Origin of the sequence: Pseudomonas sp. W5-01, assembly GCF_046540435.1 — a bacterium.
Classification (GTDB): domain Bacteria; phylum Pseudomonadota; class Gammaproteobacteria; order Pseudomonadales; family Pseudomonadaceae; genus Aquipseudomonas; species Aquipseudomonas graminis_B.
This window is the reverse complement of sequence record NZ_JAXCIP010000005.1, coordinates 336966-537688: the sequence shown is the minus strand read 5'-3', so window position 1 is coordinate 537688 and position 200723 is coordinate 336966. Positions and strand designations below refer to the sequence as shown.

The following is a 200723-nucleotide window of genomic DNA, read 5'->3' as shown; positions in this document are numbered from 1 at the left end:
TCAGCGGGAGGCGAATTCTACAGCGTTACAACCTGCTGTCAACTGCCTTTTTCACCGCTGTCGATTCAAGCATCTGAACCGAAGCATTCCTCGCTGCTTACTTCGTCCAACTCTTTGATTATCAAGGAGTTTTCCGTTTCGTCTGCGCCGGAAGTGGGGCGAATTATAGACAGATCCAGAGGGGCGTCAACACCTAATTTGAACTTTTACTGAAAAAGCTAAAACTCCAATGAAATCCTGTACTTCCTTCTGTTTATATAGAGACCAGCCAATCAGACCCGCCAGAGCATTAGCTCTTAAACAACACCCGCTTCGCGCAGCTTCATCACATCAGCGCCTAATAAGCCCAGTACGCCGGTGAGAACCTCCCACGTATGCTCTCCCAACAACGGCGGCGCACGCCGATATTCAACAGGCGTCGCTGATAAACGGATAGGGCTGGCGACTTGAGGAACCGTCCCGCCCAACGCATGCGGCAAGTGCACCTGCAAACCGCGGAACTGCACCTGCGGATCTGCGAATACCTGGGCGACATCATTAATAGGCCCACACGGTACGCCAGCCCCCTCCAACGCCATGACCCATTCGGCCGTGGTCTTGAAGACGGTGGCCTGCCGAATCAGCGGGATCAGTTCGGCACGATGCGCCACGCGCTGCTTATTAGTCGCAAATCGCGGATCGACGGCCCACTGCGGTTGCCCGGCCACTTCTGCGAATTTGCGGAACTGGCTGTCGTTCCCAACCGTGAGAATGAAATCGCCGTCGGCAGTGGGAAAATCCTGGTAGGGCACGATGTTCGGATGAGCATTACCCAGTCGCCTTGGGGAGACGCCTGTCGTCAGGTAATTCATCGCCTGATTCGCGAGGCAGGCGACCTGCACATCCAGCAATGCCATATCGATGTGCTGACCAACCCCTCCCTGATCCCGATGCGCCAGAGCAGCAAGAATCGCGGAGGTCGAATACAGCCCTGTCAGAATATCCGTCAGCGCCACGCCGACCTTGACCGGCCCCCCGCCATCTTCACCCTCGGCCCGGCCGGTAAGGCTCATTAGCCCACCGAGCCCTTGGATCATGAAGTCGTAACCTGCCCGCTTGGCGTAGGGCCCCGTCTGACCGAACCCGGTAATCGAGCAATAGATAAGCCTGGGATTTTCCAACTGCAGCGAATCGTAGTCCAGACCGTAAGCCTTCAATCCGCCAACCTTGAAGTTCTCGATGACGATATCGGACTTCGCCGCCAGCTCCCGAACCAGCCTCTGCCCTTCAGGCTGAGTGAAGTCTATGGTGACGGACTGTTTGTTACGGTTGGCAGACAGGTAGTAGGCAGCTTCGGACGTGTTTTCTCCGCGCGGATCCTTCAGAAAGGGCGGTCCCCAGGCGCGCGTGTCGTCGCCATTGCCCGGGCGCTCGACCTTGATCACCTCCGCACCCAGGTCAGCCAGAATCTGTCCTGCCCACGGGCCGGCGAGCACCCTAGACAAGTCCAGCACACGCAAATGCGATAACGCGCCCATTGCAGGCTCCTTAATAGAAGGCCTGGATGCCGGTCTGCGCGCGCCCCAGGATGAGCGCATGGACATCATGAGTACCTTCGTAGGTATTGACCACTTCCAGGTTGACCAGATGCCTGGCGATACCGAACTCATCAGAAATGCCGTTGCCGCCCAGCATGTCACGGGCCATACGCGCGATGTCCAGCGACTTGCCGCAGGAGTTGCGTTTCATGATGGAGGTGATTTCCACGGCTGCGGTGCCCTCGTCCTTCATCCGGCCAAGACGCAGGCAGCCTTGAAGCGCCAACGTGATCTCGGTCTGCATGTCTGCGAGCTTTTTCTGAATCAGCTGATTAGCTGCGAGCGGACGGCCGAACTGTTGGCGGTCCAGCGTGTATTGACGCGCGGTGTGCCAGCAAAACTCGGCAGCCCCCAAGGCGCCCCAAGAGATGCCGTAGCGGGCGGAGTTCAGGCACGTGAAGGGCCCTTTTAGACCACGGACGTCCGGGAAGATGTTCTCTTCCGGCACGAACACGTTGTCCATCACGATCTCGCCGGTGATCGAAGCGCGAAGGCCGACTTTGCCGTGAATCGCTGGAGCAGTCAGGCCTTGCCAGCCTTTTTCCAATACGAAGCCGCGGATGTCGCCAGCGTCATCTTTGCCCCAGACAACGAACACGTCGGCGATCGGGCTATTGGTGATCCACATTTTGCTACCGGTCAGTCGATAGCCGCCTTCAACGGTCCTCGCGCGGGTGATCATCGCGCCCGGATCCGAACCATGATTGGGTTCGGTGAGGCCGAAGCAACCGATCCATTCACCGGAGGCGAGTTTTGGCAGGTACTTCTGTTTTTGCGCTTCAGTGCCGAATTCGTTGATAGGCACCATGACCAGGGAGGACTGCACGCTCATCATCGAGCGGTAGCCGGAATCAACGCGCTCGACCTCGCGAGCGATCAAGCCGTAACACACGTAGTTCAGACCGCTACCGCCGTACTGCTCCGGGATCATGGCTCCGAGAAGACCTATCTCACCCATCTCGCGGAAGATCGCTGGATCTGTCTTTTCATGCCGGAAGGCCTCAAGCACACGCGGCGCCAGTTTGTCGCTGGCGAACTGCTCGGCGCTGTCGCGGACCATGCGCTCTTCTTCGGTGAGTTGCTGGTCCAGCAACAGGGGATCGATCCAACTGAAACTTGCCTTGCCGCTCATGATTCTCTCCTCACCCAATGCGCTTCCGGACCTGCCGGAAAAGTAATGGAGCGAGCCTAGGCCTGAACCCTTCAAAGGAGCAAACGACGATTTCGCATCATCTTGTGCTAATTTCTCACTCCGAAGCACACCAATTAGCAGTCTGTCCGCCCTTCCGTGTGAGGCAAAGGTACATGCGCCGTAAAATCCCTAGCACCGCTGCGTTGGTAAGCTTCGAGGCAGCGGCGCGGCACGAAAGCTTCACCAAGGCGGCCGAAGAGCTTTCGCTGACCCAGAGCGCGATCTGCCGACAGATCGCCAGCCTGGAAGAGTTCTTGAATGTCGGCCTGTTCCGACGCTCGCGACGGGGCGTAAAGCTCACAGAGGCGGGCCTTTCCTACAGCCGACGCATTGCGACGCAACTCGATGCCGTTGAACGCGACACCCTGTCAGTGATGGGTCATCAGGGCGTCAATGTGATCGAACTCGCGGTGGTACCCACATTCGGCACGCAGTGGCTGCTGCCGCGCCTGAAGGATTTTCAGAAGAAACACCCTGACGTCACTATTAACCTGACCAACCGCACGCGCCCCTTTTTGTTCGCGGACACCGAATTCGACGCGGCGATCTATTTTGGGGATGCTGACTGGTCCGGTACCGAATCCCACAGACTGATGGGCGAAAACCCGATGCCAGTCTGCAGCCCCGTGCTGCTTGGGGGACGCCACAGCATCAGCGCTCAAGAACTGGCTGAGATGCCGCTGCTGCAACAGACCACTCGGCCGTACGCCTGGAGGCAATGGTTCAACTCGCTGGACATGGGCGTGGCCCGCGACATGACAGGCCCCCGTTACGAGCTATTCTCAATGCTCGCGCAGGCCGCCATGCACGACATGGGTGTGGCGCTCATCCCGCCGTTTCTTATTCAGCATGAACTGGCCGAGAAGCGCCTGGTGATTGCCAACCCGCACCATCTCTCGAGCACCAAGGCGTACTACTTGATGATTCCGGAGCGCAAAACGGAATCGGCGTCCCTGAAAGCGTTTCGCGACTGGCTGATTCAACAGGCCGACACTTACTCGCTGCCTTAAACGCTCATCTGCGTCTTGAAGATTTCATGTAGTGCTCACACCTCAAAACCTACAGATATCCTGATTTGTCGCATTTACGACACACTTCTCAGCTCAGACCCTAACGCCCCAATAGTCATACGAATAGAGCCCTCCAGCCTGTTTTTAGGTCATTTGATAACCTCGTCGTCGGAAGCTATCTGCAGACTCAAAATTCATAAAAGATCATTAGCATCAGGCACTTGTGCGATTTAGTGCGTCAATCGGTCACAGGGTGACTTGTAGTACATTTTTCGTTCAGTTACAGAAACCCTTGAAGGCCTCTGACATCCCCTGCAAAATGCCGCGCCCGGCTGCTTTAACGGGCATAGTGATCGCAATTCCAGCCCCCGGGCCGTAGCGCGCTGGCCTCATTAAAGACAATAAGATCACGCAGGAGATTTGACGTGCACATTGGAGTCCCCCTCGAAACCCAGCTTGGTGAAACCCGGGTCGCCGCCACTCCCGAGACCATCAAAAAGCTCATCGCCCAAGGCCACACAGTAACTGTTCAGAACGGCGCGGGCATTGCGGCGAGCGTGACCGACAGTGCCTATGAGGCAGCAGGCGCCTTGGTGGGCAGCGCCGCCGATGCATTCGGTGCCGAACTCATTCTCAAGGTCTGCGCTCCCAGCGACGCTGAACTCCCGCTGATCAAAAGCGGCGCAGTAGTTGTCGGGATGCTCAATCCTTTCAATAACGACATGATCACCAGGCTGGTCGAGCGCGGGATCACCGCCTTTGCCCTCGAAGCGGCGCCACGCACCTCGCGCGCGCAAAGCCTCGACGTGCTGTCTTCCCAAGCCAACATTGCCGGCTATAAGGCTGTCCTGTTGGCAGCGCATCACTACCCACGCTTCATGCCCATGCTGATGACAGCGGCCGGTACGGTGAAAGCAGCGCGCGTGCTGATTCTCGGCGCGGGCGTTGCGGGGCTCCAGGCCATCGCCACTGCCAAACGTCTGGGTGCGGTCATTGAGGCTTCCGACGTACGTCCGGCCGTCAAGGAGCAGATCGAGTCGCTAGGGGCCAAGTTCGTCGACGTGCCGTACGAGACAGACGAAGAGCGCGAGGCTGCCGTGGGCGTCGGCGGTTACGCCCGCCCGATGCCGGCCAGTTGGATGCAGCGTCAGGCAGTGGCCGTGCATGAGCGCGCCAGGCAGGCGGACATCGTGATCACCACGGCGCTGATTCCCGGTCGCAAAGCGCCGGTGCTGTTGAGCGCTGAAACGGTCGCGCAGATGAAACCCGGCTCGGTGGTGATTGATCTGGCTGCAGCGCAGGGCGGCAACTGCCCGCTGACAGTAGCAGACCAAGTGGTAGTCGAGCACGGCGTAACCATCGTCGGCCACACGAATCTGCCTGCCATGGTCGCGGCGGATGCGTCTGCTCTTTATGCACGCAACCTGCTGGACTTCATGAAGCTGCTCTTCAACCAGGAAGGACAGTTCCAGATCAACCTCGAAGACGACATCGTTGCCGCGTGCCTTATGTGCCGCGATGGCCAAGTCATCCGCAAGAACGGCTGAGGATAAAAATAATGGAAGAGTTCATCTCACCCGGGATCTACAACCTGATCATTTTCGTGCTGGCCATTTATGTCGGCTACCACGTGGTCTGGAACGTGACGCCTGCGCTGCATACCCCGTTGATGGCGGTTACTAACGCTATCTCGGCCATCGTCATCGTCGGCGCCATGCTGGCCGCAGCGCTGACAGTAACGCCACTGGGCAAAACCATGGGCACACTGGCCGTCGCGCTGGCCGCCGTTAACGTCTTCGGCGGTTTTCTGGTCACCCGGCGGATGCTGGAGATGTTCAAAAAGAAAGCGCCCAAGGCAAAAGACGAGGTAGCCAAGTAATGAGCATGAACCTCGTCACATTGCTGTACCTGGTCTCGGCCATTTGCTTCATCCAGGCGCTGAAGGGCTTGTCTCACCCGACCACATCGCGTCGAGGCAACCTGTTCGGCATGCTCGGTATGGGGCTGGCTGTTCTCACCACGATCGGACTCGTGTTCAAACTGGCCGCGTTGTCCACCGACGGTGCCAGCGCAGGCATCGGCTACATCCTTATCGGTCTGCTGGTCGGTGGCACTGCCGGTTCGATCATGGCCAAGCGCGTCGAGATGACCAAGATGCCGGAGCTGGTCGCCTTCATGCACAGCATGATTGGTCTGGCAGCCGTGTTTATCGCCATCGCTGCCGTGGTCGAGCCACAGTCGCTGGGCATCGTTCACCACCTGGGCGATCCGATTCCTGCGGGCAACCGCCTGGAGCTGTTCCTTGGCGCGGCGATCGGGGCGATCACGTTTTCCGGTTCGGTCATCGCCTTTGGCAAGTTGTCGGGCAAGTACAAGTTCCGCTTGTTTCAGGGCGCGCCGGTGCAGTTTGCCGGTCAGCACAAACTCAATCTGATTCTGGGCTTGGCAACACTGCTGTTCGGCATCACGTTCATGCTGACGGGCAGCCTGTTCGCGTTCAGCATCATGCTGATCCTCGCGTTCGTGATCGGCGTGCTGCTGATCATTCCGATTGGTGGCGCAGACATGCCCGTCGTGGTGTCGATGCTCAACAGTTACTCAGGCTGGGCAGCAGCGGGTATTGGCTTCTCGCTGAACAACTCGATGCTGATCATCGCCGGCTCGCTGGTTGGCTCCTCCGGCGCGATTCTGTCGTACATCATGTGCAAGGCGATGAACCGCTCGTTCTTCAACGTGATCGGTGGCGGCTTTGGTGGCGCAGCAGATGCCGGTGCCGCGAGCGGCACCAAGGAAGCCCGCCCGGTCAAATCGGGATCGGCTGACGACGCGACCTTCCTGCTGACCAACGCTGATACCGTGATCATCGTGCCGGGCTACGGGCTGGCAGTCGCTCGAGCCCAACACGCGCTTAAAGAGCTGACCGAAAAGCTGACCCACGCGGGCGTCACGGTGAAGTACGCGATCCATCCGGTGGCCGGTCGGATGCCGGGGCACATGAACGTACTGCTGGCGGAGGCCGAGGTGCCTTACGATCAGGTGTTCGAGATGGAGGACATCAACTCCGAATTCGGTCAGGCGGATGTCGTCCTGGTGCTTGGCGCCAACGATGTGGTCAATCCGGCGGCCAAGAACGATCCAAAGTCGCCGATTGCCGGCATGCCGATCCTTGAGGCGTACAAGGCCAAGACCATCATCGTCAACAAGCGCTCCATGGCCAGCGGCTATGCAGGCCTGGATAACGAACTGTTCTATCTGGACAAAACCATGATGGTTTTTGGTGACGCCAAAAAGGTTATTGAGGACATGGTCAAAGCGATCGAATAACCGCTGCAAACCGCAATAAAACAACCCTCGGCGCAGGCAGTGGTCGAGGGTTTTTTACAGCCTGGGTAAAAGTGTTTCTCGCGCAGAGGTGCCAATTAGAGCCTTTATTGCGACCTTGGTAGCGGGACGAACAAGCTTCAACTCTCTAGACTTCGCTCACGCATCTTTGTCATGAGATCAAACAACATGCACCGTGAACGAATCCGTCTGCCCTCGCTGATGAGCAAGATAATGAGCGCAGCCGACGCCGCTTCCTTGATCAAGGACGGCATGACCGTCGGCATGAGCGGCTTCACCCGCGCCGGCGAAGCCAAGGCCGTACCCCAGGCGCTGGCTGAACGCGCCAAGACAGTTCCGCTGAAGATCAGCCTGATGACGGGCGCCAGCCTGGGCAACGATTTGGACAAGCAACTCACCGAAGCCGGCGTGCTCTCCCGGCGCATGCCGTTTCAGGTCGACAGCACCCTGCGCAAGGCCATCAACGACGGCACCGTGATGTTCATCGACCAGCATCTGTCGGACACCGTCGAGCAGTTGCGCAATCGCCAGATCAAGGCCGTGGATATCGCCGTGATTGAATGTGTGGCGATCACCGAGGAAGGGCACCTGGTGCTCAGCACGTCCGTTGGCAACTCGGCGAGTTTCGCCATCCTTGCTGAACACGTGATCATCGAGATCAACCTCGCCCAGCCTCTGGAGCTCGAGGGACTGCATGACATCTATATACCCACTTACCGACCAACACGCCTGCCGATCCCGGTGCTGAAGACGGACACCCGAATCGGCAGCCAGGCCGTGAAGATCGATCCGGCCAAGATCGTGGGGATCGTGATCAGCAATCAACCGGACTCGCCGTCGACGGTATTGCCGGCAGACACCGACACTCAGGCTATCGCGGGCCACTTGGTCGAGTTTTTCAAGAACGAAGTGCGGCTGAACCGCCTGACCAATCAGCTGATGCCGCTGCAGGCCGGGGTAGGCACGATCGCCAATGCCGTCATGACAGGGCTGATCGATTCGCCCTTTCATGGCATGACCATGTATTCGGAAGTGCTGCAGGACTCAACGTTCGACCTGTTCGAGGCGGGCAAGCTGGATTTTGCTTCGGGCTGCTCCATGACGCTGTCGGAACGTAAGCATGCTGCGGTCTATGAAAACCTCGAGCAGTACAGATCCAGACTGTTATTGCGGCCTCAGGAAATCTCGAACCATCCAGAGGTTGTCCGCCGCTTGGGCATCATTGGTATCAACACCGCCCTGGAGTTCGACCTGTACGGCAACGTCAACTCCACACACGTGGGTGGCACGCGGATGATGAACGGGATCGGGGGTTCGGGGGATTTCGCGCGTAACGCCCATCTCGCCATTTTCGTGACCAAGTCCATCGCCAAAGCCGGGGCGATCTCAAGTGTGGTGCCTATGGTCAGCCATGTAGACCACACCGAGCACGACGTGGACATTCTGGTGACTGAGATCGGACTGGCAGACCTGCGCGGCCTGGCGCCCCGCGAACGCGCCCGGGTCATCATCGACAACTGTGTGCACCCGGCCTATCGCGAGGCGCTGAATGACTACTTCCGCCGCGCCTGCGCAATTGGCGGTCACACTCCGCACGTTCTGCGCGACGCACTCAGTTGGCACCTGAACCTGGAAGAAACCGGCCGCATGTTGGCGATCTGAACACACAGTTTCAACGTGGCGGCGACCTTTCGTCGTCACAGTTCGCGAACTGAACGCAAATCCGGCAAAAACTGTACTGCTGTACGGGTGATTTGGCTGATGTAAAACCGCAAATCATCCGTGCGAGTATCCAAAAAGCACACTTCTGGTGCAGACCCGTACAGTTGCCCCACTTCCGAACAAAACAGTGGTCTTTAACAGTTAACTGGAGCAGCACAATACAAATGAACTGTGTCTAGAGAGAGAAGGGCAATGAGAGGAATATTGTCACCAATCAAGTCACTCTCTAATCCCGCCACAAGCGGAAGGAAGAAGCATCATGGAACGCACCGTCAGTTCCGAACTGTTCTACGAAGACACCGCAAAAACCGCACAAGCCTCGTTGCCGCTGCGCATGTTCGCCAACCTGATGCTTTGGCAGCGTCGCCTGTCCAGCCGTCATCAGCTGGCTCGTCTGGATGCACGCTTGCTGGCTGACGCCGGTATCAGCGAATCCCAGCGTTACGAAGAGCTGAGCAAGCCGTTCTGGCGCTAATCTAGCGTCTGCTGGTCGCAGGCTACGTGCCTCTCACCAGCATCCTGAATTGTTCAAACAAAACCCGTCAGCAGGTTACTGCTGACGGGTTTTGTCGCTTCAGGCCGGGAGAAATAGCCAAGCAACCCCAACCCGTACAGTTTCCATAACCTTTTCAACACACCCATACAGCCTAATAGTTACGTGGGATTTTAGCGGGTATGGGCCGTATCGCGGCGACTGGCATAAGGCCGGGATGGTTCGCGCGCCCGCTTATAAGCTAATCTTGCGCCACCTTGAGCACGCACTCGCGAGACAGCTATCGCTGAGCTTCCGATTTAAGCGTCAGTGGTTTTCGAATCCCGTTATTTTGGAGTGCCTACATGATGTCCCGCGTTCGTCTGTTAAGTGCCGCTTTCCTGATCGTTGCCTCCACTGGAGCCCAGGCTTCCAGTTTCGTGGTCACCACCGACACCATTGTCCGTGCACTCGATGCTTCGTCCAATGCCACGTCAAAAATTTCCTCCTCCTTTCATGACGACAAGATCGTCCTGGCCGCCCGCGACGACGCTGCAAGCTTCGTTGCCAGCGAAGGCGAGATCCGTGGCGTGAAGCTTCAGGGCGCCTTGCAACACATCCGCGAGGTTGCACCGGGCCTGCAAGCGTCGGATGCGCAACTGGCGCAGGCGATTCTTGCCATCTGATTCAGTACCGCGACAGATTTATCCAGCCCACGCCCGGGCCTTTGCACTAGCTCTGGCCCGGGTGTTGCGCTAGCCTTGCAACCCATACCGCAGACCCCGAACAGCCCTGAATAGCCATGCATCCGTTGTCTCGCCCAGTGCTTGCTGTCATCGCCACCTTGAGTATTTCCACTCAGGTTCTGGCGTTTGACGTGACCACACAGAGCCTGGTCAAAACCGGATACGCCACCAGCCAGGTGACGACAGGGCCGTTCGATGGCAAGTTGATAATTGCCGCCCAGGATGATGCTGCAGTGTTTGTCGCCAGTGACGGCCAACTGCGAGGAGCACGACTGGAATCGGCGCTGGCGTACCTGCGTCAATCCCATCCAAAACTTCATGCAAGCGACCTTGAACTGGCGCAGGCAATCCTCGTCCAATAGTCACTTTTTTGTAACTTCCGTATTTTGGAGACGTTCCATGCGTACCCCGTTGATCGCTGCCGCCCTCGGCCTGCTCTTGCTGACTGACATGGCACAGGCGCAAACCCTGAAGGCCACCAGTAACATCGTCGTTCGCGCCCTCGGCCGCAGCATCGATTTCACCTCCGACACCACCTCATCCGTGCGCAACTGGAAACTCGTGCTTGAAGCCCGTGACGACGCCGCCAGCTACGTCGCCAGCAACGGTGATATCCATGGCGCACTGCTCGACGCAGCCTTCATGACATTGCGCGATCGTTTGCCTGAAGCGCGCAACGCCAGCGATCAGGACCTCGCCGAGGCCATCCTCGCACTGTGAAACACCTCGCTGTCTGGCTGCTGACGTCGGCGCTCTCGCTGATCTGCACGAGCGCCTTCGCCGACCTCAGCCTGTCGCTGCATACCGACGGGCTCAGTCCTGCTCAACAAAAGGCCAGCCAGACATTGCTCGACGAAGCCATGGCGCACCTGCCGCCACTGTTTGTCAGCAAGCTTGATAGAAAGGTCGAAGTGCATTGGACCGACGACATGCCGTCCAATGCCTACGGTCGTGCAGACGGCCCTTACCGTCTGGACCTGAATCAGCACCTGCTCGCAGGCCTGACCGACGGCAGCGCTGCAACGACCCGAACCAACCGTCCTCATGGCACCGTGCGCGAAGAAATGCTCGCCACGGTGCTGCATGAGCTGACCCACATTTATGATCACGCGCAGCTCTGGTCCGCTGAAGACCGCAAGCTGATTGTCGCGTGTACCCGGCAGGGCAAGAGCGTGGGCAAAGTCGGCCTGCGTGACAGTTGCCGGGGACAGACCGACCGACGCTTCACGTTGAGTGATGATCCGCGCCTTCTGGACCTGGCGGGATGGCCGCAGTACGTCGGCCGCCGCGGTGACAGAGAAGAGCGCAATGGCCAGGTCGCGCGCAGCCCGGACATCTACGAAATCAGCAGCCCTCTGGAATTCGTTGCGGTGAACATGGAGTATTTCCTCCTCGATCCCGCCTACGCCTGTCGCCGTCCGGCGCTGTACGACTATTACAAGGCTCGTTTCGACTGGGCGCCCGCGACGAAGGATCAATGTCCGACGTCCTATCCTTACCTCAACGCCGGAAACGACTTCGCCCGACAGCCGTTGGGCAAGCTCGACCCCGAGCGGGTGTACGAAGTCGATTACCTGCTGGCCGAGGCCAACCAGAATCTGGCGAGCCGTTGGGGCCATAGCATGTTGCGGCTGGTGATCTGCAAGCCCGGTCGCCCGCGTGGCCCCGACTGCCGACTCGACCTTGATCAGCATTTGGTGCTGTCGTATCGCGCTTTTGTCAACGACCTGCAACTGTCCAGCTGGAGCGGCCTGACCGGCAAGTATCCGTCGCGCCTGTTTGTCCTGCCGCTGGGTCAGGTGATCGATGAGTACACCAAGACCGAACTGCGCGGCCTGGCCTCGGTCCCGCTGAAACTGTCCCGTGAAGAGATCAACGGTCTGGTTCAGCACGCTGCGGAGATGCACTGGGCCTATGACGGGGATTACTGGTTCCTGTCCAATAACTGCGCGGTGGAAAACCTGAAGTTGCTGCGCAGTGGCACTAACGATCCGCGGCTTGTCGGGCTGGACAGCATCATGCCCAACGGACTTCTGGAAGTGCTGAAGGGCAGGGGGCTGGCGGACACCAGCGTGCTGGACGATCCCAAGAAAGCGCTGCGCATGGGCTACCGCTTCGACTCGTACCGCGACCGTTATCAGGCGATGTTCGATGTGCTGCGCAAGACCACCAGCGTCAAGCAAACCACAGTGGAAGACTGGCTGGCTCTGACACCGCAAGAGCGACGCCCTTACTTTGCCCAGGCCGATTTGCGCACCAGCGCTGCAATGTTGCTGTTGGAGCAGGCCGGGCTGCGTCGTCAATTATTGCTGGCGCAGGATGAGGTCAAGCAGCGATACCTCAGTGCCGTGGAGCAGAAGGACAACGGCGTGTCCAAAGCGACCGGCACGCTGCAGGACATTCTGGCCAACAGCGGATTTTTGAGTCGCCCCGCAGAATTGCTCGGCAGCGGCGGCTACGGTCTGCCGCAGGAAGGCGAGTGGGAGCGTCTGGAAAACGAGAGCAGCCAGCGGCAGAAACAGCTGCAACGGCTCAGCGGCGATCTGGACACAGAGGTGAGGGCGCTGCTTGATCCCGACCGCGCCGCCGAGATTGCCGCGACCGAAGACAACCTCAAGCAGGTCGGCGAGCACCTGCGGGCTTTGCACAAGGCAGCGGGCGGGCTGGAGCTGCCTTGATCGTTGCGCAGCTGCACGGCCCGCAATGATTCAGGGAGTTTCCCCGGGCTCACCCGGCAGATGCTCGTCCAGGTGCAGCCAGGGCAGGCGGCTGTCGGTCCATATGTGTCGATCGGCAGGCGTCAGCTCCGGATGATCAAGAGTCGCGATGGTCACGTCCATGGTCTCCGGACTGTTGCGGCTGAACAGTGCGACCTGCGCCCCACAGTTATTGCAGAAATACCTCACACACGTCGCACCTGAATAATAAGTAGTGGGACTGCCCGCCAGCCATTTGAAGGCTTCGACCGGCACGCTGGTCCACGTCATCACGATGCCGCCTGACGTGCGCCGACAAATCGAACAGTGGCAGTGGGCAACGTCATCCACGGGGCCATCGAGCTGGTAACGCAGATTGCCGCAATGGCATCCACCGGTATGCAATTCACTCATGAGCATTCTCCAGGTTATGTAGGGGTCTGACCGCATCCGAGGTCGATAACTCAAATTCCCGATCGTCAACTCGCGGAGTGCAGCGAAAGCTGGCTGAAAGCTTCCCCGTTTAGCATCACCTCACCGCCGGCGACAGACCGGTCGGCCAGGACGAACGCGCTTGACGTTCTCCGGCCCATCTACAACAACAATTAGGTGATTCCCGATGCTTGCATGTGCCCTGCAGTACCCCCTCCGTAACCCCCGACTCCACGCGCCGCTCGTTTTGAGCTGATCGATTCGTCTCGTCTGTTCCCCGCCGCGTAACGCTGGAGTATTGCTATGTTGACCTTCCTCGGCTTCGCCATGGTCGTCGCCTTCATGTACCTGATCATGAGCAAGCGCCTGTCAGCGCTGATTGCCTTGATCATCGTTCCTATCGTATTTGCCCTGTTCGGAGGCTTCGCCTCGGAAATCGGCCCAATGATGCTTGCGGGCATCACCAAGCTTGCGCCAACGGGCGTGATGCTGATGTTCGCCATCCTTTATTTCGCACTGATGATCGACTCCGGGCTGTTCGACCCGGCCGTGCGCAAGATCCTCAAGCTGGTGAAGGGCGACCCGGTAAAAGTGTCGGTCGGTACGGCGGTGCTGGCGCTGGTTGTCTCGCTGGACGGTGACGGCGCCACGACGTACATGATCTGCGTGGCCGCCATGTTGCCGCTGTACAGCCGTCTGGGCATGAGCCCGCGCATCATGGCCGGCTTGATCATTCTGGCCGGCGGCGTGATGAACATGACGCCATGGGGCGGCCCGACCGCGCGTGCGGCGAGCGCCCTGCATGTCGATCCATCCGACATCTTCGTGCCAATGATTCCGGCAATGCTGGCGGGCGTCGTGGCAATCCTGGTGATCGCCTACTTCTACGGCAAACGCGAGCGTGCGCGCCTGGGTGAACTGCACCTGCCCGGTGACGAAGTCGACCACAGCGACATCAGCGTTTCGCAGTTTCCCGAAGCCCGTCGTCCCAAGCTGATCTGGTTCAACGCTGCTCTGACGCTGGTATTGATGGTCGCGCTGATCATGGGCTTGCTGCCACTGCCGGTGCTGTTCATGATCGCATTCAGTATCGCCATGATCGTCAACTACCCGTGCCTGCAAGCGCAGAAAGACCGCGTAGCGGCCCACGCCGGCAGCGTGCTGGCGGTGGTCGGACTGATTTTTGCTGCGGGGATCTTTACCGGTATCCTGTCCGGCACCGGAATGGTCGACGCGATGTCGAAGAGCCTGCTGGCAGTGATCCCGGACGCGATGGGCCCTTACCTGGCCGTGATCACTGCCGTTGTCAGCATGCCGTTCACCTTCTTCATGTCCAATGATGCGTTCTACTACGGCGTGCTGCCGGTCCTCGCCGAAGCTGCTTCGCATTACGGCATCAGCCCGGTGGAAATGGCACGTGCCTCGATCGTCGGCCAGCCCGTCCACCTGTTGAGTCCGCTGGTGCCGTCGACGTATCTGCTGGTGGCGCTGGCGGGCATCGAGTTCGGTGATCACCAGCGCTTTACCCTCAAATGGGCCGTGCTGGTGTGCGTGTGCATTCTGATCGCTGCGCTGCTGATGGGGATTTTCCCGTTCTTCAGCAGTCTATAACGCAACTCAACGCTCCCTCTGGCGCCGCCGCGCCAGCGGGAATACGAACGCTTAAAGGAATACGTAATGGAATGGCTGACCAACCCTGAGATCTGGGTTGCTTTCTTCACGCTGACTGCCCTGGAAATCGTGCTGGGCATCGACAACATCATCATGATCTCGATCCTGGTCAGCCGCATGCCCAAGGCGATGCAGCCGCGCACCCGTATCTTCGGTCTGGCGCTGGCGATGGTGACGCGGATTCTGCTGCTGCTGTCGATCACCTGGGTCATGCGCCTCACCGACGACCTGTTCGTGGTATGGGGGCAGGGCATTTCCGGACGCGACCTGATCCTGTTCTTCGGTGGTCTGTTTCTGTTGTGGAAGAGCTCGCAGGAGATCTATCACGGCATGGAAGGCGAGGAAGAGTCGCTGGACGAGCCGAAAGGCAAGGGCGGCATGTTCCTGTACACCATCCTTCAGATTGCAATCATCGACATCGTATTCTCGCTGGATTCGGTCATCACCGCTGTCGGCATGGTTTCCCATGTACCGGTGATGGTCGCGGCGATCATCGTGGCGGTATTGATCATGATGCTGTGCGCGGGCGTCATCAGCGACTTCATCGAGAAGCACCCATCGCTGAAGATGCTGGCACTGTCGTTCCTGATCGTCGTGGGTACCGTGCTGATTGCCGAGTCGTTCGATGTGCATGTGCCGAAGGGCTACGTCTACTTCGCCATGGCGTTCTCGCTGGCGGTCGAAGCGATCAACATCAAGATGCGCACGTCGATGGCGAAGAAGCGCAAGATGCAGGACCCGGTGAAACTTCACAAAGACGTGCCGGGTCAATAACGTCCGCCGCACAGACGTCAAAGCAACGGGGCTGTGAATGCCCCGTTTTTTATTGGCAAGGCGTGAAGGTGCTGCGTCCAAACACCTGATTTATTACAGATTTGTTTCAAGAAATAATCCGCTGTGCCATGCTGGCATTAAGGCCACAGGCCGACTAAAGCTTAGTTGAGCGCGCTGTTGATGCACCTCAAGCGCTTACGCTCGCTACACGCTGGACCTTTTAACTTTGCCCGATGGGCAACCTACAGGGGGCTCTCCATATGCTGACCCTGCTCGATTTGCTTTCCGCCGTCGCGCTATTGATCTGGGGCACACACATCGTTCGGACCGGCATTCTGCGCGTCTATGGCTCGCAGCTGCGCCGGGTCATTGGCCAGAACATGTCCAAACGCCCGCTGGCCTTTGTCGCGGGGATTTTGGTCACCGCCGTGGTGCAAAGCAGTAACGCCACTGCGATGCTGGTGACGTCCTTTGTCGGCCAGGGCTTGATGGGCCTGACGCCAGCGCTGGCCATTATGCTCGGTGCCGACGTCGGTACTGCGGTGATGTCGCGAATCCTGACATTCGACCTGTCGTGGCTGTCGCCACTGCTCATTTTTCTGGGCGTGGTCTTCTTTCTGTCGCGCAAACAAACCCGTGTGGGCCAACTGGGCCGTGTCGGCATCGGGCTGGGCCTGATCATTCTCGCCTTGCAGTTGATCGTCACTGCCGCCGCGCCGATTACCCAGGCCGCCGGGGTGAAAGTGCTTTTCGCGTCACTGACGGGCGACCTTCTGCTGGACGCACTGGTCGGGGCCATGTTCGCGCTGATCTCGTATTCAAGCCTTGCGGCGGTGCTGCTGACCGCGACGCTTGCAGGCGCGGAGATCATCAGCCTGCCGGTGGCAATCGGCCTGGTGATCGGCGCCAACATCGGCAGCGGCCTGTTGGCATTTCTCAGCACCAGCATGCAAAACGTGGCCGGCCGGCAAGTGGCGCTGGGCAGCCTGTTGTACAAGCTGATCGGCCTGTTGCTGATCACTCCGGTGTTGACCCCGCTGGTGGCCTGGATGGACACGCTGAACGTCAGCCCGTCGAGCCTGGTCATCAGCTTCCACGTGATTTACAACTCGCTGCGTTGCCTGATCATGCTGCCGACGGTGGGACCGATGGGGCGCCTGTGCGCGTCGATTCTGCCGCAGCAGACCGAGATCAACGGTCAGACCAAGCCTCGCCATCTGGACCTGACCGCACTCGCCACGCCGAGCCTGGCGCTGGCCAATGCCGTGCGCGAAACCCTGCGCATGGGCGATCTGATCGACAGCATGCTCAATGCCATGCAAGAGGTGCTGCGTGGCAACCAGACGGCGGTCACTCAGGAAGTGCGTCGGCTCAACGATGATGTCGAGGTGCTCTACAACGCCATCAAGTTGTACCTGGCGCAGATGCCACGCGATGACCTCAGCGATCAGGACAATCGCCGCTGGGCCGAGATTATCGAGTTGGCGATCAACCTGGAGCTGGCCAGCGGGCTGATCGAGCGCATGCTGCGCAAGGTCCAGCAGCAGAAGACGTCGCAGCGCCGGTCGTTTTCCGATGTCGGCCTGGAAGAACTGTCCGGGCTGCACGAGCAACTGATGGCAAATCTGCGTCTTGGCCTGTCGGTCTTCCTCAGCGGCGACCCGGAAAGCGCGCGCCAGTTGTTGCGCGAGAAACGTCGTTTCAGGGCACAGGAGCGGCGCCTGGCCCACGCCCATGTCAGCAGGCTGCAACGCAAGATCGTGCAGAGCATCGAGACCAGTTCCCTGCACCTGGAGCTGATTTCCGACATGAAACGCTTGAATTCACTGTTCTGCAGCAGCGCCTACGCGGTCCTTGAAACCACTGACACAGGCGCCTTGTCCAGCGAGGGCAACGCGGATTAATCGTGGTGAACGCAGGGGCCGCTGCGAAGTCTGTTACACATACCGGCCCGCAAGGAAGCCCGTTTTTATGCGTTGCCTGCTGTTCGTTTGTCTGGTTCTGACATCCCTTTCTTCCATGGCCCTTGACCGGTTTCAGGTCGAGGGCTACGTGCTGCCCAACGGTTTGCAGTTGCTGCTAAAGCCTGCGGACAAAGGTCACGTCTCTATTCGTCTCGTTGTGGGTATTGGCTTCGATGACTTCAAATGCGAAGACAAAGAGTTGCCGCACTTGCTTGAGCATCTGCTTTTCAGCGGGATCGACAACAGCGGTGAGGGCGGCCTTGAGCAGCAGATGCAGGCACTGGGCGGCGAGTGGAACGCGTTCACCAGCAACACCGACACCACGTTTGTCATCGAGGCGCCGGCGCAAAACCAGCGCAAGGTGCTCGATCTTCTGCTCAATCTGCTGACCCACACGCAAATCAATCAGGCCAATCTGGACACTGCCAAGCGCATCGTCGCCCGTGAAGACGGTGGCCATTATTCGCATTTGCAACGCTGGCTGGACAAACGCGATCTGGGCCACGGTGCCAGCAGCCAGCTTGCCGTGGAGCTTGGCCTCAAATGCCCGGAGCGGGCCGAGGTTGATCACCTCACGCTGGAGCAAGTCGAGCATATCCACGACAACTGGTACGCCTCCAACAACATGACGCTGATCATCGTGGGCGAACTCGACAAGTTGCTGCCGGCGTATTTGGAGCGCACCTTCGGCCAGCTTAATGCGGTCGATCCGACCGAACATCCGCCGCTCCGCTCGATGACCGAAAAGGCCGATCCTGAGCGCACACTGATCCGCGGCGCGTTGGGCGATGGCGCGAAGCTGCATCTGCTGTTCCCCGAGCCGGACATGGGCGAGCAGCACGATGAAACCTGGGATCTGGTGAAGGCTTATCTGGACTGGGCGCTGTACAGCGAACTGCGTCTGGACAAGGGTTATTCCTACGGTCCATGGGCTGATCGCGAAGCGTTCGGGGACACCGGTTTTCTCAGCCTCAACGCCGACCTGAACCGCGAAGACGTCGATTCGGCCACCGCCGCCGTGCGTTCGATGCTCCAGCGGCTGCGCAAGGAAGGCATGGACCCGGCGACCTTTGCGCGGCTGCAGCAGGCATCCATTGCCAGGCAGGCCTGGGCGGTTCAGGGCAATAGCGCGCTGGCCGACTACTACTGGGGTGCGTTGAATGATTACGACGATGGTCGATTCCAGGACCCGGCCAGGCGGACCCGTGGTGTAAGCCTGGATCTGGCCAATCAGGCGATGCGTCAACTGCTGGCGCAACCCGGGTATCTTCGCGTTGAGGAGCCACTGCTCAGCTACGATGAGCTGTACGCTGTCGGATGCCTGCTGACGGCGCTGGTGGCGCTGCTGATTCTCTGGCGGTGGCGGGTTTACAAGAAGCGGCCACTATAAGCGAGGCGCGTGGCGTTCAAAGATTTCGTCGCGGTGGGCGCCGTCCAATTTTGGTTATTTTTATTCACCCAGATCCAGACCCATACCTAAGAGCGACGCGCCACGATGCCGGACATTAACGCAATCATTCACCACTCGCTGGTCCAGCGCGTGCTGGAATTCATCAAGCGCTACCCCGGGCTGATTGCGTTCTTCGGGTTCTGTTCAGGCATTGGCAGCTTCATTCTGGTGGATCGACAGGCGAAGCTGGCCACATGGATTGCGGTCATTCTGCTGGTGAGCTGGATCTGGCTGATGGTGGAAAACAGCGCCGTCGCCCTGTTCGCGAAGATGTTCAAGCGAGAGATACCGCAGCCGCTGTTGCGCTACGCCACCCAGATGATCCACCAGGAAAGCCTGTTTTTCGTGCTGCCGTTCTTTTTCGTGACGACCACGTGGTACAGCGGACAGCTGGCGTTCACGGGGCTGCTCGGGGCTGCAGGACTGATTTCGATCATCGACCCGCTGTACTACAAGTGGCTGGCCCCGCGCCGCTGGCTGTTCATGGCCCTGCACACCCTGACGCTGTTCGCCGCACTGCTCACGGCGCTGCCAATCATCGTTCACCTGACCACGGCCCAGAGCTACAAGCTGGCGCTGGGCATTGCGATGCTGCTGTCGTTCCCGAGCCTGGCATCGGGCTATCCGATCAACAGCTGGAAGCGCGGCCTCGGCGTGGTGGCCATGACGCTGGCAATTGGCGGCGCGGGCTGGATGGCGCGATTCTGGGTGCCGCCGGCGACCCTCTGGCTGACCGAGGCGGCGATCAGCACGCGCTTCGATAACCAGAATCGAACCCCTGGCGAGAGCATTCAGGAGATCGGCGTCAACCAGCTGCGCAGCGCCGGGCTCTACGCCTACACATCGATCAACGCCCCGCGCGGCCTGAACGAGCGGATCTATCACGTGTGGCGCCACAACGGCGAGGAAGTGGAGCGTATTGCTCTAGACATCAAGGGCGGCCGTGAGGAAGGCTATCGGGCCTGGACGCATAAGCAGAATTTCCCGCCAGACGTGCTCGGCAAATGGCAGGTGAGGGTGCTCATTGAGGACGGGCAGATGATCGGTGTGCTGCGCTTTGACGTCACTGAGCGCGACCAGCCGGCCGTCACTCGAAACAAGATTAAGCCGGCAGGCCTGAAGCCAGGCACCGACGCTGCAGCTCCGGATGACTCGGACGCGAAAAAACCCGCGGACAGCGCGCCAGCCGAGAGCACGTCTGCCCCGGCCAAAACCCACTAAGCTCGTCGCTATGACCCCACTGACCACGCAGGCTTCCTCTGCGCCCAAGGATCCAGGGCGCGTGTTGATGGACACTTCGAGCAATCCGGCTCAGCTGCGGATCGCCGGAGACTGGACGCTCGCGCATTACCGCGAACTCAAGCGCCAGACCGACGCATTAAGCGCCGGATTCGGCCCAACCACCCTCGTGGACATGGACGAGCTCGGCGCGCTAGACACCGCTGGCGCGTCGTTGCTGGTAGAGCTGCTCGGCGTGCAGCGCCTGCGTTTGCTGGCCGTGCAAGCGCCCAATCTGCCAGAGTCCAGCCGCGCGCTGATGCAGACTATCCAGAGCGCACTGGCTGACTACTGCCAGCCCGTCCGAGAGCCAGAAGCGGCCGTGGGCATGCAACTGCTGGCGCGAATTGGCGCGGCGGTGGAGGTGATCTGGAAGGATACGCTGCAACTGCTCGGCTTCATCGGGCTCATCCTGCAGACCTTCGCTTCCACGCTGTTTCGCCCTCGGCGCTGGCGCACCACATCCGTTATCGCCCAAATCGAGCAAATCGGTCTGGACGCAGCGCCCATTGTGGCGCTGCTGACGTTCATGGTTGGCGCCGTGGTGGCCTTTCTCGGCGCCACGGTGCTAAAGGCTTTTGGCGCGACGATTTTCACCGTTGACCTGATCGGCTTCTCATTCCTGCGGGAATTCGCCGTGTTGCTGACCGCCATCCTGCTCGCCGGTCGTACGGCCAGCGCATTCACCGCGCAGATCGGCTCGATGAAAGCCAACGAAGAGCTGGATGCGCTGCAAACCCTGGGGCTGAGTCCTACAGAGCTGCTGGTGCTGCCCCGCGTGCTCGCGCTGCTGATCTCACTGCCCATGCTGACCTTCCTCGCGATGATCTGCGGCATTGTCGGTGGCGGCGTGGTCTGCGCGTTGTCGCTGGGCATCTCGCCGGCGATGTTTCTGTCGTTGATGCAGGCCGACATCGGCGTGCAGCACTTCCTCGTGGGTATCGCCAAAGCGCCGATATTTGCGTTCTTCATCGCCGCCATTGGCTGCCTGGAAGGCTTCAAGGTCGAGGGCAGCGCCGAATCGGTCGGGGCTCACACGACATCGAGCGTGGTCCAGTCCATTTTCGTGGTCATCATGCTGGACGCCTTGGTCGCGATGTTCTGCATGGAGATTGGCTGGTGACCCGCCGCTGCGTACAACCCGTCGAGACGGTGATTGAGGTTCGCGGCCTGAGCAATCGCTTCGGCCCGCAAGTGGTGCACGAGAACCTCGATCTGGATCTGTATCGCGGAGAGATCCTTGGCGTGGTGGGCGGCTCCGGCGCCGGCAAGTCGGTGTTACTGCGCAGCATTGTCGGGCTGCAAAGGCCTGCCGCAGGAAGCGTCCGTGTGCTGGGTCAGGATTTGCTGAATCTGTCCGACAAGGCGCGCTCTCAGGTTGAAAGAAGTTTCGGTGTCCTGTTCCAGAAAGGCGCGCTGTTCTCGTCGCTGACCATCACCGAGAACGTCGCGCTGCCCCTGATTGAACACGCCGGGCTGAGCCGCGAGGAAGCCGAGCATCTGGCCGGGATCAAAATGGCGCTGGCCGGACTGCCGCTGTCAGCGGCTCATAAATACCCCGCGTCGCTCTCCGGTGGCATGATCAAGCGCGCGGCGCTGGCGCGAGCACTGGCACTGGATCCGGACATTCTGTTTCTGGACGAACCCACTGCCGGGCTCGATCCGATCGGCGCCGGCGCGTTTGACCAGTTGATCCTGACGCTGCGCGACGCCTTGGGACTGAGCGTGTTCATGGTCACCCACGACCTCGACACGCTTTATACAATCACCGACCGCGTCGCCGTGCTGGCGCAGAAGCGTGTACTGGTCGCGGACAGCATCGACAGGGTGTCTGCGACCAAAGACCCGTGGATTCACGAATACTTCCATGGCCCGCGCGGCCGCTCGGCCTATTCAGCGGCCACTTACCCACACGAGGTCTCATGATGGAAACCCGCGCCCATCACGTTCTGATCGGTCTGTTCACGGTCATCGTGGTCGCCGCCGCACTGCTGTTCGGTCTGTGGCTGGCGAAATCCAGCGTCGACTCGGCCTTCAAGGACTATCAGGTTGTCTTCAACGAGGCGGTGACCGGTTTGTCTCGCGGCAGTCCGGTGCAGTACAGCGGTATCAAGGTCGGTGACGTTGTGCAGTTGCGCCTCGATCCCCAGGACCCGCGCCGGGTGCTGGCGCAGATCCGTGTTGCCGGGGAAACCCCGATCAAGCGTGACACCTACGCAAAACTGGCACTGGCCGGCATCACCGGTACATCGCTTATCCAGCTCAGCGGCGGCACACCGCAAAGCGAGGCGCTGAAAGGCGAGGGCGGCAACCTGCCAGTGATCATCGCCTCGCCGTCGCCCATCTCCCGCCTGTTGAACGACAGCGACGACTTGCTCAGCGGCACCAACACATTGCTGCATAACGCCAACGCGATGTTTTCTTCGAATAACGTGGAGACGCTGTCGCGCACGTTGCAGCATCTGGAGCAAACCACTGGAGCGATCTCCGATCAGCGCGACGACATTCGTCAGGCCTTGAAGCAGATGACGCTGCTGAGCAAGCAGGCCGGCGAGACCCTGGAGCAAACCTCTACGCTGATGCGCAACGCCAACCAGCTGCTGACCAGCGATGGCAGGCAAACCATCGCCAGCGCACAAGAGGCGATGAAGTCCCTCGAACAGAGCAGCAAAGCCATCAATGTGTTGCTCAAGAACAACCAGAATTCGGTGAACGAGGGGCTGCAAGGGCTGGGCGAACTGGGCCCGGCAATCCGCGAGCTGCGTGAGACCCTCAGCTCATTGAAAACCATCTCGCGCAGCCTGAATGCCAACCCGAGCGGCTACTTGCTGGGCAACGAGAAGAATAAGGAGTTCGAGCCATGAGGCGTGTCGGTCAATCCATTACTCGGCTGTGGTTGGTGGCAATGCTGCTGTCGCTCGGCGCTTGCTCGATCCTCCCCGAGCAAGCGCCTTCAGACGTCTACCGGTTGCCAACGGCATTGCCTGCCAGCAAAGGGACCTCCCCCGTGGCGTGGTCCTTGCGGGTGGTACGGCCCAAGTCCAGCGAGACACTGGACAGCCCGAGCATCGCCGTCATCCCCCAGGGCAATGTGATCAGCAACTACAAGGGCGCGCGCTGGAGTGATCCGGCGCCGGTCCTGTTGCGCAACCGACTGACCGATGCTTTCTATCGCGATGGGCGAGTGCAGTCGATCAGCACTGACGACAGCAATCTGCAGGCTGATTATGAATTGGGCGGGGAGTTGCAGGCGTTCCAGAGCGAGTATCGGGGAACCGCCATTGAAGTGGTGATCCGCCTTGATGCGCGACTGGTCGACGATCGCCAGCGGATTGTGGCGAGTCGGCGCTTTGAAGTGCATCAGCCGGTGGCTGACAAGCAGGTGTCGGCGGTGGTCTCGGCGTTCGGCCAGGCCAGCGATACCCTGGCCGCCCAAGTGTTGCAGTGGACCGTCGAGCAGGGCGAGAGGCGTTACACCGCCGAGCCGAAGAACCAATAGCAGACGGCAATCGCAGCGACCACACCGGCGAATTCCGCCAGCAGCGCGCAGCCCACTGCGTGTCGCGCGCGCTGGATGCCCACGGCGCCGAAATACACCGCCAGCACATAGAACGTGGTTTCCGTGCTGCCTTGAATGGTCGCCGCGACGAGGGCCGGGAAGCTATCGACACCTTGGGTTTTCATGGTCTCGATCAGCATCGCCCGTGCCGCACTGCCGGAGAACGGCTTGACCAGAGCAGTTGGCAGCGCATCGACGAATCGGGTGTCCATGCCCATCCATTGAATCCCGTGACGAATCCCCTCAAGAATCAAATCCAGCGCGCCCGATGCGCGCAGCACGCCGACGGCGCAGAGCATCGCGACCAAATAAGGCAGCAGGTTCTTGGCGACGTCGAAGCCCTCTTTCGCGCCCTCCACGAAAGTCTCGTACACCTTGACCTTGCGAAACGCGCCAATCACCAGGAACAGCATGATGATGCCGAACAGCGTCACATTGCCCAGTACCGATGACAGGCTCGACAGCGCAGCAGCGGACAACCCGGCCAGTACTGCCATGAAGCCGCCCAGCAGCAAGGCGCCGGGAATCAGGTAAGCGAGCACCACCGGGTCCCACAACTTGAGGCGCTGCATGAACGCCACTGACAGCAGGCCGACCAGCGTCGAGGCGCTGGTGGCGAGCAGGATGGGCAAGAACACCATGGTGGGGTCAGCAGCGCCTTGCTGAGCGCGGTACATGAAGATGGTCACGGGCAGCAGCGTCAGCGAAGAGGCGTTGAGCACCAGAAAGAGGATCTGCGCATTGCTGGCGATGGTCTTGCTGGGATTGAGCTCTTGCAGCGAGCGCATGGCCTTGAGGCCGATGGGCGTGGCGGCGTTGTCCAGACCCAGCGCGTTGGCGGCGAAGTTGAGGGTGATCAGGCCCAGCGCCGGGTGGCCGCGCGGCACTTCGGGCATCAGGCGATGAAACAGCGGCGCCAGGACCTTGCCCAGCCAGTCGACGATCCCGGCCTTTTCGGCGATGTTGAGAAAGCCCAGCCACAGGGTCAGGGTGCCGAACAACAGCACCATGACTTCCACCGACAACTTGGCCATGGCGAAGATGCTCTCGACCATGGCGGCAAAAACGCCGGCATTGCCCCCTACCAGCCATTGCGCCAGCGCAGATATCGCTGCGACCACGAAAAACCCAAGCCATAGGCCGTTCAGCATACAAATCCCCTCGCAAGATGCGGCGATGATAACGGCGGGGGCAGAAACAACAAACCCCGGCCGGGGCCAGGGTTTGATGATTCACGCCAGACAGTGATTACTCGACCGTCGATTGACCCGCCGGCAGAGGGTCCTTGCCACGCCAGTGCGGCAGGGAGTTCCAGTAGCGCTCGCCTTTGGCGTCGTCGTACATGCCTTCCCATCGCGAGATCACCAACACAGCCAGTGCGTTGCCGATCACGTTCAGCGCTGTGCGCGCCATGTCCATGATGCGGTCGACGCCGGCAATGAACGCCAGGCCTTCCAGCGGAATGCCCACGCTACCCAAGGTTGCCAGGAGCACGACAAACGATACGCCCGGCACACCGGCGATGCCTTTGGAGGTCACCATCAGGGTCAGGACGAGCATCAACTGCTGGCCGATCGACAGATCAATGCCGTACAGCTGCGCGATGAACAGCGCTGCGATGCTTTGATACAGCGTCGAACCGTCGAGGTTGAACGAGTAGCCGGTGGGCACCACGAAGCTGCTGATGGCTTTGGGCGCGCCGTACGCCTCCATCTTCTCGATCACGCGCGGCAGCACGGTTTCGGAGCTGGCGGTGGAGTAGGCCAGCACCAGTTCGTCTTTGAAGATGCGCATCAGCTTGAGCACCGAGAAGCCGAACAGGCGCGCAATCAGGCCCAGCACCACGAAGGCAAAGAAGGCGATGGCGACGTACACCAGAATCACCAGCTTGGCCAACGGCAGCAGCGAGGCGAAGCCAAAGTTGGCGACGGTCACGGCGATCAGTGCGAATACGCCGATTGGCGCGTAGTTCATGATCATGTGGGTGACCTTGAACATGGTCTCCGAAACGCCCTGGAAGACCTTCACCAGCGGATCACGCACTTCGGCATTCAGGCTCGACAGACCCAGCCCGAAGAACACCGAGAAGAAGATGATCGGCAGCATGTCGCCACGGGCAACCGCCGCGAAAATGTTCGACGGAATGAGGTTGAGGATCGTCGCAACGAAGGCATGGTCATGCTGCACTTCAGCGGTGGTCTTCTGGTACTGCGAGATGTCCACCGTGCCCAGAGTGCTCATGTCGATGCCAGTGCCGGGATGGAAGACGTTGGCCAGCAGCAGACCGACGACAATGGCAATCGTGGTGACGATTTCAAAATAGAGAATGGTCTTCAGACCGATACGGCCGAGCTTCTTGGCGTCGCCAACGCCTGCGATACCGACGACCAGGGATGAGATCACAATCGGGATAACGATCATCTTGATCAGGCGGATAAAGATGTCGCCCGCTGGCTGCAGCACATTGCTGATCCACCAGGCTTTCTCGGTGCTGAAATGGTTCAGAACGGCGCCAATGGCGATGCCGAGTACCAAGCCGATGAGGATCTGCCAGGCGAGGCTCAGTTTTGCCTTCTTCATGTCATTACCTTGTTGTCGATGCCGGGACATCCCCCAACCACACGTTCATCATTGCGCTTGCCAGCAAGCGCGACGCCGCGGTCGCCGTCAGGACTGTCTCGTGAGTGGCCGCAGGCGAGCATCCGAGCTCTGAGCAGGCGAAAAAGGCGCAACTATTCCCACGGTGACCGCCATCGTCTAATGCCGTAAACGACTACCCCATGCCGAATCGGCATGATGAAAATCAATCACTTACGCTGCATTGCGCCAAAAGAGGGCGGATTTGCCTGACACAGGAATGCTGAGAAGTGGCTAATACGTCGCCTGCAGCGGATTCGCTTACGGTTTTGTGGCGAGGGTAGGGATTGCGCACGGACGGCAGACAGCCGTTCAAAAGAGGGATTTCCGGGCGATATACGGTCGTAGGAAACGTGGAAGAGGCTATGTAGGACGCTTGAGGGCGGGCGACTTTGGAGGGAATAGCGATCGTTTGCGCCTCACAAGTCCACGGTCGATAGAGGCTAAGACCGTATCGGACGATGGACCTGTGTTGCGGCTTGCCTGACCCGGCCCACGCGTGGGAGTACTCCTTGTACACCTAGGACGCTTCAATCACTCCGTTGATCGTAACGCCCCGGCCCCTTGGTCATACGCGCACCGTCTTCGGGCTGCGCGTCTATCAGGAAGGTCTGTCAGGGACAGGTCTCCCGTCATTCGAATCAATACCAGTTCGGATCTTTCTTGAGCTGTTCTTTCAGAAGGCCTTGCATGCCTTCATCCGGCTTGCCCAAAAACCGGTAGTCCGCATGGCGCGTGGGTGATTTGTCTGCGGGAAGTCCCGCAGGCACTTCGACCAACATCGCGTACGCATGGGACTTGTTCAGGCTGAACGCCACAATGAGTCGCTTGGTGCGGCAAGTGTCCTGGGTTTCGCAGAGCGGCCCTACCAAGTACTTGTCGCCGTCTTCGGTCACGGCATTCATCTGCTCAGCGGCGCCGGAGAGATTGATCACCCAATCGGGCAGTCGCTCTTCCTTCTTCACTACGCTCGACCACGTTTCGCGGTACTCGGAATCCGAGCTCAAAAGCTCGCTCACCCGAGATTGACCGTCGTTGGCCGCCATAGCTGTAATACTGGCGCTCCCAAGGAGCGCCAGTATTAGTGCATGGAAATGCTTGAAGCCCATATTCAGCCTCGGCCGCGACGGCCAAAGAAGAACGACACCACGAACATAACCAGGAAGACCACGAACAGGATCTTGGCAATACCGGTAGCAGTACCTGCAATACCACCAAAACCAAGGACGGCTGCAACGATAGCGATGATCAGAAATGTGATTGCCCAACTCAACATGGTGAATCTCCTTACTGTTTATTGATTTTTTGCTACGTCGAGGCGTCGGGATGACCCTCGGGGTAGATCGCGTCTTCGACCCGGAGGATCAGAAAACCCAGCTTTGCTGACGTGGCGCTTCATCAGTAGTAGCGGCCGCGTCATCAACTTGCATGCTCAGGGCCACATCCGAGGCCTTCAACGCACTTGCCTTGGCAAAGGGTACGGTGTAGGCGTGAGGATAGTGCGCCTGAGTCACTTCATGATTCTGACTCCAGTGATTGAACTGCTGCACAACAATGAGCGTAATCATCAACGCCAGACTGGCAAACAGACCTTGCTGCAAATGCAGAGGGGAGATACGCAGTTTGTTGGCGAGATGTTGAGCGTTCATTCAGCTGACTCCTGGCAATCTTGTCGGCCGTCTGTCCGGGCCGTTGTTATCAGGGATATTGCACGCTGTGTGCCAGCTTTCAGATAACCAATTAATCCTTATAAATCAATGAGTTAAATTGCCTACTCAGAAGTGTCGTACACGCAAGCTGCACGATTGAACATTTGCCATCGTGCGGAATGCACGAATGTCCCGACACCACGTGTGCGACCGAATTCATTCCGGATGCGAATTATGTTCTGACATCCGTCGTTCGGCCGCCGTGCAACGCTCTAACCCGCACTGCGCGTTGTCACGCGCAGAGTGTCGGCGTCTACGCCTTTGACCCCGCGGATGTTGCGCGCGATCTCGACCGCCAATTCCTTCTCGGCGTAGTTAGCCACCACACCGTCCAGCGTCACTACACCGTTTTTGGTCTCAACCTTGATGTTCAAACCGTCGAGGGTGCGGCTATATATAAGACTGGATTTCACCTTGCTGGTGATCCATGCGTCGCTGAACTCTTCGCGAACACTGTTGGCCTGCTGCTCGCTTTGCTCCTTGATCGCCTGAGTATCCCGCGCGCTGACGCTGATAAGGTTGTTCACCTCCGTCACGCCGTCCGTGTTGGTGGCCAGGCTTCCGGCCAACAGCTTGGCCTCCGCGTCTTTCGCCTGGCCCTTGAGGGTGACGACCCCCTGGGCGGCGCTGACGTCGATATTCAACGCCTCTGTCACGCTGTTCCATAGCAGCTTGGATTTGATGGTTGCAGTCAGCGTCGCGTCATCGAAGCGCTGAGCCATGGTGGCTTTGGTGCCCGGATCGGCAGCGACCTGCGGGTCGATCTCAAGCTGGTTATCAACCTTGTTGATTCCCTGAATGTCGCCCGCTATCTGCGCCGCCAGATCCTTATCGACTTGGTTCTCGACCTTTCCCTTGAGGGTCGCAGTGCCTTGTTCCACGTCCACGCTGATCTTGAACGGGCTCAAATGCCGGTTAAGGGCAAAGGCGGTCCAGATCGAACCCTCCTGGCGCGCCTCGGCCAGCTGGGTCTGCAGATCGGCGGCTGCCGCGTGGGCGATGACGGGCGTCAGTCCGAGCAGGCTGGCAGTGGTAATGGCCAGGGCGATCTTCTTCAACGTGGGCATGGGAATCTCCAGACAATTGCAAAAAGGTACCCCTGGACAGACTGGTCTTTCGCCCAGATGTTCGGCGCGGCCTGATTTTGCCTGGACAAGGATCCGTGCCGACCACTGGGGACATGAGCTGTCATGGATCAGCGCATGACGGCTTTTTCAGAAGATCGCTACCATGCAGCGCAAAGAATCAATCAGAATGAACCATGCAACTTGCCCGATGTTTCCGGGACTAACACAGACTATTCATTGAGGAGCGTAGGAAACATGGAAGCAGCCGCTGAGAATCAGGGCCGTATTCTGCTCGTGGATGATGAGTCCGCCATCCTTCGCACCTTCCGTTATTGCCTGGAAGATGAAGGCTACAGCGTAGCCACCGCCAACAGCGCGGCGCAGGCAGAATCGCTGTTGCAGCGTCAGGTATTCGACGTATGTTTCCTCGACCTGCGTCTGGGTGAGGACAACGGGCTGGATGTTCTGGCGCAAATGCGCGTGCAGGCGCCCTGGATGCGCGTGGTGATTGTCACCGCGCACTCGGCCGTCGACACCGCCGTGGATGCGATCCAGGCCGGCGCTGCCGATTATCTGGTCAAGCCCTGCAGTCCGGATCAACTGCGCCTCGCCACCGCCAAGCAGCTCGAAGTCCGCCAGTTGTCCGCGCGACTTGAAGCCCTTGAAGGCGAAGTTCGCAAACCAAAAGACGGCCTGGATTCCCACAGCCCGTCGATGATGGCGATCCTCGAAACCGCCCGCCAGGTCGCCAACACCGACGCCAACATCCTTATCCTCGGTGAATCCGGTACGGGTAAGGGCGAATTGGCCCGGGCGATTCACGGCTGGAGCAAACGCGCCAAAAAGGCCTGCGTGACCATCAACTGCCCATCCCTCACTGCCGAGCTGATGGAAAGCGAGCTGTTCGGCCATAGCCGCGGCGCCTTCACCGGTGCCAGCGAGAGCACACTCGGCCGGGTGAATCAGGCAGACGGCGGCACATTGTTCCTTGATGAAATCGGCGACTTCCCGCTCACGCTGCAGCCAAAACTGCTCCGCTTCATTCAAGACAAAGAATATGAACGCGTCGGTGACCCGGTCACCCGTCGCGCTGACGTGCGCATTTTGGCGGCGACTAACCTGAACCTCGAAGACATGGTCCGCGAAGGGCGCTTCCGCGAGGATCTGTTGTATCGCCTGAACGTGATTACCCTGAATCTGCCCCCTTTGCGCGAGCGAAGCGAAGACATCCTGACGCTGGCAGACCGCTTCCTGGCGCGCTTCGTCAAGGAATACAGCCGCCCGGCGCGCGGCTTCAGCGAGCAGGCTCGCAGCGCGCTGCTCAACTACCGCTGGCCCGGCAACATCCGCGAGCTGCGCAACGTGATCGAGCGGGCGAGCATTATCTGCCCGCAGGAAAAAGTCGAAATCACCCACCTCGGCATGGCCGAACAGCCAGCCAACAATGCCCCGCGCGTCGGCGCAGCGTTGAGCCTTGATGAGCTGGAGAAAGCCCACATCGGCGCGGTACTGGCCACCAGCGATACGTTGGATCAAGCCGCACGCACACTGGGCATCGACGCATCGACGCTGTACCGAAAACGTAAGCAGTACAACCTGTGACAGGGCGCCGATGATGTTTGCGATGAAGTTGCGCACCCGACTCTTTCTGAGTATTTCGGCCCTCATCACCGTCGCCCTCTTAGGGTTGGTGCTGGGGCTCGTCAGCGTTATGCAGATGGCCAAATCTCAGGAATCGTCGATTCGGCACAACTTCACCACACTCGATATCGGCCTGAAGCTGCGACAGAACCTGGGCGATCAGTTGGTCCTGCTGCTTCAGGAAAGCCCTGATCAGGCGGATATCAAGCGCAATCAGGAACAGTTCCAGAACCTGCTTGATCAGGGCATCGAACATGATCAGCAAACCGGCGTTCCCAGCGGGTTCGAAACGGCCCGGGTGAACTATGCCCGCTTCGTCAAAACCATCGAGCAGTCCAGCGCACATGGTGACGCGATCCGCGACGATGAGGCCGTGACCGAGGCGTTCAACACGTTGCGCAATGGTCTGCTCGACGCCCACCGCCAGGCGCTTGAGAACATCAGCCAGGCAGAAAGCGCCTCAAGATCGCGAGCGCTCTGGGTCTCGGCGTTGCTGGGATTGGTGGGGCTGGCGGTGCTGGTTATCGGCTTCGTCACCGCCCACGGCATCGCCCGGCGTTTCGGCGGCCCCATCGAGCAGTTGGCCAAGGCGGCGGACCGGATTGCCCAGGGTGATTTCGACGTCACGCTGCCCACGTCCTCATCTGACGAAATGAACCTGCTGACCCACCGTTTCGGCATGATGGCCGACGCCCTGCGCCAACATCAGAAAACCAACGTCGATGAGTTGCTCGCCGGTCAGCAGCGTCTGCAGGCGGTGCTGGACAGCATCGACGACGGTTTGCTGATGATCGACCGCCAGGGGCGGCTTGAACACCTGAACCCCGTCGCGCAACGGCAGCTGGGCTGGGAAGAAAGTCGTCTGGGCCAGGGTCTTGGCGAAGCGCTGCAACGTCCCGAACTGGACGAACAGCTATACCTGGTATTGCGCGGTGGCACGCTGGAACGGGCGCCCGATGACCTATCCATCGAGATCGACGGCGAAGTTCGTCTGCTCACCTATAGCCTCACGCCGGTCAGCCACACCAAAGGGCACATCGTCGGCGCCGTGATGGTGCTGCACGACGTCACCGAACAGCGGGCGTTCGAGCGCGTGCGCAGTGAGTTCGTGCTACGGGCCTCCCATGAGTTGCGCACGCCCGTCACCGGCATGCACATGGCCTTCGGCCTGCTTCAGGAACGCGTGCATTTCCCGCCGGACTCGCGCGAGAAGGACCTGCTCGACACCGTTAACGAAGAAATGCAGCGGCTGATGCAGCTGATCAACGACCTGCTCAACTTCTCGCGCTATCAGAACGGCCTGCAAAAGCTGGCACTCGAGCCCTGTGATATCAGTGAATTGCTCGAATCGGCGCGTCAGCGCTTTGCCGACACCGCCCACGACCAGGACGTCATGGTGCTATTGGAAACCCAAGAGCCGCTGCCACGGGTACAGGCGGACAAAGCGCAGCTCGACCGAGTGCTCGACAATCTGCTTGATAACGCCCTGCGCCATACCCCGAAATCCGGCCTGATCCGCCTGCAGGCAAGGCGTCATGGCGAGCGCTTGATCATCAGCGTGGAAGACAACGGCGAGGGCATTGCCTACGGCCAGCAGGCCCGGATCTTCGAGCCGTTCGTTCAGGTTGGACGCAAGAAAGGCGGCGCAGGCCTGGGGCTGGCGTTGTGCAAGGAAATCGTTCAGTTGCACGGCGGACGCATGGGCGTCTACTCCCGACCGGGGCAGGGCACGCAGTTCTACATGGCGCTGCCGCTGTAATACGGTCTCGCTGGACTACGCCACATCATCCGCACGACGCCCGGCGCTGCGCCTGCCCCCGGTGACCAGTTCGGTGAACTTGGTCGCGCTCAGCGGCCGTGCGAACAGCCAGCCCTGGCCGTAAATCACCCCTTCGCTTTTCAGCAGCATCGCCTGGGACTCAAACTCGATGCCTTCGGCGATCACCCGCAGTTGCAGCGCATGGGCCATGCGAATGATGTGCGGCGCCACGCCACTGCTGGCGGCATCGTGACCGAGGGCGTCAATGAACGCTTTGTCGATTTTCAGGCAATCCACCGGCAACGTCTGCAGATAGGCCAGGCTGCAATAGCCGGTGCCGAAATCATCGATCAGCACCTGATGGCCCCGATCGCGCAGCGCCTGAAGATGGTTGCGGGCGACCACCACGTCCACCAAACCGCGCTCGGTGACTTCAAACGCGATCTGCCGAGGCGCTACCCGGTGCAACGCCAGAAGCTTCGCCGTCACCCGACCGATGCGTGGGGCCATGACGTCGCACGCCGCCAGATTGACCGATACGTACAGGTGCGGATTGGCGCGTAACAGATGGCCCAGCTGTTCAAGCAACTGCTGAAGCACGAAGTCGGTGATCTGGCGGATCTGCCCGGTGTTTTCCGCCAGCGGGATAAAGAGGTCAGGGCTGGTCAGCGTGCCGTCCGGTCGACGCCAGCGCACCAGGGCCTCAGCGCCCACGCACAGCCGGGTATTAAGGTCGAAAATGGGCTGATACAAAACCTTCAGCTCGCCGCGGCGCAGTGCTCCATGCAGCTCACCGCCCAGCGACTGACGCTGACGCACCAGTTGCAGAACGAGAATGCCGATGAACAACGAAATCAACAGACTGGCCGGGACCAGCAGCCACCACGCACCGGTGATCTTCTGTTGCAAGGCACTGCGCGGCGTTATCAAGACCAGTTGATACTCCGGGCTCTGGGTCGGCATCCGGTAGACGAGTTTGTCCTGAGTGGTCATCAGCGTTTCGGTGGAGGTCGGCGACCATTCCGGTGTGGGCGGCCATGCCTGAGCGGGGCCCAGGACCGGGACTGCTTTGGACCCGCGATCGAGCACCACCACCAGACTGCCGCCCGCCGGCAGGTCGACGACGTCAGTCAAATGGCCGCGGGAGGTGGACACACGAAACTCCCCGCGCCCAAGCATCAATGAAGCCAGGTTGTCGTCAGGCTGGGTGGAGGTGTTGAGCCAGTAGTCGTAGGTAGGGCCGCGAATGTCCGGTGGCCTGGGCTTGCCAATCAGGCTCTGCCGCGTCCAGCTGGAGCAGAACTGGCTTTCGCTGACGTACGCCGCTTCGTAGATAAAACGGTAGCGCGAGTTCACCTGACGCAACTGCCCGATCATCTCAGGGCTGCATCCGCGCAACGATTGCGCTTCAAGCTGATCGAGCCCGGCCCTCAACTGGCCAAACAACTGCTCCAGCCGCACCAGAAAGCGCTCGCCCTGAGCATTCATCTGCGCACGTTCGTCCTGCCGGGCCTGATGCATCGCCAGCCCGAAGCTGCCCGCCAGCAGGATGGCCGCGCTTAACAGCGCGGCCATTAATGCCAGAAGCCAGGGACGATAAAGGAAAGAGCGCAGTCGCGGCGTCGCCGTGAGCATCGACAGTCATCCAGAGGGTGGGATTTCCATAACCACTGAGGTATAGCAACAAGCGCAGCAATAGCCCGGAAAAAAGCGACATTAGCGGAATTTAGTGCTTGAAGTTAAGTACTTGCAGAATAGCCGCACTTTGCAGATCCGGCTCACCGTCAAATTTCTGTGGTCGGTAGTGCATCTGGAACGCAGCCAGCGTGTGACGTGTCGCAATGTCCAGCTCTCCGGTCTGCGGCGTCGGGTAACCCAGCAGCGCCAATTGCTGCTGAAACCACACGATATTTGGCACGACGCCCATCAGTTGCGTCTGACGCTGTGCGACTTGCTGTTCATCCGGCCAGATTCCTAGACCTTCCTGGGCCAGCCGCTTCCAAGGGAACAACGGGCCCGGATCGAGCTTGCGCAGGGGCGCGATGTCACTGTGGCCAATGACGTGGCGCGGTTCGATGTGATTGCGTTTGACGATGTCTTTGAGCAGCACGATCAGCGCTTGAATCTGCGCCTCGCTGTAGGGATACCAAAGCCGGCCGGTGGGCGTGTCGCGGTAGCCCGGGTTGACGATCTCGATGCCTATGCTGCTTGAGTTGAGCCAGGTGCGCCCGTCCCATTCGCTTTCGCCGGCATGCCACGCGCGCTGGGATTCGTCGACCAGCTTGTAGGTGGTGGCTGGACCGTCGCCGATCAGGTAATGCGCGCTGACCTCACCGTGGGTCAGCAATGCCAACGACCGATCAAGGGAGGCAGAGGTGTAATGGACCACCACAAACTGCACGCGACTGTCGAAATTGACGGAAGGATGGCTGGTATCGATCTTCGGACCGCTGCTGCAAGCGCTCAGCAGCAACAACAGAAACAGGGCAGAAATAGACTTCATGGGGGCACGACGTGTAGGCAAATAATGCAACAGTGTAACGTAACGTCGGTGACGCATTCAAAAATGCATCATCCCCACGCAGCCAACCAGACGAACCGTCTCAGCCCTGCTCGATGCGGTTTCGCCCCTCGTCCTTGGCGCGGTACAGCGCCTGGTCAGCACGCTTGAGCACAACATCACTGCGCTCACCCTGGGAGAACGCCGTGATGCCCATGGACACCGTGACCGTCACCCGCTCGCCCTTGAAGTGAAACGGGCACTGTTCGATGCCTTCGCGCAGACGCTCCAGCAGCGCCAACCCCTCATCCATCGGCGTGGTCGGCAGCAGGAGCACGAACTCTTCCCCGCCAAATCGCGCAATGAAGTCCGAAGCCCGCAATCGCTTTCGCAGCTGACCGGCGATGATCTTCAGCACCTTGTCACCCGCCAGATGCCCGTAGCCGTCGTTGATACGCTTGAAGTGATCCAGGTCGAGGATGCCGAGCAGCAGGCTTGATTGCTTACGCTGCAGCTGGTCGATCTCTTGCTCCAGCCGCTCGTTCCATGCCGCGCGGTTTGGCAGGCCTGTCAACGTATCGATCAGGGCCTTTTGCCGTTGCTCTTCCAGATGAACCCGGAAGCCCAGCGCCTCCTGCTCCATGGTGGCCACGCGACTGGAGAGGGCTTGCAGGCGGGTAGCGACTTCCTGCTCGCGTTGATCGCGTTGCTGCTGATGATGATCCATGGTGCCAATCAGCCCTTCGAGGCGCCTCTCCAGCACCTGCTTCAAGCTGTCGAGATCGGCCGCCTGCTGCACGCTGATTTGCAGGTCATCGACGTGCTCGCGCAGTTGATGGTCCAGTTGCCGTGACGCCGATTGCTGATCGGCATGGTTTTCGCTGGCTGCGAGCAGGCCACTCTGGAACGACTCCAGCCGCTCATTGAGCTGTTTGAGATAGGCCCCGAATTCATGCTGGCCGCTGTCAGTGACGGCGAGCATCAGCACAGCAAGGTCGTCGAGGATCGGCAGCAGTTCGTACCAGTTCAGCCCATGCTCCAGCCGGACGCGCATGGCATCGGCTTGCGCACGATGGTGTTCGGGCAGCGTCAGTTCATCGAGCAGACCCAGCAGCGTTTCTTCGATGTGGGCGGCGACCGAGCTGTAACTTGGTTCGGGCGAGGAGGGCAGCGCGTAGGGGCTGTCTTCTTCGGCGGCGGTCTCATCAGGCTCGTCGTCTTCAGCGAGGATATCGATGTCGTCGGTAATAGCGACGGTTTCGTCGGTCTCTTCAGGGTCGGGAGAGGGCGCTTCAGCCGCAGGCTCGGAAGCTTCGGCGTGTGAAGACTCGGCGGCGGAGGGCTGCGGGACGTCAGCGGTGTGGAGCGGCGCCTCGGGCTCTTCGTCTGACTGGGCCGGCTCGGACTCGGACATTACCCGCTCGACTGCAACTTCCGGGTGGGACTCCGGGATGGCGCGCTCAGGCTCTTGGGCGACAGGCTGGGGAACCGGCGGGACGGTGCTGCGAAGTTCCGCCTCCAGTTCGGTGTTCTCTGGGGCAGCCTCCGGCATGGCGGATGAATGCTGCAGCGCATCATCAGAAACCTGCACCCCGGCCGGTTCGTTAACTGGATGGGCCAACGGGGCTGAATCATCACCTTCGCTGCCAGCCTCACGGTGACTGCCGAACAATCGCTGCAGAAAACCCGGACGGGACGCTTCATCCGGGTGTTCGATCTGCGACAGCGCCTGCCCTTGAAGTCCGCTCAACTCGCTTAACAGCAGCGGCAGCTCACGGGCCTGATTGATGCGATCTTCCAGGCCCTTGGCGAATCGCTTGAGCGGCTTGCTGACGTCCTTCGGCAACGGCAATGCCTGCAGTTGCGCGACCAACGACGTCAACGCCGTGCCCATTTGCTCGACGCGCTGCTCGCGACGCTGCTCGGATTCCAGCACCGCTTTTTCCAGGCGCGGAATCAAGGCGGCCAGGCCTGCGTCCATGTCGTCCTTGCGAACAATCTCACGCATTTCCTTCATGCATGCATCAACGGCCTTGTCGGCACCTTCGGCCGCCAGGCTGCTGCGCACGAGGCCTCGACGCAGCAAGTCGAGCCGCGCATTCCAGCGCCGCTCCAGTTTGTCTTGCTGCTCGATGCTCTTGAGGTACTTTTCTTTCCAGCGCTGCGCTTCGTCGGTCATTCCACAGGTCCGCGAGGAGATGTGCTTGTTATCGGCAGCGAGTCACCGATTAATGAGGCCGGCAAGCGAATCTCCACCGCGACGGGCAGATGATCGGAAATGGGCTGGGCCAGCACCTGCACTTTTTCAAGGGTCAGGGTCGGGCTCAGGAGGATGTGGTCCAGGCATCGTTGGGGACGCCAGCTGGGGAAAGTCGCCTCAACCTGGGGTGCAAGCAAGCCGAGATCGCGCAGTGGCGAGGTTTGCAGCAGGTCATTGGCGTGGGTGTTCATGTCGCCCATCAGCACCTGATGCCGATAGCCGCCAATCAGCTCGCGAATGTACGCCAGCTGCCGTGTGCGGGTCCGTGCGCCCAGTGCCAGATGCATCACCACCACGACCAGTGCATCCGGGCCTTCGCCGAAACGAACGAGAATGGCGCCACGCCCGGCCGGGCCCGGTAGCGGATGGTCTTCGATGTCCCATGGACGCAAACGGCTGAGCACGCCATTGCTGTGCTGGGCGAGGCGCCCGAGGTTTCGATTGAGTTGCTGATGCCAGTACGGAAACGAACCGAGCTGGGCGAGGTGTTCGACCTGATTGATGTAGCCAGAGCGCAGGCTGCCACCGTCGGCTTCCTGCAACGCGACCAGATCATAGTCACGCAGCAGATCGCCGATTTTCTGCAGGTTCCCGGCTCGACCGTTGTGGGGCAGCAGATGCTGCCAGCCCCGGGTCAGGTAGTGCCGGTAGCGTTCGGTGCTGTTGCCCACCTGGATGTTGAAGCTGAGCAGGCGAAGCCGACCGTCGGCCGGCAGGCCCGTCTCGTGAAGATGATGCTCGTTGACCTTCGGCGTGTGCCGGGCAACGACCCGTTCAGTAGTTCCCCAGCGCGCCATGGTCAGCCCTTACTTGGCGGTCAGCGTCGCGCGTTCTTTGGCGATCAGCTGATCGGCCACTTGCAGCGCCTGCTCCGGACCACCGGCAGTGCCGAGGTCAAAGCGGTACTTGCCGTTGACGATCATGGTCGGGACGCCCGTGATTTCGTACTTCTTGGCCAGTTCCTTGTATTGGGCGATCTTGCCCTTCACAGCGAACGAGTTGAAGGTTTCGAGGAACTTGGTCTTGTCGACGCCCTGGGTGGCGACGAACTCGGCCATGTCATTCGGGTCTGTCAGACGCTTGCCGCCTTTCTGAATGGCGTCGAACACGGCGGTATGGACTTTCTTTTCCACGCCCATGGTGTCGAGGGTAATGAATAGCTGGCCATGAGCGTCCCAAGGGCCGCCGAACATGGCGGGGACGCGGATGAAGTGCACGTCAGCGGGAAGTTTTTCAGCCCATGGATTGATGACGGGCTCGAAGGCGTAGCAGTGCGGGCAGCCGTACCAGAACATTTCGACGACTTCGATCTTGCCCGGCTCGGAAACAGGAACAGCGCTTTTCAGCTCGACGTATTGCTTGCCGGCTTCGATGGGCTCTGCTGCTTGAGCGGTCAAACCGAACAGGCTGGTAAAAATCAGAGCGGCGCTGAGAATCAGATTACGCATGCTTAACTCCTGGGCATGGAAGGTCACTTCGGTGGCCGCGGTTCGACCGGCCGAGGTGATATGAGTTCGCAAGTGTAACGCCTGCGGCCACAAAAAAGGGCAGCCGTTCGCTACCCTTTTTGGCCCGTCCGAGCAGGTCTGCCGGCAATTTGTTTTACCAGCCGTGTCCGTCAGGATCGCGCGCCAGACGCTCAATGCAGCCCTTGAATGTACGCCGCCAGCGCCTCGATATCCTTATCGTTGAGCTTTGCGGCGATGGTGCGCATGACCAGGGTGTCGCCGTCATTGATGCGGTCACCTTTGCGGAACGCTGTGAGCTGTTTCTTGATGTACTCGGCGTGCTGCCCGCTCAGGTGCGGAAAGCCTGCCGTTGCAATGCCCGCGCCGTTTGGTGAATGGCAGCCGATGCAGGCCGGCATGCCCTGATCGAGCTTGCCGCCGCGAAACAGCGCTTCACCAGGCGCGACGAGATCGGGATCGGCAGTGCCGACGCTGCCTTTCTGACCGGCGTAATAAGCGGCGATGTCGGCCAGGTCCTGATCGGTGAGCGGGTTCAGCTGGCCGGTCATTTCCAGCACAACCCGATTCCCGTCCTTGATGTCGTGCAGTTGCTTGAGCAGATACCGCTCGCCCTGGCTGGCGAGCTTCGGGAAGATGGGCACCAGGCTATTGCCATCGGGTCCGTGACAAGCGCCGCAGACAGCCGTCTTTGCTTGCCCGGCGACCGGGTCGCCCACTGGCGAGTCAGCGGCCTGCGCCAAGCCATTCAGGCTCAGGGTCAACAGCAGACTCGAGAGAAATGCGTTCATGGGTTGATCCGATGCGGCTGAGAGTGTCGCCTTCAGGGCTAACTGTCTTGAGGGGGCGGCCTGTATTTGTGGGTCTGAGGTTACGCGCCATGGGGGTTTCGCTTCGGCAATGCCCTCACCGGGGTCGGACAAGGCACACATGAAATCTGCGGCATTATATACTCGCGCCCATTGAACGGAAAACGACACCCCGTTGCCGCGCACGCCGCAACGCCCTCACCGGATATCCCATGCAACTCAAGAACCCAATTCTCGGCCTGTGCCAACAAGCCAAGTTCATGCTCAGCGCTGCCAAAGTCGACCAATGCCCGGATGACGAAGGCTTTGAAGTCGCCTTCGCCGGCCGCTCCAACGCTGGCAAATCCAGCGCGTTGAACACCCTGACCCATGCAAGTCTGGCGCGCACCTCGAAAACCCCGGGGCGTACCCAGTTGCTGAACTTCTTCAGCCTGGATGACGACCGCCGCCTGGTCGACTTGCCGGGCTACGGTTACGCGAAGGTGCCGATTCCGCTGAAGCTGCATTGGCAGCGCCACCTGGAAGCCTATCTGGGCGGCCGTGAAAGTCTGAAGGGGTTGATCCTGATGATGGACATCCGCCACCCGATGACGGACTTCGATCTGCTGATGCTGGATTGGGCCATCGCCAGCGGCATGCCGATGCACATTTTGCTGACCAAAGCCGACAAGCTGACCTTCGGCGCGGCGAAGAACACCCTGCTCAAGGTCCAGTCGGAAATCCATCGGGGTTGGGGTGACGCCATTAGCATCCAGCTGTTTTCGGCACCCAAGCGCATGGGCCTGGAAGAGGCTTATACCGTGCTGGCCGACTGGATGCAGCTGGAAGACAAGGCACCGGCGGCCTGAATCGCAGGCAAAAAAAACCCCGGACTTCATGTGGGGAGGGGAAGTTCGGGGTCCAAGTCCAGACCTCTCGGGAGGGATCCGGATATCTGCCAACACTTAACACAACATAGGAGCATGAATGGCTACGTCAGCCATTCGCAAACTCAGACCGGAGTTTGTCCGCCGAAGTTCAAAACCGGCGGAAATTTTATGGATGCCGCAGTTCCGATTCCGAACAGAATCGGAACGACCAGGCCGTATTAATGCGCCTCGTCCCAGTTATTCCCCACACCCACTTCGACCAGCAGCGGAACATCCAGCTCGGCCGCGCCGCTCATGTGCACGCGGATGTCTTTGCTGATCTGCTCGACCAGATCTTCACGCACTTCCAGCACCAGTTCATCGTGAACCTGCAGGATGACGCGAGCATCCAGACCTGACGCTTCCAGCCAGCCATTCACCGCCACCATCGCTCGCTTGATGATGTCCGCCGCCGTACCTTGCATCGGCGCGTTGATCGCCATGCGTTCGGCACCTTTGCGCAGCGCCTGGTTCTTCGCGTTGATGTCCGGCAGGTAAAGGCGACGACCGAAGATGGTCTCCACGTACCCTTGTTCCGCCGCCTGAGCACGGGTGCGCTCCATGTAATCCAACACGCCCGGATAGCGCGCGAAATAGCGATCCACGTACGCCTGGGATTGCTTGCGATCGACACCGATCTGCTTGGCCAGCCCGAATGCGCTCATGCCGTAGATCAGACCGAAGTTGATCGCCTTGGCGCTGCGGCGCATGTCATTGGTAACGTCCGTCAGTTCGACACCGAACACCTCGCCCGCCGTTGCACGGTGGACGTCCAGGTCATTACGGAAGGCGTGCAATAAGCCTTCGTCTTTGGCCAGATGCGCCATGATCCGCAGTTCAATCTGCGAGTAGTCCGCCGCCAGCAGTTTGTAGCCCTGGGGGGCAACAAACGCCTGACGAATGCGACGACCCTCGGCGGTCCGGATCGGGATGTTCTGCAGGTTCGGGTCGCTGGAGGACAGACGCCCGGTCACCGCCACCGCCTGATGGTAGGAGGTGTGAATTCGCCCGGTGCGCGGGTTGATTTGCTCCGGCAGGCGGTCGGTGTACGTGCTCTTCAGCTTGCTCATCGAGCGGTACTGCATCAGCACTTTCGGCAGCGGATATTCCTGCTCGGCCAGTTCCGCGAGCACCGCTTCAGCCGTGGACGGCTGGCCGGTGGCGGTCTTGCTGATGATCGGCATGCCGAGCTTTTCGTAGAGAATCACACCGAGCTGCTTGGGCGAGCCGAGATTGAATTCTTCACCGGCGATGGCGAACGCTTCGCGCTCAAGCTCGGTCATTTTGTTGCCCAGCTCGACGCTCTGATTGCCCAGCAGATTGGCATCGACCAGAGCGCCTTGACGCTCGATACGCGCCAGCACAGGCATAAGTGGCATCTCGATGTCGTTCAGCACTGGCGCCAGACTCGGGGTCTTGGCCAATCTGTCCTGCAGCACCTCATGCAGGCGCAGCGTCAGGTCAGCCTCTTCAGCCGCATACGTACCCGCCTGCTCCAGCGCGATCTGGTCGAAAGTCAGCTGTTTTACGCCCTTGCCCGCGATGTCCTGAAAATTGACCGGTGTGTGATCCAGGTACTTGGCGACCAGGCTGTCACGGTCGTGACGCGTCGCAGTGGAGTCGAGCACGTAGGATTCGAGCATCGTGTCGAACTTGACGCCCTGCACGTTGATGCCCTGGCTCTGGTCACCATCAATGGCGCAGTTGGCCAGCAGGTTGATCGCAAACTTGGCGTGCTGGCCGACCTTGATTTTGCTCGCGTCCTCCAGCATGGGCTTGACCGCTTTCAGTACCGCGTCGCGATCCAGTTGCTGCTGCACGCCCATATAGGAATGGGTGAGCGGGATGTAACAGGCTTCGTGGGTCTTGATCGCAAACGACAGGCCGACGATTTGCGCGCGTTGGGCATCGGTGCCGTTGCTCTGCACCACAAAAGCGAACAACTGAGCGGCTTTCAACTTCTTCAGCCAGTCGTCGAATTGGGTTTGCTCGAGAATGAGTTCGTAGTTGGCCTCGATGACAGGCGCTGGCTCGGCAGCAGGGACGACTTCCGCGCCTTCCTGGCGAGCGTCACGCTGCAGATCAGTGATCCAGCTCTTGAATTCCAGCTCGGTGTAGAGCGCCATCAGCGCCTCACGGTCAGGCTCGCCGCAGTGCAGGGCGTCGAGCTCTATGTCTAGCGGCACGTCGATCTTGATGGTCGCCAGCTCGTAGGACAGGAAGGCCATTTCCTTGTGTTCTTCGAGCTTGGCCGGCAGGGATTTAGCGCCCCGAAGCGGCAGCGCTGCCACTTTGTCGAGGTTCGCGTAAAGCTCTTTCAGGCCACCGTTGATGCCCACCAACAGGCCCGCTGCGGTTTTCTCACCGACACCGGGTACGCCGGGGATGTTGTCGACCTTGTCGCCCATCAGCGCCAGGTAATCGATGATGTGTTCCGGGCCAACACCGAACTTCTCCTTCACGCCGGCGACGTCCAGCACACTGCCGGTCATGGTGTTGACCAGCGTGATGTGGCCATCGACCAGCTGCGCCATGTCCTTGTCACCGGTAGAGATGACCACCGGACGGTCGGCGGCCGCGCTGCTGCGCGCCAAGGTGCCGATCACGTCATCGGCCTCCACGCCCTCAACGCACAACAGCGGATAGCCGAGGCCTCGCACGCAGTTGTGCAGGAAGTCGATCTGCACGCGCATGTCGTCCGGCATGCTGGGGCGGTTGGCTTTGTATTCGCCGTACAGCGCGTCGCGGAACGTTCCGCCCTTGGCATCGAAAACCACGGCAAACGGGCTTTCGGGGTACTGCCTGCGCAGGCTTTTGAGCATGTTCAGTACGCCCTTGACCGCACCGGTGGGCAGGCCTTTGGAGGTCATGAGCGGCGGCAGCGCATGGAACGCGCGGTATAGATAAGAAGAACCGTCCACCAGGACGAGGGGCGCAAGACTCATGTGCAAGATCAACCTTTTCGGCGGGGTCGGCGCTAGAATGCGCGGACCGTTGACGACAAAGGCACAAGGTTATCATGCGCGCGCTGAATCGCCTGTTACTGCTCGGCGGGTTGATCGCCTGTCCGTGGCTGGCGGTCGCGGCGGACGATGAAGCGCCGTCGGCAGAGCCTGATGTGACGATTCGTCAGGACAGCGATGGCTTCATCAAGGAGTATCGTGCGAACGGATTCGTGTACGCCGTGAAGATCACGCCCAAACACGGCAAGCCGTATTATCTGGTGCGCGCCGATGGCACAAGTGGTCAATTCATCCGTTCGGATCAACCGGACATGCTGATACCCCAATGGGTACTATTCAGCTGGTAACGCCCTACATTCACTCTCTTGCTGGCAGTCTTCTATGTCCGTTTTTACTCCCCTGGCTCGGCCCGAGCTGGAAGCTTTTCTCGCCCCGTACGGGCTTGGCGCCCTGCGTGATTTTCAGGGCATTGCCGCTGGAAGTGAAAACACCAATTTCTTCATCAGCCTGGAGCAGGGCGAATTCGTGCTGACCCTGGTCGAGCGCGGTCCGGTTCAGGAGATGCCGTTCTTCATCGAACTGCTGGACGTTCTCCACGACGCCAACTTGCCCGTACCCTACGCGCTGCGCACCACCGACGGGCAGGCCCTGCGCGAGCTGAAAGGCAAACCGGCGCTGCTGCAACCGCGTCTGTCCGGCAAGCACCCGGCCCAGCCCAACACCCAGCACTGCGTGCAGATCGGCGAATTCATGGCGCACATGCACGTGGCGACGCGCAGCGAGACTGTCGAGCGCAAAACAGATCGTGGTCTGGACTGGATGCTGGAGGAGGGCGGTAATTTCATCTCTCACCTAGACGAGGCCCAGGGCGCGCTGCTGACCAAGGCGATCGAGGAAATTCAGCGTCGCAAGGCGGCAATCATGGCGCTGCCGCGGGCCAATCTGCACGCCGACCTGTTCCGCGACAACACGCTGTTCGAAGGCACCCACCTGACGGGCGTGATCGATTTCTACAATGCTTGTTCCGGACCGATGCTGTACGACGTGGCGATTGCCGTGAATGACTGGTGCTCGTTTGAGAACGGCACCATTGATGCGCCGCGCGCCCGGGCGTTTCTGGGTGCTTACGCTGCTCTGAGGCCATTCACAGCCGCCGAAGCCGAGCTGTGGTCGACGATGCTGCGTGTGGGTTGCGTGCGCTTCTGGCTGTCACGCCTGATCGCCGCCGAAACATTCGCCGGTCAGGACGTGCTGATCCATGATCCGGACGAATTCCGCAAACGCCTGGAACAGCGGCAGGAAACCCACATTCCGTTGCCGTTTGCGTTGTAGACATCATAAACGCTTCGTGAGCAAGCTCACTCCCACAGGGACCGTGGTTCAACTGTAGGAGTGAGCTTGCTCGCGAAGGCGTTGGCACAGGAGTTAAAGACTCTCCAGACACCCCGCCAGGTCATCCGCCAGCTTGCTCAGCAATTGCTCGTAACCCTCGGCAGTGGCGGGTGTGTAGCCGCCCAATCCGTCCAGTTCAGCCAGTTTGACCGGCAAGCCCGCACTCAACGTGTCGGCCAGACGCGGGCGAAGGGGCGGTTCGCTGAACACGCAGGTCTTGCCGAATTCGGTCAGCCGCGCACGCATGGCGGCGACGTGCTGGGCGCCCGGCTGAACCTCGCTGCTGACGGCAAATACGCCCGCATGCTTGAGCCCGTAGGCTTCTTCGAAATAATCAAACGCCTCGTGGAAGACGAAATACTGCTTGCCTGAAATGCCGGCGACACGCTGTTTGATCTTGGCGTCCAATGCGTCAAGGCGTGCGTCGAAGGCCTTCGCGTTGCTCTCATAACGTGCCGCATTGGCGGGATCTGCCTGACTCAAGTCAGCGGCCATCTTTGCCGCAATCACCCGAGCATTGACCGAAGACAGCCACAAATGCGCGTCAACGCTGCCCGGGCGGTGATCGTGGTCATGCTCGTCTTCGTCATCATCGTGGTGCTCGGCGCTGGCGGTGAAATGGCGCAGGTGCATACCGGGCAACGACTCGACCGGGACCGATGCCTTGCTGCGCCCGGACAGCACGCGAGGCAGGAATGTCTCCATATCAGGGCCGATCCAGTAGAGCAGATCGGCTTCCTGCACGCGCCGTACGTCGGACGGGCGCAGCGCATAGTTATGCGGTGAGGCGCCCGGCGGAAGCAGGACTTCCGGCACAGCAATCCCGTCCTGTACGGCAGCAGCGATCAACTGCAGCGGCTTTATGCTGGTCAGTACGCGGACGCTGGCTTCGGCGGCAGTGACGGTTGAAAAACCGGTAATAAATACGACAAAAAGTAAAAAAAGTCGGGACACGATAACCACTCATGGGGGCAGGAACGGGTAACATAATAACGTCTCTCTCAAAGGCCGTCGCCGCTCATGTCTAAAACACCCCTGGCCAGTCGCCCCCACGATCACTCTCACTGCGTGCACAGTGCGCTCACTGAAGCCGACACGCTGTGCGCGGGCAAAGGCCTGCGGCTGACGGCCCTGCGTCGTCGCGTGCTGGAACTGGTCTGGCAGAGCCACAAGCCGCTGGGCGCCTACGACATCCTCGCCGTTCTCAGCGAAGAAGATGGCCGCCGCGCCGCACCACCTACGGTGTACCGCGCGTTGGACTTCCTGTTGGAAAACGGCCTGGTGCACCGCATTGCGTCGCTGAACGCCTTCGCCGGCTGTAACCATCCGACCCACGCGCATCAGGGCCAATTTCTGATCTGCCGCGAGTGCCACGCCGCCATTGAGCTGCAGCACGGCAGCATCAGCTCGGCCATCGTCGACGCTGCCAATGAGGTCGGCTTTGACGTCGAGACCCAGACTGTTGAAGTGGTCGGCGTCTGTGCCGGGTGCAAGGCCGCCTGATGAGCGATGCACTGATCCGCCTGAAGGACGTCAGCGTGACGCGCGCCGGCCAGAGCGTGCTGGAACATATCCAGCTGAGCGTCAATTCAGGCGAAATCGTCACCCTGATCGGCCCCAACGGCGCGGGCAAGACCACTCTGGTGCGCGCCGTTCTGGGGCTGCTCAAGGCAGACTCGGGCGAAATTTGGCGCAAACCGAAACTGCGCGTCGGTTACATGCCGCAGAAGCTGCACATCGACGCCACGCTGCCGCTGTCGGTCCTGCGTTTCCTGCGTCTGGTCCCCGGCGTTGATCGGGACACCGCGCGGTCAGCGCTGATCGAGGTCGGCGCAGAGAAGGTCATCGACAGCCCGCTGCAAGGGATTTCCGGCGGCGAGATGCAGCGGGTGTTGCTGGCGCGAGCGCTGTTGCGCAAGCCAGAGCTGCTGGTGCTCGACGAGCCGGTGCAAGGCGTTGATGTCGCCGGGCAGGCCGAGCTGTACGCGCTGATCACTCAGCTGCGCGACCGGCATCAATGCGGCGTGCTGATGGTTTCCCATGACCTGCATCTGGTCATGAGCACCACCGATCAGGTGGTCTGCCTCAATCGCCACGTGTGCTGCTCCGGTCACCCCGAGCAGGTGAGTAATGATCCCGCCTTCGTGGAGCTGTTCGGCCTGAACGCCCCGAATCTGGCGATCTATCACCATCACCACGATCACGCCCACGACCTGCATGGCGAAGTCTGCCAACCCGCGCAGGCTCACGTCCACACCCACAATCACGACCACGGGGACAGCTGCAAGCATGGCTGATTTTCTTCTTTACGCCTTGCTCGCAGGCCTCGCGTTAGCGGTAGTGGCAGGTCCTCTGGGGTCTTTCGTGGTCTGGCGGCGCATGGCCTATTTTGGCGACACGCTCTCCCATGCCGCGTTGCTCGGCGTGGCCTTGGGCTTTCTGCTGGACATCAGCCCGACGATCGCCGTGACCGTAGGCTGCCTGCTGCTGGCGGTGTTGCTGGTGACCCTGCAGCAGCGCCAACCGCTGGCGTCCGACACACTGCTGGGGATTCTCGCACCAAGCACTTTGTCGCTGGGTCTGGTGGTGCTGAGCTTCATGCGTGACGTGCGTATCGACCTGATGGGCTATCTGTTCGGCGACCTGCTGGCTATCAGTCCGAACGATCTGGTGTGGATTCTCGCGGGCAGTGCGTTGGTGCTGGTGCTGATCTGTGCGCTGTGGCGGCCGCTTCTGGCCATCACCGTGCATGAAGAGCTGGCGACGGTCGAAGGGCTGCCGGTGGCGGCCCTGCGCATGACGTTGATGCTGCTGATCGCCGTGGTCATTGCGGTGGCCATGAAGATCGTCGGCGTTTTGCTGATTACCTCACTGCTGATCATCCCCGCCGCTGCGGCACAACGTCACGCCCGTTCGCCGGAGCAAATGGCTGTGGGTGCGAGCATCATTGGCGTGATTGCGGTGTGCGCGGGTCTGGCGCTGTCCTGGTTCAAGGACACCCCGGCAGGCCCGTCTATCGTGGTCTCGGCGGCGGCGCTGTTTCTGCTCAGCTTCCTTTTGCCCAAGCGGTAGAACCTTGGGTAGCAGGCAGAGTCATACTCCGCAATAATCCAATGGCGGCAATGTGCAATGACTCCTTGCGCGGCCACCGATAGTGATCAGTTATTTTCGGTGCAAGTCAGTTGTGTGTAGACTTGCTCGTTTTTTGCGCAAATAGAGAATCGCAGGAATGAAGCCGTTCGCATCCCGTTATCTGCTGCTTGCTGCATTTTCCATCCTGTTGGGTGCTTGCCAGAGCAAGCCCGTCGAGCAGCCCGCATCTGTGGCTGCGCCCGATGCCTATCAGCAGCTGGAACAGAACATCGCCAGCAGCGAGTTGGCAACCGCCGAAGATCAATTGGCGGCGCTGCAAAGCAAATCTCCGGACGATCCCCGACTCGAGCAGTACCAGCGTCAATTGGCTGAGGCCTATTTGAGCCGCAGTCAGATCGTGCTGCAAAAAGGCGACATGAATGCCGCCGCGACCGCGCTCAGTCGTGCTCGTGCCCTGATGCCAAAGGCCCCGGCGCTGACCAGTGGCGTCAACGGTGCCATCGCCCACGCGCGTAAGGCCGAGCTGGAAAAGGCCGAGGCTGATCTGCGGGCTGCGGAGGCCAGGCGCAAGGCGAAAGTGATTGATCCGAGCGCCGAGAGCACGACCATCGAGTTGAAGCTGGGGGACATGAAGCAACTGCGCCGTCAGTTGAGTGACATCGCTGAGGACGTGACTGCCTTCAACTGCGACGTCACCGTGCAGGTGCCGCGTACCGACGACTACCCTTGGCTGGCAACGCTGCTGACCAAGCGCGTGACGAAGATCAACCCGGACTTCGAGTTGCAGATGCAGCGTGAAATCGAGCGTACCGAACCTGCGAAGATCGTGTTGAAGCCCGCTCAGCCCTGATCGGTCTTTGATCAAAAGAAAAGGCGTTGCCCTCGCGGGCAACGCCTTTTTTGTTACTGCCAGCCCTGCAGATTACGCAGGAATCGCTTTCGCTTTCGGCTCACGAGCCCAGACGCGGTGCTGCTGGATCGCATCGAAGAACGCCTTGAAGGAGGCTTCGTCCGAAACGGTCAGCAAGCCGGCATCGGCTTCCAGTCGCAGCAGGTCGATCAATTTCTGCGCGTCGCCCGCGTAGGCGATGGCTTTGAGGTGCTTGTACGCCTCAAGCACGTAGTGCAGTGCCACGCCGTCGCCGCTCAGGGCCTTGATCGAAGCTTCGCCGCCCGGGATGAACACAGCGTCGAACGCGACCGATGGCAAACCTTCCATCGAAGCATCCACTGCCAGGGACGCGCCACTCGCGGTTTTGACCGGCGCGGAGGTAGGACCCAGCACCTTGGCGTGTGCGCCTTTGGCTTCCAGCGCCGATTTCATCGTCGCTACAGCTTTGTCGTCAACACCGTTCGCGACGAGGATAGCGACTTTGCGCGAAGCAATGTCAGCAGGCAGCAGGTTCGCCTGGCTCAGCAGAGGCGAGCTGTCGACGCTCAACTTGCCGTTGCCTTGCGCCTTGACGGTAGCCGCTTTCGGGGCGGGCAAGCCAAGATTTTCAGCCACACGCGCAGCCAGTGTGAGGTCGATATTCGCGAGAATCTCGTTCACCTGACGGGCGCGAATGTGCTCACGCTCCACCTTGCCCAACTCGAAGCTGTACGCCGCGATGATGTGCTCTTTCTCGTGCTCGCTCATGCTGTTGAAGAACAGCGTGGCTTGGGTGAAGTGATCGCCAAACGACGGGCTGCGCTCACGCACTTTGTGCGCTTCGATGCGTTCTGGATACGTCTCGAAACCGCCATCCTCCGGACCTGCAGGGGTTTCTTTCGGCCAGCCGCCGTCGATCGAGTTCGGCTCGTAGGAAGCGCGACCCTTGTCGATGGTAGTGCGATGCTGAGCATCACGCTGGTTGTTGTGGTTCGGCGAGACCGGACGGTTGATCGGGATCTCGTGGAAGTTCGGCCCACCCAGTCGGCTGATCTGCGTATCGGTGTAGGAAAACAGCCGACCTTGCAGCAGCGGATCATTGGAGAAGTCGATACCCGGCACGACGTGGCCTGGGCAGAACGCAACCTGCTCGGTCTCGGCGAAGTAGTTGTCCGGGTTACGGTTGAGCACCATCTTGCCCAGCGGTGTTACCGGCACCAGCTCTTCCGGAATGATTTTGGTCGGGTCCAGAATGTCAAAGTCGAACTTGTGCTCGTCTTCCTCGGCAACGATCTGAACGCCCAGTTCCCATTCCGGGTAGTCGCCCATCTCGATGGACTCCCACAGGTCGCGGCGGTGGAAATCGGTGTCCTTGCCCGCAAGCTTCTGCGCTTCGTCCCACACCAGAGAGCACGTACCGTACTTAGGCTTCCAGTGGAATTTGACGAACGAGGATTTGCCCTCGGTGTTGATCATGCGGAACGTGTGAATGCCGAAACCCTGCATGGAGCGCAGGCTTTTCGGAATCGCACGGTCGGACATGGTCCACAGCACCATGTGCGCGGACTCCGGCACCAGGGAAACGAAGTCCCAGAAGGTGTCGTGGGCCGAGCCGCCCGTAGGGATCTCGTTATGAGGCTCTGGCTTCACCGCGTGTACAAAATCGGGAAACTTGATGGCGTCCTGAATGAAGAACACTGGCATGTTGTTGCCGACCAGGTCGTAGTTGCCTTCGCCGGTATAGAACTTGACCGCGAAACCGCGTACGTCACGGACCGTGTCACCAGAGCCGCGTGGGCCCTGGACGGTGGAAAAGCGCGTGAAGACGGGGGTTTTCTTGCCCGGGTCGCGCAGGAACTCAGCTTTTGACAGCGCCGAATGGTTCTCGTAGGTCTGGAAGTAACCGTGAGCCGCCGTGCCGCGTGCGTGGACGATACGCTCCGGGATACGTTCGTGGTCGAAGTGGGTAATCTTCTCGCGCATGATGAAGTCTTCAAGCAGCGACGGGCCGCGCGAGCCGACTTTCAGCGTGTTTTGGTTGTCGGAGATCTTTACGCCCTGATTGGTACGCAAAGCCTCGCCGGTGGCGTCGGAGCGGAAGGTTTCAAGGCTTTCGATCTTGGCGTTGGTATTGCCACGATCCAGCGTGTCAGTGCCAGCCAGTTCACTGTTGGCGGTGGCGCTAACAGGTGGATTGGTGTTCTTACTCATCAGACAAAACTCCTCGGTTCGGACGGCTCCCTGTTCGGCGTTCCATGGTGTGGAGGCAGCAGGAGCTCGCAGGCGGCAACGCCTGACACGAGGTCAGGCATTATTCAGGCGCTAAGTAAGTGACTGACGATGAAATCAGCCGTTCCGTTTGTTTTTCGGATTCATCGATTTCCTTCGTCAGCCCGACAGTCGGCTGTGCATATGACCGTTCGGCAGGTGCAGTGTGAAATAAATGATAAGAAGGCTGGGCCCAATCCGGATTCGACAGGCTAAAATGCGCGCCCGGTTTACCCAGCCGAAGCCGAAATGGCATCGCTCAGCAGCGTGATGAAGGCATAAGTCTCCACGCTGATTTTTCAACGCGCCCCACAAGGTTCGCTCCGTGATCGAGTTCCAGAACGTCCACAAAACCTATCGGGTTGCCGACCGGGAAATTCCCGCGCTGCACCCCACCAGCCTGCGCATCGAAAATGGCCAGGTGTTTGGCCTGATTGGCCACTCCGGCGCTGGCAAGAGCACCATGCTGCGCCTGATCAACCGCCTTGAAGCACCGAGCGGCGGCAAGATTCTGGTCGATGACGTCGATGTCACCGCGCTGGACGCCGATGGATTGCGCGGCTTCCGCCGTCAGGTCGGCATGATCTTCCAGCACTTCAATCTGCTGTCGTCCAAGACGGTCGCCGACAACGTCGCCATGCCGCTGACGCTGGCCGGGGACATGTCCCGCGGGCAGATCGATCAGCGCGTGGCCGAGCTGCTCGCCCGCGTGGGGCTTTCCGATCACGCCAGGAAATACCCGGCACAATTGTCCGGCGGTCAGAAGCAACGCGTCGGCATCGCCCGCGCGCTGGCGACCAAGCCGAAGATTCTGCTGTGCGACGAGGCCACCAGCGCCCTTGACCCGCAAACCACGGCCTCGGTGTTGCAGCTATTGGCCGAGATCAATCGCGAACTGAAGCTGACCATCGTGCTGATCACCCACGAAATGGACGTGATCCGTCGCGTCTGCGATCAGGTGGCGGTCATGGATGCGGGCGTGATCGTCGAACAGGGCGCCGTGGCCGATGTGTTTCTGCACCCCAAGCACCCGACCACTCGCCGCTTTGTGCAGGAAGACGAAGAGGTCGACGAAAACCAGGTGAACAGTGATTTCGCCCATGTTCAGGGCCGCATCGTGCGCCTGACGTTTCAGGGCGAAGCGACCTACGCGCCATTGCTGGGCACGGTCGCGCGGGAAACCGGCGTGGACTACAGCATTCTGGCCGGTCGTATCGACCGCATCAAAGACACGCCTTACGGGCAACTGACGCTGGCCATCACCGGTGGTGACATGGACGCCGCGTTTGCCCGCTTCACCGCAGCCGACGTTCATATGGAGGTCCTGCGCTGATGGACACTTTTCTCAACCTGTTTTCCAACGTCGACTGGTACGAAATCTGGCTGGCGACCGGCGACACCCTGATCATGCTCGGCGTCTCGCTCGCCTTCACCGTCCTGCTGGGCTTGCCCCTCGGCGTGCTGATGTTCCTGACCTCGCCGCGTCAGTTGCTCGAGAACAAGCCGGTCTACACCACCGTCGGCTTGATCGTGAACATGCTGCGGGCGTTGCCGTTCATCATCCTGCTGATCGTGATGATGCCGCTGACGGAAATCATCACCGGCACCTCGCTGGGCATTCTTGGCACGCTGCCACCGTTGATCGCAGGCGCCACGCCATTCTTCGCGCGCCTGGTGGAAACCGCGCTGCGGGAAGTGGACCGCGGGATCATCGAGGCCACTCAGGCGATGGGCGCGACGACCCGGCAGATCGTGATCAAAGCGCTGTTGCCTGAAGCACGACCCGGCATTCTCGCGGCAATCACCGTGACCGCAATTGCGCTGGTGTCGTTCACGGCCATGGCCGGTGCGGTCGGTGCCGGTGGCCTGGGCGATCTGGCGATTCGCTATGGTTACCAACGCTTCCAGAACGATGTGATGTTTGTAACGGTCGTATTGCTGCTGGTGCTTGTGCAGATCCTGCAAACCGTCGGCGACAGACTGGTCGCGCATTTTTCACACCGTTAACCGAATTCGCCGGTCACTGACCGGCAGATGCATGCGACTGCGCGTGCATTTCAGGAGTAGTAGAAATGAAGAAGTTGTTGGCTGTATTCGCTGCCGTGGCGGCGCTGTCTGCCCATGCCGATGAGACCTTGACCGTTGCGGCCTCCGCCGTGCCCCATGCCGAGATTCTCGAGTTCGTGAAGCCGATGCTGGCGAAAGAGGGCGTGACGCTGAACGTGAAGGTCTTCAACGATTACATTCAGCCAAACGTGCAGGTCGATCAGAACCGCATGGACGCCAACTTCTTCCAGCATCAGCCGTATCTGGATGAGTTCAACAAGGGCAAGGGCACTCATCTGGTGAGTGTGGCCAAGGTTCACATCGAGCCGTTTGGCGCTTACTCGGACAAGCTCAAGAGTCTGGCCGAGCTGCCGGATGGCGCCAACGTGGCCATCCCGAATGACGCCACAAACGAGGGCCGTGCCCTGTTGCTGCTGGTCAAGGCCGGTCTGATCACCCTGAAGGATCCGACCAGCATCACCGCCAAGCCAAGCGACGTGCAGCAGAACCCGAAGAACCTGAAGTTCCGCGAGCTGGAAGCGGCGACCCTGCCACGCGTACTGACGCAGGTGGACCTGGCGCTGATCAACACCAACTACGCCCTGACTGCCAAACTTGATCCGACCAAGGATGCGCTGATCATCGAAGGGGCGGAGTCGCCTTACGCGAACATCCTGGTGACCCGCGAGGACAACAAGGATGCCCCGGCCATCCAGAAACTGGTCGCCGCGCTGCACAGCCCGGAAACCAAGGCGTTCATCGTTGAGAAGTACAAAGGCGCCGTGGTCCCGGCGTTCTGATCGCCACACGCCCATGATCTCGGCGCAATGCCGAGATCAGTCCTTACTTCCTCTCAACCAGCCCCGGCAACTGCGCTACCAGCTTCTGGCTGTTCAGCGGCGCGCGGATGAACCCGCGCTGGGTGCCGTCAGGGCCGAGGAGGGCGAGGTTGCCGCTGTGGTCGACCGTATAGCCCGGCTTACTGGTGTCCGCCGGGATGTACGGGATGCTCACCGCATTCGCCAGGTTCTTCAGCGTATCGACCGGCGCCCTCAAGCCGACGAACCCCTTGTCGAAATAACCCAGGTATTGCTTGAGCTGTTGCGGCGTGTCGCGATCAGGATCAACGCTGACCAGCACGATGCGCAGCTCGTCGACGGTCTCAGGGGGCAGCTCGCTTTTGATCTGACGAAGCTGGGCGAGGGTGGTCGGGCAGATGTCCGGGCAGAAGGTGTAGCCGAAGAACAGCACCGTCCATTGACCCTTCAACTGGCTCAATGGAAAGGGTTGACCGTCCTGATCGGTGAACGAGAGATCAGGCACAGTGCGGCTCTGCGGGAGAAGGATGATGCCCGCGTCGTTAAGCGCGGTCTGATCGCCCTGTTCCGTTCCGGACAACACCCGGAAGACGGTCAGACCCAGCACCAGCGCCACGGTGGCGGCAAGGATGAAAACGATTTGTTGGGTTCGGGTCATGAGTTCAGCACATTGATAGTCCACGAGCGCGCGATTATGCACATAAGCATGAAGCTGTTATGACAATTACGTCTTAGGGCCATTCGTGAGCAGGCTAATGTATGAATTCCCTATAATGACCGCCTGGTTTCACTGCCTATGGAGCATCCATGAACACCGCCGCATTGCGCGAGCAGATCACCCGAGCTCAGGAACACGAAGCCCAATCCGGTCAGCTCTCGCGCCAGTTGGAGTCGCAACTTCCTCATCTCCACCCGTCCATTCACCTGCCTGACGTAGACGCGCGAGGCGTACTGACGCGCTTTGTCATTGCCTACATTGGTCAGGTTCCGGACTTGCTGGACGCTGCCCATGACGTCGCGTTGCAGGCCGGAATCGAAAGCCAGATCAGACCAGTCCTGAAAATCGCCGAGCAATTCTTCACGGCGCCGCCGGCCATCATGGCGGGCCACGAAGGGCTGGATGGGTTGCTGGACGAAGCTTACCTGGCTCACCGGCTGGTGGAAGAAGTGAACGATCTGTACATCAAGCACTTCGGCCAGCCGCTGATACCCATGAATACCACCGTGGCCAGCGTCATCGCCCACCAACTGATCGGCGAGGCCTTCGCCAATCAGCTCGACGAAGTGGTGCATCACGCCATCGACGAGATGCTCGACGACGACAGCTTCTCCCTGGAGTCAGTGGAAGCCTACCGCGAGCGCCTCGCCAGCCCGGACACCGACGCAGCATGGAAACGCTGGCCCAGCCTGTCACGCCAGCTGGGCGTGGGGCTGGAGATGGAATGCGGGAAAGACTGATCCCGCACGCCCCTCACGCGGACCTTAATGCAGCGCTGTTCCTCCAATCGACGTGCGGATCCTTCCCTCCACGCGACGCTTGAGCAGCCGCTGCTCCAGCAGTAAACGCGAACCCTGTGCTGCATTGGCGCGGCCCCACTCTTCCAGCAGCTCCAGGCAGGAATGGTCGATGTAGGTCAGGTTGCCCAGCGGGACATGCAGCGTGGTGCCAGGGGGCACGGTTTCCAGCGTCTGGGTCAGGGCCGGCACCTTGAGGAACGTGGCCGAACCATTCAGGCGCAGCTCCATCTCCCCCTCGGCTGGCAGATCGACGAGATTGATCTTCAATCGCGATGCATTCAGCGCCAGCTTCACCAGGGTCAGGCCAAAGCCGATCAACACACCCGTCAGCAGGTCGGTCAGGACAATCGCGCTGGCGGTCGCGCCATAGATGAACATCGGCATGCGGCCATAGCGCCCCAGCCCTTTGAGCGCTTGAACATTCACCAGCTTCACGCCGGTGTAGACCAGCACGCCTGCCAGGCTCGCCACAGGAATGCTTTGCAGCACACTGGACAGCAACAGCACGAACGCCAGCAGCCACAAACCGTGGAACATTGCCGACAGCCGCGTCTTGGCACCGGCCTGGACGTTGGCCGAACTGCGCACGATCACGCCCGTCATCGGCAGCGCACCGACCAGACCGCACAACATGTTACCCACACCCTGGGCGCTGAGTTCTTTGTCGAAGTCCGACCGCTGGCCGTCATGCATCCGATCCACCGCCGCTGCCGACAACAGGGTTTCAGCGCTGGCAATGAAAGCCACGGCAATCGCCGCGATCAGGATGGCAGGGTCAGCGAGGTTCAGCAGGTCTGCGGGGCGCAGCCAGTCGATGGCCTCTGCAAGATTGGCTGGAACCTCGACGCGCTTGACCTGCAAGCTCATCACCAGACTCACCACCGTCGCAATGCCGACGCCGAGCAACGCGCCCGGTACGAACCGAAGTGCATGGGGCCGACGCTTTTCCCACAGCCACATCACGGCGATGGTGCCCAGCCCGAGCAGGCCGGCCTGCATGGCGCTGCCCATTCCCATCGCACCCATGAGGGTCTGCGGGAACGCCACGAGATTATCGAGCCCGGAAGGCTTGGGCCCACTGTCGAACATAACGTGGACCTGGGAGAGCACGATCAGCACGCCGATGCCCGCGAGCATGCCGTACACCACCGCAGGCGCCGTCACACGAAACCAGCAACCGAGCTTCAAGCGTCCAGCCAGCAATTGCAGCGCACCGGCGAGTAGCAGAATCGGCCCGAGCATGGCCATACCGTGTTCACGGACCAGCTCGAACACCAGCACTGCCAGACCTGCCGCCGGGCCGCTGACCTGAAGCGGCGAACCGGCCAGCCAGCCCACCACCAGACCGCCGATGATGCCGGTGATCAGACCCTTGGAAGGAGGCATGCCGGAAGCGATGGCGATACCCATGCACAGCGGCAGGGCCACCAGAAAAACCACCACGGAAGCCAGCAGCTCCCGTGGTAACAACGCTTTCAGATCAGTAGTAGCCATGACGACTCTCCGGAATTCAGACGTGACAACGCCCGGCGGCACGCGCTATGCGCGGCCGCTACGAGCTTGTATGGGGGTGGAACCGTCAGGGCCGACGCCGCTGCGCTCAGGCGCAGCGGGTCAGCCAGCGATCAATATCGCCCGCGGGGAATCGACGCCATGGGCACCGGATGGTCGCCATCCAGAGGCAGGAAGCAATCCTGCTCGGCATCGTAGGCGCGGATCTCGCTTGTCTCGATGTCGTAAACCCAACCGTGGATAAACAATTGGCCGCTGGCCAGCTTGGACGCCACGGAGGGGTGCGTGCGCAGGTGTTGCAGCTGTGCGATGACGTTTTCTTCGGTGAGCACGTGCATGGTTTCATGCTCGCCGGTGCAATTGCAGTTGTCTTGCACAACGGTCTTGGCGACCTCGGCGTGACGCAGCCAGGCTTTGACCGTCGGCATTTTTTCCAGGGTGTCGGGGTTGAGAACGGCGCGCATGGCCCCGCAATCGGAGTGGCCGCAGACGATGATGTGCTGAACGCCCAAGGCCAGAACGGCGTACTCGATCGCCGTCGACACGCCGCCATTCATGGGGCCATAAGGCGGGACGACGTTACCCACGTTGCGAGTGACGAACAGGTCGCCTGGCGAGCTCTGGGTGATGAGTTCCGGGACGATGCGCGAATCGGCGCAGGTGATGAACATGGCCCGGGGATGCTGGGCGGTGGCGAGCTTCTTGAACAGTTCTTCCTGCTGAGGGAAGACGTCATGGCGAAATTGCTTGAAGCCATCAACGATTTGCTTCAGTGCCATCTCGGCGGTTTCCACCTGAGGCGTAACGCCTGTCGTCGCAGCCTGAGGCTGCTTATCCTGGTCACTCATGTTTCATCCTCTCTGACGGATTTAAGTGAATTTTCCGGCGAATCCTGTGGATGACCCACTCTTTTCTGGCCTTCTTACGACTCGTTTCCTACAAGACCAATCGGTCACTTCCGACTCACCTTAACGACGCAAACTTAATTGAAACTGAATGCGTGGCTCTAGATCGCGGGTCTTGCGTTAGAAAATCTAAACCGCAAGCGCCTGTCGTGTTGAAACCCAGTTAGGACGCCACCCGAGTCACAACAGCGACATCTGACCACCGAGCGGGCAAAACGCGCTGCAGTCCAGCTGAAAACTTTCCCGCCGGTTCAAGCCGTACTTCTTGATGGCCAGGCTGTAACGCTGCGCCAGCAGTTCGGCGAACACCCCCTCACCGCGCATTCGCGAGCCAAAGCGGCTGTCGTACACCTCACCGCCGCGGCTTTGTCGAACCAGGCTCATCACATGTTCGGCCCTTTGCGGATAATGCGCCTGCAGCCACTCTTCGAACAGCGGGGCGACCTCCAGCGGCAGACGCAGCATTACGTAGCTCGCACTCAATGCACCGGCGGCCTTGGCCTCGGCCATCAACTTCTCCAGCTCCATGTCATTGATCATCGGGATCATCGGCGCCAGCAAGACGCCCACCGGAATACCGGCGTCGCGCAAGACCCGAATCGCCCGCAGCCTGGCCCTGGGCGCCGCAGCACGGGGTTCAAGGATGCGCTTGAGCTCATCGTCCAGCGTCGTGAGGCTGATGAACACTGATACCAGCCGCAGCTTCGCCAGCTCGGCCAGCAGGTCCAGATCCCGCAGAATCAGCGAGCCCTTGGTGATGATCGTCACCGGATGGCGATAGCGCAGCAGCACTTCCAGCGTCGCCCGGCTCAATGTGTATTCGCGCTCGATGGGCTGATACGGATCGGTATTCGCGCCCAGGGTGATCGGTGCGACGCTATAGCCTGGCTTGGACAGCTGCTGCTCCAGCAGGGCAGCCGCATTGGTTTTGGCGATCAGTCTGGTTTCGAAGTCCAGCCCCGGCGACATGTCCCAGTAGGCGTGGCTCGGCCGGGCGTAGCAGTAAATACAACCGTGTTCACATCCCCGATACGGATTGATCGAGCGGTCGAAAGGGATGTCGGGCGATGAGTTGCGCGCGATGATGCTCTTGGCGGTTTCCAGCGTAACGGTGGTGCCCTGGGTCAGCGGCACTTCCTGATACCAGCCGTCGTCTTCGACCACGGATCGGTTGGGCGCGAAGCGGTTATGCGGGTTGGTCGCGGTGCCGCGCCCGCGTGGGGGCAACTGAATGGACATGACGGCTCCTCGATAACTGGTTATGCATACAGTATCGCGAAATACCTATTTCCCTCACGCTCAGACCCTGAAAAAAACCCCGGCACCGATCAACGGCTTTCACCAACTTTTGACGCGCGCCTCACAGCGCCTTGACCCAAGGCAGCGAAAACTTGCCCCATCGATAAATGGCTGGTTTCCACGGTACGTCTTCCATGCGCCTTCGCCCGCTTGCTGTTCAACTCGCCCTGCTACTGGCGGTATCATCTGCCTCCCTCGCTCGAGCCGACGATGCTTCACCGGCGCAATCATCACGCCCGGCGCAGTGGGCGCAACTCGTGGATGCGCACTACAACCTCTACCAGATCACGCCAACGCTTTATCGCAGTCGCCAGCCGGACGCTGCAGTACAGCCGCTTCTGCAGCAGCTTGGCGTGCACACAGTGATCAACTTCCTCAAGGAAAGTGACAGTAAATGGCTGTCCGACACGTCCGTCGAGCAGGTGCAGATTCCGCTGCAGGTGGTGCACATCGACGATGCCGATGTGATTGAAAGCCTGAGGGCTATCCAGGCCGCGCAGCAAAAAGGGCCGGTACTGATTCACTGCAAGCATGGCCTGGACCGGACCGGTCTGGTGGCAGCGATGTACCGCATCGTTGCTCAGGGCTGGAGCAAGCAGGCAGCCCTCGATGAGATGCAACACGGCGGCTACGGCGACCAAGACAGCCTCAAGCGGGGAATTGCCTACATCAACACTGTCGACGTGGCGGCGTTGAAGTCAGCGATGGACAGCGGTGCGTGCAGCACGAGCGTATTTGCCCTTTGTGCCATCAAAGGGTTGTCTCACAAAGTGGGCATGATCAACTAAGGGTATGCCCCCTCCGTTGGCAATCAACGGTGCCTGATTGCTCTCAACGCCTTTGCATCTTGCAATACACCTGAACAGCGCAAAGTTTGCACTGACGCAAAACACAACTACTACTCAGCAGGTGCCAATCACGGCATGGAGGCAATCAACGCTTACCGGAAACACCCTATCGAAAAGGATTTCGACAATGACATTCAATTACTCGACGTGCGCGCTGGCGACGCTCTTGAGCATCGGCACACTTGACGCATACGCGACGACGCTCGACTCACGAAACAAACCATTCAACGAATACAGCTGGGTCACCACCCACAATTCCTATGAAAAGATCAACCAGAACCTGAAGGAGATGCCGGCCCAGCTCAATGATGGTGTCCGGGGTTTCATGCTTGATCTCTATGTGGAAGGTTCAAACCCTCGCCCCGAAGAACGTATCAAAGTGTGCCATCAGCAAATTGCCTGCTATGGACCGTTATCTGCCCAATTAAAAAAAGAGTTTCTGCCTTTCCTCCAGAGGAATCCAGGGGAGGTGGTGACGCTGTTCCTTGAAACGTACGTTAAGCGGGAGCATTTGCAGGAGGTGTTCAATACGTTGCCGGAACTGGCGAGTATTTCATTCGACCCTGCAAACTTCGCGGCGGACCGTTGGCCGACGATCAACCAGATGGCGGCACGCAATAACCGCTTGCTCCTGTTCACGGACAAACGCGAGGTCGCAGGCGACTACTGGGTTCAGGGCAAAAAGATCACGGTCATGTTTGATCAGGACTGGATGCTGCAGAACCATTGGGACACCTTGGGGAACATCGCCAGCAGCATCGAAAGTACTCATGACTGGGCATGTCCAACGCGATGGGGCGGTTTACCCCTCAACACCGCAAAGGTTGCCACCTCGACGGGCAAGCAGTGGAAACGGTTGTTCCTCATGAACCAGTTTCACCCGGGCACATCGACCGTCTTCGATTCAGCCAGCTACGACAACAATCTGACCTACCTCAAGCGCCGCCAGGACAACTGTGGTGTTGTCCCCAACTACGTTGGTATCAACAATTACAAGAGCGGTGAGGCGGAGCGTTATACCGCTGCGCTCAACAACGGCGGCATCTTTCTGCATGAAGGTCCAAATGCCAGTCGGTCCCAGGACATTGTGTGCGTGGTTCCCGTTCGCCCCGGGGTGGTTAATCGCAAGGTTCATGGTTGTGAAAATGATGAGGCAAGGTCGATGTCCTTGTCGGGTGTTGCCAGTGGAACCCGCATTCAGTTGTTCGACAGTGGCAGTGGCAATACCCAGGACGACCACATCACCATCGACGTGAAGCGCAACATCGGAATTGGCGAGCGTGTGGTCATCCCGAGCTTCGAGTCCGACGCGAGCAACAGCAACTTTCAGGCAGTTTATAACCGCAACAACGGGCTTGATGGCAAGACTTCACGCATTGTCATTGGCCGGACCCCCACCGACTTTTCGGACGCATCCGTGGCGTTCTACGAGGGCACTAACGCCAGTCAGAATCTGGACTGCGTGATTCCTTTCAGTTCGAGCTACACCATGAAGATGAAGAGCAACAGCTTTGGCTGCTCCAACGACGAAATCAAGTCGGCGCGCATCATCAAAGCCAAAGCGGGTACGTCTTTCACGCTCACGGGCCATCCCGAGGGTAATTTCAACGAGGGTCGCACGACGGTGGAGGTCCTGCGCGACATTACTCTTCCTGTAGTCATCCCGGGGTTCAACAGCAGCTATTCAAACGCCGATATTAAAGTCACGAATTACACCAAGGCCGTCGGTGGCAAAATCTCCTTCGCCTATATCAACGGCGCCCGGTAATCCGCAAACGCAAAAAAAAAGGGGTACCCATTACAGGTATCCCTTTCTTTATCAGAGATCACGTCAACTCGGATCAACCGGCTTCTTCAGCTTCGGATTCGGGAAGAACTGCACGCCCTGCACCTTGGGATCGGCCGGCTTCACCACAGGCTTGTTCACTCGCGTGCCAAGTTCTGTCGGGATCGATTGCCCCTGGGCATTAAGAGTGTCGGAATAACCGCAGTGCACGCATTGACGGTGCGGCACGTCGTCTTCGTTCCACATCATCAACTTGTCAGGCTCGCTGCACGCCGGGCAGACAGCCCCGGCGATGAAGCGTTTCTTGGTAATCACCTGCGGTGTCTCGGTCATGCTGCCGCTTCCTCACTCAAGCCCGAATGGCGCAAGATTGCGTCAATCGAAGGCTCGCGTCCGCGGAAGTCGACGAACAGCACCATCGGCGCCTGGGACCCGCCCCGCGCCAGAATGGCCTCACGGAAAGCCCGGCCGGTCTGCTCGTTGAATACGCCTTCTTCCTCGAACTTGGAGAACGCATCGGCAGATAGCACTTCGGCCCACTTGTAGCTGTAGTAGCCCGCCGCGTAACCGCCCGCAAAGATGTGTGCGAAGCTGTTCGGGAAGCGGTTGTACGAGGGCGGACGCATGACCGACACCTCGTCACGCACGGCTTCGAGCACTTGCAGCGTGGTGCGGCCATCGCCGTGGGTGGCGTGCAGCTCGAAGTCGAATAGTGAGAATTCCAGTTGGCGGACCATCATCAGGCCGGACTGAAAATTCTTCGCCGCGAGCATTTTCTGCAGCAGGTCCTGAGGCAGCGGTTCACCGGTTTCGTAATGACCGGAGATCAGCGCCAGGCCGTCCGGCTCCCAGCACCAGTTTTCCATGAACTGGCTCGGCAGTTCGACCGCATCCCACGCCACGCCATTGATGCCCGACGCGCCCGCATGCTCGACGCGGGTCAGCAGGTGATGCAGGCCGTGGCCGAATTCGTGGAACAGGGTGGTGACTTCATCGTGGGTAAGCAGCGCAGGCTTGCCGCTGACCGCCGGGGTGAAGTTACAGACCAGATTGGCCACCGGGCTTTGCAATGTGCCTTCAGCGGTGCGACGACGATCGCGGGCGCCGTCCATCCACGCGCCGCCACGCTTGTTGGCGCGGGCGTAGAGATCAAAAAAGAAGCGGCCGACGTGCTGGCCGGTTTCCTTGATTTCGAACAGGCGAACGTCCGGGTGCCAGGTGTCGAAGCCCTTCTGCTCGGCGATTTCAATGCCGTACAGTTTTTGTACGATCGCGAACAGGCCGGTCAGCACTTTGTCGACCGGGAAATAGGCGCGCAGGGCTTCCTGGGAAACGCTGTAGCGCTGTTCACGCAGTTTCTCGCCATAGAAACCGCTGTCCCAGCTTTGCAGGTCCGGGCAGCCTTGCTCGGCGGCATAGGCTTTCAACTGCTGCAAATCCTGAACGGCAAACGGCTTGCTGCGCTTGGCCAGATCACGGAGGAAGCTAAGAACGTGATCGCTCGACTCAGCCATCTTGGTGGCCAGACTCAGCTCGGAGAAGCTGGCGAAACCCAGCAGTTTGGCCAGTTCCTGACGCAGATCGAGAATCTGCTCCATGATCGGACCGTTGTCGTTTTTGCCTGCGTTCGGCCCCTGGTCAGACGCGCGGGTGCAATACGCCGCGTAGACTTCTTCACGCAGCGCGCGGTCTTCGGCGTAGGTCATGACGGCGTAGTAGCTCGGGAACTCGAGGGTGATCAGGTAGCCTTCCAGGTCTTTCGCCTGGGCAGCGGCGGCCATTTGGGCTTTGGCCGAATCGGTCAGGCCGGCGAGGGCGGCGTCATCAGTGACGTGCTTGCTCCAGGCTTGAGTCGCGTCGAGCAATTGGTTGGAGAACTGGCTGCCCAGCTCGGACAGCTTGCTCTGCACCTCGGCGTAGCGTTTTTGCTGCTCCGGCGGCAGATCAATGCCCGACAGGCGGAAGTCGCGCAGCGATTGCTCGAGAATGGTCTTCTGGGCGACGTCGAAGTTCGCCGCTTCCGGGCTGTTGGCCAAGGCTTCGAAGGCCTGGAACAGCTCGCGGTTCTGGCCCATTTCTGTCGAATAGGCGCTCAGGGCCGGCAGACAAGACTCATAGGCTTCGCGCAGTTCCGCGCTGTTGCACACGGCGTTAAGGTGACTGACCGGGCTCCAGGCGGCGCCCAGGCGATCGTTGAGTTCGTCCATCGCCAGCACCAGGCCAGCCCATGTAGGCTGCGAACCTTGCTTGGCGAGGATGTCGGCAATCGCGGCGCGATTGTCGGCGAGAATCTGTTCGATGGCAGGTTTTACATGCTCGGCACGAATCGCCGAGAAAGGTGGCAGGTCGTAGGATTGCAACAGAGGGTTGTTCGCGCTCACGGTTTGGCACCTTGGCTAAAAGAAACACCCACGCATCTTAATTAGAATCGGCGCCGACCGCAGCTATCGGCGCCAGAGAAGGAGCCTATCGTGGCCATTCGCACATTCCAGAACCACACCCCGGCCCTTGGCGAGCGGGCGTTTGTCGATCATTCGGCGGTTGTGATCGGCGATGTCGAAATCGGCGCCGACAGTTCGGTCTGGCCGCTGACGGTCATCCGCGGCGACATGCACCGCATCCGCATCGGCGCGCGCACCAGCGTGCAGGACGGCAGTGTGCTGCACATCACCCATGCCGGGCCGTTCAACCCCGACGGTTTCCCGCTGTTGATCGGCGATGAAGTGACCATCGGCCACAAGGTCATGCTGCACGGATGCGCCGTCGGCAATCGCATTCTGATCGGCATGGGCACCACGATCATGGACGGTGCGGTGGTGGAGGACGAGGTGATCATCGGCGCGGGGAGTCTAGTGCCGCCCGGCAAACGCCTCGAGAGCGGGTTTCTCTACGTCGGACGTCCGGTGAAGCAGATGCGCCCGCTGACCGAGAAAGAGATCGCTTTCTTCCCCTACAGCGCGACCAATTACGTGAAGTTGAAAGACCAGCACCTGGCCGAAGGCTTCGACAAACCCTGCTGAGAGCACACATGCATTACCAGAATATTTTGTTCGACCTGGACGGCACCCTGACCGATCCGCGCGAAGGCATCACCCGGTCCATCCAGTTTGCCTTGAGCAAGCTGGGTATCGACGAACCCGACATCACCCGGCTCGAGCATTTCATCGGCCCGCCGCTGTTGCAGCAATTCATGCGCGCCTACGATTTCGACGAAGCGAAGGCCTGGGACGCGGTGGGCTTTTACCGCGAGCGTTTCAAGGTGACGGGCCTGTACGAGAATCTGGTGTTCGACGGCATCTTCGAACTGCTCGACATGCTTTCGGATCAGGGCCGTACGCTGTTCATCGCGACATCCAAGCCTTGGGTATTCGCCCATGAAATCGCCCGGCATTTCGACTTCGCGCGCCATTTCAAGGTGATCTACGGCAGCGAGCTGGACGGCACCCGCACTGACAAGGTCGAGCTGATCCGGCACTTGCTGGACGAAGAGCAGCTCGACCCAAAACAGACGCTGATGATCGGGGACCGCAAACACGATTTGATTGGCGGCAAGCGCAACGGCTTGGACGTGGCAGCGGTGGGGTACGGGTTTGGCAGTCGTGACGAGCTGGAAGCCGAGGCGCCGACGTATCGCTTTGAGTCTGTCAGCGCGCTGCATCAGGCGTTTCTCGATACCTGAGGCCAGTCAATCTGTAGGAACGATCATCCCGCTCAGGCTTTTTGGGCCAGCCGCTGCAGCGCCACCTTGCGTTCCTCCATGGGCAATTTGCCCAGCTTTTCCACCGCTGAATAGAACGCGGGCCAATCGCCGTTGACCTGCCTGAACAACGCCTCGAACGCCGGCACCCACTGATCGTACAAACCGATGGGCAGCAGGCGTGCGTTGTTCATCGGTGCGTACACCCAGCCGTCGAAACGCTTGTCGCCGCCCCACTGGCTGTCGCGCAACTGCCGATACTCCCTGCGCAGACGCTCGAACTCAGCGGCCTTACGTTCGCGCATCACCTGGGCGCTCAGCGGCTCGGCGTACAGCGCTTTCAGCCGATCCCGGGTGTCGAGGGCCAGTTGAGTCAGCTGATCCCGTCGCCGCGCTTCCGAAGACCCACCTTCGGCAGGCAATCCCCGCGCCGCGCGCCACTGACGCGTGCCTTCCTGCTCCACGAAACTGGCGTAGGACTCGTTGAATTCACTGTCGTCCTTCACGTAAAACCGCTGGTGCGCCAGCTCGTGGAAGATCAGCGTGGCCAGTCGCTCATCGCCCCAGTTCATCATCGAGCTCATGATCGGGTCATCGAACCAGCCGAGCGTCGAATACGCCTCAACGCCGCTGACATACACGTCCTTGCCCGCAAGCTTCTGAACGGCCGCATCCCCGCGCGCTGCGCCCTGGGTGTAATAGCCGCGATAGGCCACGCACCCGGCGATGGGGAAGCAATGGGTGACAGGATCAAGGGAAAATTCGCCGGTCGCGAAGACGTTCCAGACGACAAACGGGCGATGGATGTCGGCGTACAGGCGGTAGCTGCGGTTATCCGGCAGATGCAGATGCTCGGTCGCAAACGCACGGGCCTGCTGAGATGTGCGCAGATGATCCCGCAGCGTAGGCTCGCGCTTCGGGTCAGCGATGACGTCCGCAACCGGTTCACGCGCCCGCAACAGGGCCATCTGACCGCTGGCCAGCTGTGAGTAATAGGAAAGACTGGAACAGCCGCTGAGGAGTAAAGTCGCCAGCACCGGCAGGCCGCGTTGCAGCCAGGCCTTTTTCGATCGAATCATGCAGCAGCCTTAACGTCGATATTCATGAAGTCCAAACACCAGCGTTATGCCGGACAGCCCGCCGCTGACGCAACCATCATCGCCATTTGTCCTGCTGCGGAGTTCATCATGCGCTTGCCTCTGTCCCTCGTTGCCCTGAGTCTTCTGGCTGGATGCGCGGGACCGCTGCCTGCGGTCGATCCCCAACAGGCGTGGGTCGACCTGCACACCTTCACCGGCAAAACCCTGATGGCCGACAAACTGGACGGCGTGCGCACCTACGACGGTCGCTTCTTTCAGGTGACGCCCGGCAAACACAAGCTCGAAGTGCGTTACGACTACGACTACGCGCCCGGCGCGATGGGCTTGTCCATGGACATCTACAACGAGCGAACCTGCTACGTGACGATCAACTACGACCGCTTCGAGGCCGGCCACCGCTACCGTCTGGATGTGCGCAATATCACCAACAGCATCGACGCACAGTTGCGGGACGAGCAACGCAACGTGCTCGCGGAGGAGGGGGACATCTTCTGTATTCCATAAGGCTTCTGTGTCCCACGACGCTGCTGAATTCCGTGACCCGTGATCGCGACGGCAACGCGCACAGGGACTCGCTCATTCAAGGCTCACGAAACACTTCGCTCAACGCCCGGGCTACCGATCGTTGTTCTGATAGATGATCTTTTTCGTGCCGTTTTCGCAGGTGCCGACGACCATGTTCTGGTCATGGACCTCTTCATTGGTCACCACTTCCAGCGTGTAAGAGCTGACATTCTGAGCCTGGATTTTGGCCTCGATTTCGTCCTTGAGCTCATCGCAGGGCTTGGGCGCTGCGAAGGCACTGGTGGTCAGTGCACCGAGAATCAGTATTGCGGCGATACGTTTCATGATCGACTCCTTCGACACCGTGCGATACGCATCGGCCTTGCATGTGACCGTGGGGGCGCACGCCGGTTCTGGCGCGCGTCCATAACGAAGATGGCCCGCAATTGCGGGCCATCGAGTACAGCGGTGAAGCAAATCAGCTCACGAGCGTGGCATCGAGCGTGATTTTGGCGTTCAGCACTTTCGAAACCGGGCAGCCTTCCTTCGCATCGTTGGTCAGCTTTTCGAACTGCTCCTGAGTCGCGCCAGGGATCTTGGCTTTCAGTGTCAGGTGCACTGCGGTGATTGCGAAACCGCCATCGACTTGATCCAGGGTGACGTCAGCAGTGGTGTCGATGCTGTCAGCTTTCAGGTTGGCATTGCCGAGGATCATCGACAGGGCCATCGAGAAGCAGCCAGCGTGGGCTGCGCCGATCAGTTCTTCCGGATTGGTGCCCTTGCCGCCTTCAAAACGGGCCTTGAAGCCGTACGGCGCTTCGCGCAGGACGCCGGTTTCAGTAGAGATGCTGCCGATACCCGACTTCAGGTCACCTTCCCAGTGGGCGGATGCTTTCTTGACGATGCTCATGGTGTCTCCTCATGAAAAAGTGCGATTTCGCTCGCACGCGGACCAAAGTTCTGAGGAGTGTAGGCGGGACTTAGTTCAACGCTTGTGCCGCACGTGCTTTTTTGCGGACGGTCGCACCGTCAAAATCCGACCAAATTAGTAGGAAATTTCGCATTGCCCATTGCAACTCTGAAATCCGCCCTTATCCTATGGCTTAACGCAAATATTTAGTCTTAATGCCGGTTTTCTCGCGTGATGTCCCCCGACGGATGCGCCGATTCAAGCCTCAAGAGGATCAACAACGGCCTATGAAACGATTAGCTGATGTGAAGATTTCGACGCTCGATCTGGTGCCCGTCCGCGAAGACAAAGGCCCGGCGGAATCGCTGCGTAACGCGCTGGATCTGGCGCAACACGTCGAGAAATGGGGCTACAACCGTTTCTGGGTGGCCGAGCACCACAACATGGATGGCATCGCCAGTTCGGCGACTTCTGTTCTGCTGGCCTACCTGGCCGGTGGGACATCGACCATCCGGGTTGGGTCGGGCGGGATCATGCTGCCCAACCACGCGCCGCTGGTGGTCGCCGAGCAGTTCGGCACGCTGGAAAGCCTGTTCCCGGGGCGTATCGACCTTGGCCTCGGCCGCGCGCCAGGTTCCGATCAGATGACCGCCAGGGCCCTGCGTCGCGAGCGCTCCGGCAGTTCCGATGATTTCCCGGATGACGTGACTGAACTGGTCAACTACCTCGGACCGCGTCAGCCTCATCAGCGGGTTCTCGCTGTGCCCGGTACCAATACCAACGTGCCGATCTGGTTGCTGGGTTCGAGCCTGTTCAGCGCTCAACTGGCCGGTGAGCGAGGGCTGCCGTATGCATTCGCGTCACACTTCGCGCCGCGTTTCATGCACGAAGCGATTCGCGTCTACCGCAGCCACTTCAAACCTTCCGAGGTGCTCGACAAGCCCTACGTGATGCTCGGCGTGCCGCTGGCCGCCGCAGAAACCGACGAGCAAGCCGAGTATCTGGTGACGTCGGTGTATCAACGGATTCTGAGCCTGATGCGTGGGCAGAGCTTGATGCAGAAGCCGCCCGTCGAGAGCATGAATGGCCTGTGGCTGCCCCGTGAACGCGACGCAGTGATGGATTTCCTGGGGCTGGCGGTCGTCGGCGGCCCGGAGAAGATTCGCGCGAAGCTGGACGTGCTGCTTGAACAGACCGACGCGGACGAGCTGATCTTCACCTGCGACATGTACGAACATGCCGATCGCCTTCGCTCTTACGAGATCCTGGCGCAAGCAGCGAGGGGCTGATACAGGGCCATGCGCTAAAACGGTCTGCCAAAAAAAACCGACGCCAGATGCGTCGGTTTTTTTATGTCAGCGGGCCGGTATCAGCCGCGCTTGTAAACGATTTCCATGCTGCCGCCTTCGCAGGTGCCGACGACTTTGCCGTCCGCCGAGCTGCCTTTTTCAACAGCTTCCAGCGTGTAGGAAGAAACGCCTTTGGCTTTGATCTTCGCGTCGATATCGGCTTTCACGTCATCGCACGATTTGCCAGCGGCCATGGTAGTGCCCGCGATGCTCAACAAGCCTATGGCCAACAGAACTTTTTTCATCGGTACATCCCCTCGTCAGGCGCAATTTTCGGATCAACAAGGCCGCTCCAATCGAGCGGCCTGACTACATGAACCTGCGTCGTCACCTTGGAAAAGTCACGACTGCGCGGTATGTATAGCGAAGGTTGTGGCACTCGGCCACTGCAAAAGTTCAGCGACTCAGCTGTTGTCGATGCGGAAGCCGACCTTGATGGTGACCTGGAAGTGGCCCACTTTGCCGTCTTCTATGTGACCGCGGGTTTCCAGCACTTCGAACCATTCCATGAGTTTCACGGATTTGGCCGCCTGGGCAATTGCGTTCTGAATCGCGTCGTCGGTGCTCACAGTCGATGAGCCAACCAGTTCCAGCATTTTGTAAGTGTGATGATCAGACATGGCAGTTCTCCTGAAGGGTGTTGCGCGGTGGCAGCGCCGCAGTGATTGTGTTCACTACCTCTGTGCCGAAATGCGCCCTAAAAGTTCAGAAGAAACGGTACTTCACATCACGCACTGCACTTTCTCGAAACCCTGTAGTCGGAAACAACACACGCCACTCATCACAGCAGGAGAGTCAAATCATGGCATTCACGTCATCCCGTAAAGCGTCGTTGCAAAGCATGGAAGCCGAGATCGAGAGTCTGCTCAAGTCGCTGGAAGGCTTGAAGTCCGACGCTTCCGACGAGTCGCGCAAGACCCTGAAAAACCTGAAGGCCAACGCTGAAAGCGCGCTGAGCCATTCGCGCAGCCTGTTGAGCGATGTCTACGAAGACGTCAAAGTCAAAACTCGCGAAACCAGCGTTGCGACTCGTGATTACGCCCAAGAGCACCCTTGGACCACCGCAGGCGTCGCCGTCGGCGCAATCGGCCTGCTGGCAGCCTACCTGCTGTGCAAGCGCGGCTGATCAAGCCCGCCCCGATCGCTCGAGTTCCTGTTTGAGCCATCGAGCCAGGTGCTGAGCGCGCCCATCAGCGGCGCGCTTTGGTACCCATAGCGCCAGCTGCGCCGGGGTTTCACTGAACCCCCATGGCGCAGCCAGGCGTCCGGCCTTCAAGTCCTCAGCCACCAATGGCTCTGGTGCGATCGCAACCCCCAGGCCCGCGACGGCCGCCTCCAGTAAATAATACAAATGCTCGAAATCCTGTCCGTAGCTCAGCGCGTCGGGCTCGATGCCGTTTTGCGTCGCCCATGTCGGCCAGGCTTGCAGCCGCGATGTGGTCTGTAGCAAGGGCTCACCCAACAGCGCGTGGACCGGTGCGTGCCGTAGCTCGTCGAACCGTGCGAATCGTGGACTCATCACCGGCCCTATGCGCTCGCTGGCAAGCTCGAAGACCTGCATGTCCGCAGGCCACGGCGGCTCGGCGAATATCAGCAACGCGTCCAGCCCCGGGCGCCGTGGGTCGAGGTCTCCTTCTCCCGCGGACAAATGCAGGCGCAGGTCGGGGAGGTCGGCATTCAGGCGCCCCAGCCGCGGGATGAACCAGCGCGCCAGCAAGCTTCCTGAACAACCCAGTACGAACGGCGCATCTGCGCTGCCCTGGCTAAGTTCGGCACAGACAGTGCGCAGACGGTCGAACGCTTCAGCGCTCGCGTCGCGCAGACGGATCCCTGCATCTGTGAGTTTCAGGCCACGTCCTTCCTTGATGAACAGGCCAACGCCCAAGTGCTCTTCCAGCACTTTCAGCTGACGACTCACGGCACCATGGGTTACGTGCAATTGCTCGGCCGCCTGACTGACGCTGTTCAGCCGGGCGGTGGCTTCAAACGCACGCAGGGCGTTGAGGGGCGGAAGATCTCGGCTCATGGGATAGGTGAGTTTTCCTGACAGGTTGCGCCGATCTTATCGGTTTTCATCGTCGCTGGCGCTGGTTAGAGTGTGATCACTGCCTGACGGCTCATCCAATTCGCATCCCCGGAGGTCCACATGACCCAGACCCAGACACAAAATGCCTACAGCAGCGGCCCGGACGACCGCGGTATGTTTGGCGGGTTCGGCGGCCGATATGTCGCTGAAACGCTGATGCCGCTGATTCTTGATCTGAGCCGCGAGTATGAAATCGCGAAGACTGATCCAGCATTTCTCAACGATATTGCCTACTTCCAGCGCGACTACGTGGGCCGTCCCAACCCGCTGTATTTCGCCGAACGCCTGACCGAATACTGTGGCGGCGCGAAGATTTACTTGAAGCGCGAAGAGCTCAACCACACCGGCGCGCATAAGATCAACAATTGCATCGGCCAGATTCTGCTGGCGCGGCGCATGGGCAAAAAACGCATCATTGCCGAGACCGGCGCCGGCATGCACGGCGTTGCAACGGCGACGGTCGCCGCGCGCTTCGGGCTGGAATGCGTCATCTACATGGGCACCACTGACATCGAACGTCAGCAGGCCAACGTATTTCGCATGAAGCTGCTGGGTGCCACGATCATTCCGGTAGTCTCCGGCACCGGCACGCTGAAAGACGCCATGAACGAGGCGCTGCGTGACTGGGTCACCAATGTCGACAGCACCTTCTACCTGATCGGCACCGTCGCCGGCCCTCATCCTTACCCGGCCATGGTCCGCGATTTCCAGGCCGTCATCGGCAAGGAAACACGTGTACAGATGCAGGAGCATGAAGGTCGCCTGCCGGACAGTCTGGTGGCGTGCGTTGGCGGTGGCTCCAATGCCATGGGCCTGTTTTACCCGTTTCTGGATGACAAGAGTGTGCGCATCATCGGCGTGGAGGCGGCTGGTCACGGCATCGAAACCGGCAAGCACGCCGCCAGCCTGAACGGCGGCGTTCCGGGCGTACTGCATGGCAACCGCACTTTCCTGCTGCAGGACGACGATGGCCAGATCACCGACGCCCACTCGATTTCAGCCGGCCTCGATTACCCAGGCATTGGTCCTGAGCACGCCTGGTTGCACGACGTTGGCCGGGTCGAATACACCTCCGTCACTGACGACGAAGCGCTGGCTGCCTTCCACCGATGCTGCCGCCTCGAGGGCATCATCCCGGCGCTGGAAACCGCTCACGCCCTGGCTGAAGTCTTCAAACGCGCACCATCGCTGCCAGAGGATCACCTGATGGTGGTCAATCTGTCCGGTCGTGGTGACAAAGACATGCAAACCGTGATGCACCACCTTGATTTGTCCCAGCAGGAGAAACACTGATGAGCCGCCTGCAAACACGTTTTGCCGAACTGAAAGAACAAAATCGCGCAGCCTTGGTGACCTTCGTCACCGCAGGCGATCCGGGCTATGACACCTCGCTGGCTATTCTCAAGGGATTGCCGAAGGCAGGTGCAGATGTGATCGAACTGGGCATGCCATTCACTGACCCGATGGCCGACGGCCCGGCGATTCAGCTGGCCAATATTCGCGCACTCAACGCCAAGCAAAATCTCGCAAAAACGCTGCAGATGGTGCGTGAGTTTCGCGAAGAGGACAGCACGACGCCACTGGTACTGATGGGTTACTACAACCCGATTCATAATTACGGGATTGAGCGCTTCATCTCCGAAGCCCATACCTCGGGCGTTGACGGATTGATCGTGGTGGATCTGCCGCCAGAGCACAACGCCGAGCTGTGCGACCCTGCGCAGGACGCTGGCCTGGATTTCATTCGTCTGACCACACCGACCACCGATGACGTTCGTTTGCCTACGGTGCTCAACGGTAGCTCAGGCTTCGTCTACTACGTGTCGGTAGCGGGCGTAACGGGTGCAGGTTCGGCGACGATCGATCACGTTAAAGACGCCGTGCAACGCCTGCGCCGCCATACCGATCTGCCCATCAGTGTCGGCTTCGGGATTCGCACGGCTGAGCAAGCAGCAGCCATTGCACGCGTTGCCGACGGTGTGGTCGTCGGTTCGGCGTTGATCGACCAGATCGCCAATGCGTCTTCCCCAGAACAAGCAGTCAGCGGCGTGCTGGATTTGTGCGCGCAGTTGTCGGAAGGGGTGCGTAAAGCCCGCGTAGCCGAAGGTAAAGTTTCTGATACAGAGGAATCTCGTTCTCTGGCAGCACACTAAGCCGTACAGCGAAGGGGTTCAGGACCACGTTCTGAACCCCTTTTTGCTGCCCGTATTGGCTCAGGAGCGCGCTACATGAAAGTCTCGAATCGTTTGATCGCCGGGTTGGGTGTGTTGATGCTCAGCGCCAGCGCGCTGGTTCAGGCTGCACCACCGGATCAACGCGGCGGCGATGACAATGGCCCCGGCCAGCATCAGGACCACGGCCAACCCAATGGTCCGCAGGGCGGTCCGCAGGGCGACCGCGGCAACGGCAACGGCAACGGCAACGGCAACGGCAACGACCATCGCAACGAACCGCGCGCCGATAACCGTGGCAACAACCAGCGTGGCGGGCGTCCTCCTGCCGACTTCGGCGACGTACGCCGGACCATCACCGAGCACCGGGAAGTCATCGGTCGCGGTCAGCCACTGCCTCCCGGCGTCCACATCGTCAAAGGCCACCCGCTGCCACGCGGTTATGGCCGTCGACTGGACCAACGCTCGCTGCAATACCTGCCGCAATACGATGGCTACGAATGGCGCCGCCTGGGCCCGGACGTTGTGCTGATCGCAATCGGCAGCGGGATTGTTTATGAAATTCTGGATGGCGTGCTGAATTAAGGCAGGCCCATGTAGGAGTGAGTGGGGTGGCGGTCCACCCTGCTCGCTGGGACGGCGTTCCGACGCAGAGTTTCTAGCGGATGTGCCGGATTTTCGCGAGCAAGCTCGCTCCCACAGGTTATCCATCTGCGTGAAAGTCGGCGTCGTCGCCATGCTCGTAGCGACGTCCAACAGAATGCTGATGCCAGGTGCTAAACCGCAATCGACGGCAGGGCCTTGCCCTTCAACAAATCCCCGCTTAACGCCTGCTCACTTCTTAACCAATCCACAAATCTTTGGACGATCTGCACGCGGCGTTTGCGTTGCGGCAGGACGATGTAATAACCGTATCCGGAGACGGCGCTGGCTTCGATCGGGCGGCACAACAAGCCCTGCTCCAGCAAATCATCCACCAAGTGTCGCCAGCCGATGGCCACGCCCTGGCCGCCGATCGCCGCTTGAATCATCAGCGTGTAGTTGTCGAATCGCAGCTGTCCCGGCGCGGGTGCCTGGAGGATATTCAGGGCGCGGAACACGCCACTCCAGTCAAACCAGTTGTTGCCGCCTTCGCCACGAAGGTGCAGCAGCGCGAAGTCTTTCAGCGCCTCAGTGGGCAGGGGCAGGTCGCGCCCCTTCAGCAATTGCGGACTGCACACCGGGAACACCTCCTCGCTGAATAACCAGTGGCTTTCACCCTGCTTGAATCGCCCGTCACCGAACAACACGGCCACATCGATATCCGCGCGCAGCATGCTGTGACTGCGTTCGCTGGTGACCAGGCTGACGTCGACGTCGGGGTTGTCCTTGTGGAAACGGTGCAGGCGCGGCATTAGCCAATAGGCAGCGAAGGCGAAGTCGGTCGCCACTTGCAGCACCTCATGCTGATGCTGCTCGGTGATTGCGCTGAGGCCAGCGTCCATCGACTCCAGCCCGGTCTGTACGTGATTGAACAGGATCTGCCCGGCGTCCGTCAGCTCGATGCCGCGGTAGATGCGATCAAACAGCCGCGTCGCCAGTTGCTCCTCCAGCCGCTTGATTTGCTGGCTGATGGCCGGCTGAGTGGTACCGAGCTCGATGGCCGCAGCGGTAAAACTGCGCAACCGTGCGGCGGCTTCGAAGCCGCGAAGTAAATCCAGCGACATGACACCAAGGGCTTCAAACATAAGCTGCACTTATCCTAGGCATTGCCTCTCATGGGCTTTACCGCAGACGGCATGGGCACCATCCTCGGTCGGAGCACTTTCGCATAAATAATGACTATGGGATGCCGCGAATACATGAAGCGCAAGAACATTCTTTTCATCATGGCCGATCAGATGGCCGCGCCCATGTTGCCGATGTACGCCTCTTCTCCCATCAAGATGCCCCACTTGAGTCGCCTCGCTGCTGAAGGTGTGGTGTTTGATGCTGCCTATTGCAACAGTCCGCTGTGCGCACCGTCGCGTTTCACGCTGGTCAGCGGGCAGCTGCCGAGCAAGATCGGCGCCTATGACAATGCGGCTGATTTCCCCGCTGATGTGCCGACCTACGCCCACTACCTGCGGCGTCTTGGCTATCGCACCGCACTGTCCGGCAAGATGCATTTCTGCGGGCCTGATCAATTGCACGGCTACGAAGAACGCCTGACCAGCGACATCTATCCGGCCGACTACGGTTGGGCCGTGAACTGGGACGAACCGGACGTGCGCCCGACCTGGTACCACAACATGTCATCGGTGCTGCAAGCGGGACCTTGCGTACGCACCAATCAGCTCGATTTCGACGAAGAAGTGGTGTTCAAGGCTCAGCAGTATCTGTTCGACCATGTGCGCGAAGACGGCGATCAGCCGTTTTGCCTGACGGTGTCGATGACCCATCCCCACGATCCGTACACAATCCCCAAGCCTTACTGGAATCTGTACAGCGACGAAGAAATCCCGATGCCCCATGCGCCGTTGGCCCAGTCCGAACTGGACCCCCATTCCCAGCGCCTGCTGAAGGTCTATGACCTGTGGGACAAACCGCTGCCCGAGCAAAAGATTCGTGATGCGCGCCGCGCCTATTTCGGTGCCTGCAGCTACATTGATGACAACGTCGGCAAACTGATGAAAACCCTGGAGGAAACCGGCCTGGCCGACGACACCATCATCGTGTTCTCCGGCGACCATGGCGACATGCTGGGTGAGCGCGGGCTCTGGTACAAAATGCACTGGTTCGAGATGTCGGCGCGGGTGCCGCTGCTGGTCTACGCTCCGGGGCAGTTCAAGGCCGGCCGCGTGCAGGCTGCAGTGTCCACCGCCGACCTGTTGCCGACGTTTGTTGCGTTGGCGGATGGTCAGCTGGACGCTGGCTTGCCGCTCGATGGGCGCTCACTGCTGCCGCATCTGCAAGGCGAGGGTGGTCACGACGAGGTCTTCGGCGAGTACATGGCCGAGGGCACCAACAGTCCGCTGATGATGATTCGTCGCGGCGCGTACAAATTTATTTATTCGGAACGGGACCCCTGTCTGCTGTATGACGTGCGCAACGATCCGAAGGAGCAGGAAGAGCTGAGTCGATCCGAGGCTCATCGCGACCTGTTCGCTGCGTTCCTGGCCGAAGCAAAGGCCAAGTGGGACATTCCGGCGATACACCACCAGGTGCTCGCCAGCCAGCGTCGTCGGCGTTTCGTCGCCGAGTCGCTGGCCATCGGCAAGCTGAAGAGTTGGGATCACCAGCCGCTGGTCGACGCCAGTCAGCAGTACATGCGCAACCATATTGATCTGGACGATCTGGAGCGCAAGGCCCGTTATCCGCAACCTTGAACCCTGCCAATACTTAGAAAACCAAAAAGGGGCACACCATGAATAAGCTGTTCACCACGCTGGCGGTTGGGGTCTTGAGTTTGAGCAGCGTCGTGGCCTATGCCGCCGACGCTAGCTGCAGCACCGTGCGGATGGCCGATCCAGGCTGGAGCGATATCGCCGCGACCAACGCCACTGCAGGCTTTTTGCTCAATGGCATGGGCTACAAAACCAAGATCGACACCCTCGCGGTGCCGATCGCCTATGGCGGCCTGAAGGATGGGCAACTCGACGTTTTCCTGGGCAACTGGATGCCGGCGCAGCAGGGTTTCTACGACAAGTTCATCGCCACGGGTGACGTGACGCAATACGCGAAAAATCTGGAAGGCACGGAGTTCACCCTCGCCGTCCCTGATTACGTGTATGACGCAGGCGTCCACAACTTCGCCGACCTCAACAAATTCGCCGACAAATTCCACAAGAAAATCTACGGCATCGGTTCGGGGGCTCCGGCCAACGCGTCGATTCAGGAAATCATCAAAAAGAACGAGTTCGAACTGGGGGACTGGAAGCTGGTGGAGTCCAGCGAGCAGGCGATGCTGGCCGAAGTGCAGCGCAACGTGAAGAAGGGGGAGTTCGTGGTATTCCTCGGCTGGACGCCGCACCCGATGAACGTGCAGGTCAAAGGCATGCACTACCTCAAAGGCGGCGAGAAATACTTCGGCGATGCCGGCAGCGTCTACACCGTGACCCGCAAAGGTTACGCCGACGCCTGCCCGAACGTGGCCAAGCTGCTTTCCAACCTGGTCTTCACCCAGGACATGGAAAACTCGATCATGCAAACCGTGGTGGATAAGAAGGTCAGCAACACCGAAGCGGTGAAAGCGTGGCTGAAAGCCAACCCGGCGGTGCTGGACAAATGGCTGAGCGGCGTGAAAACCGTTGACGACAAAGATGCGCTGCCAGCGGTGAAAGCCAAGTTGTAAGCGCCGACGAGAAGCACACTCCTACAGGGCTAATATCAGTCTGTAGGAGTGGAGCTTTATTCGTTCTGCGCCATCAGCCGTCGCAGTTCCGCCAGCACTGGCGCCGATTCCGGTCGCACGCCGCGCCACAGGTAAAACGCCTCGGCAGCCTGCTCGACCAACATCCCCAACCCATCCACTGCCTGCCCGGCGCTGTGTTCAGAGGCCCAGCGGCAGAATGCGGTTGGCTCCTTGGCGTACATCATGTCGTAGCAGAATGTCACGCCCGGCTGAATCAGACTGGGCGAAATCGGCGGCACTTCCCCCGAAAGGCTGGCCGACGTGGCATTGATGATGATGTCCACCGGTTCCTCCAGCCAGTCGTAGCCTGCGGGCAGCACCGGACCGACGTCGGCGAATTCCTGAGCCAGCTGTTCAGCCTTTTCCAAGGTGCGGTTGGCGACCACCAGCACGTAGGGATCTTCCGCCAGCAAGGGCTCAAGTGCGCCACGCACTGCACCGCCAGCCCCTAGCACGAGAATGCGTTTGTCCTTGAGCGTGACGCCATGACTGACCTTCAGGTCCCGAACCAGGCCTGCTCCGTCCGTGTTGTCGCCGAGCAGGCTGCCATCCGCTTGAACGGCGAGGGTATTGACCGCGCCGGCACGACGGCCGCGCTCGGTCAACTGATCGGCCATCCGGTACGCTTCTTCCTTGAAGGGCACGGTGACGTTGGCGCCACGGCCTGTCTCGAAAAACGCCCTGGCGAAGGCGGTGAAGCCGTCCAGCGGCGCGAGTGAGGTCTGGTAGTCGAGCGCCTGACCGGTCTGCTCGGCGAACAGGCGATGGATCAGCGGGGATTTGCTGTGGCCAATGGGATTGCCGAAGACAACGTACTGGTCAGTCATCACTGGGCCGCCTCAGCCAGCCAGTCGCGATCCTGCAGAAAATATTCCGTCAGGCGTGCTTCCTCACTGCCCGGCTCGGCTTTCCAGTCATAGCCCCAGCGCACTTGCGGCGGCAGCGACATGAGGATCGATTCAGTGCGGCCACCCGATTGCAGCCCAAACAAGGTGCCGCGGTCGTACACCAGATTGAATTCCACGTAACGCCCACGGCGGAACTCCTGAAACTCACGCTGCTGCGGCGTGTACGGCGTGTCCTTGCGGCGCTGAACGATGGGCAGATACGCCTCGACGAACGCATCTCCGATGGCACGGATGAACGCGAAGCTGGTGTCGAAATCCCACTCGTTCAAGTCGTCGAAAAACAGTCCGCCGACGCCGCGCGGCTCATTGCGGTGCTTGATATGGAAGTAGCGATCGCACCACGCCTTGTAGCGGGGATAGACGTCAGCCCCGAACGGCGCGCAGGCCTGTTCGGCGACGCGGTGCCAATGAACGCAGTCTTCCTCGACACCGTAGTAAGGCGTCAGGTCAAAGCCGCCGCCGAACCACCACACCGGTTCTTCGCCTTCTTTCTCTGCGATGAAGAACCGCACATTGGCGTGGGCAGTTGGCACGTGAGGGTTGTGCGGGTGCATCACCAGCGACACGCCGAGGGCTTCGAAACCACGCCCTGCCAGTTCCGGTCGATGTGCGCTGGCCGACGGTGGGAGGCCGGCGCCGAAGACATGGGAAAAGTTAACGCCGCCTTTTTCGAGGATGTGGCCGTTCTCGATCACCCGGGTTCTTCCGCCCCCGCCCGCAGGCCGTTCCCAGGCGTCTTCGACGAAACGGGCGCTGCCATCTTCGGTTTCCAGGGCGGCGCAAATGCGGTCTTGAAGATCGAGCAAGTAGGCTTTGACGGCATCGGTGCGAAAGGACATGGCGGTACCTGCATAAACTGAAACGTGCGTCGGGAGCGGGATTGGATCGGCCTTGGCGTTAATGACACGCCTCGCTGAGCAAATCCCGTCGGCGAAATTCGGCCCGTAGCATATCACCGGCTTGGCGGATGCCGCAGTTGACGAAGCGACGACGAAGGAGTCCGATAGAGCCCTTTCGCATCGACAGTCATCCCCTGCAAGTCCGATCCATGACGGAGAAAGCAAATGGCAAAACGTATCCAGTTCAAGGCTTATGGCGGTCCCGAAGTGCTCGAGTACGTGGACTTCGAACCCCCGGCACCAGGCCCGAAAGACGTGCTCGTGCGTAACAAGGCGATTGGCGTTAACTTCATCGAGACCTACTTTCGCAGCGGCCTGTACCCGGCACCTTCGTTCCCGTCGGGGTTGGGCAACGAAGGCGCGGGCCTGGTTGAAGCGGTCGGCAGTGAAGTCACCCACGTCAAAGTTGGCGACCGGGTGGTGTACGGCACAGGTCCGTTGGGTGCATACGGGGACGTTCACCTGACGCCGGCCGCGAACATTGCCAAGCTGCCTGACGGTATCAGCTTCGAGCAGGGCGCCGCCGTCATGCTCAAAGGCCTGACCGTGCAGTACCTGTTTCGCCAGACTTACGAGATCCGTCCTGAAGAAACCATCCTGTTCCATGCCGCTGCCGGCGGCGTGGGATCGATCGCCTGCCAGTGGGCCAACGCCTTGGGCGTCAAGCTCATCGGCACGGTCAGCTCGGCAGAAAAGGCCGCACACGCTAAGGCCCACGGCGCATGGGAGGTGATCGATTACAGCAAGGAGGACGTCGTTCAACGTGTACTGGAATTGACCGATGGCAAGAAGGTCCCGGTGGTCTATGACGGCGTGGGCAAAGACACGTGGGAAACCTCTCTGAATTGCCTGGAATTACGCGGCCTGCTGGTCAGCTTCGGCAATGCGTCAGGCGCAGTGACCGGCGTGAACCTGGGGGTTCTCGCTCAGAAAGGCTCGCTCTACGTCACGCGCCCGACATTGGGCTCCTACGCGAACACCCCGGAAGCCTTGCAGGCAATGGCGGATGAAGTGTTCGAAATGGTCGCCACCGGCAAGGTGAAGGTCGACGACATCCAGAAGTTTGCCCTCAAGGATGCCGCGAAGGCCCACACCGAACTCTCCGGTCGCAGAACGGTGGGGTCGATCATTCTGGTGCCTTGATCACACCCGGCCAGACGGTGGAAGGGCATTACCCCGCCCTTACCACCTCAGCCGTGACCAGATCCCGTATCACACTCGGATTGCGGCGCCCGCCGAGACTTCCCCCCAGAACCAAGTCCAACTGCTCGTGGAAATACTGCTCGACCCGCAGCCGCGAGCGGGCGGCAGGGCGGCCGGTGGGGTTTGCGGAAGTCGACACCAGCGGGCCGGTCAAGGCGCACAGCTCCCGGACGATGGGGTGATCGCTGACGCGAAGGGCGACGGTGTCGTGCTTTCCGGTGATCCAGTCCGGCAACAGGCCTTGATGGGGCACCAGCCAGGTGTTCGGCCCCGGCCAGGTGCTGGCCATGCGATCGATCCACAGCTCGGGGAAGTCCTCGAAAAGGAAATGAAACTGACGGATGTTGTCTGCGATCAGGATCAAGCCCTTATCAACCGGCCGCGCCTTGATTGCCAGCAGGCGATACACCGCCTCCGCATCCCAAGGGTCACAGCCCAACCCCCACACCGCTTCGGTTGGATAGGCAATCACCGCCCCGGCCCGAATTTCTCGTGCGGCTTGCTGCACTCGCCAACTGCTGACCATCGTCCGTTCTCCCAAATTACGCAGGCGGGCAGTTTAACCTCAGCGTGCCCGGGCAAACCATCGCCCGGCTTCGCAAGCCACGCTGCTGTCGAGTTCCAGCTCGGTCAGCGCCGCCAGGACTTTGGGCAAAGGCCAACCGCTGTTGTGGGCCAGCGCCTCGCCGGTTTGCGGCGCTGCGTGCAATAGGGCGAGCAGCGGATGGAGCGGCGTCGACGGCTTATCAACGACCTCATGGCTCGGCGCAATGTTTTTCCAGCCCTGCAGCGCTTCAAGAATGTGGTCGATGGTTTCCACTAGCACCGCCCCTTCACGGATCAACTGGTGACACCCCCTGGCACCCGGATGATGGATCGAGCCGGGAATGGCGTAGACCTCACGGCCCTGCTCGGCGGCAAGACGTGCCGTGATCAGCGATCCGCTGGCGACGCTGGCCTCGACCACCAGCACACCTAGGGACAAACCGCTGATGATTCGATTGCGCCGGGGAAAGTTGCTGGCGTGGGGACCTGCGTCCAGTGGCAGCTCGGAAATCACCGCGCCGCCGTCGGCCACCATGCGCGCTGCAAGCTGGCGATGCCGCTGTGGATAAAGTTTTTCGATGCCCGTGCCCAGCACGCCGATTGTCCCGCCTTTTACGTCCAGCGCACCTTGATGCGCGGCGCCGTCGATACCCAGCGCCAACCCGCTGGTGATGACAAAACCGGCACCTGCCAGGCTCCGCGCGAACGCTGCAGCGGTGTCGAGTCCGGGCTTGGACGCGCGTCGACTGCCCACCATTCCCAGCTGCGGACGATCAAGCAAAGCGCGGTTTCCGGCGATGAAAAGCAGGGGCGGCGGATCAGGGATTTCTGCCAGCAACGCGGGGTAGTCAGGGTCGTCCCACATCAGCAAATGCTGGCCCGGACGCTCTAACCAGGCCAGTGCCGCGCTGGCGCCGTCGCGTACTTCGGGGCTGCGACGGGCCTCGGCACTGGCCGCCGGCAGACGTAAAGATCGCCACGCTGAAGCCGGCGCACTCAATGCCGCGCCGGCGCTGCCGAACGCATCGATGAGGGTGTGGAAACGTTTTGGACCGACTTCCGGCAGCCGATGCAAACGCAAGCGTGCTTCCAGCTCGGCCGGCGACTGAACGGCCTTTTCCAACAACGGCATGTGATCTTCCTTGATCCGTGGTCCACCCTATTCAGTGAACCAAGCTGTGGATAAGTCTGTTAACAACAATTTGATAAGTGAAGCATGCCGGTGGAGAAAAGTGAGTTACAGCTGATACATAGCATTACGGATTGCGGACTTTGTCCTGCACCGCCAGAGATCGAGTTGCGTGCAGCACCATGCCGTAGCTCAATCGCTCGTACGTGCGAAAGACCATCAGCAGTCCTGAACGCTCGTCGGGAATTTTGACTTGATCACCGTTGACCCGGTCGCGCACCGTCTCACCGGTCTTGTAGATCGCCAACACGTTGCCTTCGGCCAAGCCATCGAGCCGGCCACGGTCGATGGTCACCACGTCGAACTCGCCGATCTGGGTCACGCCCCGAGGCACGTCGATGATGTTGCCGTCGACTGGCTGCTGAGGTTCGCTGGGGACAAAGGTGGAATTGATTCGGCGCTCTTCGCTGACAAAAAGGCGGTCGCCAAGGCGCACCTCCTGGGTCGAACGCTGCATTTGCAACGTCGCCACATCACCTTCCGTGGCGATGACTTCGCCGCTGCCGATGTCATCGGCATTGATGCCCAGCACCACGCCGGTGACCGGATCGACGTAGGTCTTGCCCTTGCGATAGATGCCGTACGCCACATGGCTCGGCTCGAACTGTCCGCGCGCATAGATGCGGTCACCCGCGCCACTGAGCACCCGCTCGCCAGGACCGGCCACGACATGGGGCGCGGTTTCGAACTGGCTGGCGTTATCGATGATTCGGTTGTTCAACAGAAAGGCATTGATTGCGCCCAGCGGTATGGTCGGAATCGCCTCGGCAATCGGCGTACTGCGCACGCGCGGGGACAATTTGATGGTGCCCCGGGACGCGCCGCGATTGACCACGATGCGTGGCTGACCATCGACGTAAATCAGATTGAGCGTATCGCCGGGGTAGATCAGATCAGGGTCGTGAACCTGTGGATTGGCGCGCCAGAGCTGCGGCCACTTCCAGGGCTGATTGAGAAATTTTCCGGAAATGTCCCAAAGTGTGTCACCGGCGACGACGGTGTAACTCTGTGGATGGCCATCCCTGAGCTGTACTTGCGCCTGGACAAGGCCGGTCGCGGCCAACAGCAGCAGGGCGAGTAGTGATTTCCTCATGCGGTGAATCCCTTTATCATGTTGGCTTCGCGTGAAACGCTGAGTCTTGCGAGACTTCCCGTTTTACTAGGGCTGCAGCTTGTGACGTCCCAAGCCTAGCAGCCGATTTTGACTTTACCCTACAGTGCATCCCTTACGCATATGGCCATTCTAAACATCCTCGAATTTCCCGATTCGCGCCTGCGCACCATCGCCAAGCCGGTGGCTGAAGTGGACGACGGCATTCGCCAGTTGGTCGACGACATGTTTGAAACCATGTACGAAGCCCCCGGCATCGGTCTGGCCGCGTCGCAGGTTAACGTACACAAGCGCGTGGTGGTGATGGATCTCTCCGAAGATCGCAGCGAGCCGCGGGTGTTCATCAACCCCGAGATCGAGCCGCTGACCGACGAGATGGACCAGTACCAGGAAGGCTGTCTGTCTGTTCCAGGTTTCTACGAGAACGTGGATCGCCCGCAACGGGTCAAGGTCAAGGCGCTGGACCGTGATGGCCAGCCCTATGAATTCATCGCCGAGGGCCTGCTCGCCGTGTGCATCCAGCACGAATGCGACCACCTGAACGGCAAGCTCTTCGTTGATTACCTGTCCAATCTCAAGCGCGACCGGATCAAGAAAAAGCTGGAAAAACTCCACAAGCAAAACGCCTGATCCCGCCATCCTACTTTCTACCGTAGGAGCCCGAGTGCCCGCGATAGCGACCTGTCCTCCGCCGCATTTGTCGGCCGACACCACGCCATCGCGGGCAAGTGCGTTTCTACAGCCTTACTTCAAGAGAAGCCCATGACTGAGCCACTGCGCATCGTGTTCGCCGGCACCCCGGAATTCGCCGCCGAGCATTTGAAAGCCCTGCTCGACAGTCCCCATGACGTCATTGCGGTGTACACCCAGCCAGATCGCCCGGCCGGTCGTGGTCAGAAGCTGATGCCCAGCCCGGTCAAGCAGCTTGCCCTCCAGCACAATATTCCTGTCATGCAGCCGCCTACCTTGCGCGCACCCGAAGCCCAGGCCGAGCTGGCTGGGTTAAAGCCGGACCTGCTGGTCGTAGTCGCCTATGGCTTGATCCTGCCGCAGACCGTGCTGGATATCCCGCGTCTGGGCTGCATCAACAGTCACGCCTCGTTGCTGCCACGCTGGCGCGGTGCTGCGCCGATTCAGCGCGCGGTGCAGGCGGGCGATGCCGAAAGCGGCGTGACGGTCATGCGCATGGAAGCGGGCCTGGACACCGGCCCGATGCTGCTCAAGGTGACGACCCCGATCACAGGCGACGACACCGGCGGTACGCTGCACGATCGACTTGCCGAGCTCGGCCCACCTGCAGTGATTCAAGCCATTGCAGGGCTGGCGGACGGCACGCTGGTTGGCGAAGTGCAGAACGACAGCCTCGCCACTTACGCGCACAAACTGAACAAAGACGAAGCACGCATCGACTGGACCCGCCCGGCCGTTGAGCTGGAGCGACTGGTACGCGCCTTCAACCCATGGCCGATCTGCCACACCACGCTCAAGGGCGAATCACTGAAAGTGCTGGCCGCGCAGATCGCCGACGGGGAGGGCACGCCCGGCAGCATCATCGACGCAAGCAAAGACGGCCTGCTGGTCGCGTGCGGTGAAGGCGCGCTGCGTCTGACCCGTCTGCAACTACCGGGCGGCAAACCTATGGGCTTCGCTGACCTGTTCAACAGCCGTCGCGAGAAGTTCGCCGTTGGCACCGTCCTCGGCCAAGCGGTGGATGCGCAATGAACCCGCGTCTGGCCGCGGCCAAGGCACTGGCTGCCGTACTGAGCGGCAAGGCATCTCTGAACAGCTCTCTGCCCACGCAACTGGACAAGGTTGAAGACCGCGACCGCGGGCTGACCCAGGACCTGGCATTTGGCACCGCGCGCTGGGAGCCAAGGCTGTCCGCGCTGGCGGCCAAGCTGCTGCAGAAACCATTTAAAACCGCTGATAACGACGTGCAGGCCTTATTGCTGGTGGGTCTGTATCAGCTGTTCTATTCGCGAATTCCTGCCCACGCCGCTATCGGCGAAACCGTGGGCTGCGCTGACAAGCTAAAAAAACCGTGGGCAAAAGCGTTGCTCAACGCTGTGCTGCGTCGTGCTCAACGGGAAGGCGAGGCATTGCTGACGGAGCTGGAACACGATCCGGTGGTGCGTACCGCTCATCCACGCTGGCTGCAAAAAGCGTTGAAAGCCGCGTGGCCTGAGCATTGGGAAGCGATTTGTGCGGCGAACAACGCCCACCCGCCGATGATTTTGCGGGTCAACCGCCGGCATAAAACCCGTGAGCAGTACCTTCAGCTGTTGCTGGACGCAGGCATCGGCGCAACGTCCAGCACGTTCAGCCAGGACGGCATCGTGCTCACCGAACCGGGCGATGTTCGCTCACTGCCGGGTTTCGCCGAGGGCTGGATCAGCGTTCAGGATGAGGCAGCGCAACTGGCCGCCGACTTGCTGGAGCTGGCGCCGGGTCAACGTGTGCTGGACGCCTGTTGCGCGCCGGGTGGCAAAACTTGCCATCTGCTGGAAGTACAACCGGGCCTGGCGGGCGTGGTCGCAGTGGATCTTGAAGCCAAGCGCATGGTGCGGGTCAAAGAGAACCTTGATCGCCTGGGCCTGAGTGCCGAACTCATCGCCGCCGATGCCCGCGCCACCGACCTATGGTGGGACGGCAAACCGTTCCAGCGCATTCTGCTCGACGCGCCGTGCTCGGCAACCGGCGTGATTCGTCGCCACCCCGACATCAAGCTGACCCGTCAGGCGGATGACATTCCCCCCCTCGCAACGCTGCAAGGCGAATTGCTCGACGCGCTGTGGCCGACGCTGCAGGTTGGCGGGATCTTGCTGTACGCCACATGCTCGACGCTGCCCACTGAAAATACCGAAGTCATCGCTGCATTCCTGGCGCGTACGTCGGGTGCTCGGGAGCTGGACATTGCCGGTCAGCAAGGCAAGCCACCGCCCGGTCTGAAACAGCCCCACGGCCGTCAGCTGCTGGCGCAGGAAGGCGGGCATGACGGGTTTTACTACGCCAAACTGATCAAGATTGCGGCGGCGTGAAGACGATTGCCCGGTATGACGGAATCATCATTTCAAGGAGAGACTGATTGAAGATCATCATTCTCGGCGCAGGGCAGGTCGGCGGTACGCTGGCTGAGCACTTGGCGAGCGAAGCCAACGACATCACCGTCGTGGACACCGATCAGGATCGTCTGCGAGCGTTGGGTGATCGTCTCGATATCCGTACCGTCCATGGTCGCGGCTCGTTCCCGACCGTACTGCGTCAGGCCGGCGCCGATGACGCCGACATGCTGGTGGCCGTGACCAGCAGCGACGAGACCAACATGGTCGCCTGCCAAGTCGCCTACACGCTGTTTCAGACCCCGACCAAGATTGCCCGTGTTCGCGAGTCGGCGTACCTGACCCGCTCAGGCCTGTTCGCCAACGGCGCCATTCCCGTGGACGTGCTGATCAGCCCTGAGCAAGTGGTGACCCATTACATCAAACGGCTCATCGAATACCCCAGTGCCCTGCAAGTCATCGACTTCGCCGGCGGCAAGGTGCAGATGGTGGCGGTCAAGGCGTACTACGGCGGGCCTCTGGTGGGCCAGCAGCTGCGTCAACTGCGCACGCACATGCCGAATGTGGAGACTCGCGTTGCGGCTATTTTCCGTCGCGACCGCCCGATCATTCCCCAGGGCGATACGGTTATCGAGGCTGACGACGAGGTCTTTTTCATCGCTGCCAAGGCGGATATTCGCGCCGTCATGGGCGAGATGCGTCGCCTGGATGTGAGCTACAAGCGCATCGTGATTGCCGGCGGCGGTCAGATTGGCGAGCGGCTGGCGGAAGCCATCGAGAACCGCTACCAAGTCAAGATCATCGAGATGAACCCCGCCCGATGCCGTCACCTCTCAGACACGCTGAACAACACGGTCATCCTGCAAGGCAGCTCTTCGGATCGCGACCTGCTCGTGGAAGAGAACATCGATAACGCCGACCTGTTTCTGGCGCTGACCAACGACGACGAGGCAAACATCATGTCGTCGTTGCTGGCCAAACGTCTCGGTGCGAAGAAGGTGATGACGATCATCAACAACCCGGCGTATGTCGATCTGGTGCAAGGGGGAGAGATTGATGTCGCCGTCAGCCCTCAGCTCGCCACCATCGGTACGTTGCTGGCCCACGTACGGCGCGGCGATATCGTCAGCGTGCATTCATTGCGTCGGGGCGCGGCGGAAGCCATCGAGATCGTCGCCCATGGCGATGCCAAATCCAGCAAGGTGATTGGCAAAGCCATCATGCACATCAACTTGCCGCCCGGCACGACCATCGGCGCCATCACACGCGCCGACCAAGTGATCATCGCCCATGACAGCACCGTGATCGAATCGGGCGACCACGTGGTCATGTTCCTTGTGGATAAAAAGTACATCCGCGACGTGGAGCGGCTGTTTCAGGTGGGCTTGAGCTTTTTCTAGAGGCTCAATACCAGCGCTTCTCACCTTCGGGGCGTTTCTTGAAGCGCTTCATGGTCCACATGTATTGGCTTGGGTAGGCTCGCACGTACTTTTCAACCACCTTGCTCATGGCAGCTGCCGACGTTGCGGTGTCGGTGCTGTACATGTCGTCCGGCGCGGCTTCGAGTACGACTTTGTAGCCAGAACCATCCTCCAGACGCATCGCGTGGAGGAACACGCCAACGGCTTTGCCGCCCGCCAGCATGTTCGGTACGAACTTGCTGGTCAGCGCCATTGTTCCGCAGAAGGGCACGAATATGCCTGCCGACTCAGCGGGTTCCGGGTCCGCCGGAATGCCGACGGCGCCGCCTTTGCGCACTTCCTTGATGACGCTGAGAATGCCTTCCTTGGTCGAGGCTGCAACGCGGTTACCCAACTGGACGCGCTGCTTGCGCAGCAGATCGTCCACGGCCTTGAGCTTGGGTGGCCGGTAGAAAATGATCGGTTTGCACTGGCTGCAGTAGAAGTGGTTGAGCACTTCCCAGTTGCCCAGATGGCTGGTGATACCGACGACGCCCTTGCCCGACGCCAGGGCATCTTTCAACACCTGAAGCCCTTCGACTTCGCGAACCAGATTGATCGACTTCTGCGCCGGCCAGATCCACGCGCAGGCGCTCTCGGTCAGGGTCTTGCCGATGTCCATCAGACTGCGGCCGACCAGTGCTTCGAGCTCTTCAGGGCTCAGTTCGGGGAAGCACTTGGACAGGTTGATGCGCGCGACGTCGCGGGACCGGTTAGGCAACTTCCACATCAGCCAGCCGATGCAGGTGCCGACCCATTGCACTGCGCGCCACGGCAACAGGGCAAACAGGCGCAATGCCCCAACCATCAAGGCGCCTTTGAACTTATCCACAGATCACTCCCGAATACATGAGGCGGCCATTGTAACCGTTCATGGGAGCCGATTATCCACATCACCCGCCAGCTCGGCGTATCGATCACAGTCAACCGTATGATCCATCACCATTCCGGTGGCCTGCATGTAGGCGTAACAGATCGTCGGGCCGACGAAGGTGAAGCCGGCTTTCTTCAGCGCTTTGCTCATCGCTTCGGCCTCGGGCGTAATGGCCGGGACTTCGCTGCGGTCCTTGAAGTGATTGACCTTTGGCTTGCCGCCGACGAATGACCAGACGAACGCAACCGGGTCCTCCAGCCGTAGCCAGGCCAGGGCGTTCTTGCGCGCGGCATTGAGTTTGAGACGGTTGCGCACAATGCCGGGCTCCAGCATCAGCGCTTCGACTTCAGCATCGGTCATCGCAGCGATGCGCTGGACGTCGAAGCCGAACATCACTTCGCGGTAGCGCTCACGCTTTTTCAGGATGGTGATCCACGACAGTCCGGCCTGGAACCCTTCGAGCAACAGGAACTCGAACAGCATCTGCGCATCGCGCAACGGCACACCCCACTCTTGATCGTGGTAGTCCATGTAAAGCGGATCTTCGTTGCACCAAAAGCAGCGTGGCATAGGGCTCCCAAGGGTGGAGGCGCGGCCGAATCGGGTATACTCCCGCTCTTTAAATCGCAGCCCCCCAGTACAGGTGAATTTCGTGAGCCAGCCTACGCCAGCCGTGCGTACCTTCCAAGACTTGATCCTCGCCCTCCAGCAATACTGGGCTGAGCAAGGTTGTGTGGTACTTCAGCCCTACGATATGGAAGTGGGCGCCGGCACTTTCCACACCGCTACGTTTCTGCGCGCCATCGGCCCGGAAACCTGGAACGCCGCCTACGTACAACCGAGCCGTCGTCCTACCGATGGCCGTTATGGCGAGAACCCGAATCGCCTGCAGCACTACTATCAATTCCAGGTCGTCCTCAAGCCCAACCCGGACAACTTCCAGGAGCTGTACCTTGGCTCGCTGAAGCACGTGGGCCTTGACCCGCTCGTGCACGACGTCCGCTTTGTCGAAGACAACTGGGAGTCACCCACCCTCGGCGCCTGGGGCCTGGGTTGGGAGATCTGGCTGAACGGCATGGAAGTGTCGCAATTCACCTATTTCCAACAAGTCGGCGGCATCGAGTGCTACCCGGTCACGGGTGAAATCACCTACGGCCTCGAGCGTTTGGCGATGTACCTCCAAGGCGTCGAGTCGGTCTACGACCTGGTCTGGACTGACGGCCCGTTCGGCAAAGTCACCTACGGCGATGTGTTCCATCAGAACGAAGTGGAGCAATCGACCTACAACTTCGAGCACGCCAACGTCGACAAACTGTTCGAGCTGTTCGATTTCTATGAAAGCGAAGCCGTGCGCCTGATCGAAGTGGAGCTGCCATTGCCGAGCTACGAAATGGTCCTCAAAGCCTCTCACACCTTTAACTTGCTGGATGCCCGTCGCGCGATTTCCGTGACGGCGCGTCAGCAGTACATTCTGCGCGTCCGCACCCTGGCTCGCTCCGTGGCCCAGGCGTACCTGATGGCCCGGGCCAAGCTCGGCTTCCCGATGGCCGCACCCGATATTCGCGATGAAGTGTTGGCCAAGCTGGAGGCTGCGCAATGAGTGCTCAAGATTTTCTGGTTGAACTGGGCACCGAAGAACTGCCACCCAAAGCATTGAATACCCTGGCTGATGCGTTCATGGCCGGTATCGAAAAAGGCCTGCAGGCTGCCGGTCTGACCTACAGCGCCAAGCAGGTCTATGCCGCGCCACGCCGTCTCGCCGTGCTGATTACTCAGCTCGCCACCGAGCAGCCGGATCGCAGCGTCAACCTGGACGGCCCGCCACGCCAGGCAGCGTTCGATGCCGAAGGCAATCCGACCCAGGCTGCCCTGGGTTTCGCCAAGAAGTGCGGTGTTGACCTGAGCGAAATCGATCAGAGCGGCCCGAAGCTGCGCTACAGCCAGAGCATCCCTGGCAAGCCAACGTTGAGCCTGCTGCCGACGATCATTGAAGATTCGCTGAACGACCTGCCGATTCCGAAGCGCATGCGCTGGGGGGCGCGCAAGGAAGAGTTCGTGCGTCCGACCCAGTGGCTGGTGATGCTGTTCGGCGATCAAGTCGTCGACTGCACCATTCTTGCCCAGACGTCCGGCCGTGAATCCCGTGGCCATCGCTTCCATCATCCGGACAGCGTGCGCATTTCGTCCCCTGCCAATTACGCCAGCGACTTGCGCGCGGCCCACGTGCTCGCGGATTTCAACGAGCGTCGTCAGTTGATCAGCAAGCGCGTCGAAGAGCTCGCCACGCAACACGAAGGCACCGCCATCGTGCCGCCGGCATTGCTTGATGAAGTGACTGCGCTGGTCGAGTGGCCGGTGCCGCTGGTGTGCTCGTTCGAGGAACGTTTCCTTGAAGTGCCGCAGGAAGCCCTCATCACCACGATGCAGGACAACCAGAAGTACTTCTGCCTGCTGGATGCCGACGGCAAGCTGCTGCCGCGCTTCATTACGGTCGCTAACATCGACAGCAAGGACCCGTCCCAGATCGTCCACGGTAACGAGAAGGTCGTTCGCCCGCGTCTGACCGACGCCGAGTTCTTCTTCAAGCAGGACAAGAAGCAAAAGCTGGAGACCTTCAACCAGCGCCTGCAGAACGTGGTGTTCCAGGCGCAATTGGGCACGGTGTTCGACAAGGCCGAGCGCGTTTCCAAGCTGGCCGCGTTCATCGCGCCCCGCATTGGCGGCGATGCCCAGCGCGCCGCGCGTGCAGGTTTGCTGTCCAAGTGCGACCTGGCGACCGAGATGGTCGGCGAGTTCCCGGAGATGCAGGGCGTTGCAGGCTACTACTACGCCTTGGCCGACGGCGAACCCGAAGACGTCGCACTGGCGTTGAACGAGCAATACATGCCGCGCGGGGCTGGCGCTGAATTGCCAGGCACGTTGACCGGCGCCGCAGTTGCCATCGCTGACAAGCTCGACACACTTGTGGGCATCTTCGGCATCGGCATGCTGCCGACCGGCAGCAAAGACCCGTACGCACTGCGCCGGGCTGCCCTCGGCATCCTGCGCATCCTGATCGAGAAGAAGCTGGATCTCGATCTGGTCAAAACCGTGCAGTTTGCCGTCGCTCAGTTCGGTGTGAAGATCAAACCTGCCGGTCTGCCGGAACAGGTGCTCGAATTCATCTTCGATCGTCTGCGCGCGCGCTATGAAGACGAAGGCGTCGACGTTTCGGTCTACCTGTCGGTGCGCGCCTTGCAGCCCGCTTCGGCTCTGGACTTCGATCAACGTGTTCAGGCTGTCCAGGCCTTCCGCAAATTGCCTGAGGCTGCAGCACTGGCCGCCGTGAACAAGCGGGTTTCCAATCTGCTGAGCAAGGCGGACGGCAACATCGCCCAGACCGTCGAGCCGAAGTACTTCGATAACGCCAACGAGTTCTCGCTGTACTCGGCCATTCAGCAGGCAGATCAGGCGGTAGCGCCGATGTCTGCGAGCCGTCAGTACAACGAAGCGCTGACGCGTCTTGCGGCACTTCGCGAGCCTGTAGATGCCTTTTTCGAGGCAGTGATGGTCAATGCGGAAGACGCTGGCGTGCGAGCCAACCGTTACGCCTTGCTCGCCCGTCTGCGCAATCTCTTCCTCGGCGTTGCCGACATCTCCTTGTTGAGCTGACGGCGGAGCGCATGCCAGTGAAGTTGCTGATTCTCGATAGGGACGGGGTGATCAACCAGGATTCCGACGCCTACATCAAGTCGGTCGAAGAGTGGGTTCCGATTCCTGGCTCTATCGAGGCTATTGCGCAACTGAGCAAGGCCGGCTGGACGGTGGCAGTGGCCACCAACCAGTCCGGCATCGCTCGCGGTTACTACGATCTGGCCACCCTCGATGCCATGCACGCACGCTTGCGTGAACTCGTGGCGGAGGAGGGCGGCGAGGTCGGACTGGTTGTTTATTGCCCTCACGGCCCGGACGCGGGCTGCGATTGCCGCAAGCCAAAACCGGGCATGCTGAAGACCATTGCCCGCCATTACGCCGTGGATTTACGCGGCGTGTGGTTTGTGGGCGACAGCAAGGGTGACCTGGAGGCGGCGGTGGCCGTCGATTCACAACCTGTTCTGGTCATGACTGGCAAAGGTCAGAAGACGCGAAGCGGTGCATTACCCGCAGGCACGTTGGTTTTTGACGATCTGGCGGCGGTCGCCGCCGAACTTATTCACAACAGCGCCCCGTTGAACGGCTGACAGCTCTTCAACGGCTCGCTCAATTCGGGCAATTGCCCCGTAACGGTAAAAGCAGCTATGTCGATTGTGCAGGCCATCAGGATTTTCTTCTTTTACCTGCTGCTGGGCACTACCGCCCTGCTGTGGTGTTCGCTGAGTTTCTTTATTGCACCTTTCCTGCCGTTCCGTCTCCGCTATCGTTTCATCAATGTTTACTGGTGCCGCTGCGCCCTATGGCTGACTCGCGTGTTCCTCAACATCAAGGTCAGCATCACCGGCCAGGAAAACATCCCCGACACACCCTGCGTGATCGTCTCTAATCACCAGAGCACGTGGGAGACGTTTTTTCTCTCGGCCCACTTTCAGCCTTTGAGCCAGGTGCTCAAGCGGGAGCTGCTGTACGTGCCGTTCTTCGGCTGGGCCATGGCGATGCTGCGTCCCATCGCCATTGATCGCAACAATCCCAAGGCGGCGCTGAAGGTTGTCGCGAAGAAAGGCGATGAGCTGCTTAAAGATCGGGTCTGGGTGCTGATCTTCCCTGAAGGCACACGCGTACCTTACGGCCAGATCGGAAAGTTCTCGCGCAGCGGTTCGGCGCTGGCAGTAAACGCGGACTTGCCCGTCCTGCCTATCTCCCATAATGCCGGCCGCTATTGGCCGAAAGAGGGGTGGGGTAAGAAGCCGGGCACCATTGAAGTCGTGATTGGCAAACCGATGTACGCAGAGGGCACTGGCCCACGCGCAATCGCTGCGCTGAACGATCGCGTGTCGGCGTGGAACGAGCAAACCCAGCGTGATTTGGGGTCGCCCGCAGTACCTGCGCCAACCCCAGAGAAATCACCGGCATGAATTGTGGATAACCTGTGCACGAATAAATCGAAATTCGAAAAATTCGGTGCTAACTCGTTAATTTAAATACTTATTTCTTCCAGCACTTAGCGCGGCCGATGCGTGCATAAGTTTTTTCTTTACCGTTCCCCACTGACTTGAAAAAACCCGGTCTTGAGCCTGTGCAGCCAAGACCGTGGTGTGAATCAAGCCGTTCTGGCCGGCGCCGATATTCTCAGGTTGCAGAGCGCCCCCATACCCACCAATACAATCCCTCCGCACGCGGCTGCGACGAATCCCATGGCGGGGGAAACACTGTCGATCGCGAATCCCACCATCGGCGCGGACAGTGTCTGGCCTATTCGATAAGCCGAATCGTGCAGCCCCATCACTTCACCTCTCACGCTGGAAGGCGCCAGCTTGGCAACCGCTTCCGAGCCTGCAGCCAGCGTCGGCGTGCACAGCAGATTAGTGGGCAACAGCGCGAGCATCAGCCACCACCAGACGTCATCAAAGAACACCACGGGAAGCAGCAGCAGGCTCATTGCCAGGGCAAGTTTCATCTGTGACCACGACAGGTGGACAACACCGTGGACATACCCGCCCACGATGGACGCGATAGACATTGCGGCGATGACATACCCGGTAAAGGCGAGCTGATCGCTGGCGCGCAGCACAGCAATGAGTGCCAACTCGGTGCCATACAGCACGAATAACGCCCCCGCACTGACAAACATGACGGCCAATAAGCGGCCGCTCATCCATGTGCGGAGTTTGGGTCGGACACGATCCGGATTCGCTGCAACCTCGTCCACATTGCGCGTGGGCCAATTCAACACATAGAGCACGACGTAGGAGAGCGCTCGCCAAAGGCCTATGCCCGCCAGAGTGGCTGTCGCCGAATAGGTAGTGATCAACAGAATACCGCTGGCGGGCCCGATGACGAATGAAAGCTCCATAAGCATCATGTTGAGCGAGTACGCAGGCCGGCGCTGATCTTCCGGAACCAGGCTGGCGACGAACTGCCGGGCTAGCGATCCTGTCGGCACGGTAAACAGCCCGGCCACAAACGCCAGAAGCACGTAAAGCCAATAGCTCACCATGGGCAGCAGTATCCAGGCGAGAGTCGACAGTGTTCCGCATACGGCCACCACCGGGCGCAGGCCGTGACGGTCAATCATTCGACCGAGGAGGGGAGAGCCCACCGCGAAGCCAAGTGCGGTCGCCGTCCCCACCACGCCTGCATCAAAATAACTGCCACCCATTTCGTTGAGCACATGCAGGCTCAGGGTGAGGCCCATGATGGTCAGCGGCAGGCCTGCGACGAACATGAACAATGTGGCAGGCAACACTCGAGGGATAGCCAGCACTCTTTGGTATTTACGAATCGACATATGAATGAGGCTCCTTTGTCTTACATCTGTCCTGATGCAACGGTTTGATCGACAGGTATCCGGGTGTTTTGGGCAGTCATCGGTCAATTAGCGCGCAACGACACAGTCTCGCCCAACAAAAGCTATCGATCGAGTTTCATGGCCAAATTATTGGCTGACAAGGCATGCAGGTAATCCGCGTCCCGATTGGAGATGCCAATTAGACGTGCAGCGCCCCCAGTGTATCGTTCAAGCTCAAAAACCATTTCCAACCCTCTCGGTATCGCGCGTCCCCGACGGCGTGAGCGTCACAGCGGTGAATGGATCGAACCGGTACGACCCTGACCGAGCGCGGAGGCAGTATGAATACGTTGGGTGACCTGGCGTCCAGACGAAACAACCACTTCAACCTGATCAGAATGCTTGCCGCCACGGCGGTATTGATTTCCCACAGTTACCCTCTTGCACTTGGGCATGATGCGGTTGAGCCGCTCTCTGACTGGATCGGACTGTCCCTTGGTGACGTGGCGGTGATTACGTTCTTCTGCATCTCCGGCTTTTTTATTTCGCTTAGCCGCGATCGGGCGGACAGCACGATGGATTTTTTCACCGCCCGGTTTCTGCGCATCTTTCCTGGATTGATACTTGTGCTGCTGCTGAGCGTATTTCTGATCGGCCCCCTGCTTACGACACTGAGTGCGTCAGAATATTTCAGGTCAGGGGAAACATACGGCTATCTCGCCCACAACCTGACGCTGTTCAGCATGAAGTTTCAGCTGCCTGGTCTGTTCCAGAACAACCCTTGGCCCGGCATCAACGGCTCGCTGTGGACACTCTTTTATGAGGTGGCCCTCTACCTTCTGGTCGGCGCGCTTGGGACATTCTCCCTCTTCAGTGAAGGCCGGAAATTCGCCGGCTTTGTCATGTGCTATGCCGCCCTTTACGTCTCGTTCAAAGCCTTGATGCTGAACAGCGCTCTGGTCAGTGACTTCTACGGCACCGAATCTTTCTTCACGTGGAGCTTGCCGTTTGTGCTCGGCATGTCCTTCTACCGCTATCGTCAGCACATCGAGCATCGATTTATCGGCCTCCTGCCTTTTGTCGTATTAGCCGCCTGCACGTGGCGCACAGGATATTTCTTCGAGTGCTTTGTACTGGCCTGGACGTATCTGATCTTCTACCTCGGGTATGCAGCCCAGCCCGCGATAGACCGTTACAACCAGCTGGGCGATTACTCGTACGGGGTTTATATCTATGCCTTCCCGATTCAGGAAATAATTGCCCACCTGTTCAAAGGCCTCGGCCCTGGCAGTCTGATGCTGCTCGCCTTCCCACTGGTGTTACTGGCGGCCATATTCTCTTGGCACTTCATCGAAAGGCCATCCATGGCCCGGCGCCGTGAGCTTGCCAAGCGCTTAAGCAGTCGCTTGGACCACATGAAAACTCGTTGGAACACGACCGGGAAAGGTAACGCATGATGACCTACGCCCAGAGGGCGGATCTAAACGCATTCAGCATGGATTCAACAGGGAGTTCGCGATGAAGAGATTTCAAGTGCTGGACGGATTCAGGGGCATCTGTGCACTCAGCGTTGCGGTCTATCACATCCACATGCCACTGAGCTTTGGCGAATGGGCGTTCTTCAGAAATGCTCATTACCTGGTGAGCTTCTTCTTCGTCCTGAGCGGCTTTGTCATGGTCCACACCTACGGCCAGCGACTGGCCACGACCGATCAGTTCAGGCAGTTCTTCATTACTCGCACCTTCCGGCTGTATCCACTGCACGTCTTCGTGCTCCTGTTTGCCATCGCATTGGAGGTCGTGAAGATGGGCGCCGAGCATGCCGGTATAACTTTCAATCAAGCCAGCTTCACCGGGCAGCGAGCGCCTCAGGAAATCATCCCCAATCTGCTGCTGTTGCAATCCTGGTGGCCGGGATTCAACCCTCAGTCGTTCAACTTTCCGGCGTGGAGCATCAGTGTCGAGTACTACATCTACATGATATTCGCGGGGATACTTCTGTGTACCCCGCGCTTCGCCATGGCGATATTTCTCATGACTTCATTGATCGCTAGTGTGTGCTTGTCGTTGGGACTTGCCTATCTGATGGAGCCCGCACTGCAGGGGCTGTCTTGTTTCTTTGCAGGTCTGATGACTTACCAGCTCTATCAAGTTATCCACAACAAAACCATGGCGCGCTGGCTGCACACCGTCCTGGAACTTGTCGGCATCTGTTTGGCAGTGAGCTTGCTGGTGAGTGACATTGATCATAAGCAGATCATCCTGATGGTAGTGTTCTGCGTGCTTATGTTGATTTTCTCCTTTGAGGGGGGGTGATCTCGACGTTGCTGAAGGCTAGCCCATTCGAGAAATTGGGCACGCTGTCGTACTCGATCTACATGACTCATGCGATGGTTCTCTTCGCCTTCACCCTCGCCATGCTTCTAATAGGGAAAGTCACCGGCTTCACGATCGTGACTTATGCTGCTGCCGCCCCAGGTCCATTGCTTTCCTTTCACAATGCAGCAGCTGACCACTCCGTGCTCATCGGTCTGTTAATCGTCATCGTGGGTATATCCGCTATCAGCCATCGGTTCATTGAACTGCGCGGTATCGAATGGGGCAAACGGTTGAGCAGGAGAGGGCGGAACCCAGCGCCGATCAGTCCGATTAAAACAGTGAGCTGAATGCCTAAACGAAAACAGCCCCAATCGATTCACATCGTTGGGGCTGTTTTATTTACGGGTGAACCTTAGAAGTCCAGGTTCGACACTGCCAGTGCGTTGGCTTCGATGAAGTCACGGCGCGGTTCGACGGCGTCACCCATCAGTGTGTTGAAAATCTGATCAGCGCCGATGGCGTCTTCGATCGTCACCTTGAGCATGCGTCGCACGCTTGGGTCCATCGTGGTTTCCCACAACTGATCAGGGTTCATCTCACCGAGACCTTTATAGCGCTGAATGGTATGGCGCTTGGTGCTCTCTGCCATTAACCAGGCCAGTGCTTCCTTGAACTCGGTAACCGCTTTCTTGCGTTCACCACGTTGAACGTAAGCGCCTTCTTCCAGCAACGTGCTGATCTGAGCACCGAGTGCAGTGACTGTCTTGTAGTCATTGCTGCCGAAGAAATCGCGGTTGAACGTCACGTAGTTGGACAGGCCGTGGGAGATCAGCTCGACCTCTGGCAGCCATACGTTACGCTCGCGGTCTTCACGCAAGCTGGCCTTGTAGACCAACCCGGACTTCTCACCCACCCGCAGGCGCTCATCAAACTTCGCCAGCCACTCTTGCATGGCCGCATGATCCGACAACTGCTCCATTGGCACAGCCGGCAGATAAACGAAGTGCTCGGTCAGCTCTTGCGGGTACAAACGGGACAGACGCTTCAGGGTCTTCATGACCATGCGGAAGTCGTGAACCAGTTTCTCCAACGCTGCGCCAGAAATGCCAGGCGCCGATTCGTTCAGGTGCAGGCTCGCATCTTCAAGGGCCGACTGAGTCATGTACTCTTCCATGGCATCGTCGTCTTTGATGTACTGCTCTTGCTTGCCTTTCTTCACCTTGTACAACGGCGGTTGAGCAATGTAGATGTAACCGCGTTCAACCAGCTCCGGCAACTGACGGAAGAAGAAAGTCAGCAACAGGGTACGGATGTGCGAACCGTCGACGTCAGCATCGGTCATGATGATGATGTTGTGGTAGCGCAGCTTTTCGATGTTGTACTCGTCACGGCCAATGCCGCAGCCCAGCGCCGTGATCAACGTGCCCACTTCCTGAGATGAGATCATCTTGTCGAAGCGCGCCTTCTCCACGTTCAGGATCTTGCCCTTGAGTGGCAGGATGGCCTGGGTCTTACGGTTACGTCCCTGCTTGGCGGAACCGCCAGCAGAGTCACCTTCCACGAGGTACAACTCGGAAAGGGCAGGGTCCTTTTCCTGGCAGTCGGCCAGTTTGCCGGGCAGGCCTGCGATATCCAGCGCGCCCTTGCGACGGGTCATTTCACGTGCTTTACGCGCAGCTTCACGGGCACGCGCTGCATCGATCATCTTGCCGACGACGGCTTTTGCTTCGTTCGGGTTCTCGAGCAGGAAGTCAGAGAAATACTTGCCCATCTCCTGCTCAACCGCAGTCTTCACTTCTGAAGACACCAGCTTGTCTTTCGTTTGGGAGCTGAACTTAGGGTCGGGGACTTTGACGGAAATGATCGCTGTCAGGCCTTCACGCGCATCGTCACCGGTGGTGGCGACCTTATGCTTCTTGGCCAGACCTTCCTGCTCAATGTAGTTGTTCAGGTTCCGAGTCAGCGCAGAGCGGAAGCCGACGAGGTGGGTACCACCGTCGCGCTGTGGAATGTTGTTGGTGAAGCACAACAGGTTCTCGTTGAAGCTGTCATTCCACTGCAGGGCAATTTCAACGCCTATGCCATCTTCACGCTGGATGTTGAAGTGGAAGACCTGATTCACAGGCGTCTTGTTGGTATTCAGGTACTCGACGAATGCGCGCAGACCGCCTTCATACTTGAACAGCTCTTCTTTGCCGCTGCGCTCGTCTTTAAGAACGATACCCACACCGGAGTTGAGGAACGACAGCTCACGAATGCGCTTGGCGAGAATGTCCCAGCTAAAGTGAATGTTCTTGAAGGTTTCAGAGGAGGGCTTGAAGTGAATCTCTGTCCCCGTGGTATCACTTTCACCAACGATTTGCATTGGCTCTTGTGGAACACCGTGGACGTACGTCTGTTCCCAGACTTTTCCACTGCGGCGAACAGTCAGGTTCAACACCTCAGACAGCGCGTTCACCACTGAAACGCCCACACCGTGCAGACCGCCGGATACTTTGTAGGAGTTATCGTCAAACTTACCGCCGGCGTGCAACACAGTCATGATGACTTCGGCTGCGGAAACGCCTTCTTCTTTATGCACATCGACCGGAATGCCACGACCGTTATCGCGAACAGTGATCGATTCATCCGGGTGAATGATGATGCTGATGTCGTCACAGTGACCGGCCAATGCCTCATCGATCGAGTTGTCTACAACCTCAAACACCATATGGTGGAGGCCGCTGCCATCGTCTGTGTCGCCGATATACATACCAGGACGCTTGCGTACGGCATCGAGCCCTTTCAGCACTTTGATGCTGGTCGAGTCGTACGTTTGGTTTTCGCTCATGCCTTCACTCCCGGTGGTCGTGGGTCTGGGTGATATTGCCGTGTTCCACGTGGAACAAAGCAACTGGCGTTTCCGTCTGCCAGCCTTCCCTCAACAATTCATGATCTACGCAGGTGATAAATACCTGGCAGCGTAATTCTTCCAGCAGGCGACATAGCGCACCGCGGTGATTCTCATCGAGCTCCGATGGCAGATCGTCGACGAGGTAAATACATTGGCCACGACGAGCCGTGCTGACTAAATGTCCCTGCGCAATGCGAAGGGCGCAGACCACAAGTTTCTGCTGCCCACGGGAAAGGATATCCGCCGCGTTGTGTCCGCCTAGCCGCAGGCGTAGATCTGCACGTTGGGGTCCCGCTTGCGTGTGACCCATCTGCTGATCGCGGTAAAGCGAAGATGCCAGCACGTCACTCAGGTTTTTTTCCTTGTCCCATCCTCGATAGTAACTAAGCGTCAGCCCATCGATCTGAACAAGCTCACTCAGAGTTTGCTCGAACACAGGTTTCAACGCTTTGATATAAGCGCGCCGAAACTCATCAATTTCATCGCTAGCAAGACACAGCTCACGGTCCCAAGCGGCCTGCGAAGCGGCGTCAAGTGTACCATGCCGAAGCCACGAGTTCCGCTGCCTCAGGGCCTTCTGGAGCCGCTGCCAAGTCGACATGAAACGAGGTTCCACGTGGAACACTCCCCAATCCAGGAACTGACGACGAATTTTAGGAGCGCCTTCAAGGAGACGAAAGCTGTCGGGGTTGATCAGTTGCAGCGGCAGAGTCTCGGCAAGTTGCGCGGCGCTTTTGGCGTTTTGGCCGTCGATACGAATCTGGAAATCTCCCTGACGATCGCGGGAAATGCCAAGGCTGCTGTGGCCGCCTTCGGCGAGTTCTACCTGGCCAAAGACTGTGCACGCAGGTTGCTCATATTGAATGACCGGCTGCAGCCGTACACTGCGGAATGAGCGCGCCAAGCCGAGAAGATAAATCGCTTCAAGGACACTGGTTTTCCCACTGCCGTTGGCGCCATACAGGATGTTGATGCGGGGAGAAGGAGAGAAGGTCACCGGGTGCAGATTGCGCACCCCGGTGACCGAGACGCGGCTAAGAGACATTGATCAACTGCTGTTACAGACGCATCGGCATAACGACATAGGCCGAGTCGTCATTACCGGATTCCTGCACCAAAGCACTGCTGTTGGAATCAGAGAGAATCAGACGGACTTGCTCCGTGGTCATGACACCCAGTACGTCGAGCAGATAGCTCACGTTGAATCCGATCTCGAGAGAGCTGCCATTGTAGTCGACGCTGATTTCTTCCTCGGCCTCTTCCTGCTCCGGGTTATTCGCTTGAATCTTCAACTGACCGTTGGCCAGTTGAAGGCGAATGCCCCGGTACTTCTCGTTCGAGAGAATCGCGGTACGGCTGAACGCTTCCCGCAATGCCTGACGATCACCCACGACGAGCTTGTCGCCGCCCTTGGGAAGTACTCGCTCATAGTCCGGGAATTTACCGTCAACCAGCTTGGACGTGAACGTGAACTCACCCGTGGTTGCACGAATGTGATGTTGACCCAATACGATACTGACCAGGCCATCTTGCTCGGTCAGTAACCGGGCCAATTCCAGGATGCCCTTACGCGGCACGATTACCTGATGACGGTCAGCCTGCTCGATCTCGGCGGCCATGGAACACATCGCAAGACGGTGCCCGTCGGTTGCAACCGCGCGCAGAATGCCCGACTGAACCTCAAGCAGCATACCGTTAAGGTAGTAGCGAACGTCCTGCTGGGCCATTGCAAAGCTGGTGCGCTCGATTAACCGGCGCAATTTGCTTTGAACGAGGCTGAATGTAAGCGAACCCGGGCCTTCTTCGACGGTAGGAAAGTCGTTGGCAGGCAGGGTCGAAAGCGTGAAACGGCTGCGGCCCGCTTTGACGATCAGCTTTTGCTCGTCGAGCTTGATGTCGATGAGCGCGTCATTCGGAATGCTTTTGCAGATGTCCATCAGCTTGCGCGCAGGAACCGTGATCTCGCCAGGCTCTGCAGGCTCTTCCAACTGCACGCGGCCGACCAGCTCGACTTCGAGGTCAGTACCAGTCAAAGACAGCTGCTGGCCCTCCACGACCAGTAGCACGTTCGAAAGAACCGGCAAGGTCTGACGGCGTTCAACGACGCCCGCGACCAGTTGCAGGGGTTTCAACAGGGCTTCGCGTTGAATGGTGAAATGCATGGTCTAGTCCCTTGCCTTGATAAGCTGCGTCGGCATTACGTTGTCAAAGTCCGCAGCAGGTTCTTGTAGTCCTCGCGGATGTCCGCATCGGATTCTTTAAGCTCATTGATCTTCCGGCATGCATGCAAGACCGTTGTGTGGTCCCGGCCGCCAAACACATCGCCGATTTCAGGAAGGCTGTGATTGGTCAGCTCCTTTGACAATGCCATCGCCACTTGTCGCGGTCGCGCAACAGACCTGGAGCGGCGTTTGGAAAGCAGGTCGGAGATCTTTATCTTGTAGTACTCAGCAACAGTCCGCTGAATGTTATCCACACTCACCAGTTTGTCCTGCAGCGCGAGCAAATCTTTCAGCGATTCACGGATCAGCTCGATCGTGATGTCCCGACCCATGAAGTGTGAGTGAGCGATGACGCGCTTCAGCGCACCCTCAAGCTCACGCACATTGGAGCGGATTCGCTGCGCGATAAAAAATGCGGCGTCGTGAGGCAGATCGACTTTCGCCTGATCCGCCTTCTTCATCAAAATCGCCACGCGTGTTTCAAGTTCCGGTGGCTCGACTGCCACCGTCAGACCCCAGCCGAAGCGTGACTTGAGTCGCTCTTCAAGGCCTTCGATTTCCTTGGGGTAGCGGTCACTCGTGAGAATAACCTGCTGACCGCCTTCGAGAAGGGCGTTGAAGGTGTGGAAAAACTCTTCCTGAGAACGTTCCTTGCGCGCAAAAAATTGAATGTCATCAATCAATAGTGCGTCGACGGAGCGATAGAAGCGTTTGAACTCATTAATGGCATTGAGCTGTAGCGCCTTGACCATATCCGCCACGAATCGCTCGGAGTGCAGATACACGACTTTGGCGTTCGGATTCTTCTTGAGCAGGTGGTTACCCACAGCATGCATCAAGTGGGTTTTACCCAGACCCACACCTCCGTAAAGGAAGAGCGGGTTGTACCCATGCTTAGGATTGTCCGCTACCTGCCAGGCAGCAGCCCGCGCCAGTTGGTTCGATTTACCTTCGACAAAGTTCTCGAACGTGAAGGTCCTGTTCAGATAGCTGGTGTGCTTCAGCGCTCCCTCAACCTGAACATTACGCTGCTCGGCGCGCGCAGGAGCTTGCTGAGAACTGGCGCCAGCCATCGGATCGAAGCTCGCCCTGGAAGGCTCATCCTCGACATTCAATGAGGTCTGAATCATCGGAGCAGGCGTCGCTACGGACTGCGGCGCTCGTGCTACAGCCGGTGCTTCGCTGGTGGCTGCCAACTCGGCGGCCTGAGAAGCGGCAGCCGCTGCTGCAAGCGGAGCGTTCGGAGCGGCGCGTGGAGCAGAGCTGCGCTTGCTGCCTATTAATAAGGACAGCGCCGGCGCAATTCCCTGGCCATGCTCGCCCAGCAACTCGAGCAATCGACCCAGGTACTTCTCATTCACCCAGTCCAGCACAAACCGGTTGGGCGCATACACGCGCAATTCGTCGCCTTCGGCTTCAACTTGTAAAGGTCGGATCCAGGTGTTGAATTGCTGGGCAGGCAGCTCATCGCGCAAAAGCTCAACGCATTGCTGCCAAAGTTCCACTGACACAAATATCCCCTAGATTCTGAAGCCGGCGTGGCAAAAACAAGCGGCCATTGTAACCACCCGTAGCTGACTTATCCACACGAAGGTAGAGCGCCAGCGCACGAAAGCCTGCACAAAGCGCCTAAAAAGACGACAGCCGGTGGATAGTTAAGCTCTGTGGATAACCGAGGGTTAGCTCTCTGCATAACGATGCGTTGAAGTCTGTGGATAAAGCAGCTGTGGATAAGTAACCCTTCTATGCACAGCTTGTCGCCAGCCGTCGCACAGCTGCGGCACTGCTTGTGGACAGACTTTCATTCCTCTGTACATCAAGCAGTACGTGGTCTGCAGCGGTTTATCCACAGAAATCCTCTCCCTAAGCTTTTATAAGCTTTACAAAGAAGCTTTAAATACCTTCCTTCTTTATTTCTATATCTACGTCCCAAGAATGTACCGACGGATAGATCGCTGTCGACGAAATGGACCCAGGAACTAAATGCAAGAAACATTGGTTGGAAATTGACCTGCGGGCCCGCTTTCTCTAGAATCCCCGGTCTCTTAAAACGGGGGCCATTCCGGCCCGTTGTGGACGAACCAGGTAACACGCCATGAAACGTACTTTCCAACCCAGCACTATCAAGCGCGCTCGCACCCACGGTTTCCGTGCTCGTATGGCCACCAAAAACGGTCGCGCAGTTCTGTCGCGTCGTCGCGCCAAAGGCCGTAAGCGTCTGGCAGTTTGATTAATCGGCACAGGTGGTGAGTCAGGACTTCAGTCGGGAAAAGCGTTTGCTGACACCCCGGCATTTCAAGGCAGTCTTTGACTCCCCCACCGGCAAGGTTCCGGGAAAAAATCTCCTGCTCCTTGTGCGCAACAACGACCTTGATCATCCCCGTCTAGGGCTGGTGATCGGAAAGAAGAGCGTGAAGCTCTCCGTCGAGCGCAACCGTTTGAAACGCCTGATGCGTGAGTCGTTTCGCCTTCACCAGGACAACCTGGTCGGATGGGATATCGTCGTCGTTGCACGCAAAGGCTTGGGTGATATTGAAAACCCCGAATTGATTCAGCATTTCGGCAAGCTCTGGAAACGTCTGGCGCGCAGCCGGCCCGATCCCGAACTTAAAACCGAAACTGCGGGGGTAGACAGTACTGATGCGTAAACTGGCGCTCGTTCCGATCCAGTTTTACCGCTATGCCATCAGTCCTCTGATGGCCAGTCACTGTCGTTTCTACCCCAGTTGCTCCTGCTACGCGTACGAGGCCATTGAGAATTATGGTCTGGTGCGTGGTGGCTGGCTGACCTTACGTCGCTTAGGTCGGTGTCATCCGTGGAATCCCGGTGGTTATGACCCGGTTCCACCTGCTCCCACCTCCCGTTCCTCTTCGATGGCCGAGTAATCATGGATATTAAACGCACGATCCTGATCGTCGCCCTGGCAATCGTGACCTATGTCGGTGTCCTGAAATGGAACCAGGACTATGGTCAGGCTGCCTTGCCGAGTCAGAATGTTGCTGCCAACACCAATACATCCGCTATTCCTGATGCTCCGCAAGGTTCAGCGACTGCCAATGCAGACGTTCCTAGCGCTACCGGCGAAGTGGCTGCGCCGGCGGAAATGCCGGTGGCTACCAGCAAAGATCTGATCCAGGTGAAGACAGACGTCCTTAATCTGGAAATCGATCCGGTCGGCGGCGACGTGGTGCAGCTTCGTTTGCCACTTTATCCACGCCGTCAGGATCATCCCGAGATTCCTTTCCAGCTGTTCGATAACGGCGGCGAACGGATCTTTCTCGCTCAGAGCGGTCTGACTGGCGCAAACGGCCCTGATGCCCGAGCCACTGGTCGCCCGGTCTACTCGGCTACGCAGAAAAGCTACCAGTTGACTGATGGTCAGAACGACTTGGTCGTCGACCTGAAATTCAGCGACGGCGGCGTCAACTACATCAAGCGCTTTACGTTCAAACGCGGTCTGTATGACCTGACCGTTTCTTACGTGATTGACAACCAGAGCGCCCAGCCTTGGAACGGTAACCTGTTCGCACAGCTGAAACGTGATTCGAGCGCTGACCCATCCTCGACGACTGCCACTGGCACGGCCACCTATCTGGGTGCTGCGATGTGGACTCCTTCGGAACCTTACAAAAAGGTTTCCATGAAGGACATCGACAAAGGTTCGGTGAAGGACACCGTTCAGGGTGGTTGGGTTGCCTGGTTGCAGCATTACTTCGTGACCGCCTGGATTCCGAACAAAACTGATAGCAACACCGTCACCACCCGTAAGGACAGTGCCGGCAATTACATCATCGGCTTCACCGGCCCGGCACTGACAGTCGCACCTGGCGCAAAAGCCGAGACCACTACAACGCTTTACGCCGGGCCGAAGAGTCAGGCAGTCCTGAAGGAGTTGTCCCCAGGTCTGGAATTGACGGTGGATTACGGGATTCTGTGGTTTATTGCCCAGCCTATTTTCTGGCTACTGCAACATATCCACAGCATCGTGGGCAACTGGGGCTGGTCGATCATCTTCCTGACCATGCTGATCAAAGGGCTTTTCTTCCCTCTGTCGGCGGCCAGTTACAAGTCGATGGCACGCATGCGTGCAGTCGCTCCGCGCTTGGCCGCGTTGAAAGAGCAGCATGGCGACGATCGTCAGAAGCTTTCTCAGTCGATGATGGAGCTGTACAAGAAAGAGAAGATCAACCCGTTGGGTGGATGCTTGCCGATTCTGGTACAGATGCCGGTGTTCCTGTCGCTGTACTGGGTACTGCTTGAAAGCGTCGAGATGCGCCAGGCGCCGTGGCTGCTGTGGATAACCGACCTGTCGATCAAAGACCCGTTCTTTATTCTGCCGATCATCATGGGCGCTACCATGTTCATCCAGCAGCGTTTGAACCCGACGCCGCCGGACCCGATGCAGGCCAAGGTCATGAAGCTGATGCCAATCATCTTCACGTTCTTCTTCCTGTGGTTCCCGGCTGGTCTGGTGCTGTACTGGGTTGTGAACAACACCTTGTCCATTACCCAGCAGTGGTACATCACCCGCAGCATCGAAGCGAAAGCCAAGAAAGCTGAAGCCTGATCTATCCTTTTAACAAGTTATTCAAAACGCCCCCTAGTGGGGCGTTTTGCTATCCGTCGGTTGTCCAGGAGTCGGTCCATGAATGTTCTGTCAGAAACCATTGCGGCCATTGCAACGGCTCCAGGACGAGGAGGCGTGGGTATCGTCCGTATTTCCGGCCCGAAAGCTTGCAAATGCGCCGAGATGATTCTTGGCAAATTGCCACAGCCTCGTTACGCACATTACGGCGCTTTCAAGGGAGAAAGCGGCGAAGTGATTGACGAGGGTATTGGTCTTTATTTTTCAGGACCTCACTCGTTCACCGGGGAGGATGTGCTCGAGCTTCAGGGGCATGGTGGGCCTGTGGTTCTGGATATGTTGCTGCAGCGTTGTGTGCAGCTGGGGTGCCGCCTGGCACGGCCGGGTGAATTCAGCGAACGCGCATTTCTCAATGACAAGCTTGACCTGGCCCAAGCCGAGGCGATCGCGGACCTCATTGAGGCGAGTTCTGCGCAAGCTGCGCGTAACGCCTTAAGGTCGCTGCAGGGTGCATTTTCCCAGCGAGTGCATGAGCTCACTGAGAAACTCATCAGCCTGCGCGTTTACGTTGAAGCGGCCATCGACTTTCCAGAGGAGGAAATCGACTTTCTCGCGGACGGTCACGTGCTGACCATGTTGGATAACGTACGCAATCAGTTATCCACAGTGTTGCATGAGGCCAATCAGGGAGCCTTACTCAGGGATGGCATGAATGTGGTTATCGCCGGCAGGCCCAATGCCGGTAAATCCAGTCTCCTGAATGCACTGGCGGGTAAAGAAGCGGCGATCGTAACTGAGATTGCCGGCACAACCCGGGATGTCCTCCGTGAACATATCCACATTGACGGGATGCCACTTCATGTTGTGGACACTGCCGGTCTGCGTGATACCGACGATCAGGTGGAAAAGATAGGCGTTCAACGCGCGCTTCAGGCGATAGGCCAGGCAGATCGCATTTTGTTGGTGGTCGATGCAACGGCGCCCGAGGCCAGCGATCCCTTTGCACTGTGGCCAGAGTTCCTCGATCAACGGCCTGACCCGGCCCATGTCACCCTGATTCGTAACAAGGTGGACTTGAGCGACGAACCAGTGGAACTGGTGACCAGCGTCGATGGCCACGTGACCATCAGCCTGAGTGCAAAGGCCGGTGGGGAAGGTGTGGAGCTTTTGCGCGAGCATCTGAAGGCGTGCATGGGGTATCAGCAAACAGCCGAGGGAAGCTTCAGTGCACGCCGGCGCCATCTTGAGGCGTTGCACACGGCAAGTGCTTCTCTCGAGCATGGACGCTCGCAGCTGACCTTAGCCGGCGCGGGTGAGCTACTTGCCGAGGACCTGCGCCAAGCCCAGCAGTCCCTTGGCGAAATTACCGGCGCCTTCAGCTCGGACGACTTATTGGGGCGGATTTTCTCCAGCTTTTGCATCGGCAAATAGCACCACGCCCTATCCCCAGGCAGGTCAACCTCTCCGGACCTGCCTCATATCGATTCACTCATCCCACTTTTCGTGACTTCCGATCAGCGTGCCGGCGGATAAGTGCACCTCGAATTTAACCGTTCAGCACCTGAATGCTCGGATAAGCCCTGTGCATAACCGCAACTGAGCTCGGTTGATAAACAGGCGTCTGACCTGAGGATAATCGTGCCTGTGGACAACTGTTCATTTAATCCACAGGCTTAGACCCGTTATCCAAAGGTCTCTTGGTCACATGGACACAGGGTTTTGATTCTCTGTACAGCACGTAGATAAAGGCCCACATGACTTTATCCACAGAAAGGGTGCTCAGTAGAAATAAACATAAAAACAAAGATCTTATAAATTTCTTTCTTTTTAATTTCTATAACCGCTATTCATCCACAGCTGGTTAGATTTTGCGCAACGGGTTTCTTAAGGGGGGGTAAGTCCCTATACTTGCCGCCATTCCTATTCCCCCCAATCAACAGGCACGAGGTGCGTGGTGGATTTCCCTTCCCGTTTTCAAGTGATCGTCATCGGCGGCGGTCATGCCGGTACCGAGGCAGCACTGGCGTCCGCACGTATGGGTGCTACCACCCTGCTGCTTACGCACAACGTGGAAACCCTCGGCCAAATGAGTTGCAACCCGGCCATTGGTGGCATCGGTAAAAGTCATCTGGTCAAAGAGATCGATGCGCTTGGCGGAGCAATGGCAACGGCCACCGACAAAAGTGGTATTCAGTTCCGCGTGCTCAATGGCCGCAAAGGCCCAGCTGTCCGGGCAACGCGTGCCCAGGCTGACCGGGTGTTGTACAAGGCGGCGGTCAGGGAAATTATTGAAAACCAGCCCAACCTCTGGGTATTCCAGCAGGCATGCGATGACCTGATCGTTGAGCAAGACCAGGTGCGCGGCGTAGTGACTCAGATGGGCCTGCGGTTTATGGCCGACTCCGTGGTTCTCACCACAGGTACCTTTCTGGGCGGACTTATCCACATTGGTCTACAGAACTATTCAGGCGGTCGCGCCGGTGATCCGCCATCCATTGCGCTTGCACGCAGGCTCCGTGAGCTCCCGCTGAGAGTGGGCCGTCTGAAAACGGGCACACCTCCGCGCATCGATGGCCGATCTGTGGATTTCTCGGTGATGACAGAACAGCCGGGCGATACGCCGATCCCCGTGATGTCGTTCATGGGCTCCAAGGCCCAGCACCCGAGCCAAGTCAGTTGCTGGATTACCCACACCAACGCTCGGACCCACGAAATCATCGCTGCGAATCTGGATCGGTCGCCGATGTATTCTGCTGCCGGGGAGATCGAAGGGGTCGGCCCGCGCTATTGCCCGTCGATTGAGGACAAGATCCATCGTTTTGCCGACAAGGAAAGCCATCAGGTGTTTATCGAACCGGAAGGTTTGACGACCCATGAGCTTTATCCAAACGGTATATCGACCTCGCTGCCGTTCGATGTACAGCTCCAGATCGTCCGGTCTATTCGCGGGATGGAAAACGCCCACATTGTTCGGCCTGGCTATGCCATCGAGTACGACTACTTCGACCCGCGCGACCTGAAGTACAGCCTTGAAACCAAGGTTATCGGTGGTTTGTTCTTTGCAGGCCAGATCAACGGCACGACCGGTTACGAAGAAGCCGGTGCGCAAGGTTTGCTCGCCGGTGCCAACGCGGCCCTCAGGGCTCAAGGCAAGGACAGCTGGTGTCCGCGTCGCGATGAAGCTTACATCGGCGTGCTGGTGGATGACCTGATTACGCTGGGCACACAAGAGCCGTACCGGATGTTCACCTCGCGCGCCGAATACCGGCTGATTTTGCGCGAAGACAACGCGGACTTGCGTCTGACTGAACAGGGTCGGGCGCTGGGGTTGGTCGACGACGCCCGCTGGGCGGCGTTCTGTGCCAAGCGTGAGGGCATCGAGCTGGAAGAACAACGCCTGAAGTCCACCTGGATTCGTCCGGGTACCGAGCAGGGCGATGCGGTCTCGGCGCACTTCGGCACGCCATTGACCCACGAATACAATCTGCTGAATCTGCTGAGCCGCCCCGAAGTGGATTACGCCAGCCTGGTTGCGCTGACCGGCCACGGCTCGCCTGACCCGCAGGTCGCTGAACAGGTCGAAATCAAGACCAAGTACGCCGGTTACATCGACCGTCAGCAAGATGAAATCACTCGTCTGCGTGCCAGCGAAAATACTCGACTCCCTGCTGACATCGACTACACCGGGATTTCCGGTCTGTCCAAAGAAATCCAGAGCAAGCTGGGGATAACTCGTCCGGAAACCCTAGGCCAAGCCTCGCGGATTCCCGGCGTTACCCCGGCGGCGATTTCTCTGTTGATGATTCATTTGAAAAAACGCGGCGCGGGCCGTCAGTTGGAGCAAAGCGCTTGAGTTCGATGGTTTCCCCGCAGCACGCAGAAGAGCTGACGCTCGGCGCTCGAGAGCTCGGCGTCGATTTGAGCGAGAGCCAACATAGTCAGTTGCTGGCGTATCTGGCCTTGCTGATCAAGTGGAACAAGGCCTACAACCTGACCGCAGTTCGTGATCCGGATGAGATGGTCTCTCGCCATCTGCTGGACAGCTTGAGCGTGGTGCGTTTCATCGAAGGTGAGCGTCAGCTGGATGTCGGCAGTGGCGGCGGGATGCCGGGTATCCCGCTGGCCATCCTGTTTCCAGAGATGAAAGTCACCGTGCTGGACAGCAACGGCAAAAAGACTCGGTTTCTGACGCAGGTCAAACTCGAGCTGGCGCTGGCCAATCTTGAAGTTATCCACAGCCGTGCCGAAGCATTCCAGCCTGAGCTGCCGTTCAACGGCATCATCTCCCGCGCTTTCAGCAGCCTGGAAGACTTTACTCAGTGGACTCGGCACATGGGCGACGGTGAAACGCGCTGGTTGGCAATGAAGGGTCTGCATCCGGTGGATGAACTGGTAGCATTGCCCGCAGATTTTCATCTGGAAAGCGCGCAAGCCTTGGCCGTACCCGGTTGCCAAGGTCAACGGCATCTGCTGATACTGCGCCGCACGGCATGACAGGGAACACACGCAAGAATGGCTAAGGTATTCGCGATAGCGAACCAAAAAGGGGGGGTGGGTAAGACCACAACCTGCATCAACCTCGCGGCTTCGCTGGTGGCTACCAAGCGTCGGGTGCTGTTGATCGATCTCGATCCGCAAGGCAATGCCACCATGGGCAGCGGTGTGGATAAGCATGCGCTCGAGCATTCGGTCTACGATTTGCTGATTGGCGAATGCGACCTGAATCAGGCCATGCACTTTTCCGAACACGGGGGCTATCAGCTGCTGCCGGCAAACCGTGATTTGACGGCTGCCGAGGTGGTCCTGCTCGAAATGCAGATGAAGGAATCGCGTCTGCGTTCGGCACTGGCGCCCATCCGTGAGAATTACGATTACATCCTCATCGACTGCCCTCCATCGCTTTCGATGCTGACGCTGAATGCACTGGTTGCGGCCGATGGCGTCATTATCCCCATGCAGTGCGAGTATTTCGCGCTCGAAGGTTTGAGCGACCTTGTGGATAACATCAAGCGCATCGGTGAGTTACTCAACCCTCAACTCAAGATCGAAGGCTTGCTACGGACCATGTACGACCCGCGGCTCAGCCTGATCAACGATGTTTCGGCGCAGCTAAAAGAGCACTTTGGCGACCAGCTGTACGACACCGTTATCCCGCGCAATATTCGACTGGCTGAGGCGCCCAGCTTCGGCATGCCGGCATTGGCGTACGACAAGACATCTCGCGGCGCGCTGGCTTACCTGGCGCTTGCGGGCGAGATGGTGCGTCGCCAACGTCGCGGCAGTCGTGCCGCGGCCCAGCCCACTTAAGGAAATTCCATGGCCGTCAAGAAACGTGGACTCGGACGTGGGCTGGACGCACTGCTGAGCAGCCCCACCGTCACCGCCCTGGAAGAACAGGCGGTGAAGGCCAGTGAGCGCGAGCTTCAGCACATTCCGCTGGACCTTATTCAACGAGGCAAATATCAGCCGCGTCGTGATATGGATCCCCAGGCATTGGAAGAACTGGCGAACTCGATCAAGGCGCAAGGGGTGATGCAGCCGATCGTGGTCCGTCCGATTGCTGACAACCGCTTCGAAATCATCGCAGGAGAGCGCCGCTGGCGCGCGAGCCAGCAGGCAGGGATCGAAACCATCCCTGCCATGGTGCGCGACGTGCCTGATGAAGCGGCCATCGCGATGGCGCTGATCGAGAACATTCAGCGCGAAGACTTGAATCCGATCGAGGAAGCGATTGCACTGCAGCGTCTGCAGCAGGAATTTCAGCTGACCCAACAGCAAGTGGCCGAGGCGGTGGGTAAATCGCGAGTCAGCGTCGCGAATCTGCTGCGACTGATCGCATTGCCGGAAGCGATCAAGACAATGCTTTCCCATGGTGATCTGGAGATGGGCCACGCCCGTGCGCTGCTGGGTCTACCCGAAGATCAGCAGGTTGATGGGGCGCGACACGTTGTCGCACGCGGTCTGACTGTGCGTCAGACCGAGGCACTGGTTCGCCAGTGGCTCAGCGGCAAGCAGGACGCTGCGGAGCCAGTGAAGGCCGATCCTGACATCACACGTCTGGAGCAGCGCCTCGCCGAGCGGCTGGGCTCCGCGGTGCAAATCCGCCATGGACAGAAGGGCAAAGGTCAGTTGGTTATCCGTTATAACTCTCTGGATGAGCTGCAGGGTGTGCTCGCCCACATTCGCTGAAACAAATCATGCGTAGCGCGTAGTCGGAAATCACTACCTGGCAGTTGAATAGGGGCTGAACCGCCCCTATACTCTGCGCGCATTTTGTCGGCACAATTTATGCCAAGTTATTGATTTTGGCGGCCGGCTCACGAGGAGCCCATGTGATGGAGACACGCACGCCAAACCGCTTGCCATTCCATCGCCTGGCTGTTTTCCCGATCTTGCTGGCTCAGTTGATTGTCCTTCTCGGGGCTGCGCTGGCGATTTGGCAGTGGCATGGTGTCGTGGCCGGGTATTCGGGGCTTTGCGGAGGCCTGATAGCCTGGCTGCCGAATTTGTATTTTGCTCATAAGGCATTCCGGTACTCCGGGGCCAGGGCAGCGCAGGCCATCGTTCGGTCGTTCTACGCCGGCGAGGCAGGCAAGCTGATTTTTACGGCAGTGCTTTTTGCACTGACGTTTGCAGGAGTAAAGCCGCTGGCTCCGCTGGCGGTTTTCGGCGTATTCATACTGACCCAACTGGTCAGTTGGTTTGCGCCCCTGCTACTGAAAACAAGACTTTCGAGACCTTAGGGCGTTTGAGGCAACCATGGCAGAGCAGACAGCTTCGGGCTATATCCAGCACCACTTGCAGAATTTGACCTTTGGTCATTTGCCTGACGGCAGTTGGGGCTTCGCGCATTCTGCGGCGGAAGCAAAAGAAATGGGCTTTTGGGCTTTCCACGTCGATACCCTCGGCTGGTCGGTCGCACTGGGTCTGATTTTCGTCCTTATCTTCCGTATGGCCGCAAAAAAGGCGACTTCCGGCCAGCCGGGCGCGTTGCAAAACTTCGTTGAAGTCCTCGTCGAGTTCGTCGATGGCAGCGTTCGAGACAGCTTCCATGGCCGTAGCGCCGTGATCGCTCCTCTGGCATTGACCATCTTTGCCTGGGTGTTCCTCATGAACGCCGTCGACTTGATTCCTGTCGACTGGATCCCGCAGTTGGCAATCATGGTCACCGGTGATCACCACATTCCTTTCCGCGCCGTCTCGACAACCGATCCGAACGCGACGCTGGGTATGGCACTCTCCGTATTCGCGCTGATCATTTTTTACAGCATCAAGATCAAGGGTATCGGCGGCTTCATCGGCGAATTGACCCTGCACCCGTTCGGCAGCAAGAACATTTTCGTTCAGGCTCTGTTGATTCCGGTGAACTTCCTGCTTGAATTCGTGACTCTGGTGGCCAAGCCGATCTCCCTGGCACTGCGACTGTTCGGCAACATGTACGCGGGTGAGCTGGTGTTCATTCTGATCGCGGTCATGTTCGGCAGCGGCCTGCTGTGGCTCAGCGGTCTGGGCGTGGTCCTGCAATGGGCGTGGGCTGTGTTCCACATCCTGATCATCACCCTGCAAGCGTTCATCTTCATGATGCTGACCATCGTGTACCTGTCGATGGCTCACGAAGATAACCATTGAGACCCGCCTGGCGAGTCTGATGATCCCCTTGCTTCGGTGAGGGGGTGCCCGCGAGGGCTTGATGTAAGAAACGATTTTGCTTTACCGCTTTAATCTAAGAAAACCTAACCAATACGACGTAAAAGTCGGGAGGAAAGATGGAAACTGTAGTTGGTCTAACTGCTATCGCTGTTGCACTGCTGATCGGCCTGGGCGCACTGGGTACTGCAATCGGTTTCGGCCTGCTGGGCGGTAAATTCCTGGAAGGCGCTGCGCGTCAACCGGAAATGGTTCCAATGCTGCAAGTTAAAATGTTCATCGTGGCTGGTCTGCTCGACGCCGTGACCATGATCGGTGTTGGTATCGCTCTGTTCTTCACTTTTGCGAACCCCTTCGTTGGTCAACTCGCTGGCTGATCACTCGAATTTTCGAGTTGATTGGTGTGATGGACAACGAACGAGCGAGGTGTTGGCGTGAACATTAATGCAACCCTGATTGGCCAGTCCGTTGCGTTCTTCATTTTTGTGCTGTTCTGCATGAAGTTCGTGTGGCCTCCGGTCATCGCGGCTTTGCACGAACGTCAGAAGAAGATTGCGGATGGACTGGACGCTGCTACACGAGCAGCTCGCGACCTGGAGCTGGCCCAAGATAAAGTGGGTCAGCAACTGCGCGAAGCTAAGGCTCAGGCAGCTGAGATCATTGAGCAAGCCAAGAAACGCGGTACCCAGATTGTCGACGAAGCCCGTGAACAGGCTCGCGTCGAAGCTGACCGCATCAAGGCTCAGGCTCAGGCCGAGATCGAACAGGAACTGAACGGCGTCAAAGACGCGCTGCGCGCCCAACTGGGTAGCCTGGCAGTCAACGGCGCAGAGAAGATCCTGGGTGCCACAATCGATCAAAACGCGCACGCGGAGCTGGTAAACAAACTGGCTGCTGAAATTTAAGCGAGGGCGATCATGGCAGAACTGACCACGTTGGCCCGACCTTACGCTAAGGCAGCCTTCGAGCATGCACAGGCGCACCAGCAACTGGCCAATTGGTCAGCCATGCTCGGCCTGGCTGCTGCAGTGTCGCAAGACGACACGATGCAGCGCATGCTCAAGGCCCCGCGACTGACGAGCGCAGACAAGGCCGCCACTTTTATTGAAGTGTGCGGCGACAAGTTCGATGCCAAGGCACAGAATTTCATTCACGTCGTTGCTGAAAACGACCGTCTCCAGCTTCTGCCGGAGATCTCCGAACTGTTCGAGCTTTACAAGGCCGAACAGGAAAAATCGGTAGATGTGGATGTAACCAGTGCCTTCGCATTGAACCAAGAACAGCAAGACAAACTCGCCAAGGTTCTCAGTGCACGGCTCGGCCGGGAAGTGCGCCTGCACGCTGCGGAGGATGCTGCCCTGATAGGTGGTGTCATCATCCGCGCCGGCGACCTGGTTATCGATGGCTCAGTTCGCGGCAAACTCGCGCAACTAGCCGAAGCATTGAAATCTTGAGTTTGAAGGGGCAGCAGAGCAATGCAGCAACTCAATCCTTCCGAAATAAGTGAAATCATCAAGGGCCGCATCGAGAACCTCGATGTAGCCTCCCAAGCCCGAAACGAAGGCACTGTCGTCAGCGTGTCTGACGGTATCGTGCGGATTCACGGTCTCGCCGACGCTATGTACGGCGAAATGATCGAGTTCCCGGGCGGCGTTTACGGTATGGCACTGAACCTGGAGCAAGACTCCGTGGGTGCTGTCGTACTGGGCGCTTACACCTCTCTGGCTGAAGGCATGAGTGCCAAGTGCACCGGCCGCATCCTGGAAGTTCCGGTTGGTAAGGAACTCCTGGGTCGCGTGGTCGACGCACTGGGCAACCCTGTCGACGGCAAAGGTCCGCTGAACAACACCGAGACCGATGCGGTCGAGAAAGTTGCTCCAGGCGTGATCTGGCGTAAGTCGGTAGACCAGCCTGTACAGACTGGCTACAAGGCTGTCGATGCGATGATCCCCGTAGGCCGTGGCCAGCGTGAGCTGATCATCGGCGACCGTCAGATCGGTAAAACCGCTCTGGCGATCGACGCGATCATCAACCAGAAGAACAGCGGTATTTTCTGCGTCTACGTAGCAATCGGTCAGAAGCAATCGACCATCGCCAACGTTGTTCGCAAGCTGGAAGAAAACGGCGCTCTGGCCAACACGATCATCGTGGCGGCCAGTGCTTCGGAATCTCCTGCGCTGCAATTCCTGGCTCCGTATGCCGGTTGCACCATGGGCGAGTACTTCCGCGACCGCGGTGAAGACGCACTGATCGTTTATGACGATCTGTCCAAGCAGGCCGTGGCTTATCGCCAGATCTCCCTGCTCCTGCGCCGTCCACCAGGCCGTGAAGCTTACCCAGGCGACGTGTTCTATCTCCACTCCCGTCTGCTGGAGCGTGCATCCCGCGTTTCGGAAGAGTACGTAGAGAAGTTCACCAATGGCGCAGTGACCGGCAAAACCGGTTCCCTGACCGCATTGCCGATCATCGAAACCCAGGCTGGCGACGTTTCCGCGTTCGTTCCGACCAACGTGATTTCCATCACTGACGGTCAGATCTTCCTGGAATCGGCCATGTTCAACTCCGGCATCCGCCCGGCAGTGAACGCCGGTGTTTCGGTATCCCGTGTGGGTGGTGCCGCTCAGACCAAGATCATCAAGAAGCTCTCCGGTGGTATCCGTACCGCTCTGGCTCAGTACCGTGAACTGGCAGCATTTGCCCAGTTCGCCTCTGATCTGGACGAAGCGACCCGTAAGCAACTTGAGCATGGTCAGCGCGTGACCGAGCTGATGAAGCAGAAGCAATATGCGCCAATGTCGATCGCTGACATGTCGCTGTCGCTGTATGCCGCTGAGCGTGGGTTCCTGACTGACGTCGAAATCGCCAAGGTTGGCAGCTTTGAACAAGCGCTGATTGCTTACTTCAACCGAGATCACGCCGATTTGATGGCGAAGATCAACGTGAAGGGTGACTTCAATGACGAAATCGATTCTGGCCTGAAAGCCGGTATCGAGAAGTTCAAGGCCACCCAAACCTGGTAAGCCGCAGCGGGAGCCGCGAGGTTCCCGCTTGCTAACCTGATAGGTGTTACATGGCAGGCGCAAAAGAGATTCGCAGCAAGATTGCGAGCATCAAAAGCACGCAAAAGATCACCAGCGCCATGGAAAAAGTGGCGGTCAGTAAAATGCGCAAGGCTCAAATGCGCATGGCTGCTAGCCGTCCTTACGCGGAGCGCATCCGCCAGGTGATTGGTCATCTCGCCAACGCTAACCCGGAATACCGTCATCCCTTCATGATCGAGCGCGAAGTAAAGCGCGTCGGTTACGTCGTGGTGAGCAGTGACCGTGGTCTGTGTGGTGGCTTGAATACCAACCTGTTCAAGGCTTTGGTCAAGGACATGGCGAAGAACCGTGAAAACGGCGTAGAGATCGATCTGTGCGTGGTCGGCAGCAAAGGTGCGGCGTTTTTCCGCAACTTCGGCGGTAACGTCGTCGCTGCGATCAGCCACTTGGGCGAAGAGCCGTCGATCAACGATTTGATCGGCAGCGTCAAGGTGATGCTGGACGCTTACCTGGAGGGCCGTATTGACCGCCTGTCCGTGGTGTCCAACAAGTTCATCAACACCATGACTCAGCAGCCAACGGTCGAGCAGTTGATTCCGTTGGTCGCGACCCAGGATCAAGAACTCAAGCACCACTGGGATTACCTGTACGAACCCGACGCCAAAGAGCTGCTAGACGGCTTGATGGTCCGTTACGTGGAGTCGCAGGTCTATCAGGCGGTGGTCGAGAACAACGCGGCTGAACAGGCTGCGCGGATGATCGCGATGAAGAACGCCACTGACAACGCCGGTGATCTGATCAGCGATTTGCAGCTGATCTACAACAAGGCGCGTCAGGCAGCGATCACCCAAGAGATCTCGGAAATCGTCGGCGGCGCTGCCGCGGTTTAACGGTTCAAATATTCAGAGGATCCAGCTAATGAGTAGCGGACGTATCGTTCAAATCATCGGCGCCGTGATCGACGTGGAATTTCCACGCGACAGCGTACCGAGCATCTACAACGCGCTGAAAGTACAAGGCGCGGAAACTACTCTGGAAGTTCAGCAGCAGCTGGGCGACGGCGTAGTTCGTACCATTGCGATGGGTTCCACCGAAGGCTTGAAGCGCGGTCTGGACGTTATCGACAGCGGCGCAGCCATCTCCGTACCGGTCGGTAAAGCGACGCTGGGCCGGATCATGGACGTACTGGGCAACCCGATCGACGAAGCGGGCCCGATCGAGACCGAAGAGCGCTGGGGCATTCACCGTCCTGCACCTTCGTTCGCTGATCAGGCTGGCGGCAACGACCTCCTGGAAACCGGCATCAAGGTCATCGACCTGGTTTGCCCGTTTGCCAAAGGCGGTAAAGTCGGTCTGTTCGGTGGTGCCGGTGTCGGCAAGACCGTAAACATGATGGAACTGATCCGTAACATCGCCATCGAGCACAGCGGTTATTCCGTGTTCGCCGGTGTGGGCGAGCGTACCCGTGAGGGTAACGACTTCTACCACGAGATGAAGGACTCCAACGTTCTGGACAAAGTAGCGCTGGTCTACGGTCAGATGAACGAGCCGCCGGGTAACCGTCTGCGCGTCGCCCTGACTGGCCTGACCATGGCTGAGAAGTTCCGTGACGAAGGTAACGACGTTCTGTTGTTCGTCGACAACATCTACCGTTACACACTGGCCGGTACTGAAGTATCCGCACTGCTGGGCCGTATGCCGTCTGCAGTAGGTTACCAGCCGACGCTGGCTGAAGAGATGGGCGTGCTTCAAGAGCGCATCACTTCGACCAAGGAAGGCTCGATCACTTCGATCCAGGCGGTATACGTACCGGCGGATGACTTGACTGACCCATCGCCAGCTACAACGTTTGCTCACTTGGACGCCACTGTCGTTCTGTCCCGTGACATCGCATCCCTGGGTATCTACCCAGCGGTCGATCCACTGGACTCGACTTCGCGCCAGCTGGACCCGAACGTCATCGGTCAGGAGCATTACGACACCGCTCGCGGCGTTCAGTATGTTCTGCAGCGTTACAAAGAGCTGAAAGACATCATCGCGATCCTGGGTATGGACGAGCTGTCGGAAACCGACAAGCAGTTGGTATCCCGCGCTCGTAAGATTCAGCGCTTCCTGTCGCAGCCGTTCTTCGTGGCTGAAGTCTTCACCGGTGCCTCGGGTAAATACGTTTCCCTGAAAGACACCATTGCTGGCTTCAAAGGCATCCTCGCCGGTGACTACGACCATCTGCCTGAACAGGCGTTTTACATGGTCGGCGGCATCGAAGAAGCGATCGAGAAAGCCAAGAAACTGTAATCCAGGCGCCCGGCAACGGGCGCTAATCAGGTTGAGGCAGGCAAATGGCTATGACAGTCCATTGCGATATCGTCAGCGCGGAAGGAGAGATTTTCTCCGGTCTGGTCGAGATGGTGATTGCACACGGTAACCTGGGTGATATCGGTATTGCTCCAGGTCACGCACCGTTGATCACCGATCTGAAGCCAGGTCCGATCCGCCTGATCAAGCAGGGTGGCGAAGCCGAGGTGTTTTACATCTCCGGTGGTTTCCTTGAGGTTCAACCGAACATGGTCAAAGTGCTTGCCGATACCGTGCAACGCGCTGCTGATCTGGACGAAGCCTCAGCTCAGGAAGCCGTCAAGGCTGCCGAGCGTGCTCTGAATGAAAAAGGCGCAGATTTCGATTACGGATCTGCTGCTGCACGTCTGGCGGAGGCCGCGGCTCAGCTGCGCACCGTTCAGCAAATTCGCAAGAAGTTCGGCGGCTAACCCCGAAGTCTCGTTGCGCGATTGAGTAAAAGGGTAGCCTCGGCTACCCTTTTTCTTTTTTCGGCTTTCTCGCCCGAATCATCAGCCTGGCTAATGTGGCCTGCTCGTCTGGAATCCCTTCATGTCTCTCGATATCGTCATTCTTGCTGCGGGTCAGGGCACTCGCATGCGTTCTGCTCTGCCCAAGGTGTTGCATCCTGTGGCCGGTAAATCGATGCTCGGTCATGTTATCCATAGCGCACGGCAGCTTTCACCCCAAGGCATTCATGTGGTTATCGGGCATGGCGCCGAGCGGGTCCGCGAGCAACTGGCCAGCGATGATCTGAGTTTTGTTCTGCAGGACAAACAATTGGGGACAGGCCATGCAGTCGCGCAAGCGCTGCCGGTATTGACCGCCGAAACTGTCCTGATTCTTTACGGCGACGTCCCGCTCATAAACGTGGAGACCTTGCACCGCTTGCTTGCCCTGGTAAACGATCAGCAACTGGGCCTGCTGACAGTCACGCTGGATGACCCAACCGGCTACGGTCGGATTGTTCGTGACACGGAGCACCGCGTCACTGCCATCGTCGAGCACAAGGATGCAACGGAAGCGCAGAAGGCTATCAAGGAAGGGAACACCGGAATACTCGCAGTACCGGGCAAGCACCTGGCCGACTGGCTGGGCCGCCTTTCCAACAACAATGCTCAAGGTGAGTATTACCTGACCGATGTTATCGCGATGGCCGTCAGCGATGGCTTGGTAGTCGCCACCGCACAGCCTGAAGATGCGATGGAAGTGCAGGGCGCCAATGATCGTAAACAGCTTGCCGAGCTCGAGCGTCATTACCAGCAGCGCGAAGCCCTCCGACTCATGGCGTTGGGCGTCACCCTTCGGGACCCGGCGCGTTTCGACGTTCGTGGCGACGTCACCACGGGCCGCGACGTAATGATCGACGTGAACGTCATCCTTGAAGGGCGAGTGGTGATCGAAGACGACGTTTCGATCGGGCCAAACTGCGTGATCAAGGACAGCACCTTGCGCAAAGGCGCAATCATCAAGGCAAACAGTCACCTGGAAGGCGCAATCGTGGGCGAAGGCGCGGATGCGGGGCCTTTCGCTCGTCTGCGCCCAGGCAGTGTGCTCGACGCCCGCGCCCACGTGGGTAACTTCGTAGAATTGAAGAATGCTCATCTGGGCGAGGGTGCGAAGGCGGGTCATCTGACCTACCTGGGTGACGCGGTCATCGGCGCGCGTACCAACATCGGGGCAGGCACCATTACGTGCAACTACGATGGCGCGAACAAGCACAAGACGGTGATGGGCGAAGACGTGTTCATTGGCTCGAACAATTCGCTGGTGGCCCCTGTGCATATCGCGTCGGGCGCGAGCACTGCCGCCGGCTCTGCCATCAATCAGGATGTACCCGCCGAACAGCTTGCGGTCGCCCGTGCGCGTCAACGCAACATAGAAGGCTGGAAGCGTCCGGTGAAAATCAAGAAAGACTAAGTTATCCACAGGTCTGTTCGGCTGCTTGCCAGACAAGCAGCCGATGCCGGGTCTTGGATGGCATCCGTTCAAGCAAATCCCTGATTCCTTCTCTAGAAACGCCTCTCTCCCCTTGACGTATATCTTTCGTTGAGCTTTCATTGCGATCGTTAACTTTCGAATCGAAACTTAAGATCATCATGTCGAAACGTAATACGCCCCAGCGCCGCCATAACATCCTTGCTTTGCTCAATGAGCGGGGCGAGGTAAGTGTGGATGAGTTGGCCAAGCGCTTTGAGACCTCCGAGGTGACGGTCCGGAAGGATCTGGCTGCGCTCGAAAGCAACGGGTTGTTGCTTCGTCGTTACGGCGGCGCCATCCCGATGCCCCAGGAATTGATCGGCGAACCCGGCCAGCCCGTTTCCAGGTTCAAACAAGCCATCGCACGCGCGGCGGTTGCCCGCATTCGGGAACACGCACGGATCATCATCGACAGCGGCAGTACAACGGCTGCGATGATCCCGGAGCTGGGGTTGCAGCCGGGCCTCGTGGTGATGACCAATTCACTGCATGTCGCCAACGCGCTGGGTGAACTGGAGCACGAACCGGTCCTGCTGATGACCGGCGGCACGTGGGACCCGCATTCAGAGTCGTTTCAGGGCCAGGTGGCAGAGCAGGTGCTGCGTTCCTACGATTTTGATCAGCTGTTTATCGGTGCCGATGGCATTGATCTGACCCGCGGTACAACCACATTCAACGAACTGCTCGGCCTCAGCCGGGTGATGGCCGAAGTCGCCCGGGAAGTGATCGTGATGGTCGAGGCCGACAAGGTCGGGCGCAAGATTCCCAATCTGGAGCTGCCCTGGAGCAGCGTCCATACCCTCATTACCGATGACCGCCTGCCTCAAGAGGCACGCGAACAAATTCAGGCTCGCGGCGTAACCTTGATTTGCGCTGCTGTTTCCTAGGAGAAGACCATGTGTGGAATTGTCGGCGCTGTTGCTGAACGGAATGTGACTGCGATCCTGCTGGAGGGCCTCAAGCGCCTGGAATACCGGGGCTACGACAGCGCTGGCGTAGCGTTATTCAACAACGCCGGCGTGCTCGAGCGTCGTCGTCGAGTCGGCAAGGTGAACGAACTGGAGCGGGCTCTTGCCGGCGAACCGGTGACAGGACGCCTCGGCATTGCCCACACCCGTTGGGCGACCCATGGCGCGCCGCTGGAGCACAACGCGCACCCGCATTTCTCCAACGAGCAACTGGCGGTGGTGCACAACGGCATCATCGAAAACCATGAGCCGCTTCGCGAGCGCTTGAAGGGTCTGGGTTACGTGTTCACGTCTGACACGGACACCGAGGTCATTGTCCACCTGCTGCACCACAAACTGCGGGACACCCCTGACCTGGCCGCTGCCTTGAAGGCTACGGTCAAAGAACTGCACGGCGCGTATGGTCTTGCGGTCATCAGCGCACAGCAACCGGATCGCCTGATTGCCGCTCGCAGTGGCAGCCCGCTGGTGGTGGGTCTGGGCCTTGGGGAAAACTTCCTCGCCTCCGATCAACTGGCGTTGCGTCAGGTGACCGATCGCTTCATGTACCTGGAAGAGGGCGACATCGCCGAGATCCGCCGCGACAGCGTGCAGATCTGGGACGCCTCCGGCCTGCCCGTCGAGCGGGAGACCGTTCAGTACCACGAGGGCGCAGAAGCGGCGGACAAAGGCGAGTACCGCCACTTTATGCTCAAGGAAATCCACGAGCAGCCAAAAGTCGTGCAGCGCACCCTGGAAGGCCGCCTCGGTCAGCAGCAGGTTCTGGTGCAGGCATTCGGGCCGCAAGCGGCGGAGCTGTTCGCTAAAGTACGCAACGTGCAAATCGTCGCCTGTGGCACCAGCTATCACGCCGGCATGGTCGCGCGTTACTGGCTCGAAGGCTTGGCTGGTATTCCCTGCCAGGTCGAGGTGGCCAGCGAATTCCGCTACCGCAAAGTCGTGGTCCAGCCGGACACGCTGTTCGTTTCGATCTCCCAGTCCGGCGAGACGGCTGACACCTTGGCCGCGCTGCGCAACGCCAAGGAACTGGGTTTTCTTGCCAGCCTGGCGATCTGCAACGTGGGCATCAGTTCGCTGGTGCGTGAGTCCGATCTGACCCTGCTCACTCAGGCCGGCCCGGAAATCGGCGTCGCGTCGACCAAGGCGTTCACCACCCAGTTGGTCGCGCTGATGTTGCTGACGTTGTCACTGGGTCAGGTCAAAGGCACGCTGGAAGCTGGCGTGGAAGCAGAACTGGTTGAAGAACTGCGCCGCCTGCCGACCCGCTTGGGTGAAGCACTGGCAATGGACACGACGGTGGAGAAAATTGCCGAACTGTTCGCCGAGAAAAATCACACCCTGTTCCTGGGCCGTGGCGCGCAATTCCCGGTGGCGATGGAAGGGGCGTTGAAGCTCAAGGAGATCTCCTACATCCACGCTGAAGCCTATCCGGCCGGCGAACTGAAACACGGCCCGTTGGCCTTGGTGGACAGCGACATGCCTGTTGTCACCGTGGCACCAAACAACGAGCTGCTGGAGAAGCTGAAATCCAACCTGCAGGAAGTGCGGGCCCGGGGCGGCGAGCTGATCGTCTTCGCGGACGAACAGGCCGGGCTGGTCAACGGAGAGGGCACCCATGTGGTTTCCATGCCCCATATCCTCGATGCACTGACGCCGATTCTCTACACCATCCCGCTGCAACTGCTTTCGTATTACGTGGCAGTGCTGAAGGGGACGGACGTGGATCAGCCGCGTAACTTGGCGAAGTCTGTGACGGTGGAATAAGTTATCCACAGCATACTTTTATTTGAAGCTACGAAATAAAGTCTGTCGGAAATAAATAAAGTCTGTCGCTGGCGCCTTCGAATTCCCCGATTGAGGAGCCGGTGACGATTTTCCGGGCCACCGTGCTCGGAACGCACTTCAAGGTTTTGACGAGCAAATGATCTTAGCTATTCAGCCTGAGGAGACGGTGCGTTCCTTTGTGGCGAGAACTCTTCTAATTAAAGGAAAAAATTCCTCCGAAAATGTATTTCGGAATTTTCCCAGAAACAGCCTTTTTGGCGCGGATATCTTGTTAATCGCCGGAATGCACGGGTGGATTGGTTGCTACGGTTTCAACAAAATACTTCATAAACATACTGAGTACCCGTTAAGAGAAGTTTTTAAAAATATTCAAGATATTTCCTACTCTAGAGACGAATACATAAGTAGTTCAAGTGTCTATGGTTCCGATAGTACCGCGGCCGGGTTTTGCCCCGTTTGTGTTGCCGAAGATATTGAACGCTTAGGATTTTCCTTTTGGCGACGTGCTCACTGTTGTGAGCTGAAAGTCTGCGCTGAGCATAATGTAGAGTTAGTCAAACACTGCCCATACTGTGACAAGCCGTTCCGCCATGGTGGCCATGATCTGAATGTGATGTGGACTACCTGTGAGGGACAGCAGCTTAAAGATAGCTCAGTGATGTTGAACGCAGACCAATTTGAGCTGAAGAAAGCTCAATTCTTTGCAGAGATTCTGTCAGCCACCCATCACCTCTCTGAGGAGGCAGTTCTTGCGGTCTTGGATGAGAAAGTCCATCAAAATGAAAACCTAAAGCTTAGAATTTGGGACTCCAGATACAACCAGCCTCTAGGATATACAATCAAACGGCGGCTAGAGATCGTCCAAGAGGCGAGATTTATGAACAGGCTACCACATGGAGAAACTACTGATTTTATTATTCAGGCTATATTGGGAGTCTATGAAAGATTTTCTGACTTTTTCATTGACGTGAAGGCATATGGGGACGAAGTTCGCCCAGTGGAAAAACTATGGTCTACTTATATCGCAGGACATCAAGAATCAACGCATTTCGTCGAAGAAAATTATGACCAAGGTGTTGGCGTCTGGTGTTGTCCGTTCCCTGCTAGGGACTTCTTACGGATGTGGGATTGGCGGCCAGTGTATTATCCCTGCTGTAGTTTTGAGCGACCAAAAAGAAAAGGTCCTCAACCTCGACCCGAGCTAGTCAAGAAAGCGCCGCCGGGTATTTACAGGCAGAAATAGGTTCCCGCGCTAACCCGCTGGCCAGACCGCATTGCCCCGTTGTCGTGGAGAACCGTAGGTTTTGAGGTGCAGAACCGTGGATAAGTATGCTCTCGACATAGCGTATCGGTCCCGATTTTCCAAGCAAGACGAGAGCATGGGAATCCTGGCGTTCAGCTCGGCCTTGGTGACTGGGCCCCGCTGCAGCTCAGTGATCGCCTCGCACGCCGTTCGTATCATGCTGAGCAGCCGAGAATCTCGAGCCTCCCAGTCAATGAGGTATTTTTCCACTTTGGCCGGTTTCACGAAGGTCTGCTCGTTGGCCATCAACCATACTTTGTCGTTTCTATAAAGCCACGCATAGATAGAAGGAATAGTGTTTCTCAAAGCCTGGACCCCTAGCTCAGGATGCAAATTGTGTAGGTCTTGCCACTGCGCTCTGTGCTCAGCTAGCTCCCGGCTGTTCGTGGCAGCAATAGCCAGTGCATTTGTATCTGGATGGGCGCGCAACAACCTGTTGATCGTCGAGACCGAGATCTGAAACTCTTCACAAAGCTCCTGTTTCGGAATGCCCTTGCCCAGTTTTGAGAGCAGAACCTCTTTAAGCTGGCCTTTTAATCGTTTGGGCCTTGGAGTGTTTTTGGCTGGAGTCGCAGCGTTTGAAAGCGAGACACGCCCATCAGGTTTCTGCGATGGAGTGCTTGCGACTTGCTGAGCTACTCTGGTCACTTCAGCGCCGTAGGCTTTGAGAAACGACTGCAAGTCATCGAATAGCCAATCAATAAGCACCAGATGCTTCAGAGGGTGAATGCTTCTGCGGGGGGTACGGGTAAGCTGGTCCATAAATGACTCAGTGCTTTTCTCGTCTTGCGGCAAGGATTCAAACAGATGAAAGCGGCGAAGAGGCTCTATGCGATCAAGAAGCGATGCAGATCTGTCTCCTTGGAGTAGAGCTGTTCGATAGGTCGCAGCGACGGTGCAAGGGTCAAAAGACGTAACTCGACCTATGGTCGCGAGATCGATGACATTGTTCGCCAAGGCCATAAAAGCTGCGCGGGACCAGAGTTTCTGTGATGACGCCTGTTGGATTAGGCAGTTCTTGGTAGGCAGCGACCATTCGAACCGTCCCGACCACCGTCTACTTTTGGTGGATGCCATGAGCCAAGCTTGATGGTGTGGACATATCATCACACCCGGATATTGGTGTGTAAGGTGCCAGTACGCTACGCCATGATCATATACATCTTCACGCATGCAGCACAGGCATGCCTTCAACGGGTGTTCAGCGCCGAAGCCACTTGATACTAAGCCTAGTCGATATTTAAGCGAATCAATCCGATCGCTTTTTATAGTTAATATTGCATCTTCAATTTTATTTTGATTTTGAAAGGGAATAAATAGTGAAAATATTGTGTGATATAAGAGAATCGATTCCGCGCTTCCCCAGTAGTGAAATCCAGTTTGCTCTAAAGCCGCTATTCCGCAAGGAATATCATGTTTTATAAATTTCTCAGATAGGCCCAGCACGGCAGTCGATGTGGTCGCATGGTCTAGGTTTCCCATTACCAGGTGCTGTCGACTGCACAAGCTGAATAAGGTTTCGTCGGGTAGCCAGTCCAGTCGAGGGAATGGCTCGATCACCCATTTCTGAGCTGATGCGGCGCTCATGGTACCTCCGAGTCGAATCAGAGGAGACGAGTGTAGCGGCTGGAAATCAGTCCTACGGATCGATTTCGCCTAAACAGGCGGCTGGTTATTCGTGAATCTTTGGTCTCATAACTGGTGGAATTTACCATTCATTTTTTATCACCTGACCATCTATGAACGCCGGTTTTTGGCCTTCAAAGCACCGAATACACTGAAAAGGCAGCACGAATGCGCCGGCGGAGGCGCAACTTAGCTGCTTTATTCTAGTTGTCAACTGCCATTTTTCGGCGGTACCATGCATCGTTAAACGGCGTTACTGAGGGCAATACACAAATCTGAAAGTGTATTACCAACAGCCGATGCAAGTTTTGCCTTATGGGAGTAGCGGCTCCTATAAAAGTGCAGCTAGCTGAAACGATATAGTTTGCTGGCCTATTACTTAGGTCTGAGGAAAAAATCATGGAATCTGGTTAGAAAACCCAGGAGCCAGACAGACAAAGGCCCAAGTGTGACCTTGGGCCTTTGAGGATAAGTCAGCTTTCGACTCCTGACGAATCCATTGTCTATCCCCTCGCGTAGGGCGTCAAGCCCTGCACGGCTCCGCTCGTCTCCAGAAAAGTATACTGCGCGTGGTGTAGTCATGGCCATGCCCGCGCTATTGGATGGCTTATTCATCCGATGTAGGTGGACTGGTATGCGTCGCCTGCTATGGATTGAATGGATGGTAGATAAGATAAGTGGATCTAAAAAAATCGTTACTCCGCATAACAGGTCGACAAGGCTGCTTCGAATGGGGAGATAACTACTTAGCCGGAATTTATGCAGTCCCTGGTGAAGCGCCCAAGGGCTCTCGTATATGCCGGCTTAATAGCAGGAAGCTTGGACGAGCACTACATCTTCTTTCTACCCCTGAAAGAATCTTCGCACAACTGGCTCTTTATAATCCCGACGTGTTCGAGTTACATGAGCAGAAAATACTCAGCCCAATTCCGCAAGTTCACCCTCTTCAAGGTAACCCCTTAGCTGCTGGACTGAAACTTCTGCCAGTGAAGGGAACATCATTGGTGGCAGAGGAAATCGGTCTTAAGCACGCTACTGCAGTCATGACCTACGATGATGGTGAGCGCGAGAGGGTTCCCCACCCCTACTTGGGCGATCTGCTTCTGTACATCCACCCGCAAGGCTCGGCCCCCTATGCTGTGAACTGGACAGTAAAGTTGAGTGCAATGGATTTTGATGAGGTCGCTCGGGGAAGTTTAAAGAGCTTGGCGAAACAGAAAGAAAACCGCGAGAAGGCTCGCTTGCGCCATGCCTTGGAAGAGGTTTATTACCACAGTGCAGGCATCAGGACTGTGAGGGTATCCAGGGATATGCTGGATCCAGTGCTAGTGGCCAACTTAGATCTTCTGTATGGCTACCATGATCGCGAGATCAGCCTCGAATCGAATGTTCTCGAGGATTTCTCACACGATATAGAAGACTGTGTCGCTCATGGGAGACCAGTAGCTTCTGTTGCCTTGATGTACGGACAGCGGTGGGGACGGCGTGATCTGTTTCTGACGAAGATCTACAAAGACATATGGGAGCGCAAGCTTTCGGTCAGCTTGTTTGACCCGGTCCTTATTGATCATCCATTGGTGACGGATGCGCCGGATGTCCTGCAGGTCTATAGCTCACTTTTTGCCGGTTTGCCCGAATGATCACCGGTTCCAGGCTGAAAGCGCCTGAAGGATTCAAAGGGCTTAAAAAGGATGTCGAATACTATTTCCTTGCAAGTGACGGCAGGGCAAACAGGGCACGCCTTGTATTCTTTGATGATGAAGGAACCACTGCAAGTTTGCTAACGCTTTCCCGGCCTGAATTTGATTTGGCCCTGACCAATGGTGATCTTGTGGAACATGGTAGTGACGCCACACCTCCTTGGTTGAAGGCGATCAGGGATATTTCAGTAGATCAATTGGAAAAAGACCGGGTAAGGGCAACGAAAAGCTATGATGAAATGGTTAACAAGCGCTACCTCGCCATAGCCGATTTGGTAGACGATTCCGAGGAGATACTGTCTAGCGAAAATCCCGAATCGATCATCAACGCCCATGCTGTCAATCAGTCACCCTCTCAGAATGCAGTTCGGTTGAGATTTTGGTTTTTTAGCTATCTGGTGTTCGGTCGCTCGAAGTGGGCGCTTATGCCCAAGTTTGACCGCTGCGGGAGAGGCAAGAGGGAGCAGACCGCAGACGGGAAAATTTTGGGAAGACCGCCTAAGTCAGGACCTAAAGCCCGGTTTCCGGCTACGCCCGAAATGCAGGCTTCGATACTGGATGGCTTCATCAAATACAACGATAAAACCAAATCTGACGCTGAGATCTTTGGTGCCGTGCTGGTGGGTGAATTCGGTTGTGTTCCTTTTACAGCATCGACAGGTAACAAGACGTTCTATCATCCCGAAGGTAAGCCTTTCCCCACCAAAGGACAATACGATTATTACCTAGGTCAGTCGATAAGCACGAAGTCGTATAGGAAGGCACGTAGGGGGCCCAGCGGAGCTAGAGCTAAGTCCGGGTTTGTTGGAAGTTTTGCTCAACATTTGGTTAATGTAAACCAACTGGTTGAGTTTGACGGCTATAATCCAAAAAATAAGATATCTGGCTTGCTCGAAGGATCCGCTATGGATTCGGCCTGCATAGTTCGAGGTGTGTGTGGCCAGTCTGGTGCTGTAGTCGCCTTGGGTTTTTCCGAAAACAAAGAAAACATGGAAGCCTACCGCATGGCCCTGTTCTCGATGGCCGTTAGCAAGGTCAAATTTGCGTCGTTGTTCGGCCTGACGATCAGAAAAGAAGACTGGCCCACTTACGGTCTGCCGCAAAACATCGTGTTCGACCGTGGGCCAGGCTCTACCATGGGCGTACCGATTCGTTCAGAAGCAGTGGCCCGTGGCGAAATGATGAGCTGGTTATCCAGACTTGAGTTAACTCCTACTCACTCGGGTCAGTCGAAAGCAACAGTTGAGTCGTCACATCCTAGGACCAAATCTGACAATGATCAGCCAACACACTTTCATAGCTCGCTCAACTTTGTAGAGATATGCAAGCGGCATATTCTGCAAGCTATTTACGATAATCATGTTTCAGATGCTGAAGGAAGGATGACACCTGAGATGCTGGAGGTGGGCTTCAGTCCCACCCCACATAATATTTACAAGTTCTATAGTGATCTTGGTTACGATTCCGGCACGGAGGTAAGCTTTGACTACGCCGTGAGAGAATTCCTGACACCTCATCCGGCGCACATCAAAAGGAGTGGGGTTTATTTTTATGGTCGTAAATACAATTCATCAAAGCTGATTGACACCGGGGTTTTTGACCGTATCGCGCTTAATGGCCAGATACCGGTCACAGCTTATGTGATGACCATGTGTGTCAGACATATCTGGATTGAATTAGAAGGCGTTTTGTACGAGTTGGACTTTGTAAAGCCGGCGAGTGTACATCCCAGCAGCGTCGACATTTCGCTGTCGGATCTTCAAGTGCTCAATGAGAATCGGCTGCGCGGCAATGCCCAGCGTCGTGAAGAGAAGCCTGTAATCCTTCAGGATCGCAATGCCCAATTTCTTCATGCCACAGGCAAAGCTTGGGACAGTGGTACCCGCAAGCCTGGGCGTCCTGCGAAGGACGGAGCGGCTGAGCGTGATGCCGCCGACCAGAAGCGGTTGATGGGGAAAGGCAATGACTAACATCTTTTCTGCGCGCTTTGATGGATTGGATTCGCTGGCTGATATTCGGCGTTTGATTACAGCGCAACCTGATCCGGTGACCGGACTTGAGGATTTGAGTCCAGCGTTGGCTGCTGAGCGTTTGTCAGAGGTACTGAAGACGATTTTCCTTCCCAATCAGTTTTCTTTGGATTTCATCAAAGACTGCATTGATCGTGCACGCAGCTTTTCAACTGAGAGTTTCTCCTCGGACCAGCAATATCAGAGGCGGCTGTACCATCCCCCGGAAAATGAGGCATTTCCTATATGTCTCACCGGGCTCGCTGGCGTTGGTAAGAGCCAAACTATCAGTGCGCTGATGAAGGTGATGCCTGGACCTGCACTCTACACATCTGCCCATTACCATGAGCCACATAACCTCGTTTCGTATTGGTACGCCAGCGCAAGGGGGAAGGCTGGCGGTAGACAGTTGTTGGAAGACTTCCTTGGCGGCGACGCAACAGGGGTGAGAGCGAACACGTCCAAGCTTCTGACCGAGTGCCGGCGTAGGGTCAATCGTGATGGTGTATCACTGATGGTGCTCGAAGAAATGCAGCATCATAGCACTGGGCAAGGCGTAGTCCGGGTGACGGACATATTGCTCACCATGGCCGGGCTTGGGGTTCCTATGATCTATGTGGCCAACTACAGCCTGGGTCACAAATTGCTGACAAGGAACAGTGAGGACAAGCAACGGCTTCTCTCTGAACCCCGGGTCATGCTGCCGGACCATCCTGACTCGAAGGCCTGGAAGGATTACGTTCTAGAATGCATACGGGTAAGCGGGCGGCGCGTATCTGCAGATCCGAGTGCCTTGGCACATGAGCTGTATCGCTGGACGTTCGGTATAAAGCGCCTGGCGGTTCAACTGATCAAGGTGGCGTATCTTGAAGCCCGTGCAGCCCGTCGCCATACGATTACTTTGGAGGACGTCAACAACGCATACCTTTCAGCCGCTTACTCCAGCAGTAGGGACGACGTTGAAGAGCTAATTCGCCTCAGCGTTCATAAGAACAAAACCAGGGTCAGGCCTGACCTTCGTTGCCCGTTCCCGGTGCCGATGCCATCAAACGTCTTGAGCTTTGCCAAGGACGATCGTGCTTTACGTGTGAGCGAGAAGGTTTTTGTTTCATCCCTTACAGCTGAGGAGCGCAAGACTTTCGAGCAGCTCCATCCACCGGGTTCACCGTCCAATCTCCCTTCGAAGCCCAAGCGAGAGAAGAAACCGGCATTGCCCGCGCAAACTCGGGAAGGCTTAGAGGATGCGTACAGCCGACTGCTCTCAGAGTCCAAAGGGTCACCTAAGCCCAGAGGGCCTGCAAAGTAAGCGCTACAAGGGGGCTGGGGAGTAACGGAACAGAAAGTGCACTTAAGCCCAGCACCTTCCCGCCTCCTACTCTGCCTTTGGTTTGTTCCGAACGTTGGCTGTACATTATCAGCATGTACAGCCCATTTCGGGTGGGGCGCGCTTTACCTTCATGTCGTAAGCCACGGACTCGGCGTGGTAGGCGACAAGACTAGCGTCAACGAGCTACTAGCCCGACTCAAACCTACGTAAAGAAGGCAGCGATTTTTCTCTGCCGCAGAGAAGTGATGTCTATCACAGGGCATCAGCAACACATTGGCGCATTCAAGACCTTTTGCCTTGTGGATGGTACTGATAGCGCGGGGCGGTATGGACGGTTGCATTTGAGCTCTACGGCTACTTAGCTGGGTGTAGCCTTGCTCCGGATCATCGAAACTTCCCAGCTGGAGTGCCTCATAAAACTCACGTCGAAGATCTATCTTCACGCCGCTGAAGGCCTCTTCATCCTTGATAAATCCATGTAACAAGGTTAGAGCTGTTCCGACCCCCTTATGGTCAGGCGCTTCCAGAATAGAACGTGCGAGTCGTTGGATTAACGCTGGCTTTCCACGGCATTTAGCCTCGCACCCTGTTTGGACTTCCTGCTTCAACCTATTTCCAAAGCCAGACGGTGTGAAGCCGATACCAACCTCTCCAACGAAATCGCAAAAGGTTTCCGCCAACGCATGAGCGTCTCCGACCTGCTGACGGCAACGAATCGCGAGCAGTGATAACGCCGATCTGGTAAAGCCTTCCCAAATAGGAATGGTGCGCCACCACATAGCATTCAGGCCGCGAATTGTCGTGTTGTGAGCGGAAAGGATGAGAAGACCACCATCCCTTTGCAATACGCTTCTGATCTGCCGTCCTTCGTCTGTGGAGACCTGGTATTGCCCATGCCGCTGGGCTTGGTTATCTGCGTAGATTATTGAAAGGCCTTGCGGAAGCCTCCCTCGCAAATCGATAGCGTTTCCCTGTCGTAGCGTCTCACGCGCCCCCAGAATCCACTCGCCCAACGTGCGAGACCCTCGATCCCATCGATGTGGATAGTCTAGAAGCTCTACCGCGTTGCTTGCTTCCTGGAGATGCGCCCACCGGGCCGCCGTTTCCGCGTCAGAACCGTAGATAGCTTGCATCGGATCTGCAAACACTAGCAACCGCGATCCGGCGCTACCGATAGCCATGATGACGCCATGCTGTCCCTCGCTAGCGTCTTGGTGCTCATCGCAGATAACAATGGGATAGCGACTTGCCAGCGCACCGCATATCGCAGAAGAGCGACCTAATAGCGTAGAGACCTTATGAGCAAGCTGATCAAAGCCAGAAGCACCCTGAGCGAACGCCCAAGCAGAAACATCGAATGGCAGATCGAGTACGCGGTGATAAGCCGTCGCGATTTGGACAATGAGCGAGTCAATGGTGCCAATTTGCACCCGGGGGCCTGCTCCTCTGGTTCTGGCCGTAAACACGCTACAAGCGGCGTGGGTATGAGTCAGAATCAAGATTCGCTGTCCCTGTCGGACTGCACTCGCAGCCTCTTTAGCATATTCAGCTGCCTGGAAGGTTTTTCCGCAGCCAGCGGGAGCTTCTATTACGACTAAGCGGGCATCTGAACGAAGAGCGGCTGCAACGGAAGCATCACTCATTGCTCCACCTCTGGCAAAGGCTCAAGTCCAACGCTAGCTCGAATGGCGTTTAGGAATGGAACCATACGTGCCTGCAAAAGTGGCCAGATCCCCAACTCGTGGACCTTTTCAGCCAATTCACGGCCGCCTACTACGGACTTGAACCAGACGGATGAGTGTCCTTTGTAGGGGTTCTTTACGGCTTTTTCAGCATCCACCAAGTGTTCGGGGATCTGGCCGGTAGCAGCAGCAACGATCAAGGCCTTTAATTCTTCATCGGAGCGGTCCGAGATTACATTGAAATCGACAGACTCGATTCCAAGCCTGTCGGCTAGCGTCCTAAGGCGCATGGTGGTTTTTTCTGCGGTCGGGTCTTCGATGAATCGAAATATACGAGCATGAGGGATTAGAGGAATGATGTTTTCTTCCAAGCAACCCCGTTCCCATTGGAAAAGAAGATGTCCAATTCGATCTCTCAGTACTCGCCAGCGCCCATCGAATCGCCCTTCAAAGTCGGCGAAGCCCGCGAATTTCAAACCGCCCGTAGACAGAGCTTCCAACAGGTTTAAAACATTGTCGTTTCCAGTCGCGTCGCTGATGTAAATACCATGATCGCTCCAGTCAGGTACGTATCTGTCCAGTAGCGCAGCCAGAAAACCTACCTCTGTTGCACCCTCAGCAACGATAGTCAGTCTGGAGAGGAACGCTTCTGGGTCAACCGATTGGTGTCGCGCAATTTTACTTTTGGGCAAATTGCCAATGCTGCCGGCCGAATCGATGTACCAAAGGGATGCTGGCTCAGAGGCGCTGACGACGGTGGCGCTGTGGGTCGTAACGAACGCCTGGCCAGCGCCTTCGATAAGCGTTTTCATTAGTTGTCGCTGCCTGTAGGGCTCTAGTCCGCGTTCCAACTCGTCTACGACTGTGATCGGATGGCCGTCCTGTAAGGAGTCCGCAATAGCCAGTGCAGCTAATCGTCGAGTTCCCGACCCCCAGCTGATTAGCGGGAGAGCAACCCCGTTTTTATCTGAGGTCAAGCCGACCAGCGCGTTAACCGACACCCCTGCATTGCCAACAAATGCCAATCCCAACTCGGTTGGAAGCGCTCTACGCCCGAACAGTAAATCCAGCGCATCCAGCTTTTGTCTCGCCGGCTGATCCAGATGCTGCTCAATTTGATCTGCCGCAATCTCCCTGCCCAAGCGTGCACGCAGCCCCCGGTCAGCCAGCAGTCTGTCTAAGCCGGCGCCGTACACTAAACGCAAATCCCGATCGCTGCGATCATCACCGGAGAGCCTAACGACTCCGATGGATCGACGCAGAGCCACTGACAATGAAGCGCAGTTCCCATCGGGCTGCACTATTTCATATGCCAACTCCAGCTCGGCAGTACCTCTCACTCTTATCTTGTAAACGGCCGGTCTAGGTGCTTGCTCCGTATCTCCGGCGACTTCAGGAAGGACGGCATTGCGGCCGTCCCATTCCCATGGCCAAGCCATCGCTCCCTGCTGATTGATAGCGCTTTCGCCGGGTAATGATATAACTGCTTCGATCAGGAATTCGGCTTCAACGTCCCGACTCCAGTAGTCAGTATCCGCCAAAGTGTAGCTGTTGGTAGGGCTGAGCAGGAGTGCAATAGACTCCAGTAACGTCGACTTCCCTACATTACCTCCCCCTAGAATCACGTTGACCCCGGCACTTGGGTGCCATCTTAGCGAGCGAATGCCTCTGAATTTTTCAATTTTGAGATAGTGAAAGTATGCAGCCATGGGTTCCATCCTCTGTTCCCGTTAGGATAGGGCAGCAGTGAAGACCTGTACGCGATATCAGTCAATGGATGGTTATTCCCGAACCACCAGACGTCGCAAGGGGTTGCGGGAAGGTGCTGGGCTTAAGTGCACTTTCTGTTCCGTTACTCCCCAGACCCCTACGACAGCGGTCGCGGGTCCACCCAAGACATTGTCAGTCCTGTGAAGAGGGTGTGGCCTGCAACAGCGCAGGCAACACTTGCTCGGCCGAGCCCGTGAGCATCAGCTCGTTTGGAGACCCTAGGCAAACGTCTGCAATGTTGACGTGGATGACTGTCGCGCCAGATGTCGACGCGATTTCCGGCATATCCGCCGCAGGCCTGACGACTCCTGAGGTCCCGACGGAGATCAGAACGTCGCAATTTTTGACGTCAGACAATGCTGCTTTCCAAGCTCCGGCAGGCAGATCCTCTCCAAACCACACAACTCCAGGTCGGAGTTTCCCATTGCACCGGGTACACCGCGGCGGCTCTACCCATTGTCCTTCTGCAGAAACCTGAAATTGATCAGTCGTGAGTACCGCCGTACGCTTGCAGGCAAAGCAGATCGGATTGATCAAACTGCCATGCAAATGCACGACGTTCTGAGATCCCGCGCGCTCGTGCAGGTCATCAATATTCTGAGTGATAACTGAAACCTGTATGCCGGTGCTCGCCAGGTAGCTAATCGAAAGATGAGCGGCGTTTGGTTGGGCTTGGCCAGCTTGGGAGCGCCGCCACAGGTACCAACCCCAAACCAGTTGAGGGTTCTCTCGAAAAGCCCGTGCCGTTTCCAGCTTTTCAGGGTCGTGTTTCTCCCAAAAGCCTGTGAGCTTGTCGCGAAATGTTGGAATCCCACTTGCAGCAGAGATGCCGGCGCCGGTGAAAAGTACGACCTTTCGAGCGGCGGACAGAGTTGTGATGGCTCTATTCCAGTCGTTCATCTGGAGATTTTCGGGTCTGCAGCGTACACGATTGGAGAGTGATAACTGCTTTCGGTAGAAGAGCTGAAAACCGGACCCATTGGGGACACGTCAGGACCTGACGCCTCTTCGATCCGACCCGCCAGCAGCATCTGAAACGGATTTGGATAGTGACGCAGGAGAGATTTGGCGTCACGGCGTATTCGTTCTGGTAACGAGGAATCTCGAGATAGCTCGAGCAGAAACTCTCCCGTTTGGATGACAGCCCGGGTACGTTCATTTGGCATGGTCACATTGAGGCCCTCTGAAACATGGCGCAGCGGCTCCTGCCCCGCAGATCTTCAGTTTAGCTCTCTAAGGTGGTCTGAGAGCAAAACAGGCCGATCGGCATTTTGCTGCCTCGATGGAAAGGCGACATTCATCGGGCCACCTGTCGGCCCGTCACCCGGCTCCAGGCTTCTAAAGCAACGCCTTTAAGGAGTCCCAGATTCGACTATTGTGACATTTTCCTGATTTTTCGCTGACTCGGCCCCATGAAACCCTTGTAAATTAGGCCTTCCATAGAATACAAACAGCATACAGAACGGAACTTGTTTACAAGTTATATAAATAGCGCTGTGTGACATTGGCATGACGGAGGCAAAATGGCGCAGGATGCGATAGCGAAAATTCTGGCCAAGAACGGCCCGATGCTGAGCAGTGAGCTCGCGAAGATTCTGGAATCTCAATACAACCTGGCTCCTACGGCCGCTCGCAAGCGGGTCGAGCGGGGCTGTGAAGATATGAGAAAGCTGAGCCACCTGATCTTTCCTCACCGTGCCCGCTTTGTGTATCTACGATCCGATTACGGCTCGCCGAAGTTTTTTTCCAATCTGATTGATGCTCTTCAGAAGACGAATAGCGCCTACTACTCAGCCCTCCAAGCCTTGAAAATGCGCTCCAACTTCATGCTGCGGTCTCATTTCCTTATCGCCTGTGGAGCGCCGGTTGCTCAGTTGAAACACGTCTCGGCCGAAAGCCTGCTTGAACGGCTGATCAGCGCGAGTCTGGTCACGGAAGTAGCGCTGCCGGGAGGGGATACATGCGTCGTGAGGTGCGATCAAGAAATGCCTCTCCAAGACGGGAACACGCTGGCCAAACTCAAGGCTCGAAACATTGCAGAGCGATTGGCGCTGATCGCGGTAAAGGACTGGGCACGAAAATTGGGGCTGGTGAGCTACGAGGCCGTCAAAACCCGTGAGGACGATGGGCTAGAGAGGATGCCTCAGGTAGGTACGTTTCAGTGGGATATGGCGGGTCCATCATTTCTGTTTCCGATGCGTTCGTATTCTGAGGCTGCCGGCGTTAAGGGCGGATTTTTTGTCTGCGATATTGCTTTGGATGGACGGGTAACTGCGGAGGAACTGAGTGCGTTCGTCAAGAAATGCGTGACGCTGCGAAGCCTTTCAAAGGTAAGCCGCTGTCTGCAGGTTTTTGTAGCTGAGGAGTTTTCCACCGAAGCATTCTCGCTCCTAAAAGCAGAGGGCATTATTCCTGCCACTACTGAAAGTCTTTTCGGCCTAGAGGTAGCCAGAGCCCTGAAGAGCCTATGCTCATTACTCGAAAACACGGCCAAGCTCTTGGACAGCCCTGAGTCACTGGATCAAGTTTTTAGCGTGCTTTCGCGAATAGAGGGCGCCGGGTCCACCTTGCGAGGAAGTTTGTTTGAGTTCGCAGTTGCTCACATTGCCAAGTCCACGTTCCCGGGCGGCGATCCTGAAGTGAACCGGAAGGTTAAGGACAGCCTTGGCCGGCAGGCCGAAATTGACGTCTTGGTAATCAGGAGGCATCGAGACGTGGTGTTCATTGAGTGCAAGGGAGTACATCCCCTGGGCAATGTTGATGACGCAGAAGTCGCCAAATGGCTCGACAAGCGCATTCCTGTACTCCGCGAAGTGGCTAAGCATCATTCTGAATGGGGATATCTGCCGCAGCGGTTTGAAATCTGGAGCAGCGGTAATTTCACTCCAGAGGCGCTGCTACTGATTTCAAATAGAAACCTTGAAACCGATAAGTACGAAATCGTCGCAAGGAACGCGGATTACGTTTTTGAGCAGGTTATGGCAAGTCACGATGCTGGACTGATCCGTACCTACGAACAGCACTTCATCAACCATCCCATGAGAGAGGTTGAGTTGAGCAGGGGCCGAGCTGCAAGAAAAGCCGAACGAGAGAGAAAGCGAGCCCGCGTGGAACACAGGTCATTCGGGGCGGCCGATCAGCCATCGTAAGCTGATTGGAACCACATTGCTGGTCAAAGGCCTTGAGTATGATCACGCCGTTATTCTTGATGCAGACTCGCTTGATGCGAAGGGTTTGTACGTCGCGATGACCCGAGGAGCGAAATTTCTAACCATCATCGGGACAGCTCGGCATCTACCTGCTTGAATACCTATGAATCGCCCCGGATTCTCTAGACACCTTGCAAGCTCATTGCGTAACGTTTTTCAAACTCTACCGGTGACAGCTGATTGTTGAAACCGTGGCGGCGTTTTGCGTTGTAGAACATCTCGATGTAATCGAACACATCACTACGAGCATCTTGCCGTGAGGTGTAGATTCTCCGCTTGATTCGTTCCCGTTTCAGAAGCTGGAAAAAGCTCTCAGCCACGGCGTTGTCATGACAATTGCCTCGGCGGCTCATGCTGGCAACCAAATTGTTTGCCTTCAAAAAACTGCGCCAATCGGAGCTGCTGTACTGGCTGCCCTGGTCGGAGTGAACCATCACCTCTTGTTTCGGTTTTCGCCTCCAAACCGCCATCAATAACGCATCAATGGCCAAATCACTGGTCATCTGCGACTTCATTGACCAGCCAACGACCTGACGAGAAAACAGATCCAGCACCACCGCCAAATACAGCCAGCCTTCATACGTACGAATGTAGGTGATGTCGGTGACCCAAACCTTGTTGGGTTCCACGACATCGAACTCGCGCTTCAGTAAATTGGGTGAGACGACCGCTGGCTTACCGCCGTACTTTCCAGGGCGACGTCGATACCCTGTCTGAGAGCGCAGACCTTCAAGACGCATCAACCTCGCCACACGATGCCGACCACAATCTTCCCCGACCTCGCGCAGGTCGTCATGGATTTTGCGATAGCCATAAACTCCGCCGCTCTCCAGCCACGAGTGCTTGATCAAACCCAGCAATCGCTGGTCGTCTTTAGCGCGTGCAGATTGTGGCTCAGACAACCAAGCGTAATAACCACTGGGATGGACTTTCAGCGTCAGGCAAAGCCGTCGAATGGAATAGTCGCCCGCGCGCTGCTTGATAAAGGCGTACTTCAGCCGCACTCCTTGGCAAAGTACGCGGCGGCCTTTTTTAAGATGTCTCGCTCTTCAGTGACCCGCTTGAGTTCCGCTCGCAGACGACGCAGTTCAGCGTGCTGATCATCGTCTTGCTGCCGTTCTGCCTGAGGTTTGCTGTAGCGCTTTATCCAGGCATAGAGACTATGCGTCGACACGCCAAGACGCGCCGCCACATCAGCGACAGGCAGCTTCTTTTCGGTCACTTGATTGACCGCTTGGATTTTGAATTCTTCGGGATAACGTGGGTTGCTCATGGCACCTCCTGATTGGCCTCAGTTTAAGGCATGGAGGTGTCTACGAAACCCGGGGCGATTCAATGTCGAAAATTACGAAGCAACCAACGAGCTCAGAAATTCTTCGCTGCGTGAAAATCAAGCAAAGGGATTGCGGGCGGATATTCGGCGAAATTTTTACCAGAAGGTGATCATCAATCCGCGTATCAATCTGGTGTTACCTGCGATGAGCAATATCCCGCTCAAGATGGAACGCGGCATGGCAAGCTCGGGCCAAGGCATCGCCATCACTTTCTTGTGGATACTGCGTCTTTCGAAATTTATTGCCGAAAGAGAGATCCGCCGCCAGACCGTCAGCCGAGCGCAGCAACAACGAGTGCGCAATCGTGCAACCAATTTCGTCATTTTGGACGGTGCATTTTCGCATCTATCCTCGAAGGAGCTCATCGACGAAACCCTCGACGGGATCCAGGAAATCGCGGGACGGTTTCAGCTAATCGTAACGGGTCATGATCCTGCCTATCAGAATGACTTCAAGCGTTTTCCTACCCTCGTGGTGGCTAGGGTAATGCAAGGACGCTACATGCGCGCGTGGTCCTACATGAATGAAATGGGAGAAAAGGACGCACTCGGGGAAGACAGCCTGGCTACTTTCCAGACGATTCGGGTCGCCACGCGGTCCCCGGGCTTGACCCCTTGCTCGCGCAGAAAGTTGCCGAAGCCTGCCGCGTGGGCTTGCAGCTCGCGAAACGTATAGCGCGCGGCACGGCCATCCTGTGCTTCGCAATACAGCGCCACTGCATCGCCCTCGGCGTGCCGGTCGCAGCATTCGATACAGGCATTCATGGCAGTGAGCCCACCCTGCAGCTCCCGAGCGGCGAGCTGCAGATAATCGAAAGAGCTAACGACGGATTCATAATCACGCATAACGACATCTGGTCTTTATTGTTGGAAGAGGGTCTGCAAACACATTGGCCTGGCAGGCGGTTTCAGCGGTTCAGCTCTCCATCATGTCGGCGGCTTGCTGGGTGGCCTGGCTGGTGCGGGTGGCCAGCTTGCGCACTTCATCGGCGACCACCGCAAACCCGCGCCCGGCGTCACCCGCCCGCGCCGCTTCGATGGCGGCGTTGAGCGCCAGCAGGTTGGTCTGGCTGGCAATGCCCTGGATGGTGGCAACAATGTGCGTCAGCTTGCTGAGGGTTTCCTGCATGACCCGGTGCTGTTGCTCCTGGGCCTCGCGCATCGCACTTTCTTCATGCCTGGCGTGGATGTCGGTGATGGCGCCCACCACCCGTTGCGGTGAACCATCCGCTGCGCGGCGCGTCTGGCCACGTCCGCGAAACCAGCGGTAGGTGCCGTTTTGGTGCTTGAGCCGATAGTCCACATCGAACGGGGTTTTGCCGCTGCGGTCCTCGACATGCGCCACAAATGCCGCGATGGCCCGTGCGCTATCCTCGGGATGCAGGCGCGAGGTCCAGCTTTCCAGGGTGTTGGGAAACTCCTCGACCGTGGAGCAGCCCAGCAGCCGGCGCATTTGCGAAGACCACCAAATGACATTGTTCGGGTTCGCCGGATCGCCGGCCACCACCTCGATATCCCACAGCCCGTCATGCAGCATTTCGCGGGAGATCTCGAAACGCGCAGCCGTCAGCTCGAGTTCCTCGTGCCGGGTGTACTGTTCGTGAATGTCCTGCAGGCTTCCGCCCACGGCGACCGCCGCGCCTTGTGCATCGCGGCGCGAATGACCGCGCAGCCTGCGCCAGCGATAGTCGTCTCCCGGCACGGGCGCCATGCGCACGTCCAAGGCAAAATCTGTACGCCCGCTGCGATCGGCCAGGTGCAGTTCCAGGGCTGCCGGAAAGCGTTGCCGGTCAGCCGGATGCAGCTGTTCAATCCACCGCGCCAATGAGTCAATCGATGGGTGCTCGGGCGAGCAGCATCCGCTCCAGCGCACCGTACAGGTCGGTGCAAGTGTGTTCCCGTCCAGCTCAAGCTCCCAAAACAAGGCATCAGCCCCTTGGGTAATCAGTGCCAGGCGGTTTTCCAGTTGCTGCAACAGCTTTTCGCGCGCGGCAAGGCCTGTGCTCAATTCGGCGACATCCAGCGTCAGCGTGCGCGCCTGCTCCTTCAGGGCGCGCCGTTCCCGCAGCAGGTGCTCGACGCCTTCCAGGATGCGTCGCAACAGCGGGTTGCTCGACGATAAAGGTGTGCTCGCCTGGTCCGGCTGGTCGAGTCTGTCGGCGAGCGGCGCCAATACCAAGCGGCTGGTCCGGTTGAAAAAAATCATACAGCACCTCCTTGAATGGGATCCACCGCCGGGGCGACTGCGGACATGGCAGCGGCATCAAATGCGGCCGCCCCCGGCAGTGCCTGCCAGACCGGTGGGCCGGCGGCGATTTCTTCGACGCTCAGCAGGCAGTTGTCGAGTTCGCGCTGCAACCTGTCCGTATCCATGCCCTGGCCAATGAAGACCAACTCCTGCCGGCAGTCGCCGACAATACTGTCCCACTTGGTCATGAGGCTCTGCAGGCGGTATTCGTCTCGCGGCCATTGCGCCGGTTCGACGAAGTGCCACCAACGGCCGACATAGCCCCACTGGAACTGCCTGGCGCTTTGCACCAGCAGGCCGGTTTCCAGGTGACGGCTGGCCAGCCAGAAATAGCCCTTGCTGCGCAGCAAGCGACCGTTGCACCAAGGCCGCTGGAGAAAGTCGAGCAAGCGCTGCGGATGAAAAGGCGCGCGCTCGCGGTACACCCAGGACGTCACGCCATAGGTTTCCGCCTCGGAAGCCGCTGCGTCGACAGCGTCCATTTTCTTCATCCAGCCCGGCGATGCCGCCAGGCTGGGCAAATCGAACAGATGGGTGCCGAGGAGGGCGGCCAACGCCACCCGACCGTGGGCCATCGGCAGGATGCGTGCGGACGGGTTGAGGCTGGCGAGGATCGAACGCAATGCCAGGTAATCCTGCTCACCGATCAGGTCCAGTTTGTTGACGAGAATGACGTTGGCGTATTCCACCTGTTCGATCAGAAGGTCTGCCAGCGGGCGTGCAGGCGCGCCCTCGGTATTGTCTTGCGCAACGCTGTCGCACGATTCCAGCAGTGCCTGAAACTGGCTGCCGTCGACTACCGTTACCAGGGTGTCGAGCCGCGCCAGTTCGCTCAGGCTGAAGCCTTCTGTGTCGAGGAAGGCGAAGGTCTCCGCGACCGGCATCGGCTCGGAAATCCCGGTGGACTCAATCAGCAAGTAATCGAAACGCTGCTGGCGTGCCAGGGCGCTGATCTGCTCAAGCAAATCGGCGCGCAGCGTGCAGCAGATACAGCCATTGCTCATCTCGATAAGTTCATCGCTGCCACGCTGCAGCGATACGTCGCGCTGCACTTCCTGGGCATCGATATTGACGTCGCTCATGTCGTTGACGATCACCGCTACTCTCAGGCCTTCGCGATTGCGCAGAATATGGTTGAGCAGGGTGGTTTTTCCGGCGCCGAGGAAGCCCGAAAGTACCGTCACCGGTAGTCGGCCCGACTGGGCGCCGGTTATCATGCGTTCACCGCTTGTGCAGGGCTGGCCTTGTCCAGGTAGCCTTCGAAAAGGTCGACCACCACGAACCCATCATCCGCCGCTTCCCCCCACAGGTCTTTCACGCGGAACTCGACGTGGTAGGTAGGCTGATGCGCCGCGCTCGTATCGCCATGGCCAATCGCGTCGGGAAACGGCCACTTCGCCGATGTGCGGTGCAGCACCACACCCTCTTTGCCACGCACGTAAGCCGGCATGCGCACATGCCCTGCCACGTACTCGTCGCGAACCACCACACGGTCGCCCACTTCGAACGGCGGCCTCCCGGTCAGTGCCGCGCGACCTTTGGCATGGGCGGGGTTGGCCAGCTTGAAGTGCGAGCCCAGCGCCTCGTCGAGCTCCGCCTGGGTGATCACGCCGGTTTCGACCAGCAGGGTGGCGGTGGCGATGACATAGCGTTCGTAGTACTGCGTGCCCACGTGTTGACGCACGTCCAGGCGTTCGACGGCGTGACGCACTTCGTCCACGCTGAACTTCTTCAAGTGATCGACGCCGATGAACATCAAGCTGTAGGCCAGGTGTTCCCAGTCCTGTTTGAACACCGGTGTGTAGCTCAGGCTGTTGATGGTGTGGGGGATTTTGCCAAAGCCCTGGAAACCGCCAAGATCATGAAAGCCATCCATTGTGCATGCCTCTGAAAAGTTAAGAAACAACGCGCCTCGGCTACGCTGCGTGGGGCAGCGCCACACCGATCAGCACATCCTTGGTGATCAATTTTTGCAGCGCCTCTTCATCCATGGCCTCGCTGCCCTTGGGCCTCACCGGCAATACCAGGTAGCGGGTTTCGGCGCTGGTGTCCCACACCTTGACGGTGACGTCATTGGGCAGCTCGGTGCCCAGTTCGCGCAGGACCGTGCGGCCTTCACGGACCAGCCGGGCACGGAATTCGAAGCCCTTGTACCACTCCGGCGGCAGGCCGAGAACGGGCCAGTTGGTGCATGAACACAGGCTGCAGACGATGACGTTTTTGAGTGTCGGCGTGTCTTCCAGGGCAACGATGTATTCTCCCTGTGGGCCGGTGTAGCCGAACTGCGCGCAGGCGGCGGTGCCGTCGCGCAGCAGCAGCTCCCGAAACGCCGGGTCCACCCACGCCCGGGCCACCACCCGGGCGCCGTTTTCCGGGCTCCATTCGTGTGCCATCAGCTGTGTCATCTGTTCTATGTAACCGTCGGGAATCAGCTCCTTTTGCTTGAGCACCTGAAGTAACGCCTGTGCTCGCTCGCCTGGGGTCGAAGTGGTGTGGTCATGGGTTTTCATCGTTGGACTCCTCATCATTGAGCTTCGAAGCAGCGACTGATGGCTTTATTGTTTTTGCGCTTCACGGGGGCGAATCGATTACAGGGTTTTCCAGTCGACGGACGCCTCGAAGGCGGCGGCTGCCTGGTAGATCGTGCCTTCGGCGTAATGCTTGCCCACCAGCATCATCCCGACCGGCAGGCCGTCCACCAGGCCGCAGGGAATCGACATGGCCGGATGGCCGGTGATGTCCTGGGCTGAGGCATTGCCGATCATTTCCAGCGCGCGGGCCACGTATTCGGTAATCGAGCAATCGGCGTGCGGATGGGGCTGGGCAACGATAGGCACGGTCGGCAATACCAGCAGGTCATAGCGCGCCAGTGCCGCGTCATAACCGGCCCGCGCCATGCGCCGCAGGTTTTGCGACTTGGCATAGAAACGCCCGTTGTAGCGATCCAGGCCGTATTGGCCGATGAACATGCACATCTTCAGGGACGCCGACAACGTATCGGCCTGCTCGCGCCATTGCACCTGCTTGTCGAGCAACGCGACGTCATACAGACCTTGCCAGTTAAAGCCGGCCCCATTGCCGTGCATCATCTGCATGGTCAGGCCTTCACAGCCGATGGGCAGCCACAGCGAACCGGCGATGGCGTGTTCGGGCACCGACACCTCTTCGACCTCTGCGCCCAGCCGCGCAAGTTGGGCGATGGCGTTGCGTACCGAAGCGGCGACGCGCGCGTCCTGGTTCGCCAGTGCGAAGCCTTCCTGCAGAATGCCGATCCGCAGCCCTTGCACCCCGCGCTGCAGATAGTCGCTGTAGCTGTCGACCCGTGGCGCGGCCTGGCGTGGATCGAGCCCATCCGCGCCGGCCATGACCTCCAGCATCAACGCGTTGTCGCGCACCGTGGCGGTGATGGGGCCGGCATGGTCGATCGTCGCTTCGATGGCCATGATGCCGGTGTAAGGCACCAGGCCATGGGTCGGCTTCATCCCGTAGGTGCCGCAGAATGCCGACGGAATCCGGATGGACCCGCCCTGATCGCCGCCGACCGCCAGATCGGCTTCGCCCGTGGCAACCAGCGCCGCGCTGCCGGACGAGGAGCCGCCCGACGAAAAGCCTTGGCGGTAGGGGTTATGCACCGGCGCGGGGTCGGAGGTATGACTGCCACCGGACACGCAATAATGCTCGCACGTCGCTTTGCCAATGATGGTTGCCCCCGCATCCAGTAAACGGGTGACGACCGTGGCGTCGAACGACGGCACGAAGCCCTCCAGCGGCTTGGCACCATTCATCATGGGCACGCCGGCCAGCGAGATATTGTCCTTGAGGACGACCGTTTTGCCCGCCAGCTTGCCGGTGCGGGCACCGTTGACTTCGGTGCGTACATACCAGGCATTGAGCGGGTTGTGCGCCGCCGAGGGGCGATAGCCCGGCGTGCGCTCGTAGCGTATCGGCGGGATGCAGTCAGGCAGCGAATCGATCAGATCGTAGGCGTCGAAGCTCGGTTGCATCAAGGCCAGGTATTCGCTGGCCTGTGCGTGGTCGAGCTGCATGTGCAGGTTACCGGCGATATCCAGTAGCTGCTCCAGGGTGGGGCGAACGATTGCCATAGTGAGGCTTTCCTTATCCTAAAGGCCTGTGAGCACGGCGTGCTCGGCAAAAAAATCAGTGGGCCTGGAAGCCAGGATAATCCCGGCCGACCCACTCGGGCTTGGCTGAAAAAGACAGCGGCTTGGTTGAAACGGACAGCTCTCTGTCTGTCTCAAAACACGCGCGCGTAACGCAGGTTCATCCGAAAGTTTTCCCTGGGGCCGTTCTCCACCGAAAGGTCCTTGCCCAACTGCAGTTGGATCTGGTCCTGGGCGGTAAAGAATTTGGTGGCCGTCACGCGAAAGTTGGTCGTGCCCATTTCGTTGTCCTGGTTGACGTGTTCGATATTGGTCTCGCCGGCCCAGGTACGCCCAAAGCCGATGCCGAACGCGGTCGTGGCGTCAGGCATGTAGCGCCCCATCACCTGCGCCGCGTAGGACACGTCCTGCTTGAGGCGGTCGCCATTGGCACCGAAATCGGTGTTATCGCCATACCAGGTCGCGCCGCCTACCAGGTCCATCGCCCAGTGTTCAGTGAAGTGCTTGACGTAGGCGCTCTGCAATTCGAACTTCCAGCGGTTCTCACCGATGTTCAGCGCGTCGTCCTTGTCGTAAGTGCCAGTGGGTACATACACATAGGGCGCGATGCTGAGGGTGTCGCGGGCGTCGTTCAGCCGCCACTTGAGCGGCGCCGTCAGGATCAGGTCGCCGATGCCGCGCGTGCTGCCCAGTGCCGACGCATCGCCGCCGGTGGACACGTGGCCGAAGGGCAACAGGAATTGCGGGTCGATGGTGAGCGTGTCGCTCAACGCGTAAACATGCAGCAGACGCAGGATGCCGACGTCCGAGTTCAGGTTGAAGTCCGAGCTGGCCTTATGGCCGTTGGTATAGGCCGAGTTCGTGGTGGAGTGCTGGTAGTAAATCGCACCGATGGTCGCGCCGACGGGGTATTGCTCGTAATCGCCGGGGGCCACCTCGACGGCGTGCGCCTGCAGCGCGGGCAATACGGTGGTGAGTGTCAGCAGACGGATCTTGTTGTTCATCGCGTATTCCTTGCAAAGGGGGGCCGTGCCGCCTGAAAAAAACGGCAAGCGAGCTGAAGTCCGGGTGGGCTGTAACGCCGCGGGGGCTTAGGCTGACGCCGCTTGCGCGTCGCGCAGCATGCCGGTATGCGGGTGGCAGTTGATGTACTCGAACACCTGGCTTTTGGCGTCCGACACCGACACTTCGTGGTACAGGCGCAACTTTTTCAAACCGGCGGCCACGCGGAAAAACGTCACGAAAATGCGCAGGTGGGTGGGGTGGGATTCGGCCCAGCGTTCGAGTTTTTCGAGTGAGCGCCAGTGGCCGATGTTGTAGCTGACGTCGAGGAAATTGCCGTCCATACCGATATTGCGCACGAACCGATTGCTGTAGCAGCCAAGGGGTTGGCCGTTGTCGCGCAGGAAGTCCATGCCGTCCTGCAGCGTCGGCAGGATTTCATCGAGGTACAGTGAACGTTCGTCCGCTTCGGCATCCGCCCAGTCCTGGCCCGAACGAATCAGCGCAATGTTGTCATGGCCCAGCACCACGACGCGCCCGCCTTTGGCAGGGTCGCCTGCGACGACGCGCAGTTCATCGGACGGCTTCATCCAGTCCGTTTGAGAGATCGGAAAACGATCGCGCATCGAGCCCCAATAACCATGCTCTTCGATTTCCCCGCTGGTGGAGTCCATGACCGCGCCGACACCCGGCAGGTTTTCCTGGAAGGCATACAGGGTTTCGAACTGCTCGGCACGTGGTGCGGTGATCTCACGGAAGTAACCCAGGCCCTCACCGAGACGCTCCGGCGCCGCCCACCAGCCATTCACCTCGGCTGAACGCAGCCAGCGGCAGTGGGCGGCCGGGTCTTTCCAGTAACCCACGACAATCAGATTATCGAAGCCGCTGTTGTCGGTGTGGTGGGTCAAATCGTGGGTCTGCGGGCCATCGGGCAGGCTGAAGCTGCTCACGATATGCCGCATGGCCTGCAATGCAGCCTCGCGTTGCGCCTCGCCTCGATATTGCACACCCAGGTAAGCCATCACCACTTGTTGCAACTGCTCGTCAGCGCGTGCCACCCACATCGGAAACGGTGGCTGGTACTCCTCGGGCACGCGGCGAGACAAGGTGCGCGGACATTTGAGATGTTTGTCGATTGCAGATTCCATGTTGAGCTCCTGGTTATTATCGTTCAGGCATACGGTTCAGGCTTGGCGGTCCCGCGGTTGTCCGCGCTCGGTGACCTGCCGGCGATGCAGCAGCTGCATGACGCCCCATTCGATCCACCAGCAGGTCGACTCTTCCGGCACGAGGTCGCGTTGGTGCAGAAGCCAGGATGAGTCAGACAATCGTTGCGCAGAGTGTGGGTGCATGGTGTGCCTCATCAGCGGGGGTATGAGCGGCTGTGAGGCAGAAATTAGGCTGGCTGGCGATAGGCCGCTTTGTTCATCAGGACAACTGTTTGGCTGGCAAGGACAACACTGCATTGACGGCTCGCCACGAACGGTTTTGGTGCGTGCACGGCCAAAGCCTGAAGACCTTTGCGTCCAAATGGGGAGGGTTTGCTTTTCACCAACTATGCCGCGTGGCGGTGACTTGCAGAGGAGTGACGCCCTTGACGCTCTGCGGGGCTAGGTGATTTCGCCTGGCCTGTTAATTGCTTGATTGCGTTCAAAAGCCAATGAAAATTTTTCGAGCGCTTACTGCACCGGTACCGAGGGACGTGCCATGAACTCAACCATTCAGTATTCGACCCTTGCCGTTTCGGCACCTCGTCGCTTCGATTATTGGAAAGAAGTGGTATGCCGCCATTGCCTGGCGGCCGATAGCCAGCCCATGTCCCAGAGCGGTTTTGACGGTGCGCTCGCAGTAAATCCCATGGGAGATCTGGATATCTGTTCCTTGTCCTCACCCCTGCATTATTGGGAGCGCTCCGCCGGGCATTTGCGCAGCGGTCCGGCTGAAGATATATGGCTGGGTTTCTCTCGAAACGGCTATGGCCAACTTGAGCAGGGCGGGCGCAAAACAACCCTGTCGCCTGGCAATTTATTTCTTTATGACGCAAATCAGGCATTCCGATTCAGCTTTGGTGGTACCGAAAATCACCTGGTCCGAATCCCGCGAGCACTGCTCACCGAGCGCCTGCCACGAATCGCCGACTACACGGCCATGGTCCTTGATGACCGGCGCCCCGGCGTTATGCCATTGCGTGAAATGCTGCGACAGGCCTCAAATACGCCGGCTTCGTTGCAGGATGCGAATATCTCCACCCGTTACTCAAGTGCCATGCTCGATCTGCTCGTTATCAGCCTTGAACTCCAGGACCTCAAGACGACTCACGAGGAACTGGATCTCTATGGCCGTATAATGCAGTACATCCAGCGGCACCTGACCGAGTCGGATCTTTCGATTGAAGTCATTGCCCAGGCCCACCACGTGTCGACCAGAACCGTCACCCGCGCCTTCGCTCGCTATCAGAAAACGCCGGTCGCAGAGATCTGGAAAGAACGCCTGAATGCCAGTCGCGAAGCGATTGAGCGTGGTCAAGTGCGCAGCGTTTCCCAGGCGGCGCTGGACTTCGGCTTTTCCGATTTCTCCCACTTCAGTCATGCGTTTCGAAAGGCATTTGGGGTTGCGCCCAATACCCTGTTACATCGAAATTGATATTCACACCTGAGGAATACTCGGGAATAACAGGACGATAGGTTAGTTGCACACGCAGTACGAGCTTTTCCCAAGACACACCCATCTCAATGCTAACCGGATGCGGTGTTTGGCGTTTCCAAAGTCGTGAAAGTTACCCGGGCTTTAGCCGGTTAGAACAGAGATCGTCCTCGTGGCGGGATGGTAACATCAAGTATGGCGTGAGTGCCGAACAGGGAATAGGAGATGCAGGGACTGCCTATGGTGCCCTCTCGCAAGTCGGTTCGGCAACTTTGGAGGAAGGAGGCGCTGCAGGCTACACTGATGGCTCTGAACGCACGACCAAGATTGAGGATGCTTATCTGGGATGACGGTCGGGTAATCTGTTTGATGTCATTGGCCAGCACGGTATCGACGCTTTATTCGGTCGACAAAATATTGCAGTTGGCGACGGCTTCCTTGTTCAGGGCGACGCCTTCAGTGCGGGCCGCGGCTTCGCCAACGGCCAATACAACCGAGGAGGCGCTTTCTAAGTGGCTGCCCGTAAAGCATTTGATAAGACAGCAGTGTTGCGCATTGGTGTTAAAGAGGGGCTGGCGTGGCGATCTGATGTGGCTTAAATCCGGTAACCATGCTCAGGCCAATACCGAAATGTATGTCGGCACGCTGGAACACTTGGCTGCAGCGGGTACCGTCTGCCTGACGTACATCTACACCACGAATGTTGCTGAACAGTACGCTTCCCCCAGCAGCTTGAGCGTGACGGTATGAAGACCTACAGCGTGTGCGCAACGGGTAATGCGGGCGTGCAAAACCTGTTTTTGTCGGTGAATACGTCAGGCAAAATAAACCGAACGCGGTTTGAGCAAGAGGTCGGCAGCCTCGCGCTTGAATTCAGGAGTAAAGGAGCGGCGTTCTTTGGTCATCTGACACCTCATTCTGGCGAGCATTCTCGCCTAAATGGGTGTCCGGTTTCATTAGACCACTACAGTTCGACGACCGCCGGCGCTGTAATTCGAGCCTTGGCTTGGTTGGGAGAGCGGCGTATAGGTGAGGTGATGGAAACGCTGCGTAAACAGCTGACTCCCCTCGACTGGCAGGCGTTGAGCTCAGTTCGGTCGGTACTGCCATCTTGGATGGCTCTTGCAATCGGTCGAGAGATGGGGTGACAGCTTGCAGCTCGGCGGAATTTCGTGAGGGGCCATTTAAGACCCCTCCAACATGAACTAGGCTACGCCGCCATGCCAGCTGCCCGGCTCCAAAGTGATAGTACGTGTGTGTACAGATGTTGAATTGGGAATGGAGTGCCTGATCATGAAAATCAAAATGCGAGGCAAGTTATTGGAAATTATGTAGTCGCGACAGGGTTGTCAAAGTCTATATAAGTCTATAAATCAATAACTTAGAAGGTGGTGACTATGGCAAATGGAAAAATTCTACGTCAGCTGTTCCGGGCAGGTACCGCTGGCGATGCCGATGCGTTTCGTCTTGCCTCTAAAGCGGTCATCGAGGAGGAGCGGCAGAAGCAGCATCATCTTCTGGCCAACGATCTCGAGCAGATCCTCTACGGCAGCGATTTGAATCTCAAGGCTTCCAATACGGCCCGAGTTCACTACGACGTTCCCGTAGACAAGGAGCGCGGTCTACCGCTGCTTGATATAAGAACTCCAAAACGGTCCCTTGATGAAGTGATACTTCCCCCTAGCAGTTCAGCTGCATTGGAGGAGATCCTTGAGGAGAACCGGCGGGCTGATGTGCTGCGCAGCTACGGGATGAAACCCGCTGGAAAGGTGATTTTCTTCGGCCCACCCGGCTGCGGAAAGACGCTGGCTGCAGAGGTCGTGGCCTTCGAGCTTGATCGACCTTTAGCTATCGTCCGCTTGGATGCATTAATGTCCTCGTTCTTGGGCGAAACAGCAGCCAACCTTCGCAAGGTCTTCGATTTTATTGCCCAGCATCCGTTTGTTGTTCTCTTTGATGAGTTCGATGCCATCGGTAAAGAACGTGGTGATGGTAGCGATCATGGCGAGCTTAGACGAGTTGTGAACGCCGTCCTTCAAATGATGGACTCATACGAAGGTCGCAGTTTGATCCTGGCGGCTACCAACCATGAGAAAATTTTAGATTCCGCCATTTGGCGACGATTCGATGAGTCGATTGAGTTCCCACTGCCGGATGAAAAGCAGCTGAAGGAAATTTTGTCGCTGAAGCTACGAGGAATACGTCGTCAATTCGAGATTGACGACAAAGAGATATTGAAGGAGTTTAAAGGTAAGAGCGGCGCAGACATTGAGCGCGTTATTCGCCGCGCCGCCAAGCGGATGATCCTGCGAGAGCAAGAGTTTCTGACCATCAAGGAGCTTAAAAGCGCTCTTTTGCGGGAGGACCTCAGAAAGTCCTAAAACATAAATTTTCAAGGAAGAATCCGTGGCAACCTACAAGCACCTGAGCATTACACGTGAAGTTCTGGATAACTCGCGTCGAACCAAAAGCCCCCCTCACTTCGTCACCCGTGAAGATCGGCTTGGTCACGGCCAAAAGCTCAACGGTTACTTCGCCACAGCGCAAGGCCTGGCTAAGAAGCAAATCGGCTCTTCAGAAAAATCTCCTTACGTTCTGAAGCTGGAGTATGAGGGCGCATTGACCTTCGCCAACCTGAATACGCATGGGTTGGAGTTTATCAGCCAAGAAGGCAAGCAACTTTGCGTAGTGTTCGCGAGCGAAGAGGGTTTGGCCAAATTTACTGCCCATCTGCAAAAGCTGGGTGTCATGGACGCTAATTTGACGCATCGCCAGATTCTCGAGGCCATTGCGGGTGTAGATGCCTGGTCCGCAGAAGATCGGAAGAGTTGGGCTCTTAAGAATATAGGGTTGCCAGACAGCCCCACTTTCAAGCTCGATGTCGAACTTTGGCCTGTTCAGGTTGCGCATCACCCAAGCCGTGTTCAGCTCTCGACCTCTTTTGAGACCTGGCTAGCCGCAGAGCACATCAAGAGGCTCGACAGAATCAATCTGGACAGCCTGCTCATGTACCGGGTCGAGGTCACCCCCGAGCAAGCACAGTTGCTGCTCAACCAGCGCGATGTTCGTCTGGTGGATCTCATCCCAGCCACTGGCATTAGCATTCAACAGCTGAACCGAGACATCAATGAGTTGCCTCTCAACATCCCGCCACCCCCTAATGACGCAGCCCGCGTTTGCATTCTAGACAGCGGCATTAACGGGAATCATCCCCTCCTGAAGCCTGCAATGGCTGAGAGCGCCTCGTTTGTCGATGAGGAGGGGGATGCAGATGAAGCGGGGCACGGCACCGCTGTGGCCGGGGTTGCCCTGTATGGCGACGTCGAGGGTTGTAACAATTCGAATTTCTGGAAGCCGGAGTTCTGGCTCTTCAATGGAAAAGTGATGAAGAAATGTCCGCATACAGGTAATGCGGTCTACGACGAACTCACACTCGAGGTATCGCTGACGAAGGCTGTAGAGCATTTCGTCGAACTCGGCTGCCGGATCTTCAACCTCTCGCTGGGCAACAATAATGCTCCCTACGATGGTGCGCATGTCAGAGGGCTAGCCTATATCCTGGATGTACTTTCCCGGCGGTACAACATCTTGTTCGTAGTCTCCACGGGCAATTTCTGTGGCTCAGAAAGCCCGCCAGTCCCAATCAACAGTTGGCGCGACGAGTACCCGGAGTACCTAATCGCTGCCCAGAGCGCCATCATCGACCCTGCACCTGCAATGATGGTGTTGACGGTGGGGAGCATCTCCCGACACAACTCTACGATTGATAGCCAGAAGTATCCGGAGGTTTACCACCTTTCACCTGCATCGGAAAACCAACCATCTCCCTTCACTCGGCACGGCCCGTCGGTAAAAGGGGCGATCAAGCCTGAGCTCGTTGCGGCTGGTGGCAATCTCGCCAGCCCTATGAGGCAAGCAAACGCGCAATGGGCGCCACACATGCGCGGATTGGGTGTGTTAACGCTTAATCATCAGTGGAGAGGGAATACCGTCTTCAAGGAAATCAGCGGGACGAGCTTGGCGGCACCGTACATCACTCACCTAGCCGGGCGCCTGCTGAACGCTTACCCAGCGGCGTCTGCGAACATGCTTCGCGCAATGCTGGTCAATCACGCTTATCTGCCGAATACGGTCACCTCGACGTTTTCGAAGGAGTTTCGAAAGAGCTACAAGAAGGCGAAGGCCACCTGGAGCCGTGACGTAGAAAGGGATGTGGCCGGCTATGGTGTGGTGAGTGAGTCTGATCTTTTCAGGTCTTCCGATAACGTCGTGGTGTTGATGTCAGAGGAAACCATCGAGAACGACGGATGCCAGTTCTTCGAACTGCCGTTGCCGGAGGATTATTTGCGCTCCGCTCGAGGGACCCGAGAGCTTTCAATAACACTGGCTTACTCGCCAGTAGTCCGGACTACCCGGATTGAATATCTGGCTACCCAAATTTATTACCGCTTGGTCACGGGCACCTCGCTGGAGGAGGTACAGAAACACTTTAGCCAGGAGATGAAAAAAAATACGGAGGTACTTAAAGAGACTAGGGACAAAAATCGCGACATTACCGCCCAAATGAGAAACCATGGCACGGTTCAGTCTTCTCGCTGGACGTTCAAACAAGGGAAACCCGCCGAGAAGTGGTTTGTGGTCGTAGTCAGGCAGGATCGTGACTGGAATCCCACGGCTGCAGAAAAGGAACAGTATTCGCTGGTAGTTACGGTAGCCGACCGCGACAACGAGCGGGCTCAGCTCTACACGCAAATCCAGACTCGAATCGATCAGAAGGCTGTGGTCAGGGAGCAGCAAAAGGCCAAGATGACTGCTGTTCGATTGCAGAATTGAGAGTGATCGACATTCGCTGTGATTCCTCTCCAGTAGGTATCCTTAAGCCTTCTGCGTAATGCGATCTTCGACGCATTCATACGGCGAGTTCCCCGGCTCGCTGGATGTCATCTATGATGGGTAAGGCGATTGGCCACTCCGCCAGCTTTCCTTGAGAGATAGGCGAGGCGCTACAAATGGATTTCGCCTCCCCTATAGATGACGTTCAGAGGATACCCACGACCTACCCCTTACGACAGTGAACTATACTCTCGCCAGTAATGCGAGATAACCTCCAGCCTTTTATATGTCCTTTTTCAATACCAAGACACATAGAAAAAGCGTCGCCTTGATAATATGGTTCACACTATGAACCTCTCTAAATAGAAGCAGTGACTTTCTAATGAAACTCATGAATTGGATTTCATAAAACTTCTCGCGGCTCATGCCTTCCTTACTCGGATAATACGTGACGCGTTGACTTGATTCCTTGTAGTCATACTTGTAGTGAGCGATCGCATTCCTAAGTTTGTTATCGATGGCACCAAGGTGTATTGCATAAAATGATTTGTCTATAAAATCGATTTTGTTGCCTAAGTCGACGTTGGCAAAGGCATCAAGGCTTTCCAGCCCGGGCCTAGTACCCTTTTTGGTTTGCTTTAAAGATGGTTCGAACTGGTTGCAGTCACCACGTTTCAGTAGATTGTTGATACCAGCAATGAGTGTTATTTGACGTGAGAATACTTCAGCAAGGTCTTTGTAAAAATTATTGCAAGTTTCGAAATCTGCAGTCGACATCCTGGCTGGAATATCACCCAGCTCTTCTGTATCTGCGTAGTCATAGAAGAGGGCGGGCCGAAACGCGAGGTCCATCGAAACTAATTTTGGATACAAAGACAGGCAGTCGTTGTGTAAATTCTTAAGGAAGCTATTGCTCAAAATACTGTCGATGAACTCAATGGTTTTGTCGCGGTGATTGTCAAGTAGCCAGTAATAAATTTTAGGAGCCACGTCACTGATTTCAGCGTTATGTTCATGTATTGTGAAAGGCGAGGACATTATTGAAGTCGCAGAATATAGTGCCGCCAAAACATCTTGTTTCTTTCTGGATGTTAAAGTTACTCCTGGAATCCTTGCGCAAACTTTTTCGAAACTATCAAGATCACCTCTTTTGTACTGCGTAATGAGGCTGAACAGATCTCGTTGAACTGGATGGAGGTAATTCAGCATATGCAGTCGCTGATTAAGATGTGAGTACGCTCCCATACCTAACTCTTGAGTCACACGAAGAAAAGTAGTCATCCCCATCTCGTACTTCCCAACATAGACAGGAAAATCTAGGTGGAGGTCTACGAAAGGCTTTTCACCCTTGAATGGAGCCTCAAAACCCTCGACCTTCTCAGCCCCCTGCAGTTCGGCGTCAGCTTGCCCGAATACAAATGAAATCCTTTCCTCACATTTGGGGCAGGCGAACTGGAAAGGTTGGACGTCACGATTTGACATTCCTATCCGACAGTCGATTTCAGTCCCGCAGGTGATACACCTAAAACACTCACAAAGATTCATGTTGGCTCCCTATTTCTGCTAAGACAAGATATGACTCATTCCTAACTGGCTCATTTAGCCGGTCCTTATTCACTCAAGAAGAATTTTTCCGAGCCAGTGCACGTAATAGTACTAGTCTCACCGGCGCGAGCATCATTATCCCCTCTTGCATGGAGCCGAAGCCCGAACCCAAGCCCTACACCAGCCAGTCGCTGGTACCCTTCGGCCAGGCCGGTGTAGTTAGGCCGGCCCTAGGCCAGTGGTGACGGGTCGGTTGGCCACGTGTGATGCTAGTCCCAAGGAAGATTAACAGGGCTATCGAGCGGCTGTTCGCTCCCCGTCTCTGGACGGTTGGATTTATGCTCAGTAGCCAATAAGCTGTATCGTTGAACTGACTTGTTGAACTCAATGGCTGCGGGCAGGTGGCTAGGGTCCAGATAGGCCGCTTCTCCAAGCAATCCGCCCAATTTGTACTCAAGTTCCTTTTTTGAAAAGCCGTGAGTGCCTTTACCGCGAGCAATGGCGGCTTTAATTAGCCTCATTTTCCTGTGTCGGGCGTTCGGTACTCGAATAACTCCATCGTGGACAATTACGCCAGTAATATGAGCAGGTCTTCCATTTTTATATATCTTAGTTTTATCCCGAGCAACAACGTGTCCATATTTAGCAATAGCCTCCTCAATCTGCCACATAAAGCCACTACTGATTTTGTCACCTGAGAAAGTTAAGTCATCTACGTAACAGGTGAACTTTAGGTTGTGGGCTTTTGCTAGGTTGTTTATATCTTCGTAAAGATTCTTGTTTGCGTAGAATGAAATCAATGGGCTGAGCGGGCTGCCAGTAGGTAGGCAATTTTCAAATGTAATCAGGTCCGCGTACAAGTTGGCGACATCACCAGGTGTTTTGAGATCTTCTTTGAAAAAGTTGAATACTTTTGACTTTGACGTGGAGCCGAAAAAGTTCCGAATGTCTAGCGTGGCGACGGTGTTTTTACTCAGATGCGATTCGGCGTTTATTTTATACGATGTACCCTTCAGCGCGAACTGCATGTACTCAGGCACACGCACACACCTTAGAAGTTTTAAAATTCGCTCATGAATGACCAAAAGGCGAGCCGATGGCTTCTGCACCTGCCGAGCTTTGGGTAGCTTGCCAGCCTTGAAGGGGTCTGGCTCTGGTATTAGCTGGAACTGGCGGTAGTCGCCAATGCACTCTCTTAACTCGTGGAGTCCAATTGAAAATAGCGATGCCAACTTCGATTTGGTCGATGTGTTGTATAATGCGCTTTGGCAAATGTCGTAAGATTTACGCTCCCGCTTAACTGACTTTTTTCGCTTTTGCTTCATTTTTATTTTCCACCCATTCCAACAGGTTTATTACCTTTTTTGCAATGCTGGTTCGCAGTTTGGATGTTGGTTTGGGGGCGTCTATATTTTCAGAGAAAAAAAGTATGGAGGATAACGGTATCTCGAAGTGATCGCTGTATTTAGTGAGCAGCTCCATCGTAGGCTGCTTTTTTCCTGACTCTATCTCTGATAAATATGAGTTTGAGACTCCAAGCTCTTTGCAAAGCTCGGTCTGAGACAAGTCATGGTAAGTGCGAATCAAGCGCAGCGCCTGGTTCAACATCATAGGGCTCCTTTACGGGTGACAACAGCAGGGGTAAGACAGTTAGAGCAGGTCACGTAGGCTTTCCGAGAGCTTGGGCCAGTGCTTGTCGACCAGGGATAACGCGAACCCGATCCAACGTACAGCTCCGAAAATCACCTTTAGCCACTTCACCTTACGTCGTTTCTTCACTGTCGGGCGTCGCTTGGCGGGTTTATCAGTTTTCATTTTTGTATCCTCGTTGCCCTCCCGGAATTGAGAGGTCTCGCGTGCAACTGGATTGAAAGCTGGAGCAAGCAACACTTTTCCCCCCTTCTGAGCACCTGCTTCCGTCTCGCGCGGAAGCAGTATCCCTTCGCGGCCCGGTGGCCAGTGGTGCTGAGGCCTCGGCGCGCGTGGGGAAGGGTTAGAGGCGAACCTCCACAGGGCCGAAGCCCCCACATCTGCGAGTAAATCTCCTTACCGCAGACGCAGGCTATGCCTGATAGAGAGAAATGTCAAAAAATAAATTCGCTGCTAGCGAAAATATTCTGTCAGCGATAGTAGCCTGGCGCAAGTGAGCGGGGCTACGCCCTAGTCGGCTGTTGCTTGGGAAAGGCTTTCACGCCCGATCAGAAGGCTGCGACCGAATTCGATTGCAACGTGAGAAGGCTAAGCATTTAAATGGGGGATCTTTAGGCAGGGAGGCTATCTATGTTCAATTTGCTGGTGATGGCAAACGGCTGGAGCGGTCGGCGCGACGAGCTTTCTCTAGGACGTGTCTACATTGATGCTGCTTTGGGGGCACAGTGGAAAATAGGGGATCTCCCCAATTTTGATCTGATGAGGCAATTGCCTGCCGTTTTTTCCCCGGAAAACTCCAGGTTTGAGCCTGATCAAGTTGCTCGTGTCGGAGAGATTATCAGCACGCGATTGCATGGCGGCGATGTAGTGGTTGAGTATCGCTACGACCCGGATATTTCCCCGATTCCGCTGGATGAATTAATGGCGCTTGCTCCCGCCTTAGGCATCCAGATCCCGCGCAGGGGTTTTGGCCCATTTGAACACAGTCATTGGGCCATCAAGGACGCTGATCTGTTCAAAGTCTTGTTGACGGAGTGGCGACGCCCCGTTCGGCAGCCTACGGTTTTTCATCTGGCTACGCCTCCGCGCGTTCGACCCGATTTACTCTCTGCAATGATGCCTTTCGCGGGATTTGAGCCTGTCTGGGCCGCTATTCAACGAGCTGCCACAGCGAATGGGATGGACAGTGGGCGGGCCGACAACAGATGGGATCATCCAGCAATTATTCAGGATGTTGTTGCTTTGATTGACGAAGCCGCGATAGTGATTTGCGACTGCACCGGCAAGAATGCCAACGTTTTCTATGAAATGGGAATCGCTCATTCCTATGGCAAGGAGGTGATCATCATTACCCAAAACGCTGCTGACATCCCATTCGATATTGCACACCTACGCCACATCAGGTATCTCGGAAACGACCAAGGAATAGCGCAGCTTGAGGTGGATTTGACTGCAAGAATTCGGGCACTTAGGACGTGAATCCAAATCCCGACGCCGCTGGACTGGCGGCGCGCAGGCCGTGCGTTACTTACTCACCATTAATATCAGGTTCGCGTCCAGTTTCTTCGACAGGGTTTTTAAACAGTATTTTGCACGGCAAAACATCCGCGTCGCCATTAGAGCGAGCAGCCTGAACATGAAAGGGATAGATTTATTTTCCTGCTCTAAACGTCTGCTTCTGGTCGACCGCCGCCCGTCATGACAGGCTCACATCGGCCAAAAAGAGTAGTCGAATGGCTTATTGGTTAGAATCTCCGCCAGGCACCCAACGGCGTGAGGCATTCTCGGCCGTCGTACCGCTATTGCGCTTGCGCTCGGCACATTTGCTGGTGCTTATTGAAAAACCATTTTTAATAGCTTGCATGCTTCCGACAGACTTTATTTAGTAGGTCTGGCTCCAAAGCCTAAAAAAATGGCGCTGCGACAGACTTTATTTCTGATGAGCCCACTGACTAGGCCCTAGAATTGCTGGGCTCGATCCGACAGACTTTATTCCGTAGGATCATATTGAGCTTCAGAGCAGTCGCAGGTTGTTACCGTGTAGGCAAAGGAGGGCCTACACGCTGGATTAAATGCTTGATCTGTACCAGCCATCAGTATGATGGCCATGCTCCTCAAGGTTTCCCTCGCCGCGTCGATAGCTTCTCAAGTCAATGCGAGCGCCCCTCATGTTCAATACCCGGTTGAAAAATAGAATCCAGCAATTGGAAAAACAGCTGGGAGCCCTGGAGCAGGTAAAGGCAACTCTGGATCTCGAAACCGTGTCCGTCACTCTGGATGCAGGAGGCGTCATCCTGGAGGTGAATGCTCAGTTCGAGAAAGAGTTGGGATTCACCCAGGCTGAATTGTCCGGGCGTACCCTGCGTGAGTTCAGTCCCTCTGAACTGCAGGGCGACGTCCATCAGCGGCGCGCATTGGATGCAATCGCCGAAGGCAAGCATTACAGCGGTACCTTGCGCCTGTGCAGCCACGACGGTCGACACGTCTGGCTACGAGCAATGGTTATACCTTTCGCGGGTGAGAGTGGGCGTGTCGAACGGATCGTTATGTATTCCAGCGTGCTCACAAGAACCATTGAAGCCTCAAGGGAGAACGAAGCGCTGGTGGGAGCGTTGATGCGCTCCACTGCCGTTATCGAGTTCTCCCTGGACGGAGTCGTGCTGACAGCCAATCAGAATTTTCTGAGCGCTATGGGCTATACGCTTCCCCAAATCCTGGGCAAGCACCACCGAATCTTTTGCGTGCCATCCGACGCTCAGTCAGAGGAATACGATCGGTTTTGGCAGACCCTTAGACAGGCATCCTATGTCGCCGGCAGGTTCTGCCGAGTGGATAAATTCGGCAACGAGGTATGGCTGGAGGCTTCCTACAACCCAATCGTGGATGCCAATGGCAAGCTGTACAAAATTGCCAAGTTAGCCACCGTTATTACCGACCAGGTCATCCGCGAGCGCGCTGTCTCCGAGGCGGCCGGCATGGCCCACGGCACCTCGGTTCGAACCAATACCAGCGCACAGCAAGGTCGCGAAGTCATTCAGAACACCGTCACGACCCTCAATACGCTTTCTGCCTTGATGGAGGATGCGGCCCATGGCATCGAAGCACTGGATGCCCAGAGCCAGGAAATCGGCACCATTGTCAAAACCATCGGCAGCATCGCGGACCAGACCAACCTGTTGGCCTTGAACGCGGCGATCGAAGCGGCACGTGCCGGGGAGCAGGGCAGGGGATTCGCTGTGGTCGCCGACGAGGTGAGGAACCTGGCCCTTCGAACCACTAAAGCGACGGCGGAAATCTTCGAGGTCGTGAAAAACAACCAGGTTCTGGCGTCCAGTGCGGTGACCTTGATTGGCAAAAGCAAGCAGCAGGCCGGGGCGGCGCTGGATTTGGCCAGTGAGGCGGACGAGGTGATCAAGGACATTCAGCAAGGTGCCAACAGTGTCGTGGTTGCCGTTGAGCAGTTCTCGGGTCAAGCCGGACAGTAATGACTGTTGCAATGGGTCATGTCTGCACGTCTCAATGACCCCCAGTTAATGCGCGATCCAGGTGATCCTTGTGCTCGATGATCTCAAGCAATCCATAAACGATCTGCATAAGGTCGACCGGCCCAGACTGGAAGATGAGTGTGACGCGCTGCTCACTCGGATCGAGCAGGGACGAACAGAAGGGACTCTGACTGGCGAGCAGGCCACGCAGCTGTTCTATGATGTCCGTAACGAACGTTCAAGGTGCTTTCGCAGCGGAAGTCAGCGTCGCATGGGCAACCCCTCGGCCAATGTCCCATCGCGCGACTCAGTGGGCATGAGCCGCATGCTTATTTGAAAGATGTTTTCAAAGGGTTGCTCGAACCGAATCAAGCCACCTGGCCCGCGCTTTCAATCTCCCGCGCATGCCCCTTCGCGGTCTTGCCCGCCTGCTGCACGGCCCACTTCATGAATTCCGCAATCGCCCACTCTTCGCGCCGTTCTTTCGCGCAGTACACGAAATAGTCGAACTTGAGCTCCGCCGTCGCGTTGGTGACTTGCACCAGGCGTTTACTTTGCAGGGCTTCGGAGGCAAAGACGCTGTTGACCAGTGCAATGCCTTGACCCGCACAGGCCGCACTTATCAACAGGGACTCATCGCCATAACTGGAGCCCTGAATCATCTTGCGATTGCTCATGCCGAACGCGTTCATCCAGACTTTCCAGTAGTTGCGCTCGGTGTCCTGCAGCAGCGGGAAGGTCAGGCAATCCTGCGGGCTCTCGATGTTGCGCTGGGTGCTGAGCAGGCGTGGGCTGCACACGGGTATCAGGTAGGACGACCACAAATGCGTGGCGTGGTTTTCGCAACTGGCTGCCGTTTCACGCTGAATGCAGATGTCCACGTGGCCGTGCTTGAGCTCGGAAAGACCATTACAGATCTGAATCGAGATTTCGACGTTGGGGCAGCGCTCCTTGAAGCCGCTCAGTGCCGGGATCAGCCACGAACTTGCGATGGTGGACGTTGTGCTGATGACCAGACGCGTCTGACGTGGCGCCTTGAGTGCAGCGCGCGACCAGGCTTTTTCGATCACGTCGAAAGTGCCGGCGAGTTCGTCAAACAGACTGCGTCCGCAAGGGGTGAGCTGGATGCCCTTGGCGTCTCGCTCGAACAGGCGCCTGCCAATCTGGTCTTCCAGCCCTTTGATCTGCTGACTGATGGCCGCCGGTGACACGCACAGCTGATCCGCTGCACGTTTCATGCTTCCGGCCTTGCATACCTCAACGAACGTGCGGAGGGCTATCAACGGGATCGCTCTGCTCATCCTGCATACCTCGTCGTGAGAATGCTGCCCGTGCGCCAGGTGACGGAAAAGCGTCTTGAAGTTGCCATCGGATGAATCCCAAAAGGGTGTTTATCACCCGGCATTGGATATTGTCAGGCGCAGCCGGGCCCGGGCGGGTGCATACCCGGCGTGGAAGTCAATTGTGGATAATGTGTTTTCAGGTGGTTGCGGCGCTGTCCCGAGCGACCGGTACCGGCTTCGGCTTGCTTTGGCTCAGCACGAACCAGACCGCCAGGCAGATAAGGCCGCCGCCGTAAAGGTGTCCCGCAGAAACCTTTTCACCGAGGAACATCACTCCCCACAGGACGCCGAACGGCGGAATGAGGAAGGTGACGGTCAGCGAACGCACCGGGCCGATATCAGCGATCAGACGGAAGTACAGAATGTAAGCGCACGCCGTGCACACGAAACCAACGGCTGCCAGGGACAGCCAAACGGTCGAGTCGCCCCACGTGGCCGGCGGGTTGACCGTCGCGGAGACGGCGAAGAAGGGCAGCAGGAACAGCGTCGCGCCGATCTGGCTGCCGAAGGCTACGAGCTTGGCGTCCAGTCCTCCCCGGTCGCCGATCCACCGACGGGTCATGAATCCTGCGGCGCCATAGCAACTGGTCGCGACCAGGCAAGCGAGTGCGCCCATGACCACCGACGTGGTGAAAGTCACCGGACCTGTCGTGGTCAGTAACGTTATCCCCAGCAAACCGAGAAACACGCCGACGGCTTTTTTGGGTGTCAGCGAATCATTGAAAAACACAGCGCCAATTAACACGCCCATCAATGGCGTGGTCGCGTTCAGGATGGCGGAATAACCCGCGGGTAATAACAGGGCCGCCATGCTGTACATCAAAAAGGGAATGCCGGAATTGATAATGCCGAGGATCAAGGTGGATTTAAACTTGCCGTTGAACTCATGGCGGGTTCTGAAGATGGTCAGAATAACCATTAACCCGATGGCGCCAAGCAACACCCGAAAGAAGGCGGTCGGCAACGCACCCAGTACCGGGGCGGCAACGCGCATGAAGAGAAAACTGGCGCCCCAGATGGCGGCCAGAACGATCAGTCGAACACAGTCGGACACTTTCATCGTGTTTCCTTTCTTGATCCCTATCACTGATACGCCGACCGAAACGTTGTTGATTGACGCTCGTCGAGTTCGGGTGTGATGATTTGAGCAGTGTCTGAAGTGGTGCTCAAGCGAGCTTTTCTTAAGCACATTAGATTTTCTTAACCGAGGTCAGGCATGAAATTCCCGCCCCTGCACGCGCTGTTGTGTTTTGAAGCGACGGGGCGCCACGCCAGCATGAAAGGCGCGGCCGGTGAGCTGTTTGTGACCCCTGCGGCCATTAGCCAACAGATCGCCAAGCTCGAAAAAGCCGTTGGCGTCACGCTGTTCATCCGCAACACCAAACGCCTGGAGCTGACTGCCGAGGGCAAGATCTACCTGCGGGCCATTCGTCCCGCGCTCGGGCAGATATCCGACGCCACCCAGCGTCTGATGAGCGACAACGGCCCCAATACGATCACCGTTAGCTGCACCAGCGGCTTTGCCATGCAGTGGCTGCTGCCCCGGCTGCCTGATTTTCAAGCCATCTGCCCCGGCATCGAGGTGCTGATCAGCACCACCAATCGGCTGGTTGATTTGCTCGGCGACGGCGTTGACTTCGCCGTGCGCCATGGCCTCGGCCGTTATCCCGGTCTGGAAGTGGAGATGCTGATCAACGACCGACTGCAGCCTGTCTGCAGCCCTTCCTTGCTGCCGGACTCCCGGTACCTGTCGTCCCCCATCGACCTGAAAAGCTACACCCTGTTGCACGACGAACACCGCGAAGACTGGGCGTTATGGCTCCGTGCGGTGGGTATCGAAGACGGCGAGGCCGCCGTTCACAAGGGCTCGGTTTTCGTGGATTCCAACGGGGTCATCGAGGCTGCCCTGGCGGGGATGGGCATTGCGCTGGTGCGCCGTTCGCTGATTCGAGAAGAGCTGGCGTCCGGCCGATTGGTCGTGCCGTTTCGCGCGACGATCGACACGCCGATTGCCTATTACCTGGTTTACGACGAGACGGCCATTCTCCCCAAGTCCAGCAAGCAGTTTCGTGACTGGCTAGTGTCCCAGGCCACCGTCAGTCAGCGTGAATTCACCACGCGATAGTTTGCGTTCACGTTCCCCGACACAGTGTTGATTAGTTATCAGGGCAGTTAAGTCCTGCTTCAGTGTCCGTGGGTGATACACCCGTACGGGTAAAACTGATCAACGTGTTGATTATAAAAACAATTAAGCCTAGACCCGTTAAGTCAGACTTAACCGCTGATTGCGGATTTCTAGTTTGCCCCGCCACTCACTTTTCTTCAGTTTATTCCTTAGCTAATACGCGCCCGTCAGCTCAGCCTGGCGCCGATAAAACAGCGAGCAGGATGCTCCGGCTGAAGGAAAACCCATGACTGATTTCGATATTTTTCGTCCCATGGCGTGGGACAAACTGGTTCATGAATATGACCTGGATGGCGCAAGGCTGCTGCCGTGGAATGGCTATCCGACGCCCATCGGCGGCGGCTGGTGTGTCGTGCGGCCCCACACCAAATCCTTGTCCCACACGCAGATAGACCAGGAATTCTTTATCGGCATCAAAGGGACCGCACAGCTGATCGTCGGGGATCGAACGTACCCGTTCACCATGGGCGACATTGCTGCCATTCCCAAACACACCGATCACTATGTATTCAACGACACTGACGAAGACTTCCACTTCTACGTCGTATGGTGGGATCGCGATTCCGCCAACCGCTTTCTCGATGAAGATGCCCGGCAGGCCGTGGCCGCCAATGAGTTTGCCCTGCACAAAGCGACGGTTCATGACGTGTCCGATCAGAGGGCGTCGTGATGGGCAAGTTGCTGGTTACGATCACGCCGCCGACCCCCAATGGTGATTTACACATTGGTCATATGGCGGGGCCTTTTCTGGCAGCGGACATCTATACGCGAGCCCAACGCCAACGCGGCCACGACTGCACTCTCGTCTCATACTCTGATGACTATCAGTCCTACATGCTGCGGCGAGGAATCGAGCTGGACCAAGCGCCTCAAACACTGGCGCTGGAGAACACTGACAAGATCAACGACACGCTCGAGAAGATGGGCATCGAGGTGGATTTCTGGATGCGCCCGTTCGGCAACAGTTACTTCAAGAACGCCGTGGAGGAGATGTACGAGTACGCGGTGAAGGCGGGGGCCATTTACAAAAAAGTCAGCCCGGAACCGTATTGCGAGCACTGTGATAAGTGGGGCTACGAAGCCTTCGGGCGGGGCAATTGTGATCACTGTGGCTCGGACTCGGATGCCAGCCAGTGCGAAGAATGCGCCCATACCCCCAATGCCTCGAAGATGAGCAACTTCCGCTGCAAATTATGCGCGGCGCCTATGATCTGGCGGCCGATAGAGCGTGAGTTTCTGGCGCTGTCGAACTTCCGTAACCACCTCAAAAGCACATTCGAACATGCGCCGCTGCGGCCTTTCATTCGCCGCTTTCTGGAGGAAGAATTCGACATCGGCCCGGCGGACTGGGGCATAACCCGTCCCTACGACGGCGGACTGGATCTCAAGCCCGATGGCAGCCGGCGCATACACACCTGGGTCATGGGCCTGTCCGGTTACATGGCGGCCTTCCGCGAATACCTCAATGAACACAAGCTTGCGCCGTGGGAGTACGACGAATACTGCCGCTCCGGCAAAGGCCGGCTGGTGCACTTTCTGGGTTACGACTGCGCCTTTAGCCACATGATGGTTTACCCTTCGCTGCTGCAGACCATGCACGGCTATCGCCTGCGCCAGACCTTCTACACCAACCAGTTTCTGACCTTGAACGGCAAGAACCTTTCCACCAGCCGCAACTATGCGATCTGGGCGCGGGACCTGGTGGCAGACGCCTGCACCGACAGCGCACGCTTCTATCTGGCGCTGATCGCGCCGGAGCAGGACACGGATGATTTCGATGTCGAGAAGTTCTCCGCCTGGCGTGAGCAAACCTTCAACGAGGTGCTGGTCAAGCTGGCCGCCCAGGCCGAGCGCGAACGGGTGGACGGCGACAGCCTGAAAGTCAGTGCGGCGGACGCGGCGGCCCTCAAGATTCTGGTTGCGCGCTGGTTCGAAGTGACGTCGGTGGATCACTTCAGCATGAAGGGCCTCGCGGTGCTGCTGTCGGACATCATCAACGCCGCCCGTGATCGGCAGACCCTCGGCAAGCGGATTCTGCCGTACATGGCCCTGATCGGTGCCATCGGCGCACCCGTGTTCCCGGACTTGGCGAAACAGATCCTGCGCTATTGCCGTTTTACTGAAAACGAAGTCCTGCAGCAGCTGGTGTATGTCAGTGCGGTCGAGTACGAAATCTGACCGAGAGGCGGGCGACGACGATGAAAACTTCATTTGATGTGATCGTGATCGGAGCCGGCATCATGGGCGCTTCGATCGCAGCGGCACTGGTTGAAAGCGGCCTCGATGTGGCGCTGATGGAGAAAGGCATCGCTGGCGCCCAGGGCGCAACGCGGGACACGGGCGGCATCGTTCGCGGTCTGGAGCTGGACGCCACGTTGCGTCCCTTGACTCGCCGCGGATCACTTTACGGCAATCCAGGCATCGTCCACGGCCTCTATGAGAGCGCACTGAATCGCAGTGGCGTCGCTTACATCGCCAGCGCCGAAGTGTGTGGGCAATACCTGGAAGCGGTGGACAGCGATGGCTGCGAAAGCATTGAGCTGCACGCGTCTGTCGACGCGCTGGATAACGGGCGTTTCTCGCCGTTTTGTGTCGGCGAATGCCTGCTTATCGAACGCAATGGCGGCACGGTCGATGCTCGCGTCGCGGTGTCGAATCTATGCCGCTACGTCAGTGAAAAAGCGACGTACCTCGATCACCTGGCCGTCGACCGCTGCGTCGAACTGGACGGCTATGTTCAGGTTCATGCCGGCAAGCTGTGCCTGGAAGCGACATGGGTCGTCGATGCCTGCGGTGCCAGTGGCCCGATGCCCCGGCCGCACAACGCCGTGCACGCGCGGACGATTCCGTTCACGCGCTTCGGCTGCGACCAGGCCCCGAGCATGCCGATCATTACTCACCACCTGAATACCTACCTGCTCCCGCTGGGACGCAATCTCGTGCAAGTGGGCGGCCAGCGGCGCCAGCGCGCAGAACATGCGGATCAGCTGAACATGGCGCCGCTGGATAACGAGCAAGACGTCATGGACCGAGTGTCTCGTCTCGGCTACGACAGGCACCACAGTCTGCCGGTGGTCACGCAGGTGGGCTGGGACGCGTACACCGAAGACGGCCGCCCCGTGATTGGCCGTTCCAGCGCTAAGAGCCACCTGTTTCTCGCCACCGGGTTTTGCGGCATCGGCTTCAAAATGGCACCGAATGTTGCCGAGATGCTGGCGCTCGAGCTGGGTGGTTTGATGTCCGGTGTGTCGATGGACGAGGCTTACCGATCGGTCATGGAAGCGTTCCGCCCTTCGCGGTTCGCCGAGGTGGCGTTGTCATGATGCGCCTGGGTATCTGCGCGGCACTCGACGTTGGCACCACGCTGCACGCGCGCGGTTTCTTGCGCAGCGTGTACCTGTCCAGCCACCTGTTCCCCCATGTGCGACGCGCGCGACATTTTTACTTTGATGACGGCGCGAGCGCGGAGGGCGGCCGTGCGGCGGCAAGGCATTTCATCGACGCGAAGGTGGATGCTGTGATTGGTCACTTCGCCTCGGACTCTGCCGCCGCTGCGGCAGAAAGTTATGCACAGGCCGGCATTCCGCTGATCTTGCCAGCATCCACCTGTGCAGCGTTGACCGGCGTTGGGAAAACCACGTTTCGCCTTTGCGCCTCTGATCGACTCTTGGCAACGCGCCTGATCGAATTCGCCGAATCTGAAGGGCTGCGCCGCCTCGCTGTGTTCACTGATCCGAGCCTGCACGGGCGCCAGCAGATGCACGAACTTCACGCAGCGGCGACGTTATCCACAGTCGATCTGGTGGGCGATGTGAATAACGCCGACGCCCTGGTTTTCTGCGGGCGATTGAAAGCAAGCCGGCAGTTCCTTGTGGGTAACCGTGCTGTTGGCTGTGGATTGCCGATCTTCTTCACCGACGATGCCGCGTCTCCTGCGCTGGTGGATGGAATGGCGCAAACCGGCACGGTGTACGTCATCAGCTTTCCGATCGCGGGCGACTTGGCCGAGGCGCAGTCATTCGATGCGACTTATCAACAGATCTATTTCGAACAGGCGCCGGTATACGCCGTCGAGACGCTTGCAGCGTTTGCCCTGGTGGACCGAGCCGCCGCTGATGAGCGCGGACTGCTGGACGCACTGCGCCTTGATCACTTTGCCACACCTGCCGGCCCGGTCAGTTTCAGCGACGGGGAGAACGATTACGCCCGGGTGTCGCTGTGGGTCTACACCGACGAGCACGTCCATGAGCGGCGGCTGCTGTGTTGAAGCGGCCTGCCCAAAAGCTCGCCACATCTTTTGCAACTTTCAGGAAGAATGACCATGACCCAGTATGAAATCGAAGGTGTGCGTGAAACGCTGGACGTCGTCTCGATCGGCTTCGGCCCGGCCGGTATCGCACTGGCCTGTGCGCTGGAGGATGAGGCGGAAGATTGCGGCCGAAAGCCTTTCCAGCGCGTGCGCTTCTTCGAAAAAGGGCGTGATTCAACCTGGCATGGCGCGTTTCTGCTGGCGGGCACCGACATCAACCACCATGTCTTTCGAGACCTGGTGACGCCGCGCAATCCGCGCAGCCGCTTTTCCTTCGCCATGTACCTGAAGGAAAAGGGTCGTCTGCATAAATTCGGCTTGCTCGGGCGTCCGGCCAGCCGGGTGGAATGGTCTGACTACATCGCCTGGGTCGCCGCACAACTCAAGGACTACGTTGCCTACGACGAAGGCGTGCTCGACGTGTTGCCGGTGGCGGAAAAGGGCATCTTGAAGGGCGTTGATGTCGTCACTGCAAAAGGCACCTATCGCACCAAGCGGCTGGTGCTTTCCCACGGCAGCCTGCCCCGGATACCGGAGCCGTTCAGCGCGCATCTCGGCGGTCGTGTCTTTCACACGTCCCGGTACCTGAAAAACATCCACCTCGGCGGCGGTCCCATCGCGCAGCGGTGGCTGGTGCTGGGCTCGGGTCAAAGCGCGGGGGAGGCGGTCACCCACCTGCTCGGCGCCGCGCCCACCACGCAGGTGCATTCGGTGCACCGCGGCGTGGGTTTCAAGGTGGGTCAACTGGGGCAGTTTCCCAACATGGCGTTTCTGCCGGAGCACATCGACTATTTCCACGACCTTGAGCCCGGCAGACGCAGCCGGGTATTCGAAGAGATCCGGTCGACCAATTACGCAGGCATCGATGTCGACGAGAGTCAGGCGTTTTACTCCTTCCTGTACGAAGGCGAGGTGACGGGACACCGACGTCTGAATCTGCATGCGTGGTCCGAAGTGACTTCGGTGGAAAAAGTGGGCGATGCCTATTCGGTGGTGCTGCGTGACAGCAATACTGGTGTTGAAACTGTGCTGTATGTCGACGGCATTGTCCTGGGTACCGGCTACGAGCAGCTCGCCGTGCCACCGCTGCTGACCCTGCTGCAACCCTGGCTGGTCCGCGATGAGGACGGCACGCTGGCGGTCGACCGTTATTACCGGGTTGCCCTGCAGCACAGCGAGGGCGTGCAGATTTTGGCGAACGGCACATCGGAAAAAACCCACGGCATCAGCGACGCCCAGTCGTTTTCCATGGTTGCCTTACGGGCGCAGCACCTGACCGATGCGCTGCTGGCGACCCAACCCCGGCAGCACGCGCCGCGGGTGACCATGCCGGGCTACACCCGGCCCGCACCCGTCGAGGCGCGGCCATGAATTTCATCTCCCACATCGTCGGCGATTCGAACTTCGTCAGGGTAAAAGGCCTGGGTTTTGAAAACCTGCATCTGAAGCTCGAGTCCTGCAACCCTGCCGGCTCGATCAAGATGAAGACAGCCATCGGCCTGATCGACTCCTTTACCGAGCGCCGACTTATCCACAAGGACACGGTGCTGATCGAATCTTCGTCCGGAAATCTCGGCGTGGCGCTGGCAATGATCTGCGCCGAGCGCGGCTACACCTTCTGCTGTGTCGTTGACCCCAACACCAACCTGCACAACATCAAGATGATGGAAGCCTTTGGTGCGCAGATCGTTATCGTCACCGAGCGCGATGACAACGACGGCTATCTGGGCACGCGCATTCGTTACATTCGCGATGCCGTAGCCCGCGATCCCCGGCATCTGTGGCTTAACCAGTACAGCAATCCGGCCAACGCCAAGACCCATGAACACACCACGGCGCGGTCGATTCATATCGCCTTTCCGGCATTGGATTACTTGGTGGTCGGCGCCGGAACGACCGGCACCTTGATGGGCTGTGTGCAGTATTTCCGCAAGCATTCGCCGCGCACCAAGATCATCGCGGTAGACAGCGTTGGTTCGGTGACTTTCGGTCAGGCGACCGGCCCGCGCTTCATTCCAGGACTCGGCTCCAGCCAGACGCCGCCGATCTTCCGCGCCCACCACCTGCACAAGCAGCAAGTGGTGGATGAGCGCGCCACCGTCGCCATGTGTCGCTGGCTGGCGAAATCCAATGGCGTGCTGGCGGGCGGTTCTACCGGGACAGTGGTGGCCGGGCTGGCAGCACCCTCGCTGGGAATTCCCAAAGACGCCGTTGTCGTGGCGATATCACCGGACGCCGGCGAGCGCTATCTGGAGACCATCTACAACGATGAGTGGGTCATGCAGAAGTTCGGGCGCGCAGAGTTGACCGCGCTGGGTTCGCAGCCGATCACTCGGTATCTGAAGCAGTACGTTCACACCTTCGAGGGAGAAGCGCTGAATGTCTGACTTCCATGTGATCCCCGGCGCTGTCATCAAAGACATCCTCGACAGCCACGCCCACGACATGGTGCGGCGCATTGAGCAGGTGTATCTGCAGCACCATGACGGCCAGACGCTCAACCCTGACAGCTACTTTCTGCGTTTCCCTCAACAACCTGCCAACCGGATCATCGCGCTGCCAGCGGCGCTGGAGGGAGAGGACGCCGTGGCCGGGATCAAGTGGATCTCCAGCTTCCCCGGCAACGTCGCGCAGCAGAAACCGAGGGCATCAGCCGTGGTCATCCTCAACGACCCTAACACCGGCTATCCCTATGCGTGCCTGGAAGGGGCACAAATCAGCGCGGTGCGCACGGCAGCGTCGGCGGTGTCAGGCGCTTACTGGCTCAACGGTCAGTCACGCAAGGCCGCGTCCGTAGGGTTTATCGGTGCCGGAGTGATTGCCCGCAACATCGCCCGAATGCTCTGCGTCGAAGGGTGGGACATCGGCCACGCCGTTGTGCATGATTTCGACCTAGCGTCTGCGGATGCTCTGACTGGCTTCATCGAAAATACCGACTTATGCACAGCCCGCACCGGGTCATTGGAGGAAGCGCTCGCGGCAAATCTGGTGATCTTCGCCACGACGGCTGGCGAGCCCTACGTCAAACCGCCAATGGCGTTTCGCGCCGGGCAGGTCGTGCTGAACATTTCGTTGCGGGACATCGCGCCGCAGTTGCTGCTGGAGGCGAACAACCTCTGTGACGACATCGAGCACTGTATGAAGGCCAATACATCGCCGCACCTGGCTGAGCAACTCACCGGCGGACGCGCTTTCATGAACGGCACGCTGGCTGGCCTCATCCGCGGCGAGGTCGAGCTTGATCCCGCAAAGCCCTCGATTTTCTCGCCGTTCGGCTTGGGCGTACTCGACCTGGCGCTGAGCAAATTCATCGTTGACACCGCGCAGGCTGACTCCCGTGGCGTGGCTATTGAATCGTTCTTCGGAGAAACCCTGAGATGGAACTGAGCGCAGCGCTGGCGGCCGAAAAGTTATCCCCAGGTGCGGAAAAGCCTGGTATCAGCATCGGTATCGTCGGGTGTGGCTCACGCGGCCTTACGGTGCTGGAGCGTATCTGTGCGCTGGCGGTCAATACGGCCCGGCGCATCGAAGTAAACGTATTTGACCCCCAGGCACCGGGGCCGGGCTTACATGCCGTCGATCAACCTGAATACCTGATGCTCAACACCGTTGCCTCGCAGATCTCGATGTTTCCGGACACGGCCGCACTGGACGGAAAAGTGGGACGCCAAGGACCCGACTTCTACGAATGGTGTCTGCGTTATAAATCTGCAGCACGCAACGTACAGCCCAATGAGTTCCTGCCACGGAGCTGGCTGGGGGAATATCTGGCGTGGACTTACAAGGAAGTCATTCGCAGTCTGCCGACAAACGTGCGCGTCATTCATCATTTTCACGCTGTGGATAACATTGAACATACAGATATGGGCCGGTTTGTTCTGTCCACAGCCGAGGCAGAGCGCTCTGTGGATTGGCTGGCAATCACAGTAGGACATGCGCGTCAGTTGCGGGATGAGCATAGAGAGCTGCCCACAGACCGACACTCTGATTCGCGCGGTGTTGAGTTATCCACAGAAGCGGTTGGCATCGAAGGAGTAGGCTTGACCGCCATGGACGTTGTGGCCGGTCTGACGGTCGGACGCGGAGGCCAATTCAGCAAACGGGCGGAAGGCTTGCACTACGAGCCCAGTGGACAAGAGCCGCGTATCTATTTGTTCTCGCGCAGCGGTCTGCCGTACCGCACACGACCGGACATCGTGCCCCATCGGACTTCGAATGCGGCGCTGATTTTTACACTGTCGGCTGTCGCTGATCTGCGAACGGAAAACCCTGCCGGACTGGATTTCGAGCAGCAGGTCCTTCCGTTGATCAAAGCTGAAATGGTCGCGGAATACTTCGGAATGATCGCCTCTCAAAAGAGCGAATCGGCAGTAAGGATCAAGGCGGAAATTGCGCGAGCGTATGACTCAGGCCAGCTTGAAGCGGTGTCCGCTGAAATGGCATCACGTTTTCAAGCGCCGCCACTGGACGAGGCTGTGTATAACCCCCATGTGCCAAGCATTGACGCATTGGATTATCCCCAGGTCATGCGCGCATTTATTGAAAGCGACATTGCGCAGAGCTGTTTAGGGCTCGATGCAAGCCCTATCAAAGCCGCGATTGAAGTGTGGAGAAGTTGTCGTGAGCAGCTGCGTCGGGTTGTGGATAACCGCGGGCTGACCAGCATTTCACGCAGTGTCTTCTTCGAAAAGTATGCGCCCCATGTCAATAGAATGGTGGCCGGGCCGCAGAAGGAACGTCATCAGGAGCTGCTAGCCTTGGCCGACGCGGGGGTTGTCCACTGGGTGCGACATTCTCAAGTTATCCACAGTGATGACGGAGCACGGACCGCAGTGCTTCTCGCTGGCAATCTGACTGTTCCCTTAAACAGAATTATCAAGGCCCACGTCAGTACCCCCTGTGACGTATCGTCGCTGCCAACGATCCTTCGCTCGTTAAAAAGCAACGGAATTATCCACAGCCTGACCGAAAATGGAGAGGGCGTGCTGGTCGACAGCGAAGGCAAAGCACAGCCCAATCTGTGGATAACCGGCCCTCTGGTCGAAGGCTCGACGTATTACAACCATTACGTCCCATCTTCGGGCAGCTACTCCCGAGCCTTCGTCGACGCCGACCGAATCGCCCGCGAGATGTTGGGGTTGAATGTGGAAGTCAGGGCAATAGTTTGAGCGCCGTCTTCGCAGTAACAGCGACTAACCGTGAAAAGAGGCCTTGATTCAATAAACCCATGTCCATATAGTTTTTTCACTAGCCACGGGATACGCGGGTGCATGCACCTCCCCCCGAGGACAGACGAAGTAACAAGAACCCCACCTCACGGTGGGGTTTTTTTTGAGGTCGGCATTGTACTTTCGAGCCCTGGGATGCGCGCTGCCTACTGTTCCACGGTTACAAAATTGCTGGCTCATTGATCGGGCTGCTTTCACTTCGCCGCCTTCGCCCCAGGCAAATACTTGCGTCGAATCCGCTCCAGCTCGCCCGATTTGTTCAGACTGTCGATCGCGCTGTTGATCTGCGGCAACCACGAGGCGTATTGCGGCTGGAGCTTGAACACCAGCGGCGCTTCGCTGAGTCGTGCGCCCTGGACGAACTGGCCGGGATCCAGGTCATGGGCCGAAGTTACTTCATCAAAGATGTCGTCGACCATGGCGATGGCATCCACGCGCCTGCTCTGGAGCAACTTGATCAGCGCTTCATCTTGCGATGTTTCCAGCCGGCTCAAACGGCGCTCCTCGATCGCCGGGTCCAGTGCCCGATAGTTGTAGCCCCGAACCATGCCGATCGTGAGGTGCTCCAGTTGTGCGATGGTCTGGCCGCGGGCAGGGTGATTGGCCAGAAAGTACAGGTGCTCTTTGACCGTGGAATAGGGCTTGGAGAACACGTATCGACGTTGCTCCTCGGGGCTGTTCCAGATCAGCGCGTCGGCAAAGTTGATATCGATCTCGCCCTTGCGCAGCATCGCCTGCAGGCGGTTGACCGGGTAGATCACGAAGGTAACGTCAATGTTTGCCAGTTTCATCACGCGCCGCGCGATGTCGATGGAGATCCCTTCCAGGTGACCGTCCTTGTCTTCATAGGCATACGGCTTCGACTGAGCTCCGCCCGCGACGTACGGTTCAGCCACTGCTGGCAGCATGAGCAGCCCAAGCAACCCGCCAACGATGAATCTTCCTCGAAGCCCCATACGTTCCTCCGGCAGTGTGTCTGCCCAAGGTCGTAAAATAGCAGTAAGACATGTCCAGTAAATGTCGTATTGCCACTATCTGGATCTGCAGCACATAAAAAAAACCGCGCTGACAGGTCAGGCGGGTTTGCACAGGTGCGGTCGTCAGGCGTCTGGACTTAGGCGAATGACTTTCGGAAACTCCGTCAGCGTCAGTCGGGCCGAGCAACGCTGGGCATCGCACACCCACTGCTGCGCGGAGTCGGTCATGCCTTTATCCGGCGTTTGCGTATCGAGGATGCGCACCGGTTTATTTTTCATGGCCGCGGCGCTGATGCTGACTTCGTGTTCGCGACCGCTGACCCACGCCACCATAATCCGCTCGCGGCCATTGCTGAATGCCAGTTGGAAGACGCCGTCGGACTGGAGGCTGTTTGCCGGCTCGTAGTTGAAATCAGGCAGATAAGGGCTGATGGCCTTGAGCACCGAATAAGCCGGTTTAGCGCGAAGATCGGCATCAAGCAGGCCGAAGTTGTGCTCCTGCTCGGTGCGGTTGGTGCCATCGTTGATCAGGTCATACCACCACATGCCTTTGACGTTCGGCAGCGTGCGAATGAGGAAGTACGCACGCGCCAGGTACGCAGACTGGCGCTCGGCGCTGACGCCGCAATTGCCATTGTGGCTCGGCCAGCTCATCTCGGTCAGATACAGCGGCACCGGCCTGCCGACCTTGGCGCTGATTCGACGGTCCAGATCTCGCATCCAGCCGACCCAGCTCTCCGGCGTGTTGCGGTAGCTGCCTTCGCAGTGCACATACGGGTGCAGCGAGAGGCCATCGGCGTACTTCATCACCCCTGCAGCCAGGATGCGGTCAACGAAGCCACTCTTGATGCCCATGCTCGTTACGGCACCGGCGAGTACGAGCGCCTGGGGGTTATTCTTGCGAATGATCGGTGCCGCGTCCCTGACCAGCGTCACGTAGTCATTGCTCAAGCGCGGATCGGCCGGGCCGTCCAGGTCCCACTCGTTCCAGACCTCATAGAACCTGACCGGATTGCCCAACTGGCGAGTGAGGTAGTCCACGTATTTCAGGTACGGAATCTTGACCTCAGGCTTGCGGGGCTTGGCGCCGCCCTCATACGAACTGCCGTAGCCGAGAATGACCATCGGGGCAAGATTCAGCCCCTTGGCAGTGCTCAGCCATGCGCGCCACGGCGCAATGATCTGCATCTGACCCCGTACAGGTTCGGCCGTAGACCAGAAGGCGTCATCGCGAATGGACGTGACGCCAGCCGCTTTCGCCATCTGAAGACTGCGCAGCGGTTGCCCGGTGTTATTCATCGAATGGGTGGCAACGCCTACGATAAAAGGCTCGGCCATGGCGACATTGGCAGCGCACAGGGCGGCCATCAGTGCCAGGCCGCTCAGGCCGATGCTGCGAAAGCTCATAGGAGTGCCTCAGTCAACTCAGGCCCGGCAGGCCATTCCACGTGGGCAACTCATGGGACTTTGGGGCCGGCTGTCTAACCCGCGATTTCATGGCCAGCGCATGGCCGATTGCCATGCCCAGGAACATGTTGGCGAGGGTAACTTCCAGCGTATCGGTCGTCCAGCTGACAATGCAGATGCAAAAACCCGTCACCAGCAACGCCTGGCCGTAACGGCTGACGCTGTCGGCCAGGATGAAAAACAACGGGAGGTGCAGGGCGTAGAGAAACAGCCCGACCAGCCCAAACGTCGCCCACAGGTAAACCACGGTGCTGTCGGTAACCATGAAGATGTCGGCGCCGGGAACCGGGAAGGCGGCCACGGCACTGCCAACCAGCCCGAAGCCAACACCGGTGAGCGTTCGATCATCGTCCATCAGCGTCCGAATCACGTTGGGCCAAGTGTTGATCAACCGGTCATAGATAGATGCCAGCGAACTGGTGGCCGAAATTTTGTTGGCATCGAAGTCGGTCATCATCGCCACGAAGGGCAGCGACATGCCGAGTACGACCGCGACAACGATGGTCGCCCGTGCTGTCCAGCGAAACCGCAACATCAGCAGCAGGCCGGTACCGCCAATGAACGCCAACGCTGGCGCCTTGCTGGTGGTCAATATCACGCCGGCGAGGCCGATCACGCAGACTGCCAACCCGAGCAACTTCGAGCGCAGGGTCGCCATCAGGTACAGGCTGAGAACCGAGATGATGATGGCCAGTGAGCTGGAGATTCGCGCGAATCCAGCCGGGCGGTCCATGTCTTCGGAGGTCCATGCGGTGTTGGCGCTCAGCTCGGTGCCGCCGACGGTGTAGCTGTAGCCCTTCCACGGCAGACTGACGTACCGGTCGAGGGCAATCCCGCCCAGCGAAGCCAGCAGGCACAAGGCAATCGCCCACATGAACAGGCGCTTGTGGCGAATGATCTGGTCACCGCAGGCGATCCCGAACAGCAGCGGGCTGATCCCGTACAGCGCAAATGCGAAGTTCCCGGCCTGGGCGCCATTCAGCGCTGCCCATCCCGCCGACAGCAACAGCACCAGCAGGCTCAGCCAGACCCCCGGCCCGGCTTTGAAGCTGCGCAGCTCCAGTGCGAAGAACAGCAGACACGCGACCTTCGGGGCATAGAGCAATACGGAAATGCCTGCCTGATCCAGATAGAAACGCAGAGCCCCGTTGAAGGTCTCGACCAGCATCAGGCTGATCGCAACCAGCACGATCGCCGTGGATTTATCGAATGACAGCAAAGAAGGTTTTTCAACGTAAGCGGGGGAAGTCGACATCATGTGCAGCCCCTCGGGAGCATTTGTACGTGTGATAAGCGTCAGCGTGCGAGCAGGCCGCCGGGCGGAAAAGCTACTGCCCAGAGGAGCGGCAATGGCCGTCGATGGCATGCAATCGCGATGATTTTTGGGAGTCGCAGCGGGGGAGGAGAAGGGCGTTTCGGTCCCCTCGCAAACGGCACGACAGGGATATATCAGCCGCAGATCGGGGGGCTGTCAATCAATTAGTCAAATTTACGGACATATTTAGTGGTGGCTAAATATCATAAATCGTAAGCCATTGATTCTTCTAGCGGATAGAAAATTGACGCTGTTAAAAAGAGAAGAAATCCCGGTATGGCGACGGCTTTCTATGACTCATTTTCGTTACAAGTGCGACGCATTCACCGCTGAATATTCAGCGGCGAATACGCCGTCTTGCGAGCAAGCTGAATGCCGCTACGCCATTAGCTGATCACACTCAGGTGTAGCGGCGCTTGTCCGGTGCGGGAGGGAAATACTGATACAGCCAGGTTTCACTCAGCGTGCGGTCACCGGTTTTGATGAACATGCGCATCTCCACCGGCTCCACGGAGTCGCTGGTCGGGTACCAGTCGAACGTCACGCGGAAACCCTTGATGTCGGGCAGTACCAGCACATTGAAATCCTGGATTTTGCCGTGGGACACGGTGACCACCGGCTCGATGCCCGAACCTTCCGGCAGTCGGTCCAGCCCGCCGCCGTTGAAGTCCACGGCAAAGCGCCGCGCCCAGACTTCCGGGTAGTGTTCGCCCGGCGCCCAGCCTTCGATAAACCCGCCCATGCCTGAACGCGTCGCGTGCACTTGAGCCAGTGGTGTGCTGACCGGAGGCAGCGGGCTCCAGTAAAGCTTGTAGCCATAATTCATCGACATGCCGGCCTTGACCGGCACTTTCGGGTTCCAGAACGCGACGATGTTATCCAGGGTTTCACCCGTGGTCGGCAGTTCCAGCAAATCGATTGAGCCCTCGCCCCAGGCCGTCGTCGGTTCGACCCACAGGCTCGGCCTGCGGTGGTACCAGTCCACGGTGTCCTGGTAGGTCTTGAAGTCATGGTCGGTCTGCACCAGGCCAAAGCCTTTCGGGTCTTTGTCGGCAAAGGCGTTGAACTGGATCTTGGCCGGATTATTGAGCGGGCGGCAGATCCATTCGCCATTGCCGCGCCACATCGCCAGCCGGTCGGAGTCGTGGATTTCCGGGTGAAGGGTGTCGCACATGCGGCGCTCGTGTGTGCCGCAGCTGAACATGCTGGTCATGGTCGCAATGCCCAACTGCTCGATGTCGGCTCGGGCATTGATGTGCGCATCGATGTCCATCACCACGCGGTCGGCCTGGCAATCGATGTCGAAGCGGTACGCGCCCGTCGCGCTGGGAGAGTCCAGCAGCGCGTAGACCACAAAGCGAGTGGCGTCTTTGGTCGGTTTCTCGAACCAGAATTGCGTGAAGTCAGGGAATTCTTCGGGGCGATGGGCGTAGGTGTCGATCGCCAGACCCCGGGCGGAAAGACCGTATTGCTTGTTGCTGTCGATGGCGCGGAAGTAACTGGCGCCCAGGAATGACAGAACGTCGTTGATGGCGATCTCGGGGGCTTTGAACAGCTTGAACCCGGCAAAGCCCAGGTCGCCCTTGAGCTGACTCTGGTCGATGCGACTGGCTTCGTAGTTGAACAGCTCAGGGCGGAAATGCACTTCACGCGCCTGCTGGGTCGCCGGGTCGACGCTGTACATGCGCACCGGCGTCTTGAACCCTGCGCCGACGTGGAAGAAATGCACGTCCAGCTGGCCTTTCACGTCGTTCCACAGTGAGTGACCGGCGTCGTACTTGATCGCATTGAACTGCTGAGGCGTCATGTTCGCCAGGGTAGGCGGCAGGTTCTGCTTGGTGCTGACGTAAGGCTTGCCGGCCATCTGTTTGGCGTTGTCCTGCAAGGTCTTGAAGTCAAAGTGTTCGATGTCGCCATCGGCCGCCGCAGCCAGCGCGCGTGCCGCATAAAGACCTGAGGCGGGCAGCGCGCTATAGGCTGCCAGCGCCATGGACGCTTTCAAGAGATTCCTGCGATTCATATGGTGAAGCCTCTGAAGATGCTGTGCCTTCCTGCACAAAAAAGTGCGCTTTCCCAATCCTTGCTGAACGCAAATTACCAACAAACAGATAACAATCTCGGCATCTTGTTCGCGCACCGGGGAAAAAATCGTTTCAGGGCACAACTTGTTTTGCTTCAGCGTCTTGCTCGCGCGGCCGATTTTGGCCGCGCACTTCAAGCCTGCGTGGTATGTCCCCCTACGGCCATTGCCGCTTGGCGCAGCGCCTCGGACCTTGTCGGATGGGGGTGGCAGGTCATGGCGATGTCTTCAGCAGAGGCCGCGAACTCCATCGCCACGCAGTACTCGGCGATCATCTCGCTGACGCTTGGGCCGACGAGGTGTACGCCAAGAATCTCGTCGGTGCGCTCATCCGCCAGCACTTTCGCGAAGCCGTCCGTTTCGTGATTGACCCTGGCGCGGCTGTTGGCGCTGAACGGGAATTTGCCGACTTTGTAAGCGCGACCTTCCTCCTTCAGTTGCTCTTCCGTCTTGCCGACGCTGGCCAGTTCGGGCTGGGTGTAGATGACATTGGGGATCAGGTTGTAATTCAGCTCACCCTTCTTGCCAACAATGCGCTCGACACACACGCCGGCTTCGTCCTCCGCCTTGTGTGCAAGCATCGCGCCGGACGTGACGTCGCCAATCACCCAGATGCCCTCCACCGCCGTGCGATGCCCCGTGTTGGGCAGGACGCCGCGCTTGTCTACTTCCAGCCCGACGGTTTCCAGGCTCAGTCCTTTCGTCACCGGGCGACGGCCGATGGACACCAGCACGTAGTCCGCTTCGATCTGTTCGGCTTCGCCTCCGGCGGCGGGTTCCACGGTCAGGGTGACGCCGGTTTCCGCGGCGACGGCAGAGGTGACCTTCGAGCCGAGTTTGAACGCCATCCCCTGACGCGACAGTGAGCGATGCAGCGTCTTGCCCGCCTCAAGGTCGGTGCCGTGGGCGACATGGTCGAGAAATTCGACCACCGTCACCTTCGCCCCCAACCGCCGCCAGACCGAGCCCAGCTCGAGACCGATGACCCCCGCGCCAATCACTACCAGATGCTTGGGCACTTCGCTCAACGACAGCGCGCCGGTGGAATCGAGAATACGTTTGTTGTCGATGGTCACGCCTGGCAGGGGCGTCGGCTCGGAGCCGGTGGCGATGATGATGTCCTTGGCGGTCAGCTCGGTTTCGACACCTTCAGCATCGGTGACGATGACCTTGCCGGGCCCGGCGAGGCGGCCCCAACCCTTGATCCACTCAGCCTTGTACTTGCGAAACAGAAACTCGATGCCCTTGGTCAGGCCTATCACGCTTTCAGCCTTTTGCGCCATCATCCGGGTCAGGTTCAGTGTCGGCGTGACCTCGATGCCGAGCTTCTTGAATTCCTCGCCCGTCGCCGCCTCATACAGCTCCGAGGCGTGGAGCAACGATTTCGAGGGAATGCATCCTACGTTCAGGCATGTGCCGCCCAGCGTTTCACGGCCTTCGATGCACGCCACTTTCAGGCCTTTCTGGCCCGCATGGATCGCCGCGTTGTAGCCGCCGGGGCCGCCGCCGATGATGACAACGTCGTAGTGACTCATGAACGTACTCCTCGAGGAATCCAGCAATGGAGGGAAGCGTAGCCGTGTCTGGACAAATGTCGTGCGTCACTTGGACGGCTTAAATGATGGCTGTAATATTTCTCCCCGGGCACTTCAAAGTCAAGTGCGTGGCCCCGCGCTATTCCTCGCGCATCTCGCAGGACCGGCTTTAGCGGCGAAGGCGCCCTCGGTCTGGTCGGGGATGTGAGCCAATGCGACTGCAGTGAATGTTCACCTGTCTGCTGGCTGTCTGACCCCGCATTCAGGGCTGCGCAAATGAATAATCAGACGAAAATTTCACGACTTCTGTTATATCGTAACGCCCTGTGTCAGCGTGGCTGTAAGCAGTGCCACGCAACGCCTGTGAGCGGGCGGGAGGGTTGATGATTACAGCGTTAAACGGGCTTTGGAGTTTCAATGCGGGTTGATCTGGATGATGAGGGCGCTGCACCGTCAAGCCTGCCACGGTTTCAGCGAGCGGCTGTGCAATCGCGGCGTCTTTCACGGCTGACGTATCTGACAGGAGCGGTGGGCGTCATCGGCCTGGTGGTGTCGCTTTTTGTTGACCTCTTTTCTCCCAACTCGCTGTGGACGGCAGTGCTGACCAACAGTGCCGCGAGCCTGCTCGTGCTGGCGGCGGCATTGCAGTCGGCGCACGTGGTCAGCCAGTGGCGCGCCGACGTCATCGCACCCCCTTCCGCAGCGGCTTCTGACGATGAAGCGCTGCTTCACACCGAAGAGCAGGGCTGGTACGACCGCGTGCTCGGCCGCATCAGCGGCGCCGGCACCTCAATGGTCGGCCAGGTTGGATTGCCGGTGTTCTGGCTGGCGGGCTGGACGTTGCTGTCGCTGATCAGTATTGGTCTTATCTGGAACCTTGCTTTGGCAGGCAGCAATGTCGGCCTTGTCGGCAACGTGGTCGGCGGCCTGCTGCTGTTGATCGGGTTTGCGCTGCTGGTGCTGGAGCGGCAATTCAGCAATGAGTCCGAGGCAGGTTGGCCAGAAGCCGAGCAGTTGGCGCAGATCACCAAGGTCGCCATCGGTACGCTGCTGATCACGGCGTTCTGCCTGTTTTTCTCCTCCGTCGATCGCGTATGGCCCGCCCGGCTTGCGGTGTTGATTGGCCTGTTGCCTGGGCTGGTCGCCATCGAGCTACTCATCCGCGCGTTCTTGTCCGTCTTCAGCCCGCGCAATGAGCGTCTAGAGCCGCGCTTGATCGCCAGCAGCTTCGTCGCCGGTCTGTTGCGCTGGCCACCACGCCCACTGCTGGCGCTGCAAAACGAATTGCACAACCGTTTCGGCATCGACCTGCGGCAGATCTGGGCGTTTACCTACATGCGCCGCGCCTTTCTGCCGGTGATGGCGGTCATCGTCGGTTTGGGCTGGTTGCTGAGCGGTGTTCACGAAATTCCCATGCAGGGCCGTGGCGTTTACGAGCGGTTTGGCAAACCGGTTGAAGTCCTGGAGCCCGGTCTGCATGCCGGTTTGCCCTGGCCGTTCGGAACAGTACTGGCGGTGGAAAACGGTGTGGTCCACGAGCTGGCGACCAGCGTCGCGGAGGGGGCGGGCGCAGAGCTGACCCTTGACCCTGCCGAAGGCCCGCCGCCTGCCATTGCCAACCGGTTATGGGACGCCACGCATATCAATGACAAGTCGCAAGTGATCGCCAGCGGCTCCGGTGCCAAGCAGAGCTTCCAGATCGTCAACATGGACGTACGCTTTGTGTATCGCATCGGTTTGACGGACGAGGCCGCACTGGCCGCAACGTACAACAGCGCCGACATCCCCAGTCTGATTCGCAGCACCGCCAGCCGCGTGCTGGTGCACGATTTCGCCTCGCGCACCCTCGATGAATTGCTCGGTGAGCAGCGCAATGATCTGGCGGCTGACATCGGCGATGCCGTACAGCGGGACCTGAAAAAACTCGACAGCGCCGTGGAAATTCTCGCGACCGTGGTCGAGTCGATTCATCCACCAGCCGGCGCAGCCAATGCCTATCACGCGGTCCAGGCCGCACAGATCAGCGCCCAGGCACTCATTGCCCGGGAGCGTGGCGCGGCGGCCGATCAGGCCAATGTGGCGCAATTGCACGCCAGCATGGCCCATGACCAGGCGGCCGCGAGTTCGCGGGAAGTCATGGCAACGGCGCAAGGTGCGGACTTGCGTTTCAGCGCCGAACGACAGGGCTACGCCAAAGCGGGCCAGGCGTTCCTGCTGGAGCAGTACTTCAGTCAGCTGACCCAGGGCCTGACCCACGCCAAATTGCTGGTGCTGGATCATCGGCTCGGTGGCACCAGCGCACCGACCATCGATCTGCGTTCCTTTACCCTCCCGGTCGACCCCGCAGCGTCGACCCCGTCAGCTGAACAGCCCTCGGCTGAATAAGGAGTCGTCTCTTGAGTCTGTTTCATTCCCACGATCACCACGACCATTCCGGTCACGACCACGCAGGCCATGGTCATGGCGGCCACCATCACGGTCATCACCATGGCGAAGCCTCCGGCCCTGCTGTCTTCCCGTGGCGTCGTGCTGCGTTGGCAGCGGTGCTGATTGCCTTCGCGGTCGCGGCGGCGAGTCTGGTGCAGGTGCGCTCCGGAGAGGCGACGGTCATCACGCGCTTCGGCAATCCGGCGCGGGTGCTGCTCGATCCCGGCCTGAGCTGGCGCTGGCCGGCGCCATTCGAAGCGGCGATCCCCGTCGACCTGCGTTTGCGCACCACCTCAAGCGGCTTGCAGGACGTCGGCACCCGTGACGGCCTGCGCATCATCGTTCAGGCGTACGTGGCCTGGCAGGTGCAGGGCGATCCGGACAACGTGAAGCGCTTCATGCGCGCCGTACAAAACCAGCCGGACGAAGCGGCCCGGCAGATCCGCACCTTCGTCGGCTCGGCGCTGGAAACCACCGCCGCGAGTTTTGATCTGTCGAGCCTGATCAACACCGACGCCAATCAGGTGCGCATCGCCGATTTCGAAAACCAGCTGCGTCAGCAGATCGATAAGCAACTGCTGACCACCTACGGGGTTCGCGTCCTGCAAGTGGGTGTTGAACGTCTTACGTTGCCGTCGGTAACCCTCAACGCGACGGTCGACCGCATGCGCGCCGAGCGCGAGACCATCGCCACCGAGCGCACCGCCATCGGCAAACGCGAGGCGGCGCAGATCCGCTCTGCCGCTGAACGCGATGCGCGGATTGTCGAGGCCGACGCAACCGTGAAAGCCGCCGACATCGAAGCGCAATCCCGCGTTGAAGCGGCGCAGATTTACGGTCGCGCCTACGCCGGTTCACCGCAGCTGTACAACTTGCTGCGCTCGCTGGACACCCTCGGCACCGTGGTGGGGCCGAGCACCAAACTGATTCTGCGCACCGATGCTGCGCCGTTCCGTGTCCTCGTGGACGGCCCGCCGACCTTGGATGGCAAGGTTGGAACGCAGCCATGACCGAGCAAGACACGGCGCACATCGAGCGGCCGGTGGTGAACAGTCCATGGCTGCAGGCCAGCCGGCTGGCGTTTTTGGGGCTGTATGTCGTGACCCTGCTGGCAGCGCTCGGCTGGGCTGTCTCCAATGTGCGGGAAATCGACCCACAGAACCGCGCCGTGGTGTTTCGCTTCGGTGAGATGGATCGCGTGCAGAACGCCGGTTTGCTGCTGGCCTGGCCGCAACCGTTTGAGCAAGTGGTGCTGTTGCCTTCTGCTGACCGCGTGATTGAGCGCCATGTCGAAACATTGATGCGTTCACCCACTGCGTTGGCGGCCGACAAGATCACCAGTTTTGCGACGCCGATGAGCGACGCACTGGCAGGTTCGGGTTATCTGCTTACGGGCGACGCCGGTGTCGTACAACTCGACGTGACGGCGTACTACAAAGTGACGGACCCACGGGAGTTCGTGCTCCAAGGCGAACACGTGCTGCCGGCACTGGACCGTCTGGTCAATCGCAGCGCCGTCAGCCTCACGGCGGCGCGGGATCTGGACACCATTCTGGTGGCGCGTCCCGAGCTGGTGGGCTCTGACAGCCAGTCTGCCGAGCGTCGCGAACGCCTGCGCGGCGATCTGGTGCAGGCCATCAATACGCGGCTTGGCGAGCTGACGGCCACTGGTGTGGGTCTGGGCGTTGAAGTCGTGCGTGTCGACGTGCAGTCCAGTCTGCCGGCTGCTGCGGTGAATGCGTTCAACGCGGTGCTGACTGCCAGCCAGCAAGCCGATCAGGCCGTGGCGAACGCGCGCACGGACGCAGAGAAACTCAACCAGACCGCCAATCAGCAGGCCGACCGCACGCTGCAGGTCGCCCATGCCCAAGCGTCTGAACGGCTGGCCAAGGCGCAGACCGACACCGCAGCAGTGACCGGCCTGGCGATGTCGATCCAAAACAAGAGCGATCCCGGATTGCTGCTGCGGATCTACCGCGAGCGGGTGCCGGCCATCCTGAAACAGGCGGGTTCAGTGACCACGGTCGACCCCCGCGACGATTCCCGCCTGATCATTCAGGGAGCTGACAAATGAGTGGCGAAGCCGTACACAACCATTCCCACGACCCTGCTCACCCGCATGCCGAGCCCGACGCGCCCGGCAGCATGCTCACCAGCCGTGAACAGCGAAGCGCAGCCCGACAGTTGACGCTGGCGATGCTTGCCCTCGGCCTGCTCGCGCTGGGGCTGGTGTGGCGATTTTTCTCGCCCGAGCAAGTCGGCGTCAGCCAACTGCTGTTGGGCGTCGCCTCGCTGTTGGTCGCCATCCCGGTGGTCAGCGCCGGCTGGCACAGCTTGCGGTACCCCAGCCTGCACGGCATTACTGACCAATTGATCGCACTGGCCATGCTGGGCGCGTGGGCGACGGGCGATTTGATGACCGCCGCGTTGCTGCCGATCATCATGATTTTCGGCCACGTGCTGGAAGAGCGCAGCGTGATCGGCTCCCAGGAAGCCATTCAGGCATTGGGCCGTCTGACCCGCAGCCACGCCCGGCTGATCGATAAGGATGGCTCCATTTGCGAAGTCGACAACGGTACGCTGGTGGCCGGTGATCGCGTCGAAGTGCGCGCCGGTGACCGTGTCCCGGCCGACGGCTTGGTGGTCTCGGGGCAGGCCAGCCTCGATACGGCGCCCATCACCGGAGAGTCGGTTCCGCTCGAAGCGCGCGCCGGCATGGAAGTCTTCGGCGGTGCGATCAACCTCGACGGGCTGCTGCGCATCGAAGTGACGCGCATTGGCAACGAGTCGACCCTGGGCAAGGTCATCGCACTCATGCAAAGTGCCGAACGCTCCAAACCGCCCATCACTCGCCTGTTGGAAAAGTACGCGGGCAGCTACATGGTGCTGGTGCTGCTGATCGCGGCCGTGACCTGGTTCATCACCAATAACGCCCAGGCCATGCTGGCGGTATTGGTCGCTGCCTGCCCTTGCGCGCTGGTGCTGTCAGCGCCGGCGACAGCCATCGCCGGTATTGCAGTCGCCGCGCGTCACGGCATTTTGATCCGCAGTTCGGCTTTCCTTGAAGAACTGGCCGACCTCACTTCACTGGTCGTCGACAAGACCGGCACGCTGACCTACGGCAGTTTGCGTCTGCAATCGGTTCAGGCTGAGGAGGGCGCGGGCGACGACGTCATTGAGCTGGCGGCAAGCCTGGGCTCGGCGAGCAGTCACCCGGTCAGTCGCGCGCTGGCCACGTTGGTGGGCAAGGATCATCTGCTCCCACTGGACGACATTCGAGAGCGCCAGGGGCTGGGCGTGGTTGCGCAGACCGCGCGGGGTGAAGCTGCGTTGGGGCGGCCTGAGCTGTTCGCGCAGATGGGCATCGCGACCTCGCCGATCCCCGATCACGATGGCCCGATTGCCGGGCTCGCGGTCAATGGCCACTTCCTGGCCTGGCTGCTGCTGGCCGACAGCCTCAAGCCCGAGGCGCGTCAGGCGCTCAGTGAACTGCGCGAACTGGGCATGGGTCGGCAGTTACTGCTGACGGGGGATCGCCAGAGTGTCGCCGACAGCCTCGGTCAGGCGGTCGGCATCAGTGATATCCACGCTCATGCGTTGCCCGAGGACAAGCTGAATCGGGTGCTGAGCGAAATCAAAAAAGGCTTTCGTCCGATGGTCGTCGGCGATGGCATCAACGACTCCCTGGCGCTCAAGGCCGGGGTGGTTGGCGTGGCGATGGGCGCGGGCGGTGCGGATATCGCGCTGGCCTCCGCCGACATCGTGTTGATCGGCAGTGATCTGCGCCGGCTGGGCACCTGTGTGCGGCTGAGCCGTCAGTGTCGCCACACCCTGCAAGTGAACGTGATCATTGGACTGGGCTGGACGCTGGCCATTGTCGCCATGGCGGCTTTCGGTGTGCTGGGTGCCGCAGGCGCCATGATCGCGGCGGTTTTGCATAACCTCAGCACGCTGCTGGTGCTGGGCAACGCCGGGCGACTGCTGCGTTTCCACGAGCCCATCGCGAAGTTTCACAATCCTTCCTAAGCCATATTCCCCGGCGCCTGCATCGAAAGCGCCGGGTTAGAGGGCTCCCCTAAGTATTAAAATTCGCTTGAGCTTTGAAGAACTCTGTTACAAATTAAGTTCAGTCTTGTTCGGGGTGCTCCATTTGCAGGCGTCACATTGGCTCGAATTCTGGGGCACGAGGTTGTACCCGTTGTAGATTCGTCGTCGTTCAAACAAGCCGATCGCCTGACGGCTCCTGATCTGGAGCCGGTTATGGACTACCCTTTTCCATGTAGCTGGATCAGGGGGATTTCATATGCTCGCGCAACTTCCACCGGCGTTACAGAACCTTCATTTGCCGCTGCGTCTCAAGCTCTGGGACGGCAACGAGCTCGACTTGGGAAATGATCCCCGCGTCACGATCGTGGTTAAAGACCCGTCCCTCGTTTCCGATTTCACCCACCCGAGTCTGGGCCTTCTGGGCAGCGCCTTCGTTGAAGGCCGGCTTGAGCTGGAAGGGTCAATCAGCGAAGTGGTCCGGGTGTGCGACGAGCTGACCAAAGCGCTGGTAGACGAGGGCGATGACAATCTCCCGGTGCGCACCGAGCACGACAAGGCCACCGACGCCGCGTCGATTTCCTACCACTACGACCTCTCCAACGACTTCTACCGCTTGTGGCTGGACCGGGAGATGGTCTACTCCTGCGCCTACTTCAAGTCCGGCAACGAGACGCTCGATCAGGCGCAACAGAACAAGTTTCATCACCTGTGCCGCAAGCTGCGCCTCAAACCGGGGGAGTACCTTCTCGACGTGGGTTGTGGCTGGGGAGGGCTTTCCCGCTTTGCCGCGAGTGAGTACGGCGTCCGGGTGTTCGGCATCACGTTAAGCCGTGAGCAACTGGCGCTTGCCCAGGAGCGGGTGCGCGCGGACGGTCTGCAGGACCGTGTCGAACTGCAGCTGCTCGACTACCGGGATCTGCCCAGGGACGGCCGCTTCGACAAGGTCGTCAGCGTTGGCATGTTCGAGCATGTCGGCCACGCCAATCTTGAGCTGTACGCAAAGTGTTTGTTCGGTGCGGTGAAGGAGGGCGGTCTGGTGATGAACCACGGCATCACCGCCAAGCACACCGACGGGCGACCTGTCGGGCGCGGCGCAGGAGATTTTATTGATCGCTATGTGTTTCCCAATGGTGAGCTGCCGCACCTGTCGATGATCACCGGATTCATCAGCGAGGCCGGGCTGGAGGTGGTCGATGTGGAAAGCCTGCGCCTGCACTACGCCAGGACGCTGGAGCACTGGAGCGCCCGTCTGGAGGAGAAGCTCGACCTCGCCGCTACGATGGTGCCGGAGCAGGCACTGAGGATCTTCCGGTTGTACCTGGCTGGTTGTGCGTATGCGTTTTCCAAGGGCTGGATCAATCTGCACCAGATTCTGGCGGTCAAGCCGCATGCGGATGGCAGCCATAATTTGCCGCTGACCAGGGACGATATCTACGCGTAATTGCTAAAACTTGTGGGAGCGAGCTTGCTCGCGAAGACGTCGGTACATCCATCGAATCATCGGCGGTTGAAATACCGTCTTCGTGAGCAAGCTCACTCCCACACTTGGCGTACTGCTCAATCACATCTACAGAATCGGCGAAATCAGCCTGGCAACGCGCATTCCCAACTGCTGAAGGTGATGGGTCTCTTTGCTCTCTTCACTGGAGATTTCGTGGGAGAGGGCGAAGTCGTCGATCAACATGGTTTCGACCTCGCGTGCGAAATCCTCATCCACGGTCAAGAGCATGAGTTCGAAGTTGAGCCGGAACGAACGATTGTCCAGGTTGGCGCTGCCGATCGCCGAGATCGCGTTATCCACCAGCACCACCTTCTGGTGCAGGAAGCCGGGTTTGTAGCGAAAGATGCGAACGCCTGCGCGGACGGCTTCAAACGCAAACAAGCTGGAGGCGGCATAGACCGTGTAGTGATCAGGACGCGACGGCAGCAGCAGGCGCACATCCACGCCGCGCAGGACCGCCAATCTCAGCGCCGCCGACACTGCTTCGTCGGGAATGAAATAGGGTGTGGTGATCCAAACCCGTTCGGTCGCCGCATGAATGGCTTCGACGAAGAACAGCGAGCAGGTTTCCTGCGCATCGGCCGGGCCGCTGGCAAGTAACTGGCACAGTACGCCGTCTTCCGGGTAGCTGTCGGGCAGGATCAGCGGGGGGATTTCACGAGTCGCCCAGAACCAGTCCTCGGCGAACGATTCCTGCAAGCACGCCACGACAGGTCCGACAACGCTAACGTGAGTGTCGCGCCATGGCGCCAGCGGCGGCTTGAGGCCGAGGTACTCATCGCCCACGTTGTGCCCGCCAACGAAGCCTTTGATGCCATCCACCACGACGATCTTGCGGTGGTTACGGAAGTTGATCTGGAAGCGCGTCAGCCAGCCGCCCCGTGTGGCAAAGGCCTTGATCTGAACGCCACCGGCACGCAGTTTGTCGATGTAGCGCGCCGGTAACGCATGGCTGCCGATGCGGTCGTAGAGCACATGAATCGCTACGCCTTCAGCGGCTTTTTCCAGCAACAGCCCTTGCAGTCGGCGACCGAGATCATCGTCATGGATGATGAAAAACTGCACGAACACCACTTCCCGGGCGCTTTTGATGGCCTCGAAAATCGCACCGAATGTTTCATCCCCGTTGATCAACAGCTTCACTTCGTTATTCGCCAGACACGGCATGCGGCCCAGTTTTGGCATCGCGCGCAGCGAGCGATAAGCGTCCGAGCGCCGCGCGGCCACCGCCTCTTCAATCCATGGCTTCCAGTTGAAGTCGGCGATCGCTGTGCGCATCTCGGTGTTCGCCTGACGCCGTGCTTTGATGTAGGCATCGAACGTACTCCGCCCGAAAACAAGGTACGGGAGGAGGGCGACATAAGGGATGAAAATGAGGGGCATCGCCCAGGCAATAGAGCCCTGAGCAGTACGTACGGTGAGTAAGGCGTGGATTGCTGCGACAATGCCCAGCAGGTGAGTGAAACCCAGCAAATAGCCAAAGAAATACGGGCTGTGGTAATCCATGCGCAACCTTGTGCTAGAAGCTTATTGGTGTCTAACAGACCACACTGCACCAGGATTGTCGCTATTTTATTGCGGGTGCAACTGGCTACCCGATCTGCCGTCTAACCGTCATCGTTCAGTGGCTTGCAAGCAGGCCGCATCAAGATGCCCAAGAGTAATAAAGGAACCCGATTCATGAAAAAGCGCGTACTGGCGTTGATGGTTTGTCTGACTGCCCCCTTCGCCCAGGCGCAGGTGTTGCAGCCGGGGCTGTGGGAGTTGAGTTCTAGCAACATGCAGGTCGACGGTCAGCAGATGCCGGACCTGCAGGTGATGCTGTCCCAGCTGCAAATGATGGCGCCGCAGCAGCGCGCGGCCATGGAGCAAATGCTGGAAAAACAAGGCGTTACTCTGGGTGGTAAGGGCGTACGTATTTGCCTGACCCAAGAGCAGGTCAAGAATGAGCAGATCCCGCTGACCGATCCGAAGTCGGGCTGCACCCAGCAGATCACCGAACGTACCGGCGCTACCTGGAAATTCAAGTTCAGCTGCCCTCGCGCTCAAGGCACCGGCACTGCACAGTTCCTGAGTGACCGTGAGTTCAATACCCACGTCATTGGCTCCTTCAACGCTACAGGGCAGCAGCAGAACGGCAGCATGGACACCCGAGCTGTTTGGCTGGGCCAGCAATGCGGAACGGTAAAACCGAGAACCTGATTCACAACGTTCCATAAGCGCCCTGAATTGTCAGGGCGTTTTTGTTGGTGCAGACAGCGGGTCGTGTTCCACGTGGAACATGGTGTTGTTTCACATGAGCTTTTCCGCCTTAGGCGTTGATGAGGCTCACTAAAACCCCGCCGATCTTATAAAAAGCTTCATCTTCGTCCGATAGCCCGGCTGTTATATTGTAACTATCGCCATCCATCTCTGAGCCGGGATGCTCAACGCCATCGGAACGTGCCATGCACCGACGTCAAATGCTGCTCAACATGCTTTTGGCCAGCGCCGCCTTTGCGCTTCCATTCTCAGTCAACGCGACGCAGATCCGAAACGCTCGACTGTGGCGTTCCGATAGCAAGCTGCGTCTGGTGTTCGACCTGAGTGGCCCGGTGCAGTACAAGACCTTCACGCTCAGCGCGCCCGAGCGGATCATCATTGATGTCAGCGGCGCGCGGCTTGAGGGCAACTTCAGTCAGCTGGCGCTGGAAAACACGCCGATCAAGTCCATTCGTTCCGGCCACTTCGGTCAGAGCGATACGCGCATCGTGCTCGACCTGACATCCCCCGTGCAGATCAACAGCTTCCTGCTGGGTCCCGATGGCGCGCAAGGCAACCGGCTGGTTCTTGATCTGGGGCATGACGTACTTGCCCGTCCGCCGGTGCAGTTGGCTGCAGCCGCACCGTTGGCGAAGGAGCCTCTCGCTCAGTCCGCGGGAAGGGACCGTTCCAAGCGCGACATCATGGTGGTCGTCGACGCAGGCCACGGCGGCAAAGACCCTGGCGCCGTCGGCTCGAAGGGTGAGCGGGAGAAAGACGTCGTGCTGTCCATCGCGCAGTTGCTCGCCAAGCGTTTGAAGCGCGAAAAGGGTTTTGATGTGCGCCTGGTTCGCAATGACGACTTCTTCGTTCCGCTGCGCAAGCGCGTGGACGTCGCGCGCAAATACAACGCTGACATGTTCATTTCGGTCCATGCCGACGCAGCGCCTCGTTTGACGGCTTCCGGCGCGTCGGTGTTTGCCTTGTCGGAGAACGGCGCGACCTCCGCGACAGCGCGCTTCATGGCCCAGCGTGAAAACGGCGCCGACCTGATCGGCGCGACCAGCCTGTTGAACCTGAAAGACAAGGATCCGATGCTGGCCGGTGTGATTCTCGACATGTCGATGAACGCCACGATCGCCGCGAGTCTGGATCTGGGTCACACCGTACTGGGCAGCCTGGAAGGGATCACGACGCTGCACCAGAAGCGCGTGGAACAGGCCGGTTTTGCGGTGCTGAAATCACCGGATGTCCCATCGATTCTGGTCGAGACCGGCTTCATCTCCAACAGCCGTGACAGTCAGCGCCTCGTCACCGCGCGTCATCAGCAGGCCGTGGCCGATGGTTTGTTTGATGGCATGAAGCGCTACTTCGAGCGCAATCCGCCAGCAGGGTCATATGTGGCTTGGCGCCAAGCGCAAAAGGCGAATGAGGCGTTGGTCTGACGGACTACGTCATGAGGCAGAATGTACAAGTTCGCTCTCATCAAACTTGACACCACTGCAGATGCACCTGGCTGAACACCCATTGTGGGAGCGCCGAGGAATCGGGGTCACCGACAGCCCATCACTCGGTCGCAGGTAATCTTGGTCCGGCTCCCGCTTGAACTGGACACCCGACTGATCGTCGTCCACCCCACTTTCCGGGTATAACCCACCCACGTCTCGCCGTCCGATGCCAGCCCGGTAAAAAACGTCAGCGAGCCATAACGGCTGTTGGTCTGCGCCCAGCGGCGCTTGCCCACGCTTTCGAAGCCGCGCACGAACATCGTCTTCCCTGCCACCGCCACGCTGTACGTGTTGTCGTCGGCATCGGTGCAGGCCAACAGCGTCGCAGTGCGCGTGCACAACGACTTGTCCAGCCTGGGCGAGGGTGGCAGGGCGAACGCCTGCGTACTCAGCACCAGCGAACACCCTGCCAACAACCCAAACCACCGCGTCATGAGGCTGCCTTCAAAAAAGATTAGCGCATTTGTATCGTTATAATATAACGTAAAAAGCGATCGCAACCGTACTCTGGTGAAACCTTCATGAACCGCCTTCCCGTTACCGTTCTGTCCGGCTTTCTTGGCGCTGGCAAAAGCACGCTGCTGAACCACATTCTGCGCAACCGCGAAAACCTGCGCGTCGCGGTGATCGTCAACGACATGAGCGAGATCAACATCGACGGGAGCGAAGTTCAGCGGGACGTCAGCCTCAATCGGGCGGAAGAAAAACTGGTAGAGATGAGCAACGGCTGCATTTGCTGCACCCTGCGCGAAGATTTGCTTGAAGAGGTCAGCCGGCTGGCCCATGAAGGCCGCTTTGACTATCTGCTGATCGAGTCCACGGGCATTTCCGAGCCGCTTCCCGTGGCGGAGACCTTTACCTTCCGTGATGAGCAGGGCCGGAGCCTGGCCGATGTTGCCCGTCTCGACACGATGGTGACGGTGGTCGATGGCCTGAATTTTCTGCAGGACTTCAACGCTGCAGAAAGCCTGGCTACACGTGGCGAGACCCTGGGCGATGAGGACGAGCGGGCGATCACTGATCTGCTGATTGAGCAGGTCGAGTTCGCCGACGTGATCCTGATCAGCAAGATCGACCTGATCAGCTCTACCGATCGCCGGGAACTGATGGCCATTTTGCGTCGCCTCAACAGTCAGGCGGAGATTCTGCCCATGGTCATGGGCGCCGTGCCCCTCGGCAAGATTCTCGACACGGGCCGTTTCGACTTCGAGCGCGCGGCGCAGGCACCGGGCTGGCTCAAGGAATTGCGTGGCGAACACGCGCCGGAGACTGAAGAGTATGGCATCGCATCCACGGCTTATCGGGCGCGTCGGCCCTTTCACCCCCAACGCTTTTTCGACTTCCTGAATGCGCCGTGGGAAAACGGCCGTCTGCTGCGCTCGAAGGGGTTTTTCTGGCTCGCCAGCAAGCACGAGGACGCGGGCAGTTGGTCCCAGGCCGGCGGCTTGATGCGTCATGGTTTCGCCGGTCGTTGGTGGCGCTTCGTGCCCAAAGCGCAGTGGCCGCAGGATGACGAAAGCACGCAGGTGATCATGCGCAGCTGGGAGGCGGAGACCGGCGATTGCCGTCAGGAACTGGTGTTCATCGGTCAGAACATCGACTTCGGTCGGCTGGCTGCCGAGTTGGATGAATGCTTGCTGACCGACGCCGAGATGGCGGCCGGCGTCGCGTGCTGGCGCTCGATGCCTGATCCGTTCGGCGACTGGTATGGCGACGCGGCCTAAAACCGGTCCGACTTACTGCGTTTTCCAGATGCCTTTGCTCTGCTGCTCGCAGAACGGTTTGAGAAACGCCGCGTCGCTGGCCACGCCGTAATAGTGAATGTTCTGCCGATAAGGCATATTGGCCACCTGCGCGTTGCTGCACTGGCCAAATGAACCGGAGGGGCACTGTTCCGAATACGTGACCTCGGTTTTCTGATCCTTGAGCTGGGGTTTGCAGAAGCCGTCATGGAACAGGTCTGGCGGAATGTTCAGGTTTTCCTGACAGACTTTGACGTCCACTCGCTCGCCTTGGCTGCGTACAACGCACGACTCGGCCCAGACCTGCGCCGACGTCATCGCCAGCAGCGCCCACGCCAGCCCCATGGGCAGCCTGATTATTCGCATCAATTACCTCCGTCAGCGCTCACTTCAGGAGCGAACTCAAGAATGGCCGACATGCTGCAGAACATCCCCACTCATGTCATTGCAGGCCCTTTAGGTGCTGGCAAGACTAGCCTGATCAGGCATCTTCTCGAGCAGAAACCTGCGCACGAGCGCTGGGCTGTGCTGATCAATGAGTTCGGCCAGATAGGCCTGGATGCGGCACTGCTGACGACCGGCGACGATGGTATCGCACTTGGTGAGGTGGCTGGCGGTTGCCTGTGCTGCGTCAACGGCGCGCCTTTTCAGGTGGGGCTCGGCCGGTTGTTGCGCAAGGCCAGACCGGACCGCCTGCTCATCGAGCCCTCTGGGCTGGGGCATCCGGTTCAGTTGATCAAGCAACTACATGAAGCGCCCTGGATCGGCGTGCTGGCGATCCAGCCCAGTGTCATGGTGCTCGACGCCCAGGCGCTCGCCCAGGGCAAAACGCTGCCTGACACCCAGCAAGACGCCCTGGCGCAGGCGGGCCTGTTGGTGTTGAACAAGTCTGATGGACTGGACGCGTCGACGCGAACGGCGATTACAGATGGACTGCCTGTTCGGCCGCTGCGCTGGACTGATCACGGCGCGTTGTCTCTGAATGCGTTGCCCGGCATCGACGTCAACGCTCACGCTGGCTCCGACAATCCGGCCATCCCCCGGTCATTGGCGCAACTCCCCGCAACGTGGTCGGACCCGATGGCGCCGGTGTGCCTGAGCCAGCAACAGGCGGAGGGCTGGAGCATTGGCTGGCGCTGGCACCCTGAGCGGGTATTCGATGCGGCAAAGGTGCAAGGCTGGCTGCAACCCTTGGGCTGGCGGCGCGCCAAGCTGATTATCCACAGCGAGAAGGGGTGGATCTCAGGCAATGCGCTAAACGGGAGTTCGCTGGAATGGACGTCGAGTGAGTGGCGCAGAGACTCTCGCCTTGAGCTGATCTTCGAGAAGCCCCAGGACGAGGCCGCTTTGCAGACAGCACTGGCGGCCTGTCTGCTTTAAAGCGAGTTATCCACAGCGGATCACTGTTTCCACTTGTTGTGTTCCTGACGCCACTGGCTCAGCTGGATAATTTCGGCCGTGGGCTTGGGGTCTTTGATCTCGAACGGGTAGGGCGCCAGTTCGATCTGCGCCGCATGGGCACCAAACATGGTGATCGTGCCGGGATGCCGATGCTCACCGGTGACGGTGAACTCGAAGTTATACACCCGAGCCAGGCGCTTGCGGCCCTCATTGTCGCGCTTGAAAGCGATTTTCTTCAGCGCGACGTTGCCGTCGAGCAGTTCGAGCTCGAGTTTGGCGCAGTGCTGTTTGACGCGTTCGAGCGCCCGTTCACGCAGGCCATGGGCGTGCCACAGCCAGGCGCCGGCGGTCGCCAGCAGCATGAGGACGAAAATGTTGCCCAGGGTCAGCATGGAAAAGGAACTCCAACAGAAGACTTGCAGCTTAACTGCGTCGGGTGACAGACAGCCATAGCCCGAAAGTTTAATTTCGCTTCACTTCGTCCGGCATCGCCACTACTGTGCCTTCCCGGTCTCAGGAACCTGTCATGAAACGCACGCCCCATCTACTCGCCATCCAGTCGCACGTCGTGTTTGGTCACGCCGGCAACAGCGCAGCCGTGTTCCCTATGCAGCGTATCGGCATCAATGTCTGGCCGTTGAATACCGTTCAGTTCTCCAACCACACCCAGTATGGCCACTGGGCGGGGGAAGTCCTGGCGCCGCAGCAGATTCCGGCGCTGGTCGAGGGGATTGCCGCGATAGGCGAGTTGGGGAATTGCGACGCGGTGCTGTCGGGTTATCTGGGCAGCGCAGCGCAGGGGCGGGCGATTCTGAGCGCCGTTGCGCAGATCAAACGTGCCAACCCGCGCGCGCTGTATCTGTGTGATCCGGTGATGGGGCACCCGGAGAAGGGTTGCATCGTGCCCCAAGAGGTCAGCGATTTCCTGCTGGACGAGGCCGCTGCAGTCGCCGACTTTCTGTGCCCCAATCAGCTGGAGCTGGACAGCTTCTCCGGCCGCAAACCCGAATCGTTGCTCGACTGCGTGGCCATGGCGCGGGCGTTGCTGGCCCGAGGTCCGAAGGCGGTGGTCGTCAAACACTTGGCCTATCCGGAGAAACCTGCAGACGGCTTTGAGATGCTGCTCGTGACCGAACACGAAACCTGGCACCTGCGCCGACCGCTGCTGGCATTCCCTCGGCAGCCGGTCGGTGTGGGCGACCTGACGTCCGGACTGTTTCTGTCCCGGATTCTGCTGGGTGACGACCTGCGCAGCGCCTTCGAATTCGCGGCCTCAGCAGTGCATGAGGTGCTGCTGGAAACCCAGGCCTGCGGCAGCTACGAGCTGGAGCTGGTGCGCGCGCAGGACCGAATCGCTCACCCGCGCGTCAAGTTCGAAGCCGTCCGGTTGTAGAGCGAATCCCGGCGCTGGCTTAAACGGGCTCATCCTTGATTTCACGATAACGCTTCTCCAGTTCCTGACGGATCTGGCGGCGTTGTTGTGCCTGCACGTAACGGCGCTTGTCTTCGCTGTTGGTCGGCGTCAGCGGTGGTACGCCGGCAGGTTTGCGCTGGTCGTCCACCGCCACCATGGTGAAGAAGCAACTGTTGGTGTGACGAACCGAGCGTTCGCGGATGTTTTCGGTCACCACCTTGATGCCCACTTCCATCGACGTATTGCCGGTGTAGTTGACCGATGCCAGGAACGTGACCAGCTCGCCGACGTGAATCGGCTCACGGAAAATCACCTGATCCACCGACAGCGTCACGACATAGCGTCCCGCATAACGGCTCGCGCACGCGTAAGCCACTTCATCGAGGTACTTCAGCAGCGTCCCGCCGTGCACGTTGCCGGAGAAGTTGGCCATGTCCGGGGTCATCAATACAGTCATCGACAGCTGGGCGTTTCCGGGTTCCATAGCGTGCTCACGGTCTAAAAGGGTCAGAAGGCACCTTGCTCAGGTGCTCGAATTGCAGATTGGCTACAAAACCATCGATACCGGGACGCCAACGGCCGCTCCGCCGTCACGCCCTGCACCCATCTGTTTCCATATATTGCACTGGCTTCTCGCGCTTTTGTGCGGTGTTAACCTGCGGAAGCCCTTGGATGGGGTAAATCCTGCGTCTCAGTCAGAATAATCGGACCTCGTTGGCGAGTTTTCGTACAGCAGTCGTCCCTCTTTCAGGCAGATACGCATATTTCACCGATTGCCAGCAGGAGCAGCGCCCATGCATGCCATCAGTTTCATTCAAGACCTGGCTGTGATCATGCTCGTCGCTGGCGTCGTAACGGTGGTGTTTCATCGGCTCAAGCAACCCGTCGTACTCGGCTACATTGTCGCCGGCTTTATCATCGGC

At 58.5% G+C, this 200723-nt stretch carries 182 protein-coding genes and 6 pseudogenes (1 of these 188 only partly in view); 112 read left to right on the top strand and 76 right to left on the bottom strand.

From position 1 onward, the window contains the following. Positions 1–213: pseudogene (locus tag SLW75_RS19255) on the top strand (hypothetical protein); the annotation flags it as partial. An 83-nt stretch (positions 214–296) separates the two neighbouring features. Here SLW75_RS19255 and SLW75_RS19250 read toward each other — a convergent pair. Together SLW75_RS19250 and SLW75_RS19245 are read right to left on the bottom strand one after the other, a co-directional pair. Continuing rightward, positions 297–1517: a CaiB/BaiF CoA transferase family protein gene (locus SLW75_RS19250; protein ID WP_410935177.1), complete on the bottom strand. Its 1221-nt coding sequence runs from the start codon at positions 1515–1517 to the stop codon at positions 297–299. Between the two features lie 10 nt (positions 1518–1527). Next, complete coding sequence (locus SLW75_RS19245; protein ID WP_410935176.1) at positions 1528–2709, bottom strand: acyl-CoA dehydrogenase; 1182 nt, start codon at positions 2707–2709, stop codon at positions 1528–1530. A gap of 173 nt (positions 2710–2882) precedes the next feature. On the opposite strand from SLW75_RS19245, the gene SLW75_RS19240 reads away from it, so the two are divergent. From SLW75_RS19240 to SLW75_RS19195, 10 genes are all read left to right on the top strand, one after another. Beyond that, positions 2883–3779 (top strand): LysR family transcriptional regulator, encoded by an 897-nt coding sequence (locus SLW75_RS19240; protein WP_410929788.1) that lies wholly within the window; start codon positions 2883–2885, stop codon positions 3777–3779. A gap of 425 nt (positions 3780–4204) precedes the next feature. After that, positions 4205–5326 (top strand): Re/Si-specific NAD(P)(+) transhydrogenase subunit alpha, encoded by a 1122-nt coding sequence (locus SLW75_RS19235; RefSeq protein WP_410935175.1) that lies wholly within the window; start codon positions 4205–4207, stop codon positions 5324–5326. Positions 5327–5337: 11 nt separating this feature from the next. Continuing rightward, on the top strand, positions 5338–5658 hold the full coding sequence (locus tag SLW75_RS19230) for an NAD(P) transhydrogenase subunit alpha (protein WP_065987890.1): 321 nt from the start codon (positions 5338–5340) through the stop codon (positions 5656–5658). Beyond that, the gene (locus tag SLW75_RS19225; RefSeq protein ID WP_065987891.1) at positions 5658–7103 is read left to right on the top strand and encodes an NAD(P)(+) transhydrogenase (Re/Si-specific) subunit beta; all 1446 of its coding nucleotides are present in this window, start codon (positions 5658–5660) and stop codon (positions 7101–7103) included. Before SLW75_RS19230 ends, SLW75_RS19225 begins: the two co-directional genes overlap by 1 nt. Positions 7104–7289: 186 nt before the next feature. After that, positions 7290–8783 carry an acetyl-CoA hydrolase/transferase family protein gene (locus tag SLW75_RS19220; protein ID WP_192130535.1) on the top strand — a complete coding sequence of 498 codons (1494 nt, stop codon included), beginning with the start codon at positions 7290–7292 and terminating at the stop codon, positions 8781–8783. 319 nt (positions 8784–9102) lie between these two features. Continuing rightward, positions 9103–9318, top strand: a complete 216-nt coding sequence (locus SLW75_RS19215) for a DUF1127 domain-containing protein (protein WP_093466716.1) — start codon at positions 9103–9105, stop codon at positions 9316–9318. Between the two features lie 365 nt (positions 9319–9683). Further along, on the top strand, positions 9684–10001 hold the full coding sequence (locus SLW75_RS19210) for a DUF2388 domain-containing protein (RefSeq protein WP_410935191.1): 318 nt from the start codon (positions 9684–9686) through the stop codon (positions 9999–10001). A gap of 116 nt (positions 10002–10117) precedes the next feature. Next, the gene (locus SLW75_RS19205; protein WP_410935174.1) at positions 10118–10423 is read left to right on the top strand and encodes a DUF2388 domain-containing protein; all 306 of its coding nucleotides are present in this window, start codon (positions 10118–10120) and stop codon (positions 10421–10423) included. Between the two features lie 37 nt (positions 10424–10460). After that, positions 10461–10781 carry a DUF2388 domain-containing protein gene (locus SLW75_RS19200; protein WP_065987895.1) on the top strand — a complete coding sequence of 107 codons (321 nt, stop codon included), beginning with the start codon at positions 10461–10463 and terminating at the stop codon, positions 10779–10781. Further along, positions 10778–12739, top strand: a complete 1962-nt coding sequence (locus SLW75_RS19195; protein ID WP_410929784.1) for a DUF4105 domain-containing protein — start codon at positions 10778–10780, stop codon at positions 12737–12739. Before SLW75_RS19200 ends, SLW75_RS19195 begins: the two co-directional genes overlap by 4 nt. 30 nt (positions 12740–12769) lie before the next feature. On the opposite strand, the gene SLW75_RS19190 is transcribed toward SLW75_RS19195, so the two are convergent. Further along, positions 12770–13171: a GFA family protein gene (locus SLW75_RS19190; protein ID WP_410935173.1), complete on the bottom strand. Its 402-nt coding sequence runs from the start codon at positions 13169–13171 to the stop codon at positions 12770–12772. Between the two features lie 321 nt (positions 13172–13492). Here SLW75_RS19190 and SLW75_RS19185 point away from each other — a divergent pair, with 321 nt between their 5' ends. The 9 genes from SLW75_RS19185 (at position 13493) to SLW75_RS19145 (ending at position 23825) form a co-directional block, all read left to right on the top strand. Next, complete coding sequence (locus SLW75_RS19185; protein WP_065987898.1) at positions 13493–14800, top strand: CitMHS family transporter; 1308 nt, start codon at positions 13493–13495, stop codon at positions 14798–14800. Positions 14801–14866: 66 nt separating this feature from the next. Then, on the top strand, positions 14867–15634 hold the full coding sequence (locus SLW75_RS19180; protein WP_065987900.1) for a TerC family protein: 768 nt from the start codon (positions 14867–14869) through the stop codon (positions 15632–15634). 260 nt (positions 15635–15894) lie between these two features. Continuing rightward, on the top strand, positions 15895–17538 hold the full coding sequence (locus SLW75_RS19175; protein WP_410935172.1) for a Na/Pi cotransporter family protein: 1644 nt from the start codon (positions 15895–15897) through the stop codon (positions 17536–17538). Between the two features lie 67 nt (positions 17539–17605). Next, entirely contained in the window at positions 17606–18988 is a 1383-nt protein-coding gene (locus SLW75_RS19170; protein WP_065987907.1) for a M16 family metallopeptidase, read from the top strand. A 105-nt stretch (positions 18989–19093) separates the two neighbouring features. Then, positions 19094–20269 carry a DUF5924 family protein gene (locus tag SLW75_RS19165; protein WP_410935171.1) on the top strand — a complete coding sequence of 392 codons (1176 nt, stop codon included), beginning with the start codon at positions 19094–19096 and terminating at the stop codon, positions 20267–20269. Positions 20270–20279: 10 nt separating this feature from the next. Further along, positions 20280–21449 carry an MlaE family lipid ABC transporter permease subunit gene (locus SLW75_RS19160; RefSeq protein WP_410935170.1) on the top strand — a complete coding sequence of 390 codons (1170 nt, stop codon included), beginning with the start codon at positions 20280–20282 and terminating at the stop codon, positions 21447–21449. Continuing rightward, entirely contained in the window at positions 21446–22252 is an 807-nt protein-coding gene (locus tag SLW75_RS19155; protein ID WP_410935169.1) for an ABC transporter ATP-binding protein, read from the top strand. The genes SLW75_RS19160 and SLW75_RS19155 overlap by 4 nt, the downstream gene beginning before the upstream one ends. Beyond that, a complete protein-coding gene (locus SLW75_RS19150; RefSeq protein WP_410935190.1) occupies positions 22252–23190 on the top strand; it encodes an MlaD family protein in 939 nt (312 codons plus the stop codon). The genes SLW75_RS19155 and SLW75_RS19150 overlap by 1 nt, the downstream gene beginning before the upstream one ends. Beyond that, on the top strand, positions 23187–23825 hold the full coding sequence (locus SLW75_RS19145; protein ID WP_410935168.1) for an ABC-type transport auxiliary lipoprotein family protein: 639 nt from the start codon (positions 23187–23189) through the stop codon (positions 23823–23825). Before SLW75_RS19150 ends, SLW75_RS19145 begins: the two co-directional genes overlap by 4 nt. On the opposite strand, the gene SLW75_RS19140 is transcribed toward SLW75_RS19145, so the two are convergent. The 6 genes from SLW75_RS19140 to SLW75_RS19115 form a co-directional block, all read right to left on the bottom strand. Then, entirely contained in the window at positions 23798–25036 is a 1239-nt protein-coding gene (locus tag SLW75_RS19140; protein ID WP_410935167.1) for a nucleoside recognition domain-containing protein, read from the bottom strand. The two genes, SLW75_RS19145 and SLW75_RS19140, sit on opposite strands and share 28 nt — an antisense overlap. Positions 25037–25133: 97 nt before the next feature. Further along, complete coding sequence (gene gltP, locus SLW75_RS19135; RefSeq protein WP_065987919.1) at positions 25134–26465, bottom strand: glutamate/aspartate:proton symporter GltP; 1332 nt, start codon at positions 26463–26465, stop codon at positions 25134–25136. Between the two features lie 698 nt (positions 26466–27163). Continuing rightward, the gene (locus SLW75_RS19130; RefSeq protein ID WP_410935166.1) at positions 27164–27631 is read right to left on the bottom strand and encodes an inhibitor of vertebrate lysozyme family protein; all 468 of its coding nucleotides are present in this window, start codon (positions 27629–27631) and stop codon (positions 27164–27166) included. A gap of 2 nt (positions 27632–27633) precedes the next feature. Continuing rightward, positions 27634–27798, bottom strand: coding sequence for a DUF1328 domain-containing protein (locus SLW75_RS19125; RefSeq protein ID WP_002555679.1), 165 nt, complete (start codon positions 27796–27798; stop codon positions 27634–27636). Positions 27799–27886: 88 nt separating this feature from the next. Then, on the bottom strand, positions 27887–28171 hold the full coding sequence (locus SLW75_RS19120; protein WP_410935165.1) for a hypothetical protein: 285 nt from the start codon (positions 28169–28171) through the stop codon (positions 27887–27889). A gap of 272 nt (positions 28172–28443) precedes the next feature. Then, a complete protein-coding gene (locus SLW75_RS19115) occupies positions 28444–29298 on the bottom strand; it encodes a BON domain-containing protein (RefSeq protein WP_410935164.1) in 855 nt (284 codons plus the stop codon). Between the two features lie 255 nt (positions 29299–29553). Between SLW75_RS19115 and algB the strand changes: the two genes are divergently transcribed. The 3 genes and pseudogenes from algB to SLW75_RS19100 all read left to right on the top strand — a co-directional run bounded on the left by algB (position 29554) and on the right by SLW75_RS19100 (position 32698). Beyond that, positions 29554–30900 (top strand): sigma-54-dependent response regulator transcription factor AlgB, encoded by a 1347-nt coding sequence (gene algB, locus SLW75_RS19110; RefSeq protein WP_065987926.1) that lies wholly within the window; start codon positions 29554–29556, stop codon positions 30898–30900. A gap of 10 nt (positions 30901–30910) precedes the next feature. Further along, a pseudogene (locus SLW75_RS19105) lies at positions 30911–32312 on the top strand (KinB sensor domain-containing domain); the annotation flags it as partial. A gap of 20 nt (positions 32313–32332) precedes the next feature. Next, positions 32333–32698, top strand: a complete 366-nt coding sequence (locus SLW75_RS19100) for a sensor histidine kinase (protein WP_407073261.1) — start codon at positions 32333–32335, stop codon at positions 32696–32698. Positions 32699–32713: 15 nt separating this feature from the next. Here SLW75_RS19100 and SLW75_RS19095 read toward each other — a convergent pair whose 3' ends face one another. The 6 genes from SLW75_RS19095 to SLW75_RS19070 form a co-directional block, all read right to left on the bottom strand. Next, positions 32714–34333: an EAL domain-containing protein gene (locus SLW75_RS19095; RefSeq protein WP_192130547.1), complete on the bottom strand. Its 1620-nt coding sequence runs from the start codon at positions 34331–34333 to the stop codon at positions 32714–32716. Positions 34334–34424: 91 nt separating this feature from the next. Further along, the gene (locus tag SLW75_RS19090; protein ID WP_296306787.1) at positions 34425–35201 is read right to left on the bottom strand and encodes an N-acetylmuramoyl-L-alanine amidase; all 777 of its coding nucleotides are present in this window, start codon (positions 35199–35201) and stop codon (positions 34425–34427) included. A gap of 100 nt (positions 35202–35301) precedes the next feature. Next, positions 35302–37377 (bottom strand): diguanylate cyclase, encoded by a 2076-nt coding sequence (locus SLW75_RS19085; protein WP_410935163.1) that lies wholly within the window; start codon positions 37375–37377, stop codon positions 35302–35304. Continuing rightward, positions 37374–38255, bottom strand: coding sequence for an endonuclease/exonuclease/phosphatase family protein (locus SLW75_RS19080; protein ID WP_065987938.1), 882 nt, complete (start codon positions 38253–38255; stop codon positions 37374–37376). Before SLW75_RS19080 ends, SLW75_RS19085 begins: the two co-directional genes overlap by 4 nt. 9 nt (positions 38256–38264) lie before the next feature. Then, positions 38265–38906: a thiol:disulfide interchange protein DsbA/DsbL gene (locus SLW75_RS19075; RefSeq protein ID WP_037017094.1), complete on the bottom strand. Its 642-nt coding sequence runs from the start codon at positions 38904–38906 to the stop codon at positions 38265–38267. Between the two features lie 191 nt (positions 38907–39097). Beyond that, complete coding sequence (locus SLW75_RS19070; RefSeq protein WP_065987939.1) at positions 39098–39715, bottom strand: c-type cytochrome; 618 nt, start codon at positions 39713–39715, stop codon at positions 39098–39100. A 230-nt stretch (positions 39716–39945) separates the two neighbouring features. Here SLW75_RS19070 and yihA point away from each other — a divergent pair, with 230 nt between their 5' ends. After that, positions 39946–40581: a ribosome biogenesis GTP-binding protein YihA/YsxC gene (yihA, locus tag SLW75_RS19065; protein WP_410935162.1), complete on the top strand. Its 636-nt coding sequence runs from the start codon at positions 39946–39948 to the stop codon at positions 40579–40581. A 239-nt stretch (positions 40582–40820) separates the two neighbouring features. Here the strand turns inward: yihA and polA are convergent, their stop codons facing one another. After that, complete coding sequence (gene polA, locus SLW75_RS19060) at positions 40821–43586, bottom strand: DNA polymerase I (RefSeq protein ID WP_410935161.1); 2766 nt, start codon at positions 43584–43586, stop codon at positions 40821–40823. 74 nt (positions 43587–43660) lie between these two features. Between polA and SLW75_RS19055 the strand changes: the two genes are divergently transcribed. Beyond that, on the top strand, positions 43661–43951 hold the full coding sequence (locus SLW75_RS19055; protein WP_065987944.1) for a DUF2782 domain-containing protein: 291 nt from the start codon (positions 43661–43663) through the stop codon (positions 43949–43951). A 34-nt stretch (positions 43952–43985) separates the two neighbouring features. Then, positions 43986–44936: a homoserine kinase gene (locus SLW75_RS19050; RefSeq protein WP_065987946.1), complete on the top strand. Its 951-nt coding sequence runs from the start codon at positions 43986–43988 to the stop codon at positions 44934–44936. A 93-nt stretch (positions 44937–45029) separates the two neighbouring features. On the opposite strand, the gene znuA is transcribed toward SLW75_RS19050, so the two are convergent. Beyond that, positions 45030–45959 (bottom strand): zinc ABC transporter substrate-binding protein ZnuA, encoded by a 930-nt coding sequence (gene znuA, locus SLW75_RS19045; protein WP_065987948.1) that lies wholly within the window; start codon positions 45957–45959, stop codon positions 45030–45032. A gap of 57 nt (positions 45960–46016) precedes the next feature. Between znuA and SLW75_RS19040 the strand changes: the two genes are divergently transcribed. The 4 genes from SLW75_RS19040 (at position 46017) to SLW75_RS19025 (ending at position 48939) form a co-directional block, all read left to right on the top strand. Next, positions 46017–46499, top strand: coding sequence for a Fur family transcriptional regulator (locus tag SLW75_RS19040; protein ID WP_410935160.1), 483 nt, complete (start codon positions 46017–46019; stop codon positions 46497–46499). Next, complete coding sequence (gene znuC / locus SLW75_RS19035) at positions 46499–47293, top strand: zinc ABC transporter ATP-binding protein ZnuC (RefSeq protein ID WP_410935159.1); 795 nt, start codon at positions 46499–46501, stop codon at positions 47291–47293. The genes SLW75_RS19040 and znuC overlap by 1 nt, the downstream gene beginning before the upstream one ends. Continuing rightward, positions 47286–48068 (top strand): zinc ABC transporter permease subunit ZnuB, encoded by a 783-nt coding sequence (gene znuB / locus SLW75_RS19030; RefSeq protein WP_410935158.1) that lies wholly within the window; start codon positions 47286–47288, stop codon positions 48066–48068. The genes znuC and znuB overlap by 8 nt, the downstream gene beginning before the upstream one ends. A gap of 157 nt (positions 48069–48225) precedes the next feature. Further along, complete coding sequence (locus SLW75_RS19025; RefSeq protein WP_410929769.1) at positions 48226–48939, top strand: PA5502 family lipoprotein; 714 nt, start codon at positions 48226–48228, stop codon at positions 48937–48939. 72 nt (positions 48940–49011) lie between these two features. On the opposite strand, the gene katE is transcribed toward SLW75_RS19025, so the two are convergent. Continuing rightward, on the bottom strand, positions 49012–51171 hold the full coding sequence (gene katE, locus SLW75_RS19020; RefSeq protein WP_410929768.1) for a catalase HPII: 2160 nt from the start codon (positions 51169–51171) through the stop codon (positions 49012–49014). A 382-nt stretch (positions 51172–51553) separates the two neighbouring features. Between katE and SLW75_RS19015 the strand changes: the two genes are divergently transcribed. From SLW75_RS19015 to SLW75_RS19005, 3 genes are all read left to right on the top strand, one after another. Continuing rightward, positions 51554–52561 carry a methionine ABC transporter ATP-binding protein gene (locus SLW75_RS19015; RefSeq protein ID WP_410935157.1) on the top strand — a complete coding sequence of 336 codons (1008 nt, stop codon included), beginning with the start codon at positions 51554–51556 and terminating at the stop codon, positions 52559–52561. Continuing rightward, the gene (locus SLW75_RS19010; protein ID WP_065987960.1) at positions 52561–53235 is read left to right on the top strand and encodes a methionine ABC transporter permease; all 675 of its coding nucleotides are present in this window, start codon (positions 52561–52563) and stop codon (positions 53233–53235) included. The genes SLW75_RS19015 and SLW75_RS19010 overlap by 1 nt, the downstream gene beginning before the upstream one ends. Positions 53236–53300: 65 nt before the next feature. Next, complete coding sequence (locus SLW75_RS19005) at positions 53301–54074, top strand: MetQ/NlpA family ABC transporter substrate-binding protein (protein ID WP_065987962.1); 774 nt, start codon at positions 53301–53303, stop codon at positions 54072–54074. 43 nt (positions 54075–54117) lie between these two features. Here SLW75_RS19005 and SLW75_RS19000 read toward each other — a convergent pair whose 3' ends face one another. Then, a complete protein-coding gene (locus SLW75_RS19000; RefSeq protein ID WP_410935156.1) occupies positions 54118–54750 on the bottom strand; it encodes an SCO family protein in 633 nt (210 codons plus the stop codon). Between the two features lie 149 nt (positions 54751–54899). On the opposite strand from SLW75_RS19000, the gene SLW75_RS18995 reads away from it, so the two are divergent. Beyond that, a complete protein-coding gene (locus SLW75_RS18995; RefSeq protein WP_410935155.1) occupies positions 54900–55550 on the top strand; it encodes a hypothetical protein in 651 nt (216 codons plus the stop codon). Between the two features lie 24 nt (positions 55551–55574). On the opposite strand, the gene SLW75_RS18990 is transcribed toward SLW75_RS18995, so the two are convergent. The 3 genes from SLW75_RS18990 to SLW75_RS18980 all read right to left on the bottom strand — a co-directional run bounded on the left by SLW75_RS18990 (position 55575) and on the right by SLW75_RS18980 (position 59266). Further along, positions 55575–57104, bottom strand: coding sequence for a SulP family inorganic anion transporter (locus tag SLW75_RS18990; RefSeq protein WP_410929766.1), 1530 nt, complete (start codon positions 57102–57104; stop codon positions 55575–55577). Between the two features lie 131 nt (positions 57105–57235). Next, positions 57236–57901, bottom strand: a complete 666-nt coding sequence (locus SLW75_RS18985) for a carbonic anhydrase (protein WP_410929792.1) — start codon at positions 57899–57901, stop codon at positions 57236–57238. A 306-nt stretch (positions 57902–58207) separates the two neighbouring features. Next, positions 58208–59266: a PA0069 family radical SAM protein gene (locus SLW75_RS18980; protein ID WP_410935154.1), complete on the bottom strand. Its 1059-nt coding sequence runs from the start codon at positions 59264–59266 to the stop codon at positions 58208–58210. A 194-nt stretch (positions 59267–59460) separates the two neighbouring features. On the opposite strand from SLW75_RS18980, the gene SLW75_RS18975 reads away from it, so the two are divergent. After that, the gene (locus SLW75_RS18975; protein WP_083233060.1) at positions 59461–60114 is read left to right on the top strand and encodes a dual specificity protein phosphatase family protein; all 654 of its coding nucleotides are present in this window, start codon (positions 59461–59463) and stop codon (positions 60112–60114) included. A 187-nt stretch (positions 60115–60301) separates the two neighbouring features. After that, positions 60302–61942, top strand: coding sequence for a hypothetical protein (locus tag SLW75_RS18970; protein ID WP_410935153.1), 1641 nt, complete (start codon positions 60302–60304; stop codon positions 61940–61942). Between the two features lie 63 nt (positions 61943–62005). On the opposite strand, the gene SLW75_RS18965 is transcribed toward SLW75_RS18970, so the two are convergent. Further along, on the bottom strand, positions 62006–62293 hold the full coding sequence (locus tag SLW75_RS18965; RefSeq protein WP_065987977.1) for a YheV family putative zinc ribbon protein: 288 nt from the start codon (positions 62291–62293) through the stop codon (positions 62006–62008). After that, positions 62290–64341, bottom strand: coding sequence for an oligopeptidase A (gene prlC / locus SLW75_RS18960; protein ID WP_410935152.1), 2052 nt, complete (start codon positions 64339–64341; stop codon positions 62290–62292). Before prlC ends, SLW75_RS18965 begins: the two co-directional genes overlap by 4 nt. Positions 64342–64431: 90 nt before the next feature. On the opposite strand from prlC, the gene SLW75_RS18955 reads away from it, so the two are divergent. After that, positions 64432–64980 carry a gamma carbonic anhydrase family protein gene (locus SLW75_RS18955; protein WP_065987984.1) on the top strand — a complete coding sequence of 183 codons (549 nt, stop codon included), beginning with the start codon at positions 64432–64434 and terminating at the stop codon, positions 64978–64980. An 8-nt stretch (positions 64981–64988) separates the two neighbouring features. Further along, entirely contained in the window at positions 64989–65639 is a 651-nt protein-coding gene (locus tag SLW75_RS18950; protein ID WP_410935151.1) for an HAD family hydrolase, read from the top strand. Between the two features lie 32 nt (positions 65640–65671). On the opposite strand, the gene SLW75_RS18945 is transcribed toward SLW75_RS18950, so the two are convergent. Next, on the bottom strand, positions 65672–66736 hold the full coding sequence (locus SLW75_RS18945; RefSeq protein ID WP_410935150.1) for an aminopeptidase: 1065 nt from the start codon (positions 66734–66736) through the stop codon (positions 65672–65674). Positions 66737–66844: 108 nt separating this feature from the next. Between SLW75_RS18945 and SLW75_RS18940 the strand changes: the two genes are divergently transcribed. Further along, on the top strand, positions 66845–67261 hold the full coding sequence (locus SLW75_RS18940) for a hypothetical protein (RefSeq protein WP_346631430.1): 417 nt from the start codon (positions 66845–66847) through the stop codon (positions 67259–67261). 111 nt (positions 67262–67372) lie between these two features. Here the strand turns inward: SLW75_RS18940 and SLW75_RS18935 are convergent, their stop codons facing one another. Both SLW75_RS18935 and SLW75_RS18930 read right to left on the bottom strand, forming a co-directional pair. After that, positions 67373–67606, bottom strand: coding sequence for a DUF1161 domain-containing protein (locus SLW75_RS18935; protein WP_065987990.1), 234 nt, complete (start codon positions 67604–67606; stop codon positions 67373–67375). A gap of 133 nt (positions 67607–67739) precedes the next feature. Beyond that, positions 67740–68171 carry an OsmC family protein gene (locus SLW75_RS18930; RefSeq protein WP_037017022.1) on the bottom strand — a complete coding sequence of 144 codons (432 nt, stop codon included), beginning with the start codon at positions 68169–68171 and terminating at the stop codon, positions 67740–67742. A 287-nt stretch (positions 68172–68458) separates the two neighbouring features. On the opposite strand from SLW75_RS18930, the gene SLW75_RS18925 reads away from it, so the two are divergent. Further along, positions 68459–69460 (top strand): LLM class flavin-dependent oxidoreductase, encoded by a 1002-nt coding sequence (locus tag SLW75_RS18925; RefSeq protein ID WP_410935149.1) that lies wholly within the window; start codon positions 68459–68461, stop codon positions 69458–69460. Between the two features lie 80 nt (positions 69461–69540). Here the strand turns inward: SLW75_RS18925 and SLW75_RS18920 are convergent, their stop codons facing one another. Then, positions 69541–69765, bottom strand: coding sequence for a DUF1161 domain-containing protein (locus SLW75_RS18920; RefSeq protein WP_122623653.1), 225 nt, complete (start codon positions 69763–69765; stop codon positions 69541–69543). 159 nt (positions 69766–69924) lie between these two features. Next, on the bottom strand, positions 69925–70140 hold the full coding sequence (locus tag SLW75_RS18915) for a dodecin (protein WP_065987998.1): 216 nt from the start codon (positions 70138–70140) through the stop codon (positions 69925–69927). Positions 70141–70322: 182 nt separating this feature from the next. Here SLW75_RS18915 and SLW75_RS18910 point away from each other — a divergent pair, with 182 nt between their 5' ends. Next, on the top strand, positions 70323–70646 hold the full coding sequence (locus SLW75_RS18910; RefSeq protein WP_037017008.1) for a YqjD family protein: 324 nt from the start codon (positions 70323–70325) through the stop codon (positions 70644–70646). Here the strand turns inward: SLW75_RS18910 and SLW75_RS18905 are convergent, their stop codons facing one another. Further along, the gene (locus SLW75_RS18905) at positions 70647–71546 is read right to left on the bottom strand and encodes a LysR family transcriptional regulator (protein ID WP_192130574.1); all 900 of its coding nucleotides are present in this window, start codon (positions 71544–71546) and stop codon (positions 70647–70649) included. It lies immediately after the preceding gene. 120 nt (positions 71547–71666) lie between these two features. Here SLW75_RS18905 and trpB point away from each other — a divergent pair, with 120 nt between their 5' ends. The 3 genes from trpB (at position 71667) to SLW75_RS18890 (ending at position 74362) form a co-directional block, all read left to right on the top strand. Continuing rightward, positions 71667–72899 carry a tryptophan synthase subunit beta gene (trpB, locus tag SLW75_RS18900; protein WP_410935148.1) on the top strand — a complete coding sequence of 411 codons (1233 nt, stop codon included), beginning with the start codon at positions 71667–71669 and terminating at the stop codon, positions 72897–72899. Beyond that, positions 72899–73759, top strand: a complete 861-nt coding sequence (gene trpA, locus SLW75_RS18895; protein ID WP_192130576.1) for a tryptophan synthase subunit alpha — start codon at positions 72899–72901, stop codon at positions 73757–73759. Before trpB ends, trpA begins: the two co-directional genes overlap by 1 nt. A 75-nt stretch (positions 73760–73834) precedes the next feature. Further along, positions 73835–74362, top strand: coding sequence for an anti-virulence regulator CigR family protein (locus SLW75_RS18890; protein WP_410935147.1), 528 nt, complete (start codon positions 73835–73837; stop codon positions 74360–74362). Positions 74363–74553: 191 nt separating this feature from the next. Here the strand turns inward: SLW75_RS18890 and SLW75_RS18885 are convergent, their stop codons facing one another. After that, positions 74554–75504, bottom strand: coding sequence for a choline sulfate utilization transcriptional regulator (locus SLW75_RS18885; protein ID WP_065988006.1), 951 nt, complete (start codon positions 75502–75504; stop codon positions 74554–74556). A gap of 114 nt (positions 75505–75618) precedes the next feature. On the opposite strand from SLW75_RS18885, the gene betC reads away from it, so the two are divergent. Both betC and choX read left to right on the top strand, forming a co-directional pair. Further along, on the top strand, positions 75619–77124 hold the full coding sequence (betC, locus tag SLW75_RS18880; protein ID WP_410935146.1) for a choline-sulfatase: 1506 nt from the start codon (positions 75619–75621) through the stop codon (positions 77122–77124). Positions 77125–77162: 38 nt separating this feature from the next. Continuing rightward, on the top strand, positions 77163–78089 hold the full coding sequence (choX, locus tag SLW75_RS18875; RefSeq protein ID WP_410935145.1) for a choline ABC transporter substrate-binding protein: 927 nt from the start codon (positions 77163–77165) through the stop codon (positions 78087–78089). Positions 78090–78145: 56 nt separating this feature from the next. On the opposite strand, the gene aroE is transcribed toward choX, so the two are convergent. Continuing rightward, positions 78146–78976, bottom strand: a complete 831-nt coding sequence (gene aroE, locus SLW75_RS18870; RefSeq protein ID WP_410935144.1) for a shikimate dehydrogenase — start codon at positions 78974–78976, stop codon at positions 78146–78148. Continuing rightward, complete coding sequence (gene hemF / locus SLW75_RS18865) at positions 78976–79896, bottom strand: oxygen-dependent coproporphyrinogen oxidase (protein WP_410929754.1); 921 nt, start codon at positions 79894–79896, stop codon at positions 78976–78978. Before hemF ends, aroE begins: the two co-directional genes overlap by 1 nt. Before the next feature lie 225 nt (positions 79897–80121). On the opposite strand from hemF, the gene SLW75_RS18860 reads away from it, so the two are divergent. Continuing rightward, positions 80122–81099 (top strand): NADPH:quinone reductase, encoded by a 978-nt coding sequence (locus tag SLW75_RS18860; protein ID WP_074886172.1) that lies wholly within the window; start codon positions 80122–80124, stop codon positions 81097–81099. Positions 81100–81127: 28 nt separating this feature from the next. Here the strand turns inward: SLW75_RS18860 and SLW75_RS18855 are convergent, their stop codons facing one another. The 3 genes from SLW75_RS18855 to SLW75_RS18845 all read right to left on the bottom strand — a co-directional run bounded on the left by SLW75_RS18855 (position 81128) and on the right by SLW75_RS18845 (position 83987). Then, a complete protein-coding gene (locus tag SLW75_RS18855; RefSeq protein ID WP_410935143.1) occupies positions 81128–81685 on the bottom strand; it encodes an L-threonylcarbamoyladenylate synthase in 558 nt (185 codons plus the stop codon). A 39-nt stretch (positions 81686–81724) separates the two neighbouring features. After that, positions 81725–82837: a DNA-processing protein DprA gene (gene dprA / locus SLW75_RS18850; protein ID WP_410935142.1), complete on the bottom strand. Its 1113-nt coding sequence runs from the start codon at positions 82835–82837 to the stop codon at positions 81725–81727. A gap of 124 nt (positions 82838–82961) precedes the next feature. Further along, positions 82962–83987, bottom strand: coding sequence for a LysM peptidoglycan-binding domain-containing protein (locus SLW75_RS18845; RefSeq protein WP_410935141.1), 1026 nt, complete (start codon positions 83985–83987; stop codon positions 82962–82964). A gap of 141 nt (positions 83988–84128) precedes the next feature. On the opposite strand from SLW75_RS18845, the gene def reads away from it, so the two are divergent. From def to trkA, 4 genes are all read left to right on the top strand, one after another. Beyond that, on the top strand, positions 84129–84635 hold the full coding sequence (gene def / locus SLW75_RS18840; RefSeq protein ID WP_065988024.1) for a peptide deformylase: 507 nt from the start codon (positions 84129–84131) through the stop codon (positions 84633–84635). Between the two features lie 132 nt (positions 84636–84767). Then, positions 84768–85727 carry a methionyl-tRNA formyltransferase gene (gene fmt, locus SLW75_RS18835; protein ID WP_369318184.1) on the top strand — a complete coding sequence of 320 codons (960 nt, stop codon included), beginning with the start codon at positions 84768–84770 and terminating at the stop codon, positions 85725–85727. Further along, positions 85724–87043 carry a 16S rRNA (cytosine(967)-C(5))-methyltransferase RsmB gene (gene rsmB / locus SLW75_RS18830; RefSeq protein ID WP_065988027.1) on the top strand — a complete coding sequence of 440 codons (1320 nt, stop codon included), beginning with the start codon at positions 85724–85726 and terminating at the stop codon, positions 87041–87043. Before fmt ends, rsmB begins: the two co-directional genes overlap by 4 nt. Before the next feature lie 47 nt (positions 87044–87090). Beyond that, positions 87091–88464: a Trk system potassium transporter TrkA gene (trkA, locus tag SLW75_RS18825; RefSeq protein WP_172610176.1), complete on the top strand. Its 1374-nt coding sequence runs from the start codon at positions 87091–87093 to the stop codon at positions 88462–88464. Positions 88465–88468: 4 nt separating this feature from the next. Here the strand turns inward: trkA and SLW75_RS18820 are convergent, their stop codons facing one another. Beyond that, positions 88469–89356 carry a lysophospholipid acyltransferase gene (locus tag SLW75_RS18820; protein ID WP_065988029.1) on the bottom strand — a complete coding sequence of 296 codons (888 nt, stop codon included), beginning with the start codon at positions 89354–89356 and terminating at the stop codon, positions 88469–88471. Positions 89357–89395: 39 nt separating this feature from the next. Then, positions 89396–89968 carry a DNA-3-methyladenine glycosylase I gene (locus SLW75_RS18815; RefSeq protein ID WP_065988030.1) on the bottom strand — a complete coding sequence of 191 codons (573 nt, stop codon included), beginning with the start codon at positions 89966–89968 and terminating at the stop codon, positions 89396–89398. An 82-nt stretch (positions 89969–90050) separates the two neighbouring features. Between SLW75_RS18815 and glyQ the strand changes: the two genes are divergently transcribed. The 4 genes from glyQ to SLW75_RS18795 are packed head-to-tail and all read left to right on the top strand — an operon-like array spanning position 90051 to position 94446. Beyond that, complete coding sequence (gene glyQ, locus SLW75_RS18810; RefSeq protein WP_065988033.1) at positions 90051–90998, top strand: glycine--tRNA ligase subunit alpha; 948 nt, start codon at positions 90051–90053, stop codon at positions 90996–90998. After that, positions 90995–93049, top strand: a complete 2055-nt coding sequence (gene glyS / locus SLW75_RS18805) for a glycine--tRNA ligase subunit beta (protein WP_410929748.1) — start codon at positions 90995–90997, stop codon at positions 93047–93049. The genes glyQ and glyS overlap by 4 nt, the downstream gene beginning before the upstream one ends. An 11-nt stretch (positions 93050–93060) precedes the next feature. Then, complete coding sequence (gene gmhB, locus SLW75_RS18800; protein ID WP_167355781.1) at positions 93061–93618, top strand: D-glycero-beta-D-manno-heptose 1,7-bisphosphate 7-phosphatase; 558 nt, start codon at positions 93061–93063, stop codon at positions 93616–93618. 57 nt (positions 93619–93675) lie between these two features. After that, complete coding sequence (locus tag SLW75_RS18795) at positions 93676–94446, top strand: lysophospholipid acyltransferase family protein (protein ID WP_296306702.1); 771 nt, start codon at positions 93676–93678, stop codon at positions 94444–94446. A gap of 185 nt (positions 94447–94631) precedes the next feature. Here SLW75_RS18795 and SLW75_RS18790 read toward each other — a convergent pair whose 3' ends face one another. Next, the gene (locus SLW75_RS18790) at positions 94632–95819 is read right to left on the bottom strand and encodes an MFS transporter (RefSeq protein WP_410935140.1); all 1188 of its coding nucleotides are present in this window, start codon (positions 95817–95819) and stop codon (positions 94632–94634) included. 341 nt (positions 95820–96160) lie between these two features. Between SLW75_RS18790 and SLW75_RS18785 the strand changes: the two genes are divergently transcribed. From SLW75_RS18785 to SLW75_RS18775, 3 genes are all read left to right on the top strand, one after another. Beyond that, on the top strand, positions 96161–97276 hold the full coding sequence (locus SLW75_RS18785; protein WP_410935139.1) for an acyltransferase family protein: 1116 nt from the start codon (positions 96161–96163) through the stop codon (positions 97274–97276). Between the two features lie 61 nt (positions 97277–97337). Further along, positions 97338–98135, top strand: a complete 798-nt coding sequence (locus SLW75_RS18780; protein WP_410935138.1) for an acyltransferase family protein — start codon at positions 97338–97340, stop codon at positions 98133–98135. Next, positions 98132–98485 (top strand): hypothetical protein, encoded by a 354-nt coding sequence (locus SLW75_RS18775; protein WP_410935137.1) that lies wholly within the window; start codon positions 98132–98134, stop codon positions 98483–98485. Before SLW75_RS18780 ends, SLW75_RS18775 begins: the two co-directional genes overlap by 4 nt. Positions 98486–98550: 65 nt before the next feature. Here SLW75_RS18775 and gyrB read toward each other — a convergent pair whose 3' ends face one another. From gyrB to dnaA, 4 genes are read right to left on the bottom strand one after another with little or no spacing between them, the layout of a single operon-like run. Then, on the bottom strand, positions 98551–100968 hold the full coding sequence (gene gyrB / locus SLW75_RS18770; RefSeq protein ID WP_065988041.1) for a DNA topoisomerase (ATP-hydrolyzing) subunit B: 2418 nt from the start codon (positions 100966–100968) through the stop codon (positions 98551–98553). A 4-nt stretch (positions 100969–100972) separates the two neighbouring features. Next, positions 100973–102076, bottom strand: a complete 1104-nt coding sequence (gene recF, locus SLW75_RS18765) for a DNA replication/repair protein RecF (protein WP_065988043.1) — start codon at positions 102074–102076, stop codon at positions 100973–100975. Between the two features lie 13 nt (positions 102077–102089). Beyond that, positions 102090–103193, bottom strand: coding sequence for a DNA polymerase III subunit beta (gene dnaN, locus SLW75_RS18760; RefSeq protein ID WP_065988045.1), 1104 nt, complete (start codon positions 103191–103193; stop codon positions 102090–102092). A 35-nt stretch (positions 103194–103228) separates the two neighbouring features. Beyond that, positions 103229–104764 carry a chromosomal replication initiator protein DnaA gene (gene dnaA / locus SLW75_RS18755; protein ID WP_410929744.1) on the bottom strand — a complete coding sequence of 512 codons (1536 nt, stop codon included), beginning with the start codon at positions 104762–104764 and terminating at the stop codon, positions 103229–103231. Between the two features lie 584 nt (positions 104765–105348). Between dnaA and rpmH the strand changes: the two genes are divergently transcribed. From rpmH to SLW75_RS18645, 22 genes are all read left to right on the top strand, one after another. Beyond that, a complete protein-coding gene (gene rpmH, locus SLW75_RS18750; protein WP_002551315.1) occupies positions 105349–105483 on the top strand; it encodes a 50S ribosomal protein L34 in 135 nt (44 codons plus the stop codon). 16 nt (positions 105484–105499) lie between these two features. Next, the gene (gene rnpA, locus SLW75_RS18745; protein ID WP_065988273.1) at positions 105500–105901 is read left to right on the top strand and encodes a ribonuclease P protein component; all 402 of its coding nucleotides are present in this window, start codon (positions 105500–105502) and stop codon (positions 105899–105901) included. Beyond that, a complete protein-coding gene (gene yidD, locus SLW75_RS18740; RefSeq protein ID WP_074886126.1) occupies positions 105894–106139 on the top strand; it encodes a membrane protein insertion efficiency factor YidD in 246 nt (81 codons plus the stop codon). Before rnpA ends, yidD begins: the two co-directional genes overlap by 8 nt. A 2-nt stretch (positions 106140–106141) precedes the next feature. Further along, a complete protein-coding gene (gene yidC, locus SLW75_RS18735) occupies positions 106142–107821 on the top strand; it encodes a membrane protein insertase YidC (RefSeq protein ID WP_410935136.1) in 1680 nt (559 codons plus the stop codon). A 78-nt stretch (positions 107822–107899) separates the two neighbouring features. Beyond that, positions 107900–109270: a tRNA uridine-5-carboxymethylaminomethyl(34) synthesis GTPase MnmE gene (mnmE, locus tag SLW75_RS18730; protein WP_410935135.1), complete on the top strand. Its 1371-nt coding sequence runs from the start codon at positions 107900–107902 to the stop codon at positions 109268–109270. Positions 109271–109793: 523 nt separating this feature from the next. Further along, entirely contained in the window at positions 109794–111692 is a 1899-nt protein-coding gene (gene mnmG, locus SLW75_RS18725) for a tRNA uridine-5-carboxymethylaminomethyl(34) synthesis enzyme MnmG (RefSeq protein WP_410935134.1), read from the top strand. 5 nt (positions 111693–111697) lie between these two features. Continuing rightward, positions 111698–112333, top strand: coding sequence for a 16S rRNA (guanine(527)-N(7))-methyltransferase RsmG (gene rsmG / locus SLW75_RS18720; RefSeq protein ID WP_192130998.1), 636 nt, complete (start codon positions 111698–111700; stop codon positions 112331–112333). Between the two features lie 18 nt (positions 112334–112351). Beyond that, positions 112352–113146, top strand: coding sequence for a ParA family protein (locus SLW75_RS18715; RefSeq protein ID WP_065988051.1), 795 nt, complete (start codon positions 112352–112354; stop codon positions 113144–113146). A gap of 9 nt (positions 113147–113155) precedes the next feature. Next, positions 113156–114028, top strand: a complete 873-nt coding sequence (locus SLW75_RS18710) for a ParB/RepB/Spo0J family partition protein (protein ID WP_065988052.1) — start codon at positions 113156–113158, stop codon at positions 114026–114028. A 146-nt stretch (positions 114029–114174) separates the two neighbouring features. Beyond that, positions 114175–114582, top strand: a complete 408-nt coding sequence (locus SLW75_RS18705; protein ID WP_410935133.1) for a F0F1 ATP synthase subunit I — start codon at positions 114175–114177, stop codon at positions 114580–114582. 16 nt (positions 114583–114598) lie between these two features. Next, positions 114599–115468, top strand: coding sequence for a F0F1 ATP synthase subunit A (atpB, locus tag SLW75_RS18700; protein ID WP_065988055.1), 870 nt, complete (start codon positions 114599–114601; stop codon positions 115466–115468). Between the two features lie 137 nt (positions 115469–115605). After that, positions 115606–115863, top strand: a complete 258-nt coding sequence (gene atpE, locus SLW75_RS18695) for a F0F1 ATP synthase subunit C (protein WP_002555987.1) — start codon at positions 115606–115608, stop codon at positions 115861–115863. Between the two features lie 57 nt (positions 115864–115920). Continuing rightward, positions 115921–116391, top strand: a complete 471-nt coding sequence (locus SLW75_RS18690; protein WP_065988056.1) for a F0F1 ATP synthase subunit B — start codon at positions 115921–115923, stop codon at positions 116389–116391. A gap of 12 nt (positions 116392–116403) precedes the next feature. Next, positions 116404–116940 (top strand): F0F1 ATP synthase subunit delta, encoded by a 537-nt coding sequence (locus SLW75_RS18685; RefSeq protein WP_037016920.1) that lies wholly within the window; start codon positions 116404–116406, stop codon positions 116938–116940. A gap of 21 nt (positions 116941–116961) precedes the next feature. Next, positions 116962–118506 (top strand): F0F1 ATP synthase subunit alpha, encoded by a 1545-nt coding sequence (atpA, locus tag SLW75_RS18680; RefSeq protein WP_065988057.1) that lies wholly within the window; start codon positions 116962–116964, stop codon positions 118504–118506. Positions 118507–118556: 50 nt separating this feature from the next. Continuing rightward, positions 118557–119417: a F0F1 ATP synthase subunit gamma gene (gene atpG, locus SLW75_RS18675; protein WP_037016916.1), complete on the top strand. Its 861-nt coding sequence runs from the start codon at positions 118557–118559 to the stop codon at positions 119415–119417. 28 nt (positions 119418–119445) lie between these two features. After that, the gene (gene atpD, locus SLW75_RS18670; protein ID WP_065988059.1) at positions 119446–120822 is read left to right on the top strand and encodes a F0F1 ATP synthase subunit beta; all 1377 of its coding nucleotides are present in this window, start codon (positions 119446–119448) and stop codon (positions 120820–120822) included. 44 nt (positions 120823–120866) lie between these two features. Continuing rightward, the gene (locus tag SLW75_RS18665) at positions 120867–121292 is read left to right on the top strand and encodes a F0F1 ATP synthase subunit epsilon (RefSeq protein WP_037016911.1); all 426 of its coding nucleotides are present in this window, start codon (positions 120867–120869) and stop codon (positions 121290–121292) included. Positions 121293–121413: 121 nt separating this feature from the next. Further along, positions 121414–122781 (top strand): bifunctional UDP-N-acetylglucosamine diphosphorylase/glucosamine-1-phosphate N-acetyltransferase GlmU, encoded by a 1368-nt coding sequence (glmU, locus tag SLW75_RS18660; RefSeq protein WP_410935132.1) that lies wholly within the window; start codon positions 121414–121416, stop codon positions 122779–122781. Between the two features lie 176 nt (positions 122782–122957). Further along, a complete protein-coding gene (locus SLW75_RS18655) occupies positions 122958–123728 on the top strand; it encodes a DeoR/GlpR family DNA-binding transcription regulator (RefSeq protein ID WP_208600742.1) in 771 nt (256 codons plus the stop codon). 9 nt (positions 123729–123737) lie between these two features. Next, complete coding sequence (glmS, locus tag SLW75_RS18650) at positions 123738–125573, top strand: glutamine--fructose-6-phosphate transaminase (isomerizing) (protein WP_410935131.1); 1836 nt, start codon at positions 123738–123740, stop codon at positions 125571–125573. A 157-nt stretch (positions 125574–125730) separates the two neighbouring features. Next, positions 125731–126837: a TniQ family protein gene (locus SLW75_RS18645; RefSeq protein WP_122346631.1), complete on the top strand. Its 1107-nt coding sequence runs from the start codon at positions 125731–125733 to the stop codon at positions 126835–126837. A 9-nt stretch (positions 126838–126846) separates the two neighbouring features. Here the strand turns inward: SLW75_RS18645 and SLW75_RS18640 are convergent, their stop codons facing one another. Further along, positions 126847–128484 carry a TnsD family transposase gene (locus SLW75_RS18640; protein ID WP_257220068.1) on the bottom strand — a complete coding sequence of 546 codons (1638 nt, stop codon included), beginning with the start codon at positions 128482–128484 and terminating at the stop codon, positions 126847–126849. Positions 128485–129200: 716 nt separating this feature from the next. On the opposite strand from SLW75_RS18640, the gene SLW75_RS18635 reads away from it, so the two are divergent. From SLW75_RS18635 to SLW75_RS18625, 3 genes are read left to right on the top strand one after another with little or no spacing between them, the layout of a single operon-like run. Continuing rightward, positions 129201–130163, top strand: coding sequence for a hypothetical protein (locus SLW75_RS18635; protein WP_223283053.1), 963 nt, complete (start codon positions 129201–129203; stop codon positions 130161–130163). Then, on the top strand, positions 130160–132193 hold the full coding sequence (locus tag SLW75_RS18630; protein ID WP_410935130.1) for a transposase: 2034 nt from the start codon (positions 130160–130162) through the stop codon (positions 132191–132193). Before SLW75_RS18635 ends, SLW75_RS18630 begins: the two co-directional genes overlap by 4 nt. Next, entirely contained in the window at positions 132186–133538 is a 1353-nt protein-coding gene (locus SLW75_RS18625) for a transposase (RefSeq protein WP_410935129.1), read from the top strand. Before SLW75_RS18630 ends, SLW75_RS18625 begins: the two co-directional genes overlap by 8 nt. Before the next feature lie 149 nt (positions 133539–133687). Here the strand turns inward: SLW75_RS18625 and SLW75_RS18620 are convergent, their stop codons facing one another. The 4 genes from SLW75_RS18620 to SLW75_RS18605 all read right to left on the bottom strand — a co-directional run bounded on the left by SLW75_RS18620 (position 133688) and on the right by SLW75_RS18605 (position 138177). Then, positions 133688–135202 (bottom strand): UvrD-helicase domain-containing protein, encoded by a 1515-nt coding sequence (locus SLW75_RS18620; RefSeq protein WP_099434464.1) that lies wholly within the window; start codon positions 135200–135202, stop codon positions 133688–133690. After that, positions 135199–136950: an ATP-dependent nuclease gene (locus SLW75_RS18615; RefSeq protein ID WP_218963386.1), complete on the bottom strand. Its 1752-nt coding sequence runs from the start codon at positions 136948–136950 to the stop codon at positions 135199–135201. Before SLW75_RS18615 ends, SLW75_RS18620 begins: the two co-directional genes overlap by 4 nt. 193 nt (positions 136951–137143) lie before the next feature. Continuing rightward, entirely contained in the window at positions 137144–137911 is a 768-nt protein-coding gene (locus SLW75_RS18610; RefSeq protein WP_410935128.1) for an SIR2 family NAD-dependent protein deacylase, read from the bottom strand. After that, positions 137908–138177, bottom strand: coding sequence for a BPSL0761 family protein (locus tag SLW75_RS18605; RefSeq protein WP_099434470.1), 270 nt, complete (start codon positions 138175–138177; stop codon positions 137908–137910). The genes SLW75_RS18610 and SLW75_RS18605 overlap by 4 nt, the downstream gene beginning before the upstream one ends. Before the next feature lie 357 nt (positions 138178–138534). Between SLW75_RS18605 and SLW75_RS18600 the strand changes: the two genes are divergently transcribed. Next, positions 138535–140160: a hypothetical protein gene (locus tag SLW75_RS18600; protein ID WP_410935127.1), complete on the top strand. Its 1626-nt coding sequence runs from the start codon at positions 138535–138537 to the stop codon at positions 140158–140160. A gap of 182 nt (positions 140161–140342) precedes the next feature. On the opposite strand, the gene SLW75_RS18595 is transcribed toward SLW75_RS18600, so the two are convergent. From SLW75_RS18595 to SLW75_RS18545, 11 genes and pseudogenes are all read right to left on the bottom strand, one after another. Continuing rightward, positions 140343–141493 (bottom strand): IS3-like element ISPsy29 family transposase gene (locus SLW75_RS18595; RefSeq protein WP_103751208.1). Its coding sequence is split into 2 segments (ribosomal slippage): positions 140343–141259 and positions 141259–141493, totalling 1152 coding nucleotides; the frame shifts between segments, so codons are not numbered across the junction. Between the two features lie 576 nt (positions 141494–142069). Beyond that, positions 142070–142318 (bottom strand): AMP-binding protein, encoded by a 249-nt coding sequence (locus tag SLW75_RS18590; RefSeq protein WP_410935189.1) that lies wholly within the window; start codon positions 142316–142318, stop codon positions 142070–142072. Between the two features lie 160 nt (positions 142319–142478). Continuing rightward, positions 142479–142760, bottom strand: a pseudogene (locus tag SLW75_RS18585) (methyl-accepting chemotaxis protein); the annotation flags it as partial. A 3-nt stretch (positions 142761–142763) separates the two neighbouring features. Further along, positions 142764–143090: pseudogene (locus tag SLW75_RS18580) on the bottom strand (PAS domain-containing protein); the annotation flags it as partial. Between the two features lie 665 nt (positions 143091–143755). Further along, positions 143756–145018: a GTP-binding protein gene (locus SLW75_RS18575; protein WP_410935126.1), complete on the bottom strand. Its 1263-nt coding sequence runs from the start codon at positions 145016–145018 to the stop codon at positions 143756–143758. Beyond that, entirely contained in the window at positions 145015–145677 is a 663-nt protein-coding gene (gene nthB / locus SLW75_RS18570; RefSeq protein WP_410935125.1) for a nitrile hydratase subunit beta, read from the bottom strand. Before nthB ends, SLW75_RS18575 begins: the two co-directional genes overlap by 4 nt. Before the next feature lie 40 nt (positions 145678–145717). Continuing rightward, entirely contained in the window at positions 145718–146311 is a 594-nt protein-coding gene (gene nthA / locus SLW75_RS18565) for a nitrile hydratase subunit alpha (protein ID WP_410935124.1), read from the bottom strand. A gap of 78 nt (positions 146312–146389) precedes the next feature. Further along, positions 146390–147904: an amidase gene (locus tag SLW75_RS18560; protein WP_410935123.1), complete on the bottom strand. Its 1515-nt coding sequence runs from the start codon at positions 147902–147904 to the stop codon at positions 146390–146392. Between the two features lie 152 nt (positions 147905–148056). Beyond that, the gene (locus SLW75_RS18555) at positions 148057–148926 is read right to left on the bottom strand and encodes a transporter (protein ID WP_410935122.1); all 870 of its coding nucleotides are present in this window, start codon (positions 148924–148926) and stop codon (positions 148057–148059) included. 87 nt (positions 148927–149013) lie between these two features. Next, on the bottom strand, positions 149014–150072 hold the full coding sequence (locus SLW75_RS18550) for a phenylacetaldoxime dehydratase family protein (RefSeq protein WP_410935121.1): 1059 nt from the start codon (positions 150070–150072) through the stop codon (positions 149014–149016). A gap of 36 nt (positions 150073–150108) precedes the next feature. Then, positions 150109–150276 carry a hypothetical protein gene (locus SLW75_RS18545; protein ID WP_410935120.1) on the bottom strand — a complete coding sequence of 56 codons (168 nt, stop codon included), beginning with the start codon at positions 150274–150276 and terminating at the stop codon, positions 150109–150111. Positions 150277–150631: 355 nt separating this feature from the next. Between SLW75_RS18545 and SLW75_RS18540 the strand changes: the two genes are divergently transcribed. The 4 genes and pseudogenes from SLW75_RS18540 to SLW75_RS18525 all read left to right on the top strand — a co-directional run bounded on the left by SLW75_RS18540 (position 150632) and on the right by SLW75_RS18525 (position 156400). Next, positions 150632–151567: a helix-turn-helix domain-containing protein gene (locus tag SLW75_RS18540; RefSeq protein WP_410935119.1), complete on the top strand. Its 936-nt coding sequence runs from the start codon at positions 150632–150634 to the stop codon at positions 151565–151567. Between the two features lie 58 nt (positions 151568–151625). Further along, a pseudogene (locus tag SLW75_RS18535) lies at positions 151626–152402 on the top strand (hypothetical protein); the annotation flags it as partial. Positions 152403–152964: 562 nt separating this feature from the next. Next, positions 152965–153948, top strand: a complete 984-nt coding sequence (locus SLW75_RS18530) for an AAA family ATPase (RefSeq protein WP_057436289.1) — start codon at positions 152965–152967, stop codon at positions 153946–153948. Between the two features lie 25 nt (positions 153949–153973). Next, positions 153974–156400 carry a S8 family peptidase gene (locus SLW75_RS18525; protein WP_410935118.1) on the top strand — a complete coding sequence of 809 codons (2427 nt, stop codon included), beginning with the start codon at positions 153974–153976 and terminating at the stop codon, positions 156398–156400. A 282-nt stretch (positions 156401–156682) separates the two neighbouring features. Here the strand turns inward: SLW75_RS18525 and SLW75_RS18520 are convergent, their stop codons facing one another. The 4 genes from SLW75_RS18520 to SLW75_RS18505 form a co-directional block, all read right to left on the bottom strand. Then, the gene (locus tag SLW75_RS18520; protein WP_410935117.1) at positions 156683–157882 is read right to left on the bottom strand and encodes a hypothetical protein; all 1200 of its coding nucleotides are present in this window, start codon (positions 157880–157882) and stop codon (positions 156683–156685) included. A 332-nt stretch (positions 157883–158214) separates the two neighbouring features. Further along, entirely contained in the window at positions 158215–159270 is a 1056-nt protein-coding gene (locus SLW75_RS18515) for a reverse transcriptase family protein (protein ID WP_410935116.1), read from the bottom strand. After that, positions 159242–159556: a helix-turn-helix transcriptional regulator gene (locus tag SLW75_RS18510; RefSeq protein ID WP_240873982.1), complete on the bottom strand. Its 315-nt coding sequence runs from the start codon at positions 159554–159556 to the stop codon at positions 159242–159244. Before SLW75_RS18510 ends, SLW75_RS18515 begins: the two co-directional genes overlap by 29 nt. A 39-nt stretch (positions 159557–159595) precedes the next feature. Continuing rightward, a complete protein-coding gene (locus SLW75_RS18505) occupies positions 159596–159760 on the bottom strand; it encodes a hypothetical protein (protein ID WP_240873981.1) in 165 nt (54 codons plus the stop codon). A gap of 465 nt (positions 159761–160225) precedes the next feature. On the opposite strand from SLW75_RS18505, the gene SLW75_RS18500 reads away from it, so the two are divergent. From SLW75_RS18500 to SLW75_RS18485, 4 genes and pseudogenes are all read left to right on the top strand, one after another. Beyond that, the gene (locus SLW75_RS18500; RefSeq protein ID WP_410935115.1) at positions 160226–161074 is read left to right on the top strand and encodes a hypothetical protein; all 849 of its coding nucleotides are present in this window, start codon (positions 160226–160228) and stop codon (positions 161072–161074) included. 674 nt (positions 161075–161748) lie between these two features. Next, positions 161749–162522: pseudogene (locus SLW75_RS18495) on the top strand (PAS domain-containing protein); the annotation flags it as partial. 48 nt (positions 162523–162570) lie between these two features. Then, entirely contained in the window at positions 162571–163080 is a 510-nt protein-coding gene (locus SLW75_RS18490; RefSeq protein ID WP_410928363.1) for a methyl-accepting chemotaxis protein, read from the top strand. Between the two features lie 70 nt (positions 163081–163150). After that, positions 163151–163417 carry a hypothetical protein gene (locus tag SLW75_RS18485; RefSeq protein WP_410935114.1) on the top strand — a complete coding sequence of 89 codons (267 nt, stop codon included), beginning with the start codon at positions 163151–163153 and terminating at the stop codon, positions 163415–163417. Between the two features lie 31 nt (positions 163418–163448). Here SLW75_RS18485 and SLW75_RS18480 read toward each other — a convergent pair whose 3' ends face one another. Together SLW75_RS18480 and SLW75_RS18475 are read right to left on the bottom strand one after the other, a co-directional pair. Then, positions 163449–164381 carry a LysR substrate-binding domain-containing protein gene (locus SLW75_RS18480; RefSeq protein WP_274605106.1) on the bottom strand — a complete coding sequence of 311 codons (933 nt, stop codon included), beginning with the start codon at positions 164379–164381 and terminating at the stop codon, positions 163449–163451. 178 nt (positions 164382–164559) lie between these two features. Further along, complete coding sequence (locus SLW75_RS18475; protein ID WP_369318354.1) at positions 164560–165483, bottom strand: DMT family transporter; 924 nt, start codon at positions 165481–165483, stop codon at positions 164560–164562. A 156-nt stretch (positions 165484–165639) separates the two neighbouring features. On the opposite strand from SLW75_RS18475, the gene gcvA reads away from it, so the two are divergent. The 9 genes from gcvA to SLW75_RS18430 all read left to right on the top strand — a co-directional run bounded on the left by gcvA (position 165640) and on the right by SLW75_RS18430 (position 176085). After that, a complete protein-coding gene (gene gcvA / locus SLW75_RS18470; RefSeq protein ID WP_065988075.1) occupies positions 165640–166548 on the top strand; it encodes a transcriptional regulator GcvA in 909 nt (302 codons plus the stop codon). Positions 166549–166834: 286 nt separating this feature from the next. Further along, on the top strand, positions 166835–167278 hold the full coding sequence (locus SLW75_RS18465; RefSeq protein WP_410935113.1) for a cupin domain-containing protein: 444 nt from the start codon (positions 166835–166837) through the stop codon (positions 167276–167278). Further along, a complete protein-coding gene (locus SLW75_RS18460) occupies positions 167278–168786 on the top strand; it encodes a methionine--tRNA ligase (protein WP_410935112.1) in 1509 nt (502 codons plus the stop codon). Before SLW75_RS18465 ends, SLW75_RS18460 begins: the two co-directional genes overlap by 1 nt. A gap of 20 nt (positions 168787–168806) precedes the next feature. Then, positions 168807–169931 carry an NAD(P)/FAD-dependent oxidoreductase gene (locus tag SLW75_RS18455; protein ID WP_410935111.1) on the top strand — a complete coding sequence of 375 codons (1125 nt, stop codon included), beginning with the start codon at positions 168807–168809 and terminating at the stop codon, positions 169929–169931. Next, positions 169928–170875 (top strand): ABC transporter substrate-binding protein, encoded by a 948-nt coding sequence (locus tag SLW75_RS18450; RefSeq protein ID WP_410935110.1) that lies wholly within the window; start codon positions 169928–169930, stop codon positions 170873–170875. The genes SLW75_RS18455 and SLW75_RS18450 overlap by 4 nt, the downstream gene beginning before the upstream one ends. Positions 170876–170929: 54 nt before the next feature. Beyond that, a complete protein-coding gene (locus SLW75_RS18445) occupies positions 170930–172288 on the top strand; it encodes a SidA/IucD/PvdA family monooxygenase (RefSeq protein ID WP_410935109.1) in 1359 nt (452 codons plus the stop codon). Then, positions 172285–173304: a 2,3-diaminopropionate biosynthesis protein SbnA gene (gene sbnA / locus SLW75_RS18440; RefSeq protein ID WP_065988086.1), complete on the top strand. Its 1020-nt coding sequence runs from the start codon at positions 172285–172287 to the stop codon at positions 173302–173304. The genes SLW75_RS18445 and sbnA overlap by 4 nt, the downstream gene beginning before the upstream one ends. After that, positions 173297–174304, top strand: a complete 1008-nt coding sequence (sbnB, locus tag SLW75_RS18435; protein WP_410935108.1) for a 2,3-diaminopropionate biosynthesis protein SbnB — start codon at positions 173297–173299, stop codon at positions 174302–174304. The genes sbnA and sbnB overlap by 8 nt, the downstream gene beginning before the upstream one ends. Further along, on the top strand, positions 174295–176085 hold the full coding sequence (locus tag SLW75_RS18430) for an FAD/NAD(P)-binding protein (RefSeq protein ID WP_410935107.1): 1791 nt from the start codon (positions 174295–174297) through the stop codon (positions 176083–176085). Before sbnB ends, SLW75_RS18430 begins: the two co-directional genes overlap by 10 nt. Positions 176086–176339: 254 nt before the next feature. On the opposite strand, the gene SLW75_RS18425 is transcribed toward SLW75_RS18430, so the two are convergent. The 5 genes from SLW75_RS18425 to lpdA all read right to left on the bottom strand — a co-directional run bounded on the left by SLW75_RS18425 (position 176340) and on the right by lpdA (position 183519). Further along, a complete protein-coding gene (locus SLW75_RS18425; protein ID WP_296305920.1) occupies positions 176340–177101 on the bottom strand; it encodes a substrate-binding periplasmic protein in 762 nt (253 codons plus the stop codon). Positions 177102–177245: 144 nt separating this feature from the next. Further along, positions 177246–178529, bottom strand: a complete 1284-nt coding sequence (locus tag SLW75_RS18420) for a hypothetical protein (protein ID WP_410935106.1) — start codon at positions 178527–178529, stop codon at positions 177246–177248. A gap of 13 nt (positions 178530–178542) precedes the next feature. Continuing rightward, on the bottom strand, positions 178543–179847 hold the full coding sequence (locus SLW75_RS18415) for an O-antigen ligase family protein (RefSeq protein WP_065988094.1): 1305 nt from the start codon (positions 179845–179847) through the stop codon (positions 178543–178545). Between the two features lie 457 nt (positions 179848–180304). Further along, a complete protein-coding gene (locus tag SLW75_RS18410; RefSeq protein WP_065988095.1) occupies positions 180305–181924 on the bottom strand; it encodes a glucan biosynthesis protein D in 1620 nt (539 codons plus the stop codon). 194 nt (positions 181925–182118) lie between these two features. After that, positions 182119–183519, bottom strand: a complete 1401-nt coding sequence (gene lpdA, locus SLW75_RS18405; RefSeq protein WP_410935105.1) for a dihydrolipoyl dehydrogenase — start codon at positions 183517–183519, stop codon at positions 182119–182121. A gap of 417 nt (positions 183520–183936) precedes the next feature. On the opposite strand from lpdA, the gene hflK reads away from it, so the two are divergent. The 5 genes from hflK to cfaB all read left to right on the top strand — a co-directional run bounded on the left by hflK (position 183937) and on the right by cfaB (position 191434). Continuing rightward, positions 183937–185904: a protease modulator HflK gene (gene hflK, locus SLW75_RS18400; RefSeq protein WP_410935104.1), complete on the top strand. Its 1968-nt coding sequence runs from the start codon at positions 183937–183939 to the stop codon at positions 185902–185904. 11 nt (positions 185905–185915) lie between these two features. Further along, the gene (hflC, locus tag SLW75_RS18395; RefSeq protein ID WP_410935103.1) at positions 185916–186956 is read left to right on the top strand and encodes a protease modulator HflC; all 1041 of its coding nucleotides are present in this window, start codon (positions 185916–185918) and stop codon (positions 186954–186956) included. Continuing rightward, positions 186953–188020 (top strand): SPFH domain-containing protein, encoded by a 1068-nt coding sequence (locus tag SLW75_RS18390; protein ID WP_410935102.1) that lies wholly within the window; start codon positions 186953–186955, stop codon positions 188018–188020. Before hflC ends, SLW75_RS18390 begins: the two co-directional genes overlap by 4 nt. Positions 188021–188091: 71 nt before the next feature. Further along, on the top strand, positions 188092–189972 hold the full coding sequence (locus SLW75_RS18385) for a cation-translocating P-type ATPase (protein ID WP_410935188.1): 1881 nt from the start codon (positions 188092–188094) through the stop codon (positions 189970–189972). Between the two features lie 277 nt (positions 189973–190249). Next, on the top strand, positions 190250–191434 hold the full coding sequence (gene cfaB / locus SLW75_RS18380; protein ID WP_410935101.1) for a C17 cyclopropane fatty acid synthase CfaB: 1185 nt from the start codon (positions 190250–190252) through the stop codon (positions 191432–191434). 126 nt (positions 191435–191560) lie between these two features. Here cfaB and cls read toward each other — a convergent pair whose 3' ends face one another. Beyond that, a complete protein-coding gene (gene cls / locus SLW75_RS18375) occupies positions 191561–193000 on the bottom strand; it encodes a cardiolipin synthase (RefSeq protein WP_065988111.1) in 1440 nt (479 codons plus the stop codon). 174 nt (positions 193001–193174) lie between these two features. Between cls and SLW75_RS18370 the strand changes: the two genes are divergently transcribed. Then, on the top strand, positions 193175–193696 hold the full coding sequence (locus tag SLW75_RS18370) for a DUF3617 domain-containing protein (RefSeq protein WP_065988113.1): 522 nt from the start codon (positions 193175–193177) through the stop codon (positions 193694–193696). Between the two features lie 109 nt (positions 193697–193805). On the opposite strand, the gene SLW75_RS18365 is transcribed toward SLW75_RS18370, so the two are convergent. Further along, positions 193806–193943, bottom strand: coding sequence for a hypothetical protein (locus SLW75_RS18365; protein WP_410935100.1), 138 nt, complete (start codon positions 193941–193943; stop codon positions 193806–193808). On the opposite strand from SLW75_RS18365, the gene SLW75_RS18360 reads away from it, so the two are divergent. After that, positions 193942–195180: an N-acetylmuramoyl-L-alanine amidase gene (locus SLW75_RS18360; RefSeq protein ID WP_410928326.1), complete on the top strand. Its 1239-nt coding sequence runs from the start codon at positions 193942–193944 to the stop codon at positions 195178–195180. The two genes, SLW75_RS18365 and SLW75_RS18360, sit on opposite strands and share 2 nt — an antisense overlap. A 107-nt stretch (positions 195181–195287) precedes the next feature. Here the strand turns inward: SLW75_RS18360 and SLW75_RS18355 are convergent, their stop codons facing one another. Next, on the bottom strand, positions 195288–195677 hold the full coding sequence (locus SLW75_RS18355; protein WP_065988119.1) for a glutamine synthetase: 390 nt from the start codon (positions 195675–195677) through the stop codon (positions 195288–195290). Between the two features lie 87 nt (positions 195678–195764). On the opposite strand from SLW75_RS18355, the gene zigA reads away from it, so the two are divergent. Continuing rightward, complete coding sequence (gene zigA / locus SLW75_RS18350) at positions 195765–196967, top strand: zinc metallochaperone GTPase ZigA (protein WP_369318213.1); 1203 nt, start codon at positions 195765–195767, stop codon at positions 196965–196967. Between the two features lie 12 nt (positions 196968–196979). On the opposite strand, the gene SLW75_RS18345 is transcribed toward zigA, so the two are convergent. Next, on the bottom strand, positions 196980–197351 hold the full coding sequence (locus SLW75_RS18345) for an NADH:ubiquinone oxidoreductase (RefSeq protein ID WP_065988123.1): 372 nt from the start codon (positions 197349–197351) through the stop codon (positions 196980–196982). A 51-nt stretch (positions 197352–197402) separates the two neighbouring features. On the opposite strand from SLW75_RS18345, the gene SLW75_RS18340 reads away from it, so the two are divergent. After that, positions 197403–198365 (top strand): CobW family GTP-binding protein, encoded by a 963-nt coding sequence (locus tag SLW75_RS18340; RefSeq protein ID WP_410935187.1) that lies wholly within the window; start codon positions 197403–197405, stop codon positions 198363–198365. Between the two features lie 20 nt (positions 198366–198385). On the opposite strand, the gene SLW75_RS18335 is transcribed toward SLW75_RS18340, so the two are convergent. Next, positions 198386–198778, bottom strand: coding sequence for a DUF3301 domain-containing protein (locus SLW75_RS18335; protein WP_065988125.1), 393 nt, complete (start codon positions 198776–198778; stop codon positions 198386–198388). A gap of 134 nt (positions 198779–198912) precedes the next feature. On the opposite strand from SLW75_RS18335, the gene pdxY reads away from it, so the two are divergent. Then, a complete protein-coding gene (pdxY, locus tag SLW75_RS18330; protein WP_296305898.1) occupies positions 198913–199779 on the top strand; it encodes a pyridoxal kinase PdxY in 867 nt (288 codons plus the stop codon). Positions 199780–199798: 19 nt separating this feature from the next. Here the strand turns inward: pdxY and SLW75_RS18325 are convergent, their stop codons facing one another. Continuing rightward, positions 199799–200284 (bottom strand): acyl-CoA thioesterase, encoded by a 486-nt coding sequence (locus tag SLW75_RS18325; protein WP_065988133.1) that lies wholly within the window; start codon positions 200282–200284, stop codon positions 199799–199801. Positions 200285–200594: 310 nt separating this feature from the next. Here SLW75_RS18325 and SLW75_RS18320 point away from each other — a divergent pair, with 310 nt between their 5' ends. Beyond that, positions 200595–200723, top strand: the beginning of a protein-coding gene (locus SLW75_RS18320) for a cation:proton antiporter (protein ID WP_410935099.1). Its footprint extends 1626 nt past the window's final position; only the first 129 of its 1755 coding nucleotides appear in the window; its start codon is at positions 200595–200597; the stop codon falls past the right edge of the window.

Coding starts and splice junctions, on each gene's coding strand:
- atpA (WP_065988057.1), top strand. CDS start 116,962: ATGCAGCAACTCAATCCTTCCGAAATAAGTGAAATCATCAAGGGCCGC.
- SLW75_RS19150 (WP_410935190.1), top strand. CDS start 22,252: ATGGAAACCCGCGCCCATCACGTTCTGATCGGTCTGTTCACGGTCATC.
- SLW75_RS18530 (WP_057436289.1), top strand. CDS start 152,965: ATGGCAAATGGAAAAATTCTACGTCAGCTGTTCCGGGCAGGTACCGCT.
- SLW75_RS19010 (WP_065987960.1), top strand. CDS start 52,561: ATGGACACTTTTCTCAACCTGTTTTCCAACGTCGACTGGTACGAAATC.
- SLW75_RS18385 (WP_410935188.1), top strand. CDS start 188,092: ATGCTCACCAGCCGTGAACAGCGAAGCGCAGCCCGACAGTTGACGCTG.
- SLW75_RS19075 (WP_037017094.1), bottom strand. CDS start 38,906: ATGCGTAATCTGATTCTCAGCGCCGCTCTGATTTTTACCAGCCTGTTC.
- SLW75_RS18785 (WP_410935139.1), top strand. CDS start 96,161: ATGAATACGTTGGGTGACCTGGCGTCCAGACGAAACAACCACTTCAAC.
- SLW75_RS18685 (WP_037016920.1), top strand. CDS start 116,404: ATGGCAGAACTGACCACGTTGGCCCGACCTTACGCTAAGGCAGCCTTC.
- zigA (WP_369318213.1), top strand. CDS start 195,765: ATGAACCGCCTTCCCGTTACCGTTCTGTCCGGCTTTCTTGGCGCTGGC.
- SLW75_RS18920 (WP_122623653.1), bottom strand. CDS start 69,765: ATGAAAAAAGTTCTGTTGGCCATAGGCTTGTTGAGCATCGCGGGCACT.
- pdxY (WP_296305898.1), top strand. CDS start 198,913: ATGAAACGCACGCCCCATCTACTCGCCATCCAGTCGCACGTCGTGTTT.
- SLW75_RS19000 (WP_410935156.1), bottom strand. CDS start 54,750: ATGACCCGAACCCAACAAATCGTTTTCATCCTTGCCGCCACCGTGGCG.
- SLW75_RS18540 (WP_410935119.1), top strand. CDS start 150,632: ATGAACTCAACCATTCAGTATTCGACCCTTGCCGTTTCGGCACCTCGT.
- SLW75_RS18515 (WP_410935116.1), bottom strand. CDS start 159,270: ATGAAGCAAAAGCGAAAAAAGTCAGTTAAGCGGGAGCGTAAATCTTAC.
- SLW75_RS18355 (WP_065988119.1), bottom strand. CDS start 195,677: ATGACGCGGTGGTTTGGGTTGTTGGCAGGGTGTTCGCTGGTGCTGAGT.
- SLW75_RS19080 (WP_065987938.1), bottom strand. CDS start 38,255: ATGGCGCGCTGGGGAACTACTGAACGGGTCGTTGCCCGGCACACGCCG.
- atpD (WP_065988059.1), top strand. CDS start 119,446: ATGAGTAGCGGACGTATCGTTCAAATCATCGGCGCCGTGATCGACGTG.
- SLW75_RS19085 (WP_410935163.1), bottom strand. CDS start 37,377: ATGACCGACGAAGCGCAGCGCTGGAAAGAAAAGTACCTCAAGAGCATC.
- SLW75_RS18365 (WP_410935100.1), bottom strand. CDS start 193,943: ATGGCACGTTCCGATGGCGTTGAGCATCCCGGCTCAGAGATGGATGGC.
- SLW75_RS18995 (WP_410935155.1), top strand. CDS start 54,900: ATGAACACCGCCGCATTGCGCGAGCAGATCACCCGAGCTCAGGAACAC.
- SLW75_RS18500 (WP_410935115.1), top strand. CDS start 160,226: ATGTTCAATTTGCTGGTGATGGCAAACGGCTGGAGCGGTCGGCGCGAC.
- trpB (WP_410935148.1), top strand. CDS start 71,667: ATGACCCAGACCCAGACACAAAATGCCTACAGCAGCGGCCCGGACGAC.
- dnaN (WP_065988045.1), bottom strand. CDS start 103,193: ATGCATTTCACCATTCAACGCGAAGCCCTGTTGAAACCCCTGCAACTG.
- SLW75_RS19005 (WP_065987962.1), top strand. CDS start 53,301: ATGAAGAAGTTGTTGGCTGTATTCGCTGCCGTGGCGGCGCTGTCTGCC.
- SLW75_RS18410 (WP_065988095.1), bottom strand. CDS start 181,924: ATGAATCGCAGGAATCTCTTGAAAGCGTCCATGGCGCTGGCAGCCTAT.
- SLW75_RS18815 (WP_065988030.1), bottom strand. CDS start 89,968: ATGCCACGCTGCTTTTGGTGCAACGAAGATCCGCTTTACATGGACTAC.
- def (WP_065988024.1), top strand. CDS start 84,129: ATGGCCATTCTAAACATCCTCGAATTTCCCGATTCGCGCCTGCGCACC.
- gmhB (WP_167355781.1), top strand. CDS start 93,061: ATGCCAGTGAAGTTGCTGATTCTCGATAGGGACGGGGTGATCAACCAG.
- SLW75_RS19230 (WP_065987890.1), top strand. CDS start 5,338: ATGGAAGAGTTCATCTCACCCGGGATCTACAACCTGATCATTTTCGTG.
- SLW75_RS19215 (WP_093466716.1), top strand. CDS start 9,103: ATGGAACGCACCGTCAGTTCCGAACTGTTCTACGAAGACACCGCAAAA.
- SLW75_RS19180 (WP_065987900.1), top strand. CDS start 14,867: ATGGAATGGCTGACCAACCCTGAGATCTGGGTTGCTTTCTTCACGCTG.
- SLW75_RS19190 (WP_410935173.1), bottom strand. CDS start 13,171: ATGAGTGAATTGCATACCGGTGGATGCCATTGCGGCAATCTGCGTTAC.
- SLW75_RS19220 (WP_192130535.1), top strand. CDS start 7,290: ATGCACCGTGAACGAATCCGTCTGCCCTCGCTGATGAGCAAGATAATG.
- SLW75_RS18790 (WP_410935140.1), bottom strand. CDS start 95,819: ATGTCGATTCGTAAATACCAAAGAGTGCTGGCTATCCCTCGAGTGTTG.
- SLW75_RS19225 (WP_065987891.1), top strand. CDS start 5,658: ATGAGCATGAACCTCGTCACATTGCTGTACCTGGTCTCGGCCATTTGC.
- SLW75_RS18445 (WP_410935109.1), top strand. CDS start 170,930: ATGACCCAGTATGAAATCGAAGGTGTGCGTGAAACGCTGGACGTCGTC.
- SLW75_RS19090 (WP_296306787.1), bottom strand. CDS start 35,201: ATGAAGTCTATTTCTGCCCTGTTTCTGTTGTTGCTGCTGAGCGCTTGC.
- yidC (WP_410935136.1), top strand. CDS start 106,142: ATGGATATTAAACGCACGATCCTGATCGTCGCCCTGGCAATCGTGACC.
- gltP (WP_065987919.1), bottom strand. CDS start 26,465: ATGAAGAAGGCAAAACTGAGCCTCGCCTGGCAGATCCTCATCGGCTTG.
- SLW75_RS18890 (WP_410935147.1), top strand. CDS start 73,835: ATGAAAGTCTCGAATCGTTTGATCGCCGGGTTGGGTGTGTTGATGCTC.
- katE (WP_410929768.1), bottom strand. CDS start 51,171: ATGAGTAAGAACACCAATCCACCTGTTAGCGCCACCGCCAACAGTGAA.
- algB (WP_065987926.1), top strand. CDS start 29,554: ATGGAAGCAGCCGCTGAGAATCAGGGCCGTATTCTGCTCGTGGATGAT.
- SLW75_RS19205 (WP_410935174.1), top strand. CDS start 10,118: ATGCATCCGTTGTCTCGCCCAGTGCTTGCTGTCATCGCCACCTTGAGT.
- yidD (WP_074886126.1), top strand. CDS start 105,894: ATGCGTAAACTGGCGCTCGTTCCGATCCAGTTTTACCGCTATGCCATC.
- SLW75_RS19040 (WP_410935160.1), top strand. CDS start 46,017: ATGTCTAAAACACCCCTGGCCAGTCGCCCCCACGATCACTCTCACTGC.
- SLW75_RS19050 (WP_065987946.1), top strand. CDS start 43,986: ATGTCCGTTTTTACTCCCCTGGCTCGGCCCGAGCTGGAAGCTTTTCTC.
- SLW75_RS18605 (WP_099434470.1), bottom strand. CDS start 138,177: ATGCCAAATGAACGTACCCGGGCTGTCATCCAAACGGGAGAGTTTCTG.
- sbnB (WP_410935108.1), top strand. CDS start 173,297: ATGTCTGACTTCCATGTGATCCCCGGCGCTGTCATCAAAGACATCCTC.
- cls (WP_065988111.1), bottom strand. CDS start 193,000: ATGGATTACCACAGCCCGTATTTCTTTGGCTATTTGCTGGGTTTCACT.
- SLW75_RS18555 (WP_410935122.1), bottom strand. CDS start 148,926: ATGAACAACAAGATCCGTCTGCTGACACTCACCACCGTATTGCCCGCG.
- SLW75_RS18335 (WP_065988125.1), bottom strand. CDS start 198,778: ATGCTGACCCTGGGCAACATTTTCGTCCTCATGCTGCTGGCGACCGCC.
- SLW75_RS18575 (WP_410935126.1), bottom strand. CDS start 145,018: ATGATAACCGGCGCCCAGTCGGGCCGACTACCGGTGACGGTACTTTCG.
- SLW75_RS18970 (WP_410935153.1), top strand. CDS start 60,302: ATGACATTCAATTACTCGACGTGCGCGCTGGCGACGCTCTTGAGCATC.
- SLW75_RS18590 (WP_410935189.1), bottom strand. CDS start 142,318: ATGAATGCCTGTATCGAATGCTGCGACCGGCACGCCGAGGGCGATGCA.
- SLW75_RS18505 (WP_240873981.1), bottom strand. CDS start 159,760: ATGAAAACTGATAAACCCGCCAAGCGACGCCCGACAGTGAAGAAACGA.
- SLW75_RS18665 (WP_037016911.1), top strand. CDS start 120,867: ATGGCTATGACAGTCCATTGCGATATCGTCAGCGCGGAAGGAGAGATT.
- SLW75_RS18905 (WP_192130574.1), bottom strand. CDS start 71,546: ATGAGCCGAGATCTTCCGCCCCTCAACGCCCTGCGTGCGTTTGAAGCC.
- aroE (WP_410935144.1), bottom strand. CDS start 78,976: ATGACTGACCAGTACGTTGTCTTCGGCAATCCCATTGGCCACAGCAAA.
- SLW75_RS18510 (WP_240873982.1), bottom strand. CDS start 159,556: ATGATGTTGAACCAGGCGCTGCGCTTGATTCGCACTTACCATGACTTG.
- SLW75_RS18450 (WP_410935110.1), top strand. CDS start 169,928: ATGATGCGCCTGGGTATCTGCGCGGCACTCGACGTTGGCACCACGCTG.
- SLW75_RS18325 (WP_065988133.1), bottom strand. CDS start 200,284: ATGGAACCCGGAAACGCCCAGCTGTCGATGACTGTATTGATGACCCCG.
- SLW75_RS18645 (WP_122346631.1), top strand. CDS start 125,731: ATGATCTTAGCTATTCAGCCTGAGGAGACGGTGCGTTCCTTTGTGGCG.
- SLW75_RS18615 (WP_218963386.1), bottom strand. CDS start 136,950: ATGGCTGCATACTTTCACTATCTCAAAATTGAAAAATTCAGAGGCATT.
- SLW75_RS18630 (WP_410935130.1), top strand. CDS start 130,160: ATGATCACCGGTTCCAGGCTGAAAGCGCCTGAAGGATTCAAAGGGCTT.
- fmt (WP_369318184.1), top strand. CDS start 84,768: ATGACTGAGCCACTGCGCATCGTGTTCGCCGGCACCCCGGAATTCGCC.
- dprA (WP_410935142.1), bottom strand. CDS start 82,837: ATGCCGTTGTTGGAAAAGGCCGTTCAGTCGCCGGCCGAGCTGGAAGCA.
- SLW75_RS19250 (WP_410935177.1), bottom strand. CDS start 1,517: ATGGGCGCGTTATCGCATTTGCGTGTGCTGGACTTGTCTAGGGTGCTC.
- SLW75_RS18340 (WP_410935187.1), top strand. CDS start 197,403: ATGCTGCAGAACATCCCCACTCATGTCATTGCAGGCCCTTTAGGTGCT.
- SLW75_RS19200 (WP_065987895.1), top strand. CDS start 10,461: ATGCGTACCCCGTTGATCGCTGCCGCCCTCGGCCTGCTCTTGCTGACT.
- lpdA (WP_410935105.1), bottom strand. CDS start 183,519: ATGAGTCACTACGACGTTGTCATCATCGGCGGCGGCCCCGGCGGCTAC.
- SLW75_RS18425 (WP_296305920.1), bottom strand. CDS start 177,101: ATGGGGCTTCGAGGAAGATTCATCGTTGGCGGGTTGCTTGGGCTGCTC.
- polA (WP_410935161.1), bottom strand. CDS start 43,586: ATGAGTCTTGCGCCCCTCGTCCTGGTGGACGGTTCTTCTTATCTATAC.
- SLW75_RS18930 (WP_037017022.1), bottom strand. CDS start 68,171: ATGAGCATCGTCAAGAAAGCATCCGCCCACTGGGAAGGTGACCTGAAG.
- SLW75_RS18640 (WP_257220068.1), bottom strand. CDS start 128,484: ATGAGCGCCGCATCAGCTCAGAAATGGGTGATCGAGCCATTCCCTCGA.
- SLW75_RS18390 (WP_410935102.1), top strand. CDS start 186,953: ATGACCGAGCAAGACACGGCGCACATCGAGCGGCCGGTGGTGAACAGT.
- SLW75_RS18360 (WP_410928326.1), top strand. CDS start 193,942: ATGCACCGACGTCAAATGCTGCTCAACATGCTTTTGGCCAGCGCCGCC.
- SLW75_RS19100 (WP_407073261.1), top strand. CDS start 32,333: ATGGTGCTATTGGAAACCCAAGAGCCGCTGCCACGGGTACAGGCGGAC.
- SLW75_RS19185 (WP_065987898.1), top strand. CDS start 13,493: ATGTTGACCTTCCTCGGCTTCGCCATGGTCGTCGCCTTCATGTACCTG.
- yihA (WP_410935162.1), top strand. CDS start 39,946: ATGCAACTCAAGAACCCAATTCTCGGCCTGTGCCAACAAGCCAAGTTC.
- SLW75_RS18430 (WP_410935107.1), top strand. CDS start 174,295: ATGGAACTGAGCGCAGCGCTGGCGGCCGAAAAGTTATCCCCAGGTGCG.
- SLW75_RS18980 (WP_410935154.1), bottom strand. CDS start 59,266: ATGTCCATTCAGTTGCCCCCACGCGGGCGCGGCACCGCGACCAACCCG.
- SLW75_RS18910 (WP_037017008.1), top strand. CDS start 70,323: ATGGCATTCACGTCATCCCGTAAAGCGTCGTTGCAAAGCATGGAAGCC.
- glmS (WP_410935131.1), top strand. CDS start 123,738: ATGTGTGGAATTGTCGGCGCTGTTGCTGAACGGAATGTGACTGCGATC.
- SLW75_RS18370 (WP_065988113.1), top strand. CDS start 193,175: ATGAAAAAGCGCGTACTGGCGTTGATGGTTTGTCTGACTGCCCCCTTC.
- SLW75_RS19165 (WP_410935171.1), top strand. CDS start 19,094: ATGCCGGACATTAACGCAATCATTCACCACTCGCTGGTCCAGCGCGTG.
- znuC (WP_410935159.1), top strand. CDS start 46,499: ATGAGCGATGCACTGATCCGCCTGAAGGACGTCAGCGTGACGCGCGCC.
- SLW75_RS18415 (WP_065988094.1), bottom strand. CDS start 179,847: ATGATGTCGACTTCCCCCGCTTACGTTGAAAAACCTTCTTTGCTGTCA.
- nthA (WP_410935124.1), bottom strand. CDS start 146,311: ATGAAAACCCATGACCACACCACTTCGACCCCAGGCGAGCGAGCACAG.
- SLW75_RS18610 (WP_410935128.1), bottom strand. CDS start 137,911: ATGAACGACTGGAATAGAGCCATCACAACTCTGTCCGCCGCTCGAAAG.
- SLW75_RS19160 (WP_410935170.1), top strand. CDS start 20,280: ATGACCCCACTGACCACGCAGGCTTCCTCTGCGCCCAAGGATCCAGGG.
- nthB (WP_410935125.1), bottom strand. CDS start 145,677: ATGGATGGCTTTCATGATCTTGGCGGTTTCCAGGGCTTTGGCAAAATC.
- SLW75_RS19120 (WP_410935165.1), bottom strand. CDS start 28,171: ATGAACGCTCAACATCTCGCCAACAAACTGCGTATCTCCCCTCTGCAT.
- SLW75_RS18885 (WP_065988006.1), bottom strand. CDS start 75,504: ATGTTTGAAGCCCTTGGTGTCATGTCGCTGGATTTACTTCGCGGCTTC.
- SLW75_RS18780 (WP_410935138.1), top strand. CDS start 97,338: ATGAAGAGATTTCAAGTGCTGGACGGATTCAGGGGCATCTGTGCACTC.
- gcvA (WP_065988075.1), top strand. CDS start 165,640: ATGAAATTCCCGCCCCTGCACGCGCTGTTGTGTTTTGAAGCGACGGGG.
- SLW75_RS18420 (WP_410935106.1), bottom strand. CDS start 178,529: ATGAGCTTTCGCAGCATCGGCCTGAGCGGCCTGGCACTGATGGCCGCC.
- SLW75_RS19175 (WP_410935172.1), top strand. CDS start 15,895: ATGCTGACCCTGCTCGATTTGCTTTCCGCCGTCGCGCTATTGATCTGG.
- SLW75_RS18460 (WP_410935112.1), top strand. CDS start 167,278: ATGGGCAAGTTGCTGGTTACGATCACGCCGCCGACCCCCAATGGTGAT.
- SLW75_RS18455 (WP_410935111.1), top strand. CDS start 168,807: ATGAAAACTTCATTTGATGTGATCGTGATCGGAGCCGGCATCATGGGC.
- SLW75_RS18600 (WP_410935127.1), top strand. CDS start 138,535: ATGGCGCAGGATGCGATAGCGAAAATTCTGGCCAAGAACGGCCCGATG.
- sbnA (WP_065988086.1), top strand. CDS start 172,285: ATGAATTTCATCTCCCACATCGTCGGCGATTCGAACTTCGTCAGGGTA.
- SLW75_RS18475 (WP_369318354.1), bottom strand. CDS start 165,483: ATGAAAGTGTCCGACTGTGTTCGACTGATCGTTCTGGCCGCCATCTGG.
- SLW75_RS18550 (WP_410935121.1), bottom strand. CDS start 150,072: ATGGAATCTGCAATCGACAAACATCTCAAATGTCCGCGCACCTTGTCT.
- SLW75_RS18480 (WP_274605106.1), bottom strand. CDS start 164,381: ATGAGCAGAGCGATCCCGTTGATAGCCCTCCGCACGTTCGTTGAGGTA.
- SLW75_RS18950 (WP_410935151.1), top strand. CDS start 64,989: ATGCATTACCAGAATATTTTGTTCGACCTGGACGGCACCCTGACCGAT.
- atpE (WP_002555987.1), top strand. CDS start 115,606: ATGGAAACTGTAGTTGGTCTAACTGCTATCGCTGTTGCACTGCTGATC.
- betC (WP_410935146.1), top strand. CDS start 75,619: ATGAAGCGCAAGAACATTCTTTTCATCATGGCCGATCAGATGGCCGCG.
- SLW75_RS18940 (WP_346631430.1), top strand. CDS start 66,845: ATGCGCTTGCCTCTGTCCCTCGTTGCCCTGAGTCTTCTGGCTGGATGC.
- SLW75_RS18795 (WP_296306702.1), top strand. CDS start 93,676: ATGTCGATTGTGCAGGCCATCAGGATTTTCTTCTTTTACCTGCTGCTG.
- SLW75_RS18465 (WP_410935113.1), top strand. CDS start 166,835: ATGACTGATTTCGATATTTTTCGTCCCATGGCGTGGGACAAACTGGTT.
- SLW75_RS18710 (WP_065988052.1), top strand. CDS start 113,156: ATGGCCGTCAAGAAACGTGGACTCGGACGTGGGCTGGACGCACTGCTG.
- SLW75_RS18545 (WP_410935120.1), bottom strand. CDS start 150,276: ATGCACCCACACTCTGCGCAACGATTGTCTGACTCATCCTGGCTTCTG.
- SLW75_RS18935 (WP_065987990.1), bottom strand. CDS start 67,606: ATGAAACGTATCGCCGCAATACTGATTCTCGGTGCACTGACCACCAGT.
- SLW75_RS19170 (WP_065987907.1), top strand. CDS start 17,606: ATGCGTTGCCTGCTGTTCGTTTGTCTGGTTCTGACATCCCTTTCTTCC.
- SLW75_RS18975 (WP_083233060.1), top strand. CDS start 59,461: ATGCGCCTTCGCCCGCTTGCTGTTCAACTCGCCCTGCTACTGGCGGTA.
- hemF (WP_410929754.1), bottom strand. CDS start 79,896: ATGTCCTTTCGCACCGATGCCGTCAAAGCCTACTTGCTCGATCTTCAA.
- SLW75_RS19245 (WP_410935176.1), bottom strand. CDS start 2,709: ATGAGCGGCAAGGCAAGTTTCAGTTGGATCGATCCCCTGTTGCTGGAC.
- SLW75_RS18925 (WP_410935149.1), top strand. CDS start 68,459: ATGAAACGATTAGCTGATGTGAAGATTTCGACGCTCGATCTGGTGCCC.
- SLW75_RS18860 (WP_074886172.1), top strand. CDS start 80,122: ATGGCAAAACGTATCCAGTTCAAGGCTTATGGCGGTCCCGAAGTGCTC.
- atpG (WP_037016916.1), top strand. CDS start 118,557: ATGGCAGGCGCAAAAGAGATTCGCAGCAAGATTGCGAGCATCAAAAGC.
- SLW75_RS19240 (WP_410929788.1), top strand. CDS start 2,883: ATGCGCCGTAAAATCCCTAGCACCGCTGCGTTGGTAAGCTTCGAGGCA.
- choX (WP_410935145.1), top strand. CDS start 77,163: ATGAATAAGCTGTTCACCACGCTGGCGGTTGGGGTCTTGAGTTTGAGC.
- recF (WP_065988043.1), bottom strand. CDS start 102,076: ATGTCTCTTAGCCGCGTCTCGGTCACCGGGGTGCGCAATCTGCACCCG.
- SLW75_RS18560 (WP_410935123.1), bottom strand. CDS start 147,904: ATGGCAATCGTTCGCCCCACCCTGGAGCAGCTACTGGATATCGCCGGT.
- SLW75_RS18625 (WP_410935129.1), top strand. CDS start 132,186: ATGACTAACATCTTTTCTGCGCGCTTTGATGGATTGGATTCGCTGGCT.
- SLW75_RS19115 (WP_410935164.1), bottom strand. CDS start 29,298: ATGCCCACGTTGAAGAAGATCGCCCTGGCCATTACCACTGCCAGCCTG.
- SLW75_RS19145 (WP_410935168.1), top strand. CDS start 23,187: ATGAGGCGTGTCGGTCAATCCATTACTCGGCTGTGGTTGGTGGCAATG.
- SLW75_RS18705 (WP_410935133.1), top strand. CDS start 114,175: ATGGAGACACGCACGCCAAACCGCTTGCCATTCCATCGCCTGGCTGTT.
- atpB (WP_065988055.1), top strand. CDS start 114,599: ATGGCAGAGCAGACAGCTTCGGGCTATATCCAGCACCACTTGCAGAAT.
- SLW75_RS18855 (WP_410935143.1), bottom strand. CDS start 81,685: ATGGTCAGCAGTTGGCGAGTGCAGCAAGCCGCACGAGAAATTCGGGCC.
- SLW75_RS19140 (WP_410935167.1), bottom strand. CDS start 25,036: ATGCTGAACGGCCTATGGCTTGGGTTTTTCGTGGTCGCAGCGATATCT.
- znuB (WP_410935158.1), top strand. CDS start 47,286: ATGGCTGATTTTCTTCTTTACGCCTTGCTCGCAGGCCTCGCGTTAGCG.
- SLW75_RS18990 (WP_410929766.1), bottom strand. CDS start 57,104: ATGGCTACTACTGATCTGAAAGCGTTGTTACCACGGGAGCTGCTGGCT.
- SLW75_RS19070 (WP_065987939.1), bottom strand. CDS start 39,715: ATGAACGCATTTCTCTCGAGTCTGCTGTTGACCCTGAGCCTGAATGGC.
- rsmG (WP_192130998.1), top strand. CDS start 111,698: ATGGTTTCCCCGCAGCACGCAGAAGAGCTGACGCTCGGCGCTCGAGAG.
- SLW75_RS18620 (WP_099434464.1), bottom strand. CDS start 135,202: ATGAGTGATGCTTCCGTTGCAGCCGCTCTTCGTTCAGATGCCCGCTTA.
- gyrB (WP_065988041.1), bottom strand. CDS start 100,968: ATGAGCGAAAACCAAACGTACGACTCGACCAGCATCAAAGTGCTGAAA.
- SLW75_RS19125 (WP_002555679.1), bottom strand. CDS start 27,798: ATGTTGAGTTGGGCAATCACATTTCTGATCATCGCTATCGTTGCAGCC.
- SLW75_RS18345 (WP_065988123.1), bottom strand. CDS start 197,351: ATGCGAATAATCAGGCTGCCCATGGGGCTGGCGTGGGCGCTGCTGGCG.
- mnmE (WP_410935135.1), top strand. CDS start 107,900: ATGAATGTTCTGTCAGAAACCATTGCGGCCATTGCAACGGCTCCAGGA.
- SLW75_RS18845 (WP_410935141.1), bottom strand. CDS start 83,987: ATGAGGAAATCACTACTCGCCCTGCTGCTGTTGGCCGCGACCGGCCTT.
- SLW75_RS19210 (WP_410935191.1), top strand. CDS start 9,684: ATGTCCCGCGTTCGTCTGTTAAGTGCCGCTTTCCTGATCGTTGCCTCC.
- SLW75_RS19130 (WP_410935166.1), bottom strand. CDS start 27,631: ATGGGCTTCAAGCATTTCCATGCACTAATACTGGCGCTCCTTGGGAGC.
- SLW75_RS18945 (WP_410935150.1), bottom strand. CDS start 66,736: ATGATTCGATCGAAAAAGGCCTGGCTGCAACGCGGCCTGCCGGTGCTG.
- SLW75_RS19055 (WP_065987944.1), top strand. CDS start 43,661: ATGCGCGCGCTGAATCGCCTGTTACTGCTCGGCGGGTTGATCGCCTGT.
- trpA (WP_192130576.1), top strand. CDS start 72,899: ATGAGCCGCCTGCAAACACGTTTTGCCGAACTGAAAGAACAAAATCGC.
- SLW75_RS19025 (WP_410929769.1), top strand. CDS start 48,226: ATGAAGCCGTTCGCATCCCGTTATCTGCTGCTTGCTGCATTTTCCATC.
- SLW75_RS18915 (WP_065987998.1), bottom strand. CDS start 70,140: ATGTCTGATCATCACACTTACAAAATGCTGGAACTGGTTGGCTCATCG.
- SLW75_RS18520 (WP_410935117.1), bottom strand. CDS start 157,882: ATGTCAAATCGTGACGTCCAACCTTTCCAGTTCGCCTGCCCCAAATGT.
- rpmH (WP_002551315.1), top strand. CDS start 105,349: ATGAAACGTACTTTCCAACCCAGCACTATCAAGCGCGCTCGCACCCAC.
- glyS (WP_410929748.1), top strand. CDS start 90,995: ATGAGTGCTCAAGATTTTCTGGTTGAACTGGGCACCGAAGAACTGCCA.
- SLW75_RS18715 (WP_065988051.1), top strand. CDS start 112,352: ATGGCTAAGGTATTCGCGATAGCGAACCAAAAAGGGGGGGTGGGTAAG.
- rsmB (WP_065988027.1), top strand. CDS start 85,724: ATGAACCCGCGTCTGGCCGCGGCCAAGGCACTGGCTGCCGTACTGAGC.
- SLW75_RS18985 (WP_410929792.1), bottom strand. CDS start 57,901: ATGGCACTGAAGCAAATCGTTGATGGCTTCAAGCAATTTCGCCATGAC.
- glmU (WP_410935132.1), top strand. CDS start 121,414: ATGTCTCTCGATATCGTCATTCTTGCTGCGGGTCAGGGCACTCGCATG.
- hflK (WP_410935104.1), top strand. CDS start 183,937: ATGCGGGTTGATCTGGATGATGAGGGCGCTGCACCGTCAAGCCTGCCA.
- cfaB (WP_410935101.1), top strand. CDS start 190,250: ATGCTCGCGCAACTTCCACCGGCGTTACAGAACCTTCATTTGCCGCTG.
- SLW75_RS18490 (WP_410928363.1), top strand. CDS start 162,571: ATGGCCCACGGCACCTCGGTTCGAACCAATACCAGCGCACAGCAAGGT.
- SLW75_RS19095 (WP_192130547.1), bottom strand. CDS start 34,333: ATGCTCACGGCGACGCCGCGACTGCGCTCTTTCCTTTATCGTCCCTGG.
- SLW75_RS18965 (WP_065987977.1), bottom strand. CDS start 62,293: ATGACCGAGACACCGCAGGTGATTACCAAGAAACGCTTCATCGCCGGG.